168 protein-coding genes and 1 pseudogene are annotated in these 185,313 nt (G+C 45.9%); 86 read left to right on the forward strand and 83 right to left on the reverse strand.

Annotated features, from left to right (window positions below):
- Positions 1-401 (forward strand): START domain-containing protein (locus R7Z41_RS11375; protein WP_318136363.1); only part of this gene is annotated, 401 nt, incomplete at its 5' end.
- An 81-nt stretch (positions 402-482) separates the two neighbouring features.
- On the opposite strand, the gene R7Z41_RS11380 is transcribed toward R7Z41_RS11375, so the two are convergent.
- Positions 483-2,237 (reverse strand): hypothetical protein, encoded by a 1,755-nt coding sequence (locus R7Z41_RS11380; RefSeq protein ID WP_225477264.1) that lies wholly within the window; start codon positions 2,235-2,237, stop codon positions 483-485.
- Between the two features lie 427 nt (positions 2,238-2,664).
- Between R7Z41_RS11380 and R7Z41_RS11385 the strand changes: the two genes are divergently transcribed.
- A complete protein-coding gene (locus R7Z41_RS11385; protein WP_053307982.1) occupies positions 2,665-3,618 on the forward strand; it encodes a M23 family metallopeptidase in 954 nt (317 codons plus the stop codon).
- Entirely contained in the window at positions 3,522-3,974 is a 453-nt protein-coding gene (locus tag R7Z41_RS11390; RefSeq protein WP_213895980.1) for a polymer-forming cytoskeletal protein, read from the forward strand. Before R7Z41_RS11385 ends, R7Z41_RS11390 begins: the two co-directional genes overlap by 97 nt.
- Before the next feature lie 88 nt (positions 3,975-4,062).
- Here R7Z41_RS11390 and R7Z41_RS11395 read toward each other — a convergent pair whose 3' ends face one another.
- A complete protein-coding gene (locus tag R7Z41_RS11395) occupies positions 4,063-6,813 on the reverse strand; it encodes a M16 family metallopeptidase (RefSeq protein WP_151515257.1) in 2,751 nt (916 codons plus the stop codon).
- A 364-nt stretch (positions 6,814-7,177) separates the two neighbouring features.
- Between R7Z41_RS11395 and R7Z41_RS11400 the strand changes: the two genes are divergently transcribed.
- Positions 7,178-9,064 (forward strand): methyl-accepting chemotaxis protein, encoded by a 1,887-nt coding sequence (locus tag R7Z41_RS11400; RefSeq protein ID WP_025768674.1) that lies wholly within the window; start codon positions 7,178-7,180, stop codon positions 9,062-9,064.
- A gap of 117 nt (positions 9,065-9,181) precedes the next feature.
- Here R7Z41_RS11400 and fecE read toward each other — a convergent pair whose 3' ends face one another.
- The 6 genes from fecE to R7Z41_RS11430 form a co-directional block, all read right to left on the reverse strand.
- Positions 9,182-9,946: a Fe(3+) dicitrate ABC transporter ATP-binding protein FecE gene (gene fecE, locus R7Z41_RS11405; protein ID WP_005383457.1), complete on the reverse strand. Its 765-nt coding sequence runs from the start codon at positions 9,944-9,946 to the stop codon at positions 9,182-9,184.
- A 2-nt stretch (positions 9,947-9,948) separates the two neighbouring features.
- A complete protein-coding gene (locus R7Z41_RS11410) occupies positions 9,949-10,920 on the reverse strand; it encodes a FecCD family ABC transporter permease (protein WP_005383459.1) in 972 nt (323 codons plus the stop codon).
- Positions 10,917-11,876, reverse strand: coding sequence for a FecCD family ABC transporter permease (locus R7Z41_RS11415; RefSeq protein ID WP_370687806.1), 960 nt, complete (start codon positions 11,874-11,876; stop codon positions 10,917-10,919). The genes R7Z41_RS11410 and R7Z41_RS11415 overlap by 4 nt, the downstream gene beginning before the upstream one ends.
- A 74-nt stretch (positions 11,877-11,950) precedes the next feature.
- Positions 11,951-12,874 carry a Fe(3+) dicitrate ABC transporter substrate-binding protein FecB gene (locus R7Z41_RS11420; protein ID WP_225477262.1) on the reverse strand — a complete coding sequence of 308 codons (924 nt, stop codon included), beginning with the start codon at positions 12,872-12,874 and terminating at the stop codon, positions 11,951-11,953.
- 101 nt (positions 12,875-12,975) lie between these two features.
- Positions 12,976-15,114, reverse strand: coding sequence for a TonB-dependent receptor family protein (pvuA, locus tag R7Z41_RS11425; protein WP_203345548.1), 2,139 nt, complete (start codon positions 15,112-15,114; stop codon positions 12,976-12,978).
- Between the two features lie 120 nt (positions 15,115-15,234).
- Entirely contained in the window at positions 15,235-17,271 is a 2,037-nt protein-coding gene (locus tag R7Z41_RS11430; RefSeq protein ID WP_033906633.1) for a TonB-dependent receptor, read from the reverse strand.
- 250 nt (positions 17,272-17,521) lie between these two features.
- Here R7Z41_RS11430 and R7Z41_RS11435 point away from each other — a divergent pair, with 250 nt between their 5' ends.
- Genes R7Z41_RS11435 through R7Z41_RS11455 form a run of 5 tightly spaced genes read left to right on the forward strand, consistent with a single transcriptional unit; the run spans position 17,522 to position 24,770 of the window.
- Positions 17,522-18,733 carry an acetyl-CoA carboxylase biotin carboxylase subunit family protein gene (locus tag R7Z41_RS11435; RefSeq protein WP_005383468.1) on the forward strand — a complete coding sequence of 404 codons (1,212 nt, stop codon included), beginning with the start codon at positions 17,522-17,524 and terminating at the stop codon, positions 18,731-18,733.
- Positions 18,730-20,562 (forward strand): IucA/IucC family protein, encoded by a 1,833-nt coding sequence (locus tag R7Z41_RS11440; RefSeq protein WP_203345546.1) that lies wholly within the window; start codon positions 18,730-18,732, stop codon positions 20,560-20,562. The genes R7Z41_RS11435 and R7Z41_RS11440 overlap by 4 nt, the downstream gene beginning before the upstream one ends.
- A 6-nt stretch (positions 20,563-20,568) precedes the next feature.
- The gene (locus R7Z41_RS11445) at positions 20,569-21,774 is read left to right on the forward strand and encodes an MFS transporter (RefSeq protein WP_005374702.1); all 1,206 of its coding nucleotides are present in this window, start codon (positions 20,569-20,571) and stop codon (positions 21,772-21,774) included.
- On the forward strand, positions 21,746-23,575 hold the full coding sequence (locus R7Z41_RS11450) for an IucA/IucC family protein (protein ID WP_225477258.1): 1,830 nt from the start codon (positions 21,746-21,748) through the stop codon (positions 23,573-23,575). Before R7Z41_RS11445 ends, R7Z41_RS11450 begins: the two co-directional genes overlap by 29 nt.
- Positions 23,568-24,770, forward strand: coding sequence for a type III PLP-dependent enzyme (locus R7Z41_RS11455; RefSeq protein WP_318136364.1), 1,203 nt, complete (start codon positions 23,568-23,570; stop codon positions 24,768-24,770). The genes R7Z41_RS11450 and R7Z41_RS11455 overlap by 8 nt, the downstream gene beginning before the upstream one ends.
- Before the next feature lie 72 nt (positions 24,771-24,842).
- Here R7Z41_RS11455 and R7Z41_RS11460 read toward each other — a convergent pair whose 3' ends face one another.
- The 3 genes from R7Z41_RS11460 to R7Z41_RS11470 are packed head-to-tail and all read right to left on the reverse strand — an operon-like array spanning position 24,843 to position 28,217.
- The gene (locus tag R7Z41_RS11460) at positions 24,843-26,087 is read right to left on the reverse strand and encodes an ABC transporter substrate-binding protein (protein WP_225477256.1); all 1,245 of its coding nucleotides are present in this window, start codon (positions 26,085-26,087) and stop codon (positions 24,843-24,845) included.
- A gap of 2 nt (positions 26,088-26,089) precedes the next feature.
- Positions 26,090-27,520 (reverse strand): ATP-binding protein, encoded by a 1,431-nt coding sequence (locus R7Z41_RS11465; protein ID WP_017634508.1) that lies wholly within the window; start codon positions 27,518-27,520, stop codon positions 26,090-26,092.
- Positions 27,510-28,217 carry a response regulator gene (locus R7Z41_RS11470; protein WP_005383484.1) on the reverse strand — a complete coding sequence of 236 codons (708 nt, stop codon included), beginning with the start codon at positions 28,215-28,217 and terminating at the stop codon, positions 27,510-27,512. Before R7Z41_RS11470 ends, R7Z41_RS11465 begins: the two co-directional genes overlap by 11 nt.
- A 264-nt stretch (positions 28,218-28,481) precedes the next feature.
- On the opposite strand from R7Z41_RS11470, the gene ptsG reads away from it, so the two are divergent.
- On the forward strand, positions 28,482-29,924 hold the full coding sequence (gene ptsG, locus R7Z41_RS11475) for a glucose-specific PTS transporter subunit IIBC (RefSeq protein ID WP_213914717.1): 1,443 nt from the start codon (positions 28,482-28,484) through the stop codon (positions 29,922-29,924).
- Positions 29,925-30,020: 96 nt separating this feature from the next.
- Here ptsG and R7Z41_RS11480 read toward each other — a convergent pair whose 3' ends face one another.
- Positions 30,021-30,467 (reverse strand): DUF302 domain-containing protein, encoded by a 447-nt coding sequence (locus R7Z41_RS11480; RefSeq protein ID WP_206953091.1) that lies wholly within the window; start codon positions 30,465-30,467, stop codon positions 30,021-30,023.
- A 227-nt stretch (positions 30,468-30,694) separates the two neighbouring features.
- Here R7Z41_RS11480 and R7Z41_RS11485 point away from each other — a divergent pair, with 227 nt between their 5' ends.
- The 6 genes from R7Z41_RS11485 to R7Z41_RS11510 all read left to right on the forward strand — a co-directional run bounded on the left by R7Z41_RS11485 (position 30,695) and on the right by R7Z41_RS11510 (position 37,950).
- Positions 30,695-32,686: a U32 family peptidase gene (locus R7Z41_RS11485; RefSeq protein ID WP_005374691.1), complete on the forward strand. Its 1,992-nt coding sequence runs from the start codon at positions 30,695-30,697 to the stop codon at positions 32,684-32,686.
- A gap of 105 nt (positions 32,687-32,791) precedes the next feature.
- A complete protein-coding gene (locus R7Z41_RS11490) occupies positions 32,792-33,037 on the forward strand; it encodes a DUF3297 family protein (protein WP_005374689.1) in 246 nt (81 codons plus the stop codon).
- A gap of 226 nt (positions 33,038-33,263) precedes the next feature.
- Positions 33,264-33,974, forward strand: coding sequence for an ABC transporter ATP-binding protein (locus tag R7Z41_RS11495; protein ID WP_064355001.1), 711 nt, complete (start codon positions 33,264-33,266; stop codon positions 33,972-33,974).
- Entirely contained in the window at positions 33,961-36,471 is a 2,511-nt protein-coding gene (locus R7Z41_RS11500; protein ID WP_225477254.1) for an ABC transporter permease, read from the forward strand. The genes R7Z41_RS11495 and R7Z41_RS11500 overlap by 14 nt, the downstream gene beginning before the upstream one ends.
- Entirely contained in the window at positions 36,471-37,580 is a 1,110-nt protein-coding gene (locus R7Z41_RS11505; protein WP_065275543.1) for a lipocalin-like domain-containing protein, read from the forward strand. The genes R7Z41_RS11500 and R7Z41_RS11505 overlap by 1 nt, the downstream gene beginning before the upstream one ends.
- 103 nt (positions 37,581-37,683) lie before the next feature.
- The gene (locus R7Z41_RS11510; RefSeq protein WP_004746427.1) at positions 37,684-37,950 is read left to right on the forward strand and encodes a DUF2999 family protein; all 267 of its coding nucleotides are present in this window, start codon (positions 37,684-37,686) and stop codon (positions 37,948-37,950) included.
- 81 nt (positions 37,951-38,031) lie between these two features.
- On the opposite strand, the gene R7Z41_RS11515 is transcribed toward R7Z41_RS11510, so the two are convergent.
- A complete protein-coding gene (locus tag R7Z41_RS11515; protein WP_225477252.1) occupies positions 38,032-38,619 on the reverse strand; it encodes a GNAT family N-acetyltransferase in 588 nt (195 codons plus the stop codon).
- Positions 38,620-38,710: 91 nt separating this feature from the next.
- Positions 38,711-39,574 carry a helix-turn-helix domain-containing protein gene (locus R7Z41_RS11520; RefSeq protein ID WP_225477250.1) on the reverse strand — a complete coding sequence of 288 codons (864 nt, stop codon included), beginning with the start codon at positions 39,572-39,574 and terminating at the stop codon, positions 38,711-38,713.
- A gap of 184 nt (positions 39,575-39,758) precedes the next feature.
- Between R7Z41_RS11520 and R7Z41_RS11525 the strand changes: the two genes are divergently transcribed.
- Both R7Z41_RS11525 and R7Z41_RS11530 read left to right on the forward strand, forming a co-directional pair.
- Positions 39,759-40,658, forward strand: a complete 900-nt coding sequence (locus R7Z41_RS11525) for a GyrI-like domain-containing protein (RefSeq protein WP_042522251.1) — start codon at positions 39,759-39,761, stop codon at positions 40,656-40,658.
- A 299-nt stretch (positions 40,659-40,957) separates the two neighbouring features.
- Positions 40,958-42,055 (forward strand): YdcF family protein, encoded by a 1,098-nt coding sequence (locus tag R7Z41_RS11530; RefSeq protein ID WP_225477248.1) that lies wholly within the window; start codon positions 40,958-40,960, stop codon positions 42,053-42,055.
- 53 nt (positions 42,056-42,108) lie between these two features.
- Here R7Z41_RS11530 and R7Z41_RS11535 read toward each other — a convergent pair whose 3' ends face one another.
- The 3 genes from R7Z41_RS11535 to R7Z41_RS11545 all read right to left on the reverse strand — a co-directional run bounded on the left by R7Z41_RS11535 (position 42,109) and on the right by R7Z41_RS11545 (position 43,387).
- Positions 42,109-42,444 (reverse strand): type II toxin-antitoxin system RelE/ParE family toxin, encoded by a 336-nt coding sequence (locus tag R7Z41_RS11535; protein WP_225477246.1) that lies wholly within the window; start codon positions 42,442-42,444, stop codon positions 42,109-42,111.
- A gap of 13 nt (positions 42,445-42,457) precedes the next feature.
- Entirely contained in the window at positions 42,458-42,700 is a 243-nt protein-coding gene (locus R7Z41_RS11540) for a type II toxin-antitoxin system Phd/YefM family antitoxin (RefSeq protein WP_005434233.1), read from the reverse strand.
- A 264-nt stretch (positions 42,701-42,964) separates the two neighbouring features.
- Positions 42,965-43,387: an organic hydroperoxide resistance protein gene (locus tag R7Z41_RS11545; RefSeq protein WP_005374640.1), complete on the reverse strand. Its 423-nt coding sequence runs from the start codon at positions 43,385-43,387 to the stop codon at positions 42,965-42,967.
- Positions 43,388-43,525: 138 nt separating this feature from the next.
- Between R7Z41_RS11545 and R7Z41_RS11550 the strand changes: the two genes are divergently transcribed.
- The 4 genes from R7Z41_RS11550 (at position 43,526) to R7Z41_RS11565 (ending at position 48,100) form a co-directional block, all read left to right on the forward strand.
- Complete coding sequence (locus tag R7Z41_RS11550) at positions 43,526-43,984, forward strand: MarR family winged helix-turn-helix transcriptional regulator (protein ID WP_206949177.1); 459 nt, start codon at positions 43,526-43,528, stop codon at positions 43,982-43,984.
- 305 nt (positions 43,985-44,289) lie between these two features.
- Positions 44,290-44,847, forward strand: a complete 558-nt coding sequence (ahpC, locus tag R7Z41_RS11555; RefSeq protein ID WP_005374632.1) for an alkyl hydroperoxide reductase subunit C — start codon at positions 44,290-44,292, stop codon at positions 44,845-44,847.
- A gap of 335 nt (positions 44,848-45,182) precedes the next feature.
- Positions 45,183-46,751 carry an alkyl hydroperoxide reductase subunit F gene (gene ahpF, locus R7Z41_RS11560; protein ID WP_005374617.1) on the forward strand — a complete coding sequence of 523 codons (1,569 nt, stop codon included), beginning with the start codon at positions 45,183-45,185 and terminating at the stop codon, positions 46,749-46,751.
- A 929-nt stretch (positions 46,752-47,680) separates the two neighbouring features.
- Positions 47,681-48,100: a VOC family protein gene (locus tag R7Z41_RS11565; protein ID WP_005374615.1), complete on the forward strand. Its 420-nt coding sequence runs from the start codon at positions 47,681-47,683 to the stop codon at positions 48,098-48,100.
- A gap of 79 nt (positions 48,101-48,179) precedes the next feature.
- Here the strand turns inward: R7Z41_RS11565 and R7Z41_RS11570 are convergent, their stop codons facing one another.
- Together R7Z41_RS11570 and R7Z41_RS11575 are read right to left on the reverse strand one after the other, a co-directional pair.
- The gene (locus tag R7Z41_RS11570) at positions 48,180-48,719 is read right to left on the reverse strand and encodes a CAP domain-containing protein (RefSeq protein WP_169628474.1); all 540 of its coding nucleotides are present in this window, start codon (positions 48,717-48,719) and stop codon (positions 48,180-48,182) included.
- A 127-nt stretch (positions 48,720-48,846) separates the two neighbouring features.
- A complete protein-coding gene (locus tag R7Z41_RS11575) occupies positions 48,847-49,803 on the reverse strand; it encodes a LysR family transcriptional regulator (protein WP_170893908.1) in 957 nt (318 codons plus the stop codon).
- A 126-nt stretch (positions 49,804-49,929) separates the two neighbouring features.
- Between R7Z41_RS11575 and R7Z41_RS11580 the strand changes: the two genes are divergently transcribed.
- From R7Z41_RS11580 to R7Z41_RS11590, 3 genes are all read left to right on the forward strand, one after another.
- Positions 49,930-50,616: a DJ-1/PfpI family protein gene (locus tag R7Z41_RS11580; protein ID WP_005383525.1), complete on the forward strand. Its 687-nt coding sequence runs from the start codon at positions 49,930-49,932 to the stop codon at positions 50,614-50,616.
- Positions 50,617-50,736: 120 nt separating this feature from the next.
- Entirely contained in the window at positions 50,737-51,267 is a 531-nt protein-coding gene (locus R7Z41_RS11585; protein ID WP_262679022.1) for a sigma-70 family RNA polymerase sigma factor, read from the forward strand.
- Positions 51,268-51,433: 166 nt separating this feature from the next.
- The gene (locus R7Z41_RS11590) at positions 51,434-52,129 is read left to right on the forward strand and encodes a VC0807 family protein (RefSeq protein WP_005383527.1); all 696 of its coding nucleotides are present in this window, start codon (positions 51,434-51,436) and stop codon (positions 52,127-52,129) included.
- Positions 52,130-52,202: 73 nt separating this feature from the next.
- Here the strand turns inward: R7Z41_RS11590 and R7Z41_RS11595 are convergent, their stop codons facing one another.
- Together R7Z41_RS11595 and R7Z41_RS11600 are read right to left on the reverse strand one after the other, a co-directional pair.
- Positions 52,203-53,195 carry a zinc-dependent alcohol dehydrogenase family protein gene (locus R7Z41_RS11595; protein ID WP_225477242.1) on the reverse strand — a complete coding sequence of 331 codons (993 nt, stop codon included), beginning with the start codon at positions 53,193-53,195 and terminating at the stop codon, positions 52,203-52,205.
- A gap of 88 nt (positions 53,196-53,283) precedes the next feature.
- Positions 53,284-54,099, reverse strand: coding sequence for an AraC family transcriptional regulator (locus R7Z41_RS11600; protein ID WP_054575376.1), 816 nt, complete (start codon positions 54,097-54,099; stop codon positions 53,284-53,286).
- Positions 54,100-54,210: 111 nt separating this feature from the next.
- Between R7Z41_RS11600 and R7Z41_RS11605 the strand changes: the two genes are divergently transcribed.
- Complete coding sequence (locus R7Z41_RS11605) at positions 54,211-54,915, forward strand: MOSC domain-containing protein (protein WP_025768698.1); 705 nt, start codon at positions 54,211-54,213, stop codon at positions 54,913-54,915.
- Positions 54,916-54,970: 55 nt separating this feature from the next.
- Here R7Z41_RS11605 and R7Z41_RS11610 read toward each other — a convergent pair whose 3' ends face one another.
- Both R7Z41_RS11610 and R7Z41_RS11615 read right to left on the reverse strand, forming a co-directional pair.
- Positions 54,971-56,209, reverse strand: coding sequence for a DEAD/DEAH box helicase (locus R7Z41_RS11610; RefSeq protein WP_225477240.1), 1,239 nt, complete (start codon positions 56,207-56,209; stop codon positions 54,971-54,973).
- Positions 56,210-56,474: 265 nt separating this feature from the next.
- Positions 56,475-57,476, reverse strand: coding sequence for an arginine deiminase-related protein (locus tag R7Z41_RS11615; protein WP_005374598.1), 1,002 nt, complete (start codon positions 57,474-57,476; stop codon positions 56,475-56,477).
- 404 nt (positions 57,477-57,880) lie between these two features.
- On the opposite strand from R7Z41_RS11615, the gene R7Z41_RS11620 reads away from it, so the two are divergent.
- Together R7Z41_RS11620 and R7Z41_RS11625 are read left to right on the forward strand one after the other, a co-directional pair.
- On the forward strand, positions 57,881-59,731 hold the full coding sequence (locus R7Z41_RS11620) for an ABC transporter ATP-binding protein (protein ID WP_054578587.1): 1,851 nt from the start codon (positions 57,881-57,883) through the stop codon (positions 59,729-59,731).
- A 592-nt stretch (positions 59,732-60,323) separates the two neighbouring features.
- Positions 60,324-61,031: a DUF445 domain-containing protein gene (locus tag R7Z41_RS11625; RefSeq protein ID WP_005383549.1), complete on the forward strand. Its 708-nt coding sequence runs from the start codon at positions 60,324-60,326 to the stop codon at positions 61,029-61,031.
- A gap of 103 nt (positions 61,032-61,134) precedes the next feature.
- Here the strand turns inward: R7Z41_RS11625 and R7Z41_RS11630 are convergent, their stop codons facing one another.
- Together R7Z41_RS11630 and R7Z41_RS11635 are read right to left on the reverse strand one after the other, a co-directional pair.
- Positions 61,135-61,611 (reverse strand): Lrp/AsnC family transcriptional regulator, encoded by a 477-nt coding sequence (locus R7Z41_RS11630; RefSeq protein ID WP_005374595.1) that lies wholly within the window; start codon positions 61,609-61,611, stop codon positions 61,135-61,137.
- 292 nt (positions 61,612-61,903) lie between these two features.
- A complete protein-coding gene (locus R7Z41_RS11635; protein ID WP_130545664.1) occupies positions 61,904-62,152 on the reverse strand; it encodes a hypothetical protein in 249 nt (82 codons plus the stop codon).
- Between the two features lie 358 nt (positions 62,153-62,510).
- On the opposite strand from R7Z41_RS11635, the pseudogene R7Z41_RS11640 reads away from it, so the two are divergent.
- Together R7Z41_RS11640 and R7Z41_RS11645 are read left to right on the forward strand one after the other, a co-directional pair.
- A pseudogene (locus R7Z41_RS11640) lies at positions 62,511-62,786 on the forward strand (GNAT family N-acetyltransferase); the annotation flags it as partial.
- Positions 62,787-62,791: 5 nt separating this feature from the next.
- Entirely contained in the window at positions 62,792-63,226 is a 435-nt protein-coding gene (locus R7Z41_RS11645; protein WP_215810126.1) for a hypothetical protein, read from the forward strand.
- Positions 63,227-63,317: 91 nt separating this feature from the next.
- Here the strand turns inward: R7Z41_RS11645 and R7Z41_RS11650 are convergent, their stop codons facing one another.
- The gene (locus R7Z41_RS11650; protein ID WP_005374587.1) at positions 63,318-63,557 is read right to left on the reverse strand and encodes an RNA recognition motif domain-containing protein; all 240 of its coding nucleotides are present in this window, start codon (positions 63,555-63,557) and stop codon (positions 63,318-63,320) included.
- A gap of 148 nt (positions 63,558-63,705) precedes the next feature.
- Between R7Z41_RS11650 and R7Z41_RS11655 the strand changes: the two genes are divergently transcribed.
- Positions 63,706-64,239, forward strand: coding sequence for a GNAT family N-acetyltransferase (locus R7Z41_RS11655; RefSeq protein ID WP_017820066.1), 534 nt, complete (start codon positions 63,706-63,708; stop codon positions 64,237-64,239).
- A gap of 124 nt (positions 64,240-64,363) precedes the next feature.
- Here R7Z41_RS11655 and putP read toward each other — a convergent pair whose 3' ends face one another.
- From putP to R7Z41_RS11675, 4 genes are all read right to left on the reverse strand, one after another.
- Positions 64,364-65,857, reverse strand: coding sequence for a sodium/proline symporter PutP (gene putP / locus R7Z41_RS11660; RefSeq protein WP_005374582.1), 1,494 nt, complete (start codon positions 65,855-65,857; stop codon positions 64,364-64,366).
- 136 nt (positions 65,858-65,993) lie between these two features.
- Positions 65,994-66,701 (reverse strand): 1-pyrroline-5-carboxylate dehydrogenase, encoded by a 708-nt coding sequence (locus tag R7Z41_RS11665; protein WP_005383557.1) that lies wholly within the window; start codon positions 66,699-66,701, stop codon positions 65,994-65,996.
- Positions 66,702-66,712: 11 nt separating this feature from the next.
- Positions 66,713-69,844, reverse strand: a complete 3,132-nt coding sequence (gene putA / locus R7Z41_RS11670) for a bifunctional proline dehydrogenase/L-glutamate gamma-semialdehyde dehydrogenase PutA (RefSeq protein ID WP_318136365.1) — start codon at positions 69,842-69,844, stop codon at positions 66,713-66,715.
- A 406-nt stretch (positions 69,845-70,250) separates the two neighbouring features.
- Positions 70,251-71,063, reverse strand: a complete 813-nt coding sequence (locus R7Z41_RS11675) for an AraC family transcriptional regulator (RefSeq protein ID WP_025768702.1) — start codon at positions 71,061-71,063, stop codon at positions 70,251-70,253.
- A 972-nt stretch (positions 71,064-72,035) separates the two neighbouring features.
- Here R7Z41_RS11675 and R7Z41_RS11680 point away from each other — a divergent pair.
- Positions 72,036-72,755 carry a PAS domain-containing protein gene (locus tag R7Z41_RS11680; protein ID WP_017820063.1) on the forward strand — a complete coding sequence of 240 codons (720 nt, stop codon included), beginning with the start codon at positions 72,036-72,038 and terminating at the stop codon, positions 72,753-72,755.
- A 73-nt stretch (positions 72,756-72,828) separates the two neighbouring features.
- On the opposite strand, the gene pdxH is transcribed toward R7Z41_RS11680, so the two are convergent.
- Complete coding sequence (gene pdxH / locus R7Z41_RS11685) at positions 72,829-73,464, reverse strand: pyridoxamine 5'-phosphate oxidase (protein ID WP_005374570.1); 636 nt, start codon at positions 73,462-73,464, stop codon at positions 72,829-72,831.
- A gap of 115 nt (positions 73,465-73,579) precedes the next feature.
- On the opposite strand from pdxH, the gene R7Z41_RS11690 reads away from it, so the two are divergent.
- The 7 genes from R7Z41_RS11690 (at position 73,580) to R7Z41_RS11720 (ending at position 84,169) form a co-directional block, all read left to right on the forward strand.
- A complete protein-coding gene (locus tag R7Z41_RS11690; protein ID WP_053308002.1) occupies positions 73,580-75,454 on the forward strand; it encodes an ATP-binding protein in 1,875 nt (624 codons plus the stop codon).
- On the forward strand, positions 75,447-76,670 hold the full coding sequence (locus tag R7Z41_RS11695) for a sigma-54-dependent transcriptional regulator (RefSeq protein WP_005374563.1): 1,224 nt from the start codon (positions 75,447-75,449) through the stop codon (positions 76,668-76,670). The genes R7Z41_RS11690 and R7Z41_RS11695 overlap by 8 nt, the downstream gene beginning before the upstream one ends.
- 173 nt (positions 76,671-76,843) lie before the next feature.
- Positions 76,844-78,235 (forward strand): HlyD family type I secretion periplasmic adaptor subunit, encoded by a 1,392-nt coding sequence (locus tag R7Z41_RS11700; protein ID WP_005374562.1) that lies wholly within the window; start codon positions 76,844-76,846, stop codon positions 78,233-78,235.
- A 114-nt stretch (positions 78,236-78,349) separates the two neighbouring features.
- Positions 78,350-79,033: a transglutaminase-like cysteine peptidase gene (locus tag R7Z41_RS11705; RefSeq protein ID WP_005374561.1), complete on the forward strand. Its 684-nt coding sequence runs from the start codon at positions 78,350-78,352 to the stop codon at positions 79,031-79,033.
- A gap of 5 nt (positions 79,034-79,038) precedes the next feature.
- Positions 79,039-80,952, forward strand: coding sequence for an EAL domain-containing protein (locus R7Z41_RS11710; protein WP_005374560.1), 1,914 nt, complete (start codon positions 79,039-79,041; stop codon positions 80,950-80,952).
- A 15-nt stretch (positions 80,953-80,967) separates the two neighbouring features.
- Complete coding sequence (locus tag R7Z41_RS11715) at positions 80,968-83,082, forward strand: type I secretion system permease/ATPase (protein ID WP_005374556.1); 2,115 nt, start codon at positions 80,968-80,970, stop codon at positions 83,080-83,082.
- 493 nt (positions 83,083-83,575) lie between these two features.
- Positions 83,576-84,169 (forward strand): mechanosensitive ion channel family protein, encoded by a 594-nt coding sequence (locus tag R7Z41_RS11720; RefSeq protein ID WP_042522270.1) that lies wholly within the window; start codon positions 83,576-83,578, stop codon positions 84,167-84,169.
- A 300-nt stretch (positions 84,170-84,469) separates the two neighbouring features.
- Here the strand turns inward: R7Z41_RS11720 and R7Z41_RS11725 are convergent, their stop codons facing one another.
- On the reverse strand, positions 84,470-84,808 hold the full coding sequence (locus R7Z41_RS11725; RefSeq protein ID WP_017821886.1) for a hypothetical protein: 339 nt from the start codon (positions 84,806-84,808) through the stop codon (positions 84,470-84,472).
- 231 nt (positions 84,809-85,039) lie between these two features.
- Between R7Z41_RS11725 and R7Z41_RS11730 the strand changes: the two genes are divergently transcribed.
- Positions 85,040-85,624, forward strand: a complete 585-nt coding sequence (locus tag R7Z41_RS11730) for a flavodoxin family protein (protein WP_206970557.1) — start codon at positions 85,040-85,042, stop codon at positions 85,622-85,624.
- 63 nt (positions 85,625-85,687) lie between these two features.
- Here the strand turns inward: R7Z41_RS11730 and R7Z41_RS11735 are convergent, their stop codons facing one another.
- Entirely contained in the window at positions 85,688-87,313 is a 1,626-nt protein-coding gene (locus R7Z41_RS11735) for an ABC transporter substrate-binding protein (RefSeq protein ID WP_225477238.1), read from the reverse strand.
- Positions 87,314-87,454: 141 nt separating this feature from the next.
- On the opposite strand from R7Z41_RS11735, the gene mpaA reads away from it, so the two are divergent.
- Positions 87,455-88,165, forward strand: coding sequence for a murein tripeptide amidase MpaA (gene mpaA / locus R7Z41_RS11740; protein ID WP_115386879.1), 711 nt, complete (start codon positions 87,455-87,457; stop codon positions 88,163-88,165).
- Positions 88,166-88,184: 19 nt separating this feature from the next.
- On the opposite strand, the gene R7Z41_RS11745 is transcribed toward mpaA, so the two are convergent.
- Complete coding sequence (locus R7Z41_RS11745; RefSeq protein WP_005500180.1) at positions 88,185-89,036, reverse strand: SIS domain-containing protein; 852 nt, start codon at positions 89,034-89,036, stop codon at positions 88,185-88,187.
- A gap of 242 nt (positions 89,037-89,278) precedes the next feature.
- Here R7Z41_RS11745 and murQ point away from each other — a divergent pair, with 242 nt between their 5' ends.
- The 3 genes from murQ (at position 89,279) to R7Z41_RS11760 (ending at position 92,868) form a co-directional block, all read left to right on the forward strand.
- Positions 89,279-90,181: an N-acetylmuramic acid 6-phosphate etherase gene (gene murQ / locus R7Z41_RS11750; RefSeq protein WP_206970555.1), complete on the forward strand. Its 903-nt coding sequence runs from the start codon at positions 89,279-89,281 to the stop codon at positions 90,179-90,181.
- Positions 90,182-90,209: 28 nt separating this feature from the next.
- Positions 90,210-91,664, forward strand: a complete 1,455-nt coding sequence (gene murP / locus R7Z41_RS11755) for a PTS N-acetylmuramic acid transporter subunit IIBC (RefSeq protein ID WP_140356814.1) — start codon at positions 90,210-90,212, stop codon at positions 91,662-91,664.
- A 148-nt stretch (positions 91,665-91,812) separates the two neighbouring features.
- Entirely contained in the window at positions 91,813-92,868 is a 1,056-nt protein-coding gene (locus R7Z41_RS11760; RefSeq protein ID WP_054576525.1) for a porin, read from the forward strand.
- A gap of 89 nt (positions 92,869-92,957) precedes the next feature.
- Here the strand turns inward: R7Z41_RS11760 and R7Z41_RS11765 are convergent, their stop codons facing one another.
- Together R7Z41_RS11765 and R7Z41_RS11770 are read right to left on the reverse strand one after the other, a co-directional pair.
- Entirely contained in the window at positions 92,958-93,623 is a 666-nt protein-coding gene (locus tag R7Z41_RS11765) for a peptidase E (protein WP_225477233.1), read from the reverse strand.
- A gap of 37 nt (positions 93,624-93,660) precedes the next feature.
- Positions 93,661-94,572, reverse strand: coding sequence for a LysR family transcriptional regulator (locus R7Z41_RS11770; RefSeq protein WP_017635661.1), 912 nt, complete (start codon positions 94,570-94,572; stop codon positions 93,661-93,663).
- A gap of 88 nt (positions 94,573-94,660) precedes the next feature.
- On the opposite strand from R7Z41_RS11770, the gene catC reads away from it, so the two are divergent.
- Positions 94,661-95,320 (forward strand): type C chloramphenicol O-acetyltransferase, encoded by a 660-nt coding sequence (gene catC / locus R7Z41_RS11775; protein WP_025768711.1) that lies wholly within the window; start codon positions 94,661-94,663, stop codon positions 95,318-95,320.
- Between the two features lie 55 nt (positions 95,321-95,375).
- On the opposite strand, the gene R7Z41_RS11780 is transcribed toward catC, so the two are convergent.
- The 4 genes from R7Z41_RS11780 to R7Z41_RS11795 all read right to left on the reverse strand — a co-directional run bounded on the left by R7Z41_RS11780 (position 95,376) and on the right by R7Z41_RS11795 (position 101,639).
- Positions 95,376-97,055 carry a DUF342 domain-containing protein gene (locus R7Z41_RS11780; protein ID WP_167415796.1) on the reverse strand — a complete coding sequence of 560 codons (1,680 nt, stop codon included), beginning with the start codon at positions 97,053-97,055 and terminating at the stop codon, positions 95,376-95,378.
- A 251-nt stretch (positions 97,056-97,306) separates the two neighbouring features.
- The gene (locus R7Z41_RS11785) at positions 97,307-99,334 is read right to left on the reverse strand and encodes a tRNA(Met) cytidine acetyltransferase TmcA (protein WP_225477231.1); all 2,028 of its coding nucleotides are present in this window, start codon (positions 99,332-99,334) and stop codon (positions 97,307-97,309) included.
- Positions 99,335-99,439: 105 nt separating this feature from the next.
- Complete coding sequence (locus R7Z41_RS11790; RefSeq protein ID WP_005374504.1) at positions 99,440-100,414, reverse strand: ParB/RepB/Spo0J family partition protein; 975 nt, start codon at positions 100,412-100,414, stop codon at positions 99,440-99,442.
- A 7-nt stretch (positions 100,415-100,421) separates the two neighbouring features.
- Positions 100,422-101,639 (reverse strand): AAA family ATPase, encoded by a 1,218-nt coding sequence (locus R7Z41_RS11795; protein WP_005374503.1) that lies wholly within the window; start codon positions 101,637-101,639, stop codon positions 100,422-100,424.
- 1,238 nt (positions 101,640-102,877) lie between these two features.
- On the opposite strand from R7Z41_RS11795, the gene R7Z41_RS11800 reads away from it, so the two are divergent.
- Positions 102,878-104,848: a replication initiator protein RctB domain-containing protein gene (locus R7Z41_RS11800; protein WP_017635223.1), complete on the forward strand. Its 1,971-nt coding sequence runs from the start codon at positions 102,878-102,880 to the stop codon at positions 104,846-104,848.
- A 289-nt stretch (positions 104,849-105,137) separates the two neighbouring features.
- Here R7Z41_RS11800 and R7Z41_RS11805 read toward each other — a convergent pair whose 3' ends face one another.
- Genes R7Z41_RS11805 through R7Z41_RS11815 form a run of 3 tightly spaced genes read right to left on the reverse strand, consistent with a single transcriptional unit; the run spans position 105,138 to position 107,388 of the window.
- Positions 105,138-105,605 (reverse strand): hypothetical protein, encoded by a 468-nt coding sequence (locus R7Z41_RS11805; RefSeq protein WP_047102478.1) that lies wholly within the window; start codon positions 105,603-105,605, stop codon positions 105,138-105,140.
- Positions 105,605-106,537, reverse strand: coding sequence for an ATP-binding cassette domain-containing protein (locus tag R7Z41_RS11810; RefSeq protein ID WP_017821873.1), 933 nt, complete (start codon positions 106,535-106,537; stop codon positions 105,605-105,607). Before R7Z41_RS11810 ends, R7Z41_RS11805 begins: the two co-directional genes overlap by 1 nt.
- A gap of 2 nt (positions 106,538-106,539) precedes the next feature.
- The gene (locus R7Z41_RS11815) at positions 106,540-107,388 is read right to left on the reverse strand and encodes an ABC transporter ATP-binding protein (protein WP_005374497.1); all 849 of its coding nucleotides are present in this window, start codon (positions 107,386-107,388) and stop codon (positions 106,540-106,542) included.
- A gap of 361 nt (positions 107,389-107,749) precedes the next feature.
- On the opposite strand from R7Z41_RS11815, the gene R7Z41_RS11820 reads away from it, so the two are divergent.
- Together R7Z41_RS11820 and ribA are read left to right on the forward strand one after the other, a co-directional pair.
- Positions 107,750-107,947 carry a PA3496 family putative envelope integrity protein gene (locus R7Z41_RS11820; protein ID WP_005374493.1) on the forward strand — a complete coding sequence of 66 codons (198 nt, stop codon included), beginning with the start codon at positions 107,750-107,752 and terminating at the stop codon, positions 107,945-107,947.
- A 238-nt stretch (positions 107,948-108,185) separates the two neighbouring features.
- Positions 108,186-109,247 (forward strand): GTP cyclohydrolase II, encoded by a 1,062-nt coding sequence (gene ribA / locus R7Z41_RS11825; protein ID WP_017635221.1) that lies wholly within the window; start codon positions 108,186-108,188, stop codon positions 109,245-109,247.
- 68 nt (positions 109,248-109,315) lie between these two features.
- Here the strand turns inward: ribA and R7Z41_RS11830 are convergent, their stop codons facing one another.
- On the reverse strand, positions 109,316-110,071 hold the full coding sequence (locus tag R7Z41_RS11830; RefSeq protein ID WP_005374490.1) for a substrate-binding periplasmic protein: 756 nt from the start codon (positions 110,069-110,071) through the stop codon (positions 109,316-109,318).
- A 68-nt stretch (positions 110,072-110,139) separates the two neighbouring features.
- Here R7Z41_RS11830 and R7Z41_RS11835 point away from each other — a divergent pair, with 68 nt between their 5' ends.
- From R7Z41_RS11835 to R7Z41_RS11845, 3 genes are all read left to right on the forward strand, one after another.
- Positions 110,140-112,038 (forward strand): ATP-binding protein, encoded by a 1,899-nt coding sequence (locus R7Z41_RS11835; RefSeq protein WP_005383197.1) that lies wholly within the window; start codon positions 110,140-110,142, stop codon positions 112,036-112,038.
- A gap of 100 nt (positions 112,039-112,138) precedes the next feature.
- Complete coding sequence (locus R7Z41_RS11840) at positions 112,139-112,348, forward strand: DUF3283 family protein (protein ID WP_005374484.1); 210 nt, start codon at positions 112,139-112,141, stop codon at positions 112,346-112,348.
- 135 nt (positions 112,349-112,483) lie between these two features.
- Entirely contained in the window at positions 112,484-113,200 is a 717-nt protein-coding gene (locus tag R7Z41_RS11845; RefSeq protein WP_005374482.1) for a YebC/PmpR family DNA-binding transcriptional regulator, read from the forward strand.
- Between the two features lie 72 nt (positions 113,201-113,272).
- On the opposite strand, the gene rodA is transcribed toward R7Z41_RS11845, so the two are convergent.
- A complete protein-coding gene (gene rodA, locus R7Z41_RS11850) occupies positions 113,273-114,355 on the reverse strand; it encodes a rod shape-determining protein RodA (RefSeq protein WP_065275570.1) in 1,083 nt (360 codons plus the stop codon).
- 392 nt (positions 114,356-114,747) lie between these two features.
- Between rodA and R7Z41_RS11855 the strand changes: the two genes are divergently transcribed.
- Genes R7Z41_RS11855 through R7Z41_RS11885 form a run of 7 tightly spaced genes read left to right on the forward strand, consistent with a single transcriptional unit; the run spans position 114,748 to position 121,362 of the window.
- Positions 114,748-115,416, forward strand: coding sequence for a hypothetical protein (locus R7Z41_RS11855; RefSeq protein ID WP_171345560.1), 669 nt, complete (start codon positions 114,748-114,750; stop codon positions 115,414-115,416).
- A gap of 9 nt (positions 115,417-115,425) precedes the next feature.
- Positions 115,426-116,124 carry an ABC transporter ATP-binding protein gene (locus R7Z41_RS11860; RefSeq protein WP_171345561.1) on the forward strand — a complete coding sequence of 233 codons (699 nt, stop codon included), beginning with the start codon at positions 115,426-115,428 and terminating at the stop codon, positions 116,122-116,124.
- Positions 116,112-117,380, forward strand: a complete 1,269-nt coding sequence (locus tag R7Z41_RS11865) for an ABC transporter permease (RefSeq protein WP_206970553.1) — start codon at positions 116,112-116,114, stop codon at positions 117,378-117,380. The genes R7Z41_RS11860 and R7Z41_RS11865 overlap by 13 nt, the downstream gene beginning before the upstream one ends.
- Positions 117,373-118,158 (forward strand): outer membrane lipoprotein-sorting protein, encoded by a 786-nt coding sequence (locus R7Z41_RS11870; protein ID WP_206970552.1) that lies wholly within the window; start codon positions 117,373-117,375, stop codon positions 118,156-118,158. The genes R7Z41_RS11865 and R7Z41_RS11870 overlap by 8 nt, the downstream gene beginning before the upstream one ends.
- A gap of 45 nt (positions 118,159-118,203) precedes the next feature.
- Entirely contained in the window at positions 118,204-119,532 is a 1,329-nt protein-coding gene (locus R7Z41_RS11875) for a hypothetical protein (RefSeq protein WP_206970551.1), read from the forward strand.
- Complete coding sequence (locus R7Z41_RS11880) at positions 119,533-120,555, forward strand: sensor histidine kinase (protein WP_318136366.1); 1,023 nt, start codon at positions 119,533-119,535, stop codon at positions 120,553-120,555.
- A gap of 15 nt (positions 120,556-120,570) precedes the next feature.
- Positions 120,571-121,362 (forward strand): LytR/AlgR family response regulator transcription factor, encoded by a 792-nt coding sequence (locus tag R7Z41_RS11885; protein ID WP_047102486.1) that lies wholly within the window; start codon positions 120,571-120,573, stop codon positions 121,360-121,362.
- A 140-nt stretch (positions 121,363-121,502) separates the two neighbouring features.
- Here R7Z41_RS11885 and R7Z41_RS11890 read toward each other — a convergent pair whose 3' ends face one another.
- The 4 genes from R7Z41_RS11890 to R7Z41_RS11905 all read right to left on the reverse strand — a co-directional run bounded on the left by R7Z41_RS11890 (position 121,503) and on the right by R7Z41_RS11905 (position 125,161).
- Positions 121,503-121,997, reverse strand: coding sequence for a peptidylprolyl isomerase (locus tag R7Z41_RS11890; protein ID WP_020195057.1), 495 nt, complete (start codon positions 121,995-121,997; stop codon positions 121,503-121,505).
- 121 nt (positions 121,998-122,118) lie between these two features.
- Positions 122,119-123,780: a methyl-accepting chemotaxis protein gene (locus tag R7Z41_RS11895; protein ID WP_025768726.1), complete on the reverse strand. Its 1,662-nt coding sequence runs from the start codon at positions 123,778-123,780 to the stop codon at positions 122,119-122,121.
- 175 nt (positions 123,781-123,955) lie between these two features.
- Positions 123,956-124,342 (reverse strand): thiol-disulfide oxidoreductase DCC family protein, encoded by a 387-nt coding sequence (locus R7Z41_RS11900; RefSeq protein ID WP_047102487.1) that lies wholly within the window; start codon positions 124,340-124,342, stop codon positions 123,956-123,958.
- Positions 124,343-124,366: 24 nt separating this feature from the next.
- Positions 124,367-125,161, reverse strand: coding sequence for a DUF4344 domain-containing metallopeptidase (locus R7Z41_RS11905; RefSeq protein WP_225477229.1), 795 nt, complete (start codon positions 125,159-125,161; stop codon positions 124,367-124,369).
- Between the two features lie 862 nt (positions 125,162-126,023).
- Between R7Z41_RS11905 and gltS (R7Z41_RS11910) the strand changes: the two genes are divergently transcribed.
- On the forward strand, positions 126,024-127,259 hold the full coding sequence (gene gltS, locus R7Z41_RS11910) for a sodium/glutamate symporter (RefSeq protein ID WP_025768730.1): 1,236 nt from the start codon (positions 126,024-126,026) through the stop codon (positions 127,257-127,259).
- A 99-nt stretch (positions 127,260-127,358) separates the two neighbouring features.
- Here the strand turns inward: gltS (R7Z41_RS11910) and R7Z41_RS11915 are convergent, their stop codons facing one another.
- From R7Z41_RS11915 to R7Z41_RS11925, 3 genes are read right to left on the reverse strand one after another with little or no spacing between them, the layout of a single operon-like run.
- Entirely contained in the window at positions 127,359-128,189 is an 831-nt protein-coding gene (locus R7Z41_RS11915) for a hypothetical protein (RefSeq protein WP_206970548.1), read from the reverse strand.
- A complete protein-coding gene (locus tag R7Z41_RS11920) occupies positions 128,189-129,046 on the reverse strand; it encodes an ABC transporter ATP-binding protein (protein WP_005383221.1) in 858 nt (285 codons plus the stop codon). The genes R7Z41_RS11915 and R7Z41_RS11920 overlap by 1 nt, the downstream gene beginning before the upstream one ends.
- Entirely contained in the window at positions 129,043-129,414 is a 372-nt protein-coding gene (locus R7Z41_RS11925; protein ID WP_005374444.1) for a GntR family transcriptional regulator, read from the reverse strand. The genes R7Z41_RS11920 and R7Z41_RS11925 overlap by 4 nt, the downstream gene beginning before the upstream one ends.
- A gap of 413 nt (positions 129,415-129,827) precedes the next feature.
- Here R7Z41_RS11925 and gltS (R7Z41_RS11930) point away from each other — a divergent pair, with 413 nt between their 5' ends.
- A complete protein-coding gene (gene gltS / locus R7Z41_RS11930; protein ID WP_171344991.1) occupies positions 129,828-131,054 on the forward strand; it encodes a sodium/glutamate symporter in 1,227 nt (408 codons plus the stop codon).
- A gap of 154 nt (positions 131,055-131,208) precedes the next feature.
- Entirely contained in the window at positions 131,209-132,075 is an 867-nt protein-coding gene (locus R7Z41_RS11935; protein ID WP_005374442.1) for a hypothetical protein, read from the forward strand.
- 90 nt (positions 132,076-132,165) lie between these two features.
- On the opposite strand, the gene nagB is transcribed toward R7Z41_RS11935, so the two are convergent.
- Entirely contained in the window at positions 132,166-132,966 is an 801-nt protein-coding gene (nagB, locus tag R7Z41_RS11940; protein ID WP_005374441.1) for a glucosamine-6-phosphate deaminase, read from the reverse strand.
- 374 nt (positions 132,967-133,340) lie between these two features.
- Here nagB and R7Z41_RS11945 point away from each other — a divergent pair, with 374 nt between their 5' ends.
- A complete protein-coding gene (locus R7Z41_RS11945; RefSeq protein WP_005374440.1) occupies positions 133,341-133,592 on the forward strand; it encodes a DUF3081 domain-containing protein in 252 nt (83 codons plus the stop codon).
- Between the two features lie 151 nt (positions 133,593-133,743).
- On the opposite strand, the gene R7Z41_RS11950 is transcribed toward R7Z41_RS11945, so the two are convergent.
- Positions 133,744-134,097 (reverse strand): DUF413 domain-containing protein, encoded by a 354-nt coding sequence (locus tag R7Z41_RS11950; RefSeq protein ID WP_005374439.1) that lies wholly within the window; start codon positions 134,095-134,097, stop codon positions 133,744-133,746.
- A 149-nt stretch (positions 134,098-134,246) separates the two neighbouring features.
- Here R7Z41_RS11950 and R7Z41_RS11955 point away from each other — a divergent pair, with 149 nt between their 5' ends.
- Positions 134,247-135,140: a LysR family transcriptional regulator gene (locus R7Z41_RS11955; protein WP_005374436.1), complete on the forward strand. Its 894-nt coding sequence runs from the start codon at positions 134,247-134,249 to the stop codon at positions 135,138-135,140.
- Between the two features lie 81 nt (positions 135,141-135,221).
- Here R7Z41_RS11955 and R7Z41_RS11960 read toward each other — a convergent pair whose 3' ends face one another.
- The 3 genes from R7Z41_RS11960 to R7Z41_RS11970 form a co-directional block, all read right to left on the reverse strand.
- Entirely contained in the window at positions 135,222-135,917 is a 696-nt protein-coding gene (locus R7Z41_RS11960; protein WP_206970547.1) for a pirin family protein, read from the reverse strand.
- A gap of 9 nt (positions 135,918-135,926) precedes the next feature.
- A complete protein-coding gene (locus tag R7Z41_RS11965; RefSeq protein ID WP_005374434.1) occupies positions 135,927-136,370 on the reverse strand; it encodes a DoxX family protein in 444 nt (147 codons plus the stop codon).
- A 325-nt stretch (positions 136,371-136,695) separates the two neighbouring features.
- Positions 136,696-136,899, reverse strand: coding sequence for a hypothetical protein (locus R7Z41_RS11970; RefSeq protein ID WP_017633816.1), 204 nt, complete (start codon positions 136,897-136,899; stop codon positions 136,696-136,698).
- A gap of 194 nt (positions 136,900-137,093) precedes the next feature.
- Here R7Z41_RS11970 and R7Z41_RS11975 point away from each other — a divergent pair, with 194 nt between their 5' ends.
- The 3 genes from R7Z41_RS11975 to R7Z41_RS11985 all read left to right on the forward strand — a co-directional run bounded on the left by R7Z41_RS11975 (position 137,094) and on the right by R7Z41_RS11985 (position 139,859).
- The gene (locus R7Z41_RS11975) at positions 137,094-138,461 is read left to right on the forward strand and encodes an AlkA N-terminal domain-containing protein (RefSeq protein WP_085569478.1); all 1,368 of its coding nucleotides are present in this window, start codon (positions 137,094-137,096) and stop codon (positions 138,459-138,461) included.
- Positions 138,458-138,940 (forward strand): methylated-DNA--[protein]-cysteine S-methyltransferase, encoded by a 483-nt coding sequence (locus R7Z41_RS11980; RefSeq protein WP_005374431.1) that lies wholly within the window; start codon positions 138,458-138,460, stop codon positions 138,938-138,940. Before R7Z41_RS11975 ends, R7Z41_RS11980 begins: the two co-directional genes overlap by 4 nt.
- A gap of 100 nt (positions 138,941-139,040) precedes the next feature.
- Positions 139,041-139,859, forward strand: a complete 819-nt coding sequence (locus R7Z41_RS11985; protein WP_206970545.1) for a hypothetical protein — start codon at positions 139,041-139,043, stop codon at positions 139,857-139,859.
- A 72-nt stretch (positions 139,860-139,931) separates the two neighbouring features.
- Here R7Z41_RS11985 and R7Z41_RS11990 read toward each other — a convergent pair whose 3' ends face one another.
- Complete coding sequence (locus tag R7Z41_RS11990; protein ID WP_005374427.1) at positions 139,932-140,540, reverse strand: YitT family protein; 609 nt, start codon at positions 140,538-140,540, stop codon at positions 139,932-139,934.
- Between the two features lie 201 nt (positions 140,541-140,741).
- On the opposite strand from R7Z41_RS11990, the gene R7Z41_RS11995 reads away from it, so the two are divergent.
- Positions 140,742-141,137: a GFA family protein gene (locus tag R7Z41_RS11995; protein ID WP_005374424.1), complete on the forward strand. Its 396-nt coding sequence runs from the start codon at positions 140,742-140,744 to the stop codon at positions 141,135-141,137.
- Between the two features lie 37 nt (positions 141,138-141,174).
- On the opposite strand, the gene nhaD is transcribed toward R7Z41_RS11995, so the two are convergent.
- Together nhaD and R7Z41_RS12005 are read right to left on the reverse strand one after the other, a co-directional pair.
- On the reverse strand, positions 141,175-142,605 hold the full coding sequence (nhaD, locus tag R7Z41_RS12000) for a sodium:proton antiporter NhaD (protein ID WP_206970544.1): 1,431 nt from the start codon (positions 142,603-142,605) through the stop codon (positions 141,175-141,177).
- A gap of 420 nt (positions 142,606-143,025) precedes the next feature.
- Complete coding sequence (locus R7Z41_RS12005) at positions 143,026-144,051, reverse strand: acyltransferase (protein ID WP_206970543.1); 1,026 nt, start codon at positions 144,049-144,051, stop codon at positions 143,026-143,028.
- A gap of 250 nt (positions 144,052-144,301) precedes the next feature.
- Between R7Z41_RS12005 and R7Z41_RS12010 the strand changes: the two genes are divergently transcribed.
- Both R7Z41_RS12010 and R7Z41_RS12015 read left to right on the forward strand, forming a co-directional pair.
- On the forward strand, positions 144,302-144,892 hold the full coding sequence (locus R7Z41_RS12010) for a TetR/AcrR family transcriptional regulator (RefSeq protein WP_017821036.1): 591 nt from the start codon (positions 144,302-144,304) through the stop codon (positions 144,890-144,892).
- Positions 144,893-145,020: 128 nt separating this feature from the next.
- Positions 145,021-145,878, forward strand: a complete 858-nt coding sequence (locus tag R7Z41_RS12015; protein ID WP_017633823.1) for an alpha/beta hydrolase — start codon at positions 145,021-145,023, stop codon at positions 145,876-145,878.
- Between the two features lie 168 nt (positions 145,879-146,046).
- On the opposite strand, the gene R7Z41_RS12020 is transcribed toward R7Z41_RS12015, so the two are convergent.
- Positions 146,047-148,593, reverse strand: a complete 2,547-nt coding sequence (locus R7Z41_RS12020; protein WP_206970542.1) for a glycosyl hydrolase family 18 protein — start codon at positions 148,591-148,593, stop codon at positions 146,047-146,049.
- A gap of 369 nt (positions 148,594-148,962) precedes the next feature.
- Positions 148,963-149,466 (reverse strand): DUF2850 domain-containing protein, encoded by a 504-nt coding sequence (locus tag R7Z41_RS12025; RefSeq protein ID WP_206970541.1) that lies wholly within the window; start codon positions 149,464-149,466, stop codon positions 148,963-148,965.
- Positions 149,467-149,794: 328 nt separating this feature from the next.
- Here R7Z41_RS12025 and R7Z41_RS12030 point away from each other — a divergent pair, with 328 nt between their 5' ends.
- Positions 149,795-150,079 carry a pyrimidine/purine nucleoside phosphorylase gene (locus R7Z41_RS12030; protein WP_005383244.1) on the forward strand — a complete coding sequence of 95 codons (285 nt, stop codon included), beginning with the start codon at positions 149,795-149,797 and terminating at the stop codon, positions 150,077-150,079.
- Between the two features lie 132 nt (positions 150,080-150,211).
- Positions 150,212-150,493 (forward strand): hypothetical protein, encoded by a 282-nt coding sequence (locus R7Z41_RS12035; RefSeq protein ID WP_025768744.1) that lies wholly within the window; start codon positions 150,212-150,214, stop codon positions 150,491-150,493.
- A gap of 3 nt (positions 150,494-150,496) precedes the next feature.
- Here R7Z41_RS12035 and R7Z41_RS12040 read toward each other — a convergent pair whose 3' ends face one another.
- Positions 150,497-151,645, reverse strand: a complete 1,149-nt coding sequence (locus R7Z41_RS12040) for a GGDEF domain-containing protein (RefSeq protein ID WP_053308037.1) — start codon at positions 151,643-151,645, stop codon at positions 150,497-150,499.
- Positions 151,646-152,152: 507 nt separating this feature from the next.
- Between R7Z41_RS12040 and R7Z41_RS12045 the strand changes: the two genes are divergently transcribed.
- Complete coding sequence (locus R7Z41_RS12045; RefSeq protein ID WP_025768746.1) at positions 152,153-153,493, forward strand: MATE family efflux transporter; 1,341 nt, start codon at positions 152,153-152,155, stop codon at positions 153,491-153,493.
- 97 nt (positions 153,494-153,590) lie between these two features.
- Here the strand turns inward: R7Z41_RS12045 and R7Z41_RS12050 are convergent, their stop codons facing one another.
- From R7Z41_RS12050 to R7Z41_RS12060, 3 genes are all read right to left on the reverse strand, one after another.
- Positions 153,591-155,270 carry an RluA family pseudouridine synthase gene (locus tag R7Z41_RS12050; protein WP_047102495.1) on the reverse strand — a complete coding sequence of 560 codons (1,680 nt, stop codon included), beginning with the start codon at positions 155,268-155,270 and terminating at the stop codon, positions 153,591-153,593.
- A 118-nt stretch (positions 155,271-155,388) separates the two neighbouring features.
- Entirely contained in the window at positions 155,389-156,009 is a 621-nt protein-coding gene (locus R7Z41_RS12055; RefSeq protein WP_047102496.1) for a DsbA family protein, read from the reverse strand.
- Positions 156,003-156,860, reverse strand: coding sequence for an MBL fold metallo-hydrolase (locus R7Z41_RS12060; protein ID WP_169628496.1), 858 nt, complete (start codon positions 156,858-156,860; stop codon positions 156,003-156,005). The genes R7Z41_RS12055 and R7Z41_RS12060 overlap by 7 nt, the downstream gene beginning before the upstream one ends.
- Before the next feature lie 126 nt (positions 156,861-156,986).
- Between R7Z41_RS12060 and R7Z41_RS12065 the strand changes: the two genes are divergently transcribed.
- Positions 156,987-157,874, forward strand: a complete 888-nt coding sequence (locus R7Z41_RS12065; RefSeq protein WP_017633830.1) for a LysR family transcriptional regulator — start codon at positions 156,987-156,989, stop codon at positions 157,872-157,874.
- 94 nt (positions 157,875-157,968) lie between these two features.
- Positions 157,969-158,772 (forward strand): Cof-type HAD-IIB family hydrolase, encoded by an 804-nt coding sequence (locus tag R7Z41_RS12070; RefSeq protein WP_042522338.1) that lies wholly within the window; start codon positions 157,969-157,971, stop codon positions 158,770-158,772.
- A 93-nt stretch (positions 158,773-158,865) separates the two neighbouring features.
- Here R7Z41_RS12070 and R7Z41_RS12075 read toward each other — a convergent pair whose 3' ends face one another.
- The 5 genes from R7Z41_RS12075 to R7Z41_RS12095 all read right to left on the reverse strand — a co-directional run bounded on the left by R7Z41_RS12075 (position 158,866) and on the right by R7Z41_RS12095 (position 163,333).
- Positions 158,866-159,255, reverse strand: a complete 390-nt coding sequence (locus R7Z41_RS12075; RefSeq protein ID WP_225478228.1) for a hypothetical protein — start codon at positions 159,253-159,255, stop codon at positions 158,866-158,868.
- Positions 159,256-159,279: 24 nt separating this feature from the next.
- A complete protein-coding gene (locus R7Z41_RS12080; RefSeq protein WP_005383270.1) occupies positions 159,280-160,377 on the reverse strand; it encodes a GGDEF domain-containing protein in 1,098 nt (365 codons plus the stop codon).
- A gap of 5 nt (positions 160,378-160,382) precedes the next feature.
- The gene (locus R7Z41_RS12085; protein ID WP_005374384.1) at positions 160,383-160,838 is read right to left on the reverse strand and encodes a hypothetical protein; all 456 of its coding nucleotides are present in this window, start codon (positions 160,836-160,838) and stop codon (positions 160,383-160,385) included.
- Positions 160,839-161,282: 444 nt separating this feature from the next.
- On the reverse strand, positions 161,283-162,122 hold the full coding sequence (gene fghA, locus R7Z41_RS12090) for an S-formylglutathione hydrolase (protein WP_005374382.1): 840 nt from the start codon (positions 162,120-162,122) through the stop codon (positions 161,283-161,285).
- Positions 162,123-162,184: 62 nt separating this feature from the next.
- On the reverse strand, positions 162,185-163,333 hold the full coding sequence (locus R7Z41_RS12095) for an S-(hydroxymethyl)glutathione dehydrogenase/class III alcohol dehydrogenase (RefSeq protein ID WP_017821027.1): 1,149 nt from the start codon (positions 163,331-163,333) through the stop codon (positions 162,185-162,187).
- Between the two features lie 293 nt (positions 163,334-163,626).
- Between R7Z41_RS12095 and R7Z41_RS12100 the strand changes: the two genes are divergently transcribed.
- Entirely contained in the window at positions 163,627-164,433 is an 807-nt protein-coding gene (locus R7Z41_RS12100; protein WP_054575258.1) for an arylamine N-acetyltransferase family protein, read from the forward strand.
- A gap of 80 nt (positions 164,434-164,513) precedes the next feature.
- A complete protein-coding gene (locus R7Z41_RS12105) occupies positions 164,514-165,386 on the forward strand; it encodes a LysR family transcriptional regulator (RefSeq protein WP_017633836.1) in 873 nt (290 codons plus the stop codon).
- Between the two features lie 99 nt (positions 165,387-165,485).
- Here R7Z41_RS12105 and R7Z41_RS12110 read toward each other — a convergent pair whose 3' ends face one another.
- Positions 165,486-166,259: a siderophore-interacting protein gene (locus R7Z41_RS12110; RefSeq protein ID WP_206970539.1), complete on the reverse strand. Its 774-nt coding sequence runs from the start codon at positions 166,257-166,259 to the stop codon at positions 165,486-165,488.
- A gap of 178 nt (positions 166,260-166,437) precedes the next feature.
- Positions 166,438-167,022 (reverse strand): LysE family translocator, encoded by a 585-nt coding sequence (locus R7Z41_RS12115; RefSeq protein ID WP_054578560.1) that lies wholly within the window; start codon positions 167,020-167,022, stop codon positions 166,438-166,440.
- A 114-nt stretch (positions 167,023-167,136) separates the two neighbouring features.
- Here R7Z41_RS12115 and R7Z41_RS12120 point away from each other — a divergent pair, with 114 nt between their 5' ends.
- Positions 167,137-167,577 (forward strand): Lrp/AsnC family transcriptional regulator, encoded by a 441-nt coding sequence (locus R7Z41_RS12120; RefSeq protein ID WP_031780811.1) that lies wholly within the window; start codon positions 167,137-167,139, stop codon positions 167,575-167,577.
- Between the two features lie 214 nt (positions 167,578-167,791).
- Positions 167,792-168,970, forward strand: a complete 1,179-nt coding sequence (locus R7Z41_RS12125; protein WP_206970538.1) for a lytic polysaccharide monooxygenase — start codon at positions 167,792-167,794, stop codon at positions 168,968-168,970.
- A gap of 117 nt (positions 168,971-169,087) precedes the next feature.
- On the opposite strand, the gene R7Z41_RS12130 is transcribed toward R7Z41_RS12125, so the two are convergent.
- From R7Z41_RS12130 to R7Z41_RS12140, 3 genes are read right to left on the reverse strand one after another with little or no spacing between them, the layout of a single operon-like run.
- Positions 169,088-169,708, reverse strand: a complete 621-nt coding sequence (locus R7Z41_RS12130; protein WP_206970537.1) for an HAD-IB family hydrolase — start codon at positions 169,706-169,708, stop codon at positions 169,088-169,090.
- A gap of 38 nt (positions 169,709-169,746) precedes the next feature.
- A complete protein-coding gene (locus tag R7Z41_RS12135) occupies positions 169,747-170,058 on the reverse strand; it encodes a cupin domain-containing protein (protein ID WP_005383281.1) in 312 nt (103 codons plus the stop codon).
- Positions 170,059-170,067: 9 nt separating this feature from the next.
- On the reverse strand, positions 170,068-170,718 hold the full coding sequence (locus R7Z41_RS12140) for a Qnr family pentapeptide repeat protein (protein ID WP_005374358.1): 651 nt from the start codon (positions 170,716-170,718) through the stop codon (positions 170,068-170,070).
- Between the two features lie 495 nt (positions 170,719-171,213).
- Here R7Z41_RS12140 and ompW point away from each other — a divergent pair, with 495 nt between their 5' ends.
- The 3 genes from ompW to R7Z41_RS12155 all read left to right on the forward strand — a co-directional run bounded on the left by ompW (position 171,214) and on the right by R7Z41_RS12155 (position 174,585).
- Entirely contained in the window at positions 171,214-171,858 is a 645-nt protein-coding gene (gene ompW / locus R7Z41_RS12145; RefSeq protein WP_025768755.1) for an outer membrane protein OmpW, read from the forward strand.
- Between the two features lie 214 nt (positions 171,859-172,072).
- On the forward strand, positions 172,073-173,098 hold the full coding sequence (locus R7Z41_RS12150) for an HlyD family secretion protein (RefSeq protein ID WP_206970536.1): 1,026 nt from the start codon (positions 172,073-172,075) through the stop codon (positions 173,096-173,098).
- Positions 173,095-174,585 carry an MDR family MFS transporter gene (locus R7Z41_RS12155; RefSeq protein WP_054576495.1) on the forward strand — a complete coding sequence of 497 codons (1,491 nt, stop codon included), beginning with the start codon at positions 173,095-173,097 and terminating at the stop codon, positions 174,583-174,585. The genes R7Z41_RS12150 and R7Z41_RS12155 overlap by 4 nt, the downstream gene beginning before the upstream one ends.
- A gap of 96 nt (positions 174,586-174,681) precedes the next feature.
- On the opposite strand, the gene R7Z41_RS12160 is transcribed toward R7Z41_RS12155, so the two are convergent.
- Positions 174,682-174,927 (reverse strand): Rho-binding antiterminator, encoded by a 246-nt coding sequence (locus tag R7Z41_RS12160; RefSeq protein ID WP_206970535.1) that lies wholly within the window; start codon positions 174,925-174,927, stop codon positions 174,682-174,684.
- Positions 174,928-175,108: 181 nt separating this feature from the next.
- Between R7Z41_RS12160 and R7Z41_RS12165 the strand changes: the two genes are divergently transcribed.
- Positions 175,109-176,245 carry an MBL fold metallo-hydrolase gene (locus R7Z41_RS12165; RefSeq protein ID WP_206970623.1) on the forward strand — a complete coding sequence of 379 codons (1,137 nt, stop codon included), beginning with the start codon at positions 175,109-175,111 and terminating at the stop codon, positions 176,243-176,245.
- 77 nt (positions 176,246-176,322) lie between these two features.
- On the opposite strand, the gene R7Z41_RS12170 is transcribed toward R7Z41_RS12165, so the two are convergent.
- From R7Z41_RS12170 to R7Z41_RS12190, 5 genes are all read right to left on the reverse strand, one after another.
- On the reverse strand, positions 176,323-176,748 hold the full coding sequence (locus R7Z41_RS12170; RefSeq protein WP_017821017.1) for a VOC family protein: 426 nt from the start codon (positions 176,746-176,748) through the stop codon (positions 176,323-176,325).
- Positions 176,749-176,922: 174 nt separating this feature from the next.
- Complete coding sequence (locus tag R7Z41_RS12175) at positions 176,923-177,408, reverse strand: VOC family protein (RefSeq protein WP_005374344.1); 486 nt, start codon at positions 177,406-177,408, stop codon at positions 176,923-176,925.
- A 139-nt stretch (positions 177,409-177,547) separates the two neighbouring features.
- Positions 177,548-177,877, reverse strand: coding sequence for a DUF4144 domain-containing protein (locus tag R7Z41_RS12180; protein ID WP_033907198.1), 330 nt, complete (start codon positions 177,875-177,877; stop codon positions 177,548-177,550).
- A 24-nt stretch (positions 177,878-177,901) separates the two neighbouring features.
- Positions 177,902-178,438 (reverse strand): DUF924 family protein, encoded by a 537-nt coding sequence (locus R7Z41_RS12185; RefSeq protein ID WP_054576492.1) that lies wholly within the window; start codon positions 178,436-178,438, stop codon positions 177,902-177,904.
- Positions 178,439-178,507: 69 nt separating this feature from the next.
- Positions 178,508-180,355, reverse strand: coding sequence for a M3 family metallopeptidase (locus R7Z41_RS12190; RefSeq protein WP_206970534.1), 1,848 nt, complete (start codon positions 180,353-180,355; stop codon positions 178,508-178,510).
- Positions 180,356-180,631: 276 nt separating this feature from the next.
- Here R7Z41_RS12190 and R7Z41_RS12195 point away from each other — a divergent pair, with 276 nt between their 5' ends.
- A complete protein-coding gene (locus tag R7Z41_RS12195; protein WP_017634365.1) occupies positions 180,632-180,994 on the forward strand; it encodes a hypothetical protein in 363 nt (120 codons plus the stop codon).
- A 70-nt stretch (positions 180,995-181,064) separates the two neighbouring features.
- Here the strand turns inward: R7Z41_RS12195 and R7Z41_RS12200 are convergent, their stop codons facing one another.
- Positions 181,065-181,238 (reverse strand): hypothetical protein, encoded by a 174-nt coding sequence (locus R7Z41_RS12200; protein ID WP_005374332.1) that lies wholly within the window; start codon positions 181,236-181,238, stop codon positions 181,065-181,067.
- Between the two features lie 233 nt (positions 181,239-181,471).
- On the opposite strand from R7Z41_RS12200, the gene R7Z41_RS12205 reads away from it, so the two are divergent.
- From R7Z41_RS12205 to R7Z41_RS12215, 3 genes are all read left to right on the forward strand, one after another.
- Complete coding sequence (locus R7Z41_RS12205) at positions 181,472-182,614, forward strand: sugar diacid recognition domain-containing protein (protein WP_206970533.1); 1,143 nt, start codon at positions 181,472-181,474, stop codon at positions 182,612-182,614.
- 158 nt (positions 182,615-182,772) lie between these two features.
- On the forward strand, positions 182,773-184,125 hold the full coding sequence (locus tag R7Z41_RS12210; protein ID WP_017634362.1) for a GntP family permease: 1,353 nt from the start codon (positions 182,773-182,775) through the stop codon (positions 184,123-184,125).
- Positions 184,126-184,141: 16 nt separating this feature from the next.
- A complete protein-coding gene (locus R7Z41_RS12215) occupies positions 184,142-185,278 on the forward strand; it encodes a glycerate kinase (RefSeq protein ID WP_206970532.1) in 1,137 nt (378 codons plus the stop codon).
- Positions 185,279-185,313 lie beyond the last annotated feature (35 nt).

The following is a 185,313-nucleotide window of genomic DNA, read 5'->3' on the forward strand; positions in this document are numbered from 1 at the left end:
GTCATAGCCGGGTTTTAAATCAGATATCGGCCACCGAGAACATCGTTTACACCCAGTTTAAAGCACCATGGCCTGCCAAAAATCGGGATATGGTCACCTACTCAAAGTACTGGGTCGATGAGCTGGGATTCACCATAGAAATCAAAAGCGCACCTGACTCATATCTTGCTGAACAAAATGGTTATGTTCGAATTCGCTCGGTTGATGCGACTTGGGAGTTACAAAAACTCACAAACGATACAACACTCGTGGAATACAAGGCGTTTGCTGACCCCGGAGGTCTATTGCCAAACTGGCTGATCAACAAACTCTCAAAAGAAAGTGCATGGGCGACATTTAGTAATTTAAGAAAAGAGTTACCTGAATATCAGCAATACTCTCATCCTCAAATAGATGAGTAAGCGTCGCTCTTCCCACTCGCTTTTTAATACGGTACATAATAACAAAAGGCGGCTTCAAGCCGCCTTTTTCTACGCAATGTGTTACTGCTGTGCAACCGTTACAGGTTTAGTTGCACCGCGGTAATCAAACTCAAAACCAATACCTTGGTCTGTCACGTCCATCGTCATACCACCAACAAGCTCGCCTTGTAAGCTTTTGACAACATCATCCGGAACCGGCTCCCCTGTGATTGACGACGCACTCTCTAACACTTCCAAAATACGCTCTGAATCAAAATCAAAGCTGAACAAGCCATTTGGAGAAAGTGATTGCGCCATCACTTCTTTGCTTGCTTCCGCAGCACTATCACCACTGTAAAGGGTGAAATGGTTTTCGTTTAGACGAGCAAACACGTCCACCTTCATGCCAGTATGCATTTCTAATAGGTCACTGACATTAACAGGTTGGTTATCCGGTTGAATTTGCAATTGAGCAAGTTCAGGAACGAACATTTGCGCAGTTTGAATAAGCATCATTGGATCATTGGCAGAAAGAGACAACATACCATCTAGCTGGCTAAATACTTCACCATGCTGAGCATTAGTATCTACTTTGATATCAAACATTTGCAGGCTTAACCCTTTAAGGCCATTAACCATGCCTGACCCCATGCTTACAGCGGCTGCTGGATTCTGGCCGCCCATCTCTTGCTGCATTTGTGTCAATAAAGAGCATTGATATTGAGGCTGGGTCAAGTCAGCCCAAATCTGACCAATCGATGGCGCTAGAGTATTAATGTCTAAACCAAGCGCCATACTAAAGAAACTCTTATCACTTTTAGACTCAGCCAATACACCACGAATCGACTTGAGCGCATCTAGAATCACTTTATTGTTGGACTCAACAACAAAAGAACCTTTAATGAACGCCTGATCGCCTTTCATCTTGTATTCTGCAAACGCGACGGACTGAGGCCAGTTTTCTGCAACTTGAGTGAGCTCAGTATGGCAGGCTGGTGAACGCATTTCCTCAATAGTTGGTTCAGGATCTATTGCATCCAACGTGCTGATTTGACGAGCAAACATATTGCCATCTTTCGTCGTCAAACCTTTAATCACTTCGCGATGATCAAAGTAACCAAAAGAGTTGTTGTTTTCACCGTATTTGGCTTGCAACGCCTCAAGGCGTCCACTGTCAGCAATATTTTGACTTGGTGCTTCAAGCCCTAATGCCATTTTAATCGGGTTTTGAACGCCCAGTTGCGGAACATCAACCGTTAACGTAAGCACGTTATCAACCACGGCTACAACCAAGCCAATACCGTCCTGCGGGTCAATTGAATCAGTCATCTCGTAACGACGATACTCGACGTCACCAAGCTTAACCAACTCATGCTTAGCGCCGCTCATCTGCTCTTCATGATCCAGTGTTTTCCATAACGCGGCAGGGTCTTCAATATCCACTTTGTACACCGGTACCATACCAATTGTGTACAACACAGGATTAATGTTTTCCCCGGTGCCCAAATAAGCTTTTAATGTTTCTGGCGACGCAGCACTCTCTAGGTACCCATCGAATAAGTTAACTGCAAACTGCTGTTGTGGAGACAGTGGTTCATCGGCAAAAAGTTCTGCAATCGAGCCTTGATTCGCCGTACCGAATGCGTTCATGTATTTATAATGGTTAAAAGGTTCTGTCTGATACGTCACCATAAGTGAATCTGCAGGAACTTGCGTTAACAGTGAGCCTGCATCACTTGTGGTAGTATTGTTTTGGTACAGGTAGCCAGCGCCCCCTGCAGCTGCGACCACTGCTGTAGCCAATAGTAGTTTTTTCACGACCAACTCCGTTGTCATAGTTATGTGTTCCTAAACGAAATGTAACGCTTAGGTTTAAAGCCAATGAATAGTGCTTTATATCAACCGCTATCATAAACAAGTTATCGATGTAATGAATGTCGGTTTGATAAATTATCCAACATTTATAAGGCAAACCGTGAAGTAAGTTGAATTGCGTGCGGATGCTATTGGCAATATTCACAATCCAATTTCTCGGATAACCGCCTTAAAAATCATAATATTCAGTTAAATGAAGCGATTTGGAGTAATTACGACCAAAATCAGCAGAATATTAAATCTTTATTGAGTCTTTTATCTAATATCTGAAAACGCCTCACGACCTGACACTTCTTTCCAATTTGCCTCTGGCAGTCCCTACTCGTTTTCCTTACATTCCTACTAACTCAGTGACGAGACGTATACCAAATACGAGCAATAGAAGACGATGAAAGACCAGTTGACGATCTCTATATCAACTATCAATGGCTCAAGACATTGGTACTTCAGTAAAAGGATGCAACGCAACATAAAAACGTTTTTCGTTTTTTTTGTTGTTGCTCTGGCCGCGACCGTAATCTTAATTCATCACTTGTACACTCGCGTTGATAATGCAGCGTTAAAACAAGCTGAATTGACAGAGCATTCACGCACCATGGGTGAAGAACTCAGCACACTGAAAACACTTAAATCAGAGCTAGAAAATGACCTTTCAGAACGTGAAGAACGGGTACAACTTGTTTCGGAACGTTTGGGGGAATTAGAGAAAGTGCTTGGGGTTGGAGAACATACCTCGACAAATAACTTGGATGCTAGGCTCGATGCGGCGGCGATAACCTCAAACGTTCGCATGGTGTTATTAAACCAAATACCAAGTGGCTCTCCAGTCGGCAAGGTACGGCTATCTTCCGGATTCGGTAAGCGTATCCATCCGGTGACAAAAGTTGCCAAGATGCATCGTGGGCTCGATTTTGCCGTAAATATCGGCACCAAAATTTATGCCCCCGCCGATGGGGTAGTGGAAGTCACCCGCCGCAGTAATAAAGGCTCTGGTAACTTCCTCAGGCTGCAACATTCTTTCGGTTTTTCGAGTTCTTATTCGCACTTGAAAGCGTTCAAAGTAAAAAGTGGTCAGTTCGTCAAAAAAGGGCAGCTGATTGCAATTTCCGGCAACAGTGGGCTCTCTTCTGGCCCTCACCTGCATTACGAGGTGCGATTTGTTGGGCGAGCACTGAATCCGAAACCATTTGTCGATTGGAGCCTTAATGATTTCGAAGACATTTTTACTAAGGAGCGAAGAATACGATGGGAATCTTTAATCAAAACAGTGGAACAACGAGTAGCTCAGCAGCTTCAACTCTCATCGCCAAAGGCTGTTCTCTTAGCGGAGAACTCAAAGTAGAAAACGATGTCCAGATTGATGGCATCGTCGATGGTCAAGTTAACGTGGAAGGCACTCTCGTTGTCGCAGAAAGCGGGCGAGTAAACGGTGAAATCTACGCTAAACAGCTGATCATTAATGGCATGATGGACGGAAACTGTCACGCAGAACACATTCAAGTACTTGCCAAGGGACGCGTAAGCGGTAGGATCTGGAGCAATAACCTCAGCATTGAACCTGGTGGCAAATTCTTTGGTGAAGCAGCCGAATTACCTGAAAAGGAAGTGGTAACGTTAAAGGGTAAGGCTCAAGACAGTGCGATCACAAAAGAAAACAACACCAACAATGAAAAGCGACTTGCGCGTAAATCAGCATAAAACGCTCTGATTAAAGTGCTTAAAAAAGACGGCTTTCACGCCGTCTTTTTTATTACTATTGCCACGATTTTCGTCAGAAACTACGTGATTATTCGGCCGGATTTAAAACCATCACCGAGCGTTTTGCTTGTGGACCAAAAGCTGATTTTGCATGCGCTTTCACTTCATCTAACGTCACACTCTTAGCCACTTTCTCAACGTCAAGCAACACATCGACGCCGTAATCATGCACCAAATAACGAGTATATGCCCATGATCTCTGTGCTGGGTTGTCATCCAATCCTTGCATCGCGACTGCCAGTTGTTTCGCGGCCGTATCCACTTCTTTTTGGGTAATATTTGACGCTAAACCATCAAACACTTTGCCCAGTTTACTCTCTAAAAGTGCCACGTCTTCGGGCTCAACTTGAGACTCCAAGAGCCAATCAGAGATGGGTTCGCGATCTTGTGTCATGGTGTAAATGCTCGGGCTGTAATCAAGGCTAGACTCTTCTCGCACAATATCCAAAACACGTGCATTACTAATACGTTGCAAAATATCTTCGATAACCGTGTCTCTTGCCGTACGTTGGTAATCGCTCGTATTAGTCAAACGCATTACATACAACGATGAAGGTTCATGCCCATCCGCAACCACAGTTCGCTCCGGCACTTCCGGGTTAAACGCAACGTGATAATCAATCGAACGACTCGGTTTCATTTCGATAGAGGCCACATACTTACGCAAAAGTGGTGTAATTTCTTCCGGCTCTACGTTTGCAACAATAACCATCTTAAAACCATCATTGGTTTTGAAAAGTTGCTCATGCACCGCTAGTACCTGCTCGGAAGTCACTTGTTCAACATCATCACTGGACACTATACGATGACGACTCCCCGGCAAATAAGAATTGCCGTTTGCTTTTTGAATCAGTTTTCCCATCGGTGATTCAAAAAAAGCGCCGCTCTGCTGTTTAAACTCTTGCTTCGCTGCTGCCATCTGGCGCTCGTCGACTTTAATCTCCGTCGCTAGGTTGTATAGTCCATTCAAAGCATCAGTTAGGTGCGTATTTGGCGCCGTAATTTGAGCTCCGTGACTGGTCGCATCAAGCATCGCGCCAAGCGCAATGTTGTTTTTGCGTAAGTAGCTATCTAGCTCTGAACCAGAAAATGCTCCTAACCCACTGCGTATTGCCGTTGTTGCTGCGATTTCATAAGCGGCATACAACGTCGGATCAACAGCGGCTTTACCACCTTGGCTCGCATAGTAAATATACGCTCGACCACCCGCTTTAGTATCTTTTTGGAACCACACTTCGATACCGTTTGATAGCGTATAGACTTGAAAACCACCCGCTTCCTGACGCATGCTCGTGATGCTGCCTTCCTGGGTAGGCTTTAAGAATCCATCCACTTTGTCATACATCTCTAACGGTTTTTCGCCAGTTTGAAGATAGGCACTGTTTAGAGCGGCAAATACACCATTGAACTGTTCTGACGTTTCGCTTTTCCCCAAACCAATAAAAAAGCTTGGCTGCTGAGATAACAAAGCCGTCAATTGTGTGTTAATGCTCTCTAAATTCTCGTTGTTGATGAATTCTGCCAAACTCTGGGCATAATTCTCTTTTGATTGGCTGACACTGTCTTGTCCAATTTGAAAAACACGTGCTTCTGCGTAACTGTTTGGCTTACGCTGACTCCAATCTGAATCAATATTTGCAAGTTCACCTTGCCAATTTGACATAACGCTATCTAACTCGGATTGAGTCGCACCATAATCTCTTAACGACGCCAAGGTACGAATGAAAGTCTGGTGCATTTGTTCGCGGCGATCTGGTGCAAACGAAATCCCTGCCGACATCATACGCTGATAGTTAGAGTAATAGGGCTCTGCATAAGCGTATTGAAAAGGTTCAGCGGCATCACTGAGTACACGGATCAAACGCTGTTGAATGAGTTGTGTTGCGACTTCATCACGCCACACTTCATGTTGTTGCTCAATCGTCGCGCTGCCACTTAGACCACGCTCAATCACTAAATGAAGACTTGGTGATTCCATCGTGTTACTTGGCAAGATTCTGTTTTCGTTGTTCACTCGAATATCACGGCGCTTCTCTATTACCGTATCCGAGGTACTTTCCCAGTTCGAGAACTTGCTTTTGATAATCTTGGACAGTGAATCTACGTCGATATTACCAGTCACAATCAACTCGGCATTTTGTGGCTGGTACCACTTGTCGTAAAACGCCTTTAACTTACTCGAGGAAGCGTTTTGAATCGCTTCGCGAGTACCAATTGGGTCATGTTCACCATACATAGTGCCTTCAATCGAGGCTTGGTAAGCATGCATAGAAAAGGACTTATCATCTGGATTAGCACGTCGCCATTCCCCAAGAATCACCCCTTTTTCTTTCTCTACTTGCTCAGGAGCAAACTCAAGTCCGTTACCGATATCTCTCATCCACTTCAGGGCATCTTCTAGCTTCGTATTATTCGCAAGGTCAAGTTGGTAAGACGTTTGCTGATAACTGGTAAAAGCGTTGATATCAGCGCCAAAGCTACCACCAGATTGCTCAAAAAGTTTGACAACGTCGTTACCGGTAAAATGTTCACTACCATTAAACGCCATATGCTCAACAAAGTGAGCGTAACCCTTTTGAGAAGATGTTTCTTGGAATGAGCCGATATTCATCACCAAACGGACCGAGACTTCTTGGTCTTCTGTTGGATAAAGATGGTATTTCATACCGTTCGATAACTGGTCCACGTGCCAGTTGGCGTCAGGTTGAATCGGCGTCGACTGTTGTATCAGAGCACACCCTGACACTAATAACGCGGGGACTAACAATATACTGCGCATAACGATTGCCCATAACAATGATTAAGCTAATCAATATATATCCGGTGCTATAACCTTCACATTTTTAATGGATTATCAGACACGCAAATGTGATAAAGATCACCATTTATTGAAATCAATTCTCATTTACAAAAATCGACAAATCCTTACTTTACAAATACATAAAAAATATCGTTCCAAATCCTTTTGCTTATTTGATGTAAAACTCAAATTCGCGACATGGAGTCAGTATTTATTTTGAGCAATAAAATATAATTATTGAACAGATTCGAATCTGACTTTCTGCTGCATATTCAACAGCACAGAGAGTACTGATGAGAATAAAAACACAACAACTATTATTCAAAGATCTATTATTCGCTTTATGTTCAAAAATCTATCACTAAAAAACAAACTGGCAATCTCTGCCAGTGCCGCCATCATTCTAGGGGGAGTGCTGGTAGAGGGGCTGTCTTTTCGAGATTCATTAAACAGGCTCGATGTCGAAGTCGCACAGCGACTAGAAAGCACTAGCGCATCTTACAATCAATACGTAAAGGACTGGCTACTCTCTAAAGAGCGCGCACTAACTTCACTCTCTTCTGATTCAGAGAAACGTTCTCTGGTTACGCATTTGAAACAAGTCCGAGACTCTGGCGCGTTCGATAACGTTTTCCTCGCTTACCCGGACGGGTCACAAGACAACGCTAATGGGGTGGTTTTGCCACCAGGTAATAACGATCCTCGCAAGTGGGGCTGGTACACCAACGCCATTGCCAATCCATCGAAAGTCTTTATGGATAACCCGACCGTTGCTGCTGCAACTGGTGCGAATGTGGTGTCGCTCGGTAAAGCCCTGCAATTGCATGGTCAAACCGTCGTTCTGGGTGCTGACGTAGAGATCGGTGATATCCTGAACAGTCTGAACCAAGTGATCCTACCGGGTGAAGGTTATATGTTTATTGCCAATGAACAGGGCAATATTTTCACTCATAACAACGGTAAACTGCTGAATCAACCGGTTAGCAAGCTAGGCCTCAACAACAACGACATTACGTCTGCCGCACGTTCAGGTACAGAGCGTCGCGTCTCTATTAACGGCACCGAATATGTGATTTACGCGCGCCACATAGAGGGTACCAAGCTCACAACAGTGACGGTGTTAGATCAAAACTCGTTGGTTGCCCCACTTTACGATGCTGTTTGGGATCAGATCATCGCAACCACCATCGTCGTCGTTATCTGCGTAGCTTTGTTTAATCTGCTATGTAACATCTTGTTCCGTCCGCTCTACAACGTTTCGAATGCGCTCGCACAAATCGCAAACGGCAGCGGCGACCTAACTCAACGCATCAAAGTAGAAAACCGTGACGAAGTTGGTGAGCTGGCTGAAAACTTCAACCAGTTCGTTGAAAGTTTGCAGCAACTTATTGGTCACATTCGTCACCAAGCGGAAGAACTGAGCCAACAATCGGAGCTGAGCACGAATCGCGCGAATCAATCGGTTTCCGATCTGAACCATCAGCAACAAGAAATCACGATGGTGGCGACCGCTGTGACTGAAATGGCATCGGCAACGCAAGAGATTGCAGCACATGCAGAGCAGACGGCTAAAGCCGCTCAAGACTCTTCAGCGAGCACACAAAATGGTCATGAGTTAGTGATCAACTCCAAGTCATCCATCAACAATTTGTCTTCTGAAGTCAACCAAGCGAGCGTTGTCATCGGCGAGCTCAACCAGCACGCGCAAGACATCTCAACCGTACTATCAACGATTCGAGACATCGCAGAACAAACCAACTTACTGGCTCTGAATGCGGCGATTGAAGCGGCGCGTGCAGGTGAACAAGGTCGCGGTTTTGCCGTTGTTGCAGACGAGGTTCGCGTGCTATCACAACGCACACACACCTCAACCGAAGAGATTCGCTCGACGATCGAGACTTTGCAGCAAACCACACAACGCGCCGTGACCATCATGGATACAAGCTCTCAGCTCGCGCAAGGTTCGGTGGAAGATGCAGATCGCGCAGCACTGGCTCTGGATGAAATCAACGCGGCCGTTGCGCTGATCAGCGATATGGCAACGCAAATTGCGACAGCCGCCGAAGAGCAAACGCACGTAACCAATGAAATCACGCAAAACGTCACGTCCATTAAAGATGTGACCGATCACTTGGTAGTTGGTGCCGAAGAATCGATGAATCAATCTGCTGAGCTGAAATCGCAAGCTGAGGATCTCAACTCGAAAGTGGCAACGTTTAAACTGGCTTAAACGCCACATTAAGGACGCTCTTAAAAACAACAAACCCCGCTAGCGACTTTGTTACTAGCGGGGTTTGTTTTTATGGATCGACGTTTTTACTGCAGATAGCTTTCGAAAGACGTAAACCTACACCGCCACACACATCGGCGTGCCTGAGATTGGGTCGTTAAATACTCTCGCTTGTAAATCAAACACCGATGCCAACATACCTTCTGTCAGTACCTCTTGCGGTGTTCCCTGCGTGACTAACTGACCTTTTTCCAACACCACCAAATGATCGCAGTAACGGCACGCTTGGTTTAGATCGTGCAGCACTACGACCACTGTTTTGCCTTTGTCGTTCATCTGCCTCATGAGTTTCATCAGCTCAACTTGGTGAGAGAGATCCAAGTAAGTGGTTGGCTCATCAAGCATCACTACGTCGGTATCTTGAGCCATTACCATCGCAATCCACGCCCTTTGCCTTTGACCGCCAGACAGCGATTCAACTGGCTTGTCAGCAAACTCAATCACGCCAGTATCTTGCATTGCTTGCTCGACTAAGGTCTTGTCTTGTTGACTTAACCGGCCCCAATGAGAGAGATAAGGCGAGCGGCCATATTCGACCAGTTTTCTGACGGTAATACCTTCAGGACTGACAAGAATCTGCGGCAGCAAAGACAACGAACGCGCCAAGCGTTTATCACCGTAGTTGCTTAGAGGTTTGTCGTCATACAATACTTGGCCAGAAGCGGGTTTATTGATGCGTACCAAGGTTTTTAATAGTGTCGATTTACCGCAACCATTTGGGCCAACAAGCGCGGTAATTTTACCTTGAGGAATCGACAAAGAGAGATCTGGAATGATGGTCTGTTTGCCGTACGCGACGGATAAGTTCTGCGTTCGTAACATGCTTACCAACCTCTATAACGATACAAAAGAAAAATGAAATATGGTGCGCCAATAACAGATGTCAGCACTCCCGCTGGTAGTTCAATTGGTGGCTGTAAGCCTCTCGCTAAACCATCGGCGCAAATCACCAACAAAGCGCCAAGGGTTGCAGCGGCTGGAATCAACAACTTGTGGTTGTGGCCAAACAGCAAACGCGCAAGATGCGGCGCAAGCAGGCCAACAAAGCTGATCGTGCCTGCCACAGACACACTGATACTCGCCAATAGCACGGCAGCAATCAACGCAAGAATTTGGATCTGTCTTGGTTTCGTGCCAAGTGTAGTGGCGCTTTCTTCTCCCAGTCCCATAACATCTAGCCGCCAAGCCAGCCAAAACGCCAATGGTAGTAGCAGCAATAGAGCACTCCAAATAAACGGCACTTGTTGCCAATTTCGTCCCCACAAACTGCCGGTTAGCCATACCATCGCCGTGTTGATTTCGATAGGGTGCACAATCAGAAGAAAATCGATACCGCTGGCTAAAAATGCGCTGACAGCAACACCAATCAGCGCCAAACGTGCTGGTGTTGGTTTCGACCAGTAAGCCAGCACAGCAATAAAGCCAGCAGCAAGCAAGCCTCCCGCCATGGCGACCATCGGCAACATTGCCACTGGCGCATTCGGATACAGCACCAAACAAGCGGTAGCGGCCAGTCCTGCTCCGGCGCTTATCCCCATTAAATCTGGTGAGGCAAGTGGATTACGGATGACGCCTTGAACTAAAACGCCTGACAGCCCCAACCCAGCGCCCACGCCAATGGCGAGCAACATTCTCGGTAATCGATATTGGTGAATCACAAAGTCCGAGTCAGAGAAAGAAAACAGCAATGCAAAAACCTGTTGAGCCGACATGTTCGCCGCGCCAACAAACAGCGTGAGAGAAGACGCAATCAGCAACAATCCAACTAATGCAAACAGTTTGGTTTGATTCATCATGATGATTTCCTCATTGCAATCGCGATAAAGCAAGGTGTGCCCAACAGCGCGGTAATCACGCCCACTGGCGTTTCAGCCGGAAAAGCAATCGCGCGTGATAAAGCATCTGACCACGTCACCAATGCCGCGCCACACAAGGCGGAAACCGGAATGAGAATGTGATAGTTGTGACCAACAATCGGGCGTACCAAGTGCGGCACTAACAACCCGACAAAGCCAATTGGCCCAGCAATCGCTACGCTAGTTCCTGCCAACAGCACAACCGCTAAACCACTGATAAATCGCGTAAGACGAATGTTACCACCTAGCCCAACAGCAACTTCGTCCCCCAACGCGAGTAAATTTAAGTTTCGCGCTAAGCCCATGGCGAGCACCAAACCTAAAGTCGCAAAAGGCCACAGTTGCTGCCACTGTTCAGAATCTACCGCGGAGAGTGAACCCGTTAACCAATGCAACACGCTGTAAGCCATGTCATCCGCCAAAATTACCGACGCACGAGTTAACCCTATCAGCAGTGCACTGATGGCAATGCCCGCTAGCACTAAACGCAATGGGTGAGAACGCGCGGAAAAAAAACCGCCCAACAACATGACCGCACCACCACTTAGTAGCGCGCCGAGTACTGCGTTGATGATTGGGTTCAATTGACTAAAGAATGGTACGCCGATGGACGCCAAGGCCATAAAACAAGCCGCACCAGCATTAATGCCGAGAATGGATGGCGACGCCAAAGGGTTACGAGTTAATCCTTGCATCAGCACTCCGGATACCGCAAGCGAAGCGCCAATTAATAACCCAGCATAGGCACGAGGCGCACGCAGCGTCGCGAGGATTTGATGCAGCATATTGCCCTCATCAAACGCAAACCAATAGCTTGTCAGATCATTAACGCTCAAAGAAAAGTTGGACCAGCCAATCATTGAGGCTGCATAGCCTGAGAGCGTACACAACGCCATAGCACAGACAAACAAGCTCGCTTTCCAATGCGATTTGCTAACCGAAGACGCGCTTTCCGAGCTTATCGCCGCACTCATGAGCGCTCCAATAACGCTTCAAGATTGCGGGCAATTTCTTCCGCAGCCAACATGCCGCGATTTAACGACCACAGTTCAGGAGAAACCTCAACAAGTTGCTGTTTTTTCGCAGCAGTTAGCAACTTAAACAATGGATTTTTGCGCCACTCATCCACAATATTTGGTTGAGAGTAAAGTCCAACTAACAACCAATCAGGGTTGGTTTTTAGTAAAAGTTCGAAACTGGTTGGGATATACGCTTTTTGCTCAGATGGAGCCAGCGGGCTTTGGATGCCCAGCATACTCAAAACGCCCCCAGCGTAAGAAGCCGGGCTATGCAACCACATCCCTTTGTCAGAAACCACACCAAACTGAATGGTTTCTTGTGTTGCAAAATGCTGTTTGAACTCCGCCATTGTCTGTTTGTGCTGCTCAATTCGTTGTGTCATTTTCGCTTGTTTGCCAATTGCCACGCCGATTTTGTGTGCGGATTCGAGATTTTCTTGATATGTCTCACCACGGCTTTTTAACAGCAAAGTTGGCGCAATTCGCTGCAAATCTTGATAAATCGCGCGATGACGTTCTGCATCAGCAATGATCAAATCCGGCTTGAGCACCGCAATCGCCTCTAAACTCGGTTGCGAGCGCATGCCGACCGATTGCCAAGGACCAACCTTGGCACGAACAGCAGGAATGACTCGTGTGGCATCGTTGTCATCGGCGACGCCTACAGGTGAGACATCGACTGCCGCTAATGCATCGACAAACGAAAATTCTAAAACCACAATACGTTGAGGTATCGCTTCTAGCTCAAAAGTGCCTTGCTCATCTTGCACGCTGCGCGCCTGAGAAAATGCGCTAAATGACATCAAAGCTGAGCTCAACAGCATCAGCAAAACGGTTGAAAAGTGTTTGATCGTAAATTGTTTTTTATTTTTCATCTTGCTTTTTTCCAGTGCTAAGAGTTTTCCATTACCTAAGATCGGCAAAGTCGCCAAGGTAAATTGGCGACTTTTCTTTTCAAACTCGGTGAACGAAACGCTTAAAACTGATAGTTCAGATCCAGTGTGTAAGAGCGTCCCGGAGCTGGGTACCGACCAACTGGGCTTGTATCAATCCCGCGGAAGTAATACTCCTCGTCAAACAAGTTGTTCACCGCAACATTCATGCGTAACTTGCCTTTGTCGTCTTTGTATAAATCTGTCCCCAAGTTGAAGTTCCACACCATGTAAGATGGTACTTTACCCGTTGCGCCAGTTGCATCTTCGGCACTGGTGTTGGCGTTATCGGTATACGAATCACTAAAGTAGAAGCCCGATAGCGTGGTGTCCATGCCGTAAAATGCGTAGGTTGCATCCCAACCAAGCTGATGCTTAGAGGTGTAAGGCAGTTGATTACCTTTATTCGCGCCTTCTTCTTCAAGCGTAGCGTCTAGATAGTTGTAGCTTGCGCCTAAACTCAGTGCAGGTAGTGCTTCAGGCACGTAACGAGCAGAAAGCTCTATGCCTTGGTGAAGTGTTTTTCCGATGTTATCGAAGGTCTGCGTTGAGCTTTGCCATTGCAATTGATCTTCAAAGTCGATGCGATAAAGTGCAGCGTTAAAGCTGGTCGCATCTTGGGTGTAACGCGCGCCGACTTCGTAGTTCCAAGCCAGTTCGCTACCTTCTTCACCCAAACCTCGGATGTAGGCAATTTGTGGCGCACGAAGTGATTTTTGCGCGTTCGCATACGTCACCCACTGGTCAGTTAAGTTGTATGCCACCGTCAAACCTGGCAACCATTCCGTCACGGTGTTGTCTGCCGTTTGTTTTTTACCACGATCGGTAAACGTCATTCGAACCGACTCAACACGCAACCCAGGCGTTACCTTCAATGTATCATTGAACAAACCAATTTCGTTGCTAACGTATCCAGCAAACGCGTCCGTATCTAGATGCCAATCACGCGGAACGCTGGTTGCACCACCGGCGATTGGAGTCTGAGTGAGTTTGTAGTCAATGTCTTCATTAACATAACGGGTACCCACGATCCAGTTTTGAGTAACGGATTTACCTTCGCCAAAGTACATCGCCATTTTTGGCTCTATACCATACACGGTAAATTCACGTGGAGAGGTACGAACGTCCGTCGCTGGCAGAGCCGGATCCGCCCAATGGCCACCCGCGCTGTTAAAGCCCCACTTGAAAAGACGCTCTGACTTATGGCCAAACGTTAGCACTTCTAGCTCGGCACTGTCGGCAAATGGCAAATCGTGGATGTACTTAACACTCCAGCGCGTCGACTTACCTTCATAATCATCGTAAGGACGTTTCGATTTGTGACGATCTTGCTCGTAATCTTGTGGCGAAAGTGCGCCCGGCATTTGCGTTTCAGCATCGTAACGTTGCAGGAATGCTTGAATCTCTTGAGTGTCACTCAATAGCCACTGTGCTTTAGCTTGAAAGTTCTTCACGTCCGTATCGGAATGTTCACGGAAGCTTTCACCTTTTAGGAAGTTACCTTCCAACTGCAGTGCAAATGTGTCGCTTAACCAGCCGCCCGTGCGTAGGTAAAAATCATTCAGCGGCGCATCACCGCCATCAAACACGGTAAGGCGGTTACTGATTTCAGTTTGCCACGTGTGTGGAATCGGTTTGGTCACTAAGTTGATCACACCACCGACGTTGTTTGGGCCGTACTGTACTGCGGCACCACCGCGTACAATGTCAATACGATCAAGCATCGACAGTGTTGCTGGGAAGATAGACTGACCAGTGTGACCATATGGCGCAAGTGTTAGCGGTACACCATCCATCAAGAACTGAGCATGACCGCTACGGCTTGCTTTCAAACCACGTACGGAAATGTTAGGCAATACGCCCGTTCCGCTTTCATCCTGAACTTTAATACCCGGCACGCGCTGTAGCGCGTTATCAATCGAGCCTGCGGCGGTTTTCTCGATTTGATCGCGGGTAATGACGGTACGAGCACCTGGGTACTCTTTGACGTCTTCAATTTCAGATTTACCAATCACGCTACCAGTGACAACGACGGTTTCCATCGCGGTAGTTTGTTCTTTCTTAGCAGGAGCGGCAACCGCGCTCATGGATGTGGCAGAAGCGATTGCAATCGCAAGCACACTGTAAGTGGTAGACAAACCAGCACGTACACGCACTTTACCATCCAAATTCTGGTAAGACATTAAGATCTCCTTTGCGAGAAATTGAGCCTCGGGCAGAATACATCCCGTAGGCTCTCGGGGCTAAACATCCTCAATATGAGGAAAAAATCGGCTAACAGGCGCTAACTACGCACAAAAAGCCTAGAACTGATATCCGTAGCTGAGCATGAACTCGGCTGGTGCGCCGTAGCCAATCTGGTTTAAGCCAGACGTGCCGTTTGTTGCGCCAAGAATGTATTTCTCATCCAAAATGTTGTAAGCGTTCGCTTGGATTTTGTGACGACCAGTGGTGTACGCCGCCATCAAATCCACCGTTGTGTAATCGCCAAGTGCGACGGCTTCGTCGTTACCTGCGTAACGGTCGCCCACGTACTTCACACCACCGCCTAAACGCCAGTTGTCATCCAATTGGTAAGTGCTCCAAAGAGAGAACAAGTGGTCTGATACATCGTTAGGCTTTTTGCCTGTGGCTTTGTCTTCCGCATCTAAGTAGCTGTAACCCACAGAGATGTCCCACTGTTTGGTGATTTGACCGCGAGCCTCTAATTCAATACCTTGGTGACGCACTTCAATTTTATCGATCACATCGCCGTCCACGTTAGTTTGTGGTTGCTCTTGATCAATCTGGAACAGTGCCGCATTCAACATTAATGCGTTATCCAAAAGGTACGCTTTCGCACCCACCTCTTTTAAGTCGGTGTGGAAGAATTCCGCCAATTTTGGATTGATGTAGATACCAGCGTACGGTAACTGCCAAGAGCGCGCTAAACTGGCGTATACGGATGTGTCGGAATTGATGCGGTATACCAAACCAGCACGGTAGCTGACTTTGTCATCATCCAATTTTTCCTTATCTGAGCCCGCTTTTTGTTGTTCGAGTTCCATCGAGTCGTAACGCACGTTACCGATCAAAGAAAGGTCACCCCACGTATAGACGTCTTGCACATACAAACCTGTCGTGGTGGTGGTATTGTCACGAAATGGCTTAAAGCCCGGATCAGGCGTTGGACCAACGACTGGGTCGTAGATATTTTGCGGAGGAAGCGTTTTGTCACTTGCCAACGTTAGGTCGATATCGATCTGGTTGAAATCAGCACCCACCATCAATTGATTGTCCCTAGTTTCCCAAACCAACTCAGATTGTAAAGTGGTCGTAGTACGTGGATCGTAACCAAAGTTGTTGACGGTTTGAGACACTTCATTACCCGTCACTTTGCCCTGACGCGTGCCTTTTTGCTCAAGTTCGATATGGTTGAACGCCGCTCGGTTGTTCCATACCCATTGATCATTCAGACGCCATTCGTAATCCACCGCAATACGGAGACTGTCTGACTCCTGATAGTCGTTTGTGCCGCCAAAGTAAGTGCTTACTGGCAAATCAACTGGCTTGCCATTTTTTGATGGCACACCACGATACGGCACTAGTTCTTGATGGGCGTATTCCACGTCAATATCAATGGTGTGACCGTCCGCTGGTAACACACGAATGGTCGGTGCAATGAAGAAATCGTTTGAATCAACATGATCAACGTACGAGTCGGCTTGACGGTATTCCAAGTTAATACGCCCGTTGACCTTATCTGTAAACGCCATTGAGCTGTCGACCTGACCAACATACTGGTTGTTGCTGCCTACACTACCGTTTACGTGAGTAAAATTCTCACCGTTAGCGCGTTTCGTCACCAAGTTGATGATGCCCCCAGCCGAACCGCGGCCATACAAAGCACCCGCAGGGCCTTTCACAATTTCAACGCGTTCAACGTTCGCTAAGCTGCGGTAAGACTGCAACGTACCGTCATCTCGCAAGCCATCACGGTACATATCGTTGAGTGAATCAAAACCACGGATCATGAACTGATCGCGGCTGCCTTCGCCCAAGGTGTTATTGACCCCGGCTACCCCATCTAGCGCATCCACTAAACGCACCGCGCCTCGGTCTTGCATTTCTGTTTTCGTTACTACGGATACCGCTTGTGGCACATCAAGCCATTCCACATCGGTTTTGGTGCCTGATTGAGGCATGTGTTCAGCATAACCTTCGTACTGATGACCGAAGACTTGAATCGTTTCAGTTGCTGATGAGGTTGAGTTCGTCTCTTCTGAAGCCACTGCGCTTGGTGCTACTAATGAAGAACCAATCGCGACCGCCAAGGGGGTCAGGGTCAATAATTTATTCATTCCATAATTCCGTTTAGTTGTTATAAAGCCAACGGATGGAAATAAGAACAAATATTATTTCTATTTGCAATATTAATTTTATGCTCTATATTTATTTACCCTAAAAACACAACTAACAACAAAAAAAACCAAATATCATAACAATAAATACTAAAACTTCTGCCCTCCGTCTCGAGAGAGGCACATTGGAAGACGACCGTGAGCGACTTTATCAACGTTAGAAGAAAATGTTAGAAAATTAGGAAAGCTCATGAAATCTACGATGATTATCGTAAGTCATGTCGTTAACGATGCAGTCACTCACGGCTTTGTGCCTGCAGCTAAAGCGATGGACCTTCACGTCGTTCTTATCACCGACCATAAGCTCAGCCATTTAGAGTTGGCGAGTCATGATAGTCACTTTAATCCGGATACCATTCTAGAATGTGATGTCTTCAACCCATTAGAACTCATCGAAACCATCACGGAGCATGAATTAAAGCCAGACGCTATTTTCAGCAATAGTGATCACTTACAAACTTCCACCGCCATCTGCGCGCAATTTTTTGGCCTCCCATCCAAAGATTGGTCTGTCACGTTAAAGGCCAAAAACAAACACTTAACTCGACAAGTGTTAAATGAAAAATCCTTACCCAACACACAAAGCTGTTTGCTGCATCGCCATTCGAATGTGGCATTAGGCATGGCCTTCCCTGTCGTAGCAAAACCCAAAGAAGGCGTGGCAAGTTTAGATGTACAGCGCTGTGACTCCCAAAGCGAGCTCGATGCTTACTGCGAGGCGTTTTGGCAAAAGCACCCAAACGCCGCCATTCTGGTGGAGCAGTTTCTTCAAGGACCGTTGGTTACGCTCGAAACTTTAGGAGACGGTAACCAACTTATCGCCGTGGGCGGTTTTGATGTGTCGCTCTCTGAGCCGCCTTACTTTATCGAAACCGCCGCAGACTGGAACGGACCAAACGGCATTGCTCACCGAGAAGCTTGCTTGGCTCAACTGAAAGCGTTCGGCGTTGGTTTTGGAGTTTGCCACAGCGAATTTATTATTACGGAAAATGGCCCGGTTCTGGTGGAAATTAACTACCGCAGTATTGGAGATGGCCGCGAATTCTTGCTCAACAATCTCGCTCCCTTCGGTTGGTTTAGCACGATTTTGGGTCTGCATCTGGGTCGAAGATTGGACGGCGATTACCAAATTCATGGGTCAGCGCACGTGCACTACGTAGTTGCGGAACACAGTGGTGTGATTGACGGAGGTTCGACGTCGTTCATCCAACACGATGACGATATCATCACCCAGCAACAGGTACTAAAAACCGCTGGAGAACACTTCCAACAGAGTTATTCCAATAAGGATTATCTCGCCCGAATTTCGATTGTCTCACCATCAGGGCGAAACCTCGACCAAGCGCTGCAGAACGCGCTTAGCAATTTCGATCTCGCTCCGACTCGTGAGGTGGCAGCATGAATGACAACGCTTTGTATCTAACGCAACGATTGATCGACACTTGCTTGCGCGAAGACATGTTTGGCATTTTGTCGAAGGCCAAGTTCAGTAGAGACGCGCCAAAAGGGGTAATTGTTCCTCAAGACGAGCAAGTCTGGCTGATATTTGCCAACTCTGATTTCACGTTGTATTTACCTGTTGCGCCAACGTATTACATGCAGCACTGGCGCTACGGTCACGCCAATGACGAAACACCACCAGGTTGGTGGGTGGAGAAAAATGGCCAAGTCGAGCATCAACAGCATTACAAAGAGTGGATTGCGCTACTAACGACACTGGCGCACGAGAGCTCTCACGAGTTGCTGGCGGGATACCTTCAAGAACTGGAATGTGCAGAGAAACACAAAGCGCTGTGTGACCAAGCGTTTCATCATCATGCAGACCACATTTCTCAACCAATATCCGAGCTTGGTTCTTGGCATCAAAAACTGCTGCTAGCCGACCAGATCGCTTCTTACCTTGACCATCCGTACTATCCAACTGCGCGGGCGAAGTTTGGTCTGAGCGATGAAGACCTTGCTAAGTACGCGCCCGAGTTTGCACCAAGCTTTGCTCTGCATTGGATTGCGATTGAAAAATCACTGGTAACATTAACCAGCGGACAACCTGATTGCTGGCCAACCATGGAGCAAGTGGGGCTTCCTGCTGATTTTGCACTGAGCCACGTTCTGTTCCCTGCACATCCGCTCACCCTGCGATCTTTAGAAGCCTTACCCGAAGGTGTGATAGAAGCGCCTTTAACGTATCTAGACGTGACGCCGACGCTTTCCGTTCGTACTGTGGTCGTCAACGAGGCACCGCACATTCACATCAAGGTTCCGCTGATCATGCGATCGCTAGGCACGAAAAATATTCGCTTAATCAAGCCTTCAACACTGTATGACGGCCACTGGTTTGAACGCCTACTCAGCCACCTTGAACAAACGGACGCCGATTTAAACAGTCGCTTGTTCCATTGCAACGAAAAACACGGTGGACACATCGGCGAGGATAAAACCTTCGCGTACATCGTACGTGAGTACCCACTTACTCATTGCGAAGACAAAGCGTTAGTTCCGGTTGCAGCACTAGCAAGCCCAATGCCTGACGACCGCTTGTTCTTAGAACATTTGGCAGAACATTACTATCAACAAGATACGCTGGCGTGGTTCCAAGATTACGTCGATCTATTATTCCAAGTGCACCTCACCTTGTGGCTTCGTTATGGCATCGCATTGGAGTCCAACCAGCAAAACGCCATCATTGCATTTGATCAACAGGGCAAAATGACGCTCGCGATGAAAGACAACGACGCGGCGCGAATTTGGCCAGAGCGCTTCCACTTTGCAACAGAGCATGCAGCCCAAAAACACGGCGCAAAACTACTTCCAGTGGATTGCGATGAACTGCTCGACCAACGCATCAAAGTCGACAATGAATTGGCGCTCGGTCAGATGTTTACCACCATCACACTGCAACTGGATATCGCAGCGATTGTAGAATCTATGGCAGCGAAGGGCATTGCCTCTTCAGCATCGCTTTACGCCATCGTGGCCAAAAGCATTGCAGAGCAACTCAACCGATTGGAAGGCGAAGGGTTAGAGACAAAACTGGCACGCGAGTTACTGCAAGAGGCGCCTGATTTGTACGCCAAGTACTTGTTGAGCTCTGGCAGTTTGCTCTCGAAAGAAGCCTCCGGCGCGAGTGACATCAATAAGTTCTATGGTTTGTCGGCTCCGAACTTCTTGCTGCTTTCTAACGAAGAAGCGCAACGCGCCTACTTAGAAGCCATCAAAAAAAGCGTACGTTAAACGATTATGACCAAACTCATCTACAGTGTGTTGTTGTGCCACTTTATCGCTGCGTTTGCCGCGTTAGGTATGCCGCTATTTCTACCCGTCGTGTTGCCAACGTTAGGCGCAAGCATTGATGCGGACTGGGCAGGGGTATTGTTTATCCTACCTACGTTTTGTACTGCGTTGGCGGCGCGATTTTGGGGCAACTTTGCCGATCGCTACGGTCGCCGCCTCTCACTCTTGCGTGCGCAACTTGGCCTTGCAGCAGGGTTTGCGCTGTGCGGCTTGGCAGACAACCTCGCCATGTTTGTGTTTGGTCTTATTGTTCAAGGAACCTTTGGCGGCACCATGGCCGCCTCGAACAGCTACTTATCTAGTCAAATTAAAGAAGCCAAAACACTCGGCAAGTCACTCAATAAAACCCAACTATCTGCTCGCTTGGCGCTGATCGTTGCGCCCATTGGGCTCGGCTGGAGCTTGTCAGAGACCAACCCGCTCAACGCGTACCTGTGGTTATGCGTTTTGCCTTTAATTGCTATGGGCATCACGCTAACACTGCCAGCGGATAAACCCGCCGACCAAAACCTCGAAAAGCCAAACTCAGAACCTCAGCAAGAAAAACCGGTTGCACAGAAAAACGCAATGCATGCCATTCGTTGGATCTTCTTTGCTCAATTCGGGTTTGCGTTTTCTATGGTGGTGACCTTTCCTTACTTCTCGCCGTTTGTGCAGCAATATGGCATCACTAACCACGCATGGATCGGTTTTTTGTACGCACTGCCGCATGGCGTCTATCTGTTGCTGGCAGGAAAAATTCACGTGTTGTCAGATGGGTTGAATCGCCATCAACCGCTGCGCACGTTGTGGCTTGGGTTTGCATTGCTTGCCGTGAGCTCTGCCTTGCATTTGATTGCGTCCGAAACCGCACTCATTGCTGCGAGAATTATCTTCGGCATCGCGATGGTGTGTTGTTATCACGGATTGCATCAGCATCTTGCGAGCAATCTGGATCGCAAACTCAGTGGCAAAGTATTTTCTCGCTTTGATGCCATGTCCAAATGGGGTGGCGTGGCAGCGGGATTTTGCGCTTCTTTCATTTCTAGCTTGGGGCTACTTGAGGTTCCTTTCCTACTTTCTGCGATAGTCAGCGTAATCACCTTGATCGCGCTGGTTCTCCATTCAAAATTTGGAAATCAACATGTTACAAACTCAATCCTCTCAGACTAGCGAGTTGCGCGCGCATGAGGTGCAGCTCAATCGTGAGAAAGCCCAACTCAACACGATAATGGGTGTTCTTAATTGTTACTTACGTGAATTTGCACTGCCGAATCAACAAGTGGAATGGCACTACCAATCAACATCGCTACCCCAAACGTTAAAACGCAACTATTCCGCCAAGCAGCAGGTAGCCGTTCATCTTTCTCAACAAAATGGCGTGCTGGTTTTGCCGATTCACTACGCGAGCAAACTGGGCAAAATCAAATTGGCAGAACTGCCGTGGGCGAAAATGCCGGGATCTGGTTGGGCGAAATTGGATGCCACGCAAACTCTTACGCTTTTGCTTAACTATCTCAAGCAGGTATTGGCGATCCCATTTAACCATGAGCTGATCGAACAACTGGAAAATAGCGTGCTGGTTACCGAGCAGTTTCTCAACGTCGCGCCCAAATCGCATCACAACGAGTTTATCGCTTCGGAACAGTCTCTGATTTGGGGGCATACTTTCCATCCGACCCCAAAAAGTCGTTCGGGCGTCACCATGGATGATCTCTTGGCGTTTTCTCCAGAAGTCGGCGCGCAAGTCCCGCTGTACTGGTTTGAAGTGGATACGTCCTTACTTGATGTGCTGAGTTCCGACGGAGAAGCTAACCCTGCTCAGCACATGCTACAACAGCTCGCGCCACAACACGCCACCAGCAATGGGAAGACCCTCTACCCTTGTCATCCTTGGGAAAGCTACACCATTTTGAGCAACCCAAGCGTGAAGCGTGCCATTGAACAAGGCATGATCACGCCACTGAGTTTAGGTGGTGAAAAGATGCAGCCGACCTCTTCAGTTCGTACCCTCTACCACCCAGATATGGATTGGTTTGCGAAATTCTCCATCAACGTACGATTAACCAATTGCGTGCGCAAAAACGCGTGGTACGAACTCGACAGCGCCGTGCAGCTCACGTCGATTCTCAAACCAATTCGAGAAAACGAACAGCTGCACAACCCCGTATTTAAAGTGATGACAGAGCCTTACGCCACCACATTGAATCTAGAAAGTGTCGCTGAGCGTAATTGGGATGACAACACCAAAGCGCGCGAATCGTTTGGGATTTTGTATCGCGAAAATTTCTCGCTGAGCGAAGTCGATATCTTAAAACCAACCCTCGCTGGCGCTCTGTTTGCTTACGACAAAAACGGCAACAGTTGCATTGCTCAACGCCTTAAAAACAAAGCGCGTACTACGCAAAATCGCTATTCCGACATCGCGACACTGTGGCTTGAGCGCTATTTGCATTGCCTAATTCCGGGCGTGTTTAATTACTACTTCAAACACGGGGTGGCGTTTGAGCCGCATTTGCAAAACACCTTGATTGGCTTTGAGCAAGAGATGCCGTGTTGTGTTTGGATTCGTGATTTGGAAGGCACTAAATTACTGCCAGAGTTCTGGCCAGCAGAAACATTAACTGATTTGTCTGAACGCGCGCGACAATCGGTTTACTACAGTCGCGAACAAGGCTGGAATCGCATCGGATACTGCACCTTTATCAACAACATCAGCGAAGCGATTTTCTTCATCGCAGAAGGTGATGAGCCACTAGAGCAAACGCTATGGAATGCGGTGCAAAGTGCCATTGTGCGTTGGCAATCAGTGAATGGAAAACAGCCGGAACTAGAAGCGTTGCTGAATGGCGGTCACTTCCCGAGCAAAAATAATTTCACCACGCGTTTGATGCAAAAAGCCGATAAGGAGTCGGGCTATACCCAAGTCGCCACGCCTTGGCAGCAACACGAAAAAGGAGCGCAACATGTCTAATTCCCTCTCTCTACCGACACGCGTTAGCCAACAAGTTCACACACTCGCACAGCAGCAAAGTCAACCCTTGTGCGCATACGTGTATGACCTAAGCGCCTTAGAAGAACACATCAAACAACTGCGTCACGTTTTGCCGAGAAATGTCGAGCTATTTTACGCAGCCAAAGCCAATCCATCGGGCCCGATTCTTAAAACGCTCGCGCCGTATGTCGATGGTTTTGAAGCGGCATCTGGCGGGGAGTTGACACACCTCCACCAGCAACAACTCGATAAGCCATTGATCTTCGGTGGCCCCGGAAAAATGCTAAGTGAATTGCAACAAGCGATTGAGCTTGATGTTGATGCAATTCATGTCGAAAGCCTCACCGAGCTACAACGCATTGGAGCACTATCCGAGCGCCTCAACCGCCCTGCTTCGATCTTTTTGCGTATGAACATCGATATTGGCGACATCACGCTCAGCAAGTTGGCGATGGGTGGCAAGCCGACTCCATTTGGCTTGGACGAGTCCGAGCTGAGTAATGCTTTGATGTTGCTGCGCGATTTCCCGCAAGTGTCACTCAAAGGCTTCCATTTTCACTTGATGTCGCATCAGCTCGATGTTGAACGTCACTTAGCGTTAATGCAGCGCTATTTCCAAGTCGTGAAAACGTGGCAGCAGGAGTTCGAACTCAGTGAGCTGATGATCAACTTGGGCGGCGGCATGGGGATTAACTACCAAAACCCTGAGCAACACTTTCCGTGGATGGAGTTTTGCGACAAGTTGGAATTCCTCATCGCCAAAGAGCAAGTGCAAGACTGGACACTGCGTTTTGAATGCGGACGTTTCATCACGGCGGCATGCGGTTATTACGTGATGGAAGTACTGGATATTAAGCAAAATCTTGGCGAAAACTTTGTCATCGCGCGCGGAGGAACTCACCACTTCCGCACGCCAGCGGCGCAGAGCCATGATCATCCATTCGTCATCCTGAAAAGCGAGCAACACCATGAGATTTCTCATCCAATTCAGCATGCACAAGCGACCTTTGTCGGCCAGCTTTGTACGCCCAAAGATGTGCTGGCACGCAATCAACACGTCGCCCACGTCGATATTGGTGATTACGTTGTGTTTACCTTAGCGGGCGCCTATGCGTGGAACATCTCCCATCAAAACTTCTTGATGCATGAACCGCCGATCTTCCACTATTTTTAAACGGCATACTTCGCTTTACTCAGCCCCAATCATTGGGGCTTTTTTATTCCACTCGGCACAAATTAATTGCCATTAACCGCTTTGCGAAATAGCAATAATGCGTTTTATCAGCTCGTCGGGTTCCATCTTGGGATTGCGGTAAAAACGGAAGATTTCCGAGTTTATCGCTTGCTGAGCAACCGGATTGACCGCCATTGAATCAATCATACTCGGCACAGCGAGGTTGTGTTTAACGCCGTAGTGAAAGTCTTGATATGACTGGACCTGACACGGATTAAAATCGCTGATGTCGATATCGGTACGCACCGGAATCGAGCCTTTTACCTTATTGAACTTAGCTTGAAACTCGACGTCTGCCAGCGCGCTTGCGGTTTGCTGAGCCGCCTCGGCAGAAAACGACTTGCTCGACATAAACACCAAGCTGTCCATGTTGTAGAGGAATACACCATCGCTGTCCGGCGTTGGGTAACAGCCGACCTCTTGCGGAACCGAGACTTGATTGACGAGCAGCTCACCTAATATCCAATCACCGCCGATTTGAAACAGTGCTTGACCGTCGGCTAACGCTTGGGTAGCGGTATCCCACTTACTGTCGGGTAATTGGTTGTCGATCAACAAACTGAGGCGACGAAATTGCGTCAACGCTTGGCGCAGGGTGTCGCTGTCGATGCTGTCGCGTTCTAGTTTGACCATCGCATTGGTGTAGAACTCAACGCCGCCAGTGGAGATCACTAAGTTCTCGAAAAGTTGGGCGACTTGCCACGGCTGCTCACCGACCGCGATCGGTACAATGCCATTTTGCTTCGCAAGCTCCATGGCGGCGAACATATCTTGCCAGTTTTTCGGCGCGGATAGATTCAGTTGTTTAAGCAGCTTGTGGTTGACCCACAGCCAGTTCAAACGGTGCAGCGTAAGTGGCAGGGCGATGTAGCCGTTTTGTGTTTTATTGATTTCGATAGATAGCGGGTAGAGCACCTCGTCCCAGCGCTGCTCATCGGCAACTGCGTTGACGTTGTGCAAAATACCGATGGCATCCCATGCTTTAATACTTGGCCCTTCGATTTGCGCGAAGCTTGGTGGATTGCCCGCCAGCGCGCGAGCTTGCAGTACCGTCATCGCACTGTCTCCACCACCGCCTAACACCGGGCTTTGCAGCAGCTCTATATCGTGCTGTTTTAGCTGAGCTTTAAGTGTTTGCAGCGCTTGCTGCTCGCCGTCAGAAGTCCACCAATGTAAAAACTCTACCCCTTGTGGCGACTCAGCGCGAGCGACGCAAGGGGCGAGCAACAGTGGGAACAAGAATGCCAGTTTGTTCATAGTCAGTCTCTCGGGAAAGTCAGTGTGGCGCAGAGGCCGCCAAACTGAGAATGGCTCAGCAACAAGTTGCCGCCATGAGCCTTTGCAATACTCTGTGAAATGGTTAACCCCAGCCCGCTGCCTTCTTTATCGTTGCTAGCGCGGAAGTATGGCTGGCAGAGCTTTTCAAGTAATAAATCGTCAACACCGTCACCGTGATCTTCAATTTCAATCTGGATCGACTCTGGGCTTTCACTCAGCGTAATGTCCGCTTGATGGCCGTATTTGAGCGCGTTATCGACCAGATTCTGAATGCAGCGCTTAATCGCTAACGGTTTACCAGCAAAGTGGGTGCGGATTTCACCGTGGATGCGAATTGTGTCCGGCGCATCGGCGATATTGGCGGAAATGTGCTGAATCAGTTGGGTGAAATTGATCGGCTCGATTTCCTCGTGGATATCGGTCTCTTTAATGCATTGCAATGCGCCTTTGACCATCAAATCTAGGTCGTTACTCAGGCGGATAAAGCGTTCTCGGTCGGCGTCGTCATCCAGCATTTCCGCCCGTAGTTTTAGGCAGGCTATTGGCGTTTTCAGATCGTGGGAGATGGCACTGAACAGCATCTCGCGGTCTTTAATGTGGCTGTCGATGCGTCGATTCATTTTGTTAAACGCACGTACCGCTGCTTTCAGTTCGTTGCTGCCTCGCTCAGAGACTTCGGGCACGTCTAATCGGCTCGACATCAGGGTTGCGGCTTTTGCCAGCTCTCGAATGGGTTGAATTTCTTTGCGAACGATAAACCAGGTACACAGCAAGAGCATTAGTGCGGACAGCAATAGCGTCAGCCATTGGCGCAGCTCAAAATAGTTAGTCTCTAGGTTGATGTAAGGCGCGGGTAGCACCGCCGCGAGATAAAACCATTCGTTCTGTGCGACTTCGACTTGCATCACCAGAATAGGCGGATTGAGGTCACCAAACGAAAGCGAATAATGCGCCCACAATAGCGGCAGTTCGTCGATAGGTAGCTCGTTGTTGAACACTTTGAGTTTGTCGCGCTGGGTGAACTCCACCTCGATATTAGGAATGCCGCTCAGCTCGCTTTCTAATACCTCGCGAACTTGGTTGATGACCAACGTTTTGCGCTCGCTCTCTGGCAGTGGGTCGACGTCAATCTGGTGATTGTTGAGTGAGACGAAAAAGCGCGTACCACCCATGTTGCGTAGTTGATTGAGCACCAAGTGGCGATATTCCGAAGGGAGGGTTTGAAAGAAGGCGATGGTAGAAGAAGCGCTCAATGCTAAGCTTTTGACTGTCGTGGTCAGGCCTTCTTTATCGCGTTCGCTGGCGTGTTGATACCAGATAATCCCGGATAATACCTGCGCCAGAATGATCACCAGCAACAAGAACACACTGGTGCGAACGACCAGTGATCCCGTCCAGCGTTTAATTCTCATAATGCACGTCCGTGGTCAGCATGTAGCCTTTGTTGCGCACCGTTAGGATCAGCGAACGGTCTTTATCTTCAAGGTGATGACGCAAGCGGCTGATCTGCACGTCAATGCCGCGTTCAAACGGGTCTGCATCGCGTCCCCAGATCTCGCGCGCAATGTCATCGCGAGACAATATGGATTGCGCGTGGTTGACGAATAAACCGAGCAGCGACAAATCCGCGCCACTCAGTTGCTTAACCTCGCGGCTAGCAACGTGGGTCAGTTGCCGGGTTACGGTATCTAATAACCAATCGTCAAAACGCACTTTACGCGTCAGTTTGCTATTGGCGGTCGATTGGCTGCGTCTCAGAATGGTTTTGATGCGCGCGAGCAGTTCACGCGGACTGAATGATTTGGTGATGTAGTCATCGGCGCCCATTTCTAGCCCTGCGACTCGGTCGGCTTCTTCAGTGACGGCGGTCAGCATGATGATCGGGATATCGGAGTTTTTGCGCAGTTTCTGGCACAGGGTAAAACCGTCTTCACCGGGCATCATAATATCGAGGATGATCAAATCAGGATGGTGATCGTTGAGCAGTTGCCACATCACGCCGCCGTTTTCTGCGCAAAGCACTTCAAACCCTGCGCGACCAAGGTAATCTGACAATGCTTCGCGAAGGTCGAGGTTGTCATCGACGACCAGTATCTGCTTGTTTTCCATCCTACTTTCCCTGTGTCCGTCCCTGTGCCTGCCCCTGAGTTTGGCGCTGGCCAATATGATGCATTCTTAAACGCACATTCACAATCGAGCCGATTGCAATTTTACTTCTCGGTGTAAGAGATTTGTAAGCGGCCACTTACAAACTGATTGCCTTTTGTAACCTTAGGCGCCGCCTTGCTCGCTATGATCATCCTGACCTTACGTGAAACAACATGACCTGAAGGAATCAGGTCCTACAACACTGGCATTCGTCAGGAGGAAACCATGTTTGCAAGTATATTTGGACAACTACAAAAAATAGGGCGGTCGTTGATGCTGCCTGTGGCGGTGTTACCGGTGGCTGGCTTGATGCTGGGTATTGGTAACGCGGGGTTTGCGTTTATTCCAGACACGGTCAACAAAGTGATGCTCGCCGCCGGTGAAGGCATGTTCGGCAACATGCAGTTGATGTTTGCGGTCGGTGTGGCGCTCGGGTTGTCAAAAGGCAATGACGGTGCCGCTGCGCTCGCAGGCTTAGTTGGCCTAATTATTATGAACGCATCGCTCGGTATTGTGACAGGTCTGCGCGGCTTAGAAACTGATGCTACCATCATGGGCGTTGAGACGCTGCAAACCGGGGTGTTTGGCGGCATCTTTATCGGTGCGGTCGCGGCAATCATGTACAACCGCTTCTACAATATCAAACTGCCGGAGTATTTGGGCTTCTTCGCGGGTAAGCGATTTGTGCCCATTGTCACCGGTTTATCGGCGATCGTCGTTGGTGCGATTCTCGCGTTTGCATGGCCACCTGTCGGACAACTTCTTGATGCATTCTCTCATTGGGCAGCGTACCAAAACCCTGTACTTGCGTGGGCGGTTTACGGCGCGGGCGAACGTTCATTACTCCCTGTTGGTTTGCACCACATCTGGAATGCGCCGTTCTTCTTCGAAGTTGGCAGCTATGTAGACCCAGAAACCGGCAAAGAGTTTACTGGTGAGCTCACTCGCTTCTTCGCGGGCGATAAAACCGCAGGTTATCTGTCTGGTGGCTTTATGTACTCCATGTGGGCGCTCCCAGCAGCGGCACTGGCGATTTACCACTGCGCGTCTCCAGAGCGCAAGAAAATCGTCGGCGGTTTGATGATGTCTGCGGCGTTGACCTCGTGGTTAACTGGTATCACTGAGCCAATCGAATTTACTTTCCTATTCGTCGCGCCAGTGCTGTACGTGATCCATATTTTCCTTACCGGTATTGCGTTTGCGATCACCGCGTTTTTGGAAATCAAACACAGTACGGACTTTGCGCACGGCGCGATCCAGTTCTTCCTTTACTACCCAATGTCGACCAACGCGTGGATGTTCATCATCATCGGTCCAATCTGGGCGACGCTGTACTACGGTTTGTTCCGCTTCCTAATTGTGAAGTTGGATCTAAAAACGCCGGGTCGCGAAACCGACACTGCAGAAGTGAAGATTGCCGGACAGCCTGATGAAATCGCGGTGGATGTAGTAGCGGCATTGGGCGGCAAAGCCAATATCAAGTCAGTCGATGCGTGTATCACTCGTCTGCGCGTATCGGTGAAAAACATTGCTAACGTTGATGTTGCTAAGCTAAAAGCACTTGGCGCGCGAGATGTATTAGTGATTGGCGACAGTTTACAAGCGATTTTCGGTACGCAGTCTGACTCAATTAAGTCAGAAGTGCACAGCGTACTCGCCACCTCCTGATCTTATCTACCCCCAGTCTAGGTAAGATTTGCCAACCTCCTTGTGAGGTTGGCTTTTTCGTTTTCGGAGGTAAAAAAGCGAAGCCAATAACCAGCCCTACTTCGCCGCCGCGTGGGTTAAATTGCCCAGCACGCCGCTGATTTTGTTCAATACCTCGTCACAGCCTTCAATATGATGGCGCTGCTTTAAATACATAGGATCGTTATAAGCTAACCACGTTTTGCCTTCATCATCTTCATACACCAACACTTTTTGGGGTAAATCTAGCGCCACTTCCTGCGCACAGATCATCAGTGGTGTGCCCACTTTAGGGTTCCCAAACACGATAACTTCAGTTGGTCGCAACGTCATATCGACTTTCACGGCGTTCTCTTGATGGTTAATGTGCGCAAAGACGTTCAATCCTTTTTCTTGCGCGATAGCGACAAATTTATCCGCCGTATCTTTTGCTGAATGCGTGCTCGCAACGGTTACCACACCCTCACCAGCTAACGCACTCAATGACGTCAACGCCACTACCAACCCGATGGTTACTTTTTTCATTTGTCGTCCCTTCCTCTCTCTGAGTAGAAAACTAAATATAGAAAAACCAAGTGTAGGAAAACTATAGAAGTCAGATTCCGCTATGGCGAATTGCACTCTACCCACTCAAGAGTCGACCGTGTAACACGGATAAATTGATTCAGATTAATAAAGCATTAACTAGCCGAGCATCAAAAGCGTGAAATACGTAACATTTGCAGCCTATTTTAGTAAGAAAGAGAAAAGTAGTGACACGCGATCAATTTGAGTTATTAGCACCCGGTGGTGATTTAGATTCCATCAAAGCCGCCATTGCCGCTGGCGCCGATGCAATTTACTGTGGGCTCGACCGCTTCAATGCTCGTAACCGAGCGACCAACCTCACCTTAGATAACTTAAATGGCGTGTTAACGTTGGCCCATCAGCACAGCTGTAAGATTTTCCTAACGTTGAATGTGCTGATTTTAGAAAGTGAAATTCCAGCGATTGTTCGCTTGCTCAGCCAACTGAACACCACCAAAATCGATGGCGTGATCGTACAAGATCTCGGTCTGGCCTACATTCTCAAACATCACTTTCCCGATTTGGATGTGCACGCTTCAACGCAACTGAACACGCATAACGAAGGCCAAATCCTCTTTCTCAACCAGCTCACCGCAAGCCGAGTAAACTTATCTCGCGAACTTAACATCAGTGAGATAAAACATCTGGCGCAATTTGGTCGCGAGCACAACGTAATGATGGAAGTGTTTGTCCACGGCTCATACTGCATCGGATTCTCCGGAATTTGCTACATCAGTTCCGCTCGCAATGGCGCATCAGGTAACCGTGGACGCTGTAGCCAACCTTGTCGCGAACAGTACGAAACGACCAAAACAGGCAACAACTACCCACTCAATATGAAAGACAACTCCGCCTTTGGGGACTTGGAAGCGCTTGCCGATGCTGGCGTGTATTCATTAAAAGTGGAAGGGCGAATCAAGAAATCGCACTACGTCTATACCGTGGTCGACAATTGGCGCCAGCAAATCGATCGCTTGTGCGAGGGTTTGGAACTCTCTGAAGACACCACAGAGTTATACACGGTGTTCAACCGTGATTTCTCCAACGCATTTTTGCAAGGTGATTTCGGCAAGGCGATGTACATCGACAACCCGCGCGACCATGCTGTAAAGCATTTTTCGAAGGTTTACCAATGCCAGTCTGCTGATGATGTACAAGCGGTGAAAAAGAAACTCTACGATGACAAAACCGCGATCATTGAGAAAGTGGCAGAGCAAACTAAGTCGTTCGATGTCACTTCAACACAAGTATCCGGCAGCAGCTTGAAAGGGTCGATTGATGTGCCAACTCTGCCAACGTTACCTCAACCAGAACCTCGCCAAGGTGCGCCAAAATTATCGGTTCTGATCTCGTCAGCACAAGAAGCCATGCTGTGCGAATACCACGACGTTGATGTTTACTATCAATTGCCAATGGGATTGTCTGGTGAACTGAGCGCGATGATTGAATTGTTCCAAGCCAACCCAATGCTCAAACCTTGGTTCCCAGCCATTTTGATTGGCGAAGACTACCACGCCGCGCGCGTATTTTTGGAAACCATCCAACCTGAGTTGTTGATCACCAACAACTCAGGTGTCGGCATGATCGCAAAAGAGCTCGGCTTAGGCTGGGTGGCAGGCCCACAACTGAACACGGTGAACTCATACGCGTTTAAATGCCTTCAAGACGAGTTCGCGGCAAGTGGCGCGTTTGTTTCTAACGAGCTGAATATGAAGCAGGTGCGTCACATAAAGCGTCCGAAAAACATGCGCAGCTTCTACAGCATTTATCACCCGAACACTCTACTCACGAGCCGCCAATGTTTGTTTCAACAAACCGAAGGATGCCGTAAGGTGAAGGTCAACAAAAGTTGTTTGAAACGCTGTGATAAACGCACGTCTATCATCAACTTAAAAGACAATCCTTACTTGGTGCAAAAACAAAAAGGCAGCCACAATTCAATCTACAGCGAGCACAACATCTTAAACCTGCAAGTGCTGCACGATCTGCCGCAATTGTTTACCGATGTGTTGATCGATCTGCGTGATATCCAGACCGAAACGAAAGTCTCAGCAAGCAAACCTGAGTTGATTGACGCGTTCTTAGCTCTACTTGAAGAACACAGCGAACAAACCGTCCAAACGCTGAATGCCATGATTCAACCAACAGCCAACGCGCAGTATTTAAAGGGGTTGTAGGAGTTACTTGAAAGTTAAACAACGCATCGACTCTCAACATATCTTGAACACACACAGTGCACTGACTACAATAGCGCACTTTTTACGGAATTTAGGTCACACAAAATGACAGACACAGCTAAACCAGCTCTACCAGATCGCCTAGCGGGTAACCCACGTAGCCCATTCTTCATCAAAGAATGCTTCGAGCACCAAATCGGTATTCGTATCAACGGCCAAGAGCGTACTGACGTAGAAGAATACTGCATCAGCGAAGGTTGGGTAAAAATTGCTTCTCCTAAAGCAAAAGACCGTTTCGGTAACCCAATGCTAATCAAGCTTAAAGGCGAAGTTGAAGCGTACTACGTGTAAGCTGACCACGCTGAATGTATTTGAAAGCTCGAGTTTGACTCGGGCTTTTTTAATGCCTGTCATATCCCTTCCTCATTTAATCTCTTCCCTCTTCTTTTCAGTACAAGTTATTAAGAAATCGATGTAAATCGCTGTTTTTATCTGATTGTTGTCTAAAGTTTCTAAAGAACGAACTGCAATAGCGATTGCCAAAAGAAACGACACCTTTTTAATACAGGGAGAGGAAATGGAAAGCCCACTTGTCACACTCAAACACGCCAGCAAAAGCTTTGTTGATGGTAAAGAGACACATCGCGTGTTGGAAGGCGTCGACTTCACGTTGAACACAGGAGCGAGTGTTGCGCTGACAGGCGCAAGTGGCAGCGGCAAAAGTACTTTACTCAATGTCATCGCTGGCTTTGAGCCACTTTCCGACGGCGAGTTGTGGTTAGATGGTGATAACACAGCGGCTTGGAAAGACCCACAATGGAGCCGATTTCGACACCAAAAACTCGGTGTTATCTTCCAGCAATTCAACCTATTAACGCCACTCAACGTGCAGCAAAACATCGCCTTCCCTCTGCATTTGAATCAACAGAAATGGAACGACTGGTGCGATTATTTGGTCGAGACTCTGAGCATCAGCCAACTGCTCGATAGACATGTTTCTGCCCTTTCCGGTGGTCAACAACAACGAGTCGCTATTGCGCGCGCCTTAGCACACAAACCTAAACTGCTACTTGCTGATGAACCCACAGGTAACCTCGACCAAAAAGCGGGGTTAGAAGTGATGAAGCTACTCAGTGAAATCACCACCCAAGGCAATACGGCAGTGCTGTTAGTCACCCACAGCCCTGAATGCGCTGAGTTTATGAAAACACGGCTGCGATTGGATAACAGTCAGCTACAGAACAGCCATCAAGTAAACAAACATGAGCTTCACCATGAAGCAAACTAAGCCATCAAACAACAGATTCACTCATACTCGACTCGCCCTGAATCTGTTTGCAGCGCACTATCGGCAGGCGCCACTGCAAGCCGCCGCGATTCTGATCGGTATCGTGTTGGCTGTGACCTTATTCGTTGCGGTGCAAGCCATCAACCTCAATGCCAAACGAAGTTATGCGGAATCTACCGAGCAGCTTAGCGCACAAGCTCAGAACTTAATTATTCCACCAGCAGGGCAAAACTATCTGCCCGAGTCTCTTTATTTCACCCTTAGACAAAACGGGCTCAGTGCAGCACTACCTGTAATCGAAGGGCGAGTGAGAGACGAACAAGGGCGTCGCTGGTCAGTGCAAGGTAGTGAGTTGATTGCCGCAATTTCCTCACGTTCGCGCTATTCGTCAGAAAACCAACAAAACGTGTCTTTGTTCGACAGTGCTTTACCTTTACCTGAGCTTTTGGCCGGTAAGCCGATCGTGATGATGAGCCAATCTCAACATCAAAACTTAGGGGAAGTAGAAACCCTAACTCTGGATGACATTCCAACCCAAGTGGTGGTGCTACCAGACGAATGGCAGTTAGGTAGCCGAATGTTGATGGACATTGGCTTTGCCCAGCAACTGCTCAATAAACAAGGGCAGCTCAGTTACATTGCAGTTTTCCATTCGGGTGATAAAGGGGATAAAGACACGCAGGCAAATTGGCAGAAGCTGATTAGCGATCAAGGGCAATGGATTTCCAATAACCAAAGTACAGACCTTGGTTCGCTGACCGACAGCTTTCACCTCAACCTCACCGCAATGAGCTTACTCGCGTTTTTATTCGGGCTGTTCATCGCTTACAACGGCGTAAAGTACAGCTTGCTGAAACGCAATCGGCTGTTAGTGCAAATTCAACAAGCGGGTGTTGCGCCGAGCATTGTGTTCTCTGCGCTGTTAGTTGAACTCACTATTCTCGTTACCATCGGTGCTTCCCTCGGTTTTGTCTTGGGCATGCAGCTTAGCCATTGGTTGCACCCGACCGTGGCGCTGACATTAGAACAACTTTATGGCGCGACACTGCTGCCCGGCACTTGGCAGTGGCAATGGTGGGCGCAAGCCCTGCTGCTCACGTTAGCCGCCACCCTGTTGGCGTGTTGGCAGCACTTTAAACAGCGAGTGCGCCAGCCGCTCTCCTCTCATGGCGGATTTTATCAAGCACCTGAAGCTTCTAACGAAAACCAATTGTTCGTGATAGGTGCTGCGTTGACGACTCTCGCACTCGCAGGGTTATGGCTGAGTGAGCATCACCGCTTCACCATGGCGTGGCTCGGCGTGCTTGTGGTGTCGATTCCTTTGTACCTACCCAAAACACTCAGCGTGTTAGCCAATTGGTGTGAAAAGCGCACCAATTCCGGTTTGATGCAGTATCTGTTTGCTGAGCTGCGCGAGCTGATTTCTCCGCTTTCTCTCGCCATGATGGCGCTGCTACTCGCCGTTACTGCCAATATGGGGATGAACACGCTAGTTGGCAGCTTTGAATCCACCCTAAAACAGTGGTTAGAACAAAGGCTACACGCCGACATTTACGTCAGCCCTGCCCAAGGAGAAATCGCTGATGTAGAGCGAACATTAGGGCAGTTCGACAAGGTTGAGACCGTCTACAAGCAATACTACGTCGACGATAATCTGCAAGGCTTACCGATTTTGCTTGGCACCAAAGACAAAGACACCTTAGAGCAAACCATGGTGTTCAAATCGCATTTGGAGAACTTCTGGCCGCGCTTTTACCAAGGTGAGTTAGTCGCTATCAGTGAGCCAACCGCGGTCAAACTGGGTTTATCACTGGGTAGCGAGCTCACGCTTGATGCCGTTCCAAATAAGAACCTACTTGTGGGCGCGGTATTCCATGATTACGGCTCACCCAACGGTGAAGTCTTATTAGCACCAAAGTTATGGCAAGAGAGCGGGTTTACCGACCTGCCAACAAGCCTCGGCATTAAAGTCTCGGGTGACCCACAAATCGTCTACGAGCAACTGCGCGAGCAATTGAATCTGCATCCAAGTCAGCTCTACGATCAGGCGCAAATCAAATCCATCGCGTTGGATATATTCTCGCAGACCTTCGCCATTACGCGTGCGCTCAACGGCGTGACGTTGATGGTCGCGGTGATTGGCTTGTTCAGTGCTTGTTTTATGTTGCTCGACGCGCGCAAAGCCGCCATTGCAAGGCTGTACGCACTTGGTGTTAGTCGTCGCAAATTAATGACCATGGTGGTCGGACAGATCGTTGCTTTGGTCAGTTTTACTCTGGTTATCGCCCTGCCCCTCGGAGCCATGGTGGGTTATGTGCTGACAGACATCGTCACCCTACGCGCTTTTGGTTGGAGCTTAAATTATCTGTGGAATTGGAGTGATGCCCTCAGCATTGCGGCGATCACCATCTTGGTGGCAGTGATTGCAACCTTGATTCCACTGTGGCGATTGGTCAGCAAGCCTGTCGTGTCCAGTTTGCAAAGCGAGGTGTTGTGATGGTTCGATTGGCAAGCAAACTTACTCTACTTATAAGCAGCTTATTCCTGTTCGGTTGTGAAGACCCCCAACAAAAAAATATGGGCACGTTGCTGGGAAGCGGAGATACGCAAAGCGAGAGCAACCTATTCACTCCCGTAGAAAAAGGGATTGAACTCACCTTCCCAGCAGACCATCAAGCGCACCCAAACTTTCGTCATGAATGGTGGTACTTAACCGCTAACGTAATTGATGAAGATGGCAACCCACTTGGCGTTCAATGGACACAATTTCGCTTTGCTGCTGCGCCGCCAACGGACGAAGATGACGTGAAGAAAACCGAGTGGCAAGCTCAACAAATCTACATGGCGCACAGCGCAGTCACGACCGCGGACAAACACTACGCCGATGAAAAATGGTCGCGCGATCAAACATCCCTCGCTGGCGTCGACACTTCACCATTTCGAGTTTATCTCGATGATTGGCAGTGGACCTCTTCAACCAACGACCTCTTCCCTGCCACATTGAAGGCGAACTCCGAACAGTTTGGCTATGCGCTGACCCTTACCAGCAGCGCACCTTATCAAAAGCAAGGCGAGCAAGGGTACAGCACCAAAAGTGCCGATGGTCAGGTGGCTTCGTATTATTACAGCCAACCGTTTATTGAAGTCTCCGGTGAGGTCACTATCGACGGAGAAACCCATCAAGTATCCGGCAAAGGTTGGATAGATCGAGAGTGGAGCTCGCAATTCTTACTCGACTCACAACAAGGCTGGGACTGGTTTGCCTTAAGGTTGAGTGACGAGACCAGTTTGGTGGTGTTCCAATTGCGGGATTCTAAAACCGGAGCAGCCGGTTACTCCAGCGCAAGGCTGATGCAGCAAGATGGCTCTGGTATCGCTATCCCACAAAAAGACATTCAGTTAAAGGCGACCAAGCAAACAGAAATCCAAGGGCGAAAGTATCCAACCCAGTGGCAAGTGTCGATTCCTAACCAGCAAATCGAGCTTACGGTTTCGGCACTCAACCCGAGCGCGAAAATGCCACTTTCGGTGCCTTACTGGGAAGGTCCAGTGCGAATTAAGGGCTCTCATTCTGGGACTGGTTATATGGAACTAACGGGGTATTGAAAAGTTGAGTGATTACCCCAATTATTCAGCTAGTACAAACACAGGTAACCGAGTGATACACTGCACCTCAGTGTCATCCAATGAATGATTATAAGGAAATGCGATGAACCCGATTATTGCGCTGCTAAAAGAGAACAACATCAGCGATGAGCAAATCAACGAGATTTTTCAGACTCTGACGCAAAACCCTCTAGCGGCAATGGCAACAATCAGCCAACTAGGTTTGCCACAAGACAAGCTACAAATGCTGATGGCGCAAGTGATGCAAAACCCTGCGCTAATTAAAGAAGCCGTAGACGAGTTGGGATTGGATTTCTCAAAGGTTGAAGAAGCAAAAGAGAAGCTTCAAAGCCAAAACCAAGGCAACTAAGTCTTAGCCATTTAGCGCTGAATATAGAAAAGGCCGTTACCCCGAACATGTGGGTTAACAGCCTTTTTTGTTAGCTAATTATTAGCGATTTAAAGACGCGAATTGTTCTGCGGTCATACCGTAGTAAAGTTTATCGTCAAAGCCTTGCTCTAGTTTGTAGTAGTCTTTCTGACGGCCTTCTTGAGTAAAACCATTTTTCTCTAACGTCTTGTAAGAACCAGCATTAGAAGCGTAGCAATCGGCACTGACTTTATGGGCGTTTAGCTCAGTAAATCCAATCTCGGTCATCATTTGGCAAGCGCGAGTCGCAACGCCTTTGCCCCATGCGCAAGTAGGTAACTGATAACCCACTTCGTAGTTGCCAGTTAAGAACATCACTGCGGTCACCGCACACATTCCCATGTACTGACCTTGTTGGTCACGAATCACGAACGTTGGGCTGTCTGGCCAAACACCTTCTTTGATCGCTTGTGCCGTATTTTCGATAATAGGGCCCAAGAAACCCTCATATAAGCTGTTGTCAGCAGGTGCGAAGAATAGATACTGATTGACCTTATCGTCGTTCAACATCTCGATAATATCTTGTAGATCAGAGCCTTGAATCAGTTGGATAGTCAACGATTCGTTAAATGGGATGGCTTCGCCTTGTTTTAGTTTTTGATATGACATGTGTTACCTCGTTATCTGCTGAAAATAGTAGCCCAGCGAATAAGAGAAAAATTGGATTTTTGCGACAACTTTCGGGCTGATTAGCGATGTATTACGACTCAAAATCGCCATAGATATCGATGGTTAAGTCGCGCTTTTTCAAGTACTTGCTCGGTGTTTTTCTTAGCTGCTGTTTGAGGGTACGAATCAAATGCGATTGGTCACTGAAACCAAATTGCTGTGAGAAGCTCGCCCAATCAATCGCCTCTTGTTGCTTGTAGAGGGTCAAAATCATCTGCTCCAGACGTGCCATTTGTTGATACTGCTTAACACTCAACCCCACCACCTGCTTGAAACTGCGCTCAAGCGTTCTTCGAGAACAGGCGCATTGTTTGGCTATCTCATCAACATCCATCGCTAACTCAGGTGAACGTAGCGCTTGAGCATCCATCACCGACACCGCTTTTTGTGATGCCAAAAACGGTTTGGTACGGCAAGCTTCGATATCTAACGCATCTAGATGTTGTTTGATGTAGTTCAGCAAACATTGCGGTGAATCTTGCAACTCTAGCTGCCATAACCCTTGTTGAAAGCGCTCATCAAAGGCCGTGTTGAGCCAATCAAACCATTCGCATTGGTTAATTGCTGCAACTTGGGATGCCTCAGTAAACCGTGACTCAATGGCATACAAACCCTCTGGGCGAAAGGTGATACCAATACGCTTGATGGGAGCCGTATCTTCCAACAGCAGCAAATGTTCGTTAGCCGTTAATAAATGGCAGCCTTTGCCAGTAAGCTTTGTGTCTCCCGTGTCGTAGCTGTAGTCTTGCTCTGATGGCGTAAAGAGTAAATGAGCGCGCGGGTTTGGGATAAGGTACGGCTTGGGGTCAATGACTTCACCCTCTGGCACTTCCAAGTACCAAATTTGATGAATGAGCCAGTTGTACTCTGGCAGAGACTGTTTCCAAGCTATCATGATTGTCCTAGCGGTTAGTAAAGATAATGAGCGCAACGTTTTTGCTTAAACATCTGTTCGTTGAGTGTGACTGATTGATGCTCATCTCGCCACGCATTTCTCACCCTGCTCCCTTGCAAGCTTGTTGGATTGCGGTAGGCTTTGAGCAGAGAATACAAGCTGAACAGAACAAGGAAATACCCCGATGCGCGTCGACTACCACCAACGACTGGTTCCTGTGATTCGCTTTTTAGAACAACACTTTAATGAACCACTCAACCTGCCAGAAGTGGCCGCGCTGGCGAACCTTTCTCCTTATCACTTTCATCGCACCTTCAAAGCCGTGCAAGGCGAGACATTGGCTGATTTCATTCGACGTTTGCGTCTAGAAGCCGCCGCCGATGACTTATTCAAATCCAAGCAACCAGTATTGAACATTGCCCTAGAGTACGGATTTTCTAGCTCACAGAGCTTAGCCAAAGCCTTCAAACAACATTATGGCGTTACACCTACGGCCTTTCGTGACTGCGAAAACTATCAGCAATTTTCTGAATTAGCACGAAACAGCAAGATTGGACACACGTTGCGCAAGAATGGAAACGAAGTGACACCAAGCGATTCATATACTGGCTCTGAACTCACCAAATGGAGCACGACAATGGAAACGCAAAACTTTGAAAAAGCAAAACTGGCTTACATTCGCGTAAACGGCCCTTACGGCCAAGGCTATGAAGAGCCATCAGGTCGCCTGTATCAATGGGCAGGAATGAAAGGTTTGGCAGGCAATACCTGCATCTTCATCTACCATGACAATCCTGAAATCACGCCAGACGAGAAGTGCCGTACTGATATCTGCTTGATGGTGCCAGAAGACACGGAAGTTCCGAAAGGCATTGAGCTGCAAGACTTCCCCGGCGGTCAATATGCGGTGATGCGCCAGCACATTACTGACCCGAGCCAATACTCAAAAGCGTGGGATGATGTCATGAGCAAGGTAATTGAATCCGGTATTGAGAACGACGACCGCCCTTGCTTTGAGCTTTACCACAGCTTCGACCCACAAACGCACCATGCAGACGTTAGCTTCTGCACTGCCATCAAATAAACCAAAAGCCTGCATCGTTGCAGGCTTTTTCATTTCTTACTCTGGTCGCTTAAATCCCTTCTTCTAAACGCTGTTTATCTTTTAATCCAATTACTTAGAATACGAACGAATACCTTTTTATTTTCGTGATCCTACTTCGCGTTTTGACTACGCGCGTTCATTCGCTCGACTGAGTTGGGATTCATTTCACAGATTATTCATGGAGCGAACCTAGACTGAAAAAAACTCCATCGACCCCGTTCGACCTACAACGCTAGGCACAATAAAAACTAGGTGCTACAGCACCTCTAGGACATTCCATGAAGAAGAACTTACTTGCCATTGCTCTTGGTAGCGTGATTGCGCTGACTGCTGCCCCATACTCTATCGCGGCTAACGATGCTGCCGTCCAATCTTCCGCCGATTACTCACAAATCGTCACTAAACGTCAGGTTGTCGACCAACTTCTCAACGACGCGGTACAAGCATTCAAATCCCCTGCGCGTATCTCGCATGCGGGTTTTACCGCCAAAATGCCGAGCAACATGGAGATTGTTACCGACCGCTTATTAGAAGCGTACAAACTTGAGCCGTACCGTACTGACCTACTGATTTCTGCAGCAAACGCGCAGATCTACAACAAGAATGCAGACCGCGCGATTGAACTGTTTGAACAAGCCCTTTCTGTTGCACCAGATGATGTGGATTTGCACGCTTACTTAGCGGTATGGCAACGCTTTGAGGGCAACCAAGCGGAATCAGCGAAACACATGGCGACGCTCACTAAGCTCAATGCAGGTAAAGCCGCAGACATCCAACGCATCTTCGACACCGTAGACCGCGTACTTGCCACGCCACTAAAAGAGAAAGCCGACAAAGGTAAATTGGATGACAAAGGCGCAATCGTCACATTGGGATACGCGCTGAACCCAGATGGTTCAATGCATCAAATCTTGGTTGAGCGTTTGGAAACCACGCTAGCCATGGCAAAAGCAAACCCAGACGCGTTGATCGTATTGACGGGCGGCGTACCAAAGAACCACAAAACCGAAGGCAAGTTAATGGCGGATTGGCTGATTGAAAAAGGCATCAGCAAAGATCGCATCATTGAAGAAAACTACGCCACCAGCACGGTAGGTAACGCTCTATTCAGCAGCTACGCATTGGCACGTCATAACATTAAACACGCGACCATCATCAGCTCAGCGAGCCACGTACGCCGTGGTCAAACCTTGTTTGAAATCGCAAGCTGGCAAACTGGACCACAAGACATCACTTTTGACACAGTGAGCTACCCAGACAAGCCACTGAAAGAATTAGCCAAAGCCAGCGATGGCGAATTGCTTGGTATTTACCGCGATGCACTGCGTACTTACGGCATGTGGAGCTACCGCTCCTACCCGCTAGAGTCACGTTAATACACTAGAGCCAGAAAGCAAAAGAGACCGCGTTAATGCGGTCTCTCATAGAATCATTTGAACATGATGCAGTGGTCAATCAATGCGTTTTGTAGGTTTTGTTTGTCGCTCAGAATCACTAGAGCATAGATAGTATTTTTGTCACCAATTCGGTAAAGCAGCTTGAATCCATCAAAGCTGAATTGCCGGATGTCGTAAACACCGATGGTTGTCAGTTCATAACAAGGAAGATAGATAGACGGGTTATTCAAAACGTTGTGTTCAAACCTCTGCTGAACCGTAATTAATCTATCAATCACATCGTTGCGAGCGCTCCAGTTCGATAAATAGTTAATACTCTGAGTAGCCGTATTTTCAAAGGTTTGTGTATAGAGAACTTTTGCTTCCATGCTCGTGTCAAACTCAATCTTTGAGTGCTGCTAACGTGCTCTTCATATCTTCTGATGACTTTACACGTTCATTCGCAACATCATTTTGAGCAAAGCTAACAAACTTCATTAAAGCAATGGCTTCATCACGCTTCTGACGTTCTTCATAAGACTCAACGACATAAACAGGCTTACCATTTTGCGTAATCGTCATTGGTTCATCCAGTTCAAGCTTCGCAGCATTCTTTTTTAGATAACTTACCGTTTCAGTGCTCATCACATGACTCCTATCGGCAACCTCGCTGGTTTAACAACAAGCGAAACCAGCCGAGCTATACTGCAGGTTTGACCGAAATATTTGAATCAATAGAAAGTGCTAATCACATTCTATTTTTCGTTTAGATTTTGACCTAATCTTGCCAACTATACCTGTGCATTTCGAACAAACTAAATTAAGTTTAAATTTAGACTCTTACTTCAAATATAGAAAAAGCCTGCGTACTTGCAGGCTTCCTTATCTTTGTTCCGTGGTAAGACCCGCTTAAATCGCTTCGCCGTTTACCGTTACTGCCACATCAATGTTGCCACGAACTGCGTTTGAGTATGGGCAAACTTGGTGTGCAATGCGCGTTAGCTCTAGCGCTTGTTCTTGTGGCATGTCTAGCTCTACCGCTAGGCTCACTGTCAGTGCAAAGCCACCGTTATCATTTGGACCAATGCCCACTTCTGCCGTTACAGGAGCGCTTTTCAGGTTTACTTTACCTTCACGTGCTACGTGCAAAATCGCGTTAGAAAAACACGCTGAATAGCCCGCTGCGAACAGCTGTTCTGGGTTAGTTGCTGCGCCTGTGCCGCCCATTTCCTTCGGGTATGACAGCTCTAGATCGAGAAGACCGTCATCAGTTTTTACTTGACCATTACGACCAGCCAAAGCGGTAGCTTGAGTTTTGTATAGAGTAGTCATGCGAGTGTCCTTCCTTAATTTAAGTTGCGCACAATTTAATTGCTTGCAATCTTACATCGAAGTGAAGATAGTTTGCAACTATATTGTGCACAATTTATTTTATAACTCTCTTTCTCTGTAAGCAGGTAGGCAACACCAATGAGCCAGTGTTACACCGACAATACCATGACCGACAACGATAAACTCTTACTCGAAAACCAAGTTTGCTTCCCGCTCTACAGCGCAGCAAATGCAGTGATCCGAGCTTACCGCCCGTTGCTGGACGAGCTTGATCTGACTTACTCGCAGTACTTAGTGATGATGGTGCTGTGGGAGAAAGACGGTGCCAGCGTGAAAGAGCTGGGATCACAACTGCATTTGGACTCTGGCACACTCACACCGCTGCTCAAACGCTTAGAAGCAAAAGGTTATGTAGAACGCGGCCGAAGTGAAACCGATGAACGCGTTCGCGTACTCAACCTAACAGAACAAGGTCGTGACCTTAAAGAACAAGCCAAGTCAGTGCCAAACGCCATGATGTGTAAAATCACCTTAGAGTTGGATGAAATGATCATGCTGAAGAAGTTGTGTGGCAAAGTGCTCGACAATCTGAGCTAAAAAAATAGAAGCATTCGCTTCCCAGCTTCCTATTAGAAAGAGCCTGCCGAGATGCAGGCTCTTTCGATCTTATTCAGACGATCCACTTAAGGTCATCACCGCTATTCTCTATTGCTACTCTGCCTTCATCTTCAATAAAACCTATCAAAGGAACCCCTCTTACATCGGATTTCCCTATCAAGTGAAATAGGAAATGGCTATCAATAGGATAGTTACAAGCGATTTTCCTTAAACACACTCCGATGAGAATATACTTTCCGAAAGCAACAACAGCTCAGCTTAAAACATTCAAAGGAAAGTAAATTATGATTAATACTCAAATCAAACCATTTGCAGCTACAGCGTACAAAAACGGCGAATTCGTTGAAGTAACAGAACAAGACGTTCTAGGTAAATGGGCAGTATTCTTCTTCTACCCAGCAGACTTTACGTTTGTATGTCCAACAGAACTGGGCGACCTAGCAGACCACTACGAAGAGCTACAAAAACGTGGCGTAGAAGTTTACTCAGTATCAACTGACACACACTTCACTCACAAAGCATGGCACGACAGCTCAGACACAATCGGTAAGATTCAGTACTACATGCTTGGCGACCAAACAGGCAACATCACAAACAACTTCGGTGTGATGCGTGAAGGTCAAGGTCTTGCAGACCGTGCAACGTTCCTAATCGACCCAGAAGGTACTATCCAAGCAATGGAAATCACTGCTGAAGGTATCGGTCGTGACGCAGAAGACCTACTACGCAAAGTGAAAGCAGCTCAATACGTAGCAGCACATCCAGGCGAAGTTTGCCCAGCTAAATGGAAAGAAGGTGAAGAGACACTAGCTCCATCACTAGACCTAGTTGGCAAAATCTAAGCCACTGAAATTTAAGTTCTAATCAGTTCCCGATTTCCTTTTTCTGATTAGAACTGAATTAGAGAGCACTTCAGGTTAGATACCTTGACGACCTTCTGCCTGATTTGCTCTCTCCCCCTCAGGTTTTATCTACAGTAACCACTTTTTATTACCTATCTGAATAAGTAGGTGTGCAGTAATTGCGTAGAAAAAATCGTTTAGAACCAGGCATAGATTTTCGATAGCTAGTTACTCTAACTACAAAATCTATAACGCAGTTATCAACGATTTTAGCTAGCAAGAATGAACAAATACTTGTTTTGATTGGTAACTATTTAATTAAGGTAGTAACAACTATGTTAGACCAAGCGATCCAACAACAACTCAAACAATATCTGGCTAATGTAAAAGAAGAAGTTCGTTTAGTGGTTAGTCTAGATGAAAGCAAAGCATCGAATGACATTTTGTCTCTAGCGAACCAAATCGCAGAGATGAGCGACCTAATCACCGTTGAACGTGACGACAACGCAAGCGCACGTAAACCAGTGATGGCGGTAACTAACCCAGCAAAAGGCACAGCACTACGCTTTGCAGGCTTGCCAATGGGTCACGAATTTACCTCTCTAGTATTGGCACTGCTTCACTCTGGCGGTCACCCAATCAAACTAGAACCGGAAGTGATTGAGCAAATCGCAGCATTAGACAAAGATCTAGACGTAGAAATCTTCATTTCACTGTCGTGTCAAAACTGTCCGGACGTGGTTCAAGCGTTCAACATGATGGCGGCGATCAACCCGAAAGTAAAAGCAACCATGATCGACGGTGGTTTGTTCCAAGATGAAGTGAAACAACGCGACATCATGGCCGTACCAAGTGTATTCGTGAACGGTGAGCTATTCGGTCAAGGCCGTATGTCTCTGACTGAAATCCTAAACAAAGTGGATGACGGCGCGAGCGAGAAAGCCGCGAAAGCACTAAGCGAAAAAGACCCATACGATGTACTTGTTGTCGGCGGTGGTCCTGGTGGTAGCGCAGCTGCTCTATACGCCGCTCGTAAAGGTATTCGTACTGGTGTTGTTGCTAAGCGTTTTGGTGGTCAGGTTATGGACACCATGGCAATTGAGAACTTTATTTCGGTAAAACGTACTGAAGGTCCAAAACTGGCAACAGACCTAGCAGAACACCTAAAAGAATACGACGTAGACGTCGTGACTGAGCAACAAGCTGAGAAGCTAATGGGCGCAGCACATACAGAAGATGGTTTGATTCACATCCAACTTGAAAGCGGCGCAACGCTGAAGAGTAAGAGTGTCATCTTAAGCCCTGGTGCACGCTGGCGTGAAATGAACGTTCCGGGTGAGCAAGAGTACCGCAACAAAGGTGTCGCGTACTGCCCACACTGTGACGGCCCACTGTTCAAAGGCAAGAAAACTGCGGTTATCGGTGGTGGTAACTCAGGCATCGAAGCCGCTATCGACCTTGCTGGTATCGTAGAACACGTAACGGTTCTTGAATTCGCAGACGTACTTCGCGCAGACCAAGTGCTTATCGACAAAGCGAACTCACTACCAAACGTAGACATCATTACGATGGCGCAAACTACTGAAGTGGTGGGTGACGGTACTCGCGTAACAAGCTTGAAGTACAAAGACCGCAACACAGATGAAATCAAAGAGATTGAACTGTCAGGTATCTTTGTTCAAATCGGCCTAGTACCAAACACAGAATGGCTAAAAGATTCAGAAGTAGCGCTATCTGAGCGTGGCGAAATTGAAGTCGGTAGCCGTGGCGATACTAGCTTAGAAGGTGTGTTCGCAGCGGGTGACGCAACAACCGTTCCTTACAAACAGATCATCATTGCGATGGGTGAAGGTGCAAAAGCAAGCTTAGGCGCATTTGACTACCTGATCCGTAAGCAAGGTTAATCTCCAATTTCTTGAGCACAAAGCGCACGGTGCTGTGTTTTCTTCCCCGGAAAACCAATCGGGGCACCGTGACAGCGATGAGTAACAAGAAATAAAATCAAAAAAACCTAGAAGCCCAAAGACTTTGCCAGCAGGTATTAACTGCTGGCTTTTTTTGTTTGGGGAGAGGTGTAAGCAAATCCCTCAGCGCTCCGAGTTCAAACTGGAGGGAATGGCTCTACAATCACGGATAATTCAGTTCACTCCACCAGCATCAAAACGCGCTGCGAATAGATACTGAATACTCGCTTAGGCTCCTTCAGAATGACGCTGTCCGTTTAGCGTTCTCTTCCCGTCATTCCCGCGAACCTAGGTGAGACTGGGAATCTACCTACCTAAAGCTCGAACGAAAGACATTCACACACATACACGTGACGCATCAACGGTTGGAGGGTTCATGAACATGATCCTCCTCTCAACCTCAAACCACCAATCCCATCTAACCTTCGCTTATATCAAACTCTTAAGATCTCAGCATTCCGAGTGCAGGTGGCAAGTTTTACAGTCACAGATAATTCAATTCACTCCACCGGCATCAAAACGCGCTGCAAATAGATTCTAAATACTCGCTTAGGCTCGTTCAGAATGACGCTCTTCGTTTAACACTCTCTTTCCGTCATTCCCGCGAACCTAGGTGAGACTGGGAATCTACTCACCGTAAACTCGATCGAAAATGATTAGCAAGAACACGAACAAACAAAAGGTGAAACAAGGTTGCAAGCCCCTAACCCAACTCTCAGATTCAAAGCACCAAACCCACCGAATCTCTCAATGTATCCAGATCCAAAGATATCAACCCTAAAAAATTTTAAAAAAGCCCTTTACCTCAACTTAACTTGAGGTTTTAGCATATTCATCGTTGGCTAGAAAATGACAAAAAGGAGCACATCATGATCCAACTAGAACATATTAACTTAGTCGTGAAAGATATCCCTGAAATGCTGAAGTTTTACCAAACTGCATTTCCACATTGGTACGTGCGTGATGAAGGTAAAGGCGAATGGAGTGGCAAACCAAGAAACTGGCTACATTTTGGCGACGAGTATCAATACATAGCCATGAGTGACCATGGCGAAGGAGAAAACCGCGAGTTGAGCGGGCACCAAGTTGGGCTAGCGCATTTTGCTTATGTGACCAACAACGTCGATGCAATCATCAAAAGACTAACCGATGCAGGTTATCCGATTGCCCAACCTGGTGCTGATGAACCATATCGCAAAAATGTGTATTTTGTTGACCCTGCAGGTTTTGAGATTGAATTTGTTGAATACCTGGCGGATGACCCAAAACTTCGTAACCTGACAAGCTAAAAGAGATGTAAATAATAAAACGCCAGCAGATAGTGACTGCTGGCGTTTTATTTTTTATCTATCGGGCTTCTTTATCGCATTAGCGCTGTTTGGCAAAAACCTGAGTCCAGTAATACCCGTAACGTGCAGAGTGATTTTCGACAAGCGACGCGCCCATCTGATCAAAATCCGCACTCATGATATTAAGGCAGTGACCTTCACTCGATAACCAAGCATTAACGACGGCGTTAATGGTGCTTTGCCCTACGGCGACATTCTCACCAATGGCGCTCCAAGCATAGCCCGTTGCGTTAACTCGATCTGACATCTTGCTGCCATCAGAGCCTGTGTGGCTCATGAAATCGCTGTTCGCCATGTCGCTTGAATGTCGATAAGCGGCGCTTTCCAAATCGTAGCTCCAAGTCAGGGTCCCAACAGGTGGCATGGTGGTTGCGCCACACTGTTGTGTAGTAGAGCGAGCACTGTTGACCGCTGCGAGCATCTGCTCGGCAAATGTACCTTGTGACGATGTGGAACCTGTGTTTTGAGAGCCGTTTTCTACAGGTGCTGACGACTCCCCGTCGCCGCCACATGCGCTGAGAAGTAGAGCCAAAACTGGCACTAAGATCTTAGTTGGCATTGTCTTTCCTTTATGAGTGACGAAGAGCAAACTGCGCTTTTCGATAATAACGCACAATAACCTAACAAAAACCGATAAAAGCACCATATGGCTTGGGGTGTTTTAACCAAAGACTCACATGAAGTTTTCAATCACCTTGGTTCGGTTGGTAAATCGGCAACGTTTCAGCCCACGTATGGAATGGCGTTTCATCCATATCCTGTATTGCTTGAGTGATAAAATCGATGAACACCCTCACTCGGGCAGGCACATATTCCCGGTTAGCATAGAGAAGATACACGCCATTTCCTGCTTGACGCATGCTCGGAAATATCGGCACTAAACGCCCTGCTTTGAGCCAATCTCTCGCGATAAAGTGAGGAATCTGAGTTAACCCTAAACCTTCTGCGCAAAGCTCTGCCATGGATTCACCATCATTTACAATGTAGTTTCTTTCGGGGTCATATTCACTCGCACCGTCTGGTTCTGGCATCCGAATCGGCAACAGTTTCCCCGTTTGTTTAAAACGAAAACGAACCCAAGAATGGTCATTGAATACATCCGGGCCACTCGGAACACCATGGCGCGCTAAGTAATCCTGACTGGCACAAATGATAAAATCGATAGGGCTCAGCTGACGCACAATCAATTGACTATCGTGAACGACACCAGAGCGAATCGACACATCAATACCTTGCTCAATAATATCAACGTAGGCGTCATCGTAATGAATATCGATAGTGATGTTAGGGTAGCGGCGACAAAACTCTTTTAATAAAGGACGAATATAGAGGCGACCGTACGAGACTGGCACATTAATCTTAAGCTGCCCTGAAAGCGCATCATTGTGACTTTTTAATGAATCCTCACATGCCGCCAGCTCCTCCAGTACAAACCTAGCAGTATTTGCGTACCTACGACCAGCTTCTGTCAGGCGGCTCTGTCGCGTAGAACGTTGAAAAAGCTGTATACCCAAATCGCTTTCAAGACGATGTATGGCTTTACTCACGGTCGAAGGGTCAGTGCCATACACTTTGGCAGCCGCAGCAAAACTACCGCCATCTAAAGTGGCAATAAAAAATCGTAGGGACCGTATCTTATCCATATAACCAATGAACTCTATTCATGAATTTTATTCACTTTAGTAAAGACCAAGTGGCTCTTCAATCACTAATTAGCCTAAATATAATGAACCTCAATAACTTGATGCTCTGTTAACGAGGAAAAAACCATGGGTAAAAACGGATTGAAGAATGCACTACAACTATTGATAGCGACACTAGTCCTATTCTTTGGGATGCTTCAAACAGCACATGCCGCAGATAAACGAATTGGTATTCTGGTTTACGATGGCGTACTGACCTCTGATGTTACTGCGCCTTTAGAGGTTTTTGGCGTCGCAAGTCGTCTCACTTGGTTTAGTGATTATGACGTGCTCACCATTTCCGTCTCAGATCAGAAAACCATCACCACTGAAGAAGGATTAAAAATTGGTGTGGATGCTTGGATTGGTGATCTGCCGGAACTCGACGTATTGGTTTTAACATCCAGCTATGACATGGATGCACTAATCGAAAATAAAGATCTCATTCACTTTATTAAAACTACCTCAAAGGCGGCAGATTGGATGGCAAGTAATTGCTCTGGCGCGTATTTGTTAGCCGAAGCTGGCCTTTTAAACGGCAAAAAAGCAACAACTTGGGCCGGAGGTGAAAACGGCTTTCAAAGAGATTACCCAGCAGTCAAAGTACAAGTCGACCAGAATTTTGTCATTGATGATGGCGTTATCACTTCGAACGGTAGCCTAGTTAGCTATCAAGCTGCTCTTAAGCTACTTCACCTTATGACTTCAGAGTCTAAAGCTCAGGAAGTCGCAGATGCCATCCAGTACTCACGCTTTTCCAACCAACCATTTTAAGCGTGTAAGAAAGAAATCAGAGTCACCCTTCGATATTTGGAAGGTTAACTCTTCGAATTTGTCTTCCTAATCGAACAACCCTTTTTATCACTGTAAAAGCGATAAAAAGGGTTGTCGTTCATCTGGCAGACACAACGTGCTCTCCAAACTTTTTATCTTAATGCTATGGAAAAACATAAACGTTACGAAGCACTGACGAAAGATCGATACCAAGAGATTTACCATCTCGCGTATTGGTTATGCAAAGATCACCACCTTGCTCAAGATTTAGCGCAAGAAACCTTTCTGAAAGCGTGGCGATTCTTTGATAAATTAAATGACCCCAACGCCGCGAAGTCTTGGCTCATTACTATTTTGCGTCGTGAGAATGCTCGGCGCTTTGATAGAAAACAGTACGATTTTGTCGACATTGATGAGTGTGCAATACAGACAAAAACCTACCCTGGCAGTGACTACGACATGGCCCAAGATTGGCTTCAAAAACAAATGATGATTCTCGAACCCAAATACCGAGAGCCGTTGCTCTTGAGCTTAGTGGCTGGGTTGAATCATGATGAAATTGCCCAAGCCTTGAGGCTCAACCACAACACAGTGGCGACTCGATTATTCAGAGCGCGTAATCAGATCATCGCACAGAAGGAGAGTCATTAAGACACAAAAAGTAGTCAACCATGTAAACTAACTGGCTATGCTCCGGTCTATTTCATAAGTCGTTACACAACTCGACGCTTTAACGCTTTACATCAAGCGCGACTAGATGAACACTTCTTGTCAAAGTACAATAACAGCCGACATAGAGTAGAGTCAGTAAAACATTATGAGTAACACGACGGCGAAAAAGCCGAATCCCTTATTTGAAATCCTTTTCAACGTATTTATCCCTTCCTTCATTTTGATGAAGTTTAGTGGCGATGAGCATCTAGGGACAGCAATGGCGCTGGTTGTCGCTTTGCTATTTCCTATCATTTATGGCGGTATGGACCTTGTCCGTAACAAGAAATTTAACTTTATTTCTGCTCTGGGCTTTATCAGTGTTCTACTAACTGGTGGCATCGGCTTGTTAGAGCTTGATACACGCTGGTTAGCACTAAAAGAAGCCCTGATTCCTGGCCTGATCGGTTTAGCGGTTTTGGGTTCAACGTTTACCCGCTACCCACTGATGCAGAAGTTAGTACTGAATGACACAGTGTTGAATCTCGCGTTGATTAACCAACGTTTAAAAGAAAATGGTAAAACCGATGCGTTCGAACGTTGCCTTATGTCTTCTAACTACTTGTTTGCAAGTACTTTTGCGTTCTCATCTGCAATGAACTACTTCCTTGCGACTTGGATTGTGACTAGCCCTTCTGGTACTGCTGCCTTTAACGAAGAGTTAGGGAAAATGACGCTGTACAGTTACCCAATGATTGCCATCCCAAGTATGTTGATGATGTTCGGTATTTTTTATTACATTTGGCGTCAAGTACGTGCGATGACATCGCTCGAAACAGAGCAAATCTTCCATCTAAAATAGCCCAATCATTACAAGTAAACCCATAAAAAAGGGAGGATTTTATCCTCCCTTTTCTCAACAGGCTCACTGTAATTCACAGCGTCAAAATGATTTTTCCTGACACTGCTGACAAGCGTCGCTCAACCATTTCAATCGCTGTTTGAAAGTCCTCTAACGGCAGATCATATGCAACGTTTAACTTTATGTCGCTGCTAATAAAGTGTTCTAACATTTCAGCGAACACCGTCTTTCTCCCGCCTTTACCTACCGATTCTTCCCAATACCGCAAAAAGAATGTACTAAAGTCGATGTTGTTGGCCTTCATCGATTCAAAAAACTCAGGCGTATAAGGCGTTAACGACAATGTTCCGTAGTTGATGTATTGGCCATTTTCTTTCAAGGTACGAATGAGATCCGTGCCAGCCTCACCACCTATCGCGTCCAGAGCGAGCGTTGGTTGTGGCAGTTGGCGCGTTTGCAGCTGCGCTTGTAAGTCTTTCTTCGCGTCCAACACTGGAATAGTATCGTACGGATACTCGTCTGGCTTTGAAGTCACAGCAATCAGTTTAAAACCCAGTGAATAGGCGAGCTGGGCAAATATCTTACCGATCGCTGACCCTGCTGCATTGATGATCACCACATCATCTTTGTTCAACTTAGCCACTTTAGTGGTGATCACCCACGCGGTTAGCGCGTTGATGTACAACTGGCAGGCATAGCCGTTATCCAAACTTTCAGGTAACGGAAAAAGATTCTCGGGCGAAGCATCGATGTAGTATTGCCAAGTCCCACTCATCGCCACCAACACTTTTTGCCCAACTTGAAAGCCAGTTTGACCAACAGCACTGACTTCCACCACACGCCCAACCGCTTCAAACCCCGGCACGCGAGGTGGTACGTGAACGCGGCGGTATTGCCCAACACCATGAATGGAAAGCAAGTCACTTGGGTTAATATTGGTGGCTTCCAGTCGCACCCGAACCTTGCCCTGAGCAAGCGGTTTGAGGGGCTCTTTTTCCAACGACAGCGACGTTTTGGGTTGACCAAAACAGAATTGATTCACTCGAGTATTTATCGTTGGTGCCATTGTTATTCATACCATGTAATTGAAATTCAAGAAGGAAGTTTCGTAACTTCTACTCAAAAGCATTAAGTGAAGTCGAAACTCTGTACTTCTACCTGCGCGATGCGCCGTTCACTCTAAACTGTTGTGGCGTCATATCAAAATAGGCTTTAAATGCTTTGATGTAGGATGAGTCGTTTTGATAACCCACTAGGTCTGCAATGGCTTGGATTGACAACGATTCATCTAACAAAGAAAGCGAGTAAATTAGCCGAATTTGTTGCCGCCAAAGTAGAAATGAAGTGTTGAATTCCTTGGCGAACAGCCGTGATAAAGTACGCTCAGACGCCCCAATTTTCTCCCCCCACTCTTTTAGCGAACAGCTCAACGCTGGCTCGTCAGTCAGTCGCTCGAAAATCAGTTTTAGTCGTCTGTCTTGTGGCAGCAATAACTGAAATGTCTGCACGTTGCGTTTCAAAATTTGATCATGCAGCACCGCCAGCAAATGCAGCACTTCTTCGTGGCTTGTCTCACCTTCACACTGTCTGCGGATCTCTTGTAAAAGCTCATTTAAAAACGACGTTAAAGCAATGGTTCTCACTTGTGGCTCGTACGTTGCGCCAAACTCAGGGTTGAGGTAAATACCAACAAATATCGTGTTGCTTAGAGCAATCGACTCGTGTTGAACACCCGCAGGAACAAATAACGCAGAGGTGTGCGGAACCAAATGCTGATAATGCTCCGTTTGTGTTTGCAATAACCCTTTGATAGGAAAGATGATTTGATGCCAAGTGTGTTGATGCAGCGCATCAATGTAACCTTTTGGCATGTCGATGGTTTTCACCAAAACAGGAGAATGGGGATTCGCGTCCATCATCTTATTGGAGGTGACGACGCCTGACTTCGAATCAATTTGGCGAGTTAGCATTGTTAGTTGTCTTTTCATCCCTACACCGACACAAGTTTACTAGGCTATCATGCTCCGCATCGCGAATGAAGGTAAACACTTTATCTCTCATTCAAATAATAAGGAGGTTACATGAAGAAAATCGGCGTCGTAAAAGCAGTGCTAGCAGGGAAAACCGTCCCTTATGCTCATGGTGCGCAAAGCGCAATCAACAAACAAGTGCTGCCTGAGCGCCAGCATGCAACAGAGCTCGGTTTTATCAGTGATGAGCAAGGTGATCCGCGCTTTCATGGTGGCATTCAAAAAGCGCTTCATATTTACCCAAGCGAACACTACCCAATCTGGCAACAAGAATTAGGCGAAAGACCAATTTTCCAATCCGCCGGCGGCTTTGGCGAAAACATCAGCTCCGAAAGCGTCACCGAATCCACGATTTGCTTGAAAGATAAAATTCGCATCGGCTCAACACTACTGGAAGTGTCGCAAGGTCGCATGCCTTGTTGGAAACTTAACGTACGCTTTGACCAACACGACATGGCGAGAAGACTGCAAGATACGCTTCGAACAGGCTGGTATTTCCGAGTGCTGGAAGAAGGCGATATCGGTGCAGGTGACGAGATTATTCTGTGCGAAAGACCTTATCCAGAATGGCCATTGGCTCGTATCATGGGTGCGGTTTTCACTGGCTGTTTAGATAGAAAAGAACTCACTAAGCTGTCTGAGCTGCCGTTAGTCGAGTCTTGGGGCAAGCTGGTCGAGCGCCGTCTAGAAACTGGTGAAGTCGAAGATTGGGAAATGCGCTTGATTGTCCCAACTGCCGTTAATACTCAAAAGTAAAATTTGTAAGCCATGCTCTGAACCGACTATGCCGTCAAGAGCGTGTTTTTTTGGTTTACTTCGCACTCGGGGCTGGGCGTTTCGACTTACCTTGGAACTGCTTAATGCTCTTCTTAGCATGAGTTCGGCGGTTGGCTTTTTTATCGCGTGGCGCGCGTTTGCTCTCGCCAGTTGATGGCTTATCCGTTACTGGAAAACCAACCAGATCTTGCACTAGCAATGCACGTTGAGTCAGGTGACGAATCGCGTTTAGTGCGTCCATTTCACCATGACAAACCAATGACACCGCCACACCTTGTTGGCCTGCGCGAGCGGTACGTCCTACTCGGTGAACGTAAGTTTCTGCATGCATTGGCAGTTCAAAGTTGATCACTACAGGTAATTGCTCAATGTGAATGCCACGCGCTAGTAGATCGGTGGCAATCAACACCTGAATTTGCCCAGATTTAAACTGCGCCAGTGCTTCTTCTCGCTCATCTTGACTCTTATTGCCATACAGCGCATTGGTTGAGATGCCCGCTTTATTCAGCTTCTTCGCTAAGCCATCGGCGTTCTCTTTCGCACCAATAAAGACTAATGCCTTAGTCCACGCGTTTTTTTGAATCAGTTCAATCAATGCCTTGGTTTTACTGCCTTTGTTGACGAGGTACAGCGTTTCAGCAATATCTTGGTTGGTGCTGTTTTCTTGATGCGCTGCAACTTGCTTTGGTGCCTGCATAAGCAGCTTCGCTTTACCCTTCAACTCATCTGAAAACGTTGCCGAGAACATTGCGGTTTGACGCTGGTTTGAAATCTGCCCCGCAATATTTTGCACGTCAGGCCAAAAGCCCATATCCAACAGACGATCCGCCTCATCCAACACTAGGTAATGGATATTGCTTAAGTCTAAACCGTTGTTTGCCAGATCAACCAAACGACCTGTCGTCGCGACAAGGATATGAGGATTTGTCGCTAGCGCCTGCTGTTGTTGCTCTTTATCAACGCCGCCACACAAACACACTGCGTTGAGTTCAAGAACTTGACCAACTTGGTTAATTGCTTCACTCACTTGCATTGCCAGCTCACGAGTTGGCACAAGAATCAGCGCTTTTTGCTCTGGATTGACACCCAGCTTTTCCAACAAAGGCAAACCATAAGCCAGGGTTTTGCCGCTGCCTGTATTTGCCAAAGCCAATAGATCTTGACCAGCCAACAGCTCAGGAATGGCCAACGCTTGAATATCGGTCGGTTTCTTGAAGTCTTTTGGCAGTGCGTGAATCAGCTCAGAACTCAATGAGAGAGTAGAAAATGGCATTAACGAAAACCTTGTACTTTGGGTTGAAGAAGCAATAAAAATAATGAAGATGCGGTAAAACGCAGGCGCGGACTTTACCACAATCTGCTAGGTGAACCATCCTACTTTAGGCGCTTAAACCAAGCGTCACCTACGCAAATCGTCAGAAAACTAAAAAGCGCAAAAAAGCCGTTAGTCTGTACTGCCACAGAGCTAACGGCTAAAAACCCTTGAAGAGAACGCTTCGTCAGCCTTTCACTGCGGCTGAAAAGAAATGTGCAGTTTATTAAAGCACAGCTTTACGATTCGGTAAGAACACTTCACCCAACATGCAACGAACCGAACCACCACCAATAGATTCTATGGTAGAAACGTCGAATGGCAGCAATTTACCGTGCGTTGCCAATTGGTTTCTTTGTGCTGGTGAGAATGCATCGTACGCCGATTGCGACATCGCAATCACCTTGTCGCCGTTGATCGTTTCCAGTTGCAGAATGTTACCGCAGAACTGGTTCATCTGATCAAGCGAAATTGAGATGACTTGCTTGTCTTTGGCGAGTGACTTCATTACAAAACGACGCTCAAATTCTGGGATCACTTCGTCACAAATCACGCAAAACTGTTCGCCAACCGCCATCATCACATTGGTGTGATAAATCGGCGCACCAGACGGCAAACGAGTTTGGAAAGAAATCACTCGTTCATAGCCAATACGATCGGCGTAATCTTCTAAAACCAGACGATCACAACGTTGTGAGAGTGCGGCGTAGACCGTTTTATTTAGGTGGTCAAACACCATCACACCCGTGCTTTCTAAATACGCTTGCTCATCAAGATATTCAGTTAGACTGCTGCGTCGATGAACTTCTCGCCCTGCTTGCGCTAGTGCTGCCACAAGCGCATCGGGACGTACTTCTTTTTGACGGTTTTCACAGGCCATTGGAAAGGTGTACAACGTGCCATCTGGCGTAGTGCTAAACCAATTGTTTGGAAATACCGCGTCTGGCGTTGCAACATCTGAAGTTGGATAATCAAACTCAACAACTTGAACGCCCTCTTGACGCAGCGTTGCAACCATACTCGCGAACTCGGCCATTACTCGACGTGAGACTTCTTCTTGGCTGAGTGACACTTTATGTTGGAACTCATTATCTTGTGCGGTTTCTTCATTAAAACGAAACTCTTTCGGTGGCACCATCACTACGCAGTTTGCGGTTTGGCGCTGAGCACTTTGCGTGCTTTCTTCTTTCCCATTAGCAAATTGGGTCACTGATTCGTGTAATAGCATCCAATACATTCCTTATCACTAGAATGAGGAGATTGTAAATTTATTGTTAACTTCAGTTTTGCTGTTTTGACAATTAATTTAATTGCCCAAAAGTAATTTTTGCTGCATTAAGTTCATTTTTCCCTAAATTTTATTGTCACCTTGCAGGTTTAAGCTTTTATTGCACCGTGATGAACATGATAAGAATTCATCATAAGAATCAGAACCATAGACAATCACACTCATAACCAACTAGTTACATTTAAGACACAATCGGTTAGACTATTTTTTCGCCCCTCTCGTCAATCGGTCTGCTTTATCGAGGAGCAGGCAAGAAACTCTCATACACGCGGTTTCGTCCAAAGCAGCGTGAATCGATGGATTTAGCCACCCCAAATGGCACTGTTTTAACTTTAGGATGAGTTATGTTTAAACGATTTGAAGGCTTTACAGAGCCGTTCCCCAAATCTACGCCGGATCAGCCTCCTTCAGGGATGTTCGCTTTTCTGCGTTATTACACTCGTGGTTATGAAAAGCCTTTGATCATCATGTCTTTGATGGCCACAATTGTGGCTGTTGTTGAGGTAATGTTGTTTGGCGCCATGGGACAATTGGTTGATTGGTTGTCTACCAGCAATCCAGAAACGTTCTTACAAGACAACAAATCGGATTTGATTTTCTACGGAGCCTTATTGCTGGTTGTCATGCCTATATTGGTGATCTTGTACTCGTTGCTCGTTCATCAAACGTTATTGGGCAACTACCCAATGTCTATCCGCTGGCTTGCACACCGGTATTTGCTCAATCAAAGCTTGAACTTCTATCAAGATGATTTTGCAGGCCGAGTCGCAACGAAAGTCATGCAAACCTCATTAGCTGTGCGCGAAACCGTAATGAAAGCTATGGATGTGTTTGTTTACGTTACGGTTTACTTCACCAGCATGATCATTATGTTAGCGACGGCAGACTGGCGTTTGATGATCCCAATGATCGTCTGGCTGCTCGCTTACATCGCTATCCAAATCTATTTTGTCCCTAAGCTCAAAGACGTCGCTTCAGCGCAGGCCGATGCACGTTCGACAATGACAGGGCGCATCGTAGACAGTTATACCAATATTCAAACCGTCAAACTGTTTTCTCATAGCCAGCGCGAAACCCAATATGCCGAGCAAGGCATGAAAGGATTTTTGAATACGGTCTATCGTCAAATGCGCCTAGTGACCGGCTTCGACGTCGCTGTAGAGATCTCAAACTATATTTTGGTGTTTTCCGTTGCTGCTTTATCGATTTACCTGTGGTTGGATAGTGCCATTAGCGTTGGCGCGATTGCGATTGCTGTTAGTCTTGCATTGCGCGTAAACGGTATGTCGATGTGGATAATGTGGGAAGTTGGCGCCCTCTTTGAAAACATGGGAACCGTTGTCGATGGAATGAAAACGCTCTCTAAGCCTATTGATATTAAAGATAAACCAGGTGCAAAAGACTTAGTAGTCACTGAAGGTGGCATTCACTTTGATAACGTCAGCTTCCATTACGGTGAGAACAAAGGCGTAATTAGCCATCTCGATCTCAACATCAAACCAGGAGAGAAAGTAGGCTTGGTTGGGCGCTCCGGCGCCGGAAAATCGACTTTGGTGAACTTGTTACTTCGTTTCCACGATGTCGAAGACGGCAGCATTAAGATCGATGGACAGAACATCTCAGAAGTCACACAAGACTCTTTGCGTTCAAAGATCGGTATGGTGACCCAAGATACTTCTCTGCTACACCGTTCAATTCGAGACAATATTTTGTATGGCAATCCAGATGCGACAGAAGAAGATTTGCTGAAAGCCACTAAGCAAGCGCATGCCCATGAGTTTATCGAAACTCTGACCGACCCATTTGGTAATGCCGGATACGATGCGCAAGTTGGTGAACGTGGTGTAAAACTGTCTGGCGGCCAACGTCAGCGTATCGCAATATCTCGTGTGCTACTCAAAGACGCACCATTGCTGGTACTGGATGAAGCCACATCGGCTCTGGATTCAGAAGTCGAAGCAGCGATTCAGGAAAGCTTGAATGAATTAATGCAAGGGAAAACGGTTATTGCTATCGCTCACCGATTATCGACCATCGCACAAATGGATCGCCTCATCGTGCTAGATAAAGGCAGCATCGTTGAACAAGGTTCTCATCAAGAACTCATTGCGAATAACGGCATTTACGCCCAGCTTTGGGCGCATCAAACTGGCGGATTTATCGCTGAAGAACTAGACAATCAACACGCTTCTTAACTAGTGATAAGCTCAATAAAAACGGCGCTTTAAGCGCCGTTTTTTATTTTAATCCATGGCTAGACGCTCATATAGCCATTGTGGTTTCTCATATATGAAACACTCTCCATGATAAAGCTCACACTTTTTCTGCTAATATACCGCCTCGTTGCGTATCCATTGCAATGAACACAATACAGAGTATTGAGCCGTCTTCATTTGTCATTTCACTTTTTGAGAAACAGCTATACTCAATAGATGGCTTAGTTATTATATTAACAATAAGGTAATTAGCTTATGTGTAAATGTGGTTCAATGCAGATCGTACAACTCAAACCAAGTTGGGCTGACAAGCTATTTGGCTACTCAGAAAGATGGAAATGCCAACTTTGTTGTAAGATCTACCGCATCTAAAATTAAAAATAGAATCTTAGTTTTTCTAAGAAAAAGCAGTGGCCCGACAATGATTGTCGGGTTTTGTTTTTCTGAACATTCATTTTTTGTCCCTTCTCTACAAGACTACTCATCACGGCAAAACCTAGCATCTTAATGTGACTTAGGTATAGAATCAGGCCCACTTATTCTTTCCGATATTCATATATAACTGGTCACTATGAACAAAAGTTTGCTAACGAATGTCCTCGCTATCGCTTTGATGGCTGGAGGTCATCAATTACAAAACGACTATCTTTGGTATGCAGGGCTGTTTGCGTTCTCAGGCGCCATCACCAACTGGCTTGCCATCCATATGCTGTTTGAGAAAGTGCCTGGATTATACGGTTCTGGCGTGATCCCCGCGCGATTTGAAGAGTTTAAACTGGCTATCAAAAACTTAATGATGGAACAGTTTTTTACTGAAGCGAACATTGACCGATTCTTGAATAAAGAAATGGCGGGCGGTGTGAACATCGATCTTCAACCAGTAATTGAGAAAGTAGATTTAAATCCAGCATTTGATTCCCTAGTGGAAGTAATTGAAGGCTCTCAGTTTGGTGGCATGCTAGCGATGTTTGGCGGCTCGGAAGCGCTACAACCCATGCGCCAACCTTTCGTCGAAAAGATGCAAGAATCCATCATTGAGTTGAGCAAGAGCGATAACATCAAAGAAGCACTGAAAGAGCAATTCGAATCTCCTGCAATGATGGATGAGATAAAGCAGAACATTGAAGGTATCATCGATCAACGTTTAAGCGAATTAACACCGGCATTAGTTAAAGAAATGGTGCAAAAGATGATCAAACAACACCTTGGCTGGCTAGTCGTTTGGGGCGGTGTTTTTGGTGGTTTAATTGGCGTTATCAGCACCTTTATCGGGGCATAATCGCTCACCGATTTATTAAAAAAGGAGCTTCGGCTCCTTTTTTAATCGTGAAAAAGTAATATACCAAGCCACGCTAAATAAGGAGGCTCAACACATGCCTCGCCTAACCAAGGAGCTCGGGATTAACACCAAATCCCGTTTTATGTTCTTCTATGACCACTTCACTACGAGTTTGAATCACGCCCGGAAGCGTGCCTAACTTACTCGACATAAACTCCTGATACGCTTTCATGCTCTTAACACGAACTTTTATCATGGTATCGAAATCTCCAGAGAGCGAGTAGCACTCTTCAATTTCAGGCATCAATTCCACCGCTTTCGCAAACTTTTCAAAAATAGAAAAACTGGTTTGGTCTAAACGAATATGGATGAATACTTGCACATCCAGCCCCAACTTTTCCGCATTCAACTCTGCATGGTAACCATTGATATACCCTTCTTTTTCTAGCCGCTTTACACGGTCAGAACATGGAGAAGTCGTTAAGTTAATCAGCTTTGCTAGTTCTACAACTGGAATTCTGCCTCTCGAATGAAGCACTCTCAAAATATGTAAATCAATCCGGTCCAATTGATAACTCATTAACCCACTTCCTTGTAACCACTTAGAAAGCATCACATTAATCGTTGCTCAAACAATTGCAAACCATCAAATGCACAGCATGTGAAATTCAGCAGAGAATAACCAGAAAACAACGAAGGAGGGAAAGAGCTATGATTATTGCCGCTCACTTAGTAACCGTGATATGAAGAGAAAAAGCAACCTAGCGGCTCCCGCGGAGTCGCAAATTTGAAAGCGCATGATACGCCTGTATAGATCTGTCGTTCGGGCAACGCCCCCCTAATTAGCCATTAATCATGGCTATCACTCAGAATTAGAGTGCGGCCGATGTATGCCGTGTAGGATGTGGAACAACCTCTCCAATTGCACGATGATTACAACAACGGCAGTAGTATTGAGGCTCCATCTCGTAATAATGTTCACCTGATACAAATTTCGCCATCAGCTGTGTAAAACTCACCATTTTGCCTGTTAACGACTCAACAGACTGAGGCTCGCAACGCTTCATAATCACTTTATGTTGCGTTGATTTTCTACAAGCTGCGCAATATATATCCGGCATTTCTCTTCTCCCTACTTTTTCGTCCTACTGACAATTGACATATTTTGTTCAAAATAATTCCACAATTAAAAAGCTCCTTTAATTTTTTGTGCCCTATCTTCAAAAAATTGAACGAAAGTATCAAAAAACTGAGACATTGGTCAGACCTCAACTTTTGTACCATCAATATGAGCAAACGTGCTTATGTGTGTAATAATACGACACATTACACATAAGCAATTGTTCGGGCTTATTATTTAGTAAGGCGCATGACAACTACACGCCTGGCTAGATCGAGCTTTCGAGACGCCTTGTTATCTCGATTTACCCCGCAAACCAGTTGCTAGCAGCTATAGCCGTCTCATCAAGGAAGAAATGCATGACGATACAACCGATTCTCACTACCGAAAGACTCATCCTCCGGCCATTCAATATCGATGACTGCCAACAAGTGGCTTTACTCGCTGGAGATAAGCGAATTGCCGACATGACAGCAAACATCCCTCATCCTTATGAGCGACCGATGGCGCAAGCATGGATAGATAGGCACGATCCGATGTATCAGCAGCATCAAGGCGTGGCGTACGCTATTACCTTGCGAAACACTGAGGAGTTACTTGGTGCGGTGAGTTTACCGCGTATAGAAGAGGGATATGTCGGATGATCATCCATGAAACTTCACAAAATCTGCCCAAGAACAACCCTTTCTTGCTAGGAACTGTATTGTTGTCGCTGTTCTATTTTTCCTGCCTAGCAGACAAGATCGTCGAGTTTGGACTCGTAGCACTCACAATAATAGGATTGAAACTGCTCTCAACGTACTTCACGCGCCGCGCGTTCAATCCTAAAACGCTAGATATCGATGCAAGCACCAACACCTTGAAGTACCGCCAGGGCTCAACGGTTTACTTCCGTCTACCTCTTGATGACATTGTCAAAGTCCAAATACAGAAAGAGTTCTTCTCTAGCAAAAGTTTGATGCTCTACACAGTCAACGACGCTTACCAAGTGCCGAATTCAGACAATTTCGATTCTCTACAGTTAAAGGATTTAATGAAACAACTTGAAGAGAGAATTGATGATCAATCTCGCTAAAACGAAAAGAGAAGACATTCTAGAATGTTGCCAATTTGGTCTCTAAATAGAAAGACAAAAAAGCCAGCAATAACGCTGGCTTTTCTCTGTGTTAGTCTTGTGCGACTTTCACGCGAATTTTGCTTTTTTCTACGTTCGTCAAATTCAGTGCTTCAAGAGCAGAAATGGCTTCTGCTTCGTCCGGCATGATGACAAAACCGAAGCCTTTCGACAAACCCGTGTCTTGATCAAGCACTAGCGAACACAGTTCTACTTTGCCGTACGCTGAGAATAATTTGCGGATATCTTGCTCGGTCATGTGACGAGCCAAGTTTCTTACTAAAAGTTTCATAATGAACCTAGTTGGTTTGATAACGGTTCGATTCTCTCAGTTTCTCTCTGGCAAACCAAGTGAATAATATGACGGCGTTGACTAGATCATTCTAAGTACATCTGTTTAAATGATTTTCCGTTCATTTTTCACCCATAGGAGAGTCGGCATGGAAACGAAACGTCTCAAACTCATCCCTGCTTGTTTAGAACGAGCCGAAGAGGCGCATCAAGCTGTCGTTCGCAGCCAAAAGACTCTCGAAGTCTATCTGCCGTGGGTGCCTCATGTGCTGACATTAGAAGCGATGATAGAAGGGACAGAGAAAGCCATCGCAAACTTTGAAAACTTCGAAGAAGAGCTGCGTTACTACATCATTGAAAAGGAAAGCGATCGCTTACTGGGTGCGGTCGGCTTGATGATTCGAGATCCCGACGTACCATCCTTTGAGATAGGTTATTGGTTAGATAATGCTGCCGTTGGCAATGGTTATGTTGCCGAGGCTGTGCTCGAAGTTGAGCGCTATGCGTTTGATGACTTGGGCGCCAAGAGAATCGCAATTCATGCTGATAGCACCAACCAAAAGAGCCGGGCTGTAGCCGAGCGCTGTGGTTATGAGTTCGAAGGAGAGCTCAGAAACGAACGTCTTACCACATCGGGAGAGCTGAGTAACACCGTTATTTACGCCAAAATTCGTCGCGACTAACACTCCAATCTAACCGAGCAATGCTAAGCTCTGATCTCAAGCTACCACCATTAACGTTAATTAAGTTTCAGATAAAACAAAGCCCGCTAAAATAGCGGGCTTTGTGTTCATATACGGGAAGTTACTAGTCTAGTTCAACCAGTTTTTTCTCGAACGACTGGTGTTGGTCTAACACGTCTTGCGCAGCACCACCCGTTGCTTTACTTACCACAATGATGGCAAGCGTAGAGAAGATGATGCCCGGTACGATTTCGTACACATCAAACCAACCGCCAGTTAGCTGCTTCCAAACTACGATAGTGATACCACCAACAAGAATACCTGCTAACGCGCCGTTACGGTTCATACCGCTCCAGTAAAGGCTAAGTACAACCGCAGGACCAAATGCCGCACCAAAACCAGCCCAAGCGTAAGATACAAGACCGAGTACTGAGCTATCAGGCGTCATCGCTAGGAATAGCGCAACAAGCGAAATAACGATAACACCGATACGACCAATCATTACGATTTCTTCAGAAGACGCTTCTGGCTTGAATACTTGCTTGTAGAAATCTTCTGCAAGCGCTGAAGATGAAACAAGGAGCTGTGAGTCAGCGGTACTCATTACCGCCGCTAGGATTGCTGCTAACAACATACCCGCAACGACAGGGTGGAATACTGCGTTAACCAATAGCATGAAGATCTTCTCACCGTCCTCTAGTTGAGTACCCGGATGACCCGTAACCCAAACCAGACCAACAAGACCAACAAGCATTGCACCAACCATAGATAGTGCCGTCCAAATCACTGCGATACGACGTGCAGTCGTTAGATCTTTGTTTGAACGAGACGCTTTAAAACGCGCTAGGATGTGTGGCTGACCAAAGTAACCAAGGCCCCACGCCGCTAGAGAGATAATGGCAATCGCAGACAATGGTTCGCCTTTCGCGTCATTCCATAGCGTTGCAAGTTCTGGGTTGATGTCATGTAGATCAGAACTTAGCTGACCTAAACCACCGTCCATTACCGCTATAGGAACAATCATTAGCGCAGCCGCCATTAGCAGACCTTGCACTAAGTCAGTCCAAGATACCGCTAGGAAACCACCGAATAGTGTGTAAGAAACGACACACACCGTACCGATGATAACAGCGTAGGTATAATCTAGACCGAATACCGTCTCAAACAGTTTGCCCCCTGCGACCAAACCTGAGCTGGTGTAGAAAAGGAAAAATAGAAGAATGAAAAACGCAGAGATTGTCTGAATCAGTTTCGACTTATCGTTGAAGCGACGTGACAGGAACTCTGGCAACGTTAGCGCGTCAGTTTGGATACTGTAGGTACGGAGGCGTTTTGCACTGATGAGCCAGTTTGCCCATGTACCAAGAAGTAGACCGCCGGCTAACCAGAAGGCCTCGATACCCGCAGCGTACGCATAGCCAGGCAAGCCTAGCAGCAACCAACCACTCATGTCTGAAGCACCTGCAGATAATGCAGCAGGCCACGGACCTAGGCTACGGCCACCTAGGAAGTAGTCAGATGAATTGGAAGTCCTCTTATACGCGTAAACGCCAATAGCAACCATAATCAGTAAATACGCCACAAAAGTGGACGTGATAGCAAAGCTATTTTCTATCATTAGATAGTCCTCGTTATAATTATTTCCTTCCTTGCCTGCCCTGATATTTTACCGTCTCAGCAATACATCAGAGTATAAAAAACCAATCTGGACCGGCTCTCAGTCCAGTTACTCCAGATTGGCATTACAAGTCAGGTTAGTGAGTTTCGTTCCCCAACTCGAGTAGAGTTGCGTTACCACCCACCGCGGTAATATTTATCGTTCGAGTGCGCTCAGTAATGAAGCGCAACGAGAGATGAGGATCATGAGCCAATTTCGGTGACTCTAAATCCGTTTCAGAAACTAAGCCGACGATTGCACCGTCACGCTTAGCTAGTTGAAGATTGAGCGCATGCTCAACCTGTGAACGCCCAACATAACCCACACTACGTACATCGCTCTCAAGCAACGGGGCAGACGCATCGTACGCAACAACCTGGACTAAGTTAGATGGGAAGTTTGCCAACGCTACAGCTTGCTTAACCAATTGGTTTAGCTCTGCATTGTCACTGCAAACGACCACACTGTTGCCTGCAATTAAGGCACAGGTGATCATCGCAAAAGCACTGTATAACGCATTATCAGCAGGCTCGATGTTGTTTTCACAAATCACCAAAGCCACACCGCGTCCTGCGGCATACAGTTCGTTAGTTTCCCCTGTAGGGCCAACTAACTGGTGAGTTTCTGCAAGAAGAGCTGATGCTTGTTGCAAGTGGTAAGAAACCACTTTGGCAACGGTAGACTGCTGCCCTTCTAGTGCAGATTTAAATGCCAGAACATGCTCGCATTTGTAATCAAAATCAGTCAGATTCCACTGCTCCCACGCAGAGAATGCATCTTTAAAATAGGTGATCTGATGAACCATAATGCGACTCCTTATGCGTTTTCTGCTTGAGCAAGAAGATGTTGAGTAAAGCGGAATAGGTAGTGTGGACCACCAGCTTTCGGGCCAGTACCCGACAAGCCTTGACCACCAAACGGCTGTACACCAACCACAGCGCCAACTTGGTCTCGGTTGATGTAGCAGTTACCTACTCGTGCATGTTTCTCAATCCAACGGTACGTGGTTTCGTTACGGCTATGGATACCCATCGTCAATCCAAAACCCGTTTTGTTGATCTGCGCAACCACGTTCGGTAATTCAGACGCTTTAAAGCGAACAATGTGCAAGATTGGACCAAATTGTTCTTCTTTCAGCACATCGATGCCCGAGATTTCAAACGCACTTGGTGAGACAAAGTCACCATGCTGGCACGACTCATCCAGCTGTAGCTGAGCGACTTTAGTCTGTGTTTTGCTCATTTGCTCAAGGTGAGCGAGGAGTTTTTGTTTTGCATTGCTGTCGATAACCGGACCAACATCTGTTTTGTGTAGGTAAGGTAAACCAACATGCAGTTCATTCATCGCACCTTGAGTCAGGTTGATCATACGGTCTGCTACATCTTCTTGTACAAATAGAACACGAAGGGCAGAACAACGCTGACCAGCAGATGCAAACGCCGAACGAATCACATCACGCACCACCTGCTCTGGCAATGCAGTACTGTCCACAATCATTGCGTTTTGACCACCTGTTTCCGCAATAAACGGAACCGGTTTCGCGCTGCGCTCCGCGAGCGTGACGTTAATGCGTTGCGCCGTTGCCGTTGAGCCAGTGAATGCCACACCAGCAATAGCATCATGAGAAGTCAGTGCATGACCAATCTCAGCGCCGCGACCAGTAAGTAACTGAATCACACCTGCAGGGAAGCCAGCATCAAGCATTAGTTCAATAGCGCGAGCGGCAATTAAGCTTGTTTGCTCAGCAGGTTTTGCAACCACAGTGTTACCTGCAATCAGTGCTGCCGTTACCTGACCAAGGAAGATAGCCAACGGGAAGTTCCAAGGGCTGATACACACAAACACACCAAGACCTTCACGGCTAGAAATGCGTTTCACACCGTCAAAACCTTCTAGCTCAAATGGCTGTAGGTTTTGCGCTTGTTTCGCGTAATAACGACAGAAATCCACTGCTTCACGAACTTCATCAATACTATCGTGAATCGTCTTGCCCGCTTCTTTGTGACAAATCGCCACCAGCTCAGCCAGATTTTCTTCCATTAAGTCAGCAAGCTTTTCTAAACAAGCCGCTTTTTGCTCAACAGGAACACCTTTCCAATCAGAGAAAGCAGTTTGCGCCGCATCAATTGCAGCGGAAACATGATCAAGTGTTGCAAATGCCACTTTGCCGACTTCAATTCGGCGATCGTACGGTGCGGTGATGATCTCAGCCGCATTTTCCTTGATCATGCTTTCGGCAAAACACTCACCATTGATCATCGGGCCTGCAACCCACTGATTGTCCATGAAGCTTTCTACCTGCGCTTCAAATGGCTTCGCTTCACTGTCGATGTCAATGTTGACGCCATATGAGTTCTTACGCTCAGGGAAAATATCGGCAGGCAATGGAATTTTGTCGTTGTGTAGCGTGTCAAAACCCGTCAACACATCCACAGGGTGATGGGTCAACTCATAAATCGGACAACGCGCATCAACTAGACGGTGTACAAACGAGCTGTTCGCACCATTTTCAAGCAGACGACGAACCAAGTACGGAAGAAGATCAGCATGGCTACCGACAGGAGCATAAATACGTACTGGCTGACCGTACATTTTCATAACATGGTTATACAGTGAATCACCCATACCATGCAGGCGCTGGAACTCGTATTCTTTGTGCTCCGCCATGACAGCAATTGCCGTAACTGTGTGAGCATTGTGGCTTGCAAATTGTGGGTAGATATTACCGCGAACACCTTCGCTAAGTAGGAAACGAGCACAAGCTAGGTATGCAACGTCCGTCGCTTCTTTGCGAGTGTATACTGGGTAGTTTGCATAACCCGCTTGTTGAGACCACTTGATTTCGCTGTCCCAGTACGCGCCTTTAACCAAACGCAGAGGAATAACGTCACCTTGCTCTTTTGCGAGTGCATTTAGCCACACCAAGACTGGTAGCGCACGTTTTGAGTAGGCTTGAATAACCAAACCAAACTTGCCCCAACCTTTCACAAGATCGCTACGGTACACTTTCTCAAATAGCTTCAGGGAAAGCTCAAGGCGATCCGCTTCTTCTGCATCGATTGTGATTGCAACGTCGACTTCAATTGCACGTTTCAATAGCTGCATTAGTGAGTCATACAACTCTGTCATTACACGTTCTTCATTTGCGACTTCGTAGCGCGGGTGTAATGCAGAAAGCTTGATGGAAATCGAAGGCGCTGGACTAGTGTCGCTACCGTAAGTCTCGCGACCCACCGCTTCGATCGCCATTAGGTAATCTTTGAAGTACTTGTTCGCGTCCGCTGTAGTTAACGCCGCCTCACCCAACATATCAAACGAGTAGGTGAAACCTTTGTCGCGCATTGGGCGACCGTTCTTCTGCGCTTCTTCGATCGTACGACCACGAACAAACTGGTGACCCATGATCTTCATTGCCTGATACATGGCTTTACGAATCACGGGCTCAGAGAATTTATTTACCAGACGGTTTACAGCCTGACCTGGGCTCTGGGTGCCTTGCTCACCAAGACCAACCACTTTACCTGTTAGCATAAGGCCCCATGTTGATGCGTTAACAAACACAGAGTCAGAGTTTTTCAGGTGAGATTTCCAGTCTGCGACACTCAACTTATCTTTAATCAAAGAATCTGCTGTCGCGGCATCTGGGATGCGCATTAATGCTTCTGCAAGACACATCAGCAAGATACCTTCTTGAGTATCTAAGCTGTATTCCAGCAATAAAGCATCAATCATCTGGATTGACTTCTTATCGGCACGAATGGCTTCGATAAGGTGGGTCGTTTGGGTAGTGATCGCCGATTTTTCATCCTCTGTCGGCGTCGCTAGTGGCAATAGTTGCTCTAGCCATTGAGACTCGTCCACCATATATAATGGCGAGATCAGTGACCACAACTTATCAAGCGGCTGCCCGATAAATTCCGGTGTCAACACGTTCGTAGCTGTAAACATGTGTGTTCCTCAATCTCACTCCTCGAAAACCGCTTCGAGGATTATCAATGGCTGGCAGTGTATTTTGAGGCCGATAAGAATACTTGTCAAAAACTACGACATTTTTGCCAAAAACTCGCTTTTATAACAAAACATCCACATAGTCACATTCAAATAGGTAATATTTTGTGTTGTAAATTTTAATTTTTTCATTGCATTCACAACAAAATATCAAGAATATCAATAAGATTTTTGTGAAGAGCTCGTTCTAAGAGAAAATGTAGGATCAAGTGGCATATCAACCACTGCAAAGAACAGAGAATTTAAAAAAACGAGAGATAGGTCACGTGAATAAAACATAAAAAAACCATGCATAGTGCATGGCTTCATTCTGATTGATGATTATTTGACCTAAAAAAACGCGTTGTTATCCAACTTGTTTTTTATAACGGGAAGGTGATATTCCCTGTAAGCGAGTAAAAGTATGAGTAAAAGTACTCTGGCTTGAGAAGCCAGTAAACTCGGCAATTTGCCCTAAAGAAAGGTGCCCTTGCTCGATTAATTCACGAGCCATGTCGATTCGCTTTCCGAGAACATATTGATGAGGTGTAATCCCCATCTGCTCTTTAAACAAGCAATGGAACTGACTTTCCCCAAGAAACACTCGCCCGGCCAATTGAGCCACACTAATCTTATGACTCAGGTGCTGCTCAATGTAACGATCAATCGCCTCCAAATCAAAGCGCGACTCTTTTCGACTGGTCTCAAATGCCGAGATATGGCGCTGCATTAACGCAATCACAGTGTCGTTACACGCACGACTTAACAGCAGGTCATCCGGATGGTTTCGCATTTCCTGAACCAACATCTGTATCAGCTTCTGAATTTGACTATCTAACTGGAAGTAGACATGGTCTCTCTCCAGGTTATTGATTTTTTGAAGCATTTCGGGATCATCATTTGTCGGTTTGGGCATATTCAGCACCAAAATATCCGATTGATTGATGACGCCACCGAAAGCATGATCAGAGCATGCGGTAACCACACAACCTTGACCAGGGCCGACAAGATTACCTCGCCCGCGCACTTCAAATTCGGCTTGCCCTTTTAAACCAATCACGATCTGTGTATAAGAATGATCGTGGCAATCCATATAAGACGGAAGTGTGATCAGCTCCGCCGGCTTTGGCAGCATAATCTCTTGATATGAAAGGATTTTTTGGTTATCTGAATCACTCATTTTAAACAGTCGTCTTTACACGGTCAGCTTACGTCTTCGCATCATATACCTTCTTTGTTGGGTTGCAACTTTTACCCAACTCAATCGACAAGATCAAATCAGCATGCTCAAGTTCATTTACATGATCATAGTTCCGGAACGATGATCATGCGAGGTTAATTTACGGTCAGTGAGCAACCAATTTTATTAACAAAAACGGATAGATAGGCAACACCTTACGTATACATAATCAATCAATGTAAAGATCCTTATTACCGAACAATCTGTTATTTTGTAAAACACCGTGCTCCATATTAGATAACTCGTCCCTGAAACGGATCGAAACCCACTCTTAAACTCAACATAGAGGGATTTCCCCCCTTACTAATATGCTTCTGATTCAATACATTAGTTATCGAGCTTTAAGATGCATACGATCTAAAGCTCTCGGTATCTCATTGATACCTCTAACTTACTTAGCAGACCCTCGCTAGGTAATTTAGAACCTCTTCTACACGTCGACAAGATTATATCTTGTGTTGCCAGCCCGTCTTCAGGCTGGCTTTTTTTTTCGCTTCTCAACAATGAAAACAATGGCATAAGCTGATATCATAGCGTTTGTCTCACTGTCCCTCTCATATGCTTAGGTGCTGCTCTTTCGCTCACAAGTGATATGAACGTCAACCACATTACAACTGAGTTGTAGGAAGCATGATCAAGGACGATACGAGTTGTAAGCCGAACATTGGCGGACATCCGTGAGCGCACATATCTGTAATGAAACAGACCATTTTCCCAATTAAACTCTTCGTTCCATTTCGTCGTTGTCTATGACTACCTGACGAAAACATCGAACACCACGAATTTAATTGGATTGAGCGCCAATCAACGAACGTGTTCTAGCAACGTAACTGCCTACTTGGCAACATCAATACGAGCCATGTAACACGGACGTCTCTGTATTGGTAAAAGCAGTATGTAGTGAGTCCTTTTGTGAATATTTCAGTCGATACCATAGAACAATCCCTCCTTAAACAGCTACCAGGTTGTTGGGGATGCAAAGATAAAGATTCGGTATTCCTATACGTAAACCAGGAATACGCAGAACTGTTAGGGCACACGTCGCCCGAGGAGTGCTTGGGTAAAACTGATTTTGATATGGCCAGCCCAACCACTGAATGCGCGCAAGAATTTCAACGCCAAGATAAACACGTTCTCGAAACTGGCGAGTCACTAAAAATTCTGGATATCCACCCTTATCCAGATGGCCGCTGGCGAGCACATATATTTACTAAAACACCGTGGCGAGATGACAAAGGCGACATCGTAGGCACCATTTTCTACGGAAGGGAACTCACCGACACCGCCGTGATTGAAGTCGGGTATTGGGTTTGTCGTGCAATCAGTACCAACCCAAATCAACAATCCATCTTTCGTTTTTCTGACTTACAACCAAAACCAGAGAAGCTCACATGCCGCGAGCAAGAAACGCTTTTCCTCTTGCTCTATGGCAAAAAGCCTCAATTTATCTCTCAGGTCATGGGCATATCAACAAAAACCGTTGAAGGTCACGTCGCACGCTTACGTAATAAGTTTGCAGCGAACAGCAAGAACGAGCTAATAGATAAAGCAATGGAAGCAGGCTACGGCTCTGTTGTACCCAAAACGCTGCTTAAGCATCAATTATCGGTTGTGTTGAATGGAGAGCGATAATTCGCATCGCTTCTACCTACAAAAACACCGCCCCAATTCGGCGGTGTTTGTTTATTCATGAGGGACCATAAGCCTATGGCGCTAGACGATCAATGTCCCAACTTCCATCATGCTGGGAGAAAAGAAAACGATCGTGAAGGCGATGTTCGCCACCTTGCCAAAATTCGATGCTCTTTGGTTTTACGCGAAAGCCACCCCAAAAGGTTGGTACTGGTATTTCACCCTTAGCAAACTTCTGTTTTAGCTCTAAAAACTTACCTTCCAACACACCTCTGGCAGAAATACGGCTACTTTGTTTGCTCGCGATTGCGGCCAACTGGCTCTCTTTAGGACGAGAAGTAAAGTATTTCATATTCTCTACGGCGGTAAGCTTTTCAGCCACACCAGTAATATGAACTTGGCGCTCTAACGGGTGCCAAGGGAAGTGCAAACTAATATTGCTGTTATGCTCTAGCTGCTGGGCCTTGCGACTGCCTAGGTTGGTGTAAAACACAAAACCATCTTTGTCGACGTTTTTCAATAGAACAATGCGTTGAAACGGCATGCCATTTTCATCAACCGTTGCAACTGTCATCGCAGTCGGGTCCGTTAAACCCGCTTCAACTGCTTGCTCTAGCCACAGATTAAATTGATCAATAGGATCAGCTTTCAAATCTTTACGACGCAGCCCACCTTTGGTGTACTCACGACGAATATCAGCAAGTTCCATCTTTACTCCTTCACTCGTTTTTGTCGATTGTGCTCCCGATACTGAGGAAATACAAGGACATCATTGTGCTTGTTATCGTTGCCGCTCACAGCATCACAGTGCGTCATTTGATACCATGACACAAAAAACCAGTGAGCCGATCGTGAACTTACTCAACCCCAAAGCCCTACGTCATTTTTTACTGCTACTGTGTGCCGTCGGCATTTCAGGGCTTGCGCTTACTCATCATTACGCAACTCAATACCAACATGATCAATGGCAACAAAAGCTAGAGAGACAAGCCGCGCAAGTGTCACAAGAAGTGGACTACGAACTGGCAAAGTTTGAACAGATACCAAACCTATTAAGTCACGACCCAAGACTACTCAAAGCAGTCGAGCGCGGAACGCCCTCTCAAGAGCTCAACCTACTGTTATCAGATTGGTTGAAGCAAAGTTTGGCCGATACGATTTACGTTCATGACCGTACCGGGTTAGTCATAGCCTCAAGTAACTTTCAGCAAGAAGATACGTTTGTTGGCTCTAGCTTTAGCTATCGCCCCTATTTTAAAAATGCGCGACGCGGTGAGCCCGCTCAATACGTTGGATTAGGCGTACGCTCGAATAAACGTGGGTACTTCTTCTCATCTCCGCTGTGGGTAAATGAGGAAGTCGTTGGCGTGATCACAGTAAAAGTGAATTTGGAGCAATTAGAACAGCGCCTTTCGCAAACCACGACTGACGTACTCATTACAGATAAACACAATGTCGTGTTTATGAGCAATTTACCAGACTGGCGCTATCGTGCACTTTTCCCACTGTCATCGAGTGCAATAAATGAACTTACCGAAACGCGTCAATATGGCGATACCTTACCCGAATATTTTGGTGAGTTAACGGCACACAGTGGTGTCACGGAGTTTGATGACAATCAATTGCTTCTATCACCGAATTACCTCGCATACGCAACACACTTATTGGATAAAGGGTTTCGCGTCGTTGCCTTAATTAACCACAACAGCGTTCTTGCCGCCGTTTTACAGGCCGATATCGTCTTCCTGATCTTATATGCGCTCATTGCTCTAATTGCGTTAGCGTGGTTCCAAACCCTAGTTAACAAAGCACGCCTTGCCCATCTCAATGTGAGCCTAGAAGAAAAAGTAGTGCAACGGACACTAGTTCTGAGTGAAGCCAACCAAAAGCTACAACAGACCATCCGCCAATATGAACAAAGCCAACAAGAGCTTAAACAAACACAACAAGAGCTGACGCAAGCCGCGAAATTGGCACTGTTGGGCGAGCTGTCTGCCAGTATTAATCATGAGATAAATCAGCCACTTTCCGCACTAAGAACCTATACCGAAAACTCGCAGCGTTTGTTGGCAATGGAAAAATACCCAATGGTCGCCGACAATTTGGGCAAAATGCTGACACTTAATGACACCATTTCGGAAGTCATTGCCCGCTTAAAAGTCTTTACTCGGAAAGCCACGCACGATTCACACAATGAAATCTCAGTACTGCACGACGCGGTACATACTGCCACCAGCATTTTGAGCAACAAGCTTATTAAGCAAGGAGTAACACTAAAAGTTCCGGCCATCGACTATGATGTGAAGCTGGCCATTCACAGCGTTGAATTAGAACAAGTGCTGATAAACCTCTTCCACAACGCGGCACAAGCGATGGAAAACCACTGTATCGATCCGCAAATATCCATTGCTGTTCAGTGTCATGATGACAGTTGCGACATTCTTGTTTCCGATAACGGGCCTGGCATGTCGGACGAAGCCCTAGCAAAAATCTTTGATCCATTTTTTACGACTAAGCCAGAGGGCTTAGGATTAGGTTTGACCATCTCCAAACGCATTTTAGAGAGCTATCACGGCTCCCTCTGTGCCTATAAACATCAGAGCACAGAACAACAAGCAGGAGGCATGACCTTTATCGTGACGCTACCAATAGTCAATCAGAATAAACGTACTCCAGAAGTGGAAAACGACCATGAATAACTCAGTTTTCTTTGTTGATGACGAACCACACATTCGTGATGCCGTGTCTCAAGCCCTGCTGATTGAAGGGATAGACGTCACCTGCTTACCAAACGCAGTAGAAGCCTTACGCGTAATCGACTCAAATACGCCTGCGATTATCATTACCGATATCCATATGCCCGTGATGGATGGCTTGGAGTTTATGCGAACTTTGCGAAGCAAAAACGATCACTTTCAATTCATCGTACTTACTGGACATGGAGATGTGAAAACCGCGGTAGATGCGATGAAAAGCGGCGCGTACGACTTTCTAGAAAAACCGTTTTCAACGGAACAGCTCATGAAATCGCTCAACAATGCCAGCGATAAACTGAACTTGTTGCAAGAAAACATCTGGCTTAAGAAAGAGCTCGACATGCAAACTCATGTTGGTCCGAAAATGATTGGTCACAGTAAGGCCATGGTGAGCATTCGTCGCGCCTTGATCAGTGCGCCCACAAGCCAGCCGCTCATTTTTGTAGGTCAAGATGGTACGGGTCGGCGACTCGCTGCACAATTTGCCCACGACATACATGCAACACCGGATAGTGAGCTAATCGCCGCTTCTGGTGAAGACCTCTATGAGCTTTCATTAGAAGCGCTCGACAAAGCCATACACCGCTTAAGTGAAGGAAAACGCCACTGCAGTTTGTACTTACATAGCGCAGAGCATGTATCATTTGAGCAATGGGAATACTTATTCAAGCACCCAAAACTTGAGCGTGTTTTTGGCGCGACCACCCAAGCCGAGCCACCTCTAAAATCCCTGGCGACTCTAATTCACTTACCGACGCTCGATGAAAGAAAGGAAGATATAGGGCCTTTATACAAGCACTTTGTGCGCCACACAGCGAGTCGATATCAGTTACAGCCGCCACATATCAGCCTAGAAGAGGTCAAACACCTCACCAGTCTCGAATGGCCAGAAAACGTTAAGCAGCTACGCCAATTTGCTGAACTTCGTGCCCTCAAGCCAGATACTTTTAGAATGGAAGATTGGAACAGTGAGAAAAGTCTTGAAATTCAGAGTATGACTCAGCGCACAGAATACTTTGAATATTGCTTGTTATTCGATGCATTGCAAAGACATCGCGGCAGACTCAAAGAGGTTCAACTAGAATTACAGGTATCACGCAAAACCTTGTACGACAAACTAAAAAAACATCAGTTGGATAAAGCCAAGTTCAAGGCGTAATAGCTATACTCCGGCGCTAATTATGCTTTTGTTTGATTTAGAAAGTGTAAGAAAGCTCATTTGAAGAGAGAATAACCCTCTTCTCATATTTTATTAGCCGAGCATGCTGACATGATCGGTTAATAATAATAAGATCAAAAAGATAATCCGTAATTATATAAGCAGGGACTGTGATGAGCCGAGATAACTACAACAAACTCAACGATGAAGAGTTGGATTTTGTTGATGACAAAACTGCAGCATTGCTCCTCAATACCCCCAACAGCGCGCGTTTTATGCTCTGGGTTATGGTGCTATTTTTCATTGCAGCAATAGGTTGGGCATCTTGGGCTGAAATCGACAAAGTCACGGTTGGTCAAGGCAAAGTGATTCCCTCCTCACAGATACAAGTAGTCCAAAACTTAGAAGGTGGCTTAGTCAAAGAAATCTTGGTCAAAGAAGGTCAGTTGGTTGAAAAAGGCCAACAGTTACTGCTTATCGATGACACCCGCTTTCGCTCAGATTTTCGTGAACGTGAGCAACAAGTTGCCAACCTTACCGCATCTGTGCTGCAACTATCCGCTTCTATTAACAGTGTTGCCGTTAATCGTGATTTTGAAACGGAAAACTGGCGTCAAAGTGTACTACTTGATTACGGTAAACTGACCTTCCCACCAACCTTGGAAGAGACTCGACCTCAACTCACACAGCGTCAAAAAGCAGAATATCGCGAAGATCTAGATAATTTACGCAACCAACTTTCTGTTATTGACCAACAAGTGCAGCAAAAACAGCAGGACTTGGTAGAGATCCAAGCGCGAGTAAGGAACTTGCGTCAAAGCTACCAATACGCGAAAAAAGAACTCGATATCACCAAACCTTTGGCAGACGAGGGCGTTGTTCCTCGTATTGAACTGCTCAAATTACAGCGCCAAGTCAACGATACCCGTCGTGAAATGACGTCCAGTGAGCTCAAAATTCCCGTATTGCAATCAGCGATTCGAGAATCCATGCTCAACCGTATTGATGTTGCACTCAAATTCCGCTCTGAACAGCAAGAGAAACTCAACAGCGCCCAAGACCAGTTATCTGCTTTGGTTGAATCAGCGGTGGGCTTGGAAGATAGAGTAAACCGAACGGTTGTGAATTCGCCAGTAACAGGCAAAATCAAAACACTGAACATCAATACTGTCGGTGGTGTTATCCAACCTGGTATGGATATCGTCGAGATCGTACCAACAGAAGACACACTATTGGTAGAAGCGAAAATTGCGCCAAAAGACATCGCATTTTTACGCCCAGATCTTCATGCTATCGTGAAATTTACAGCTTACGACTTCACAAAGTACGGCGGTTTAGAGGGTGAGTTGGAACATATCAGCGCGGATACCACTCAAGATGAAGAAGGCAACAGCTTCTACATTGTTCGTGTACGCACCGAAAAAACAAACTTTGGTCAAGATGCAGATTTACCAATCATTCCAGGAATGACAGCATCGGTCGATATCATCACAGGGAAGCGAACCGTTTTGGAATATCTACTTAAACCGATTTTAAGTGCCAAAACGAACGCCTTGAAGGAGTAAACCACATTAAGATACTCGCGATAGGGAGTATTGAGCGATAAGTGATTAAATAAAAAGCACTTATTTCTCACTGACGAACTCTCTAGAAGAGTATACTTGTGATACGAGTCGAATATGCGATCCAATTTGCAGCGTAAAGTTACATTATTAATCAGCTTAAGTTGTTTGTCGTTCCAACTTGGTGCGCTGAACAGCAAAGAACAACGATGGGTCAATACGGTCACAGCGGTGTACGGCGAACGTGCGGGATTGCGCGTAAATACATGGCGAAAGAACCTCGACTTATTTAAACAATTAGAGACTCATGAACAGCTCGCTGGCGTTAACGACTTTTTTAATCAGCTGTATTTCGTTGACGACATAAAACTGTGGGGAAAGACAGATTATTGGGCTACGCCACTCGAATTTTTAGGGAGTAACGCAGGAGACTGTGAAGATTTCACTATTGCTAAGTACTTCTCTTTACTCGAGCTAGGAATACCAGATTCAAAGATGCGGTTAATATACGTAAAAGCCATCGAACTGAATCAGTTTCACATGGTATTAGCTTACTACCCTACCCCAAGTTCTGAGCCGCTCATTCTCGATAATATCAATCCTGACATTGTCCGAGCCTCTAAGCGTAGCGACTTGCTACCGATATACAGTTTTAATGGTACAAACCTGTGGTTGATGAAGTCATCTGCTAGCACTGGAGAGCTGGCAGGGAAAGCATCACGGTTGAGCCTTTGGAATGACTTACGCTCGCGCGAACGTAAGTTGCAGTTAAATAAACCTAAAATTAACTATGACGAGTGAGAAACATGACCCTATATAAGAAGCTTGTGGTGGGGATGGTTACGGTCTTTATACTCTTGTTGGCATCAGTATTCGTAATCCAATTCAACACGACTCGAGACAGCTTGGAGCAACAGCAACGTTCAGAGGTCAACAACACTATTAACACCGTAGGTTTGGCACTGGCTCCTTACCTAAAGGACAAAGATAAAGTCGCGGTTGAGTCCGTGATTAATGCTCTATTTGACGGCAGCACCTACTCCGTTGTTCGTCTTACAGCATTAGATTCTGACTACCAGATCGTGCGTACTTACCCAGTTAAACCAAGTACGGTGCCACAATGGTTTATCGACATGAATCTATTTAAAGCGATTCACGATAAGCGTGTTGTGACCAGTGGTTGGATGCAGCTCGCCGAAGTAGAAATCATTAGCCACCCAGGCGCAGCTTACGAGCAGCTCTGGCAAGGTTTTATTGGCTTGCTGTCTGTATTCAGTGTTATTTTTCTAGCTGGTTTAGTGGCAATTTCATACATCCTACGTCGCTCGCTAAAACCATTAACGGCCATCGTAAATAAAATGCATGAAATCGCGAATAACCAATTTGGTGAACCGCTTGCTCGTCCAAGAACCAAAGATCTTATCGCGGTGGTAGATGGCATTAACATGATGTCTGCTCAAATCGAGCTATCATTCAAAGAGCAAGCCAAAGAGGCGCAACGTCTGCGTGCTCAGGCTTACCTCGATCCTATATCTAAATTGGGTAACCGCTCATTCTACATCAACCAAATCGACCAATGGCTTGCAGAGCAAACGCAAGGGGGTATCGCGCTACTCCATGCTGAATACATTGGCGACATTTACGAGACCAAAGATTACCAACGCGCAGATGCCCACGTTAAAGAACTGTCTCAACGTTTGAAAAACACCATTGATGTACCGGGTGCCACTATTGCTCGCTTGTCTAGTGATGAGTTCGGCTTGCTTTTCCCTCATATGGATGAGAGCGAGTTACGCATTTTATCGGACAGCATCGTCAATTGTGTGAACGGCCTAAATACTGACCCAACAGGCTTAGCAAAACCTAAAGCGTCACTAGGGGTTGCACACAGCAAAGATCAGAAAACGCGTTCTGAAATCCTCTCGATGGTGGACAACGCACTATCGAAAGCCAAAGCGCAACCAGACAAGCCATACGGCTTCATTGGCAGTGATACACCTTCTAGTTTGATGGGTAAACAGCAATGGAAAGCGTTGGTTGAAGAAGCCATTCATAGTGATTGGGTTAAATTCCGTTTCCAAGCTGCGAAAAACACATGGGGTAAAGTATTCCACAACGAAGTATTTTCAAGCATCGAAAAAGATGGTGAAACGTATCGTGCGAATCAATACCTATTCGCACTAGAACAGTTAGACGCCACCAACATCTTTGACCAGTATGTCATTGAATCAATGATTAAGATGCTAGAAAATGGTGAACTTAATGACCCAGTCGCGATTAACATCGCGCAAAGCAGCTTGTCTCAACCATCGTTTATTCGCTGGACAACTAGCATGCTGGAAAAACACGCCAAAGTGGCCTCTAAGCTACACTTTGAAATTCCAGAGGAATGCTTTATCGATCAGCCTCACCACACAGCACTGTTATGTAATGCCATTCGCCAATCAGGTGCTGAGTTCGGCGTAGATAACTACGGACGTAACTTCCAATCTTTGGAATACATCCAAGAGTTCCGCCCGAACTATGTGAAGCTCGATTACCTATTCACACACAACTTGCACGACGAAAAACAGAAATTCACGCTAACGTCGATCTCTCGTACTGCCCACAACCTTGGTATTACGACTATCGCATCGCGTATCGAAACTCAAATCCAGTTGGACTTCCTCACTGAACATTTTGTTGAGGTATTCCAAGGATTCATCGTCGACAAGGAATAAAAAGGTTTATCAACGATGAAAGACCCTTTACTGAATTCGCTCATCTACGTTAGCCGTTACTATGGGTTAGCTAACTCGCCAGAAGCGCTAGTCAACGGACTACCGCTATCTGACGGTAAACTGACCCCATTTTTGCTACCAAGAGCAGCGGAAAGGGCCGGATTGGTTGCCAAGGAAAACCGCGCAGAGCTGGAGAGCATCTCCAGCCTAATTCTGCCGGCAATCTTAGTTCTTAAAGGCGGTGACTCTTGCGTTCTCAACAGCATCAATATGGAGAAACGCGAGGCCGAAGTCACCACCCTAGAAAGTGGAATGGTGCCGATCTCTATTCCATTAGAAGACCTACTTGAGCAATACACTGGTCGGTACTTTTTAGTTAAAAAGCAATTCCGTTTCGATGAGCGCTCTCCCGAAGTGCTCAAAACCAACGAAGGCCACTGGTTCTGGTCCACCTTGTGGCAGTCAAAACGCATCTACCGTGATGTTTTAATCGCATCACTTCTCATCAACCTCTTTGCGGTTGCCGCTCCGCTATTCACTCGCTTGGTGTACGACAAAGTGGTTCCGAATCTTGCGTTTGAAACCCTATGGGTACTAGCAAGCGGCATCTTTGTCGTGTTCCTGTTCGACTTCATTCTCAAGTCGCTGAGAAATTACTTCATTGATGTGGCGGGCAAGAAGTCTGACATTCTGATTTCATCCAAACTGTTCAGCAAAGTGATGGGGATTAGAATGGAATCGAAGCCGCCTTCGGTCGGTGCCTTCGCTCGCCATTTACAAGAATTCGAATCTATTCGAGAGTTTTTTACTTCAGCGACCGTCAGTGCTCTCATTGATTTGCCTTTTGCCATTTTGTTCTTAGTGATTATATGGCTAATGGCTGGCGATCTTGTGTATGTACCGATGGTGGGCGTGGTCATTTTGATTATTCACTCGCTACTGATACAAGGGCCGCTGCGCCGCTCCATTGAGGAGGGTTCACGCCTAGCATCGCAAAAATATGCCAATTTGATAGAGAGCTTGGCTGGGTTAGAAACCGTAAAAATGCTCAGTGCGCAAAGCCAATTCCAATACCGCTGGGAAGAGGCAGTTGCGCACATGGCGAACTGGAATATAAAAAGCCGCCGAATTACGGATAGCATTCAAAACGCAGCAGGTTTTGTGCAGCAAAGTAGTAACGTAGGGATGATCATCCTAGGCGTTTACTTGATTGCAGAGGGCGACTTAACCATGGGTGGCTTGATTGCCGCAACCATGCTTAGCGGCCGCGCGATTGGTCCTTTGGTTCAGTTATCCTTACTCTCTACGCGCTACAACCAAGCGAAGTCTTCTATGACAATTATCAATCAAGTCATGGAAATGCCGGATGAACAAGAAGAAGGTAAACGTTACATTCACCGTCCAATAGTACAAGGCAAAATTGAACTTGAACGCGTGACCTTCCACTACCCAGATTCACCGGTGGCGTCGATTCGAGATTTGAGCTTAACCATTAACCCAGGCGAAAAAGTAGCGATCATAGGCCGTATCGGTTCGGGTAAAACCACGTTAGAGCGTCTTATCATGGGCTTGTATCAGCCGACGGAAGGTCATGTTCGCATTGATGATACCGACATCGCACAGCTGCATCATGTCGACATTCGCCGTAATATTGGTTGTGTGCCGCAAGATTCCAATCTGTTCTTTGGTTCTATCCGCGACAACATTACGCTAGGTCGCCCATTAACCGATGACCGTGACGTACTAGACGCAGCGAATCGTGCCGGTGTTACTGCGTTTACGCAATCTGACCCAGCGGGCTTAGAACGCCAAGTTGGTGAAGGTGGTGCAATGCTTTCGGGGGGTCAACGTCAAGCAGTCACGATCGCTCGTGCATTTTTGGGTCGTCCTCCTGTTCTACTCATGGATGAACCAACCAGTGCGATGGATAACCGCTCAGAGATGCACATTAAGCATCAATTAGCACAGTTGAAACCTAGTGAAACGCTGATTCTGATTACGCATAAAACGTCTATGCTCGACATCGTTGATCGCGTAATTGTGATGGAGAAAGGCAGCATCATCGCAGATGGCCCTAAAGCGCAAGTGCTGAACGATTTGAAACAAGGCAAAGTGCGTGCGGTTAGCTAACCTGAATTCACATTGATAAAAGACAAAGGCCCCGTTTAACTTGTGTTTAACGGGGCTTATTTTATTGGGAGCCCGAGATAATTAAGTTCTTCAAGCGCGACCCAAACGAGTACAAGGCCAACAATCACGAATAAAATCATAATCGCCTTTTCATCTTCTTCCATTTTTCAACGCCCTAAAAGCTATTTCAATTAATACACCTTAGGTTATCAGGACAAAAGTCATATTCAGCTCGTTTATAAGGAACTAGCGTCATAGAATGTCGGATATGGGATACAGCTCAAAGATTGCTCTCTTCAAAATCACGTCAGCTTTGGTTGAATATAAGTAATGAAGCCAAAGAGTTCGCAATGCTCACTAAGTCTTTGATTAACCAATATAGTACTCTGTGGTACCTCAACACAGAGACAAATGGTGTAAAGAAAAATTGTGATTACTTACAGCAAAAAATCAGCTATAAAAGCCGCTTTCTAGATATCGTCGAGATGAAGAAATGAATGATTGGATCCAATTAGAGCAAGTGAGCCAGTATTTCACTACGGGCTCCCTCGGTTACAAACTATTGATGGGCATTTTTGTCCTGATCGCGTATCGCATCCTGAAGAGGATTGTAAATCGAGCCATCCTAAATTTGGCAACAACGAAAGGTGTAAAAAAGGCTCGTTTGAGTTTTATTCAGCGCTGTTTCAATGTCGCGCTGCTATTTTTGACCGCCTCTATTTTTGCCATTATCACAGGTATTGGCTATGGCGATGTGTCTTTGTTCCTATCGTCCATTTTTGCCGTATTAGGTGTGGCGTTTATTGCGCAGTGGTCAATTCTGAGCAACATCACTGCCAGCTTTTTGATCTTTTTTGTCTTCCCATACCGAGTGGGTGACCGAATTAAAGTCGTAGATAAAGATGAAGACATCTGCGGTGAGATTCAAGAAATCAGCATGTTTCACGTGTTAATTAAGCACGACAACGGAAACTTAATCACTTACCCAAACAACCAGATTTTGCAAAAAGCAGTGCTAAAGCTGGCGAAAAACAAGCCAGAGCCAAGTAAAGTAAAATCTCGGATTTATACTCGCAGAAAGAAATAACCCACTAAAAAGCCGATGTATCTACATCGGCTTTTTAGTATCACTTGGTGGTCACAAATAACCCAAAGTTAATGGCGAAAAACAGTGAAGAGACAAAACGTATAAGCTGAAGGTCACCACTGTATTCTTTCATGATAAAAACATGACACATCGCCGAAACCAAAAGCGCCACTTTAACCAAAGGAAGCTTCTTATTTACGAACCTTAAATAAATACAAAAAATAGAGATGGTGCAAGCAAAGAAAAAATCGTCACTAGTTCCATCTTCCTTAAAATACAAGGACATGGTTTTAGTTAAGCTTATATTTTTAGCTTCATTATGAGCCACCCACTAATATTTAGCGAGATAAGGGCATAAAAGAGGTAAAAAACAAGACTGACCGAAACAAAAAGTAGTGCATGCACTTTTTCTTCTAAGCTCTCTGGATGAACATTCATATCCACATCAAACACCCCCGCTATAAAGTGTGCAAATACCGTGGAAGAGGCTGTAGAAAGGCCTCCTACCATAATGATAATAATCCCTCGCCTTAAGAAACGATGAAATGTACTTTTCCCGCCTTGGATCAGGTCTGAGTTTACATATTTTAATCTATTTTTCCGCCTATTAATCATCACTAGCATCGGTACCTTTATCATTGTTTCCAAGAGAGTTTTCTACATCTTTAAGATCTTCCTTTAACGCTTTTATACACGACATTCATCGTCGTTGCATTCACTGTAGTTATGCCGTCGACTTACCCTATAAGAAAGCTCTTTAGATACCAATTCGTACTTTATCTATCTCAAATCTCTTCTTGACCTCAACTTAACTTGAGGTTTTAGCCTTAGTCGCACGATTAAAAATCAACAATGAAAAAAGGAACCATTGTGTCCAAAATTGCGATTATTTATTTCTCTAAAACCGACGTTACTGGTCAGCTTGCTCGCGCGATTGCCGCAGGCGTTGAACAACAAGGCATTAAGCAGCAAGATGACTGTGAAATCCTCTCTCACCGAATTGAAGGCAGTGAGATTATTGAGGGACGTTTTGTGAACCCTAAACTAATGGATGAACTTGCTGAGTGTGATGCGATTATCTTTGGCTCACCGACCTATATGGGCGGTGTAGCAGCGCAGTTTAAAGCATTTGCAGATGCAAGCAGTGAATCTTGGTATTACCAAAAATGGGCGAACAAAATCGCGGCTGGCTTTACCAGTGGTGGGGCAATGAATGGCGACCAATCTTGCACATTACAATATCTACAAACGCTCTCTAACCAACACGGCATGATGTGGGTCGGGTTGGATAAGATCAGCAATTCTGGGGAGCAAAACCTGAATCGTTATGGTGTACAAGGTGGTATTGTTGCACAAGGTGGTGAAGGTGGTCAGTTGCATGCTTCTGATGTTGCAACAGCAGAGTATCTTGGCAAACGAGTCGCTATGCTCGTGAACAAGCTCTCCACTCGCTAACAATAAAAAGAAGCCCCGTAAGATACATCTTCGGGGCTTCGTATTTATCGCTTGTTTTGAGCGCTACTTCTTGATGTAGAGGTCTTTCGAGTAGATACGACCTTCTACGTTGTTCTTGGCAAAACCGCCAACCGTAGGACGAACCAAACGCGCTTGCATGTAGTAGTAAATCGGTGCGATTGGCATATCCGCCGCCAACAATTGCTCGGCTTGATCATAGAAACCTTGGCGCGCTTTCTCATCGGTTGCGGCCAATGCACTGTTCATCGCGTTGTCGTACGCTTCATTGCTGTAACGTGCAAAGTTACCCGAAGAACCTGAGTGAAGTAAGCTCAGGAAAGTAGACGCTTCATTGTAATCACCACACCAGGAAGCGCGCATCACATCGAAATTGCCTTGTTTACGCGCCACTAAGTACGACTTCCACTCTTGGTTTTCTAACTCCACGTTTGCACCGAGATTTTTTTGTAGCATCGACGCTATCGCAACCGCGATCGATTTGTTTGCCTCACTGGTGTTGTACAGCAATTTAAAATCGAGCGGCTTGTCTTTGCTGTAACCCGCTTCTTTTAACAACTGACGCGCTTTCTCGTCACGTTGTTGCTGACTCCACTTACTATACTCAGGGGGCGTCGCATCAAAACCGGCAGTGTACTGATGCGCAAAGGTATACGCAGGAAGGTTGCCCACTTGCGTGACACCATTCGTAATCACATCACGCATGATGGAGTACGACACCGCTTGACGCACTCGCGCATCATCAAATGGCGGACGAGTGGTATTGAACGCGTAGTAATACGTGCACAGTAATGGCACCACCGTGTAAGCCTGCTTGTAATCTTGTTTAAGCTTCTGCGCCATATGAGTCGGCACATCGGACGTGATATCCAACTCTCCTGCCGCATAACGATTGATCGACGCGTTTTGGTTTTCAAACGGAATGTAAGTCACTCTGTTTAGATGCGTATCTGCGCTGTCCCAGTAACTTGGACTCTTAACCAGTTCAATGCGCTCATTCACGACCCACTTATCCAATGTGAATGCACCGTTGCTAACAAATTGGTCTGGATCGCTCCACGGCTTGTCGCGGTTTTCCACTGTCGCTTGATGCACTGGCATCATGGACGTGTGCCCAGTCATAGCAACAAAGTACGGCACTTGACTGTCCAACTCAAAACGTAGGGTGTATTTATCCACTGCCTTGATGCCGAGATCGTCCAAAGGCTTTTTGCCCTCTGCTACATCGGTGATGTTTTTGATCTTGGTGAGTTTGAGATACCAAACATTTGGAGAAGCGGTTTTCGGATCTACCGCTCGGCGCAGTGAATAGACAAAATCATCCGCTGTCACAGGCTCGCCATTCGACCATTTCGCGTCTTTGCGCAAGTGAAAAGTAAAGGTTTGGTTGTCGTTGGTTTCCCATGATTCTGCCACACCGGGAATAATGTTTCCGTCACGATCTTGAATCACAAGCCCTTCAAATAAGTCACGAATCACATGCATTTCTGGCAGACCTTCGGCTTTCGCTGGATCAAGCGTCGCCGCCTCTGCGTCATTCGCACGTACTAAATGCTGTTCTGCGGCGAGTTGAACGCCGTTAGGTAAGGTATCCGCAACGACAGATGCAGAAAGAAAAGGGGTGAATAAAGAGGAAATCAGCAACGCCGTTGAATGTTTTTTAAAATCCATATCGTTTTTCGTTCTCCTAACGCGTCTTGTGAAGCAAGCGCCACAATTAACATTTCAACCGTTGACGAGTTTAAACGGTTCGGTTTAGCTAGGTTTAATTAGCTTAGATATTGATATTACTTCATCAATCAGGAGATTACGGTGAGTCTAATTCCAAGAACGGAAAGAGCGGCATTTTTAATTCGGCCAACAACATACGGTCATTCCGTGCTTGGTGCGCCATTACTGTATTTTCCGGCACAAGTCGAAAGTGCTTCGCGAGGTTTGATTTTGGCAGGCACTCACGGGGATGAGACAGCCTCGATTGCAGGTTTGTCCTGTGCGCTAAGAAGCTTGCCAGCTAAAAACTTACGACATGATGTGATTCTGTCAATGAATCCTGACGGCAACCAGCTAGGCACACGTGCAAATGCAAACCAAGTGGATCTCAATCGCGCGTTTCCAACCCCAAATTGGACTGAGCATGGCACCGTGTATCGATGGAGCTCTCACACACCCGTTCGAGACGTAAAGGTGAAAACAGGCTCTAAAAACCAGCTAGAGCCAGAAGTTGGCGCATTAATTAACTTGATTGAACTGCGCAGGCCAAAGTTTGTAGTGTCGTTTCACGAACCGCTTGCGTTTGTAGATGATCCCAAACATTCCAACCTTGCCAAATGGCTCCACGAGCAGTTTCAGCTGCCAATCGTGGACGATGTCGACTACGAAACACCCGGCTCATTCGGCACTTGGTGTAGTGAACGTGATTTACCTTGCATCACGTTGGAGTTACCGGCAATTTCTGCCGATCTCACCATTGAAAAGCATCTATCCGCTTTTATTGCTTTACTGATGCACGATCCGGATCTTTAGTCCGCTGTTGGTTAAGCGATCATGTGAGGATCTGTTTGATGTCGGTACTGATATCGCTGATCAACTGACGTGCACTTTCGTCTCTTTGCTGAACCAAGATGATAAACAGCAAATCGGTGATCACGTTTTGCGCGGTGCGCGAAGCAATGGATGAGCTGCGATGTTCCGTTTCATTGGCAATCGTATCAAACGTAATATCGGCAATACCACGCAAGCGGCTTCTCCCAGGAGCAGATAACGCAATCACCTTCGCGCCCTGCTCTTTTGCCGCTTCTGCCGCGACGAGAATTTCTTTGCGTTCGCCCGAATACGAAATCGCTATCTGCACATCTTCTGAAGAGAGGGTACGAGCAACAGCAATCTGCACGTGGCTGTCTTGTTCGGAAAGCGCCGTAATACCGAGTTTAAGCAGTTTAAAGCTTAAATCCTTCGCGGTCAGGGCTGAGCCCCCAATCCCGACCACTTGCACTCGACGCGCTTCACTCAACCATTTCACCGCTTGGTGACACGCTTCATAAGACAGCGCATTGGTGGTTTGAAACATAGCATCTGTTTTTGCTTTCACCAGTTTCTGCGAAATAACCGCGATGGGATCATCTGCCAAAATATCACTGTGCAACGGTGTCGACTGCATCGCATGCTTACGGCCAATCTCTTCATTCAGAGCTAACTTAAACTCGCTGTAGCCTTTAAAACCAATACGCTGAGTAAATTTCACAATGCTCGATTGACTCACTTTTACTTGCGCCGCAAGTTCTTGGCTAGTGAGGAGCGCCGCCTTTTCTGCGTTTTCAACAATCCAATCGCCGACCAAACGACCACTTTGCGAAAGCTGAGTACGCCTCGCGACTATCTTATTGACAACTGACACAACAAAAACCTCAAAAAATTTAAATAAATTATTCCAAAACAAAAATAATTGGAGTTTGATTTAACCCCATGATTGTTCTAACCAAGCCAGTTTATACCGGATGTAATGGACGTATATTTTCTCTCATTATTCCAAACTTCTCCTGCACAAAGAATAACCTCAAGTGTGATTTTTATCACCAAAACAGAATATTTTATTCCATAGAATCGCCCTCAGATTGAACATTACGAAGAGTGTAAAACATGAAAATTGATTTAAGCCGATTGGTGACAGAAAGCCGTAATCCAGCCAGTGCAGAGATTGATACGCTTTCGACCATCGAGATGCTGCAAGTCATTAATGAAGAGGATCAAAAAGTCGCGCTCGCGGTCAAAGCAGTGCTACCACAAATTGCAAAGGCGGTTGATGCAATTACTGCAGCGTTCGCCAATGGTGGCCGTTTGGTTTACATGGGAGCTGGCACATCAGGCCGCTTAGGAATTCTTGATGCGAGCGAGTGTCCTCCTACCTACGGCACGCATCCAGACATGGTGATTGGCTTAATTGCTGGTGGACACCAAGCGATTTTGAAAGCGGTAGAAAACGCAGAAGACGACGTGAAAATGGGTCAAGACGACTTAAAAGCGCTTCACCTCACCAAGCATGACGTGGTTGTAGGCATAGCTGCAAGTGGCCGCACGCCTTATGTGCTAGGTGGTTTGGAGTACGCTAAATCCATCGGATCTACGAGCGCATCTATCGCCTGTAATCCAGAATGTGCCATGGCAAAAGCGGCCGACATCGCGATTCTGCCGATTGTTGGCGCAGAGGTTGTCACTGGCTCTTCTCGCATGAAAGCCGGCACCGCACAAAAACTGGTGTTAAACATGCTCACGACAGGTGCAATGATTCGTAGCGGTAAGGTATTTGACAACTTAATGGTGGATGTAGAGGCCACCAACGCCAAGCTCATCCAACGCCAAACCAACATTGTTGTAGAAGCAACTGGCGCATCAAAAGAAGAAGCAGAGCGAGCATTAAATGCCTGCGATCGACACTGCAAAACTGCCATCTTAATGATTTTGGCCGATTTGGATGCCGAACAAGCCAAATCACGCCTCGCCGCGCACAACGGTTTTATTCGCGCAGCACTAAATAATAACTAAATAATCCGAGTTCTGAAGGATAGACCCTATGGCAAAAATAACTTCAAACACAGTATCGCAGTTGCTGTCCGCAGTGGGTGGCAGCGGCAACGTAAGCAAATGTGGTAACTGTATGACGCGTTTGCGTTTATCGCTCGCCAACAATGGTTTGGCTGATCAGTCAGTTATCAAGCAAATTCCCGGCGTAATGGGTGTGGTGGAAAGCGATGAGCAGTTTCAGATCATTCTCGGTCCCGGAAAAGCTCAACAAGCGGCTGAGATGATGAATCAATTGATCGACAGCTTAACTTCTAGTGACAGTGAAGAACCAGATATGCCGCAACAAGATCTTTCTGCCGTCGCGGCCGAGCAGAAAAAACAGATGAAGAGCAAACAAACCAGTGCGGTTCAGCGTTTTTTAAGCAAGTTTGCCACCATCTTTACGCCGTTGATCCCTGGCTTTATTGCAGCTGGTTTGTTGCTAGGTTTTGCGACGTTATTGGAACAGATGTTTGTTCTCGACCAGACACCAAGCCAGTTTATGTTGGATTTGATCGCCTACATGAAAGTCTTTGGTAAGGGTCTGTTTGCTTTCCTAAGTATTCTGATTGGTTACAACGCGCAGCAAGCGTTTGGCGGCTCTGGTGTTAATGGTGCCATTCTCGCCTCTTTGTTTGTGCTGGGTTACAACCCAGAGGCGACATCCGGTATTTACTCTGGCATGAACGAGTTTTTCGGCTTTGCGATTGATCCGCGCGGCAACATTATCGGCGTACTTTTGGCGGCGATCATCGGTGCGCAAGTCGAGCGTAAGGTTCGTCAATACATGCCAGATGATCTGGACATGATCTTAACGTCCGTTATCACTCTGTTGATCATGGGTGCGGTAACCTTCTTGATCATCATGCCAATCGGCGGCGAGTTGTTTAAAGGGATGTCTTGGTTGTTCCTCAACTTGAACGATAACCCATTAGGCGCTGCAATCTTGGCAGGTTTGTTCTTAATTTCTGTGGTATTTGGCATCCACCAGGGTTTTGTTCCCGTGTACTTCGCATTGATGGAAACACAGGGCTTTAACTCGCTATTCCCTATCCTGGCGATGGCTGGTGGCGGTCAGGTTGGCGCGTCAATGGCGCTGTATTTCAAAGCCAAAAAAGACGCTCTACTGCGCACTCAAGTTAAAGGCGCTATTATTCCGGGTCTTCTAGGCATTGGCGAACCATTGATTTACGGCGTGACATTACCACGCGTAAAACCATTCGTTACCGCTTGTATTGGTGGTGCTGCGGGCGGCTTCTTTATCGGTTTAGTTTCTTACCTTGGCTTACCAGTTGGTCTTAATACGGTGTTTGGCCCGTCCGGTATCGTGGCGATTCCTCTCATGACATCTGAAAATGGCATCTTCCCGGGCATGATGGTGTTTGTTGCCGGCCTGCTTATCTCTTACATCGTCGGCTTCCTCGCGACTTACTTCTTTGGCTGCAAAGACGTCGATTTAAGCTAAATCATTCTTCCCCTATAGGAATGGACTAGCTCGCGCCCTTGGCAAACAAGGGCGCACCCTCTCTCTACTTCACGACAATTTTTCTTATTCCGTTACTCGGAAGGGGCTTTGTCGTACCTAAAACAATAGAAATGAAAGGTCGTTAATCATGAAAAAGCACATTTTGACTCTACTTCTCCCTACATTGATGGCATCAAACGCAATGGCAGCGCAGCTGTATCAAGCGGAAGATGGGTCAGTTTTAAATATTTACTCTCGTCTTGGTTTCAATGTCACCAGTAAAAATGACGAGCACGGCGATGCAAATGGCGAGTTTGATGGCCGTATTGGTTTAAACGGTTCACAAACCATCAACGAGTACGCGTCGATCATCGGCCAAGCGCAATACCAAGTGGGTGCAGCTGAATACGCAAACCAAGTAAACGACAAACCGTCTCTGACCGCACGTTATGTATGGGCGGGGATTGATGCGAAAGATTATGGTCGTATTACTGGTGGTCGCGTGGCATCTGGATTGATTATGTTTACCGACATTGGTGATGTGTTCGCCTCTTCCGATGTTTCTATGGCGCGCCAAGCGAATAAAGTCGACAAAACCGCGACACAAGTTTTCCGTCAAGATGGCACGCTGCAATACCAAAACAACCTAGGTAATTTCGATTTTTCTGTCGCGTACATTTTAGGAAACAACACTTCTGAGCTCGACTACGGTTACAACACTGCACTGCGTTATACGCTAGACATGGGAAATTTGGGTACCTTGGCACCAGTGGTGGCGATGCAGAAGAATAAAGGTGATGCACGTGAAAGCAACGACACCGATTACACATTCTGGGGCGCAGGTACGCGTTACTACCTAGGTGATTTGATGTTGGGTGCGTTGTACTCGGAAGATGAACTAGAGGGCTATTACTCACAAACCAGTACCGACAAAGTGATGGAACTAACGGCGGTTTACAGTGTAAATGACAAATGGGTACTGCGTGCTGGTTATCGTTCTTTAGAAAACAGTGATGGTGACGAGCTAGAGCTGAAAGATACAACGCTAGAAGTGCAATACAAACTGACGCCTCGTTCTTCTATCTACACAAACTACGTTGATCGTAACGGCTCGCGTGGCTACAGCAATGGACAAGAAGTCTCGTTTGGCGGTGCACACGCAGACGAAAGCTACTACCACTTAGGTCTGCGTTACGAGCTGTAAGCACGATACTTAATGTAAGTTAGCTGAATCCATGAGCTTCTTCTATGTCCGGTCAGTAGTTATTGCCTTTAATGCTGATTTGAAGAAGCTCATCCTCGCAATATGTTTTCTTCGTTACCTGTTTTAACCAACACACCGGCATCAGGAAAGCTGGTGACAGTAGCTAACAATTTTCCATCGACAAAGTGCAATGCCGCATAATCGTGAATGCCATAACAAGTGATGCTCGGTTGAGAACGAGCAAAGGCTTGGAAAACCTCGAACTTCTCACCTACATGAGAAAAATGCGCCGCAGCCAAACCGTCAATAAATCCAAGACAACGCATAACTTGGTATGCTTCGGGATCACTGTCTGTCACCGCAAACTCAAACCAACAAATTGCACCTGCGCTCATGCCACAAATGATGATGCCTTGTTCATAACACTGCTTGAGTATTCTATCGATACCCCATTCGCGCCAAATGGCCAACATCGAACGCGTATTACCGCCACCGACGTAAATGATGTCTTGTTCAAATAGCGTTTCTTTCCAACCAGCTTCAAACTTAAACAGCGGAAAATGGGTCACGTTTTCACTAAGCTTCGCATCGTAAAAACGTTCAATCACTTCATCGGCGTCTCCCGTGACTGTCGGTAGAAAACAAATGTTTGGATTCTCCTTACCAGACAAAGACAAAATGTATTGATCGAGTGGGCTCGGATTCTCTCCCATCATCCAGCCCCCACCGCCAATCGCAATACAGTGTTTTCGCATTCCTTTGCTTCCTCAATTGTTGCTAAGTTTGTTGTCGCTATTCGCCGACAGAATATATGTTCCTAAAGTGATCAATGAACGCTCGCGTTCTTCTTGGTAAGTGCTCACGTTTTGGGTAAAGCAGATAAAGCGGCAAAATCGCATCCGTTTGCCATTCTGGCAGCAAACTCACGAGTTTTTCTTTTTGTGCAGGGTCGAGTTTAGCCAGTGCAAATTCATCTAACATGGCTACACCACAGCCAGCCAAAGTAGCATCCAACATGGACTGGACAAGATTAAAACTCAGCGTACTTTCTAACTCAATGCTGCACTGCTGTTGAGTTTGCTTATGCGTAAACGTCCACTTATCTAACACCAAGTCGCGACTTTTATAAAGGATGTGCTCTAAGTCACCAAGCTCCTCTGGCGTACTTACATTTGGTTTATCAGCTAAATACGAGCGATGAGCGATCGGTTTACAGTGTAAAGTGCGTAGCTGATGGCCGACGTATCCCTCTGGAGGAGTATCGGTAAAGTAGAATGCGATATCAAACCCAGCCTCAATCAAGTCGAGAGGTGTCTCTGTGAAGATCACTTCGACGCTCACTTGTGGATGTTGCAATCGAAACTCGATCAATGTTTGGCTGAGTAACGCGGCTCCGAAAGAAGCAGACGCCGCTATTCTCAATTTTCCCGATACGATCTCGTTTGCCATGACTTGCTCATTGATCTGCTCAGCGCCTTCGAGCAGTTGCTTTACCTGCTGATAAAACCGCAAACCATCGTAGGTCAAATTAAACTGGCGCGTAGTTCGCTGAATAAGCTGCACCGACAATATGTCTTCAAGCTGTTTAAGTTGCCGACTTACATGCGCATTCGAACAATTCAGGCGCTTTGCTGCGCCAGCAATACTTCGCTCCTCGCACAAAGCGACGTAAAGTGGTACGTAGCTGAGCCATTTTATTTCCATACAGTAATTCTGAATCTCTAAAATCAAACTACTGGAAATAATAGAAAGCCTCTAAACTCTGTACAACCTAAATTTGAAAGGATGAGTTATGAGTGTTTTCGACACGTGGTTAAAAGGTCAAGTCATTAAAGATCACATCACTAATACCAATATCATCGTTGGCGATTACAGCTATTACTCGGGCTTCTATCATCAAAAAAGCTTCGAAGAGCAAGCGGTACGCTACTTGTTGGGTGACCCCGTCACACTTCAAGAATGGCAAAGTAGAGAACCCGATAGCATCGACAAATTAATCATTGGCAAGTTTTGTTCCATCGCTTCTGGAGCCACCTTCATGATGGCAGGAAACCAAGGTCATCGCATTGACTGGATTTCGACCTTCCCCTTCTCTCCTGAAGAATTTGGAGAAGGCGTACAAGACGGTTTCGAGCGTGCCGGAGACACAGTGGTGGGAAATGATGTTTGGATTGGCAGTGAGGCGATGATCATGCCCGGAGTAAACATCGGCGATGGAGCCGTCGTCGGAGCACGCGCCGTAGTGACGAAAGACGTGCAACCTTATTCTGTGGTGGTTGGAAACAACCAAGTCGTACGTCAACGATTCAGCGATAAAGAGATTGAAACTCTACTCAATATCCAATGGTGGAACTGGCCAATAGAACACATTAAACAAGCAATGAAAGTAATGTGTAGCAGCCAAGTGGGTGCGCTTGCGGACTACTATCAAGAGCACATTGTCGATTTGTAGATAAAAAAAGCCCACACATCTTGTTGCGACGTGTGGGCTCAGTGAGTAAGAAAGCTTAAACCGCAGCGACGTCCTCTTCTTCCAAGTTCGCCGAGACTTTAATTTCGTATTGATTGAAACGGAACGAACAACCGCCATGAGTGCGCTTTGTCGTTACTTGTTCGTCGCCAAACTGCACCGTCACGCGAGTGAATACACGCTCTTTGGCTTCGACAATATTTTCTTCTAACGCGACTTCAAAGTCATGTTCCGTTTGTTCTAGCTTTTGCTTTATCGCTTCAAGCTGCTCGTTGTTTTGTGTTTTCATCACGTCAATCTGAGCTTGTTCTTCGTCGGTACGTTCGGCTTTAGGACGTTTCTTAAATTCGAGCTCTTTACGAATCACATCCATCGTGCCTTCTTGAGCGCGTTTGTATTGTTCTTTAAGCTCAGCTAATCGCTCCTTAAATGCAGAATAGCGTGCGAACGCTTCTACCTTAGTGGCGGTGTCGCCTTCTACGCCCAATTGTAAGCACACCACTTTGCCACCGACTTTTGCATCTCCGCCGCTGAGCGTGCCGTTCCTACCGTTCGCGTCTAGCACCGTCAGATTGCGCCCACAAACAATATCGTTATTCATGCTGTGCACCGCCAACTCAATATCTTCGCCGGCTTGCAAATCACAATATTGGGCGTAGCTGGCACGAATCGAACCTTTGGCTTTGACGTGACAACTCTTTGGCTGGCCATCACTCACGGTGTGGCCAATGATCCCTTTACCAACTTGGATGTCGTCTTGCGCTTGTACGTCAGCCGATTCAATGAAGCCGCCTACAGTAATAGAACCCGTCGCTTTAACAATCATGCCAGATTCAATGTTGCCACCGATAATCACATTCCCTTTGAATTTCACGTGACCTGTATTCACGCCAACGCTATTGAGACAGAGTGCGTTATCAACTTCAATGGTTTTGTCTTTAATCAGAGGCGTACCGGATACCGATGCAATCAATAGGTTTGGGTCTTGCTTGCTTATCTCGGTGCCCTTGCCTGGCTTCATTGGGCTGTCTTTTCCGGCTTGTGGAGGAATCACTCGCCCTTGAACAGTAAAACCAGGCGTACCTTTGGTCGCAGGCGTGCGGCGCATCACCTCATCGCCTACGTCAACCGCGATAGTTTCACCGAGGTTACGTAAATCAATTTTGTCGCTAGCAGATTGGCCGTCTTTGGGTTTGAGGATGCGTTTGGTGATGTCTTTAACAAGAGGAGTAAAAAGAGCGTCTTTGCCTTTGATAGGTTGCTTACCAACCGCTACAGGTTGAGAAAAAGTTTCGCCTGGTTTGAGCTGAGTGCTGACAACCAACACTTTCTTCAAAGCCAGTTTGTTGATGCCTTTCGAAACTCGCGCTTGAGCAAGGGCTTGAACAATCTCGGGGCCACGTAAACCTCGGCCTCCGTACGCGCCGACAACGTTCATACTGGCGAGCATGTCATTATTCGATAATTCAACCTCAACTTGCGCGTTGCGTTTTTCCGCAATGACGATGCCTTCGTAGGCCTCGGCTTTACGTTCTTTGGCGCAGTTAATGAATCTCACTACTTCCCCCTCAACAACAAACATCTTTTCAGCGTTCATTGCGACGAGCTGCTCGTTTAATTCATTTTGATTTAGCTCACCACCGAGGTCCACTTCTCCCGGAAGACGGGCTATCACCTTGGTCTTATCTTCAGATAACTCAAGACACAGCTTCCACATACCCTTACCACTTTGCTTCCCATCAACACTTTCAGTCTACCCAAATCCGTTTTCTGAACAAACCTCGCATTTCTTATTATAGGGCTCACGTCACTAAAGAAAGTAATCCATCAATAACGGTTAAACAGGATATTAAGAGAAAACTCGATTTAGCCTAAAGCTCAATCAAAATACACGCTGAAACAAAAAGGAGCTGGATTTACAGTGTAAAATCAGCTCCCAGTAATTTCATTTACAGTGTAAATTTCCCTTTATTGTTTACAGTGTAAATCGCTCCAAATGTGTCTTACTTCGTCCCTTAACTGCTGCTCAACTTGCCTTCTTCCAGGTAAACCAAATTGCTGAGCACATTCAGTCCAACTACGGTTAAGAAAAAGCTTACTGATCATCAAGTCGGAAGCGGAGTTCAAACCTAAGTTAAGTAACCACTGCTGAAGCCACACAGACACAGACTCATAACTGTTACCACCATCAGCATAACATTCAATTAGTAATAACTTAGCGGGATGAAGTGGACTCATTCCCAAAGGTTGCGGCAATAGAGCTCGAAAAATAGGGGCTTCTAATTTTGGATAGACGTCAGCCACATTGTTAGACAACATTTCTTCAAATAGCGCCTGAGATTGGTCGACCCAAGCCGTCTGTTGGGAATCACAAGGTTTGACCATCAAGACTGAATAACAACCGCTAGCAGCATCGCGCATTGACCCTAAGCGAATTGTACGGAAGTTCGATTGTCGCCAGAAATAGAGCAACTCTTCCGTCGCACCAAAACTCGTGGATAAGTAGGCAATGTGTTTAGCAGCCATTTGCTCAAGTTGCTGCAGAATTTTTTGACCAATGCCTTTGCCTTGCAATGCTGGATGAACCGCAATTCTCATGACTCGCAGCGTCGATAGATTCGCGACATTCGGGAATCCTAGGTGGTTTGCAATCGTAATTGGGGCTAAGTGTCCTTTAGGACGACGCTTACCAAGCTGGATTTCTTCAATCAATTCATCGTCAAGGCCCCCCTCTTCGACCGCTAATATCACCCCCACAACCGCATTATCTTGCTTAGCAAAATAGAGCTGACTGTTGTCGTCTTGCAAAAGGTGAATCAAATCATTCGGCGAGGTCTGATAATGAGCATTCACCAAAAGAGCGAAGCACTCACGCAGCAAACTAGGCTGCGATATCAAATTGTTCTTATCGGCTTTAGAAAGGGAAATTGAGTCGACCTGTTTAAGTTGATGGTGCGTTAACTCCGCATCCAACAAAAACGCGTCATAGAGCCATGATTCAAGCGCATCATTCATGCTCCAGCGGATGGGCTGTGTCATGTGCCATGTTTTCATTCCCGAACGCTGTTTCTGAAGCCAATCAACAAATTTAATCGTAAAGCCCCGGCCACAACCTTCATAACCATGAACAGTCGTAGAAAAAACGAGTCGACGATAATGTTCGGTAATGCTTTTGAGCATAGGAACTGGAATTGCAGCCGCTTCATCGACAAGTAACAAATCACATTCAGGTCTGCTCGATAGAAGTTCGTCAGGAGCAATAAATTGAATGGCTCCCTGCCCTGATTCTAATCTGTCCTTCCTAATACGCTGCGCATTAGGAAGTAGCCGCAAAGCATGTTGGTAAACAGGCTCAACGGCTTTTATAGATGGTGCCGTAATTAAGATTCTAAGTGGCTTCTGCTGTAATAAGCTCGCACACGCAATGCCGAGGGCACTTGTTTTTCCGCGCCCACGATCAGCGGTCAAAACTAACGGTCGCTTTCGATGTCCAGTTACCACCTTTTCAATTAGAGAAATGGCATGTTCTTGTTCCGTGTAGTGGCTTTCTTTTTCTGCCTGCTTGATGTCTGGAGCCATTGGCAATGGTTTGTCTTGCTCAATAACAACGAGCTTCTCCCATTGTTTATGCATCCATTGCTGAGCAAAATTCGCATTTTGTCGCAGCTCAGTAATGACAATAAGAAAACCGCCGCCAACCAATGAGCCAAGCGTGGCGGTAAAACTATTTGCGTCAAAGCCATTTCGAGCATCAAACAATAGAACGTCACACTCTCTGCCTAGCAACATGTGCCCTTGTTTAGACGAAACGCTGGATACGTTTTTCAAACCAAAATCACCAACAGAAAACCAACGTTGATGGCGCTGCGTTTTATGGAACTCTGACATCAACGCATTTTGCCAAGAAGCCTCGCCTTGAATGACAACACCAATCCTTTGGAAAGATTGGTGAGCTTGATGTTGAAGTGATGAAAGGAAATCAGATTGTGTCTGCATTTTGTCTATCCAACGTTGAACTGACGTAATGGTATCACATCTTTAATTTGACGCTTCTCAGATATAAAAAAACCGCCCGGAGGCGGTTGATTCAATCATCATTTGTTATTGCAGTTTGGTTTGTACAAACGCAAGAATCTCTTCCATTAAGCTGTCGTCAACTTTCTTCAAGTTCAACGCCAGGCTGCTACCTTTTCGGCTATAGCTTGCTCGACCTTTTACTAAGTCGACTTTTTCCGTCTTCTTGCCAGGTTTTGCTGGTGCAAGTTCAGTAATCCAATTTTCGATGCTTTCCGTGACTTCTTTTGTCAGACGAGCAACGCCTTGAGCTGTGCTTCGCTGCCATAAAAACCCTTCGCTAGAGCGACATTTATCTAACAGCTCTTGCTGCTGCTCTGGTGTCAGCGTTGAAAACTGTTTGTGCAGTTTCACGATAGTTGGACGACCGAGATCGCCAACATTCGGATACGCTTGAAGCAGTTCTAACGGTAATGCTGCGGCTTTTAAAGCGCCACTTACCAACGCTTCACTGCACTGGAACATTTTTGCCAATGCTTTCTGATCCTCAGCTTCACCACTATCAAGCTTAGCCTGCATCTCTTTCCCTTTTTCATATAAAGAGAGCGGCTTGTGAGCATTTGCCACATCAGACAAAAACTTAGCATGGTCAGTATTAATGTTGTCAGCAACATAAACCAAAAAGTCTTGTTCGGCGAGGATACAAGACATGCGACGACGGCTACCATCTAAAACTTCAATCTTGCCATCTTCAGTTCTACGACCCACTGCTGGATATTGTTGGCCACGCTCTTTGAGTGTGACTAAAACATCAGATAAAGCATGTTCGTTTAAGAACGATTGCTCACGAGCGTTATCAACAAATACTGTTGTTTCTGTCGCAACTTTATTTGCAGGAATACGCACAAGTTCAAACTGAACAATATTTTCACCTGCAACTGCTAGTTCAATCGTTTGAGCTTTCTCTTTTGCCGCAGTTTGCGCCTCTTGCGGAGTCACAACACGACGCTTATTCGTTTTGCCAAATAATTTCGCGTTTAATTCAGACGTTTTCAAAGCCATTTACTTATTACCCCTGATTCAATGACGGCCAATTAGAGTGCAGCACACGCTCTAATTCCAGTGCGCTTTTATGAACAGCGTCTTGCGCGGTGGCTAGTGTCTTCTTACCGCCTTCAAAATCGCTTACTGTCAGATCAAATACTGTGCTGTAGGTATCGGCACAGGTTTCAAACGCACGGCTACGAGGAATAGTAGCCATCATAACTTGGTCACCTAGAAGATAGTTCATTTCAGTTAAAACAGAAACTTGCTTCTTATTGTCGTCCTCAAACATGGTTGGCATCAAGCGAACAAACTCAAGACCATTCCAGTCCTCCGGGAACATTTCATATACCGTAGGCAAATGCTGGAAGAAGTTTACTGTTGAAGCCCAGTCCAGACGCTTAGCCGCACAAGGAATTAGCAAGGCATTTGATGCATACATCGCATTCCATACTAATGGGTCAACGTGTGGACCGGTATCAATCATAATGATATCGAAGTCATCAGCAATTTTATCAATCAGTTGCTCTTTCAGCAGACGGACGATATCGAGTGATGGGTCTTCAGATAGCGTTTGCCATGCTTCCGCATTAAACATCGCGTCTTCTGGAAATGCTGAAATCGACTTTAAGTTCGGATATTGCGTTGGCAGCAATACGTTTTTACGTAAAAATTCACTGTCAATTTCCACACCATCAGGCACGTTACCCAACATAATGTCTACCGCAGAATAGATATTATCATGCTCTGCCATGCTGATTTGCGGGTTGAGGAATAAACGTAGCGAGCCTTGTGGGTCTAAGTCGATTAAACAAATACGGTATCGTTTATCCAAATTTAGCGCTAAACATGCCGCTAAATGAACCGCGGTCATTGATTTACCTGTACCGCCCTTTTGGTTCTGCACATTAATAATCCAAGGTTTGTTACCTGAATTCTTTTTACGCTCATGAAATTTAGGCACTTCAGCCGCATCCATGAGCATGTGTGCTTCTTCTAACGTAATTGAATAATGATTCGCGTTGTTTTTGGTAAATTGATGCCCAGCGGCTTCCATTTTACCAATCGCGTCGTCGAGCTTACGGCGAGTTAGACCAGAACGGGTTTCCATCATCGCTTTCGACATTGGTGGGAAGTAGTTATCGCTTCGCTCTTCTAAAACAATTTCAATACGGTCAGCTTGAACCTGCTGAGTCAGCTCCGCTAACTCAAGAAGGTTTTCAATCGTTTTTTCTCTTTTCATGCCAAATTCCGTTGGAAGGATTTATAATTTCAATTGTACAGCAGTAAAGACCAAAAACAACAAAAAGGTGCACGAACATTTTGAATAACCATCACATAAAAAAACACCCAAATCGACGCTTTTATGATTTATGGTCAAAAAGATAACTATTTTTAATCAAATAATCTTCTCATAAGTGGACACCTAAACTTAAAAATAAAAAGTGTTACAGCGTCACTCATTTACAATGTAAATCAATTTTCTACCGGAACGATTATAATCTTAAGCTAAATTACGGATTATGTTAGACCAACCTAATTTAAACGAAAAATAGTAAGTAATATCGGAACAATAAAGACCTGAACACCTTGATCATGTCTCCGAACAAAATAGGGTAGTTCCAGCGAAACATCTATGGAAGTATGATCAAGGTATACTTATGATCATGCTTCCGTGTTAATAAACAAATCCGAAAGCATGATCATGGCAAAATTGAGCAGAGTACGGTGTAAACACGCAAATAAAATAAGATCCATTAATCGGAAATATGATCAAGCCTTAGAATCTCTCGGAAGCATGAGTTTTCTTCTCTGATTTACGGTTGAGTGCAGACAGAATGGGGGATTGAGCAGAAATTGACGGTATAGAAGCCGGAACAATGAAATTGCGCAAGTTGCTATGATAAATCACACTCTCATGATCATGCTTCCTGTAAATAAGCAGAGACTAGGATTTACTTCTAAATATGAGCGACTTGAATGTATTTTAATCAGATGAGTGATATCTCATCAATATGGGCGCCAGAACGATAGATATATTGGCTCTTGATCATCGATCCGAGTATAAATAACATTACCAATGCACAATATAATCATCGTGAAGATCATTATTAAATACTGCATCTGTGGATAACCTGTAAAAACATCATGATCATCGTTTCAAGACTCTTTTGATCATCTTTTCATAACCTTAATGATCATGCTTACGAATAAATATGATCATGCTTTCAGGTTATTGTTGATCATACTTTCAGACTTCTTATGATCATAGTTCCGAAATACATGAAAATAATAGCCTTATAGAACAAAAACTTAGAGGAAAGTTCCAAGCCAGATCATTAGATCATATAATCAATTAAGATCAGATTAATCAAAAAGATCAGTTATTTAAAAAACAATCTTTTTTCTTTATTTATGATCTGTTTTTCTTTATTCTTCGGAACCATAGCACAACTACGGCTAGTGTGATCTGGATCTAAAATGACGGCTGATGAAAAAATTCTGATTAAAGCACCGAGAAGCCACAAAGATGGCCATCTTTTTGAGGTACATGAATCCTCTGCGGATTGGGTAGAGCAGTACCAACATTTCAAAGGGGTGACTAAAAGCATCTTAGAGTTGCTTAATCTGATCTCATTACGAGGCTTCAGCAGCAAGGATGGTTTGGTTTCAACCACAGAGATTGTGGAAGCAACAGATGGGCAACTCACACGTGCAGCCCTGCAACAACGTTTGCGCGCGGCAGTAAATATTGGTTTATTTACTCAAACTCCAGTGCGTTTTGAAGAGGGACTTGCTGGTAAAACGATGCTACACAAATTTGTGAATCCCAATCAGCTTATATCTGTGTTGGGAGCAACAAGTCTTGTTACCGACAAAGTTCGCCAGAACGAGAAACAAAAACGTTCGAAAGCATTGGCTCAGACTCAAGTAAACAAACGTTTGTTGAATGAGCACGGGTTAAACACACCTCCCACGATGAAAGATGAAGCCGATCAATTTGTTGTATCTCCAACAAATTGGGCTGGGATAATTGACCAAGCACTTGCGCCACCAAGAACTCGAAAAAGTTATCAGAAATCCATGGTGTCGATCTCTGGCACAAAAGCCGTTATTGAGACGCGATCATCCAAAAATATCATGACTGTGGATGATCTCATGACCCTGTTCGCTCTCTTCACGTTAACAGTTCAGTACCATGATCATCACAAAGATCAGTATCAACTTGATGCGGCTCACGTACCAAACAAAACGCCGCTATACATCACTGATATTTTGTCGCTCAGAGGCAAAAAAGACAGTGGCCCAGCTCGTGATTCCATTCGCGATAGCATTGATCGCATTGAATTCACTGATTTTCAGCTCCATGAACTTACTGGACGTTGGCTAAGTGAAAACATGCCCGAAGGCTTTAAGAGTGACCGCTTCCGCTTCTTAGCCCGTACCATCACGGCTTCAGAAGAAGCGCCCGTTGAGGGCAGTGATGGCGAAATTCGTATTAAACCCAACTTATACATCTTGGTGTGGGAACCGTCGTTCTACGAAGAACTACTAACACGCGATTATTTCTTCTTGTTCCCACCAGAGATCTTGAAACAACATACTTTGGTGTTTCAACTGTACTCTTTCTTCCGTAGTCGCATGGTTCGTCGTCACACGGATTGCATGCTACTGAGTGAGTTAAACCAGAAACTTGCACGTAACATTGAATGGCGACGTTTCTCCATGGATCTGATCCGAGAACTAAAGCGGTTGTCTGATGGAAAAGGGAATGATGATCTATTCGTCGTTAATTTGTGGGGTTATCACCTGACGATCGAAACCATGATCGAAAATGACAAAGTGATGGACTACCAGATCGACATCAAATGTGATGTCGAAGAGGTCTTACGTTACTCGCGAGCGCGAACGACCAACGCAGGAAAGCGTAACATGGCGCCTACGCTGCCAAATCCACTTCGTAATGAGATGGTAACCCGACAACAGCTTGAGGAGCTCTCAGGCATCATAGACGGCGAATTTGAGCCCATTCAACGCAAAGCACCGTCTCCAAGAGGAAATTTAGGGCGACGCGTGAAGCAAAGAAAACATTTGGTAGAGATCAATGCTGATGAGATCACCATTACTCTATCTAAATATACCTCACCAGAGGCTCTAGAACGCAGTATAACGGCTTTGTCTGCGATGACAGGGCACTCCTATGCCTCAATCAAAGAAGAGTGCTCAGATTACATAGAGAAGCTCGATTGGCTAAGGGTAGGGGATGAGCCGATTCCTTATGAGACATTAAGTAAAACCGTCGAGCTGTTTAACACCCAGAACGATGTTAAGCATCTTACCATCGAGCGCTTGATTGCGGGGTTAGCGGTGCGTCGGAAAGTTTGTCGTCAAATCTTCGATGGTCACATGGATGAAATGGTATTTCGTGCCTTGGATGAAATGGCGATTTAAAAGTGTCGCTTGATGTGTATCAAGCTATAGGTGTGATGTATCGGTTTGAAATGTAACAATGTCTTTCGATGATAAAAAACAGACTTAACTCTTACAAACCACTGACATTAGAAGCCAAGCCTAATACTACTATTTATCCCGAATAGACAACCTTTTGTCCTTTCTGATGATTAATAGATTGGCTCATATTGTTACATTCATTCTGAATAGACTTCGCGAGTTTCTCCTCAGGAAACTCGCTTTTTTTTGCCTAAAATTCCGCTAATTAAGCCTTGATCATTTTTCCGGACTAATGAGGTAAACCTTGATCATGCTTCTTGGGTTCATTCCAATGTAATGAACGCATCAACGCAACATGTGATTCGATTAAGCTATGGGCTTGTTCCTGCCACTTGTTTTGATCACACTGCTGATTACAAAACTCTAACGCCACAACGGTGAGATGCTGAAGTCGTCTCAAACACCAATCTTTGATCAGAATATCAGTCGAGACTTGGCATGCTGCTTGTTCAAGCTTTGCACTCGTATAAAGCAAGGTTTGATATGCTTTCTGAGGGTCTTGGTAGCTTGCATGTTGAAACACGCGTAAACATCCATCCAACCAGCAAGCAATCGCTTTACTTTGAAGATCACTCAATTCGGGTCCAAACACGTCATCAGGCACCTGATATAAGATCGTTTCCAATTTTTCTACTTGATCATGTTTCCGCTGTTCGTACCACATGGCGATTTGATCTTGCCAAGTACTCAAATCCATTACGCTGCCTCAGTCCATTGTTTTACATAGTGATTTGGCCCTATTTGATCAAATTCGTCGACAATTATGCTGCTACGTTGACGAATTTCATCGGCATCTATCGAATAGTTTGGCTCATTTTTCACTAAGTTACCAAAAGGTAAGTCAGGATCAGGAACGGCAGAAATCAACAGCTTAGTATAAGGATGCTGCGGATTCTTAAGTATTGAATGAGTGTCGCCCCATTCAACGATTTGCCCTTTGTACATTACTGCGGTTTCTTCCGCGATGTAGTGCGCAGTCGCCAGATCATGTGTGATGTATAAAAAACCAATTCCCAGTTCTTGCTTCATTCGTTGCATTAAATTCAACACTCCCAAGCGAATAGAAACATCCAGCATAGACGTAGGCTCATCCGCAAGAATGATTTGCGAACCTACCGCTAAAGCCCTTGCTAAGTTTACTCGCTGACGTTGCCCACCACTGAGTTCGTGAGGGAACTTATTCAATGTCTCTTCAGGTAGTTCCACCAGCTTTAGAAGCTCTTCCAAGCGGGCTGGGATGTCGCGCTCGTTTTTGACTTGTTTATGAATTTTTAAAGGACGTGTTAGGTGATGGCGAATGGTATGAGTTGGATTGAGAGAGCCAAACGGATCTTGAAACACCATTTGTACTTTACTGCGATATTCTTGTAGAGCCGATCGTGACGTGATCTCATTTATGTCAGTGCCATTGAAAAGGATCTCGCCTTCCGTTGCAGGATAGACTTTGGTTATTAAACGAGCGCAAGTACTCTTACCGCAGCCTGACTCTCCAACCAAAGCCAAGGTTTTTCCTGCGTACAGATCAAAAGTCACTCCTTGAAGCGCACGAAAGGTTTCCTCTTTCGCTAAACCACCGCCCACTTTGAATTCTTTAATCACATTTTTCATTTGGATGATAGGCTGGCTCATGGTTACGCTCCTTGTAACTCTGGTTGTTTGTGGACGTCATGGATGTTTGGGAAAGAAGCCCATAGCTTTTGCGTGTAGGGGTGTTGAGGATGATTGCGTATATCGTATGCTCGATTGACTTCGACGATTTCTCCGTGACGCATGATTGCAATTCGATCACATAGTTGGCTCATGAGTGCCAGGTCATGAGTGATAAAGAGGACTGAAAAACCGAACTCATCTCTAAGCTGATAAATTTGCTGTAAAATTTCTCTCTGTACCACTACATCTAATGCTGTTGTGGGTTCATCCATAATGATCAGTTTTGGATTTAGAGACAAAGCAATGGCTATCACCAAGCGCTGACGCATTCCTCCTGAAAATTGATGAGGATATTCTGCTAAGCGTTCTCGAGGAATATTGACCAAGTCCAACAACTTTTCTGCTCTATCTTTTGCTTGAGCGTTAGTGAGGCCTTGATGGTGTCGTAACACATCTGCAAATTGCTCTTGTATCGTTAAGACAGGGTTGAGTGAGTTCATCGCGCTCTGGAACACCATGGCGATTTCACTCCACCTTAGAGCGGTCAGTTCAGAGTCTGAGATACTAAGGATATCTTTGCCATCAAACCATATTTTACCGCCAGAAATGAACGCTGGCGGCTTATGAAGACGATTTATTGAGAATGCGATTGTGCTTTTACCACATCCAGATTCACCGGCAAGACCAAATACTTCGCCTTTGCCGATATCAAAGCTGACGGACTTTACCGCATTAAAATCACCATTATCAGTGATGTAATCGACGCACAAATCTCGGATCTGGATGACCGGGTCATTGTGGTATGCATGACTTAAGTTAATACCATCCATATAAACACCTTATCAATCTAAAAGATAATTATTATCATTATCAGGTGTGGCGGTTTTTAGAAAGTATCAAGCTATGAATCAGTGAAGTGACTCGAAAGTTAGGTGAAACAGGAAGTGGTGTAATGCGTCGTTGATAAAACTAAAGAAGAGCAGAATTGAGAGCTAGATCAGCACACTTTTCGTAGGGGTAATTACTCAAATTTAATCGTAAATTTGTCCCTTGGCAAAACTTAAATGATGAATCTATTAAGGAGTTAACGAAAGGGCGGGAGGGGTCACATTTCCCTACAGTTTTTCTTACCACCTTGTTCCGGTTTTGCTATAGATTACGCATCGAAAACATGGTGTGTTCGGAGGAAATATGTCCATTAATTCTATCGACCATGACGAGATGACCAACATCGCTCACAAATGGGAATTACCTGATGAGGAAACCGTTGTGAAGCCAGAGAAAACAGTGAAATCAGCAGAAGCCAGAAGACGCATTGAAGCGTTACGTGAGATCCGTGAAAGTGGGTTGACCATTGAAGAAGCAAGGGAGCTTGGCTTGATACACTGATCGCCTCAGGTTGGTTTAGCAACCCATAGGGTAGTCGACGGACTGCCCTTTTTATTTTTTCACTCTATTACTCTCTTATTCAAAACCTCCATTTATCTGTCTTGCGCCTCAAAAGCACGAGTTTCACACTCACGTCCCGTCCCGAAGAAGTTTGACAATCTGACCTTGTGTTACTAGATATATCAGTAGCGATATGCTTTTTGTTGATTATCGCAACCACAAAGCAAGGAGCGCAAGTATGGTTGATCAAATCCTTTTTTATGAACCCGATGAGCCCCACGGTTTTCTCTCAAACTTTTGCCATGCCCCAGTCAATATCTCCTCCCAAACTTGGCCCACCAGCGAACATTATTACCAAGCCCAAAAGTTTCTCGATGCTCAGTTGCAAAGTAAAATTCAGCACGCAAGCACCCCTGATGAAGCGTTTGCTTTAAGCCGTAAATACGAACACTTTGTCAGAAGCGATTGGGACGATATAAAGTTGGCTGTTATGGCTTTCATCGTTAGGGAAAAGTTTCTACAAAATCCACCATTAGCGCAGCAATTAATGAGAACGGGTAACGCTTGCCTAACAGAGCATTCTCATAAAGATGCCTTTTGGGGAGACGGGGGAGATGGTAAAGGAGAAAATCATCTAGGAGAGATTCTGATGAATGTGCGGGCAGAGCTGAGACATGTTGAGCCTTACAATCTCGTGAAGTTTATCGATAAAGCCAAATTGCCCACCCAGTGGGGCACATTTATGATGTACGGCTTTATTGAAGCCGCGACAAATAAAGAGCATCTTGCTCTGGTCTATGGCGAGCCAACAAAAAGTGCAGCACCACTTATTCGGTTGCATTCGGAGTGTCTTACCGGAGATGCTCTATTTAGCACGCGTTGTGACTGTGGTTTTCAGCTTAATAGAGCGCTACAAAACATCGTCAAAGAGGGATGTGGCGTGCTGCTTTATTTACGTCAAGAAGGACGTGGAATCGGCTTGATTAATAAAATTCGTGCCTATCACTTACAAGATGATGGCGCAGATACCGTGGAAGCAAATGAACGTTTAGGTTTTGCCGCTGATATGCGTGATTACGCGTTCTGTAAAGGAATGCTAGAGCATTTGGGGATTGACGCTGTGCGTCTAATGACGAATAACCCACGCAAGCTCGCCGCCTTAAAAGCGGTTGATATTAACGTCATTGAACGAGTGCCATTACAAGAAGGGAATAACCCAAGTAATCAACATTACCTGCAAACCAAGGCGAGTAAATTGGGGCACATGTTTGATCCTAAGTTTGTTAACCACACTAAGTAAGTGCTACAGATTTTACAGAAACAAAAACGCCAACGTATCATCGTTGGCGTTTTTGTTAATGAGTTGATTCATTGATACTTTTGAATGATTTCATCAATTTCCCCTGAGGCTTTTAATTCAACGAGTCGTGTATTGATGTAATTTTGAGTTTCTGGTTGCATTTGAGGTGAAAAAGCCAGGTAGATTGAGTAGTCAGGAATAACCGAGCTGAAAGGCTGTATCTGAAAATTCTCTAACGGCAAATTGAGTCGCTTTAAGTTGTAAAGGACTCGGGATTCCATCTCGACAAAAGCTGTATCTCCAGGGGTTCGGCTTATCACTCGGTATGCGGCGTTGTAGTCTTTCACGCGCATTTCATTGACACTGCCATTTTCAAAGAACGGTGTTAAATTTGGATAATCAAACCCCAGCAGTAATACAATAGAACGACCATGCATCGTATCCATATTTTTGAATTCTAAAGGCTTCTCGCTACTCGACACCAGTACATGTTTTACAGTGTAAATGGGCTCCTCAGATAAATTTTCCGATTGCACCTTGCCCCAGTTCGGGCTGCCATAAGTTAACCAGTTTGGCTCAGCGCCTTCTTCCAATATGGAAATCATACGTTTAAATGGATAAGTATGATAATTCACTTGGTAATCCGACTCCGCGAAGATAGCGCTGACGATATCGGTCACAATCCCTGAGTGCATTTGTCCCTGTTGTTCAATTTGAAATGGTCGAGCTTGTTCAGCAATGACGTAATAGTTCACTTGATTTGCGGTCACATGAGAACTTACAACAATTAAGCTAAAAGCCAATCTAAGTAGAAGTCTTTTCATCGTATCCTCGATTATTATTTGTGCGTAGCTATATTTAGAGTAGCGCAAGTTTATCGGAGCGGTTTCATATGGATGAAAAAGAGCGATCTCAACGTCGTTTTAGTATCGGCAACCAACTTATGTTGGCGGTATTAACGTTGAGTTTAATCTTTACGGTCATCATTTCTACAGTGAGCTTATATCGAGTTTTTCACGAAGATTTAGCCCATTTAGATGTTGAATTAAAGCAGGTTGAGTCTAGCTATTTATCGAGTTTTTCTGCGAGTTTGTGGGTAGAGGATAGGGAGCTGTTGCTGACACAAGCTCAAGGTGCAATGCGTATGCCCTCGGTGGACTACTTACGTATTGCTAGTGAAGACGAAGTTATCATTGAATTAGGTTCGGCGCTTTCTGAGGATGTTGTCGAGAGAAGCTGGCCGATGCAGTATCGGGTCGGCGATAAAACGTATGATCTCGCGATATTAACGGTTCAATCGGATCTTAGCGCGATATATGAAGATCTTTGGCAGCAGTTCTTTTTTCTACTTACGACAGAAGCGATCAAAATTCTTGTCCTCATCATTGGTGTTCTTTGGGTGGCGTTTCGCTTGTTGGTCAATCCGTTACAATTGCTGTCTGGTGCGGTGAGCGATTTTCGTGGCGGTACAGTGCCGAGTAAAGTGACTCTCCCTAAACGATGGTGCTTTGATGAAGTGAGTGTTTTGGCAGAGAAATACAACCGAAGTGTTGAGAAAGTGAAAGAGCACCAGACTGAGTTAGAGGCTGAACGCGATAGGGCAGAAGTCGCTAATCGTAAGAAAAGTGAGTTTCTTGCCACTATGAGTCATGAGATCCGCACACCGATGAATGGCATTATTGGTGTGTCGTCGTTGCTCAATGACACCGACCTCGATCCCCAGCAAAAAGAGTTTGTAGAGATCATTGACAGTTCTTCTCACTCACTAATGACGATCATCGACGACATTTTGGACTTCTCTAAAGTTGAAGCTGGCAAAGTAGAGCTGGAATACACGAGCTATGATCTTCGCGAGCTACTTGACGATGTCATCAGTTTACATAGTGTCAAAGCCAAGCAGAAAAACTTACAGCTGCTCAGCGATATTGATCCTCACTTGCCAATGGAAGTGCAAGGTGATGCCACACGATTGAAACAAGTTCTGAACAATTTGTTGAGCAACGCGATTAAATTTACCGAGCGCGGCCATGTGAAGCTTCTTGTAGCGTTATCTCGACTTGATGGAGAGACCGCTCATATCCGGTTTCGAGTTGTGGATTCTGGTATTGGTATTGCGAAAGAGCACCAACAAGCAATCTTCGAACGCTTCCAACAAGCTGATGGTAGTACCACCAGAAAGTATGGTGGGACAGGGCTTGGTTTGGCGATAGCTGCACAGTTGGTTAACTTGATGGGAGGGGAAATACAACTAACAAGTGAGCTTGGGCTGGGAAGCTGTTTTGAATTTTCGATTCCTGTTGCTGTAATAAATGCGCAATCGACCTATACCGACCAACTTAATGTATTAGATTTCCGGAAAGCGGAAGACAACGAAATCAGCCCTCAAGATAATGATAAACCTTGGGTACTGGTTGTTGAAGATACCATCGTCAATCAGAAGGTAGTTCGCATCATGTTAGAAAAACTGGGTGTGCGAGTGAGTGTCGCCAACCATGGCGAAGAAGCATTGCAGCTGTGTGATCAGCAGCCTTTCGATTTGATTTTTATGGACTGCCAAATGCCTGTGATGGATGGGTTTATTGCTACGGAACGAATTCGAAAAATGGGAGAGTGGGGGAAACACGTTCCAATTATTGCGCTAAGTGCCAATGTCATTAAAGAGGATCAGCAACATTGCTTCGATGTTGGGATGAACGAGTTCGTGGCTAAACCCGTTACCAAGACTCGATTACAACAAATATTCGAACAGCATTTACCAAAAGCACTGAAAATCAGCGCTGTGCCTAAATAGTTAACTTGAAATCGATCAAGTTAAGTGCGTTTCTATTCTGTAATTGTAACTCTGTGTGATATAGTGCCCGGCTAGTATTTAAAGTACCTTGAGGCTGTGAATGTCGTTTAATCTATCCCTATTGCCGCCTGACGAAAAAAACAAAATCGAACTGGATAAGCAGGCGTCGTTTTTGGTTTGGAAGCTCAGAGAGGCCAAATCTGGTCCTGAAGCAATAGAAGAACAGTTGTCCAAGATTAACGATGCTGATGAAAAGGCGTTTTTCCAGCAATCGGTCGAAAAGTACAAACGAGTAATGGGTGTCGCTTAACGCGAACCGTGGCAATGGTTCAATCCAATGCGACGAATGAGGTAACCTCCCTATTCCTTTGCTAAGCGAAATTGAAAAGGTTTCGCTTTTTGCTAAAATCCTTCGCATTAAATTTGAATTTAGAGAGACATCCCGATGGGAAGAAGTTTTGAAGTGCGCAAAGCCTCTATGGCGAAAACTGCAGGCGCGAAAATTAAAGTTTATTCCAAATACGGTAAAGAAATTTACATGTGCGCGAAAAACGGTGGTGGTGATCCAGACATGAACTTGTCTTTGAAACACCTGATCGCAAAAGCGAAAAAAGACCAAGTTCCTGCGCACGTTATCGATAAAGCGATCGACAAAGCGAACGGTGGCGGTGGTGAAGACTACACTCCTGCACGTTACGAAGGCTTCGGCCCTGGCGGTACTAGCGTTATCGTTGACTGTCTAACAGACAACGGCAACCGTACTTTCCAAGATGTACGCCAATGCTTTGTGAAAGTCGGTGCGAAAATTGGTGTTGAGGGCTCGGTTTCTCACATGTTCGACCACCAAGCGGTATTCCAGTTCAAAGGCGACGATGATGAAATCATCCTAGAAACGCTAATGATGGAAGACGTAGACGTTACTGACGTTGAGCTAGAAGACGGTGTTATCACTGTATTCGCACCTCACACAGAATTCTTCAAAACAAAAACTGCGCTTAACGGTGCATTCCCAGATCTAACGATCGATGTTGAAGAAATCACATTCGTTCCGCAAACTCATACGCCTGTATCGGGTGAAGATGCTGAGAAGTTCCAGAAATTCCTAGATCTTCTAGATGACTGTGATGATGTTCAGCAGGTTTACCACAACGCAGAGCTGTAATTAATTCGCTCATATCGTTGTAAAAAGGCTTCTTTAGGGAAGCCTTTTTTGATCGCTTTTTCTCAAGCAACGCTATGCGTTACGATATTTGGAATAACACAGCGACATGATTACACCAAAACAGATACCTTGAGTTAGCATCGCCGTGCCGCCATAGCTAAAGAAGGGAAGTGGGCTACCCATTACTGGCAACAAGCCACTCACCATGCCCGTATTGATAAAAGCATACAGAAAAAAGCTCATCGCTAATGCGCCACTTACCAGCCGACTAAAAAAGTGGTCAGACTGACATGCAAGCAACATAACGCGTGCAGTAATAAACAAGTACAATGCGAGTAAGACTAAACTGCCAACAAAGCCCCATTCTTCTGCATATGTCGAAAAAATAAAGTCCGTATGACTTTCTGGAATAAAGCCAAGTGTTCCCTGCGTTGCATTCATCCAGCCTTTGCCTTTCATACCGCCTGAGCCAATCGCAATCAAAGATTGGATGATTTGGTAGCCCGAACCCAGTGGATCGGACTCAGGGTGCAAGAACTGTGTTACACGGCTCTTTTGATAGGTTTCCATAACGAAGAACCATAAAATAGGTGCTAACGTTAAAATGCTCGCAATAAACCCGCAGATTATTTTCCAGCTCATGCCAGCCAAAAACAAAACGAACAATGCATAAATGATGGTAAAAACTGCACCGTCTAAATCCGGTTGTAGCGCGATTAACCCGGCAGGAATCATTGTAATAAGTAAGCAAAACGCAATTTTCCGACTGTCTGGTCGACCTCCTTCAATATGAAGCATCCAGGCGATCATGATTGGAATGGAAAGCTTGATTAGCTCAGACGGTTGAAAGCGGAAGAAGCCGATATCGAGCCAACGTTGAGAGCCATTGGTGCTATCACCAAATAAAGCGACAGCAAGTAGCAGAGCAACCGCAATAATGTAGAGATATGGAGCTGAGCGCTGATAGCTGGACGCTGGAATCGAGGACATGACCAAGATGCAAACTAATGTCAGTCCGCAGCGCGCCAAATGTTTGAAGAGCATCGCCTCATTAAAGCTACTGGCACTCCAGAGAGTGAGCGAACTTAACAGCATGATCGGAATGATCGCCATGAGTAGTGGCAAATCAACTCTTGGGAAATAACGCTTATTCATTTTCAACGACCTAATAACGCACCTATTTTGAGTGCGAAAACAACTAAAACTCGAAGAGTTCAAACTATTCCGATGCTAAGAATCTCGATTTCGAAACAACAGACACCATGCAAAGGTGTGTAAGAAAGGAGAGTGCGCACTGTCTGTTATGGGGAGCTGTGGGATGGATAAATACACTAGCCTCAGATTTTAAGCCAGTGTTTTTATTGTGACTGCCGTAAAAATGTAGCGTTACGAATGAACGGAATTGTATTTTCTGTTTAAGTGAATGTCATTCATCCTCTCTCAATACCATTCACTCCGCATAACTGCCATTGGTCGCATGCAAAAGCAGCGTGCGATCTTCTCCCTTAATCTGAAACCATCAAATCACGTTCAGCTAAGGACAGTACATGATGGTTTCTCAATTTCGCTCAATCAAAGCTCTTAAACTGGCAAGTACCTTTATCGCCGCATTTGCACTCAGCAGCAATCTGACTCTGGCTAACCCAAGCGAGCGCACACTCAGTCAATTCAACCAAGCGGCGCAGGGTGACTCTGGTTTAGTTGATACCGTTTACGGCGAATTATCTAAACAACTCGAAGAGCAAGGCGCAACGCCGGTGACCTTGGTGTATTTAGGTAGTGCTGAAACGTTGCAAGGTCGTGAGGCGTTTATGCCTTGGAACAAGATGAAGTTCACCGAGCGCGGTCTTGCCACAATCCAAAAAGGTTTGGATTTAATGGCGAATCAGCCAGTTCCACTGCAAGAGCAACAACGCTTACAAGGCTTGCCGGAATACCAATTAGCCACCGCCATGGCAGCCACTACGTTTACCTCTCTACCTGATATGTTCAATCACTTTGAGCGTGGCTACGAGCTGTACCTTTCATTGCTCGATGAGCCGAGTTTTAGCCAACAACCTTTCGCGGCTACTTCGTGGATTTATCGCTACGCCATTGAAGCAGCACTACGCGCTGAAGATGTCCAACAAGCCAAAACATGGTTAGCGCAAATGGAGCAATTGGGCGACAGCAATCTAGAAACGCAAACCGCGAAAGCGCTGCTAGCCAAGTATTAGGGAGGCGTCATGATTGTTTTTAATCAACTTAGCCGTGATTACGCCCTTGGTAGCCAAATGGTACGTGCATTGCGAGACGTGTCTGGTGAAGTGTTTGCCGGCGAAATGGTGGCATTGTGCGGACCGTCTGGCTCAGGCAAAAGCACCTTACTTAACGTGCTTGGCATGCTGGATACTCAATACCAAGGTCAGGTGACATTTGCCGGCAGCCCATACCCAACCGGACAAATGCAGGCTGCGAAAATGCGCCGTGAAAAGCTTGGCTTTGTATTTCAAAAATTCAATCTTGTGCCCGTGATGACGGCGCTAGAGAACGTGGCTTATCCGCTGCATCTCAATGGCTTTTCAAAAGCAGAACAAACCGAGCTCGCCACACAAATGCTAGAACACGTTGGCTTGGGCGAGTTTATTCATCATATGCCCGATAACCTATCAGGCGGTCAGCAACAACGTGTGGCAATTGCTCGTGCGTTAGTACACAAACCGGCGTTGGTGATTGCTGATGAGCCAACCGCGAGCCTTGATAGCCAAACTGCCAACAAGATCATCGACATTATGAAAGGGCTCGGACATGAGCTTGGCACTACTTTTATCGTCGCCACACACGACCCTCGTATGGCATCCCGTTGTGACCGCACCATTGAGTTGGTGGACGGCAAGATTACCCAAACGCACGCAAGTGTGGAGGAGGTTTCATGGGCAAGCTAATTCCAGTTTCGGTTCGCCTTGCTTGGTTGAACCTGCAACGCAATCGCCGTCGCAGTTTGTTGTCGATGCTGATCATCGCCATTGCCGTGTTTGCGTTAACCAGTGCGGGTGGTTTTGGTCTGTATACCTACGACAGTTTAAAAGAGTCGACAGCGCGTGACACGGGGCATCTGACGTTAACCACGCCGGGTTACTTCGCTAAAGAAGAAGAGATGCCGTTGAGTAACGGTTTAACTCACGCCGACGACATCACCAAGCAATTGATTGGCTTAAACGAAGTGCGAGGCGTGCAGCCGCGAGTTGAATTCAGCGGTTTGATTTCCAACGGCAACAAGTCATCGATCTTTATAGGCATTGGCGTGAACGAGCGCGAATTCGATATGAAAGGGCCGTTTTTGGATGTGCGTGAAGGGCAGACGCTGTCAAACATTCATGCATCGCGTTATGACCCTGCAGAGCCAGAAGTGATGCTCGGCGTTGATTTGGCGAACAACCTAAGCGTGCACGTTGGCGATTGGATTACCTTGCTGGCGACCACTACCGACGGTGCATTGAACGCGTATGACTTCAAAGTTCGTGGCATCTATTCAACAGGCGTACCAGAGCTTGATAAACGCCAGTTGTACGTGCACATCAACAGCGCGCAATCGCTGCTCGGTTCAGACAAAGTCAGTGCGTTATCTGTCTTTCTGTTCGATACCAGTTTAACTAGCCAAGTCGAGCAACAAGTGGCTTCGGTTTTGAGTAAGCAAAAGCAGAACTTTGGCGAGCAAGATATTGAGATCACGCCTTGGCAAGAACGCGCGTTCTTCTATCTCAAAGTGAAAGATTTGTACGACCGTATCTTCGGCATCATGGGTGCAGTAATGGCGCTGGTGGTCTTTGTTGCCCTGTTCAACACCATGACCATGTCGGTCACCGAGCGTACTCGTGAAATCGGCACCTTGTCGGCTCTTGGTAGCTACCCTCGCGAAATCATTGCTGGGTTCTTGCGTGAAGCAGGCTTACTTGCGGTGATTGGCAGCTTAATTGGCGCTTTGTTTACTGGGTTCGTTACTGTCTTACTGATGGTCGTGGATGTGCAAATGCCGCCACCGCCAGGACGTACAGAAGGTTACCCATTAACGATTTACTTCTCTTGGGAGCTGGCAGCTGTCGCAGGATTCGCAGTATTGATGATTTGTTTGGTTGCGGCGTTTTTCTCGGCGCGCAAAGGGGTGAACAAGCCAATTACGGAGGCTCTGATTTATGTTTAATTTCAAATTACTATTACCAATTGCATTGCTGACGGTAACTGGCGTTGCAAGCATGAATGCCAGCGCGAATGAAACAGCGCTAGATGCACAGCAAGTCGCGCAATTGATTGAAAAAGCGGATAGCTACCGTTTGCAAGATGATTCCTCCAAAGTGGTGTCTCTGGTGCGCTTATATCAAGACCAAGAGTTAGATAAAACCCGCCTTTACCACGTGTACACGCGTCCAAATCGTGAATCGCTGGTGGTGTTCAAATCAGCAGTCGAAGCTGGGCAAAAGATGTTGATGATGGGCGATAACTACTGGCTGCAAATGCCAAAGAGCCGTCGGCCTATTCGAATTACGCCAATGCAAAAGCTGCTTGGTGAAGCGTCTATCGGCGACATATCAACGCTGACGTGGAGTCAAGATTATCTAGGTGAATGGAAAGCGACAGAAACTGTTTCGGTGAACGGAGAAAGTGTCTCGGCTTATCACCTTGCGTTAACCGCGAAAACCAAAGGGGCGAGTTATCAGAAGATCGACTTATGGTTGTCTGAGCAAGATGCATTTCCAATCAAAGCCGATCTCTACTTGCGCTCTGGCAAACTCGCCAAGCAAGCGCAATACGGACGTGCAACTGACAACGGTGAAGACTATGTCAGTGAGATGACCTTGCTTGATAGCATTCAGCCGAGCAAAAAGACCGTTATCGAGTACCAAGAAATCGTGCCTTGGCAACTGGACAACAAGTTCTACAACCCAAGCTATTTGCCGAAGGCCAACACGACTCAGCTTTAGCCTGAGCTTTGCAAACAGAAGCATGAAAACGAGCAAGGAAGTCACATGAAACCGCACCAGCCTAACCTTAACAAAAGCACTAGTTTTTTGATTGCTGCCTCATTGTGTGTGGGCGCGTCAGCCCCTGCTTTTGCCAATGATGAACTGAGTTTCGAGTGGGATTGGGCTGTCAGTTACGAAACTGCTAAGCAGCGTGACAGTGCGTTTATGCAAGCGCAGGGCAGCTCTCGTGATTCACTCAATGCGCTACTGGATGTGCAGGTGAACTATCAAAACTTAAGTGGCTTGTTCGCTCTGTACAGCCAAGGGTTGTACCTCAACCAACAAGGAGAGAGTGATTGGTGGAGTGAAGCTGATAACCAATTGCTGATTCGAGAGCTGGCTTGGCTAGGGGAGTGGCAAGTCGGTGATACCACTCTTGATGTGAGTTTGGGTAAGTTACGCGTGGATTGGGGCGTGGGTTATGGCTACCGACCTTTGGATCTGTTTAAGCCTTATCGACAAAACCCGGTTGGCTTAGTAGCAGAAGAAGGTGCGGGTGTGTTTTCACTCTCACACTACGATATGGCAGGCGAGTGGACGGTGATTGCAACGGATTCAAGCTGGGGGCAACAAGACCAGAGTGCACTGGATCAAGCCGCAGAGCAGCAAGGTGTTGGTATTCGTCGTTATGCGCTGGTGGGTGATACCGAGTATCAACTTATTGGTTATTACGATGATGTGCGCCGAGGTTTACTTGGCGCCAGTGCCATCGCCGTGTGGGATGAATCCATCGCCATGCACGGTTCCATGCTGTGGCAAAAGCAAAGTGTCGGCTATCAGTTTCAGCAAGACGATCTTTACCAACCTGTTTCGGTTGAGAAGCAGGGCAGCGCATTCCAAGCCTTGATTGGATTGAACTGGGCAAACCAAGCCGGACACAACGTGATTGCTGAATATTGGTACGACAGCCGTGCATGGTCGAAAGGTGAATGGCAACAAGCAATAGAGCGTGGCGAATTACTCTCTCAGATCCCCGACCATAATGTTTCTCTACTTGCGACAAGCTACGCCCAAGGGTTTCAGCATGCCAATATCGTTCAGCATAACGTAATGCTGCACTGGAGTTGGGATGTAGAAGCATGGGCTGCATGGAACGGCAAAGCGGATATGGGCTGGCTAAGTGATGTAACTCCTACGTTGGATGTGATGTTGTCGCCGCAAGATGGCGGTGTGATTGTCACGCAGTGGCTTAACTACCAATGGATTGATACTGGCGACCAAAGTGTAGAAGTGGAAGTTGCCGCACGCTTTTTAACCGGAGACGACCAATCTGCTTACGCACAAATCAATGATAAGCATATGATTGTATTTAACATCAAAGGGAAATTCTAAATGGGTTCAGCAAAATCAGTGGTGAAAAGTGGATGGCCGCGTAGCTTATTAGTGACCACGGCATTTTGTCTCTTTATCGCAGCAATGACGCTCTCGGTTTGGGGCGGTCCATTCTACATTCATGTGGCGGTTAGCTTTGGATTTGGCTATTCGGCTATCTTCTTCTCATGGTTGATTGACCGTTTGTTTCCAACCCTCCCGCGTATGATAGAAGTGGTGTGTTCGCTTGTTGCCTGTTTATTGTTTGGGGTGATTAATGCGCAATTTTGGCTCGGAGAGTATTTTGGTATCTCCGATATGATCCCTGTTGGCTTAATGGGATTACTGTTTAGCGGTATGTGTTATTTCTATTTTTACTCGCGTGAGAAAGAGGCGGTTGCTCAACGAGAGTTGGAAGCCATCAAGCGCGAGAAAGCAGAGCAAGATTGTGCGCTGTTGCTGAGTCAGCTTAAGCAGATGCAAAGCCAGATTGAACCGCATTTCTTATTCAATACCTTGGCAAATATCAGTGCGCTCATGTCGCAAGATGTCGATAAAGCCAAGCTAATGCTAGAACAGTTAACCGCGCTGCTGCGTGCGACGCTCAAAAGCTCACGCGAAGAACACACCACCATAGACAATGAAACGGCGTTACTTGAGGCTTACTTAGGCATCCAACAAACTCGTTTGGGTGATCGACTCAGTTACAAGATTGAGGTGGAAGAAGGGCTAGGCAGAACCGAATTACCGCCGATGATGCTCCAACCTTTAATCGAAAACGCCATCATCCATGGTATTGAGCCGAAGCGAGAAGGCGGCGAAATCAGTTTGCTCATCAAGCGTGAACGACAGAACTTGAAGATTGAAGTCAGAGACACGGGTGTTGGCTTGAATCATGTTAGTGGGCACATGGGCTCTGGCGTCGGTTTAAGTAACCTCAAGCAGCGAGTTGAAGCTTTGTTCGCAGGGCAAGGAGAGGTTTCTATCAGTGAGTCTGCTCAGGGTGGTGTTTGTGTTCGCCTGAGTTGGCCAATGGAATCGTAATCAAGGAAGAAAGGAATGAATACAGGGTTTACTGCCATTATTGCTGATGATGAACCGCTATTGAGGCATCATCTTGATAAAAGCCTAGCTGAAGTGTGGCCAGAGCTAGAGGTGATAGCCAAAGTCGCCGATGGTGAACAAGCGTTGCAAGCCATTGAGCAAAGCCAACCTGATATTGCGTTTCTCGATATTCGTATGCCAGTTTTGGATGGCATGACATTGGCGCAAAAACTCAATCAACTCGCCAATCCACCTTTGATTGTGTTTGTTACTGCGTACGATGATTACGCCATCAAAGCCTTTGAACAAAATGCCGCCGATTATTTGCTTAAGCCTATCTCGGATGAGCGCCTCCTGACGACGTGTGAAAGAGTGAAAGCACGCCTTGCTAAGCGAGAGCAACAAAGCAGTAATGTGCAGATGAGCAGCCTGTTAGAACAGTTGCAGCAATTATCCGCGCCACAAACGCCGCAATATCTTCAGTGGATCAAAGCGACGCAAGGGGAAGATATTCATCTGATTGCTACGTCTGATGTATTGTATTTCAAAGCGGAAGAAAAATACGTTTCTGTGTATGCCCAACAAGGACAAGGCAAAGTGCAGGAGTATTTGATTCGCACCTCGTTGAAAGAGTTGATAGGGCAGCTTAACCCAGAACAGTTCTGGCAAGTACACCGTTCAAGCGTTGTGCAAGTGTGCAAAATTAGCAAAGTAAACAAAGACTTTGCTGGCAGAATGTTTGTTCACGTTGGAGAAACTAAGCTCGCTGTGAGCCGTGCATCTCAAAGTTTGTTCAAAGGGATGTAATCGCTAGAACTGCTCACTCTTTACACTGTAAACTCGCTGCTCATTTGTTTCAGCAACGAAAACAAAACGCGCCTAAGTCATATAACGTTAGGCGCTTTTATTGTTTTATAGCGACGATTTCTCTGAAGAGATGAATGGGCTTATTCGCTGATTGTCACTTTCTCAATAATGATTGGATCGCATGGAACATCATCGTGACCAAGTTTAGAGGTCGTTTTCACTTTCGCGATGCGGTTTACGACATCCATACCCGCGGTCACTTTACCAAACACTGCGTAGCCCCAGCCTAGGTTGGTAGTTGCGGTGTGGTCTAGGAAATCATTGTCTTCCAAGTTAATGAAGAACTGTGCCGTTGCAGAGTGCGGTGCATCGGTACGCGCCATTGCGATAGTGCCAACAAGGTTCTTTAGACCACGGTTTGCTTCGTTCGCGATCGGGGCACGTGTTGGCTTTTCTGCCATGTCTTCGGTATGACCGCCACCTTGGATCATAAAGCCATCGATAACGCGGTGGAAAATGGTGCCGTTGTAGAAGCCATCTTCACAGTATTTTTTGAAGTTCTTTGAGCTAACTGGCGCTCGTTCTAGGTTCAGTTCAATTTCGATGTCACCGAAATTGGTGGTCATAATAATCATCTTGTTTGCCCTTGTGGGTGCTAAGTTGGCGGCATTATAGCTAAGTCGCATTATGATAGCAGAAATAAAAACAGCGACGTTTTGGCGTCGCTGTTTGCATGTTGAGTGTTTGAGGAAAGCTCTAGACCGTAAAGCGACCGACCAAGTCGTACAGTTCGTTGGCTTTGTGGTTAAGGTTGCCACTGCCTGCTCGGTTTTGGTTGGCAAGGTGTGCCGATTGGCTGCTTTGTTGAGAGATGACTTCGATACGTTGTGAAATCTCTTGGCCAACTTGGCTTTGCTCTTCAGTTGCCGTTGCGATAAGCGTGTTCATGTCCATGATGTTAGCAATTGCGGCTTGGATTTCTTGCAGTGCGGCAGAGGCTGCTCGTGCTTCTTCTACCGTTGCTTCACCACGCGCTTGGCTTGAACCCATGGCTTTCACTGCCGCATCCGAGCCAGACTTCAACTGCTCGATCATTTGGTGAATTTCGCCTGTGCTGTCTTGAGTGCGACTTGCCAGTTTACGGACTTCATCGGCAACGACTGCGAAGCCGCGACCTTGTTCACCAGCACGGGCTGCTTCAATGGCTGCGTTCAGTGCCAATAGGTTGGTTTGCTCGGCGATGTCTTGAATAACCTCTAGCGAAGAAGAAATGTTTTTTACGTCGCTCTCTAAACGAGAAATCACCGTGCTGGCTTCTGACACTTCTAGCGCGAGCGCTTCGACAGAGTTCGCTGCTGAATCAACAATGTGTTTTGCTTGTTGTGAGTTTTCATCGGCGTCTCTGGCTGATTGCGCTGCTTGGTTAGCGTTGTTTGAAATCTCGTGCGCCGTTGCTGTCATCTCGGTCATTGCCGCAGCGACCTGTTCGGTTTCTTCACGTTGACCTGAAGCTAACTCGTCCACTTGCGATGCACGCTGTGACATCTCGTTGGTCTCTGAAACCACTTCTTGTCCGACATGGCTAACACTCTTGATGATGCCTTGCAGGCTTTCAACGAAGATATTGAAGTTGCGGCTCAGCTGCGTGAACTCCGGCACGCTCGATTCTTCCATGCGCGCGGTTAAATCTGCATCGCCTTGTGCGAAAGAGTGAATTGAAGCATCAAACTGCTCAATAGGTTTCATGATGCTGCGGTTAACAAATACGGCAAAGACTGCAACTATCGCTGTTATCGAGGCACAAAACAGGGCTATTGCCGTCAGTGTGGTGTTGAGATCTTCGTGTGCGGCTTTTTCCATGTCTGCCACAATGGCGTCGATATCGTCCGTGTAGAAACCCGTTCCCAACATCAAGTCCCATTCAGGAATAAAGACTGAGTAGCTCAGTTTCGGTAGTGCTTCACTCTGACCGAGTTTCGGGAAGTAATAAGTCGTGAACTCGCCAGTTTTAGCATTTTTTAACAAATCCTGAATCAGGTAATTGCCTTTCTTGTCCTGCAAGTTATAGAAGTTTTCCCCGATGCCTTTGGTGTTTTTACCCACCACGACGCGAACGCCTTTTGAATCATAACCAAAGATGTAGCCGGATTGACCAAACTCTAGTTGTTTCAAGATAGGCAGAGCCTCTTCCAGTGGGGCATTTTGTGCGAGTAGCGGCTCGACAGCGGAACGCGCCATTTGTACGTAGCTTTTGAGTTCGGCTTTTTTCATCTCCATCATTCGACTTCGAGTTTGCTCAATCTCGTGCTCGTTGTAGGCTGTGGTTTGTACGTAGGTGAACCACATCATGCCTATTGCCATAGTTAGAATTGGAATTATTGAAAGGATATATAGTCGTTTTCTGATCGTCAGATTCATAGAGACGTCCTTCTCTCGGCGCAGCGTTACAAGTGACAAGCTGAATAAGCTTGCCTGATAAAAGTGTTAATACTTATTGTTGTAATGCTTAGAGATTAACCGAGTTACTCAATCAGAAGTACTGGAAATTTGTAAATCTAGACGAAGGTCGTAGCATTTTTAAGCGGGATCACAATTAACGTGAACACGACCCACTATTGCAACGAGAAGTCCCTGTTAACCAATATGAGACGCGATACCTATTCTTTGCGAATTTGAGGTAAAGCCAGTCAGCAACAGGTTTAACGAGGCGCCAACGCAGTGGAGCGTAGAGCCAACCGCGACCAACTAATTGCCACGCACGATGAGTCACGTCCAACCCAAGCAGAAGCTCCCCCTTTTCGTTGAGGGCGTGCAAAATGGTGTTGGCTTGTTCAGGAGCGATCTGAGGATAATCTGCGAATGCATCACTATAGATATCGACGGTTTTGATGTGCTGCTTGGAATCGCGTTGTTTTAGCGCCTTCATCTCTTTGGCACAAAGCGGGCAGGTTCCGTCATAAAATATGGTGAGTTTTGTCATTGCGGTCTTCTTGTTTGAGATTTTCTAATCGCTTTTACGTGGCGAATTTTCTTTTGGTTCATTGTTTTGCAAGTAATGCAGCCAATTGTCGCGAATGTTGCCGTAATTGAATTGGCAGAACTCTTTGCGATCACGCAGGTAGTCTTTTTCTACTTCATCGAGTAAGGCTTTGTATTGCTCAGGATCACTACCGTACACCAGACATAACGTTGAAAAGTAACGCTGCAAATCAAAGCTGTGTTCGTCAATGTACTCGCCAAAATCGTAGTAGTCCGGTCTGTCGTCGGATTCGAATGCGAACATGTCGGCGGCGCTAATGGCCATATCTGCGCCATCTTCTAGGAAGTCAATCATTAAAATGGTGGCAAAATTATCGACCGCATCTTCTTCTTTTCCGAGAACAGGGATGCTTTGATCTTCGATGTAAGCATGCCCAGCTTCATGAAGTAAAGTGTGCAATAATGTATCTAGCGCCCCTGTTTTTGGGGATTTTCCGAAGCGTTTTTCATACTGATTATTGGAGAAGTAATTGAGCGACTCCAAATAAAAAGTGTAAGGAACGTATATTGTGTGTGTATCAGGATCATACATTGGACCATCTTCTCCGCCGTAAACCAGCGTGAGAGCTTTATCAAATGGAAAGTAGACCTGAGATAGCTCAACAAAGATGGTGTTTACATCGCTGCTTTGAATCGATTGTTGGGCGATTTTTTCATGAGTTGTCTCTACGGGAGAATATTGAATACGAATGCTTTCAGCTGCTGTAGCTGATGAGACGACGCTGAGTAATAGCGCAGGGCAAAGCGAATGAATGTTCATGTGGGACTCTTGTTATTGAATAACTTGTATAAAAAATTATACATGTTTTTGCCTGATGCATAGTTGGGGTTGTACTCATCAGCCAAAGTCGGGGCATCGGTCTCGAAAAGCAATCATGATAACATCGCATATTTCGGCGGCTTGGTTCTCTAGGGCGTTTATCAAGACCTCTTGGATAAGAACGGCGGTGAAGTTATTAGCTATGCATCGTTTTCTAAGAAGCTTACTGAGTAACTGTGCTTCGATCTTTATCTGTGAAAATGATAATAGGCAGTTAATCATTGCAAGGTTTAACCATGGGGTTGGTGAATGTCACTGAATTGAAGAAAATTATCAGCGATATGTTATAATCCTGCTCCGTTGTGACGAAAACGTTTGTTGCAGCCTGAGAGTTTCCTTGGATTCGGCTCGTTTATACACCATGAGCCAGAGTTGAAAAGCTACGACAGGAACAGGCAAACCCAATTGTTTTGAACGCGCTCTCGGCGTTTAACGGTTACAACGGGAAGGAACTTTGTTTGATAGTAATTGACACATTCTGTTTAAGTAAGGGAGCCCGAAGTGGTTCAGAAAGTGTCACCCAGAATTTACTCACAACACAACACCCCAAGCGATAACGCACAGGTATTGCGAGGGGCCATTTGAAGGAGCTGTATCAGCTCCTTTCACATTTAAGGGCTTGCTAACAGCGTAAAAACTGACACATCGCTTAAGGAGCGCCCCTTAAACTAGCCTAAGGCGCATCTACACCAACTTTTTGAGTATTTTCGAAACAATAAAGCGAGAAAATTTGCTATTGAACGAAGGTTAAACTAACACTCATTCATTACGGAGAATGAAGAGAACAATAATAAGAGGCGATATGAATCATTTAATATCTGTAGGTGCACTGGAGTCCTTCTTGGTCGCAATCAGTGTGCTTTTCCTGGGGCATTTTATTAATGCTAAGCTACCGATTTTAAAGAAATTCAACATACCTGAGCCGATTGTAGGTGGTCTTATTGTGGCCTGCATGATTACTGCTCTTCATTTCAACGGCATCGACTTAGAGTTCGACTTGCCATTACAAAATACGTTTATGTTAATGTTTTTTGCGACAGTTGGTTTGGCCGCAAATTACACTCAGTTGATGAAAGGAGGTGCGAAGGTTTTTATCTTCTTAGCTGTCGCATCGTTTTACATCATCATACAAAACGGCGTTGGCGTTTCACTTGCGGCGGCGCTCGGTTTAGATCCTTTGATGGGGTTAATTGCTGGCTCGATTACTCTGTCAGGTGGTCATGGTACAGGTGCTGCGTGGTCACAAACCTTTCAAGACGTGTATGGATTGGATAACGTCTTAGAAATTGCAATGGCATCAGCGACTTTTGGTTTGATCATCGGCGGTATCATTGGTAGCCCTGTAGCGCAGCGTCTGGTGGAAAAGAACAACATAGAGTCTGAGTATGGTCGTGGTGGTCGAGATGCCAAAACTCACGAGAAATTCCCGGAGTTGGTGACTTACAATGAATACGAAGAAGATAAAGTAACGGCGAAAAAAGTGGTGGAGAAACTCTTCTTCCTACTGATCTGTGTTACTGGGGCCAAGTATGTCGAGCAATGGGTAAGCACGTATGAAATCTCATGGCTGATGATTCCAGACTTCGTATATGCGCTATTCATTGGTGTGATCATTACGAATTTCTTGGAAGTGACCAAGATTCGTAAGTTAGATGCCGAAACGGTCGATATGTTAGGTACGGTATCGCTATCTCTGTTCTTAGCGATGGCTCTGATGAGCTTGAAGTTATGGAATATCTTCGATCTAGCGATTCCATTCTTGGTTATTTTAGCTGTGCAGTCTGTCGTCTTAGCAATCTTTACGTACTATGTTACGTTCAAAGTGATGGGAAGCAACTATGACGCTGCGGTTATTGCGGGTGGTCACTGTGGTTTTGGCTTGGGGGCAACCCCAACAGCCGTGATGAACATGGGCTCTATCGTTAACCGATTTGGCCCGTCGCCACAAGCATTTATGGTGGTGCCAATTGTGGGCGCTTTCTTTATCGACATCGTCAACTTAATTATCTTGCAAGGCTACATTTCATTCCTTGGTTAAAGTTAAGTGGATGAGCTCCTAGAGGCGAAATAAAACGGTCACAACACTGGTTGTGGCCGTTTTTTTATGACTTGGTTTGGTCGTTTATTGAACGAAGCATTATTGGATAGTTCGGCTGAACTTGAGGCTAGCTGTCCAACCAAGAATACCAATGAAGGCGTAAATGCCAACGTTTAACCAACCCGCTTGAGGAATGGCATTGAATGGGTTTGGTGTAATAATGGCGTGCAGCGGAAGGTAAAGCACTTCGGAGAAAAACTGATCTAGCCCGTAGAAACCAAAAAGTGCGATAGGCATCCAACGCAGCGCATAAATGGCGATAAACAAAATGACCAGTGGTGAGTTCACTTTTTGTGAAATAGCCATCGCAGTTAATGCCAGCGGTAACAGCAGAATACCGGCGAACAACATTCTGATTAAAAACTCTCCCCAATGCAGCAGCACGTAACCTAACGAGGCTTGGCGGTACAATAAAGCCAATTGGTGATCAGTAGAGATGTTCAGCAACCACAACATTGAATTTGCAGCGAGTACGAGCACCGAGCAGACAAGCGGAATCACCAATAAGCCAAATCCTAGCTTCACTAAATGGGTTTTTATGTCACTGACAGGCATACTGCGCCAAAACATAATGCTGCCTTCCGCCCGTTCTTTGCGTAGCGTTCTTGGGAAGTACTGAACGGCTAACAAGATAGACAGCAGCCCTGCTCCTCCGGTAATCAACATATTGACATCATCACCAAGCTCTTTGTGAATGTCACTGACATCGCCACCAAAGCTCATTTGGAAAAACATATTGTGTTGTAGAGTGTCGTTACTCATTAAACTCACAAAGAGAATAACTCCACACGCCAACACAAACAGTGGAATACGTAAAACAAGAGGGTTTTCTAACCACTCTTTTTGCAACATCGCGACAACTGAACGCATTACGCTGCCTCCTTCTGCAATGCTAAAAATAAATCCGCTAATTTCACCCCATGGATGGAGCCCATTGTTTCTGCTTGTTGGGCATACTGGGCTTTGAGTAACCATTTCGTTGAACCGAGGCCTTTTTGTGACGAGAGTGGGTTCATCGCTTCAATTTGTGTGCGGTGCTCGTCGTTGGCTTCAAGAATGAAATAGTCTTCACTGATACTGTCCATCGAGGTTTGCAGAACGGGGCGACCATGCTTAAGAATCAGAACATCTGTCAGCAAGTGCTCAATCTCTGATACTTCATGACTGGCGATGATCAACACGCGCTCGCCGTCGTGAAACCATTCCAATAAGTGACGATAAAACGTCTCGCGATACACGAGATCTAACCCGAGTGTCGGTTCATCCAATATGAGGATTTGGGTGTTGGTCGCGATCACAATCGCGAGGTGTAATTGCACCTTCATCCCTTTGGATAAAGATTTGATACGCGCACGAGGTTTGATGTCCGTTTGACGAAGTAGCGTATCTGCTTGGGCGCGATTGAACCCTGGGTGCACGCCCTCGGTATAGTTAAGCAGTTGAGCAACGGTCATCCAATCTGGCAGAACGTTGACATCCGAGATGTAGGATAAGCTCTGCATTATCTTGTCGCGTTGCATAATGGGTTCAAATCCGTTGATACGAATAGTGCCCTGATATTCATGTGCACCGAGTAGGGCATTAATAAGCGTTGATTTACCTGCGCCATTATGGCCGAGTAAGCCAAGTACTTGTCCTGCATGTAGGTCGAAACTCACTTCATGCAGTGCTTCTCCTTGTTGCTGATATTGCTTGGAGACGTTGTTTACACTGACTAATGCGCTCATTGGTCACCTTTCAAGTGTGGTTTTAGTTGTTGAATGAATTCGTCGAGTGACATATCCAGACGCTGTATTGTGTCGGCTATCTGCGGAATTTGTTGCTGAAGAAAACGTGCCTTCTCGTCTGCGAGTAATTTGAGCTTTGCTCCTGAAGCGACAAACATACCTTGACCGCGTTTTTTCTCCACTAGCCCGTCATCAACAAGCAATTGATAGCCTTTCATAACGGTGAGGTGGTTAATTTTCATATCTGCAGAGATGCTACGGACGGAGGGCAGAGCATCGCCTTCTTGCCAGACACCTTGCAGTATTTGCTGCGTGATCTGGTCTGCCAACTGTCGAAATATCGGTTGGCGATCATGCCAATTAGTCATGAGTGAATCTCTTGGTTGAGATGGTGTTATATATATGTATAACACCTAGTGCATTAGAGAGAAAGTAATAATTTAAAACCTAGTGTATCCGCCTGTCTCATTCGCTCTAAATATCCACCTATGTGGTCGTTGTTTTGAGGTTTTGTTTTATATGGAAATTAATTGCTTCTCATAAGTTGAGAAGTGTTGTTTTTCTCTTCCCATCAATACACTTATCGCCTGTTCTAAATGAATATTCTCACTGAATGATAATTAGCATAATTTTAGCTCTGCCTATTTCTTACTTGATGAGAATTGATGGTCAAAGAGGCCTAGAAAACAAAAGTTTCGAGAGGCAATCTGACTGGCTTAGGCACCTATCTCACGTTGAGCGCGTGCTCAATGAATGAGAAAGAGTAGAGTAAAGAGGTCTCATGAATCAGGTAATATCTATCGGCCCACAGGAGTCGTTCCTCGTCGCAATTTGCGTGTTGTTTTTAGGGCAGTTCATCAATACCAAGTTACCAACCTTAAAAAAATTTAATATTCCAGAGCCAATTGTTGGTGGTCTAGTGGTCGCTTGCGTCATCACGATGATGCACTTAAACGGTGTGGATGTTTCCTTTGATTTACCACTGCAAAACGTCTTTATGCTGATGTTTTTTGCAACCGTTGGCTTAGCGGCAAATTACACCCAACTGATTAAAGGCGGTGCGAAGGTTTTCATCTTCCTAGTTGTGGCATCGGTCTACATTCTTATCCAAAATGCGGTCGGCGTGTCCTTAGCAACAGCGCTGGGGTTAGATCCACTCATGGGGTTGATCGCCGGATCCATTACGCTTTCTGGCGGACATGGAACTGGAGCTGCGTGGTCGCAAACTTTTCAAGAAATGTATGGTTTGCATAATGTTCTAGAGGTGGCAATGGCTTCTGCTACATTTGGCTTGGTGATGGGCGGGATTATTGGCAGCCCTGTTGCACAAAAGCTACTAAACAAACACAACTTGGAATCGGAATACGGACGCACCAATCAAAGTCATCAGAGTTTCCCTGAACTGGTGACGTACAACGAACATGAGGAAGATCGTGTCACAGCGAAAAGAGTCGTTGAAAGCTTGTCCATCATTCTACTTTGCGTGACAGGCGCGAAGTATCTGGAGAGTTGGGTAAGCAGTTTTGACATCAAGTGGTTAATGATTCCCGATTTTGTGTATGCGCTGTTTATTGGTGTTGTTATCACTAACATCATGGAAGTGACGAAGGCGCGCAAGGTTGATTTAGAAACCGTTGATATTCTTGGCACGGTTGCACTATCTCTATTTCTTGCCATGGCCTTGATGAGTTTGAAATTGTGGAATATTTTCGATCTTGCGATCCCATTCCTTATTATTCTTGCTATTCAGTCGGCAGTGTTGGCGATGTTCACTTACTACGTAACATTCCGCATGATGGGAGGCAACTACGATGCGGCGGTGATCGCTAGCGGACACTGCGGTTTTGGGTTAGGTGCTACACCGACTGCGGTCATGAATATGGGCTCCATCGTGAGTCGATATGGTCCATCACCACAAGCATTTATGGTGGTTCCAATTGTCGGTGCATTCTTCATCGACATTGTGAATTTAGTGATTTTGCAAGGATGCATCGCTTTTATTCGATAACATTCGCTTTTTTACCGAAATAACAAAGCCAGCACCTATACGCTGGCTTTGCTATTTGTAACACGAAATCTTGTTTGCCTGACTTCAAGCCGTGAAATCAATGCGTTACTATGACGACATAGTGTTCAATTTTGCAGCAGCATGAGGTACCCACATGTCTGAAAAAATATCGACGTCGGCATTAGCGAAAATGCGCAAGGTAGAAGCTAAGCTGCTGTTTGCCGATCTCAAACGTGCAGGCTACATCGTTCGCCAAGATGAAAAGTGGATTTTGACCGAAGAAGGGGCAAAGTTTGGCGGTGAGTATGTGGATCACCCTAAATTTGGCCAGTTCATCGTCTGGCCGACCAACTTACATATTGAGCTGACTCCCAGCTCAGGGAAAACATTGAGCGCGACACAACTGGGTGAAAAGCTGAAATTGAATGCGAAGCGCATGAACCAGCTTTTGAGTGAACTGGGTTGGTTGACCAAATCCGAAGAGGGATGGAGTGTCACAGAAGCTGGTGTGCGCGCTGGTGGGCAGCAAAGAACCGATAAAGAAACACAAAATACCTTTGTCGTATGGCACGATGTGGTGCTGCGTAACAAGCGTCTTAAGCAGTCTGTCATTGAGTTTTTAGGGCAAGACGCGGAGTCACATTCTACGGATAAATCGTACTCAAGCTTTCGCCAAAAATTTGAAGCCAAGCACCGAACATTAGATGGGCATTACGTGCGCTCTAAGGGGGAGTTGCTCATCGACAACTGGCTGTACTTGGCTGGTGTTGTGCACGCTTATGAGCGTCAGTTGCCGATTGACCAAGATGTCACTAGCGATTTTTACTTGCCAGGTGGCAAAGTCTATTTGCAATTTTGGGGAAGTGACGATGGGGAGATGGCTCAGGCCGACCGTGAGACCATTCGTACTGTTTATGAGCAGCATCATTTCAATCTTATCGAAGTCGAACCGAGTGAACTAGACAAGTTGGATGAAGTGCTTCCTAAGCGTCTTCGTCAGTTTGGTATTAAAGCTTATTGACGACTTAAGCCCGCTGTTCAGATAAGAAAAAACCCGTGTTCAACACGGGTTTTGTATTTTTAGTGTGTTTCTAGGCTGCCATCCTATGGGTTAAAAGCCTTTGATGTTTTCTGCTTCTAGCTCAGAGAAGTACTTCACTGTCTTCACTTTCAGTTCTTGTTGAGCTGGTTCGTCGCATACGATCACCGCTTTAGGGTGAAGTTGAAGAGCAGAAACTGTCCATAGGTGGTTTACACAACCTTCCACGGCTGCTTCAAGTGCCTGAGCTTTGTTATGGCCAGTGACCAAGATCATCACTTCTTCTGAGTCTAGAAGCGTACCAACACCGATAGTCAGCGCGTATTTAGGCACTTGGTTGATATCGCCGTCAAAGAAGCGAGAGTTCGCAATGCGAGTGTCTTCAGTGAGGGTCTTGATGCGAGTACGAGAAGAAAGAGATGACGCTGGCTCGTTGAACGCGATGTGACCGTCGTTACCCACGCCGCCCATGAACAGGTTGATCTTGCCGTAAGACTTAATTTTGTCTTCGTAACGCTTACATTCTGCGTCGTGATCGTCTGTGTTACCGTTCAGTAGGTTGATATTTTCTTCTTGAATATCAATGTGATTAAAGAAGTTGTTGTACATGAACGAGCGGTAAGATTCTGGGTGATCCGCAGGGATGCCAATGTACTCATCCATGTTAAAAGTCACGACGTTTTTGAAGCTGACTTCGCCGGCTTGGTAAAGCTCGATTAGGGCTTTGTAGGTTGCTAGAGGAGTGCCACCAGTTGGTAGACCCAGAACGAATGGACGCTCAGCAGTAGGTTTAAAGTCGTTGATACGCTTAGCGATATGCGCAGCTGCCCACTTACCTACTTGTGCTGCTCGAGTTAACGGGATAAGTCTCATTTTGTGCCCCTAGTTATTGGAATTGACGATGTACTGAAACATTAATTCGCATTATAAAATAAGTAATGGCGAACTGCTATTGTTTTAGGTCAAAATTTTGCTTTTTCTTTAACCAATGTTGGTTTTGTCGACGATTTTTATATCTAAATGCTTTTATAAGACGACTTTTTACAAAGAAATTGCATTATGAAACTGACGAATCAATAGATAAAATTTATGATCTAAATTAAGTTCTGCCTTCGCACTTAACCTTGTTTTTTAACAACCTACAGAGTGCGAAATCGCACACGAACTTCAAATATTATGGGTTAGATATGGCATGGCGCTCATTCTTTAACCATAATTGAAATGTGTAAACCAGTGAGGAATTCGGTATGAAAAATGAGTTAGATCCGAGCAAAGTACTACAGGCTTACGAATGTGTGATGAACAACGGTACACCAACCGAATTTGGTAAAATGTATGAAGGTGTAGAAGCCTTTTCTGACTACGATGGGTACAACGTTTTCTTGAGAGGAAATGGTGTTGAGCTAAAAATTGGCTTCCACAACACCTATCACTTGGAATATGACCAAGAGCATTTGAAAGAGAGCTTTCTGAAAAAGATTGCGACGCTCGCCAAGTAAACGGTCATCACCCAAATATTAAAAAAGCCCTTGGGAGAATGCCCCCTTGGGCTTTAGGAGAAGAAATGAGCTTGTCTTGCTCGCTCAGTAAAGTCAAACGAGCTTTCGCCTACTGCTAGAAAAAGGCGAGAACTAGGTAGGTTATTGGTTATTAATCGTCTTCAACCAAACTCTCTTCAATGTATTCTTCTGTGGCGTCAGGCTTGTTACGACCATTTAGCGTATGGAAGCGCTTGCGACCACGAGCAAGTTGGGTGTACTTTAGCCACGTACGCTCAAGTTTTGTTTTTGCTTTGCCCGGGTTTTCTAACACCTTGATGAAGTGTTTCTCTTCGCTGTTTTCAGGTGTTAATTCGCCTGACTCTAAGCCAAGCATTGTATCCCCATAAATTGTTAGGATTTCCTCTTCTGAAAGAGTAAAATCGCCAGACTTTGCAAAGCCGCGTGGGAATTTTACGTTATCGTAAAAACGTTTTTTGCCATGACGGAATTCAGTGTCAGACATGTCAACAGCCTCTGTAACCGTTATTGATGAATGTAGTGAACTTACGGCGAAAATTAGGCTTAAATCTAACAAAAGAAAAACAAAACTTTTTTGTCGTCATGATTTTAATTAGTTGTTAATCTGGTTTTATATTAACCAGGAGATGGTTTATGGATGTAAAAGTCTTTCGAACATTTTTAGAGCTGGCAAGAGTTCGTCACTTCGGACGTGCTGCTGAGAACCTTTATATTACCCAAGCCGCTGTGAGCGCACGTATCAAACAATTGGAAAGTTACTTCGATACGCAATTGTTTATTCGTGATCGAAATAACATAAAGTTGACCTCTGCAGGTGAGCGCTTAATCAGCTATGCCGAGGTAATGGTCACTACATTGCAACAAGCGAAGCTAGAATTATCGCTTGAAGATGGCAAAGCGCTGCAACTAACGTTAGGTGGCACGCCAAACATTTGGGACGCTTATTTACAGAATTGTTTAAGTGTCGTCACAGATTCGTTTGGTGGTTATGGCTTCATGGCAGAAGTGATGGGACGTGAGATGCTCAGTCGTAGCTTGCTAGAGCGCACGTTAGATATGGCATTTGCGTTCGATCAGATCAAAGCTGATGAGCTTAACTGTAAAAAAGTGGCAGATGTTGTTCTCGTTCTGGTATCAACTGAGAAAGATTCTTTAGACACCGTTTTCGAAAACAAATATGTGTACGTTGACTGGGGGACGCGTTTCTCCTCGGAGCATTCTGAGCGTCACCCTAAGATTCCGGCTCCATATTTACGCACTTCAACAGCGCGTATCGCATTGGACTTTATTTTAGAGAAGGGTGGAGCCGCGTACTTACCAATCTCTCTCGTGGAGCCATTTATCGCTAATGGGCAGCTTCACAAGGTGTCTGGAGTAGAAGATTGGTGTCGCCCTATCTATTTGAGCTATCGTAAAGCTAGCTCGTCTGTAGACGCGATTAAGCAAGTGGAAGAAATTGTCAAAGAGATCGATCCACTGACCGCTTACAGTTTTCAGCAAATTGGTTCTGGCACTTCCGACGAATAGCGTTGAATGAAAAGCCAGAAAAACGAAAAAGCCGCCTTGAGAAATTAAGGCGGCTTTGTTTTTATCTCGATGAATCGATAGTTATGGTAAGTCAAACAACAGGGCTGTTGTGCTTTCGTTTGATGTATTGCGCAAAACAACCTTACTTTGGTGTTCAATCTTCGCGCCGTCGCCAGCCGTCAAAGTGGTATTGTCGACACTAAGGCTCCCAGTCACTTGATGGATGAATAGATTTCGGCCCGACTCAATCTCAAAGTTTAGTTCGCTACTTGGCTCAAGAATTAACTGATGCAAAGTCGCATCTTGCTTAATAAGTAGCGTGCCGTTTTCTCCAGTTGGAGTTGCGATAGTCGTTAACCCAGGATTGCGACCAAAATCTTTTTGCTGATAACCTGGTTTGGTTCCAAATGTGTTCGGTTGAATCCAAATCTGTAGAAACCGCAGCGTATCTTGGTTCGATGCATTGTACTCACTGTGGTAAATCCCTTTCCCTGCCGACATGAGTTGGAATTCACCTGCAGGTAGTGTTTTGACGTTACCTTCACTGTCTTTGTGTGCGATAACACCTTCCAACACATAGCTGATGATCTCCATATCACGGTGGCCATGTGTATCAAAACCCGCGCCAGGCTTGACTACATCGTCATTAATGACTCTCAGCTCGGAAAAGCCCATTTGTTGAGGATCGTAGTAGCTACCAAAAGAAAACGTATGTTTGCTATCAAGCCAGCCAAAGTTTGCTCGACCTCGGTCTGCTGCATGTCTTACCGTAATCATAAGGCCTCCTTAAGAGAGCTTTTTGTTTAAAAAGTTATCTAACGCTGCTTTACCTGCGCCAGAGAACGCCAGAGAAACGCTTGCTGCCAGTAATGCTAAGCCAAACTCGTAACCGTTGTTTGCCATGAATAGGCCATTTTCAAAGTGGACAGAGAATATCGCTACCACCATCGTGAACGCCAAAGCAACCGCTGCTGGTCGAGTTAGCAGACCAAGTAAAATGAACAAGCCGCCAAAGAACTCTGCGCTGCCCGCAAGTAACGCCATGAGTACGCCAGGACCTAAACCGATAGATGCCATCCACTGACCTGTGCCTTCTAGCCCGTAGCCACCAAACCAGCCAAATAGTTTTTGCGCGCCGTGCGCCATAAAGATAATGCCGATTGGAACGCGAAGTGATAGTGCGCTGTAACCTGCGTTTGATGTGGTAATTTTCTGTAATAGTGCTTTCATGATTCTGTCCTCTGACTCTTTTCAATGAGTGGGAAGCGTGTGCTTCCGTGCTGTTGAGAACAGTTTAGGTAGAGGCGAACATAAAAATAACGGGAGGATTTTGATAAACTCGTTCTAAAAAATTGAATGGTTGGTTTTTATTTATTTAAATCAATGTCTTGATTTTTATATTCGAGTGTTTATTTGCCGATTATTGTCTGTTTTAAATCAAGGTCTGTCATTATTTTCGATAAACATTTTTTCTGTTAAACAAAAAAAGAGCACATGTACTGTGCTCTATTGCTTTCGCTTTTAACTAGGGAGAAAGGTGTGTTAAAGAAAACCTTCAGAGGTTCATTAAGCTCTCTAATGACTCCTCTACATTGTTGTAGTGATAAGTTCGAATATTACGTCCATCCGTCGCATTAATCTGAATTTCTGAGATCTCGTTATCTGAGTCTCTTTCGATAATTCCAATAGAATGATCTACGGATTTACTGGTAATAACCTTTTGGTTTCTTAATACAATTACGCAAGTATGTAAGTCCATGCCAATTCCCTTTAGCCGACGTTGTTGTGATGTTCTGGATCTAACTTTAGTGGACAAAAGCGCTAATGCCAATAAATCTCAATATTGAGTTCCGAAAATGGCTAATTGTGGGCGCTTAAGCAAGCTACAATAACACTATATTGAACGATGCCTATGAACAATAAATGACAAAAGGCATGAGCAAGGAAAGCACTATGTTTATTCACCCCCATACCTCACTGACCTTCGAGCAGTGTCACAAGGCGCGAGTCGCGCGAGACAGTCGTTTTGATGGGCGATTTTATGTGGCGGTAAAAACAACGGGAATCTTTTGCCGTCCGATTTGCCCGGCAAATTTGCCTAAAGAAGAAAATGTTGAGTATTTCGCTGATAAGACGCAAGCCCTTCAAGCAGGGTACCGTCCGTGTTTACGTTGTCGACCTGACAGCGCGCCTGGATCTTGGGCATGGAAAGGTGTCGAGACGACCTTTCAACGAGCGATTTCGTTAATTGATAGAGGGGAGTTGCATCACCATTCGGTGTCAGAGTTGGCTGAGCGTGTTGGGATTTCTGACCGTTACTTACGTATGTTGTTTGAGCAGTATCTAGGTATGTCACCCAAGCAGTATGCGCAATATCAGCAACTAATGTTCGCCAAACAGTTGCTTCACTCCAGCTCTATGTCGGTCACCGACGTGGGGTTTGCGTCAGGTTTTAACAGTACGCGCCGCTTTAACGATGCTTTTCAAAAGTTTCTCAAACTAACGCCTTCTCAAGTACGCCGTAAAGAGTTTGATGGTGCGGGTTGCAATCGAATTGCCTTACCTTATCGAGGTGAGTTGAATTGGTCGCACATGTTGGACTTCTATCGTTTGCGAGCGGTTGAGGGGGTTGAGCTAGTGAGTGATGAGAGTTATCAGCGCAACGTTTTTTTGGATAACAGCAAAGCCTGGTTTAAAGCGACAAAAGGTGAAGGATACTTAGAACTGGCGTTTGAAATTGAAGACGTAACGAAGCTGCAAAACTTGGTGTCTGACATTCGTCGTATGTTCGATCTTGACGCTGATATTTGTACTGTTGAGCAGCATTTGGAGTATGTCGCGCCTGGGCTCGTGTCGAGTAAAGGTATTCGTATTCCTGGTGTATGGAATGCATGGGAAGCAGGGGTTAGAGCGATTTTAGGCCAGCAGGTGTCGGTTAAAGCTGCGATTGGTCAACTTAACTTATTGGTGGCCACACTTAGTGGAGAGTCAGAAAAACGTTTTTTCCCGACTCCCAGTGATATTGCGAACGCCGACGTGAGCTTTTTGCGCATGCCGCAAAGCCGTAAAGAGACGCTAGTGCGCTTCGCCCAGTTTATGCAGGACAACTCAGAAGCTGACCCCCAGCACTGGCTAGCTTTGAAAGGCATTGGACCTTGGACCGTCAGTTATGCTCAACTGCGAGGGCAATCTCAACCCGATTGCTTTCTAGATAAAGACTTAGTGGTGAAAAAGGCGATGCAGCGTTACCCATCACTGAATACGCACACTGCGGCCCCTTGGGGAAGCTACGCGACGTTTCACTTATGGAATCAATCATGAAAACATTTTATACCGAAATGCCGAGTCCACTAGGAACGGTGACTATCCAATCGAACGCTGAGGGCTTACTTGGCATTTGGTTTGAAACATGCACCACTAAGCCGAGTGAGCTGGGGGTGCGAGACGAGCAGCATCCGGTCTTGCGCCAAGCTGTCACCCAACTGGATGAATACTTTGCTGGTCTGCGCAACGAATTCGACTTGCCCCTTGCAGCGACAGGCACTGATTTTCAAAATCAAGTTTGGCAGGCACTAACGACCATTCCATATGGGGAAACGTGGAGCTATCAAGATCTCGCGAATGCGATAGGTAACCCTAAAGCTGTGCGTGCTGTTGGGTTAGCAAATGGGAAGAATCCGATTTCTATCGTGGTGCCTTGTCATCGCGTTATTGGCAAAAGCGGAAAACTGACTGGGTATGCAGGTGGAGTGGAGCGCAAGCAACGTTTGCTCGCGTTGGAGCAAGGTACACCGCTTTAAGTGAGGCGATTCTCATATTGGGATTAAGCGTGCTACACAGGGGGAACGATAGTGTAGAGTTTCATATTCGTTATACGAACAGAAAAAGGACAATAAGGACATGCCTTTCAAAACGGATTTTGATGCCTTCATGAGTGAGTGTTGGCAGCATCACGAGGAAAATCCCGAACAAATTTATGCTCAGTTAGAAACGGCTCTGAGCGAGGTGGAAGATGTTACCCAAATCGAGCGAATATTCGCATTGATGCTGCATACCGCTATTGGGCATCTCCAGTGCCCAGAACAGTTTCTTATTTGTTTAGAGCACTTTGATGAACGCAAGGTTGCCGAGAGTTTGGCATTTCAACGCAGTATTGCCGTTGCGCGCTATTTCGTAGATGGCACTGACAATATGGAATTATTGGAAGAGCAAGAGCAACGCCGAGTTTACGCTTTGATTTCGAATGAACTTTCTGCACTTGTTCAGCTTGAACTGGCGAGTCAATGGTTGGTGAAGGCAGCGTTAGGAATGACGCCGAACGATGCAGAAGGGCCATTAGCGCGCGCTATCGCGATCACTGCAAACAACTTAGCATGTCAGTACGAAGCGCTGGCTGAGCGCACGTGCATGGAAAAATCGAAGATGTTAGAAGCAGCAACACTCGCGCTAGACTATTGGAAAGTGGCAGGGGGTTGGATGCAAGAAGAGCGCGCAGAGTATCGCTTAGCGATGAGCTTGCTTAAAGCGGATAAACCGCAAGAAGCCAAAGTGCATGCTGAGCGCTGTGAGGCTATTTGTCAGCAAAATGGTAGCGACGCGTTTGAGCTGTTCCACGCACATGACTTGTTGATGCAAGTACACTTCCATCTTAGCCAGAAATATAAAGCTAAATTGGATGAAGAGATGCAGCAGCACTGCAAAACGAGCTCGTTGACGTGATCTTAGCGTTGAATGAAAAAAGCCCCGAGCGACTGGCTGGGGGCTTTAGGGTTGTTGACTATGCAGCGATGATTATGCTGCTTGCGCTTTTGCTTGGTATCGTCCTGGTTTATGGTTCATCGCCAAAATCAAGTTCGTTGCGATGGCACCTAGAACAGATAGAGCGATAAGGTGCACATCTACAATGAACAGTGACATCACCACGATGGCACAATCTAACGCCATTTGAACTTTACCCGCTCGAACTCCAAAACGTTCCTGAAGGTACAACGCTAGAATGTTAAAGCCACCCAAACTCATTTTGTGACGGAAAATTACCAACATACCGATTCCAATCAGCCCACCACCCAAAAGTGCCGCATAGAAAGGTTCGATTCGTGAAATCTCAATCACATGATGCAGATGATCGACCGCAAAAGAGACAATCGAAACCGCAATAAAGGTATTGATAGTGAAGCGCCAACCCATGCGCATCACAGATAAAATATAAAAAGGGAGGTTAAGAGCGAAAAATATCTGACCAAAACTGAAGTCACTCACTTTGGTTAGGAAGATCGCCAAACCAGCCGTACCGCCAGTGAGCAATCCTACTTTGCTAAAAAATATCACCCCAAGTGACACCAACGCACTGCCGAGCGTCAGAGCCAAGAGGTTCTCTCTTAGGCTATGATCTTTGTCCATAAATTAATTTCCTTGGTTTAAAAACCGCGCCGGAGATAACACGTCTCACGGACGCGATAGACAGTCGCCAAAATAGCAACTAACAAATCGGCCAATAAAATGTCGCGAAAAGTGATGGATGTCGAGTTTTTGGACGAGATTATGATGATATTAACCTGTTTAACATAATGTACACAGATAGAAAAACAACAAGGAAAAGTTATGATTAAGAAAGTTGGCAACACCCAAATCAGCACATTACATCGACTGAGTTGTCACTGTGGAAAAGTTGAGCTGGAACTGGCGTTACCCAATGGTATTGAGAAGCCGAGACGGTGTGACTGTTCTATGTGTCGACGTCGTGGCGCGATTGTAGCATCTGTACCTTTGAACGGTATTCGTATTATGCAAGGCGAAGACGTCTTGAAGCAGTATCAATTTAATACACACACTGCGAAGCACTTTTTCTGTGGCGAGTGCGGTATTTATACGCACCATCAGCGTCGTTCTGACCCGAGTGAGTATGGCTATAATGTCGGCTGCTTAGAGGGCGTCAACCCATATGAGTTGGGAGCGATTGAAGTGATGGATGGCGTTAACCATCCATCTGACCGCTAGGTTATATTGTGATTTAAGTGCCTGATTATCGGTGCTTTTAAGTAAATAAGCCGCTATTCATCCACAAGTGTACCGCAATACTGGCGGCATAACCCAAGGCGATGACGGGAGCCCACTTTAGGTGGCCAAAGAAGGTGTATTGTCCACGCGCAGCTCCCATTAAAGCGACGCCTGCCGCGGAGCCAATGGAAAGCAAACTGCCCCCGACACCTGCGGTTAATGTGACCAGTAGCCAGTTGCCCATCGACATGTTTGGTTCCATGGTCAGTACAGCAAACATAACCGGAATGTTATCGACGATTGCAGATAGGACACCAACCATTACGTTTGCCCAGACTGGGTTCCATTGCGTGTACATGACGTTTGAAACCAGTTCGAGGTAGCCAAGTAAACTTAAACCGCCAACACACATCACAACACCATAGAAGAACAACAAGGTGTCCCATTCGGCTCGAGACACACGATGAAACACATCAAACGGAACCACTGAGCCTAAGCGCTTCAATGCCTGATCATCGCCATTGGCAATTGCCATAGCTGCTTTTTTTGCGAGTGAGTGTTTGAGAGTTTGGCGCAAAAAATATCCGAAAAACTGTAAGTACGCCAAGCCCATCATCATGCCCATAACGGGTGGGAAGTGCAGCACAGCATGGAAAGAGACCGCAGTGGCAATAGTCAGAATGAATAATGCGACAATACGCCTTGCCCCGCGTTTTAGCTCAACGTGTTGGTGAATCGTATTCGGTTTTGTGTTTGGAACAAACAGTGACATCAAAAACGCGGGAACCAAGTAGTTCACCAATGACGGTACAAACAACGGAATGAACTCAGCAAAGCTGACATGACCGGCTTGCCACACCATCAGGGTTGTAATATCCCCAAATGGGCTGAATGCACCGCCAGCGTTGGCTGCGATAACAATGTTGATACAAGCAAGATTGACGAACTTAGGATTATCACCAGAGACTTTCATCACTACAGCGCACATCAATAGGGCCGTAGTTAAGTTATCGGCAATCGGTGAAATGACAAAAGCGAGAAACCCCGTCAGCCAGAACAACTTTTTGAATCCAAAACCTTTACCAACCATCCACGCCTGTAAGGCATCGAAGAGTTTGCGTTCTTCCATTGCGTTGATGTAAGTCATCGCCACGAGCAAAAACAGCAGCAACTCGGCATATTCCAACAAGTTGTGTTCTAGTGCGGATTTGGCGATTTCAGGCTGGTTGTGCTGAGCAAAGGTGTAGCCAATCAGAATCCAAATTAACCCTGCAGCGAGCAGCACAGGCTTGGATTTTCTCATTTTCAGATACTCTTCCAACATAACCAGTATGTAAGCGAACGAAAAGATAATCAGAGCAGCGTAACCGACACCAGAATTAACAAGATTCAGTTCATTGGTTGATGCAGCAAAGGTGGCGCTAGAGAACAACAAACAGCAGAAAGCCACAATTGGATAGATTGGCATAGACATTTCTCCTTTGTCTGGTTGGAGAAATATTAGCCACAAATGAATGAGTTAGTTGTGAGAGAGCTCGAATTAACAGTAGGAGTTAGGAAATGATAGTGTGCGCCACTATTTTCTGAGTGACGCAATGCTTGCTGCGCCGAATAAAACCGCAGCGGCATATAAACCGTAAGTTAACCAGTGACTAATCTCTAAAAAAGGAACGAGTCCTTGACCTGCCCACATACAGCCTCCGTTTAATGAGCAATATTGTAATAGTCGAGCCAATTTAAAGGAAATGAACAATGTTTTTTGTGAGTGAAAGCAAATTCTGAAGGATTAGAAAGTCAAAAATTGGTCAGTGAGAGAGAAATCTCATTTTTAACTGGCTAGCTCTAACCCTTTTGAGTTAAAGCTAGCTATATCTAGAGCTGAATGCATTTAGCGTAGGAGCCATTTTTTCAACGGTGAAGCATCAATTGCTTTCACAAGCAGTATGGTTGCAACAATCGTTGCAGGATAGATAAACACATCTTTCGCGAGGTGTTGCAGCCCGATAAATTCAGCGACATTCATCATGACAATTATGATAAGCAGATGGCTAACATATATTCCTAACACGCAAGGAGATAGTTTGAAGACCCAAGGCATGTCGCCAAAATGAGGGTGAGCCAAAAGCCACATAAAGACACCTACAGCCCAGATAACGGTACCGAATAGGAAGTCGTGCGAGTTGAAAGCGATGTCATGTTGCATCAGCCAGTAAGCTTCACCAAAATGCAGTGCCATGCCAAGAATAATGCATCGAACCGTATTGTTTCGCGACCACCGCCACTGCACTTCTCGTGCGAAATAACCTAGAGCAACTAGCAACGTGCTGAAAAAAGGCCCGTTACGAGTAAAGAAAGGCGCTGGCAGGTCGGTAATGGTCGCGTAACTGCCAGCAAAGGCCCCGTATATGTATAGCAATACTGCGGTTGGCAGTATCAGTTGCGCCATATTGATATGCACGAGAAAGGCAATTAACGCTACGGCAATGACCAGAGCCGGAATAAACCACAGATGAACGAGTCCGCCTTCGATGAGTGAATTGATCGGGGTTGACCTTAAGTACCCCCAATAACCTTGCCTTTCGGCGAGATACCCAGCCTCAGCGACCGTCTGCCATTGGAATGGCATCAGTAAACTGATCATGCTCCAAATGAGCCAAACCTTTATTAACGGTTTGGCGTAGTTCTTAAGAGTATCGATAGGTGAATGACTCAACTTCGGCTGGATTAGATAACCCGAGATGAGAAAGAACAGCGGAACAGCAAAACGAGCCAGTTGGTTGAGCATATAGCCAACCCATGGTATCCCATCCCACTGCCAGTACGTCAGTGCCATCTGGCAATGCAAACCCACAATCGCAAGCATTGCAATGATACGTGCAAACTCTAAGCTGGCTATTTTTTGTTTCTTTGCCATTACATTGTTTACCTAAATAAAAAACTTAGGTGAAAATAGCAGGTTGTTGTTGAAGTAATACGTGAAAAAGTCAACAGACTTGCGCTTACATTGAAGCTGTTTCGAAAATTAAGACTTACTTCAAACTTCTTAATTATTAACCTATTAACGCAATCAATACCTGATTCGTGAGTCGAAAATAGCACTGAATAATGGTTAGACCAGTTAACTCTAGATTGCAAAAAAGAACGATCGTGCTAAAAATAAGATTATGCAAAAAGGAAAAGTGACAAAAGAGTTTATTCTGCAGCGGGCTTTTGAGATCGCCAGCGAAGACGGATTAGAAAGTCTTACGATTGGAGAGTTAGCCAAGCAATGCGGTATGTCGAAAAGTGGTCTGTTTGCCCACTTTAATTCGAAGTTGAATTTACAGCTATCGGTGCTTGATCACGCCAATAAAGTGTTCGCTGATCGGGTTATTGAGCCTGCTCGAGAACTCGGGGATGGCAATATCGAGCGTAAAATTCGAGGGTTGCTCGACTCTTGGATGACTTGGAATCACGCATTCCAAGGAAGTTGTATGTTTCTTGACGCTTGGAATGATACGGCAGATAAAGATTGCCCGCTTCAGGCCGGACTGCGTAAATCCATAGACACTTGGCTGAGTTATTTGGAGATCCAAATAGCGAAAGGCAAAGAGAAGCAAGAATTTTCAGCAGACTTAGATACACGCCAAGCAACGTTTGATTTGTACGGTCTCTATTTGAGTGCGCATGTTTTTTACTCAATTAAAGGTGAGCAAGAAAGCTTGCGTCTGTTTTGGCAAGGGATCGACAACTTATTTTCTCGCTGGAAAGGCTAATATCGGTTATTCGCTTCCCAGATTCGTAGACATAAAATCACAAAGAGCGGCTGAGTTCGCTCTTTCTTATCAGCGTAAAAAGCACGACCGTTCTATTTTGTGCAAAGCTGGTAGTTAAGGACATGATTATGAGTGAAAAAATTTACTTTAATACATCGCAACGTTTCAGTATTAAGCGCAGTTTGGTGAACATTAGTACTCGGTTACACCATACACTGGCCCCGTCACATGCAAAGAAGACCGCGCGCAAGCTTCTTCTGACACCTGCTCGTACGCAACCTAAAAATATTGAGCCTCAAGGGCTTATCAAAGGTGAAATTAAAGGGCATGCAGGCATCATCAAAACCTATACTTTGGGCTCTGGACCTATTTGGGTGCTAACTCATGGTTGGTCTGGAACGGCAAGTCAGTTTTATCCACTGATGGAACATATTGCGTCGAAAGGGTTTACTGCTTTGGCGTACGATCATCCGGCACATGGTGAGAGTGAGGGGCAGTATGGGCACATTCCGGGGTTTGTCAGAGGATTAGAAGATGTGTTGGATACGGTCGAGGATATTGTTGGCCTAGTTGGGCACAGCATGGGCACCGCTTCTGCTCTTGAGTGTAGGCACAGTAAATTAGAAAACAAGCCTTTGCTGCTTATTGCTCCGGTATTAAATTACGTAGAGAACTTATTCGGTAGCATTGCACGTTCCGGTTACTCGATGAAGCTTTTTAATGCTGTGGTTTCAGAAGTTGAAGACCAATTTGGTTATCCGTTACAGTCCATTGATCCGATGAAGCGTTTGTCTGAGCGTCCGTCTCACACCATTATTATTCATGATGAGCAAGACAAGTTCACCAAATACAGTGTCTCGGCAAAAGCGGCTGAAGAGATTAAAAACGTTGAGTTAGTGACAACACAAGGTCAGGGGCATGGTAGAGTGATGAAGTGTGAGCAAGTCTTCAGTAGTTTTGACCGTTTGCTCGATAGTGCTTGGTAACCCTTACTTTTAGTGATTGACTCGCTCCGTTTTGCGCTAATTCGATTTGAAAGTAACACCTCAGATTTTTTCGTCTCTGGTGTTGTTCTCCTCGTTAAGAGGTTAAATCCAAAAAGGACAGCCGAAGCTGTCCTTTGTTTATTTAGCAGAAAGTCTGCAAGGCTGAAATTAGTTACAGTTAGCTACGCCAACTTCTTTCCAAACGCCCCATTCGCCAGATTGGCTAGGATCGTCACCCTGAGTCCACCATTTCGCTTCCCACGTTTTACCTGCGTGAGTCACTTGGTTACCACCTGTGTACACTGCGCTCGCATCCCATGCGTTGTCACAAGTACCAGGGTTCGGATCGGTTGTGTGCTGTGCAACAACCACTGTCGCGCTTGCCGATGAAGACGCTTTACCGTCGCTCACACTTACAGTGAAGCTTAAGCTTGTGTCTTGCGGGTATTCCGCAGCAGTGAACGTGACTTTAGAGCCTTCAACCGTTGCATTCAGACCTTGAGGTAGAGTCCAGTTGAATGTCAGGGTATCGTTGTCTGCATCGCTAGACGCAGATGCATCTACAACCACAACGTCACCAGCGTTTGCTGTTGCTGGAGCAACAACTTGCGCTACTGGTGCGTTGTTCACTGGGTCAACAACACCTGCTGGTTTCACTGTTACTACAACGAGGTCAGATGCCGTTGCACCTTCGTTATCAGACACCGTCAGCTTGAAAGTTAATTGCTCTTCAACAGTAACTTCTGCTGCATCAAAGCTTGCTTTCGCTGAGTTTGCACCTGTTAGTACCACTGCTGTGCCAGATACTTGTTCCCAAGCGTAGCTTGCGATGGTGCCGTCAGAGTCGTTTGACAGGCTGCCATCTAGAACCACATTTGCAGGACCTGTTACCGATTGATCTGCGCCAGCGGCTGCGGTTGGCTTACGGTTTGGTTGAGGAACCACACCACCAGCCATACCTTCGTGCATCGCGTTTAGAATGTCACCGTTATCCGCGTCAATTTCCCAAGAGAATAGACCAGCAAGACCAAGAGACTTCGCGTAGCTACCTTTTGCTAGCACTGAACGGTGGTCATCAAATGTGATCAACTCGCCCGTAGTACGGTTCCATACCCATGGTGCTTCTGCTTGTGCATCGTAGCCGTACTCGAAGCCGTTAATACCAGTGTTGTTTGCACCTAGCATGAATGACTTAATGCCTTTGTAGTCAATTACGCCATCTTCCCAAACACCTTGCGCTGTGCTGCCCTTCAGTTTACCTGTAGCAGTACCTGTCATTGGGTCGTTTGGATCGGTTAGCGTATCTGGAGTTACGCCTTCCCAGCCACGACCGTACATTGCTGTACCAAGTACTAGCTTGTTCGCAGGAACGCCTTGAGCAAGAAGAAGTTGGATGCCGTTATCTGTTGTGTAAGCAGGACCTTTGTATGGTTCGCCGTTCTCATCAACGCCACTACCGTCACACTGACCAGGACGCATGAATGAACCACAGTAAAGCGCAGTCTGGTGACCAGGAACGTTGTTCCAACCACCGTAGAAGTCGTAAGTCATTGCGAAGATGTAATCCATGTACTGCACCGCATCTGCGTAGTCTACGTCTTCAATCTTGTCGTAACCGACACCGATAGCGGACGTTAGCTCGTAAGTACGGCCTGTCTCAGCTTCTAATTCATCAAGCATTACGCGCAGTTCACGCATCAGTGCGATGTATGCTGGGCCATCGTTTACAGGGTCGCCCTTATCGGCTGCTGCACCGCCGCCGCCAGGGAATTCCCAGTCGATGTCAACACCGTCGTAGAATTTCCAAGTTTTCAGGAACTTCTTAACTGATGCGACGAATGTGTCTCGGTTTTTCTTGTCCACGAAATCGAAGAATGGGTCAGACAGTGTCCAACCACCGATCGATGGGATGATTTTTAGATCAGGGTTACGTTGTTTCAATGCCATTAGCATTGCGTAGTTACCCTTGATAGGCGTGCTGTATTCATGACCAGCTTGTGGGAAGCTCTTCTGATAAGCAGCCCAAGGGTCATGGATAACGACTTCATAATCAGGCACACCTGTACAAGCAGTTTGTAGCGCGTTGAAACTGTTGCCGCCAACAGACTTCACAGACTCATTTGGGCCACAAATTGGGATAAAACCGTAAAGGATGTGAGTCAAGTTGTCGACCGGCATATTATCGACTGTGTAGTCACGGCCATAGATGCCCCATTCAACAAAATACGTACCCATCACGACGCTTGGATCGGTATTGTAGGTTTTGTTGTTTGGATCAACATTCATCGTTAGTGGCTTCAGGTGAGAACCATCGGTATCTGCAATCGTGATTTCAGCTGGTGCGCTTTTCGCACAACCTGTCGCATCACATGCTTCGATTTCCATTTGGTATAAGCCACCTTGGCCGTATTCAAACGAAGCTGTCGTTTGGCTACCAGTGATAGGGCCGCTTGCTACTTTTACACCATCAAAATAGACGTTGTAAGTGTCACCAGGTGTGCCACTCCACTGGTTAAATTTAACAGTGATCTTCGCTTGCTCATGGTATTTCACCATGTCGTAGTAGCCTGACGTGGTTTCCATCGCGAGTTCAATTTTAGAAAACTGAAGGTTGTTGGAACCGTACATATCGATACTTGGTGCGGTTGGAGCCGCAACTGCAGCACCTGATAGCGCTAAAGCAACTCCAGCTGCACATAGGTTAAATCGAATCATAACTTCTCTCTCAATCCTTGGATTCATGTTCTACCTAGAACATAGGCTGCTCTTGCACCAGATAAGATGATTGGATTTACTCCACGTGCAAAAGCATCACACTCAGCATTTCAGAGAGTTTTTTTTCGTCAAAAAAAATTAAGACGGTTTTCGAGGCACTTGAGAGAACTTAACTAAAACTCGCACTCTGTTACACAGAAAGTGTCAGACTGAGTCAATAATTTATAAAATCTCAGCAGAAACTAAAATTATTGTTTACTCAGTAACAAGTTAGTTAAATGCGATGAAGGCCTTATTTTGTTGTTTATTAAGGTTTTGTTTCATTGATATAGAAAGAGAATTGAAAGGAAAAATAGCCGTGAAGACGTATTAGTCACGGCTGAAGTGTTCACTCAACGCGGCGCGACGTTTAGAGGCTGCGCCGGTTTCTGAGCCCTGAACGGTATGCTCAAATCCTTTACGAATGAATCGCTGATCTGGAATAAGAGGCTCAATACGGCGTATTTGAGGTGAAAGATGAGAGCCCGAGATCTGATACGCGGTCTTTCCTAATCCGGTATTCAACGTGATGACCTTGCCATCGAATTCAAATTCCGTCGTAATAAGTCGATGGTTTCGGTATACCCCATCTTCAGTGAAAACGAGACGTTCTGTTTGGTAGGGTGGCGCGCCAATCTCAATCCATTCGCCGTACACCTTTTCCGGATCAATGTGGTCTTGATAGGAGAGGTGGATTTGATAGCCAAAAAACGTCAACAGACCCATCCCGAAGCAGACAAATGTACTCTTGAGGATTTTGGATTGGTGGCGAGCCAAAAATGAAAGTTTTGGTTCTTGTCGTGCTTTTCGCCTTCGGCGGGTTGAGTACGTCATAGATCTAATTTTCTCCACTTTTTTAACATGGTGGAAAGCTTCCTTTTTAAAAACAAACAATCCCGCCATTGAGACGACGAAACTATGATCTAATGTCCACTTTTACATTCAGATACACATCTTATTGATGGTTTTGTTGTTTGCTCACATTCATTACTTCGCAGTTTTTCTTGCTCGGTTTAGGTCGCCTGATTAATCCTCGTGAAAAGAGGTTCTCGCTCAGTAGCAAAGGATGTGCGTTATTACGTTGAGTTTAATGGCTTTCAAAGCTTGAGTAACGGAAAGAAACAAGGTAAAAAAGAGCGGACTTTTGATAAGGAAACCAATAATGAATATTAAGGAAAATAGCTATTTTGCTGGTAGTGTAAAATCACTAGGCTTTAACCAGAAAGATCAGGATGTTAGCGTTGGTGTGATGCTTCCTGGTGAGTACACGTTTGGTACTCAAGCACCAGAGCGTATGACGGTTGTAAAAGGTGCGCTTGTGGTCAAGCGTGTTGGCGAGAGCGATTGGACGACTTATCAAAGTGGTGAGTTTTTTGAAGTGGAAGGTAATTCTTCATTTGAGCTTCAAGTGAAAGAAGCGACTGCGTATTTATGTGAGTACTTCTAGCGTTCATTTGTTGCTCGTCATAAAACCACCTTCGGGTGGTTTTTTCGTCTATGTGCTTCACTTATAACGCATCTTTTTGGTTATTTGGGTATATACTTAATAAAAATGTACCCATCGACCAGGGAGGAAGTGATGGCAGTACAACGCAAGCATTCTGATCTCCCTCCTCGTTACGAGGACAAAGATCTCACCAATGAGCAAAGACAGCGCTTTACCGAAGTTGCCAATGCCGCTCATAAGAGACGTGAATTTTATCGACGTGCTCTAGGAAAGAGCTTAATGGGCAAAATGAAGGGCCGTGCGTTTAAAGATTACCCCACTCGTCAGCAAGACAAGCCGAACAGAACGTTGCAAGTAGTGTGGTTAATCGTATTCCTCGTTGTGGGGCTTTGGGTGATGCATGTGTTCGCTTAGTCATTAGCAAGCTTCTGGTACAGCTGGTGCATCAGATGTTGACTGTTCTTCCGTATTGCAGTGCTCATAAAAGGCGTACTGGTTTTTACCAGTATGTTTAGCTGCGTACATTGCTTTATCTGCACATCGAGTCAATTCAGACAAATCCTTTGCATCTTGCTTATAGATAGCAGCACCTACACTCATCGTTAACTCGTTAATCATATCGTAGCTTCGGTAACCTGTCGGAAACAGATTTACGATCCGTTTTAGGATGCTGTCGAGGTCATCTTTACTTTTTACATCGTAAAGCATGATTACAAACTCGTCGCCCGCAAATCGAGCGATGGAGTAGTCGTGTTTATCTGTTTTTCTGTCTTTGTTGCGAATGTTATTTTTTAATCGAGTTGCGAAGGCTTGAAGTACTTGGTCACCAATATCGTGCCCGTAGGTGTCGTTGATGTGCTTGAAGTTATCGATATCGAGAAAGACCAATGCGGTGATGCTGTCATCAGATGAGTGCTTGATTTCATCGAGCTTTGCGCGCGCCCAAGTCTCAAAGCTCCAGCGATTGGCAAGCCCAGTGAGCTGGTCAAAATATGCTAACTCCTCAATCCCCTCACGATACAGTGTTTGAATGTAATTGAGGACTTTCGTGTAGTAATACGAGAACGTGTGACACACAAACGCGGTCGCTATCAGGGTCAGCATCAATCTCCGCTCTATGATTTCTGTGGCTGCTGGCAGTCGATCTAAAAAAGCGACCCCAAAAAAGATCAGTAAAATGTAGGTGCCACTGAACAACAGACCGACCTTAAACTCATTAATTAATACCAGAGTGGCGACAATAGGATATAGCCATAACATTTTGCCTGACGGAGCATCGTTATACAGAAGTAACAATAACCCTTCGAACATTAAGACAGCACTTAGCCATAAGTCGGCGTATTGATGGTGCCGCTGGACTTTTATTACATAACTGATTGCTAAGCATGCCAAGGCACACAAAGCATGGAAAAAGCTTAAACCCCAGTTATTCTCAAGTGATTGAGCAATGGAACCATAAGTTAAACAGGCAGCGGCGATACTGGAGCATAAAAAGACAATTTTCTTTTTTCTTGTTGAGCGGATGTCCGCCATTTCTTCTAAGCGCGCCCCAGCCAATGTCGACATTACGTATCCTTGCTTAATTAACGTGTACGCTTATTCTAGGCGGTATTTTCGCGATAAATAGAACAACAAAGTTTCCAAATGTGATATCAGTCATTTTTAGTGCAAAGCCATCAGTGTGATTTGGTGCGAGTGTTCAAAGAGGAATGGTGGCGCATGCAGGTTTTCATGACGGTTCTTCATGGCTCTATATGGTTGGACTGATAACTCAAAGTAATGTATCTAGTTGGAGATATTTCTATTGATTATCCTGATTCTGTTCGGTGCTCGTTGATTGAGAGTATTGTTCACCAATCTCTGCTCTACGTATCGTCAAGGCATATGTCGTTTCGAAAATGCATTAGAAATATTTTTCCGAAACAGGGCGAAATATTGTTGTCGTTATGACCAATATGCGACTAGAATCCGCGCTAAATCACAACCTCATATCGAGCTTCGTTCGAGTCACTATTTTTAAACTGCTTCACAAATATTGTGAGGCAGTTTTTAGTTGTAGGAAAGGTTACAAGCATGCCTAAAAGCCAAAACATCAACCAACGAATGTCCATCGTGGCATTAGCTTGGCCAATTCTTGTCGAAATTTTGCTACGGACGGCTTTAGGAACCAGTGACGTGTTCATGCTGAGTGGCTACTCAGACAAAGCCGTATCCGCTGTTGGTGTGATCACGCAGATTACCTTCTTTTTAATCATCGTTTCGACGTTTGTCAGTAGCGGTACGGGGATTTTGATTGCCCAATACAATGGCGCTGGACGCGAGCAAGAGTCAGTGAGCGTTGGTGTTGCGAGTATTGCGCTGTCTGTGCTCGTCGGTGTGCTATTGAGTGTGATTGCCGTGCTTGGTGCGATATACCTACTCCCGTATTACGGCTTGGAAGCGCAAGTTGAGCAGTACGCTCATGAATATCTGCTGATAAGCGGTGCGATGACGTTTAACGTTACGATTGGCGTTGTTTTTACAACTATTCTGCGTAGTCATGGTTATTCACGTTCCCCAATGGTGGTGAATTTGATCTCGGGTGTGTTCAACATCATTGGTAACTATATTGCGCTTTACCAGCCTTTCGGTTTACCTGTGTATGGTGTGCAAGGTGTAGCAATAGCAACCGTCGTCAGCCAAGTCATCGGTACGTTAATGTTATGGTTTATTCTCGCTCGCAGCAGCATTGAACTACCGATGTCGACCATGAAACAAGTGCCCGCAGAGATTTACAAAAAGATCTTAAAAATCGGCGGCATGAACGCGGGTGAAGTGCTGTCTTACAACGTGGCGCAAATCTGCATTGTGTATTTTGTGGTGCAAATGGGGACGGCATCGTTGGCGGCTTTCACTTATGCACAAAACATTGCCCGTTTCTCGTTTGCTTTCGCGTTGGCAATTGGTCAGGCAGCGCAAATTCAGACTGGTTACTACATCGGTAAAGGTTGGGTGAGCAGCATTTTAAAACGCGTACAAATCTACTTCTTAGTGGGATTTGTGGCATCAACGGCGGCAACCACACTGATTTACCTGTTTAGAGAAGAGATTCTGCGCGTATTTACCGATCAACCAGAGATACTCGCATTGGCAGGTTCGTTAGTCATGGGCTCAATTTTGCTCGAGGCCGGACGTGTGTTTAACCTGATTTTTATCGCGGGGCTCAAAGGCGCGGGTGACATCAAGTTCCCAGTGCAAATGGGGATTTTGAGTATGTGGGGACTAGGCGTGCTTTTCTCTTACATCTTTGGCATCCACTTGGGTTATGGCGTTTTAGGGGCTTGGATGGCAATCGCACTCGATGAATGGGTACGTGGTATCATCATGGCAAGACGTTGGCGCTCTCAGGTGTGGACCAAGTTTAAGGTGAGCTAACGGTTTTCGGTATTGCGCATCACGCCTATTCTGTTGTTAGAAACCAAAAAAGGCACTGTTAGTCAGTGCCTTTTTGTTATTTAAAATCGGGAAGACGTTAGAATTCGCACTCAGCTTTGAACACCATGCGCTCTTTGCTGTATGGATGATCCAGCTCTAGCATCTCAGCATGCAGGTGTAAGCGGTTGGCTTTTTCGCCGTATAAACCATCACCAACCATCGGCATGTTTAACCCCATGTGATGAGCACTGTGTACACGTAGTTGGTGAGTACGCCCGGTTTTCGGATACATGTATACCTTGCTGCGCCCATCTTTGACTTCAATCAGTTGCCAGTAGGTTTCTGCATGTTTCCCGTGTTCAAAACACACCAGTTGACGTGGGCGGTCGTCTGGGTCACCACGCATTGGCAGTGAAATTTCCCCTTCAGGCTCGTTTAATACGCCTTCGAGCAGTGCCATATAACGTTTTTGTACGCCGCGAGCCATAAACTGTTTTTGCAGACTTTTGTTCGCGCGCTTAGTTAAGGCAAGCACCAAAATGCCAGAGGTCGCCATGTCGAGACGATGAATCACAAACGGCCCTTCCACATCAGGGTACATCGCTTGTAGGCGCGTATAAGCAGAGTCCTTGATAGTTTTACCAGGCACTGAAAGTAAGCCCGAGGGCTTGTTGACGACGACCATAGCGTCGTCTTGGTAGATTATCTCTAGTTCTTTGTCTTCTGCCCAATTCTCCGCCAATGGATTAGGTTCGACATCCAGCCCTTGCATCATATGGCCCAAAATCGGCTGACATTTGCTGTTGCACGATGGGTAGAATTTTTTGTGTTGGCGAACTTCAGACTTTGGCGACACACCCCACCAAAATTCTGCCAGCGCCAGCGGTTTGAATCCGTGTTTAAACGCGTATTGAAGCAGTTTTGGCGCAGCACATTCCCCCGCACCTGCTGGTGGAACTGGGTTTGTGGTGTCCGCAAAAATGTCCACCAAGTCGCGTGTTTTGCCATGGTTGTTTAGAAAGCGGTATTGTTTATGCAATTTGTGCTGCAAAGCGTTGGAGAGCGTTTTGCGCTGCTCTTTCAGGTGAGCAAGTTGCTGCTCTAACTCAGCCAAGCGCGCTTCTTTGATTGCAAGCTTTTCATCCCACGCTTGCTTTAAGTATTTGAGAACGTTTTTCTCGGCGACACTTTGCTTACCCAACTCATCCAATAAGATTTTGAGGTCATCGGCATTGAGTGTTTGCTCGCCCTGTTGACGCTGTCGTTTGCGTGCGGCGCGGCCGTCAATCATCACTTGGCGCTGTGTTTGCTCTTCTTGTTGATAAGCGGCTCGGTCGGCTTGTATTTGCGCTTTAAGATCTGCCAATTCCGGATTCGCGGCACAGGTTTTGTACTCCGCATTGGCGGCGTTGATGGCATCCGTTTCTGCGCGGAAGAAACCTTCATCGGTCAGCATGTCATACACAGGAGGGACAAACCCTGGAATCAAGTTTTGGTCAGCAATTTTGCCAGAAAACGCACTTAAAAATCCGAGTTCGCCTTGAGGGTTTTCTACCAGCAATACGCCAAACATTTTGCCTCGCCCCGTTTCTTCATTAACCAAACCAAAATCGTGTTCGAAGTCGGTTTGCGCTAATAAGTGCTGTTGCAATTGCTTTGCGGCCATAACGCAAAGAGGATGCGGCGTGTAGTAGAACGGAAACGTAAACTGCGTTGGCAATTCATAGCCAGAAATATCAGCAGTAAAACGAGTAAAACAATGTTCAGGCGAGTGCATGGTGGGTATCCGCGCGAGTAAAAAAATCGAGCGAGGATTGTACCTGTTTGAGTCAGGATTGCCATGTCGGTGTTGGCACTCGCTCTTGGATTAAGAACAAGAGCGAGTGGGGAAGAGCTTATTGCAGTTTTTGTAATGCAAGCTTCCACTGTGCCGGTTTGTCGTAGTAGGTCGAGTGCGGCAAGGTCAAGTACTCGCCATTTACTTCTGCAATCAGGGTTGGATAACCACCAACGTGTAACTGTCGCATCAATTGTCGGCTAGAGCGAATTCTCTCATCTAGTTCGGCTTCGCTTAACGCCATGTTTTGCTCCCACGCATCACTTGTTAAACCTAGCGATTCTGCAATGGCTTTGAGCGTCGATGCTTCATTCACTTTTAACCCGAGCTGATAATGCGCAGATTGGATGGCCTTTAGCATGTGCCATGGATTCAGCCCCATTTTCTCCGCACTCAAGATCGCTTGTGTGGGTAGATAAGAATCAAGAACAAACGCATCTTCGCTTTTCACGCGTTGCAGATATGCTTCACCAAACGTTGCTCCGGTTTCGGTTGCGATACGAGCGTCACTGTTGATGATGTGCTGACGAAATTCAGGTTCAATCGCGCGTTTCTCAATCATACCGCCGGGATGAAGCTCTACCTTAAATTGAGAGGTGTCCATCAAGGCTTCGATGAGTGGTGATGCCCCGTAGCACCAACCACACATGGGATCGAAGAAGTAATGCACGGTTACCATGACATTTCACCAGTATGCACTTTCGCACCGATTTCTAGCGCGATTGGCAATTGAGCTTCTGGGTATTTCGCAGACATGGTGTCAATGAGTTGAACGCTGTTATTGCTGTGTTTTTTCGCTTGCTGAAAATCCTGCAAGTATTGTTGCGAGTAGCGAATGGTGTCTGCGTTCAGCTTTGTGCCTGCTTTCATGTGACCAGGAATGACCACTTGAGGTTTAAGCGCAAGCATCTCGCTAAGTTGCTGCTCCCAAGCATTGATGGCGGTCTGGTCAGCGGCATCTGCCATCCACAAATGTACGTTTGAGTACACGGCTACGTTACCTAGAATCGCTTTGTTATCTGGAATCCATAGGTAAGGGCGGTGTGCTGATGTGCCATGGTTACCACGAATTTCAATCTTATGACCTTCTAGCTCCAATGATGCTTTATCGTACGCGACAGGGATCACTGGTTTTACCGGTGCGTTTGCGCCAAGCTTTGGTCCCCAGTACGCCAGCTTTCCAGCCAATTTCTCTTTAATAATTTTTTGAACCGCAGGCGTTGTGATGATCTGCGCATCAGGGAACTGTTGGTGTAAGGCCTCTGCGCCAAAGTAGTAGTCTGGGTCCGCTTGGCTGATAAAAATGGTTTTAAGCGTTTTGCCTGAGTCCAGCACTTTAGCGGCAATGCGCATCGCGTCAGCTTTGGTGAAGCCAGTGTCGATAACCATGGCGTCAGTCTCACCGTATACCAAGGTTGAGTTTACGTGGAAGCTGTTACCGTCGGCGTTGTAAACCTCAAGAGTAAGGGGAGAGGCTAGGACAGGGCTTGCCATTAAAATGGATGCAGCAATCAAAGTTAATTTTTTCATAATAAGCTCCTAAAGAATTTGGGGCCAAGCGACCATGGCTTGGGAACGGGAGCTATATTAGGAAATTGATACGCTCGGAAAAATACACAATAATGTGCATCACTATTTCTTATTTCGATCAAATGTATGGATAGAGTAACGGCAGCAAAAGTGTTTGTGGATGTGGTGTATTCTGGCAGTTTTACCGCGACCGCAGAGCGGTTAGACATGTCTCGGCCAATGGTGACTCGTTATGTAGAGGCGATGGAGAACTGGCTGCAAACTCGTTTGTTACACCGCACCACGCGCAAGGTGTCCCTCACCACCGCAGGGGAGCGCAGCTTGCCTCAGATTGAGCGCTGGTTAAAACAGGCCGATACATTAACGTCGAACATTGCCGTTGATGGTGAGCTGTCCGGAAAAATCCGTCTTGCGTCTAGTACTTCATTTGGATTCTCACAGTTGATCCCCGTAGTAAACAGTTTTATGCAAAAGCACCCCAAAGTGTATATCGACATAGATCTGCAAGATTCAGTGAGTGATCTAACCGAACAACGCATCGATCTGGCGATCCGAATTGCGTCAGATCCCGATCCTTCTTTGATTGGTAAGCCGATTGCGGTGTGCGAATCGGTGTTGGTAGCATCACCGCAATATTTACAAACTCACCACGCGATCGCGCATCCGCGAGATTTATCTTCACACGACTGTTTGGGATACAAAAACTTTGAGCGTCACGTGTGGCATTTGTCTCAGGGCGACCAGTTCGAATCGGTGGGAATTGAGTGTCGCCTAACCAGCAATGAGGCCACGGCGTTATTGCATGGCGCTTTACAAGGCATGGGTATTTCGATGTTGCCAACTTACTTGAGCAATATCTATCTCAAATCGGGTCAGCTTGAGTCGGTGTTGCCGGATTGGAAGCCAAATGATCTCAACATTTACGCGCTGTATTCATCACGTAAACACTTGTCTCCTGCGGTGAGAGCTTTCATCGATCACAGTGAAGATTACTTTAAACAGCACCCTTGGTGAATGCGAAAAGCGTCGTCATCCCGACTTGAGATTCATACAAGATCCTGTACCTTACATGGATATATTTTCGCAGCATCATTTAGAGTTTTCGTTAATGTCACAAGTTTGCATCAAATTTATTGCTTCCGATATGGATGGCACATTGCTTGACCAGTACGGTCGTTTGGATCCAGAGTTTTTCGATCTGTTTTTGCAACTGGAAGAGCAAGGCATTTTGTTCTCCGCTGCGTCTGGTCGTCAGTATTACAGCCTGCGAGACACGTTCGCGCCAATCAAAGACAGACTGTTGTATGTGGCTGAAAACGGCACCTTGGTGATGTACCAAGACAAAGAGCTCTACAGTTGTACCATTCCTAAAGCGGAAGTGTTGGAGATTGTGAAAGCGGCTCGTGAGATTGACGGGGCGAACATCGTATTGTGTGGCAAGCGCTCGGCGTACATCGAAACGCATGATCAGCAATCGCTGGAAGAATTTCAAAAGTACTACCACCGCTGTGAATATGTGCCGGATTTGCTTGAGGTCGAAGACGAGTTTATTAAGGTAGCAATTTGTCACTTTGACGGTTCGGAAGAGCTCCTGTTTCCGACCATGAACGCTAAGTTTGGCGCAACGCATAAAGTCGTGGTGAGTGCAAAAATCTGGCTGGATGTGATGAATGCCGAGGCCTCTAAAGGTGCGGCCATTCAGCATCTTCAAGAGACGATGAATTTTACTCCGGCAGAAACCATGACGTTTGGTGATTACCTCAATGACCTCGAAATGCTGCAAGTCAGTGAGCATTCGTACGCGGTTGCCAACGCGCACGAAGAGATTAAGAAAATTGCTCGTTATTCTGCGCCAAGCAACCAAGAGGCTGGGGTACTCAAAGTGATTAAAGAGAAAGTGTTAGCGAAGTAACGCTCATTTATTCGATGTTATTTTCTTCTTCACGTAAAAAGCCCCGCAGTGTATGCGGGGCTTTGTTTTTTTGGGGGGAGTAAGGTTCCCGTTTTAGCGTACGTACTTGGCGGTTGCACTGACTAAAAAGTGTTGCAATTTCCCGTCTGATTTTGGCACCCACAAGTCGTTATGATAATGGTAAATACGGCCATTGACGATCACAGACAAGGTATTATCACCCGTTTTCTCCATGCGAATAAACTGATCCGAAGTGACCAAAAACGGCTCTTGCTCTTCAATGCTCTGGCCCGTTGCCAATACGAAGTAGCCGAATCGGTTGCCAGCATCCGGATCGGTTGAGTAGATTCGATGTCCAACGAGGCTGTAGTCGTCGTTGAGTGCCTGCTCAAGCGTTTTTTGCCCGATGGTTTCGTGCGATGGAATAAATACCCAAGCCAACACACCTGCCGCAATGACTGCCAGCAGAAGCAGTACTTGCATGAACTTTCTCATCATATATACCGTTTAACGTTGAAATTTCATTTTGTACATGCGCTTATCCGCTATGCTGATAAGAAAGTCAACATTGTCACTGTCTTTAGGGTATTGCGCTAAGCCCATGCTTGTTGAAAGTGTTGAGACTTTATCGGAGTTTAATATTTGTGCATCAAAGACGGTATTTATCTGTTCACGTACGTTCTCTTCATTGAGATGTTCACCTTCAAGGATAACCGCGAACTCATCTCCTCCCATGCGATAAACAGTAAAATCATTGAGTGCCATAGAATTAAGCCGCCTAGCGATTTCCCGCAGTACAGTGTCGCCAACTTGGTGTCCGTGTGTGTCGTTGACTTCTTTAAAACCATTTAAATCTAGAATCCAGAGAGAAAAGGGCCTTTTTTCTTGAGTAAATTTGTTTAGGGTTATGAATAGTGCATTGCGGTTCCCTAGGTTCGTCAAAGGGTCGCTTAGCGCCAATTTTCTATGAAAATGGGATTCACGATAAAAGAAATAAGTTAGAGAGATAATCGACAAAACGAACGTCGCAAACAACATATATTGTGCTTGCATTAAGCGCTGGGTTTGACCTTTTTGTGCTTCATAAGCTTTACTGCTTAGACGGAAGTTTTGATTAACGAAGTCTATTAAGCCTAAATATAGTGTTTGAGTTGAACGATAAAATGCAGCAGCAGCTTGGCTATCACCTGTTCTAGCTTCTACTAGTTGTTTTTCTAGCTCTTTGAACTCTTCAAAAAGGTTAATGAAGTAAAGGTGCATGTTGTTCCGAGAAAAGAACTTATTGGCTTTCGTGCTACTGGTCAATAAGTCAAAGCGACTCCACGCTAACTCGTATTGAAGCTCTGCACCATCAATATTCAATACGTTTTCATCTAACCGTCTGGCCTCGCCGACAAGTTCTGATAGTTCTTTGGAGAGTTGGAATAAAAACCAAGTCGCTTGTTTTTGTTCGTTATTAAAATTTTGTGAGAGTGAACGTGTTTGCTGTAAAAGCACGACATTCGCGAGAAGCAAAGAAACGGCAAACACCACCAGCAGCATTTTGCTGGTGGTAGAATATTGCAATATTCTTTGTTTCTTAGAATAGGGTTCTGATAACTTCATTCTTATTATTTTTCTTTTATTTCATTTACTTGCCATACCATTTGCGCATGATATTTATTGTAGTTTAGCTCTGGATAGAGATTGAGTGGATATATCACCCAGAAAGGGCCTTTATTCCTGACTTTTATGTAATTCTGATCTTGTTGATAAGCCAGTATTGGTTGATATCGAAGAATATCTTGTCGGGACAATGTCGAGTGGTAGTCGTTTAAGCTGCTGATATCAACCTGCTCTGGTACCTTTCCGTAGACGTGTGTAAGAAGCGTGCTGAGTTTAACGCCTAAAAACTCTGACGAGGCAGGAAGCCAAGGCAATGTCATCGTGTAGCTAGTGGTAGGTAAAGCTTGGATCTCTTCCAGCTCCAGTATGACACTAGGCTGCTGGCTACTACTAAATACGATCGTATTTGCAGACAAGAATGGCGCAACAAAAAACAGACCTAGCGCGACTATCTTTTTCATCATATGCCCTTTTGAGTTTTATTCTTTTTTCTTAGCTAGGACAAAGGTGCTAGCGGTAATTTATTTATAATTATAGAGCCAACCGGATGAGATTTTATAATACGTTATGTTTCAAAAATAACTGTCGGTTTACGTCACGTCAAGGTTATTAAGTTGCTTCTTAATTAAAAGCTCAGAGTATTGGGATGATGGTAGAGTTTCGTAATGATTTCGCGGTATTTAATTGGTTTTTAGTGCAACTTTGTTTCATTTTTAATAAAGATACTGTGTCGGAAATGAGAATTTAATAAGGCGAGAAATGGACGTCGAATTTGTTCTTAAGTTACATTATTTTACATATTTAAATCATCGATATTCAGATATGTATTTGTTAGTACGTAAAGAAAATAAAGTCACCTAGTTTTGGTGACTTTATTTTTTATTTCATGAGCTTACTTAAATTAACTATGCAAACAAATATTTTGCATGGAAGTTGAGGTGCTCTTCAATAAAGCTTGAGATGAAGTAATAGCTATGGTCATAGCCTGGTTGCATTCTCAAGGTTAGGTTTGAATCGTGTATTTTTGCCGCAGCAATCAGCGCTTCCGGTCTAAGCTGCTCATTTAAGAAGCCATCAGCATCACCTTGATCAACCAAAATTGGTAATGGTGATTGTTGTTGTTTTAGAAGTTCACTTGCATCGTATTGCTTCCAGCTTTCAAGCTCCTTGCCTAAGTAAGCAGTAAAGGCTTTTTGTCCCCAAGGGCATTGCATTGGGTTACTGATTGGACTGAACGCTGAAATAGAACGGTACTGTTCTGAATTTTTCAGACCAATGGTGAGCGCTCCGTGGCCGCCCATACTGTGACCGGAAATTGACTTCACGTCAGAGACTGGGAAGTTACTTTCGATGATCGCAGGCAACTCCTCAGTCACATAGTCGTACATACAGTAATGCAGTGACCAAGGTGCTTGCGTCGCATTAAGGTAAAAGCCAGCTCCTTTTCCTAGGTCATAGCTTTCGTCGTCAGCGATACCTTCGCCTCTCGGACTTGTGTCTGGTGCAATGATCGCAATGCCAAGCTCGGCCGCCATACGAAATGCGCCCGCTTTCTGCATAAAGTTCTCATCGGTACACGTTAAACCAGAGAGCCAGTATAGCGCGGGTACGGGATTTGATTTCGTTGCGTTAGGTGGCAAGAATATCGCGAAGCGCATGGTGCAGTTTAGGGCATTGGATTCGTGTGTATATTGCTTGTGCCAACCGCCAAACACTTTGGCTTGGCTTACATTTTCAATAGTCATGAATAAACTCTCTAATTAGCAGAAGGAATTCAGGCTCCCCAAAAGGAGAGCCTGAGGCAGCATTATTGATCCATATGGATAACTGTTCGGATGCTCTTACCTTCATGCATCAGATCAAACGCTTTGTTGACGTCTGCTAATCCCATTGTGTGGGTAATGAACTCCTGTAAGCCGAATTCACCAGCCATGTAACGGTTTACGATTTCTGGAAGCTCAGAGCGACCTTTAACGCCACCGAAAGCGCTGCCACGCCATACACGACCAGTTACCAGTTGGAATGGACGAGTTGAGATCTCTTGACCTGCACCAGCAACACCAATGATGACTGACTCACCCCAACCTTTGTGACAGCACTCAAGTGCTTGGCGCATCACGTTTACGTTACCGATACATTCGAATGAGTAGTCAACACCACCGTCTGTCATTTCAACAATCACTTCTTGAATTGGCTTGTCGAATTTTTGTGGGTTGATGCAATCAGTTGCACCAAGTTGTTTCGCTAGGTCGAATTTGCTTTCGTTGATGTCTACACCGATGATGCGGCTGGCACCAGCCATGCGAGCACCGATGATTGCAGAAAGACCGATACCGCCGAGACCAAAGATTGCCACTGTGTCGCCTTTTTCAACTTTAGCTGTGTTTAATACCGCACCCATACCAGTGGTTACGCCACAACCTAGAAGACAAACTTCTTCAAGTGGTGCTTCTTTGTTTACTTTCGCTAGTGAGATTTCTGGAAGAACCGTGTACTCAGAGAAAGTAGAACAACCCATGTAGTGGAAGATAGTTTCGCCGTTGATAGAGAATCGGCTTGTGCCATCTGGCATTAGGCCTTTACCTTGCGTTTCACGAACGGCCTGACATAGGTTCGTTTTGCCAGATTTACAGAACTTACACTCACCACATTCAGCAGTGTAAAGTGGGATAACGTGGTCGCCAACTTCAACGCTTGTTACGCCTTCGCCAACCATTTCAACGATACCGCCACCTTCGTGACCAAGGATTGAAGGGAAGATACCTTCTGGATCGTCACCTGATAGTGTGAATGCGTCAGTGTGACAAACACCAGTTGCTACGATGCGTACTAGCACTTCGCCGGCTTTTGGAAGTTGTACATCAACTTCTTCCATTTTAAGCGGCTCACCTGCAGCCCAAGCGACCATTGCTTTTGATTTTATGTGAGTTTGACCAGGTTTGATTTCAAGCGACATTGGATGTTTCCTTTATATTTTCAGTATATGGAGTGACGTAATAAGCGTAGTTAAGGTTTGCTTACCGCGCTTCGTCGTTTTGTTGGTGCTCATTTTAGGTGTTTCAGTAAAAATGATAATCCGTCCATTTTGAAAATGATTTTTACATATGCGTAATAATGATAAGGTGAGCGTGTAAAAAGAGTGCGATGCCTCCTTAAAGCGGAAGGGAAATGGAAAAGGTGATTGACCTGAAGTTAGATAGAGGGGCTAAAGTAGAAAACTGTCAAACCATCAGCTAAGTAAGAGTGATTATGAATAAGACGGATCTGAGTGCCTATTTAACCAAGCTAGGCTTGCCTAGTGAATTGCCCGCCGATTTGGAGTCATTGCACAGAATTCACGTGGCGCAGCATCGTTGCCTGCCGTTTGAGAATTTTGACATCGCATTGCAGCGAGGCGTCTCTGTTGAGATTGAAGATATTATTCAAAAAACCGTGTACCACTCTCGCGGTGGTTACTGCTTTGAATTAAATGGTTTAATGCTTGATGTGCTCAACACTCTTGGGTTTGAAGCGCGAAGTTTGCTAGGGCGTGTACATGTGTCTGGTACACCAACAGGTCGTAGTCATCAAATCACGTTAGTGACTTTAGAGGAACAAACATGGATTGTCGATGTGGGTTTTGGCTCCAATACCCCTCGAGCGCCATTGCCATTTATCCTTGACCAAGTGATTCAGACGGATTTACAAACCTTCCGTTTTGTCAAAGATGCTCAGTTTGGTTATTTCCTCCAAGTGCTTTCAACCGATGGAACGGACGTGTGGAGCAATCTATACAGCTTTGACCTAGAGTTCGTGTGTGCTGGTGACATTGCATGTAGCAACTTCTTTACCTCGACTTCGCCTAATTCGCGTTTTACTAGCGCAAGAGTCGCTGCTAGAGCGACAGAAAGTGGGTTGGTGACGCTGCTTAACTACACACTCAGATGCACCAATCATGAAGAGCTAACAGAAATAGAGCTAGAGCCAGGTCAAACCTACCTGGATGCGTTGAAAGAATATTTTGGCATTGCGCTTGATGCGCAATACGACGAACTTCGTCCGTTACCTGACGCGTAAAGTTTTCCAGTTTTCAAAGCGTAGCGCGACGAGAACAATGTAATCACTATTTGTCTAGAAAAGGTCGACAGGAATACAGCATGGCGAATTGGGAAGGAGTCAGCGAGTTTGTTGCCGTAGCGGAAACTAACAGCTTTACAGCTGCCGCGGCTAAACTGAAAACGTCAGTGGCACAAATCAGTCGCCGTGTATCGGCACTTGAAGAGCGTCTTGCGGTTAAGTTACTGCATCGCACGACGCGAAAAGTTTCTCTGTCTGAAGCTGGACAGCTTTATTATCAGCAGTGCAAACATTTGGTCGAAGGGCTAGAACTGGCCGAGCTTGCTGTAACACAAATGCAGACCGAACCGCGAGGTTTGCTGCGTGTGACAGCGCCTGTGACCTATGGGGAAATGAACCTCGCGCCGCTCTTGCATCAGTTTTTGGAGAAGTACCCGCGTGTGGACCTCGATTTAGTTCTGACCAATCAAAAACTGGATTTGATAGAGCAAGGGGTAGACGTGGCGATTCGTCTTGGCCGCCTGCAAGATTCCAGCATGATCGCAAAGCGTCTTTCGTCGCGTCAAAATTACGTGTGTGCTAGCCCTATGTATTTGGAGCGATTTGGCGAGCCTCACACATTATCCGAACTGGCTCGACATCAGTGCTTGGTTGGTTCGGTCGATTATTGGCATTTTAAGGAAAATAAACGCGATAAGTCTTTGCGCGTGTCGGGGAGGATTAAATGCAATAGTGGTTTTGCGCTAATGGGCGCCGCCAAACGTGGTTTGGGTTTAGTGCAGTTGCCGGACTATTACGTTCAAGAAGCCCTAGATAACGGTGAGCTAGTCGAGGTGCTGACCGATTACCGAGACGACCGTGAAGGCATTTGGGCACTGTATCCACAAAGCCGAAATTTATCGCCCAAAGTGAGGTTGTTGATCGACTTTTTAGCGCAGGAACTAGCGGATTAGAGTTTTCATGAACTTTAATACAACTGAAGTTGCTAAAACGCCCGGTGATGCCGGGCGTTTTTATTAGGATGAGAGCTGGAATCGAAAAGACATGAATCACTATTGGTTGGATTCCGCGTCTTCACGTTTAATCACTTTGTGCCCATCTTCAGACACGCCTTGCTTCCAATAGCTGCTGATGTAGATATTCTCGCGATCGACTTCTTTCTCGTTGCGGAAATATTGGCGCAGCGCACGCATTGAATCGAACTCACACGCACACCATACCGAAGCGTTACCATCTAACCACTCGAGTTCGCGAACGCTATCAGCCAAGGTTTGCTGTTCAGTTAGCCAAATCAACTCCATACCGGCGGGCGCGTTTAGGGGTTGAATGTCGGCTGGAGAAATCACGCTGATCACTGCATAGCCTTTGGCCTCTTCTGGCAACGTACGAATTTTCGCAGAAAGCGCTGGAAGTGCCGTCATATCGGCAGCCATGAAGAACCAATCCGCCTCAGTATTTAAGTTGGAGATGCTACCTGGCCCAACAATGCTGATCGTGTCGCCTTTTTGCGCGGCCATTGCCCAACGCGCTGCAAATCCGCATTGCAGATCTTGCGTTACGTGTCGGACGAAATCCACTTCGATTGAACTGGTTTCTGGATGAAAGCGTCGGATAGTGTAGGTGCGCATGATTGGTCGGTCGTCTTCTGGCAGGATGCTCAGATCCGCGCCGCCCATATCGTTAAACAGTAATTTGATGTAACTGCCTTCGCAGTCACGAGGAAAGTGGCTCAGCGCCTCACCTTGCAAGGTAATGCGCTGCATGTTTGGAGTGATGGTTTCTGTGTCTGTGACAACAAGCGTTTTAGGTTGAGGCTTCTTTTTCATTGTTACTTTACTCGATAATTATTCTCTTTCTCATTTAAAGATTATCAAGTTCCCTAACAAGAGGGTAGCGTCTTTAAACAAATTTACACTGTGAATTAACGCCAAAGCCTCAAGCAAAATGCAGTATCTGTCCTTTCCCAATTACGTAAAGTGAGTCGTTTTTTAACCCAAAATAGACTTATATCATTGGAATCGTAGACAAAAGCAACAGCGCAGCCATGCTGTAGTTGAACCCCTTAACGCGTTTATCGGTGGTCAACCAACGCTGCAATTGCATACCTGCCGCCGTCCAAAATGTTACCGATGGCAAGTTGGCTAAACAGAAGATACCGGCGATAAAAGTCAGTTCGAGCCATGCACCGCCACTGCTGTATACCGTAATGGCCGTCAACGCCATCGACCAACCTTTTGGGTTCACCCATTGGAATGCAACAGCCCCTAAAAAAGACATTGGGCGAAAATCGTGTTTTGCTTCGGTTTTGTCGCTGGTGGCGATTTTGTACGTCAAGTACAGCAAATAACTCAAGCTCAATACTTTTAAAATCGAGTGGGTTAGCGGGTAGGCATGGAACAGGCTCATCAAGCCAATACCCACCAAAATTAGCATGGCACCAAAGCCGAAGGTAATGCCCAACATGTGTGGGATAGTGCGTTTAAAGCCGACATTTGCCCCTGAGGTCATCAACATAATGTTATTGGGACCCGGCGTAAAAGTGGAGACAAAAGCGAACAACGCCAAAGCGCCCAGTTGATGATATTCCATAGATTGTTCCTTGAATCAGTTCTCGATAAGTAAAGAACAACTATAAGTAGAACTGAGGTCAATATTGTGCTTTTATTTGATGATTAGAAACCAAATAAGCAATGAAACATCATCATGGATAGATTTGACGAAAGAATATTGCAAGTGCTTAAACGCGACGGAAGAATCTCCAATGTAGAGCTGTCGGAACGCGTTGGTTTATCTCCGTCTGCAACCTTACGCCGAGTGCAAGATTTAGAGCGTAAAGGCGTGATCAAAGGCTACCGAGCAGTACTGGATAATCAGCAACTTGGCGTGGGTTTTGTCGCTTATGTGTCGATTGGTTTGGCCTCGCACTCTAAGCAGGCACAGCTGGGTTTCGAAGAGCATGTGCGTTTTGTAAACGAGGTGGTGGAATGTCACAACATTACGGGATCTAACGAATATCTCATACGCGTAGAGACGCAAAATCTCGCCGCTTATAAAGCGTTCCATGCTGATGTGTTGGGTGAGTGCGAACACGTCAAGTCGATCACAACGATGGTGGTGATGGACACACCAAAAGACGAGCGATAGCCAAACGAGGGTGACAGTTTTTGTGGCACATGAATTTGAAGTGACTCGAAAGAGTCAGTCGAGTATGAGAATGGTTCACAACAAATGCTGGAAAGCAGATGGCACTCTTACAATTTCCATATTTATTCTCACCTTCTAAATAATCCCATCCTGCTAGTTTTGCTTAAACCGCTTGTGTTTCAGAGCGGCGAGTCAGCAAAATTAAGGATGAACGATGAAATCACATGTAACACTTCCTCTTTTGAGCTTAAGCGCTGTTGCCGCATTGAGCTCATTTAACGTCAACGCCCACGGCTGGGTAGAATTTCCAAGTGCTCGTCAGAATACGTGTTATTTAGACGGTGGTTTTTGGACCAACGAGATCCCTAACCAAGCGTGTAAAGCGGCTTTTGAAGAATCTGGCGCGTATCCGTTTGTGCAGCGTAGCGAAATTGCAGCAAACGTACCAAATTACCGAGATATGGAGCATGTGAAAGCCGTGGTTCGCGACGGTGAGCTATGTTCTGCTGGCGATGCAGCTAAGAAAGGCTTGAACATTCCTTCTCCAAACTGGCAGCGCACCAATGTTACGCCAGATGCAAATAACCAGATTGAATTGGTGTTTTACGGCAAAGCGCCGCACAACCCATCGTACTGGGAATTCTATCTCACCAAGCCAACTTATGATGATTCAAAACCTCTTACTTGGAGTGATTTAGAGCTGATCGACACCGCAGGTGATGTGTATGTTGATGCGGAAAAACGCTACCGTATTCAGGTGACTTTCCCTGCTGAACGTTCCGGCGATGCGGTGCTCTATACTCGTTGGCAGCGTGTTGATGTTGCTGGTGAAGGTTTCTATAACTGTAGTGACATTACGTTAAACGGAACAGGCACGACGCCACCGACTGACCCTGTTGATCCAACCGAACCGGGCAATAATCTGACATCTCTAGGCTACTTTGTTCAGCAAGGTTTTGGGCCAGTAGAAGCGGGTGACACCATTCGTTTCCGTACGTTTAATGCGACAGGCAATGAAATTGTCGATATTTCACTACCAATCAGTGCAAACAATACGGCGACTTGGGCGGCAGAAATTGCGGATCAATTTAATGCGCAGCAAACGGGTGATTGGTACGTGGGCATTTGGCATCAAGAGATGAACCACTACATGTTCGATAGTAAGAACGTGAATGCAAACCAAGTATTAGCGCCAAGTGCAGACTTCAGTTATGCGTTGTCACTGATCAAAGCGGATGTACCGCCACCAGTTGAACCAACCAACTTGTGGGACAAGACGGCCGTTTACAACCAAGGTGATGTGGTGACACACAATGGTAAAGAATGGACTGCCCAGTGGTGGACGTCTGGTGAGGAACCAAGCACAACGGGTCAGTGGGGTGTATGGCGTTAAGCCAGTTATTCGGGCCCTGAACAATAAAACCCTTCTCATGTGAGAAGGGTTTGTTTTTTTCAGTCTAAAACGACCACTTTGGTTGAGTGGTTGTCTTGAAAATCAGAGCACATATCGTTATTCGCTTGCTCTCCACTCGCTCCAGTTGAGCATCGCGTAGTCTGCCAGTTTTAGCATCGGAATGTCTTCGTGCGTATCACCGTAGGCATAAATAGACGCAAACTCGTCGAGCGAAAACGTGGCCCTAACGCGCGAGACTTTTCTTTCTAAACTGCAATCACCTTGCTGGTAAAAGCCACTCAGTTTTGGCTGTTCTGAGATCAGTTCACTGCACAGCAAGTGGTAACCGTTCACTTCACACCAAGGCTTGAGATATGCATTGAGTGATGCCGACACCACCACAATGGTATCGCCTCTGTGTTGATGCCACGCCAACCTTTCCATCGCTTCTGGCCGTAAGTACAGCGGGATCACTTCATGGGCAAACTGAGTGCCAATCGCTTCAATTTGCTGCGTTTCTTTCCCTGAAAATGCAATAAAACTGCTGAGAGGGCGCATAACACGAGCGGGTAACACTCCGAGTTTGTACAGCGCATAAAATGGCATGATAGCGACCTTTCCTACTCGTTTGCGCAGGCCATAAGCAGAATAGTGGAGGAAAAGGCTAAACATATCCTCTCGGGTGATGGTGCCATCAAAATCAAACAGTGCCAGTGACGGCTTAGTAGTATCGAGCAAACTCAGCGCCTATTTTGGGGTTTAAGATCGTTTTGTGTTTATTGATAAAACACCGCCAACCAGATGGTTTCTTGCGTTGGGTCAGTCCAGCTCACTTTGTGTTTGGTATGAGCTGGAATCGTAACGTGATCGCCTGCCTCAAGTCGTTGCACTACACCTGATTCAAAAGTCAGCTCTCCAGCTCCTTTAAGAACCAAGACCCATTCATGTTCTTCTTGATCGTACCAGCCACTTTCGGGCGAGGTTTGCCCCGTTGAGACAATGCGTTCTATACGCAGGTTTTTGTGGGTCAGCAGGTCTTCGAACACTTCCTCGTCGAGGTTATTCGGTAAGTCTTTAAACAGGTTCATGGCCTTTCCTTAGAGAATGATCAGTCCAAAAGGCGCAAGCAATTGCTCTTGTTGCCAATCACAAATTTTAACACCAAACAGAGAAACGCGGCGAACATCCAGCCCGTCTAGTTCGACATGAGTCAGATCACATTGCTCAACGTTAAAGGTTCCCCATTGTTCTGGCGAGAATTCGCAGCGAGATAAATCCGAGCCTTTGAGAGTTGCCCCTGCGAGGTTCGCACCGTTCCAACGGTTTTCAAAGAGGTCACATTTTTCTAGTAACACTCGTTCGAAGTTACAGTAGGTGAGGTTGCAGCCAGTAATAAAAGCAGAACAGAAAAACATGGTGTTACTGACGCGATTAGCAAAGTTCGCACCTTGGAAGTTTGCCCCTTTGAGATCGCACTTACGCAGCTCCAAGCCCATACAATTTGCGCCGTTAAACAGGCTCATCGCCAACATACAGTTCGTAAAGCTGGCGTCTTTTAAGTTCGCGAAGCGAAAACTACACCCTTCTAGCGCTTTGGATTCGATAAAGCGACAGTCGATGAACTTAGCATCGCGCAGATCGGCATGGTCGAAACAGCACATATAAAAGTGGCAGTTTTTAAAGGTGGCATTCTGAAAATCGTGATGAGAAAAGTTTTCTCGTTCAAAAATGAGGTCGGTTTTTAACATGTCTTCTCCTTAGCTGCGAGCAGACTAGCACTCCAAGTGACTGATTTTCCATAAAAATAACTTCTTGTATTTCAGTGTTTTACAAACCCCTCAAATCGCGATTTTAAGGGGTCAAACGAGCTTTTTAAGTGGGTGTTTTTTTGAAAATAGAAGAAGTAGAGGACGAAAAAAGTTTTTACTGGCTACGAGCCTTAACGAGAGGATTCGCATTTATGGGTATGCATGGCAACTCACACGCACAGTTTGCATTACAGAATTGTATCCTATTTGCATAATTTGTTGATCAATATGGCGTTTCTCCATACAAAAAACCTATATTTTTCACAAATTGATTTCCATCAAAATAGTAGGGTTTCTATGTGCTAGATTGCGCACAGCTCAAAAAGATATAGATACCCGTGTGCTTCAAGGCGCTGAGTTTACTTGAAATCTCAGATCAGTTAGCAGGCACCCCTTTGGGTACGACATAACGAAGCCCTACGAAAGGAAATAAAAATGAAAAAAACAATCTGCAGTCTAGCAGTGGTTGCTGCACTCGTGTCACCAAGTGTTTTCGCTCATAAACAAGGTGACTTCGTTCTTCGTGTTGGTGCGGCGTCTGTCGTTCCAAACGACAGCAGCGATAAGATTCTTGGTTCTCAAGAAGAATTGAAAGTGGATTCAAATACGCAGCTTGGTTTGACGTTTGGCTACATGTTTACAGACAACATCAGTTTAGAGCTTCTAGCAGCAACACCATTCAGCCACGATATTTCAACAGACTTGTTAGGTCTTGGTGATATCGCGGACACCAAACACCTTCCACCAACGCTTATGGTGCAGTACTACTTTGGCGAGCCACAAAGTAAGTTCCGTCCATACGTGGGTGCAGGTCTCAACTACACCATGTTCTTTGATGAGGGCTTCAATAGCACGGGTAAAGGCGCTGGTCTTTCAGATCTTAAGTTGGATGACTCATTCGGTCTAGCAGCGAATATTGGTGTGGACTACATGATCAACGATCAATGGTTCCTCAACGCTGCTGCGTGGTACGCAAACATTGAAACAGAAGCAACTTATAAAGCAGGTGGAGTGAAGCAAAAAACCGACGTCAAAATTAACCCTTGGGTATTTATGATCAGCGGCGGTTACAAGTTCTAAGAAAAACCAGTAGTTACACGCACATTACTATTATTGGCATGACTTTGGGGGCGGTTACGGGGACTGCCCCTCTTTTTTATCCTCGTTTTGATTGCACATCATTTACTCCACTTAGCAACATGCAAAATTGGATCTTTACCTTGCAGATCATTTTATTGTCGGAAGATCGAAAAGTCCTACACTGATCACATAATTGAACAAGTGGACAATATAAATGAGCGACGACATCGCAAAGCATTCTTCCTCCAGATCTAAGCTGGTAAAAACTCTTTTCTTTACTCTCTGTGTTATCGCATTTGGTGCGATGTATTGGTCTTGGCAGTATTCAGACAGTCACCCAAGCACGGAAGATGCCTACGTTAGGGCAAAAATTCTGTCGGTAGCGCCTCAGGTAAAAGGCCAAGTGGTTTCTGTGGATGTCAAAGACTTCCAATCTGTTAACAAAGGTGACCTACTGCTGAAGATAGATTCACGCCCATATTTGTTGGCAGTGAAGCAAGCAAAAGCGGCATACCAATTGGCGGTCCAGCAACATGACGTTGCCGATAAGCAGGTAACTGAAGCCGTTGCGGGCTTAGATGCGGCGCGCTCTAACCTGACAGAAGCGCAAGTAGAATACAAACGTACGGATTCCTTGGTGAAACGCAAACTGGCGTCGGACCAAGATTTAGATACGGCAAAAAACAAACTAGCCAATGCCCAAGCGAGCCTGGAGCAAGCGCGCGCAACGGTAGAAAAAGCCATTGCGAACCGTGGTGAAGAAGGCGTAGAGGCTGCGGTCGTTCAACAAGCGGCAGCACAGTTAGCGCAAGCGGAGCTGAACTTGAGCTACACCGACATTACGTCACCAGTGGATGGCATTACCGGTGAAATCAATACGCACGTAGGCTCGGTCGTTAGCGTGGGTCAAACGCTGTTCCCTGTGATTTTAAAAGACAGCTATTGGGTACGCGCGAACTTTAAAGAAACCGATCTTACTCACATCAAACCTGGTATGCATGCGGATGTGGTGATTGATATGTACCCAGACGTGGTGTGGAAAGCAACGGTAGAACAGCTGTCGCCTGCGAGTGGTACATCGTTCTCCTTGATGCCACCAGAAAACGCAACGGGTAACTGGGTTAAAATCAAACAGCGTTTCCCTGTACGTTTGGCATTAGAAGTACCAGCCGATGCGCCGCAACTTCGCGTGGGTGCGAGCTCAGAAGTCACCATCGATTTGCAAAGTAGCGTGCAATGAGCCATCAAATTACGGCAGACAAACGGGGGATTGCCACCGTCGCCGTGATGCTTTCTGCCATCATGGTGTTAATCGATATGACCGTTGCGAACGTGTCGCTATCGCACATGATGGGCGCGTTGGGCGCAACGGCAGACCAAATTACTTGGGTGCTGACGGGTTACAGCATGGCGGAAGCGATCTTCATTCCGATGACCAGTTTCTGGGTGTCGCGTTTTGGTGAACGCAAAGTCATGTTGGTTGCTGTGATCGGTTTTGTGATTGCCAGTGCGCTTTGTGGGCAAGCACAGTCTCTTGAAGAGATGGTGCTATTTCGCATTATCCAAGGCGCTTTCGGCGCGTCGGTGATTCCATTGGCGCAGTCGACGTTAGTGCAGATCTATCCGTATGAGCAAAAAGGCAAAGCGATGGCGATTTTCTCCATCGGCATTTTGCTTGGTCCTATTTTGGGCCCAGTTGTAGGTGGTGTGATCACCGACAACATTAACTGGCGCTGGATTTTTTACATCAACTTGCCATTCGGTTTGATCTGTACCTCTTTGATTTATCGCTATATCCATATCGACAACAAATCCAAACCTAACTTTGACTGGTGGATCATCGGTTACATGGCGTTAGGTGTGGGCGCGTTGCAGTTTGTGTTGGATAAAGGGAATGAAGAAGACTGGCTCGACTCACGCATGATTCAGACGGCGATATTGCTCGCAGTAATGGGATTGGTGATGTGGATCTATCGCAGTTGGAAAACCAAAAGTCCAATAGCGCCATTATGGCTACTGAAAGACCGAAACCTTATGGTCTCGTCATTGATGATTGCCGTGGTGTCGATGGCGATGTTTGGTCTGACGACTCAACAACCAATGCTGTTGGAAAGCTTGCTGGATTATCCGGTCTCAACCACTGGCTTATTAATGGCACCTCGTGGGTTGGCGTCAGCGGCGATGTTGATTTTGGTGATTAAGCTCAATCCGCAATTCGATCCCAGAATCAAAATAGTCTTTGGCTTAAGCTGCATCGGGATTGGTAGTTATTTGATGACGCAGTACTCACTGCAGATCGATACATTTTGGATTGTGATGCCGAGTATGATTCAGGGGATGGGGCTTGGTTTAACCTTCTCGACGCTATCCACCTTGGCGTATTTAACGATTCCGAAAGAGCAATCTGTTGCGGCGGCGAGTATTTACAATCTGTTCCGTACCATTGGTAGCTCGTTTGGTATTTCTATCGCCACCACGTTCCAATATCGTGATAGTCAGCAGCAATGGCATGCGCTGGGAGAGGGTATTAATCCTTATAATCCTAACTTGCATGACTGGGCGGCCAATCAGGGGCTTTCTATTACCGACCCGGTTGCGTTAGACCAATACCAACAGATGTTGCAGCAGCAATCGCAAATGGTCGCGTTTGTGCACACCTTCCAGCTGGTGGGAGTGATGTTCGTGATCATGATGCCGATGCTGGTTTTCATTCGGTCGCGTGAATAACATGAAGTTCCGGTGAATAGTGTAAGAGAACGCCTCTCAAGTTGTGTCAGCTTGAGAGGCGTTTTTTATTGGACAGTGCCAGTGAAAGAAGGACGTTTACTCAAACGTCACTTCGTCAAAATGCGGATTGGTTTTGAGCGCGCGCATTGCGACTAATTGTTCAGTCGGGAAGGCGGTGTGCTCACCATCCATATCTAAAAACAAGCATTCTTGTCGCTGCATGTCGTAGCCTGTGTCGAACGCGTTGCCCTGATGAGTTTCACCATTTTTTAGTTTGATCTCGATCGGGAGCTTAAACATACAGGCGATTTCAATAAAATCGTATTGGCTGCAAGTCACCATAGTTTTCTCCTTTCAAACCGACGCAGTATTCAGAAGGTTTGAGAACCGCTTCCTTAATATAGAAAACGTTTGATTGAAACTGAATCTTCATCTTACACCTCATTTTGGTCACGAAATAGACATACACGCACGTTTTAATAAACCTACTGTTGAGCGTTCACAAGCGAGACAAAACTACGATATGTCTGAGACGATACTTAAGCACACATACCTAACGAGTGAACAAAAGACACAAAAGCCAAGTTCACTGATTTCCCCTCAAACCTACCATGCGCAGTTGGCGCACCGTGTTCACCACTCGCCTCAATTTGAAAACGGCCGCGTTAAAAACGAGATGCCAAATGTCCCTAGCCCGCAATCATTCTGGCAGGTGTGTTGGAGCTATCTTGGTGGTAGAACGCCATTGAGTCCTAACGAGCATCTGCCACATTTCCCAATTCAACCTACGCAGTTTGCACAGCGAAGTGAATCGATGCGCGTTACTTGGCTGGGCCATTCCACCATGCTGGTGGAGGTCGATGGCATTCGAATTCTGACCGATCCGGTATTTGATTACGCTTCTCCGTTCGTCGCAAAAGCGTGGTTTGAACGCAATATTCCCAATACCTACGCCAGAGATTGTTTGCCGATTCCTGAAATTATCGTGATTTCGCACGATCATTACGACCATTTAGAAGCATCGACCATACGTTTCTACGCCGATAAACCCGTGACGTTTTATGTACCCTTAGGGGTTGGCAAGCATCTTATAAAGTGGGGCGTTTGCGCAGACAACATCGTGGAATTCGATTGGTGGGATAGCGTGCACTATGCCGGAATCGAACTGATTTGTACGCCTGCTAACCATAATTCGGGTCGTACTTATTTCGATAAAAACGCGACCCTGTGGGCTTCTTGGGTCATCAAAGGAAAAGAAGAGACGCTCTATTTTAGTGGCGATTCAGCTTACGATTCGCATTTTTCCGAGATCGCACTGCGATGTGGACCAATCGACATTGCCTGTTTGGAAGTGGCTGCTGATGTGAAAGGCCAAGGTTATCCGGTCGAAAACTGGGGGCACATGCAGGCTCATCATACCGTGCAAGCGTTTTGCGATTTAAATGCGAAAAAACTGCTGCCAGTACATTGGGCTACATACGAGCTGTTTACTCACCGCTGGGACGAACCGATTTTAGATTTGCTTGCCCATTGTCAAAAAGAACATATAACGCTGCTGACGCCAATGCCGGGGGAGAGTTTTTACGTTCATAAAAAACAGATAAATAAACAATGGTGGCGAGAAAAAGAAACAGGTGAGCCAGCTAGAATTGTGACTTAATAATATGTTCTTACTTCAATAATTATTTTAGAAGTTAACCTTGTTATTTTCAGAATATAACAAGGTTTTTTACTCGCTTACTCATCAATCACTTGAGGTTTTAACTCGACGACATTTCCTTCCGGATCATGAATATAGAGTGAGCGACCGAATCCTTGTGCGCCGTAGCGTTTCGCAAACTCTTCGGTTTCAATGCCGTTCGAACGCAGATATTCCAGTAATTCATCCTCGGAAAAAGGCGCCAATTGCAGGCAAAAATGGTCAATATTACGACCATTTTGAACTGGTGGCTTACCGCCGAGTTGGCCCAATTCGCTGTCTACCGTCACTACATCAATCAATGCGTTACCTGCCCTAAGTTGAGTTAAACCAAGTTCCGTTACTTCGCGTTCGACAGGGCAGCCCAAAATGTCTCGATAGAAATGCAACATAGCATCGAGGTTACAGGTCCTTAATACAACATGATCAAGCGCTTTGATGGCGATTGGATTTTTGGTGGGCATGCTTCACTCCTTTTTGCATTGTGTTGAGGTAAGTATAAAGTGACCTTAAAAGTGGTGAGAGAAATGATCAAATTCAAGATGTTTTTTTGCTAGAGCGAGTGCAGAAACACTGCAACTCAAAGCAAACAAAAAAGGCTAGCGTATTGCTAGCCTTTTGGAATATGAATGGGGCTATTACTCGTAATCAGAAGCGTAAGTTTCTTCGTAAGTGTGTGAGTAAAGCTCGAATAGGTTGCCGAATGGGTCTTCTAGGTAAACCATTTTCGCAGGCTTATTATCGTCTTCTGGGTGGTAACGCATGATGTCCATGCGAACTTTGCCACCTAGTGCTTCGGTGCGTTTGATAGCACCTTCAAAATCGTCTGTCTGTAAACAGAAATGGAAGATACCGATGCGAGAAAAATCCACTTCATGGCGCTCTTGACGTTCTTTCATTTCGAATAACTCAAGGCCGATGCCATCACTTGTCACAAGGTGCGCAATGTTGAAGCCTTTAAAGCCTTCCCCAAAGACCGCAATACACATTCTGCCAATTGCCGTTTCGCGTTCTTCAATCACTTTCGTGTTGCCCATAACGACTTTTAGACCTAGCGCTTGCGTGTAAAACTCAACCGCTTTGTCCATATCTCCGACCATAATACCGACATGATTCATTTTCATTTGTTTGCTCCCAACATGTGTGTTTGAACGTTGTCTTGTTTCGATGTGGGAGAGTATATGGCGTGATGTTGATTACATGAAATTATCATAAATTATAAAAATAATAATTTTATTTAATGATGTGGGTGTTGGGATTGAGTTAGTGAGCTAAGGCCTCAACAGCTTGCCTCACCGAGGTGAAATGAATCTTGATAATGCACCGTTGCGCGAGGCTGAATTCATGCGATTGGATTAATGACGTAACCTCTTCTACGGACAGCGTTCGTTCTTTTGGGTGTAAAAGAGTGGTGTTCGAACCATTGTTTTTCAATTCGAACGTGTTGCCATTTGAGTCAATAACGTAATCATCTTGCCCAAAAATGAGGGCTTCGCATTCAGAGTCTAAGTCGGACTGGGAATGCGTGTAGATCAGCTCATCGTCGCCGTCTAGTTTTAGCAAGCATGGCCAGCATACTGCGTGGTCTCTCATGGTTAACTCATTATTCATTGTTATTTAGAAACTTGACCCAGGTTGTTGCAAAAACGCTAACTCTTCGGGAGTGCTCTTTCTTCCCAGTATCGCATTGCGATGAGGATAGCGCCCAAACTGGTCGATGATGGCTTTGTGTTTTAGCTCAAAATCGTAGTTATTTTCAAGCCCTGATGCGCGGAACAATTTTTCAGCTTCGACATGAATGAGGCGAGATTCGCTGTGCATAAACGGCATGTACAAAAAACTTAGCTGCTCAGGCGCTAATTCTTTGTCGTGACCTAACCGAATTGCCTCTTGAGCCAATGCTAATGCGAGTGGGTCTTGTGCAAACGCTTTTGGGGTGTTGCGATACACATTACGTGAAAACTGGTCGAGGACGATGATTTCGGCCAATCGCCCTTGTGCGCTGTCACGCCAATTAAACAGTTCACAACGAGCGGCTTGTTCTAATATCGAGGCAAATCGCGATGTAATACGCTTGTCCAGTTCTGGGTTGTTTTCAAACCAATTTTGGGGCGATAGCTCCTCGAACCAAAATTTGATGACTTCTTGGTACATGGATCTTCCTTCCTATTGCATTAGCTAAAGAATAAAAAGCCAGAAGGCGAGCTCCTGGCTTTCTGTGTTTTATCGACCGTAAGTCTCTACGATGTAACGTTCAAAATCGTCACACATTTGTTCGTCAGAGATGGTGTTGCTTGCCAGCTCTTTACTGCCGTCGACGACTTTAATCGCGGCGTTCAGTGAAGCGACTGATGCTCGTTCTCGCGTCGCAAGTGAGTCGATTTTCTTCTGCTGCACTTCCCATGCCTGTTCTGGCGACAGGTTACACACGTCTGCAAGGTATTTGGCATTGAAGCCTTCGCCAGTCAGGCTGACAATGGTTTCGTTGTGCGACAAGTGATTGCCTGCGTGCCAGTAGTGTTTTGCCAGCAGTGGGCCAATTTCTGGGTTATCCGTCAGGTAACCAAACTTCTCAAGGAAGTATGCACGGGTCTGATACACCGCCATGTGCGCGAGTAGATAACCTTGATACGCACAAGCTGCTTCGTCGGATAGCAAATGTGGAATCGCCATCAGTGGGCGAGGGCTGCATTCCAAACCAAGGATCTGTTTTTCACAATCGCGAGCGAGCTTAGTGATGCGCTCTGGCGTTAACTCGTCATCGCTCAATTGATACAACGCGCGCTCAAAATATGGCACAACCAAGATGCTACGTTCTTCATAAGCTTTGAATGGCTGACGGCTGTTGATCATTGCTTGAATAATCTCATCAGGCACAGAATTCCCTTCATCATCCAGTGCGTACTGTTTTAGCCAATCGGCATCGGTTAACAGGCTATCACAGAACATCGACTGAGTTTCTGCATAAGCCATTGACGTCGGCGCAAACTCCTGCGAGAAACAAGGCGCGTTCATTTTTACGTTCGCAAAGTGTGCTGCGTGGCCGCCTTCGTGGAACAGCGTGTTAATGCCATCGTAGCCGCTTCCCACTTGGTCTGGTTTGGCATTACTGGTGAAGTTCACCTGCGCTGCGACCCATTCGCCTTGATTATAGAAAGAAGGGATAGGGCCGTGGCAGAACCCGTTCGGGTACTTACCTTTGCGATCTAGTAAATCCAGCGTTAGCGTCGCGCCAGAGTAATCAATATTTAGGCGACCAAATGATTCTACCCAGCGTCTCAGAGATTTTGAGAACGGCACGTATGGGTCAAGGTCACGCATTACGTCACCCGCGAATGAGTAAACAAAGTTGTAGCCTGCTAGTGCGCTTTCGCCTTTCTCTTTCGCCAAGTTTTCTAAGCTGTTTAGGTGCGCATCTCGCGTGCGTTGTTCGAAATCTTCCAAAATTTCGAATAGCTGTTCAGAGCTCATCTTTTCCGTTTTTTGCACGGAGTAATCAAAGAAAGTCGCATAACCCAGTGAGCGAGCGAACTGGTTGCGCAGTTTGATCAGTTCAATAAAGCCGTTTCGCAGTAGCCATTGTTCAAGGTTCAGCAACGCTTGATGAGCCGATTGGCGAACTTCTTCATGATTGCTGGTGCGAATGGTTGAGCTTAATACGGGCAGTGAACCTTCTACTTGCTCGCCGTTCTCATCGGTAAATGTTTGTACGTGGTTCTGTTTTTTCTCGAAGAGCTCAGCTTCAAAGGCAATGAGCTGATTTTTCAACGCTTGTGCTTTTTCGCCCTCGATAGCGTGAGATTCAAACATCGCCAGCCAACCAGATAGACCCGTAATGGTTTGTTGTTTCTCTTGTGGGTCGGTAATTGAGTCCGCGGCTTCAAGCTGTTGTTTGATGGCAGTAATTTGCTCGGCGTTGCTTAAAAAGCTTGTCCATGCCGTTTGTGCTTGCGTCGAGCCATCATGGTCATCGCTGATCCCCATGTAAGTTTCCCAAAAGAAATCTTCTTTGGTGCGGTGAATCGCAAGGTAACGTTGATTGAGGTCGTTGAGATAATCCGTTGCGGTCATTTTGATCCTTCAAATGGTTTCGTTATGTAGACAGTTGATTATTGCACGCTTGGTCGCGAGATAGGAATGCTAATCTCATATGTCGATTTTGCATCGCGTAAAGGTGATTTTACTATTTGTTTACATTTGGGTGAGTTAATAGGAGTTATGAGCTTGCAGTGTTAAGACTGGTATGGAGTTTACAGTTTATTAAGTAATTAATCTGCGGTGCGCTATCGATGATCCTTATCAGGTGTAATAAGATTTCCATATCGTGGCGATACAGTTGGAAACGATATGATAAATAAGACAAAAGTTACGTTATTGGCGGTAGGTACGATTTTAGTTGGATGTTCCACAGTCGCGCCACCAAGAAATGATGCGGTTGAAAGCATTCAACAAAAGTGTTCTGTGATTTTAAGCAATGATGTTGCGGGCGATCAGCGCTGGCAGACGTACAACGGCTTGCTTGTAGAATATGCCGTGCATGGAGTTAAGAGTCAGGCACAACTGGAACGTTTTGAAGCGTTTGTGCAGAGAGTGCAAGATGATGAGTCTGGACAGTTAGTTACAGAGTTGATTGAGGTCACCGACTGGGGATGCTCAAACGGCAATTATCTAGAAGAGATGAGCTTGTTTATTCAAGAAGTTCAGAAGTAAAAAACCGAGCGTTAAGTCGCTCGGCTTTTCTGTTTTTGGAGCGCTTTTTTGCGCTGGTTCGTCAGGACGTTTACTCCTCTGGATACTCGCCCATACCTTGCGTTTTACCTTCCGCTTTCCAATGTTCTCCAGGGGCAAATGCTTCATCGCATAAATCTACGGTGTAGCCCATTTCTGTGATTTCCTTCAAAGTGAGGTTATCAGCAATATTTGCAACTTCCCCCGATTTATTCCGTAACTCCATGTTGATTTCTCCTCTGTAGGTAGACGAGTGGCATCAATGCACAGTGAATAATGCATTGGTAACCTTTGTTCTAAGTATATAACCCTCTGCTAAAAATGAAGGTTCAATCCACTTTTTAATATGGTTAATTGGATAATGCTTTGAGCTGCTTCCGTTATTTAGAACCGCAGCATCGCGATAGTCTGCCATTTGTGATTTATTGAGTGATTAAACGGTCAATTTGGAAACTCGAAATGGTGATTCTCGACCACTCCTTAGCACAACAAATTGTTGATCGAACCATGTCCATCATTGGTCACAATGTGAATGTGATGAACTCGGCAGGCATCATCATTGGCAGTGGCGACCCTAAACGTGTTGGGCAAGTGCATGATGGCGCGGTACTGGCGCTGAATCATGGCGATTCGCTAGAGCTTAATGAGCAGCAATGTTTGACGTTGCAGGGTGTCAAACCCGGTATCAATATGTTGTTGAAATTACATGGTGACGTGGTCGGTATTGTTGGTGTCACAGGCGAGCCGGAGAAAATCCGAGATTTTGCCAAACTGGTTAAAATGACCGCTGAATTGACAATCGAGCAAGCCGCGCTGGTGGAAAAATTTCAGTGGGACAGACGTCATCGCGAAGAGTTTATTCTGGCTTGGATCAATGGGAAATTGACCGATGAAGAGCTGAAAGATTGGGCGATGCGTCTTTCTATCGATGTTACTCAACCACGGGTGGCAACGGTGATTGAAGTCTCGACGCCGTCGGCCTCAAAAAGCATGAAGAGTGTGCGCAATATTGTTGAGCTGCTTGAATACCCAGAGCGTAACAACCTAGTTGCGATTGTCTCGGTGAATGAAATTGTGGTGTTGAAACCGTGTCATTCCGCCAAGCAGTGGGATAGCCAAGTTGAAAGTGAGCGCATTGATAAGTTGATGTCGCGTTTAAGCGATCACGATTCGCATACGTTTCACATTGCGCTAGGGCAGCTGTTTAATGAGCCTAAAGATGTCGCGTTGTCATACCAAAGCGCGAAGCAGGTATTAGCCATTGGCAAGCAGTTCTACCCAGAGAAACGTAAGTACCTGTTCGATGAACTTCGTTTGCCTGTTTTGTTAGCGCCGTTGGCGGATATTTGGCAAGGTGAACAAATTATTGATGGTGTGAAACGGTTGAAAGAGAAAGACAAATCTGGGCAATTATTGAAAACCCTAGATGCACTGTTTGAATGCAATGGCAATGTAACAGAATGCTCTAAAATGCTGTTTATTCACCGGAACACTCTGCGCTATCGGTTAGAGAAAATCACCGAGATAACAGGGCTACCAACTACCAATTTTGTGGGGTTAGCGGAGCTTTATATTGCGACTCGGCTCTCAAAAATGTCGTGATATTGTGCATCTGCACAATACGCGTCATTTTTTGACCACATCATTTGTCACTCCGCCTAAAGGAATTCTAAAGCAAACGATTAATAATTCATGCGTCCCTACATGTTGAGTGAGCCAACACGGACTCGCTCAGCAAAATAAGAATAAATGGAGTTATCATGAACCTTATATTAATCCTGCTCGGGGTGATCGCATTTATTGTGCTCACGACCACCAAATTCAAATTACATCCCTTTTTAGCGCTGATCATCGCGGCGTTCCTTGCGGCATTTGCTTACGGCTTACCGGCAGATAGCATTGCCAAAACCATTGCTTCTGGCTTTGGCGGCATCCTTGGTTACATTGGTTTGGTTATCGTTTTAGGTACTATCATTGGTGTTATTTTGGAAAAAAGTGGTGCGGCGATCACCATGGCCGATACGGTCATCAAAGTGTTGGGTGAGCGTTTCCCAACATTGACCATGAGCATCATCGGTTACATCGTTTCTGTTCCAGTATTTTGTGATTCAGGCTTTGTCATTCTGAACTCGCTCAAAGAATCACTCGCTAAGCGTTTAAAAACCTCAAGCGTTGCGATGAGTGTGGCGTTGGCAACTGGCCTATACGCAACGCACACGTTTGTGCCGCCAACTCCTGGCCCGATTGCCGCTGCGGGTAACTTAGGCCTGGAATCTAACCTTGGTTTAGTGATTGGTGTGGGTGTGTTTGTTGCAGCGGTTGCGGCGTTAGCGGGGATGTTGTGGGCGAACCGATTCCAACATGTTGAACCAGATGGCATTGAAGCCGCAGAAGAAATTCAGCAAGACTGGCAAGCACTCAAAGCGTCTTACGGCAAATTGCCAACGGCGAGCCAAGCATTCGCTCCTATTTTTGTTCCTATCTTATTGATCTGTTTTGGCTCTATCGCGAAATTCCCAAGCCTACCGCTGGGCGAAGGTTTTGTGTTTGATGTTCTGACTTTCTTAGGGCAGCCACTAACGGCATTGGTGATTGGCCTGTTCCTTTCTGTTCGCCTACTCAAATCAGACAACAAGATTGAAGAATTTGGCGAGCGAATCAGCCAAGGTATTACGGCTGCTGCGCCTATTCTTTTGATTACCGGTGCGGGTGGTGCATTTGGCGCGGTATTAAAAGCAACGCCGCTAGGTGAATACTTGGGTACGACGTTATCGGCGCTGGGCGTGGGTATTTTCATGCCATTTATCGTTGCGGCTGCGCTAAAATCGGCACAAGGTTCGTCAACGGTTGCGCTGGTGACCACATCGGCTTTGGTTGCGCCTATGCTTACGCAATTGGGGCTCGATTCAGAAATGGGCCGCGTATTAACGGTGATGGCGATCGGTGCTGGTGCGATGACGGTTTCTCATGCAAACGACAGTTTCTTCTGGGTAGTTTCGCAGTTTAGCCGCATGTCGGTGGGCTTAGCGTACCGCGCGCAAACCATGGCTACGCTCGTTCAAGGTGTCACGGCAATGGCATTGGTGTACATTTTGAGCCTCGTTCTCTTATAAGTCTCTGGAAATACGTATGAAAGTGGTAATTGCACCTGATTCATTTAAAGAAAGCTTAACCGCCAAACAAGTGAGCGAGGCGATCAAAACGGGTCTTGTTCGCGTATGGCATGATGCTGAGTTTGTTACGGTTCCGGTCGCAGACGGTGGCGAAGGCACGGTTCAATCTTTGATAGATGCAACTCAAGGCGAACAAGTCTTCACAACGGTGACCGCGCCATTAGGGAATGATGTTGAAGCGTTTTATGGCATCCTCGGCGACGGCGAAACCGCGGTTATTGAAATGGCGGAGGCCAGTGGGTTGCACCTTGTGCCGAGTGACGCTCGCGACCCAAAACTGACCAGTAGCATTGGTACTGGACAGCTGATCAAACACGCGCTAGATAGAGGTATTCAACGCTTAATCATTGGTTTGGGCGGCAGCGCTACCAATGATGGTGGCGTGGGCATGTTGACCGCGTTGGGGGTGGCGTTTCTTGATGAATCTGGTCATGCAATTACCCCAAATGGAGGCGGGTTAGCGGCGCTTGCGTCCATCGATATTTCTGGTCTTGACCCTCGTTTAGCAACTTGCGAAGTGTTGGTAGCGTGCGATGTTGATAACCCACTCTGTGGTGACAAAGGCGCGTCGGCTATCTTTGGCCCGCAAAAGGGAGCGACCGTATCAGACGTTACTCTGCTCGATAACGCATTGCGCAAGTTTGGCGAGTTGACGGAACAAGCGACGGGTAAGCATGTACTGACTCGTGAAGGGGCGGGTGCTGCTGGTGGTATGGGCGCGGCCTTGCTCGGGTACACGCCAGCACGTTTGCAACCGGGAATTGAGATTGTGCTTGAAACGGTCAAACTTGCTCAGCATGTTGCGGATGCGGATATCGTATTTACAGGCGAGGGTCGAATCGATCATCAAACCGCACATGGCAAAACGCCGATGGGCGTTGCTCAGGTGGCCAAGCAGAGTAATTTACCAGTCATTGCATTAGCAGGCTGTGTGGGCGACAACTATCAGGCGGTTTATGAGTGCGGCATTGATGCGGTGTTTGCTTGTGTACCAAGGGCGATGAGCTTACCTGAGGCCATGAAAGAGGCCGACGTCAACGTTGCTAATTTAGCCGAAAACGTCGCGAGAATGTGGCAAATTAAGTCGCACTGAAGGCGATGACGATATGAAAAAACTCCACCTTTGTG

It is taken from the genome of Vibrio sp. 1457 (assembly GCF_033340195.1).
GTDB classification, from domain to species: Bacteria; Pseudomonadota; Gammaproteobacteria; order Enterobacterales; family Vibrionaceae; genus Vibrio; species Vibrio alginolyticus.

What these genes read in the sequence shown, in the direction of transcription:
- R7Z41_RS11925 (WP_005374444.1), bottom strand. Translation starts at nt 129,414, where the DNA reads ATGACTAATTGGCATGATCGCCAACCGATATTTCGACAGTTGGCAGAC.
- R7Z41_RS12040 (WP_053308037.1), bottom strand. Translation starts at nt 151,645, where the DNA reads ATGTCGACATTGGCTGGGGCGCGCTTAGAAGAAATGGCGGACATCCGC.
- R7Z41_RS11830 (WP_005374490.1), bottom strand. Translation starts at nt 110,071, where the DNA reads ATGAAAAGACTTCTACTTAGATTGGCTTTTAGCTTAATTGTTGTAAGT.
- R7Z41_RS11415 (WP_370687806.1), bottom strand. Translation starts at nt 11,876, where the DNA reads ATGGCGTTGTGTACGCTCTCAGGCTATGCAGCCTCAATGATTGGCTGG.
- R7Z41_RS11675 (WP_025768702.1), bottom strand. Translation starts at nt 71,063, where the DNA reads ATGAGTGATTCAGATAACCAAAAAATCCTTTCATATCAAGAGATTATG.
- R7Z41_RS11905 (WP_225477229.1), bottom strand. Translation starts at nt 125,161, where the DNA reads ATGAACATTCATTCGCTTTGCCCTGCGCTATTACTCAGCGTCGTCTCA.
- R7Z41_RS11720 (WP_042522270.1), top strand. Translation starts at nt 83,576, where the DNA reads ATGAATGATTGGATCCAATTAGAGCAAGTGAGCCAGTATTTCACTACG.
- R7Z41_RS11510 (WP_004746427.1), top strand. Translation starts at nt 37,684, where the DNA reads ATGAACCCGATTATTGCGCTGCTAAAAGAGAACAACATCAGCGATGAG.
- R7Z41_RS12120 (WP_031780811.1), top strand. Translation starts at nt 167,137, where the DNA reads ATGGATAGATTTGACGAAAGAATATTGCAAGTGCTTAAACGCGACGGA.
- R7Z41_RS11430 (WP_033906633.1), bottom strand. Translation starts at nt 17,271, where the DNA reads ATGAATAAATTATTGACCCTGACCCCCTTGGCGGTCGCGATTGGTTCT.
- R7Z41_RS11710 (WP_005374560.1), top strand. Translation starts at nt 79,039, where the DNA reads ATGACCCTATATAAGAAGCTTGTGGTGGGGATGGTTACGGTCTTTATA.
- gltS (WP_171344991.1), top strand. Translation starts at nt 129,828, where the DNA reads ATGAATCAGGTAATATCTATCGGCCCACAGGAGTCGTTCCTCGTCGCA.
- R7Z41_RS11630 (WP_005374595.1), bottom strand. Translation starts at nt 61,611, where the DNA reads ATGAGTTATCAATTGGACCGGATTGATTTACATATTTTGAGAGTGCTT.
- R7Z41_RS11500 (WP_225477254.1), top strand. Translation starts at nt 33,961, where the DNA reads ATGAAGCAAACTAAGCCATCAAACAACAGATTCACTCATACTCGACTC.
- R7Z41_RS11470 (WP_005383484.1), bottom strand. Translation starts at nt 28,217, where the DNA reads ATGGAAAACAAGCAGATACTGGTCGTCGATGACAACCTCGACCTTCGC.
- R7Z41_RS11955 (WP_005374436.1), top strand. Translation starts at nt 134,247, where the DNA reads ATGGATGTAAAAGTCTTTCGAACATTTTTAGAGCTGGCAAGAGTTCGT.
- R7Z41_RS11875 (WP_206970551.1), top strand. Translation starts at nt 118,204, where the DNA reads ATGAAACCGCACCAGCCTAACCTTAACAAAAGCACTAGTTTTTTGATT.
- R7Z41_RS11815 (WP_005374497.1), bottom strand. Translation starts at nt 107,388, where the DNA reads ATGGATGGTATTAACTTAAGTCATGCATACCACAATGACCCGGTCATC.
- R7Z41_RS11575 (WP_170893908.1), bottom strand. Translation starts at nt 49,803, where the DNA reads ATGGATAAGATACGGTCCCTACGATTTTTTATTGCCACTTTAGATGGC.
- R7Z41_RS11820 (WP_005374493.1), top strand. Translation starts at nt 107,750, where the DNA reads ATGTCCATTAATTCTATCGACCATGACGAGATGACCAACATCGCTCAC.
- R7Z41_RS12100 (WP_054575258.1), top strand. Translation starts at nt 163,627, where the DNA reads ATGAATAAGACGGATCTGAGTGCCTATTTAACCAAGCTAGGCTTGCCT.
- R7Z41_RS12160 (WP_206970535.1), bottom strand. Translation starts at nt 174,927, where the DNA reads ATGGTGACTTGCAGCCAATACGATTTTATTGAAATCGCCTGTATGTTT.
- R7Z41_RS11440 (WP_203345546.1), top strand. Translation starts at nt 18,730, where the DNA reads ATGAATGACAACGCTTTGTATCTAACGCAACGATTGATCGACACTTGC.
- R7Z41_RS11530 (WP_225477248.1), top strand. Translation starts at nt 40,958, where the DNA reads ATGAAGAAGAACTTACTTGCCATTGCTCTTGGTAGCGTGATTGCGCTG.
- R7Z41_RS11665 (WP_005383557.1), bottom strand. Translation starts at nt 66,701, where the DNA reads ATGGTTCATCAGATCACCTATTTTAAAGATGCATTCTCTGCGTGGGAG.
- putP (WP_005374582.1), bottom strand. Translation starts at nt 65,857, where the DNA reads ATGATAGAAAATAGCTTTGCTATCACGTCCACTTTTGTGGCGTATTTA.
- R7Z41_RS11805 (WP_047102478.1), bottom strand. Translation starts at nt 105,605, where the DNA reads ATGGATTTGAGTACTTGGCAAGATCAAATCGCCATGTGGTACGAACAG.
- gltS (WP_025768730.1), top strand. Translation starts at nt 126,024, where the DNA reads ATGAATCATTTAATATCTGTAGGTGCACTGGAGTCCTTCTTGGTCGCA.
- R7Z41_RS12150 (WP_206970536.1), top strand. Translation starts at nt 172,073, where the DNA reads ATGAGCGACGACATCGCAAAGCATTCTTCCTCCAGATCTAAGCTGGTA.
- R7Z41_RS11655 (WP_017820066.1), top strand. Translation starts at nt 63,706, where the DNA reads ATGGAAACGAAACGTCTCAAACTCATCCCTGCTTGTTTAGAACGAGCC.
- R7Z41_RS12070 (WP_042522338.1), top strand. Translation starts at nt 157,969, where the DNA reads ATGTCACAAGTTTGCATCAAATTTATTGCTTCCGATATGGATGGCACA.
- R7Z41_RS11765 (WP_225477233.1), bottom strand. Translation starts at nt 93,623, where the DNA reads ATGCGAAAACACTGTATTGCGATTGGCGGTGGGGGCTGGATGATGGGA.
- R7Z41_RS12050 (WP_047102495.1), bottom strand. Translation starts at nt 155,270, where the DNA reads ATGCACTCGCCTGAACATTGTTTTACTCGTTTTACTGCTGATATTTCT.
- R7Z41_RS11480 (WP_206953091.1), bottom strand. Translation starts at nt 30,467, where the DNA reads ATGAAAAAAGTAACCATCGGGTTGGTAGTGGCGTTGACGTCATTGAGT.
- R7Z41_RS11790 (WP_005374504.1), bottom strand. Translation starts at nt 100,414, where the DNA reads ATGGCTTTGAAAACGTCTGAATTAAACGCGAAATTATTTGGCAAAACG.
- R7Z41_RS11880 (WP_318136366.1), top strand. Translation starts at nt 119,533, where the DNA reads ATGGGTTCAGCAAAATCAGTGGTGAAAAGTGGATGGCCGCGTAGCTTA.
- R7Z41_RS12185 (WP_054576492.1), bottom strand. Translation starts at nt 178,438, where the DNA reads ATGTACCAAGAAGTCATCAAATTTTGGTTCGAGGAGCTATCGCCCCAA.
- R7Z41_RS11920 (WP_005383221.1), bottom strand. Translation starts at nt 129,046, where the DNA reads ATGAGCGCATTAGTCAGTGTAAACAACGTCTCCAAGCAATATCAGCAA.
- R7Z41_RS11995 (WP_005374424.1), top strand. Translation starts at nt 140,742, where the DNA reads ATGATTAAGAAAGTTGGCAACACCCAAATCAGCACATTACATCGACTG.
- R7Z41_RS12190 (WP_206970534.1), bottom strand. Translation starts at nt 180,355, where the DNA reads ATGACCGCAACGGATTATCTCAACGACCTCAATCAACGTTACCTTGCG.
- ahpC (WP_005374632.1), top strand. Translation starts at nt 44,290, where the DNA reads ATGATTAATACTCAAATCAAACCATTTGCAGCTACAGCGTACAAAAAC.
- R7Z41_RS12085 (WP_005374384.1), bottom strand. Translation starts at nt 160,838, where the DNA reads ATGAAAAAGATAGTCGCGCTAGGTCTGTTTTTTGTTGCGCCATTCTTG.
- R7Z41_RS11515 (WP_225477252.1), bottom strand. Translation starts at nt 38,619, where the DNA reads ATGTCATATCAAAAACTAAAACAAGGCGAAGCCATCCCATTTAACGAA.
- R7Z41_RS12165 (WP_206970623.1), top strand. Translation starts at nt 175,109, where the DNA reads ATGTCTGAGACGATACTTAAGCACACATACCTAACGAGTGAACAAAAG.
- R7Z41_RS11390 (WP_213895980.1), top strand. Translation starts at nt 3,522, where the DNA reads ATGGGAATCTTTAATCAAAACAGTGGAACAACGAGTAGCTCAGCAGCT.
- R7Z41_RS11865 (WP_206970553.1), top strand. Translation starts at nt 116,112, where the DNA reads ATGGGCAAGCTAATTCCAGTTTCGGTTCGCCTTGCTTGGTTGAACCTG.
- fghA (WP_005374382.1), bottom strand. Translation starts at nt 162,122, where the DNA reads ATGACTATTGAAAATGTAAGCCAAGCCAAAGTGTTTGGCGGTTGGCAC.
- R7Z41_RS11410 (WP_005383459.1), bottom strand. Translation starts at nt 10,920, where the DNA reads ATGATGAATCAAACCAAACTGTTTGCATTAGTTGGATTGTTGCTGATT.
- R7Z41_RS11735 (WP_225477238.1), bottom strand. Translation starts at nt 87,313, where the DNA reads ATGGATTTTAAAAAACATTCAACGGCGTTGCTGATTTCCTCTTTATTC.
- R7Z41_RS11890 (WP_020195057.1), bottom strand. Translation starts at nt 121,997, where the DNA reads ATGATTATTATGACCACCAATTTCGGTGACATCGAAATTGAACTGAAC.
- R7Z41_RS12175 (WP_005374344.1), bottom strand. Translation starts at nt 177,408, where the DNA reads ATGAAAATGAATCATGTCGGTATTATGGTCGGAGATATGGACAAAGCG.
- nhaD (WP_206970544.1), bottom strand. Translation starts at nt 142,605, where the DNA reads ATGCCAATCTATCCAATTGTGGCTTTCTGCTGTTTGTTGTTCTCTAGC.
- R7Z41_RS11705 (WP_005374561.1), top strand. Translation starts at nt 78,350, where the DNA reads ATGCGATCCAATTTGCAGCGTAAAGTTACATTATTAATCAGCTTAAGT.
- nagB (WP_005374441.1), bottom strand. Translation starts at nt 132,966, where the DNA reads ATGAGACTTATCCCGTTAACTCGAGCAGCACAAGTAGGTAAGTGGGCA.
- R7Z41_RS11465 (WP_017634508.1), bottom strand. Translation starts at nt 27,520, where the DNA reads ATGAGAATTAAACGCTGGACGGGATCACTGGTCGTTCGCACCAGTGTG.
- R7Z41_RS11400 (WP_025768674.1), top strand. Translation starts at nt 7,178, where the DNA reads ATGTTCAAAAATCTATCACTAAAAAACAAACTGGCAATCTCTGCCAGT.
- R7Z41_RS11620 (WP_054578587.1), top strand. Translation starts at nt 57,881, where the DNA reads ATGTTTAAACGATTTGAAGGCTTTACAGAGCCGTTCCCCAAATCTACG.
- R7Z41_RS11860 (WP_171345561.1), top strand. Translation starts at nt 115,426, where the DNA reads ATGATTGTTTTTAATCAACTTAGCCGTGATTACGCCCTTGGTAGCCAA.
- R7Z41_RS11610 (WP_225477240.1), bottom strand. Translation starts at nt 56,209, where the DNA reads ATGCCATTTTCTACTCTCTCATTGAGTTCTGAGCTGATTCACGCACTG.
- R7Z41_RS11570 (WP_169628474.1), bottom strand. Translation starts at nt 48,719, where the DNA reads ATGCCAACTAAGATCTTAGTGCCAGTTTTGGCTCTACTTCTCAGCGCA.
- ptsG (WP_213914717.1), top strand. Translation starts at nt 28,482, where the DNA reads ATGTTTGCAAGTATATTTGGACAACTACAAAAAATAGGGCGGTCGTTG.
- R7Z41_RS11525 (WP_042522251.1), top strand. Translation starts at nt 39,759, where the DNA reads ATGCGCGTCGACTACCACCAACGACTGGTTCCTGTGATTCGCTTTTTA.
- R7Z41_RS11770 (WP_017635661.1), bottom strand. Translation starts at nt 94,572, where the DNA reads ATGGAAATAAAATGGCTCAGCTACGTACCACTTTACGTCGCTTTGTGC.
- R7Z41_RS11545 (WP_005374640.1), bottom strand. Translation starts at nt 43,387, where the DNA reads ATGACTACTCTATACAAAACTCAAGCTACCGCTTTGGCTGGTCGTAAT.
- R7Z41_RS12055 (WP_047102496.1), bottom strand. Translation starts at nt 156,009, where the DNA reads ATGGTAACCGTGCATTACTTCTTCGATCCCATGTGTGGTTGGTGCTAC.
- R7Z41_RS12020 (WP_206970542.1), bottom strand. Translation starts at nt 148,593, where the DNA reads ATGATTCGATTTAACCTATGTGCAGCTGGAGTTGCTTTAGCGCTATCA.
- R7Z41_RS12140 (WP_005374358.1), bottom strand. Translation starts at nt 170,718, where the DNA reads ATGTTAAAAACCGACCTCATTTTTGAACGAGAAAACTTTTCTCATCAC.
- R7Z41_RS11395 (WP_151515257.1), bottom strand. Translation starts at nt 6,813, where the DNA reads ATGCGCAGTATATTGTTAGTCCCCGCGTTATTAGTGTCAGGGTGTGCT.
- R7Z41_RS11600 (WP_054575376.1), bottom strand. Translation starts at nt 54,099, where the DNA reads ATGCTAACTCGCCAAATTGATTCGAAGTCAGGCGTCGTCACCTCCAAT.
- murP (WP_140356814.1), top strand. Translation starts at nt 90,210, where the DNA reads ATGGCAAAAATAACTTCAAACACAGTATCGCAGTTGCTGTCCGCAGTG.
- R7Z41_RS11945 (WP_005374440.1), top strand. Translation starts at nt 133,341, where the DNA reads ATGAAAAATGAGTTAGATCCGAGCAAAGTACTACAGGCTTACGAATGT.
- R7Z41_RS11445 (WP_005374702.1), top strand. Translation starts at nt 20,569, where the DNA reads ATGACCAAACTCATCTACAGTGTGTTGTTGTGCCACTTTATCGCTGCG.
- R7Z41_RS12115 (WP_054578560.1), bottom strand. Translation starts at nt 167,022, where the DNA reads ATGGAATATCATCAACTGGGCGCTTTGGCGTTGTTCGCTTTTGTCTCC.
- R7Z41_RS11635 (WP_130545664.1), bottom strand. Translation starts at nt 62,152, where the DNA reads ATGCCGGATATATATTGCGCAGCTTGTAGAAAATCAACGCAACATAAA.
- R7Z41_RS12180 (WP_033907198.1), bottom strand. Translation starts at nt 177,877, where the DNA reads ATGAGAGACCACGCAGTATGCTGGCCATGCTTGCTAAAACTAGACGGC.
- R7Z41_RS11455 (WP_318136364.1), top strand. Translation starts at nt 23,568, where the DNA reads ATGTCTAATTCCCTCTCTCTACCGACACGCGTTAGCCAACAAGTTCAC.
- R7Z41_RS12075 (WP_225478228.1), bottom strand. Translation starts at nt 159,255, where the DNA reads ATGCAAGTACTGCTTCTGCTGGCAGTCATTGCGGCAGGTGTGTTGGCT.
- R7Z41_RS12205 (WP_206970533.1), top strand. Translation starts at nt 181,472, where the DNA reads ATGGTGATTCTCGACCACTCCTTAGCACAACAAATTGTTGATCGAACC.
- R7Z41_RS11840 (WP_005374484.1), top strand. Translation starts at nt 112,139, where the DNA reads ATGTCGTTTAATCTATCCCTATTGCCGCCTGACGAAAAAAACAAAATC.
- R7Z41_RS11420 (WP_225477262.1), bottom strand. Translation starts at nt 12,874, where the DNA reads ATGAAAAATAAAAAACAATTTACGATCAAACACTTTTCAACCGTTTTG.
- R7Z41_RS11935 (WP_005374442.1), top strand. Translation starts at nt 131,209, where the DNA reads ATGTCTGAAAAAATATCGACGTCGGCATTAGCGAAAATGCGCAAGGTA.
- R7Z41_RS11810 (WP_017821873.1), bottom strand. Translation starts at nt 106,537, where the DNA reads ATGAGCCAGCCTATCATCCAAATGAAAAATGTGATTAAAGAATTCAAA.
- R7Z41_RS11565 (WP_005374615.1), top strand. Translation starts at nt 47,681, where the DNA reads ATGATCCAACTAGAACATATTAACTTAGTCGTGAAAGATATCCCTGAA.
- R7Z41_RS11715 (WP_005374556.1), top strand. Translation starts at nt 80,968, where the DNA reads ATGAAAGACCCTTTACTGAATTCGCTCATCTACGTTAGCCGTTACTAT.
- R7Z41_RS11590 (WP_005383527.1), top strand. Translation starts at nt 51,434, where the DNA reads ATGAGTAACACGACGGCGAAAAAGCCGAATCCCTTATTTGAAATCCTT.
- R7Z41_RS11965 (WP_005374434.1), bottom strand. Translation starts at nt 136,370, where the DNA reads ATGAAAGCACTATTACAGAAAATTACCACATCAAACGCAGGTTACAGC.
- R7Z41_RS12015 (WP_017633823.1), top strand. Translation starts at nt 145,021, where the DNA reads ATGAGTGAAAAAATTTACTTTAATACATCGCAACGTTTCAGTATTAAG.
- R7Z41_RS11550 (WP_206949177.1), top strand. Translation starts at nt 43,526, where the DNA reads ATGAGCCAGTGTTACACCGACAATACCATGACCGACAACGATAAACTC.
- R7Z41_RS11960 (WP_206970547.1), bottom strand. Translation starts at nt 135,917, where the DNA reads ATGATTACGGTAAGACATGCAGCAGACCGAGGTCGAGCAAACTTTGGC.
- R7Z41_RS11690 (WP_053308002.1), top strand. Translation starts at nt 73,580, where the DNA reads ATGACACAAAAAACCAGTGAGCCGATCGTGAACTTACTCAACCCCAAA.
- R7Z41_RS11435 (WP_005383468.1), top strand. Translation starts at nt 17,522, where the DNA reads ATGAAATCTACGATGATTATCGTAAGTCATGTCGTTAACGATGCAGTC.
- R7Z41_RS11645 (WP_215810126.1), top strand. Translation starts at nt 62,792, where the DNA reads ATGATCATCCATGAAACTTCACAAAATCTGCCCAAGAACAACCCTTTC.
- R7Z41_RS11985 (WP_206970545.1), top strand. Translation starts at nt 139,041, where the DNA reads ATGCCTTTCAAAACGGATTTTGATGCCTTCATGAGTGAGTGTTGGCAG.
- R7Z41_RS11970 (WP_017633816.1), bottom strand. Translation starts at nt 136,899, where the DNA reads ATGGACTTACATACTTGCGTAATTGTATTAAGAAACCAAAAGGTTATT.
- R7Z41_RS12005 (WP_206970543.1), bottom strand. Translation starts at nt 144,051, where the DNA reads ATGGCAAAGAAACAAAAAATAGCCAGCTTAGAGTTTGCACGTATCATT.
- R7Z41_RS12170 (WP_017821017.1), bottom strand. Translation starts at nt 176,748, where the DNA reads ATGCCCACCAAAAATCCAATCGCCATCAAAGCGCTTGATCATGTTGTA.
- R7Z41_RS12045 (WP_025768746.1), top strand. Translation starts at nt 152,153, where the DNA reads ATGCCTAAAAGCCAAAACATCAACCAACGAATGTCCATCGTGGCATTA.
- R7Z41_RS12195 (WP_017634365.1), top strand. Translation starts at nt 180,632, where the DNA reads ATGATAAATAAGACAAAAGTTACGTTATTGGCGGTAGGTACGATTTTA.
- R7Z41_RS11495 (WP_064355001.1), top strand. Translation starts at nt 33,264, where the DNA reads ATGGAAAGCCCACTTGTCACACTCAAACACGCCAGCAAAAGCTTTGTT.
- R7Z41_RS11975 (WP_085569478.1), top strand. Translation starts at nt 137,094, where the DNA reads ATGTTTATTCACCCCCATACCTCACTGACCTTCGAGCAGTGTCACAAG.
- ribA (WP_017635221.1), top strand. Translation starts at nt 108,186, where the DNA reads ATGGTTGATCAAATCCTTTTTTATGAACCCGATGAGCCCCACGGTTTT.
- R7Z41_RS11650 (WP_005374587.1), bottom strand. Translation starts at nt 63,557, where the DNA reads ATGAAACTTTTAGTAAGAAACTTGGCTCGTCACATGACCGAGCAAGAT.
- R7Z41_RS11625 (WP_005383549.1), top strand. Translation starts at nt 60,324, where the DNA reads ATGAACAAAAGTTTGCTAACGAATGTCCTCGCTATCGCTTTGATGGCT.
- R7Z41_RS12010 (WP_017821036.1), top strand. Translation starts at nt 144,302, where the DNA reads ATGCAAAAAGGAAAAGTGACAAAAGAGTTTATTCTGCAGCGGGCTTTT.
- R7Z41_RS11725 (WP_017821886.1), bottom strand. Translation starts at nt 84,808, where the DNA reads ATGATAAAGGTACCGATGCTAGTGATGATTAATAGGCGGAAAAATAGA.
- R7Z41_RS12135 (WP_005383281.1), bottom strand. Translation starts at nt 170,058, where the DNA reads ATGAACCTGTTTAAAGACTTACCGAATAACCTCGACGAGGAAGTGTTC.
- putA (WP_318136365.1), bottom strand. Translation starts at nt 69,844, where the DNA reads ATGTTTACAGCTACGAACGTGTTGACACCGGAATTTATCGGGCAGCCG.
- R7Z41_RS11900 (WP_047102487.1), bottom strand. Translation starts at nt 124,342, where the DNA reads ATGACAAAACTCACCATATTTTATGACGGAACCTGCCCGCTTTGTGCC.
- R7Z41_RS11385 (WP_053307982.1), top strand. Translation starts at nt 2,665, where the DNA reads ATGAAAGACCAGTTGACGATCTCTATATCAACTATCAATGGCTCAAGA.
- R7Z41_RS11380 (WP_225477264.1), bottom strand. Translation starts at nt 2,237, where the DNA reads ATGACAACGGAGTTGGTCGTGAAAAAACTACTATTGGCTACAGCAGTG.
- R7Z41_RS11990 (WP_005374427.1), bottom strand. Translation starts at nt 140,540, where the DNA reads ATGGACAAAGATCATAGCCTAAGAGAGAACCTCTTGGCTCTGACGCTC.
- R7Z41_RS12105 (WP_017633836.1), top strand. Translation starts at nt 164,514, where the DNA reads ATGGCGAATTGGGAAGGAGTCAGCGAGTTTGTTGCCGTAGCGGAAACT.
- R7Z41_RS11855 (WP_171345560.1), top strand. Translation starts at nt 114,748, where the DNA reads ATGATGGTTTCTCAATTTCGCTCAATCAAAGCTCTTAAACTGGCAAGT.
- R7Z41_RS12080 (WP_005383270.1), bottom strand. Translation starts at nt 160,377, where the DNA reads ATGAAGTTATCAGAACCCTATTCTAAGAAACAAAGAATATTGCAATAT.
- R7Z41_RS11835 (WP_005383197.1), top strand. Translation starts at nt 110,140, where the DNA reads ATGGATGAAAAAGAGCGATCTCAACGTCGTTTTAGTATCGGCAACCAA.
- R7Z41_RS11450 (WP_225477258.1), top strand. Translation starts at nt 21,746, where the DNA reads ATGTTACAAACTCAATCCTCTCAGACTAGCGAGTTGCGCGCGCATGAG.
- R7Z41_RS12035 (WP_025768744.1), top strand. Translation starts at nt 150,212, where the DNA reads ATGGCAGTACAACGCAAGCATTCTGATCTCCCTCCTCGTTACGAGGAC.
- R7Z41_RS11870 (WP_206970552.1), top strand. Translation starts at nt 117,373, where the DNA reads ATGTTTAATTTCAAATTACTATTACCAATTGCATTGCTGACGGTAACT.
- R7Z41_RS11520 (WP_225477250.1), bottom strand. Translation starts at nt 39,574, where the DNA reads ATGATAGCTTGGAAACAGTCTCTGCCAGAGTACAACTGGCTCATTCAT.
- R7Z41_RS11695 (WP_005374563.1), top strand. Translation starts at nt 75,447, where the DNA reads ATGAATAACTCAGTTTTCTTTGTTGATGACGAACCACACATTCGTGAT.
- R7Z41_RS11795 (WP_005374503.1), bottom strand. Translation starts at nt 101,639, where the DNA reads ATGAAAAGAGAAAAAACGATTGAAAACCTTCTTGAGTTAGCGGAGCTG.
- R7Z41_RS11580 (WP_005383525.1), top strand. Translation starts at nt 49,930, where the DNA reads ATGGGTAAAAACGGATTGAAGAATGCACTACAACTATTGATAGCGACA.
- R7Z41_RS11950 (WP_005374439.1), bottom strand. Translation starts at nt 134,097, where the DNA reads ATGTCTGACACTGAATTCCGTCATGGCAAAAAACGTTTTTACGATAAC.
- R7Z41_RS11885 (WP_047102486.1), top strand. Translation starts at nt 120,571, where the DNA reads ATGAATACAGGGTTTACTGCCATTATTGCTGATGATGAACCGCTATTG.
- R7Z41_RS12025 (WP_206970541.1), bottom strand. Translation starts at nt 149,466, where the DNA reads ATGACGTACTCAACCCGCCGAAGGCGAAAAGCACGACAAGAACCAAAA.
- R7Z41_RS11845 (WP_005374482.1), top strand. Translation starts at nt 112,484, where the DNA reads ATGGGAAGAAGTTTTGAAGTGCGCAAAGCCTCTATGGCGAAAACTGCA.
- R7Z41_RS11895 (WP_025768726.1), bottom strand. Translation starts at nt 123,780, where the DNA reads ATGAATCTGACGATCAGAAAACGACTATATATCCTTTCAATAATTCCA.
- pvuA (WP_203345548.1), bottom strand. Translation starts at nt 15,114, where the DNA reads ATGTCTTACCAGAATTTGGATGGTAAAGTGCGTGTACGTGCTGGTTTG.
- R7Z41_RS11700 (WP_005374562.1), top strand. Translation starts at nt 76,844, where the DNA reads ATGAGCCGAGATAACTACAACAAACTCAACGATGAAGAGTTGGATTTT.
- R7Z41_RS11915 (WP_206970548.1), bottom strand. Translation starts at nt 128,189, where the DNA reads ATGCGTTCAGTTGTCGCGATGTTGCAAAAAGAGTGGTTAGAAAACCCT.
- R7Z41_RS12030 (WP_005383244.1), top strand. Translation starts at nt 149,795, where the DNA reads ATGAATATTAAGGAAAATAGCTATTTTGCTGGTAGTGTAAAATCACTA.
- ahpF (WP_005374617.1), top strand. Translation starts at nt 45,183, where the DNA reads ATGTTAGACCAAGCGATCCAACAACAACTCAAACAATATCTGGCTAAT.
- ompW (WP_025768755.1), top strand. Translation starts at nt 171,214, where the DNA reads ATGAAAAAAACAATCTGCAGTCTAGCAGTGGTTGCTGCACTCGTGTCA.
- R7Z41_RS12060 (WP_169628496.1), bottom strand. Translation starts at nt 156,860, where the DNA reads ATGAAAAAATTAACTTTGATTGCTGCATCCATTTTAATGGCAAGCCCT.
- R7Z41_RS11505 (WP_065275543.1), top strand. Translation starts at nt 36,471, where the DNA reads ATGGTTCGATTGGCAAGCAAACTTACTCTACTTATAAGCAGCTTATTC.
- R7Z41_RS11615 (WP_005374598.1), bottom strand. Translation starts at nt 57,476, where the DNA reads ATGCTATTACACGAATCAGTGACCCAATTTGCTAATGGGAAAGAAGAA.
- catC (WP_025768711.1), top strand. Translation starts at nt 94,661, where the DNA reads ATGAGTGTTTTCGACACGTGGTTAAAAGGTCAAGTCATTAAAGATCAC.
- fecE (WP_005383457.1), bottom strand. Translation starts at nt 9,946, where the DNA reads ATGTTACGAACGCAGAACTTATCCGTCGCGTACGGCAAACAGACCATC.
- R7Z41_RS12200 (WP_005374332.1), bottom strand. Translation starts at nt 181,238, where the DNA reads ATGGAGTTACGGAATAAATCGGGGGAAGTTGCAAATATTGCTGATAAC.
- R7Z41_RS11800 (WP_017635223.1), top strand. Translation starts at nt 102,878, where the DNA reads ATGACGGCTGATGAAAAAATTCTGATTAAAGCACCGAGAAGCCACAAA.
- R7Z41_RS11785 (WP_225477231.1), bottom strand. Translation starts at nt 99,334, where the DNA reads ATGCAGACACAATCTGATTTCCTTTCATCACTTCAACATCAAGCTCAC.
- R7Z41_RS11595 (WP_225477242.1), bottom strand. Translation starts at nt 53,195, where the DNA reads ATGGCACCAACGATAAATACTCGAGTGAATCAATTCTGTTTTGGTCAA.
- R7Z41_RS11535 (WP_225477246.1), bottom strand. Translation starts at nt 42,444, where the DNA reads ATGGAAGCAAAAGTTCTCTATACACAAACCTTTGAAAATACGGCTACT.
- R7Z41_RS11540 (WP_005434233.1), bottom strand. Translation starts at nt 42,700, where the DNA reads ATGAGCACTGAAACGGTAAGTTATCTAAAAAAGAATGCTGCGAAGCTT.
- R7Z41_RS11980 (WP_005374431.1), top strand. Translation starts at nt 138,458, where the DNA reads ATGAAAACATTTTATACCGAAATGCCGAGTCCACTAGGAACGGTGACT.
- R7Z41_RS12210 (WP_017634362.1), top strand. Translation starts at nt 182,773, where the DNA reads ATGAACCTTATATTAATCCTGCTCGGGGTGATCGCATTTATTGTGCTC.
- R7Z41_RS11460 (WP_225477256.1), bottom strand. Translation starts at nt 26,087, where the DNA reads ATGAACAAACTGGCATTCTTGTTCCCACTGTTGCTCGCCCCTTGCGTC.
- R7Z41_RS12125 (WP_206970538.1), top strand. Translation starts at nt 167,792, where the DNA reads ATGAAATCACATGTAACACTTCCTCTTTTGAGCTTAAGCGCTGTTGCC.
- rodA (WP_065275570.1), bottom strand. Translation starts at nt 114,355, where the DNA reads ATGAATAAGCGTTATTTCCCAAGAGTTGATTTGCCACTACTCATGGCG.
- murQ (WP_206970555.1), top strand. Translation starts at nt 89,279, where the DNA reads ATGAAAATTGATTTAAGCCGATTGGTGACAGAAAGCCGTAATCCAGCC.
- R7Z41_RS11780 (WP_167415796.1), bottom strand. Translation starts at nt 97,055, where the DNA reads ATGTGGAAGCTGTGTCTTGAGTTATCTGAAGATAAGACCAAGGTGATA.
- R7Z41_RS12155 (WP_054576495.1), top strand. Translation starts at nt 173,095, where the DNA reads ATGAGCCATCAAATTACGGCAGACAAACGGGGGATTGCCACCGTCGCC.
- R7Z41_RS12215 (WP_206970532.1), top strand. Translation starts at nt 184,142, where the DNA reads ATGAAAGTGGTAATTGCACCTGATTCATTTAAAGAAAGCTTAACCGCC.
- R7Z41_RS11490 (WP_005374689.1), top strand. Translation starts at nt 32,792, where the DNA reads ATGACAGACACAGCTAAACCAGCTCTACCAGATCGCCTAGCGGGTAAC.
- pdxH (WP_005374570.1), bottom strand. Translation starts at nt 73,464, where the DNA reads ATGGAACTTGCTGATATTCGTCGTGAGTACACCAAAGGTGGGCTGCGT.
- R7Z41_RS11760 (WP_054576525.1), top strand. Translation starts at nt 91,813, where the DNA reads ATGAAAAAGCACATTTTGACTCTACTTCTCCCTACATTGATGGCATCA.
- R7Z41_RS12110 (WP_206970539.1), bottom strand. Translation starts at nt 166,259, where the DNA reads ATGAAAAAGAAGCCTCAACCTAAAACGCTTGTTGTCACAGACACAGAA.
- R7Z41_RS11605 (WP_025768698.1), top strand. Translation starts at nt 54,211, where the DNA reads ATGAAGAAAATCGGCGTCGTAAAAGCAGTGCTAGCAGGGAAAACCGTC.
- R7Z41_RS12065 (WP_017633830.1), top strand. Translation starts at nt 156,987, where the DNA reads ATGGATAGAGTAACGGCAGCAAAAGTGTTTGTGGATGTGGTGTATTCT.
- R7Z41_RS12095 (WP_017821027.1), bottom strand. Translation starts at nt 163,333, where the DNA reads ATGTCGCTTGAAATCAAACCTGGTCAAACTCACATAAAATCAAAAGCA.